Origin of the sequence: Ferrimonas balearica, from assembly GCF_019802055.1 — a bacterium.
Lineage (GTDB): Bacteria > Pseudomonadota > Gammaproteobacteria > Enterobacterales > Shewanellaceae > Ferrimonas > Ferrimonas balearica_A.
This window is the reverse complement of sequence record NZ_JAHVHW010000012.1, coordinates 1-229,712: the sequence shown is the minus strand read 5'-3', so window position 1 is coordinate 229,712 and position 229,712 is coordinate 1. Positions and strand designations below refer to the sequence as shown.

General features: G+C 59.3%; 211 protein-coding genes, 8 tRNA genes, 1 other RNA gene and 2 riboswitches. Of the genes, 107 read left to right on the top strand and 113 right to left on the bottom strand.

Going from position 1 to position 229,712, the window contains the following annotated elements:
• Positions 1-19: 19 nt before the first annotated feature.
• From KUV52_RS17860 to KUV52_RS17850, 3 genes are all read left to right on the top strand, one after another.
• Positions 20-808, top strand: a complete 789-nt coding sequence (locus KUV52_RS17860) for an inner membrane protein YpjD (RefSeq protein WP_222527296.1) — start codon at positions 20-22, stop codon at positions 806-808.
• A 76-nt stretch (positions 809-884) separates the two neighbouring features.
• On the top strand, positions 885-2,150 hold the full coding sequence (locus KUV52_RS17855; protein ID WP_222527295.1) for an HlyC/CorC family transporter: 1,266 nt from the start codon (positions 885-887) through the stop codon (positions 2,148-2,150).
• A gap of 49 nt (positions 2,151-2,199) precedes the next feature.
• Positions 2,200-2,538, top strand: coding sequence for a hypothetical protein (locus KUV52_RS17850; RefSeq protein WP_222527294.1), 339 nt, complete (start codon positions 2,200-2,202; stop codon positions 2,536-2,538).
• Here the strand turns inward: KUV52_RS17850 and acpS are convergent.
• The 11 genes from acpS to rpoE all read right to left on the bottom strand — a co-directional run bounded on the left by acpS (position 2,535) and on the right by rpoE (position 11,274).
• Entirely contained in the window at positions 2,535-2,912 is a 378-nt protein-coding gene (gene acpS, locus KUV52_RS17845) for a holo-ACP synthase (RefSeq protein WP_222527293.1), read from the bottom strand. The two genes, KUV52_RS17850 and acpS, sit on opposite strands and share 4 nt — an antisense overlap.
• Before the next feature lie 2 nt (positions 2,913-2,914).
• Positions 2,915-3,649, bottom strand: coding sequence for a pyridoxine 5'-phosphate synthase (gene pdxJ / locus KUV52_RS17840; protein WP_222527292.1), 735 nt, complete (start codon positions 3,647-3,649; stop codon positions 2,915-2,917).
• Positions 3,627-4,352, bottom strand: a complete 726-nt coding sequence (recO, locus tag KUV52_RS17835) for a DNA repair protein RecO (RefSeq protein ID WP_222527291.1) — start codon at positions 4,350-4,352, stop codon at positions 3,627-3,629. Before recO ends, pdxJ begins: the two co-directional genes overlap by 23 nt.
• Positions 4,339-5,244, bottom strand: a complete 906-nt coding sequence (era, locus tag KUV52_RS17830; RefSeq protein WP_222527290.1) for a GTPase Era — start codon at positions 5,242-5,244, stop codon at positions 4,339-4,341. Before era ends, recO begins: the two co-directional genes overlap by 14 nt.
• Positions 5,244-5,918, bottom strand: a complete 675-nt coding sequence (gene rnc, locus KUV52_RS17825) for a ribonuclease III (RefSeq protein ID WP_222527289.1) — start codon at positions 5,916-5,918, stop codon at positions 5,244-5,246. The genes era and rnc overlap by 1 nt, the downstream gene beginning before the upstream one ends.
• Entirely contained in the window at positions 5,915-6,829 is a 915-nt protein-coding gene (lepB, locus tag KUV52_RS17820; protein WP_222527288.1) for a signal peptidase I, read from the bottom strand. Before lepB ends, rnc begins: the two co-directional genes overlap by 4 nt.
• Positions 6,830-6,832: 3 nt before the next feature.
• Positions 6,833-8,626: a translation elongation factor 4 gene (gene lepA / locus KUV52_RS17815; RefSeq protein WP_222527287.1), complete on the bottom strand. Its 1,794-nt coding sequence runs from the start codon at positions 8,624-8,626 to the stop codon at positions 6,833-6,835.
• A 73-nt stretch (positions 8,627-8,699) separates the two neighbouring features.
• Complete coding sequence (locus tag KUV52_RS17810) at positions 8,700-9,137, bottom strand: SoxR reducing system RseC family protein (RefSeq protein WP_222527286.1); 438 nt, start codon at positions 9,135-9,137, stop codon at positions 8,700-8,702.
• Complete coding sequence (locus KUV52_RS17805) at positions 9,130-10,092, bottom strand: MucB/RseB C-terminal domain-containing protein (protein ID WP_222527285.1); 963 nt, start codon at positions 10,090-10,092, stop codon at positions 9,130-9,132. Before KUV52_RS17805 ends, KUV52_RS17810 begins: the two co-directional genes overlap by 8 nt.
• A gap of 5 nt (positions 10,093-10,097) precedes the next feature.
• Positions 10,098-10,676 carry a sigma-E factor negative regulatory protein gene (locus KUV52_RS17800; protein ID WP_222527284.1) on the bottom strand — a complete coding sequence of 193 codons (579 nt, stop codon included), beginning with the start codon at positions 10,674-10,676 and terminating at the stop codon, positions 10,098-10,100.
• 19 nt (positions 10,677-10,695) lie between these two features.
• Positions 10,696-11,274, bottom strand: coding sequence for an RNA polymerase sigma factor RpoE (gene rpoE / locus KUV52_RS17795; protein ID WP_222527283.1), 579 nt, complete (start codon positions 11,272-11,274; stop codon positions 10,696-10,698).
• A 199-nt stretch (positions 11,275-11,473) separates the two neighbouring features.
• Between rpoE and nadB the strand changes: the two genes are divergently transcribed.
• Positions 11,474-13,084 (top strand): L-aspartate oxidase, encoded by a 1,611-nt coding sequence (nadB, locus tag KUV52_RS17790; protein ID WP_222527282.1) that lies wholly within the window; start codon positions 11,474-11,476, stop codon positions 13,082-13,084.
• Here nadB and KUV52_RS17785 read toward each other — a convergent pair.
• From KUV52_RS17785 to rppH, 10 genes are all read right to left on the bottom strand, one after another.
• Positions 13,033-13,515, bottom strand: coding sequence for a protein YgfX (locus tag KUV52_RS17785; protein WP_222527281.1), 483 nt, complete (start codon positions 13,513-13,515; stop codon positions 13,033-13,035). The genes nadB and KUV52_RS17785 overlap by 52 nt on opposite strands.
• Entirely contained in the window at positions 13,496-13,753 is a 258-nt protein-coding gene (locus KUV52_RS17780) for a succinate dehydrogenase assembly factor 2 (protein WP_261390108.1), read from the bottom strand. Before KUV52_RS17780 ends, KUV52_RS17785 begins: the two co-directional genes overlap by 20 nt.
• A gap of 11 nt (positions 13,754-13,764) precedes the next feature.
• Complete coding sequence (locus tag KUV52_RS17775) at positions 13,765-14,985, bottom strand: Bcr/CflA family multidrug efflux MFS transporter (protein WP_222527279.1); 1,221 nt, start codon at positions 14,983-14,985, stop codon at positions 13,765-13,767.
• A gap of 62 nt (positions 14,986-15,047) precedes the next feature.
• Complete coding sequence (gene nhaR / locus KUV52_RS17770) at positions 15,048-15,956, bottom strand: transcriptional activator NhaR (protein ID WP_222527278.1); 909 nt, start codon at positions 15,954-15,956, stop codon at positions 15,048-15,050.
• Position 15,957: 1 nt separating this feature from the next.
• A complete protein-coding gene (locus KUV52_RS17765; protein ID WP_222527277.1) occupies positions 15,958-16,341 on the bottom strand; it encodes a hypothetical protein in 384 nt (127 codons plus the stop codon).
• Between the two features lie 32 nt (positions 16,342-16,373).
• Positions 16,374-17,552 (bottom strand): Na+/H+ antiporter NhaA, encoded by a 1,179-nt coding sequence (gene nhaA / locus KUV52_RS17760; protein ID WP_222527276.1) that lies wholly within the window; start codon positions 17,550-17,552, stop codon positions 16,374-16,376.
• A 555-nt stretch (positions 17,553-18,107) separates the two neighbouring features.
• Positions 18,108-18,941: a thymidylate synthase gene (locus KUV52_RS17755; RefSeq protein WP_222527275.1), complete on the bottom strand. Its 834-nt coding sequence runs from the start codon at positions 18,939-18,941 to the stop codon at positions 18,108-18,110.
• The gene (lgt, locus tag KUV52_RS17750) at positions 18,938-19,732 is read right to left on the bottom strand and encodes a prolipoprotein diacylglyceryl transferase (RefSeq protein ID WP_222527274.1); all 795 of its coding nucleotides are present in this window, start codon (positions 19,730-19,732) and stop codon (positions 18,938-18,940) included. The genes KUV52_RS17755 and lgt overlap by 4 nt, the downstream gene beginning before the upstream one ends.
• 72 nt (positions 19,733-19,804) lie before the next feature.
• Positions 19,805-22,039: a phosphoenolpyruvate--protein phosphotransferase gene (gene ptsP / locus KUV52_RS17745; RefSeq protein WP_222527273.1), complete on the bottom strand. Its 2,235-nt coding sequence runs from the start codon at positions 22,037-22,039 to the stop codon at positions 19,805-19,807.
• A complete protein-coding gene (gene rppH, locus KUV52_RS17740; protein ID WP_222527272.1) occupies positions 22,036-22,578 on the bottom strand; it encodes an RNA pyrophosphohydrolase in 543 nt (180 codons plus the stop codon). Before rppH ends, ptsP begins: the two co-directional genes overlap by 4 nt.
• A 630-nt stretch (positions 22,579-23,208) precedes the next feature.
• Between rppH and mutH the strand changes: the two genes are divergently transcribed.
• Both mutH and KUV52_RS17730 read left to right on the top strand, forming a co-directional pair.
• Positions 23,209-23,877, top strand: a complete 669-nt coding sequence (mutH, locus tag KUV52_RS17735; protein ID WP_222527271.1) for a DNA mismatch repair endonuclease MutH — start codon at positions 23,209-23,211, stop codon at positions 23,875-23,877.
• A 196-nt stretch (positions 23,878-24,073) separates the two neighbouring features.
• Positions 24,074-25,117: an adenylate/guanylate cyclase domain-containing protein gene (locus KUV52_RS17730; RefSeq protein ID WP_222527359.1), complete on the top strand. Its 1,044-nt coding sequence runs from the start codon at positions 24,074-24,076 to the stop codon at positions 25,115-25,117.
• Here the strand turns inward: KUV52_RS17730 and KUV52_RS17725 are convergent.
• From KUV52_RS17725 to KUV52_RS17715, 3 genes are all read right to left on the bottom strand, one after another.
• On the bottom strand, positions 25,065-25,970 hold the full coding sequence (locus KUV52_RS17725; protein ID WP_222527270.1) for a hydrogen peroxide-inducible genes activator: 906 nt from the start codon (positions 25,968-25,970) through the stop codon (positions 25,065-25,067). The two genes, KUV52_RS17730 and KUV52_RS17725, sit on opposite strands and share 53 nt — an antisense overlap.
• Before the next feature lie 101 nt (positions 25,971-26,071).
• Positions 26,072-26,686: a 5'-deoxynucleotidase gene (yfbR, locus tag KUV52_RS17720; protein ID WP_222527269.1), complete on the bottom strand. Its 615-nt coding sequence runs from the start codon at positions 26,684-26,686 to the stop codon at positions 26,072-26,074.
• Between the two features lie 347 nt (positions 26,687-27,033).
• Positions 27,034-28,452: an ATP-binding protein gene (locus tag KUV52_RS17715; protein ID WP_222527268.1), complete on the bottom strand. Its 1,419-nt coding sequence runs from the start codon at positions 28,450-28,452 to the stop codon at positions 27,034-27,036.
• Between the two features lie 206 nt (positions 28,453-28,658).
• Here KUV52_RS17715 and KUV52_RS17710 point away from each other — a divergent pair, with 206 nt between their 5' ends.
• From KUV52_RS17710 to queG, 4 genes are read left to right on the top strand one after another with little or no spacing between them, the layout of a single operon-like run.
• Positions 28,659-29,186 (top strand): RNA polymerase sigma factor, encoded by a 528-nt coding sequence (locus KUV52_RS17710; RefSeq protein ID WP_315900194.1) that lies wholly within the window; start codon positions 28,659-28,661, stop codon positions 29,184-29,186.
• Complete coding sequence (locus KUV52_RS17705; protein ID WP_222527266.1) at positions 29,183-29,677, top strand: hypothetical protein; 495 nt, start codon at positions 29,183-29,185, stop codon at positions 29,675-29,677. Before KUV52_RS17710 ends, KUV52_RS17705 begins: the two co-directional genes overlap by 4 nt.
• A gap of 11 nt (positions 29,678-29,688) precedes the next feature.
• The gene (locus KUV52_RS17700) at positions 29,689-30,636 is read left to right on the top strand and encodes a DUF4097 family beta strand repeat-containing protein (RefSeq protein WP_222527265.1); all 948 of its coding nucleotides are present in this window, start codon (positions 29,689-29,691) and stop codon (positions 30,634-30,636) included.
• 36 nt (positions 30,637-30,672) lie between these two features.
• A complete protein-coding gene (queG, locus tag KUV52_RS17695; protein ID WP_222527264.1) occupies positions 30,673-31,812 on the top strand; it encodes a tRNA epoxyqueuosine(34) reductase QueG in 1,140 nt (379 codons plus the stop codon).
• Here queG and KUV52_RS17690 read toward each other — a convergent pair whose 3' ends face one another.
• Positions 31,813-32,019: a dodecin gene (locus tag KUV52_RS17690; protein ID WP_222527263.1), complete on the bottom strand. Its 207-nt coding sequence runs from the start codon at positions 32,017-32,019 to the stop codon at positions 31,813-31,815.
• Positions 32,020-32,139: 120 nt separating this feature from the next.
• Here KUV52_RS17690 and KUV52_RS17685 point away from each other — a divergent pair, with 120 nt between their 5' ends.
• Positions 32,140-32,706, top strand: a complete 567-nt coding sequence (locus tag KUV52_RS17685) for a NapC/NirT family cytochrome c (RefSeq protein WP_222527262.1) — start codon at positions 32,140-32,142, stop codon at positions 32,704-32,706.
• Between the two features lie 351 nt (positions 32,707-33,057).
• Positions 33,058-33,450 carry a (deoxy)nucleoside triphosphate pyrophosphohydrolase gene (locus KUV52_RS17680; protein ID WP_222527261.1) on the top strand — a complete coding sequence of 131 codons (393 nt, stop codon included), beginning with the start codon at positions 33,058-33,060 and terminating at the stop codon, positions 33,448-33,450.
• Here KUV52_RS17680 and KUV52_RS17675 read toward each other — a convergent pair.
• Complete coding sequence (locus tag KUV52_RS17675) at positions 33,447-35,102, bottom strand: methyl-accepting chemotaxis protein (RefSeq protein WP_222527260.1); 1,656 nt, start codon at positions 35,100-35,102, stop codon at positions 33,447-33,449. The genes KUV52_RS17680 and KUV52_RS17675 overlap by 4 nt on opposite strands.
• A 209-nt stretch (positions 35,103-35,311) precedes the next feature.
• Between KUV52_RS17675 and KUV52_RS17670 the strand changes: the two genes are divergently transcribed.
• Entirely contained in the window at positions 35,312-36,214 is a 903-nt protein-coding gene (locus tag KUV52_RS17670; protein ID WP_222527259.1) for a 1,4-dihydroxy-2-naphthoyl-CoA synthase, read from the top strand.
• A gap of 103 nt (positions 36,215-36,317) precedes the next feature.
• Here KUV52_RS17670 and KUV52_RS17665 read toward each other — a convergent pair.
• From KUV52_RS17665 to KUV52_RS17655, 3 genes are all read right to left on the bottom strand, one after another.
• Positions 36,318-36,392 (bottom strand) — tRNA-Gly (locus KUV52_RS17665).
• A 96-nt stretch (positions 36,393-36,488) separates the two neighbouring features.
• The gene (locus KUV52_RS17660; protein ID WP_222527258.1) at positions 36,489-38,648 is read right to left on the bottom strand and encodes a S46 family peptidase; all 2,160 of its coding nucleotides are present in this window, start codon (positions 38,646-38,648) and stop codon (positions 36,489-36,491) included.
• 94 nt (positions 38,649-38,742) lie between these two features.
• The gene (locus tag KUV52_RS17655) at positions 38,743-39,927 is read right to left on the bottom strand and encodes an aromatic amino acid transport family protein (RefSeq protein ID WP_222527257.1); all 1,185 of its coding nucleotides are present in this window, start codon (positions 39,925-39,927) and stop codon (positions 38,743-38,745) included.
• A gap of 369 nt (positions 39,928-40,296) precedes the next feature.
• Positions 40,297-40,408: riboswitch (yybP-ykoY riboswitch) on the top strand.
• Between the two features lie 98 nt (positions 40,409-40,506).
• Here KUV52_RS17655 and KUV52_RS17650 point away from each other — a divergent pair.
• Positions 40,507-41,073 carry a TMEM165/GDT1 family protein gene (locus tag KUV52_RS17650; RefSeq protein ID WP_222527256.1) on the top strand — a complete coding sequence of 189 codons (567 nt, stop codon included), beginning with the start codon at positions 40,507-40,509 and terminating at the stop codon, positions 41,071-41,073.
• 61 nt (positions 41,074-41,134) lie between these two features.
• Positions 41,135-41,764, top strand: a complete 630-nt coding sequence (locus tag KUV52_RS17645; RefSeq protein ID WP_222527255.1) for an esterase/lipase family protein — start codon at positions 41,135-41,137, stop codon at positions 41,762-41,764.
• Here KUV52_RS17645 and KUV52_RS17640 read toward each other — a convergent pair.
• Positions 41,761-42,000, bottom strand: a complete 240-nt coding sequence (locus KUV52_RS17640; RefSeq protein WP_222527254.1) for a YgjV family protein — start codon at positions 41,998-42,000, stop codon at positions 41,761-41,763. The two genes, KUV52_RS17645 and KUV52_RS17640, sit on opposite strands and share 4 nt — an antisense overlap.
• 229 nt (positions 42,001-42,229) lie before the next feature.
• Entirely contained in the window at positions 42,230-43,789 is a 1,560-nt protein-coding gene (locus tag KUV52_RS17635) for an AbgT family transporter (RefSeq protein ID WP_222527253.1), read from the bottom strand.
• A gap of 221 nt (positions 43,790-44,010) precedes the next feature.
• Here KUV52_RS17635 and KUV52_RS17630 point away from each other — a divergent pair, with 221 nt between their 5' ends.
• The 9 genes from KUV52_RS17630 to KUV52_RS17590 all read left to right on the top strand — a co-directional run bounded on the left by KUV52_RS17630 (position 44,011) and on the right by KUV52_RS17590 (position 51,997).
• Positions 44,011-44,460 carry an Hsp20 family protein gene (locus tag KUV52_RS17630; RefSeq protein ID WP_222527252.1) on the top strand — a complete coding sequence of 150 codons (450 nt, stop codon included), beginning with the start codon at positions 44,011-44,013 and terminating at the stop codon, positions 44,458-44,460.
• Positions 44,461-44,596: 136 nt separating this feature from the next.
• Positions 44,597-45,256, top strand: a complete 660-nt coding sequence (rpiA, locus tag KUV52_RS17625; RefSeq protein ID WP_222527251.1) for a ribose-5-phosphate isomerase RpiA — start codon at positions 44,597-44,599, stop codon at positions 45,254-45,256.
• Between the two features lie 80 nt (positions 45,257-45,336).
• Entirely contained in the window at positions 45,337-45,873 is a 537-nt protein-coding gene (locus KUV52_RS17620; protein ID WP_222527250.1) for a glutathione peroxidase, read from the top strand.
• 166 nt (positions 45,874-46,039) lie between these two features.
• Positions 46,040-47,431, top strand: a complete 1,392-nt coding sequence (locus KUV52_RS17615) for a coniferyl aldehyde dehydrogenase (RefSeq protein ID WP_222527358.1) — start codon at positions 46,040-46,042, stop codon at positions 47,429-47,431.
• 1 nt (position 47,432) lies between these two features.
• Positions 47,433-47,999 (top strand): TetR/AcrR family transcriptional regulator, encoded by a 567-nt coding sequence (locus KUV52_RS17610; RefSeq protein ID WP_222527249.1) that lies wholly within the window; start codon positions 47,433-47,435, stop codon positions 47,997-47,999.
• Positions 48,000-48,103: 104 nt separating this feature from the next.
• Positions 48,104-49,333, top strand: a complete 1,230-nt coding sequence (gene serA, locus KUV52_RS17605; RefSeq protein WP_222527248.1) for a phosphoglycerate dehydrogenase — start codon at positions 48,104-48,106, stop codon at positions 49,331-49,333.
• A 48-nt stretch (positions 49,334-49,381) separates the two neighbouring features.
• Positions 49,382-49,912 (top strand): GNAT family N-acetyltransferase, encoded by a 531-nt coding sequence (locus KUV52_RS17600; protein WP_222527247.1) that lies wholly within the window; start codon positions 49,382-49,384, stop codon positions 49,910-49,912.
• A 138-nt stretch (positions 49,913-50,050) separates the two neighbouring features.
• Positions 50,051-51,019: a DUF3187 family protein gene (locus KUV52_RS17595; RefSeq protein WP_222527246.1), complete on the top strand. Its 969-nt coding sequence runs from the start codon at positions 50,051-50,053 to the stop codon at positions 51,017-51,019.
• Between the two features lie 93 nt (positions 51,020-51,112).
• Positions 51,113-51,997 carry a YgfZ/GcvT domain-containing protein gene (locus KUV52_RS17590; RefSeq protein ID WP_222527245.1) on the top strand — a complete coding sequence of 295 codons (885 nt, stop codon included), beginning with the start codon at positions 51,113-51,115 and terminating at the stop codon, positions 51,995-51,997.
• 56 nt (positions 51,998-52,053) lie between these two features.
• Here the strand turns inward: KUV52_RS17590 and KUV52_RS17585 are convergent, their stop codons facing one another.
• Positions 52,054-54,327: an aminotransferase class V-fold PLP-dependent enzyme gene (locus KUV52_RS17585; RefSeq protein ID WP_222527244.1), complete on the bottom strand. Its 2,274-nt coding sequence runs from the start codon at positions 54,325-54,327 to the stop codon at positions 52,054-52,056.
• Positions 54,328-54,489: 162 nt separating this feature from the next.
• On the opposite strand from KUV52_RS17585, the gene KUV52_RS17580 reads away from it, so the two are divergent.
• Positions 54,490-54,684 carry a DUF4250 domain-containing protein gene (locus tag KUV52_RS17580; RefSeq protein ID WP_222527243.1) on the top strand — a complete coding sequence of 65 codons (195 nt, stop codon included), beginning with the start codon at positions 54,490-54,492 and terminating at the stop codon, positions 54,682-54,684.
• 14 nt (positions 54,685-54,698) lie between these two features.
• Here the strand turns inward: KUV52_RS17580 and KUV52_RS17575 are convergent, their stop codons facing one another.
• From KUV52_RS17575 to KUV52_RS17560, 4 genes are all read right to left on the bottom strand, one after another.
• Positions 54,699-55,280, bottom strand: coding sequence for a glutathione S-transferase N-terminal domain-containing protein (locus KUV52_RS17575; RefSeq protein ID WP_222527242.1), 582 nt, complete (start codon positions 55,278-55,280; stop codon positions 54,699-54,701).
• A complete protein-coding gene (locus tag KUV52_RS17570) occupies positions 55,277-56,020 on the bottom strand; it encodes a ferredoxin--NADP reductase (protein ID WP_222527241.1) in 744 nt (247 codons plus the stop codon). The genes KUV52_RS17575 and KUV52_RS17570 overlap by 4 nt, the downstream gene beginning before the upstream one ends.
• Positions 56,021-56,284: 264 nt before the next feature.
• Complete coding sequence (locus KUV52_RS17565; protein ID WP_222527240.1) at positions 56,285-57,544, bottom strand: dicarboxylate/amino acid:cation symporter; 1,260 nt, start codon at positions 57,542-57,544, stop codon at positions 56,285-56,287.
• A gap of 476 nt (positions 57,545-58,020) precedes the next feature.
• The gene (locus tag KUV52_RS17560; protein ID WP_222527239.1) at positions 58,021-59,655 is read right to left on the bottom strand and encodes a VRR-NUC domain-containing protein; all 1,635 of its coding nucleotides are present in this window, start codon (positions 59,653-59,655) and stop codon (positions 58,021-58,023) included.
• A 95-nt stretch (positions 59,656-59,750) separates the two neighbouring features.
• Here KUV52_RS17560 and KUV52_RS17555 point away from each other — a divergent pair, with 95 nt between their 5' ends.
• Positions 59,751-60,272, top strand: coding sequence for an NUDIX domain-containing protein (locus tag KUV52_RS17555; protein ID WP_222527238.1), 522 nt, complete (start codon positions 59,751-59,753; stop codon positions 60,270-60,272).
• Positions 60,273-60,369: 97 nt separating this feature from the next.
• On the opposite strand, the gene lysS is transcribed toward KUV52_RS17555, so the two are convergent.
• The 4 genes from lysS to KUV52_RS17535 form a co-directional block, all read right to left on the bottom strand.
• Positions 60,370-61,851 (bottom strand): lysine--tRNA ligase, encoded by a 1,482-nt coding sequence (gene lysS, locus KUV52_RS17550; RefSeq protein ID WP_222527237.1) that lies wholly within the window; start codon positions 61,849-61,851, stop codon positions 60,370-60,372.
• Between the two features lie 12 nt (positions 61,852-61,863).
• A protein-coding gene (prfB, locus tag KUV52_RS17545; protein ID WP_222527236.1) for a peptide chain release factor 2 occupies positions 61,864-62,962 on the bottom strand; the annotation gives its coding sequence in 2 pieces (ribosomal slippage) (positions 61,864-62,886 and positions 62,888-62,962; 1,098 coding nt in all).
• A gap of 134 nt (positions 62,963-63,096) precedes the next feature.
• Positions 63,097-64,443: a sodium:glutamate symporter gene (locus KUV52_RS17540; RefSeq protein WP_222527235.1), complete on the bottom strand. Its 1,347-nt coding sequence runs from the start codon at positions 64,441-64,443 to the stop codon at positions 63,097-63,099.
• A gap of 484 nt (positions 64,444-64,927) precedes the next feature.
• On the bottom strand, positions 64,928-65,500 hold the full coding sequence (locus KUV52_RS17535; RefSeq protein WP_222527234.1) for a thioredoxin family protein: 573 nt from the start codon (positions 65,498-65,500) through the stop codon (positions 64,928-64,930).
• A 164-nt stretch (positions 65,501-65,664) separates the two neighbouring features.
• Between KUV52_RS17535 and KUV52_RS17530 the strand changes: the two genes are divergently transcribed.
• The 4 genes from KUV52_RS17530 (at position 65,665) to rluA (ending at position 67,627) form a co-directional block, all read left to right on the top strand.
• Complete coding sequence (locus tag KUV52_RS17530) at positions 65,665-66,069, top strand: hypothetical protein (RefSeq protein ID WP_222527233.1); 405 nt, start codon at positions 65,665-65,667, stop codon at positions 66,067-66,069.
• Positions 66,066-66,596, top strand: a complete 531-nt coding sequence (locus tag KUV52_RS17525) for a class I SAM-dependent methyltransferase (protein WP_222527232.1) — start codon at positions 66,066-66,068, stop codon at positions 66,594-66,596. Before KUV52_RS17530 ends, KUV52_RS17525 begins: the two co-directional genes overlap by 4 nt.
• A gap of 13 nt (positions 66,597-66,609) precedes the next feature.
• Positions 66,610-66,900 carry a hypothetical protein gene (locus tag KUV52_RS17520; protein WP_261390107.1) on the top strand — a complete coding sequence of 97 codons (291 nt, stop codon included), beginning with the start codon at positions 66,610-66,612 and terminating at the stop codon, positions 66,898-66,900.
• A gap of 67 nt (positions 66,901-66,967) precedes the next feature.
• The gene (rluA, locus tag KUV52_RS17515; RefSeq protein WP_222527231.1) at positions 66,968-67,627 is read left to right on the top strand and encodes a bifunctional tRNA pseudouridine(32) synthase/23S rRNA pseudouridine(746) synthase RluA; all 660 of its coding nucleotides are present in this window, start codon (positions 66,968-66,970) and stop codon (positions 67,625-67,627) included.
• A gap of 18 nt (positions 67,628-67,645) precedes the next feature.
• On the opposite strand, the gene asnA is transcribed toward rluA, so the two are convergent.
• Complete coding sequence (gene asnA, locus KUV52_RS17510; RefSeq protein ID WP_222527230.1) at positions 67,646-68,623, bottom strand: aspartate--ammonia ligase; 978 nt, start codon at positions 68,621-68,623, stop codon at positions 67,646-67,648.
• 155 nt (positions 68,624-68,778) lie between these two features.
• Here asnA and asnC point away from each other — a divergent pair, with 155 nt between their 5' ends.
• From asnC to KUV52_RS17490, 4 genes are all read left to right on the top strand, one after another.
• On the top strand, positions 68,779-69,240 hold the full coding sequence (gene asnC / locus KUV52_RS17505; RefSeq protein ID WP_222527229.1) for a transcriptional regulator AsnC: 462 nt from the start codon (positions 68,779-68,781) through the stop codon (positions 69,238-69,240).
• Positions 69,241-69,481: 241 nt separating this feature from the next.
• A complete protein-coding gene (locus KUV52_RS17500) occupies positions 69,482-73,369 on the top strand; it encodes a S8 family serine peptidase (protein ID WP_222527228.1) in 3,888 nt (1,295 codons plus the stop codon).
• 263 nt (positions 73,370-73,632) lie between these two features.
• A complete protein-coding gene (locus KUV52_RS17495) occupies positions 73,633-77,595 on the top strand; it encodes a S8 family serine peptidase (RefSeq protein WP_222527227.1) in 3,963 nt (1,320 codons plus the stop codon).
• Positions 77,596-77,853: 258 nt separating this feature from the next.
• Positions 77,854-81,720, top strand: a complete 3,867-nt coding sequence (locus tag KUV52_RS17490) for a S8 family serine peptidase (protein ID WP_222527226.1) — start codon at positions 77,854-77,856, stop codon at positions 81,718-81,720.
• A gap of 41 nt (positions 81,721-81,761) precedes the next feature.
• Here KUV52_RS17490 and lysC read toward each other — a convergent pair whose 3' ends face one another.
• Positions 81,762-83,144: a lysine-sensitive aspartokinase 3 gene (gene lysC, locus KUV52_RS17485; protein ID WP_222527225.1), complete on the bottom strand. Its 1,383-nt coding sequence runs from the start codon at positions 83,142-83,144 to the stop codon at positions 81,762-81,764.
• A 73-nt stretch (positions 83,145-83,217) separates the two neighbouring features.
• A riboswitch (Lysine riboswitch) is annotated at positions 83,218-83,396 on the bottom strand.
• A gap of 598 nt (positions 83,397-83,994) precedes the next feature.
• Between lysC and arcA the strand changes: the two genes are divergently transcribed.
• Positions 83,995-84,714 carry a two-component system response regulator ArcA gene (gene arcA, locus KUV52_RS17480; protein ID WP_222527224.1) on the top strand — a complete coding sequence of 240 codons (720 nt, stop codon included), beginning with the start codon at positions 83,995-83,997 and terminating at the stop codon, positions 84,712-84,714.
• A 60-nt stretch (positions 84,715-84,774) separates the two neighbouring features.
• On the opposite strand, the gene KUV52_RS17475 is transcribed toward arcA, so the two are convergent.
• Entirely contained in the window at positions 84,775-85,137 is a 363-nt protein-coding gene (locus KUV52_RS17475; protein WP_222527223.1) for an Hpt domain-containing protein, read from the bottom strand.
• A 153-nt stretch (positions 85,138-85,290) separates the two neighbouring features.
• Here KUV52_RS17475 and KUV52_RS17470 point away from each other — a divergent pair, with 153 nt between their 5' ends.
• Together KUV52_RS17470 and folE2 are read left to right on the top strand one after the other, a co-directional pair.
• Entirely contained in the window at positions 85,291-88,656 is a 3,366-nt protein-coding gene (locus KUV52_RS17470) for an SPOR domain-containing protein (RefSeq protein ID WP_222527222.1), read from the top strand.
• Between the two features lie 172 nt (positions 88,657-88,828).
• Positions 88,829-89,758 carry a GTP cyclohydrolase FolE2 gene (gene folE2 / locus KUV52_RS17465; protein ID WP_222527221.1) on the top strand — a complete coding sequence of 310 codons (930 nt, stop codon included), beginning with the start codon at positions 88,829-88,831 and terminating at the stop codon, positions 89,756-89,758.
• Positions 89,759-89,836: 78 nt separating this feature from the next.
• Here the strand turns inward: folE2 and KUV52_RS17460 are convergent, their stop codons facing one another.
• On the bottom strand, positions 89,837-90,778 hold the full coding sequence (locus tag KUV52_RS17460) for a TIGR01212 family radical SAM protein (RefSeq protein ID WP_222527220.1): 942 nt from the start codon (positions 90,776-90,778) through the stop codon (positions 89,837-89,839).
• 407 nt (positions 90,779-91,185) lie between these two features.
• Between KUV52_RS17460 and gltB the strand changes: the two genes are divergently transcribed.
• Positions 91,186-95,637 (top strand): glutamate synthase large subunit, encoded by a 4,452-nt coding sequence (gltB, locus tag KUV52_RS17455; RefSeq protein WP_222527219.1) that lies wholly within the window; start codon positions 91,186-91,188, stop codon positions 95,635-95,637.
• Between the two features lie 13 nt (positions 95,638-95,650).
• Entirely contained in the window at positions 95,651-97,063 is a 1,413-nt protein-coding gene (locus KUV52_RS17450) for an FAD-dependent oxidoreductase (protein WP_222527218.1), read from the top strand.
• Between the two features lie 60 nt (positions 97,064-97,123).
• Here the strand turns inward: KUV52_RS17450 and KUV52_RS18945 are convergent, their stop codons facing one another.
• From KUV52_RS18945 to KUV52_RS17440, 3 genes are all read right to left on the bottom strand, one after another.
• Positions 97,124-97,249 (bottom strand): hypothetical protein, encoded by a 126-nt coding sequence (locus KUV52_RS18945; RefSeq protein WP_261390106.1) that lies wholly within the window; start codon positions 97,247-97,249, stop codon positions 97,124-97,126.
• A gap of 140 nt (positions 97,250-97,389) precedes the next feature.
• Positions 97,390-97,866, bottom strand: a complete 477-nt coding sequence (locus KUV52_RS17445; protein ID WP_222527217.1) for a Spi family protease inhibitor — start codon at positions 97,864-97,866, stop codon at positions 97,390-97,392.
• A 16-nt stretch (positions 97,867-97,882) separates the two neighbouring features.
• A complete protein-coding gene (locus KUV52_RS17440; protein WP_222527216.1) occupies positions 97,883-98,806 on the bottom strand; it encodes a C-GCAxxG-C-C family (seleno)protein in 924 nt (307 codons plus the stop codon).
• Positions 98,807-99,255: 449 nt separating this feature from the next.
• Between KUV52_RS17440 and KUV52_RS17435 the strand changes: the two genes are divergently transcribed.
• The 8 genes from KUV52_RS17435 (at position 99,256) to KUV52_RS17400 (ending at position 104,877) form a co-directional block, all read left to right on the top strand.
• Positions 99,256-100,035 (top strand): transcriptional regulator, encoded by a 780-nt coding sequence (locus tag KUV52_RS17435; RefSeq protein ID WP_222527215.1) that lies wholly within the window; start codon positions 99,256-99,258, stop codon positions 100,033-100,035.
• The gene (locus KUV52_RS17430; protein ID WP_222527214.1) at positions 100,028-100,537 is read left to right on the top strand and encodes a hypothetical protein; all 510 of its coding nucleotides are present in this window, start codon (positions 100,028-100,030) and stop codon (positions 100,535-100,537) included. Before KUV52_RS17435 ends, KUV52_RS17430 begins: the two co-directional genes overlap by 8 nt.
• 87 nt (positions 100,538-100,624) lie before the next feature.
• A complete protein-coding gene (gene mtnN, locus KUV52_RS17425) occupies positions 100,625-101,320 on the top strand; it encodes a 5'-methylthioadenosine/S-adenosylhomocysteine nucleosidase (RefSeq protein WP_222527213.1) in 696 nt (231 codons plus the stop codon).
• A gap of 8 nt (positions 101,321-101,328) precedes the next feature.
• On the top strand, positions 101,329-102,291 hold the full coding sequence (locus tag KUV52_RS17420) for a cobalamin biosynthesis protein (protein WP_222527212.1): 963 nt from the start codon (positions 101,329-101,331) through the stop codon (positions 102,289-102,291).
• 8 nt (positions 102,292-102,299) lie between these two features.
• The gene (locus KUV52_RS17415) at positions 102,300-102,683 is read left to right on the top strand and encodes a DUF2721 domain-containing protein (RefSeq protein ID WP_222527211.1); all 384 of its coding nucleotides are present in this window, start codon (positions 102,300-102,302) and stop codon (positions 102,681-102,683) included.
• A complete protein-coding gene (locus KUV52_RS17410; protein WP_222527210.1) occupies positions 102,680-103,309 on the top strand; it encodes a trimeric intracellular cation channel family protein in 630 nt (209 codons plus the stop codon). The genes KUV52_RS17415 and KUV52_RS17410 overlap by 4 nt, the downstream gene beginning before the upstream one ends.
• A 17-nt stretch (positions 103,310-103,326) precedes the next feature.
• Positions 103,327-103,833: a nuclear transport factor 2 family protein gene (locus KUV52_RS17405; RefSeq protein ID WP_315900197.1), complete on the top strand. Its 507-nt coding sequence runs from the start codon at positions 103,327-103,329 to the stop codon at positions 103,831-103,833.
• Positions 103,834-103,998: 165 nt separating this feature from the next.
• A complete protein-coding gene (locus KUV52_RS17400; protein WP_222527209.1) occupies positions 103,999-104,877 on the top strand; it encodes a mechanosensitive ion channel family protein in 879 nt (292 codons plus the stop codon).
• 56 nt (positions 104,878-104,933) lie between these two features.
• Here the strand turns inward: KUV52_RS17400 and KUV52_RS17395 are convergent, their stop codons facing one another.
• The 9 genes from KUV52_RS17395 to KUV52_RS17355 all read right to left on the bottom strand — a co-directional run bounded on the left by KUV52_RS17395 (position 104,934) and on the right by KUV52_RS17355 (position 112,687).
• Entirely contained in the window at positions 104,934-106,394 is a 1,461-nt protein-coding gene (locus KUV52_RS17395) for a catalase (RefSeq protein ID WP_222527208.1), read from the bottom strand.
• A 254-nt stretch (positions 106,395-106,648) separates the two neighbouring features.
• Complete coding sequence (locus tag KUV52_RS17390) at positions 106,649-107,032, bottom strand: hypothetical protein (RefSeq protein ID WP_222527207.1); 384 nt, start codon at positions 107,030-107,032, stop codon at positions 106,649-106,651.
• Between the two features lie 136 nt (positions 107,033-107,168).
• Positions 107,169-107,333: a hypothetical protein gene (locus KUV52_RS17385; RefSeq protein WP_222527206.1), complete on the bottom strand. Its 165-nt coding sequence runs from the start codon at positions 107,331-107,333 to the stop codon at positions 107,169-107,171.
• Between the two features lie 224 nt (positions 107,334-107,557).
• Positions 107,558-109,540, bottom strand: coding sequence for a multiheme c-type cytochrome (locus KUV52_RS17380; RefSeq protein ID WP_222527205.1), 1,983 nt, complete (start codon positions 109,538-109,540; stop codon positions 107,558-107,560).
• Positions 109,541-110,085: 545 nt separating this feature from the next.
• On the bottom strand, positions 110,086-110,370 hold the full coding sequence (locus KUV52_RS17375; RefSeq protein WP_315900198.1) for a cytochrome c3 family protein: 285 nt from the start codon (positions 110,368-110,370) through the stop codon (positions 110,086-110,088).
• 20 nt (positions 110,371-110,390) lie between these two features.
• Positions 110,391-111,353 carry a cytochrome c nitrite reductase subunit NrfD gene (gene nrfD, locus KUV52_RS17370; RefSeq protein WP_222527204.1) on the bottom strand — a complete coding sequence of 321 codons (963 nt, stop codon included), beginning with the start codon at positions 111,351-111,353 and terminating at the stop codon, positions 110,391-110,393.
• Positions 111,353-112,012 carry a 4Fe-4S dicluster domain-containing protein gene (locus KUV52_RS17365; RefSeq protein WP_222527203.1) on the bottom strand — a complete coding sequence of 220 codons (660 nt, stop codon included), beginning with the start codon at positions 112,010-112,012 and terminating at the stop codon, positions 111,353-111,355. Before KUV52_RS17365 ends, nrfD begins: the two co-directional genes overlap by 1 nt.
• Entirely contained in the window at positions 112,012-112,458 is a 447-nt protein-coding gene (locus tag KUV52_RS17360; RefSeq protein WP_222527202.1) for a cytochrome c3 family protein, read from the bottom strand. The genes KUV52_RS17365 and KUV52_RS17360 overlap by 1 nt, the downstream gene beginning before the upstream one ends.
• 52 nt (positions 112,459-112,510) lie before the next feature.
• Positions 112,511-112,687: a hypothetical protein gene (locus tag KUV52_RS17355; protein WP_222527201.1), complete on the bottom strand. Its 177-nt coding sequence runs from the start codon at positions 112,685-112,687 to the stop codon at positions 112,511-112,513.
• Between the two features lie 493 nt (positions 112,688-113,180).
• On the opposite strand from KUV52_RS17355, the gene KUV52_RS17350 reads away from it, so the two are divergent.
• A complete protein-coding gene (locus tag KUV52_RS17350) occupies positions 113,181-114,152 on the top strand; it encodes a LysR family transcriptional regulator (protein WP_222527200.1) in 972 nt (323 codons plus the stop codon).
• 23 nt (positions 114,153-114,175) lie between these two features.
• A complete protein-coding gene (locus KUV52_RS17345) occupies positions 114,176-114,493 on the top strand; it encodes a hypothetical protein (RefSeq protein ID WP_222527199.1) in 318 nt (105 codons plus the stop codon).
• An 82-nt stretch (positions 114,494-114,575) separates the two neighbouring features.
• Here the strand turns inward: KUV52_RS17345 and gcvP are convergent, their stop codons facing one another.
• From gcvP to KUV52_RS17310, 7 genes are all read right to left on the bottom strand, one after another.
• A complete protein-coding gene (gene gcvP, locus KUV52_RS17340) occupies positions 114,576-117,458 on the bottom strand; it encodes an aminomethyl-transferring glycine dehydrogenase (protein WP_222527198.1) in 2,883 nt (960 codons plus the stop codon).
• A gap of 75 nt (positions 117,459-117,533) precedes the next feature.
• Complete coding sequence (gcvH, locus tag KUV52_RS17335) at positions 117,534-117,923, bottom strand: glycine cleavage system protein GcvH (RefSeq protein WP_222527197.1); 390 nt, start codon at positions 117,921-117,923, stop codon at positions 117,534-117,536.
• Between the two features lie 24 nt (positions 117,924-117,947).
• Positions 117,948-119,042 (bottom strand): glycine cleavage system aminomethyltransferase GcvT, encoded by a 1,095-nt coding sequence (gene gcvT / locus KUV52_RS17330; protein ID WP_222527196.1) that lies wholly within the window; start codon positions 119,040-119,042, stop codon positions 117,948-117,950.
• A gap of 129 nt (positions 119,043-119,171) precedes the next feature.
• On the bottom strand, positions 119,172-120,374 hold the full coding sequence (locus tag KUV52_RS17325) for an FAD-dependent monooxygenase (RefSeq protein ID WP_222527195.1): 1,203 nt from the start codon (positions 120,372-120,374) through the stop codon (positions 119,172-119,174).
• 46 nt (positions 120,375-120,420) lie between these two features.
• Positions 120,421-121,626: a 2-octaprenyl-6-methoxyphenyl hydroxylase gene (gene ubiH, locus KUV52_RS17320; RefSeq protein ID WP_222527194.1), complete on the bottom strand. Its 1,206-nt coding sequence runs from the start codon at positions 121,624-121,626 to the stop codon at positions 120,421-120,423.
• 3 nt (positions 121,627-121,629) lie between these two features.
• Positions 121,630-122,931, bottom strand: a complete 1,302-nt coding sequence (pepP, locus tag KUV52_RS17315) for a Xaa-Pro aminopeptidase (protein WP_222527193.1) — start codon at positions 122,929-122,931, stop codon at positions 121,630-121,632.
• A gap of 29 nt (positions 122,932-122,960) precedes the next feature.
• A complete protein-coding gene (locus KUV52_RS17310) occupies positions 122,961-123,527 on the bottom strand; it encodes a UPF0149 family protein (RefSeq protein WP_222527192.1) in 567 nt (188 codons plus the stop codon).
• 184 nt (positions 123,528-123,711) lie between these two features.
• Between KUV52_RS17310 and KUV52_RS17305 the strand changes: the two genes are divergently transcribed.
• From KUV52_RS17305 to KUV52_RS17290, 4 genes are all read left to right on the top strand, one after another.
• The gene (locus tag KUV52_RS17305; RefSeq protein WP_222527191.1) at positions 123,712-124,068 is read left to right on the top strand and encodes a cell division protein ZapA; all 357 of its coding nucleotides are present in this window, start codon (positions 123,712-123,714) and stop codon (positions 124,066-124,068) included.
• 31 nt (positions 124,069-124,099) lie between these two features.
• Positions 124,100-124,280: non-coding RNA, 6S RNA (ssrS, locus tag KUV52_RS17300), on the top strand.
• 95 nt (positions 124,281-124,375) lie between these two features.
• Positions 124,376-124,969 carry a 5-formyltetrahydrofolate cyclo-ligase gene (locus tag KUV52_RS17295; RefSeq protein WP_222527190.1) on the top strand — a complete coding sequence of 198 codons (594 nt, stop codon included), beginning with the start codon at positions 124,376-124,378 and terminating at the stop codon, positions 124,967-124,969.
• A gap of 63 nt (positions 124,970-125,032) precedes the next feature.
• Entirely contained in the window at positions 125,033-125,644 is a 612-nt protein-coding gene (locus tag KUV52_RS17290) for a LysE family translocator (RefSeq protein WP_222527189.1), read from the top strand.
• Between the two features lie 3 nt (positions 125,645-125,647).
• On the opposite strand, the gene KUV52_RS17285 is transcribed toward KUV52_RS17290, so the two are convergent.
• Together KUV52_RS17285 and KUV52_RS17280 are read right to left on the bottom strand one after the other, a co-directional pair.
• A complete protein-coding gene (locus tag KUV52_RS17285; protein WP_222527188.1) occupies positions 125,648-125,887 on the bottom strand; it encodes a DUF3389 domain-containing protein in 240 nt (79 codons plus the stop codon).
• Positions 125,884-126,315 carry a hotdog fold thioesterase gene (locus tag KUV52_RS17280; protein ID WP_222527187.1) on the bottom strand — a complete coding sequence of 144 codons (432 nt, stop codon included), beginning with the start codon at positions 126,313-126,315 and terminating at the stop codon, positions 125,884-125,886. The genes KUV52_RS17285 and KUV52_RS17280 overlap by 4 nt, the downstream gene beginning before the upstream one ends.
• Positions 126,316-126,442: 127 nt before the next feature.
• Here KUV52_RS17280 and KUV52_RS17275 point away from each other — a divergent pair, with 127 nt between their 5' ends.
• Together KUV52_RS17275 and KUV52_RS17270 are read left to right on the top strand one after the other, a co-directional pair.
• Positions 126,443-126,916, top strand: a complete 474-nt coding sequence (locus KUV52_RS17275) for a DUF2947 domain-containing protein (RefSeq protein ID WP_222527186.1) — start codon at positions 126,443-126,445, stop codon at positions 126,914-126,916.
• Positions 126,917-127,186: 270 nt separating this feature from the next.
• Positions 127,187-128,083, top strand: a complete 897-nt coding sequence (locus tag KUV52_RS17270) for a LysR family transcriptional regulator (protein ID WP_222527185.1) — start codon at positions 127,187-127,189, stop codon at positions 128,081-128,083.
• On the opposite strand, the gene KUV52_RS19050 is transcribed toward KUV52_RS17270, so the two are convergent.
• Positions 128,070-129,296 (bottom strand): GGDEF domain-containing protein, encoded by a 1,227-nt coding sequence (locus KUV52_RS19050; RefSeq protein WP_222527184.1) that lies wholly within the window; start codon positions 129,294-129,296, stop codon positions 128,070-128,072. The two genes, KUV52_RS17270 and KUV52_RS19050, sit on opposite strands and share 14 nt — an antisense overlap.
• A gap of 153 nt (positions 129,297-129,449) precedes the next feature.
• Here KUV52_RS19050 and KUV52_RS17260 point away from each other — a divergent pair, with 153 nt between their 5' ends.
• The gene (locus KUV52_RS17260; RefSeq protein ID WP_222527183.1) at positions 129,450-129,659 is read left to right on the top strand and encodes a YgdI/YgdR family lipoprotein; all 210 of its coding nucleotides are present in this window, start codon (positions 129,450-129,452) and stop codon (positions 129,657-129,659) included.
• A gap of 53 nt (positions 129,660-129,712) precedes the next feature.
• On the opposite strand, the gene tkt is transcribed toward KUV52_RS17260, so the two are convergent.
• Positions 129,713-131,710, bottom strand: a complete 1,998-nt coding sequence (gene tkt, locus KUV52_RS17255; protein WP_222527182.1) for a transketolase — start codon at positions 131,708-131,710, stop codon at positions 129,713-129,715.
• 139 nt (positions 131,711-131,849) lie between these two features.
• A complete protein-coding gene (locus KUV52_RS17250) occupies positions 131,850-132,692 on the bottom strand; it encodes a DNA ligase (RefSeq protein WP_222527181.1) in 843 nt (280 codons plus the stop codon).
• Between the two features lie 558 nt (positions 132,693-133,250).
• Between KUV52_RS17250 and KUV52_RS17245 the strand changes: the two genes are divergently transcribed.
• A complete protein-coding gene (locus KUV52_RS17245) occupies positions 133,251-134,003 on the top strand; it encodes a hypothetical protein (protein ID WP_222527180.1) in 753 nt (250 codons plus the stop codon).
• Positions 134,004-134,098: 95 nt separating this feature from the next.
• Here the strand turns inward: KUV52_RS17245 and speA are convergent, their stop codons facing one another.
• Both speA and speE read right to left on the bottom strand, forming a co-directional pair.
• Complete coding sequence (gene speA, locus KUV52_RS17240; RefSeq protein WP_409996489.1) at positions 134,099-136,015, bottom strand: biosynthetic arginine decarboxylase; 1,917 nt, start codon at positions 136,013-136,015, stop codon at positions 134,099-134,101.
• Positions 136,016-136,876 carry a polyamine aminopropyltransferase gene (gene speE / locus KUV52_RS17235; protein WP_222527178.1) on the bottom strand — a complete coding sequence of 287 codons (861 nt, stop codon included), beginning with the start codon at positions 136,874-136,876 and terminating at the stop codon, positions 136,016-136,018.
• A 486-nt stretch (positions 136,877-137,362) separates the two neighbouring features.
• Between speE and metK the strand changes: the two genes are divergently transcribed.
• Positions 137,363-138,514, top strand: coding sequence for a methionine adenosyltransferase (gene metK / locus KUV52_RS17230; RefSeq protein ID WP_222527177.1), 1,152 nt, complete (start codon positions 137,363-137,365; stop codon positions 138,512-138,514).
• Between the two features lie 73 nt (positions 138,515-138,587).
• On the opposite strand, the gene KUV52_RS17225 is transcribed toward metK, so the two are convergent.
• Positions 138,588-139,784 (bottom strand): MFS transporter, encoded by a 1,197-nt coding sequence (locus KUV52_RS17225; protein ID WP_222527176.1) that lies wholly within the window; start codon positions 139,782-139,784, stop codon positions 138,588-138,590.
• Positions 139,785-139,938: 154 nt separating this feature from the next.
• Between KUV52_RS17225 and KUV52_RS17220 the strand changes: the two genes are divergently transcribed.
• From KUV52_RS17220 to KUV52_RS17190, 7 genes are all read left to right on the top strand, one after another.
• Positions 139,939-140,178 carry a hypothetical protein gene (locus KUV52_RS17220; RefSeq protein WP_222527175.1) on the top strand — a complete coding sequence of 80 codons (240 nt, stop codon included), beginning with the start codon at positions 139,939-139,941 and terminating at the stop codon, positions 140,176-140,178.
• A gap of 76 nt (positions 140,179-140,254) precedes the next feature.
• Entirely contained in the window at positions 140,255-141,400 is a 1,146-nt protein-coding gene (locus tag KUV52_RS17215; protein WP_222527174.1) for a hypothetical protein, read from the top strand.
• 62 nt (positions 141,401-141,462) lie between these two features.
• Positions 141,463-141,963, top strand: a complete 501-nt coding sequence (locus tag KUV52_RS17210) for a SprT family zinc-dependent metalloprotease (protein ID WP_222527173.1) — start codon at positions 141,463-141,465, stop codon at positions 141,961-141,963.
• 44 nt (positions 141,964-142,007) lie between these two features.
• Positions 142,008-142,697 carry an endonuclease gene (locus KUV52_RS17205; protein WP_222527172.1) on the top strand — a complete coding sequence of 230 codons (690 nt, stop codon included), beginning with the start codon at positions 142,008-142,010 and terminating at the stop codon, positions 142,695-142,697.
• Between the two features lie 13 nt (positions 142,698-142,710).
• A complete protein-coding gene (gene rsmE, locus KUV52_RS17200) occupies positions 142,711-143,442 on the top strand; it encodes a 16S rRNA (uracil(1498)-N(3))-methyltransferase (RefSeq protein WP_222527171.1) in 732 nt (243 codons plus the stop codon).
• A 10-nt stretch (positions 143,443-143,452) separates the two neighbouring features.
• Positions 143,453-144,397, top strand: coding sequence for a glutathione synthase (gene gshB / locus KUV52_RS17195; protein ID WP_222527170.1), 945 nt, complete (start codon positions 143,453-143,455; stop codon positions 144,395-144,397).
• A 41-nt stretch (positions 144,398-144,438) separates the two neighbouring features.
• Positions 144,439-144,684: a hypothetical protein gene (locus tag KUV52_RS17190; RefSeq protein ID WP_222527169.1), complete on the top strand. Its 246-nt coding sequence runs from the start codon at positions 144,439-144,441 to the stop codon at positions 144,682-144,684.
• On the opposite strand, the gene KUV52_RS17185 is transcribed toward KUV52_RS17190, so the two are convergent.
• On the bottom strand, positions 144,681-147,185 hold the full coding sequence (locus KUV52_RS17185) for an EAL domain-containing protein (protein WP_222527168.1): 2,505 nt from the start codon (positions 147,183-147,185) through the stop codon (positions 144,681-144,683). The two genes, KUV52_RS17190 and KUV52_RS17185, sit on opposite strands and share 4 nt — an antisense overlap.
• Before the next feature lie 297 nt (positions 147,186-147,482).
• Here KUV52_RS17185 and KUV52_RS17180 point away from each other — a divergent pair, with 297 nt between their 5' ends.
• The 6 genes from KUV52_RS17180 to KUV52_RS17155 all read left to right on the top strand — a co-directional run bounded on the left by KUV52_RS17180 (position 147,483) and on the right by KUV52_RS17155 (position 151,322).
• Complete coding sequence (locus KUV52_RS17180) at positions 147,483-148,505, top strand: methyltransferase (RefSeq protein ID WP_222527167.1); 1,023 nt, start codon at positions 147,483-147,485, stop codon at positions 148,503-148,505.
• A 69-nt stretch (positions 148,506-148,574) separates the two neighbouring features.
• Positions 148,575-148,661: transfer RNA gene (locus KUV52_RS17175), tRNA-Leu, on the top strand.
• Positions 148,662-148,678: 17 nt separating this feature from the next.
• Positions 148,679-148,765: transfer RNA gene (locus KUV52_RS17170), tRNA-Leu, on the top strand.
• Positions 148,766-148,770: 5 nt separating this feature from the next.
• Positions 148,771-148,857 (top strand) — tRNA-Leu (locus KUV52_RS17165).
• Positions 148,858-148,962: 105 nt separating this feature from the next.
• Positions 148,963-150,624: a DUF342 domain-containing protein gene (locus KUV52_RS17160; protein WP_222527166.1), complete on the top strand. Its 1,662-nt coding sequence runs from the start codon at positions 148,963-148,965 to the stop codon at positions 150,622-150,624.
• Between the two features lie 89 nt (positions 150,625-150,713).
• Positions 150,714-151,322 (top strand): superinfection exclusion B family protein, encoded by a 609-nt coding sequence (locus tag KUV52_RS17155; protein WP_222527165.1) that lies wholly within the window; start codon positions 150,714-150,716, stop codon positions 151,320-151,322.
• Here KUV52_RS17155 and KUV52_RS17150 read toward each other — a convergent pair.
• Together KUV52_RS17150 and asd are read right to left on the bottom strand one after the other, a co-directional pair.
• Positions 151,319-152,086, bottom strand: a complete 768-nt coding sequence (locus KUV52_RS17150; protein ID WP_222527164.1) for a TetR/AcrR family transcriptional regulator — start codon at positions 152,084-152,086, stop codon at positions 151,319-151,321. The genes KUV52_RS17155 and KUV52_RS17150 overlap by 4 nt on opposite strands.
• Positions 152,087-152,254: 168 nt before the next feature.
• Positions 152,255-153,355: an aspartate-semialdehyde dehydrogenase gene (asd, locus tag KUV52_RS17145; protein WP_222527354.1), complete on the bottom strand. Its 1,101-nt coding sequence runs from the start codon at positions 153,353-153,355 to the stop codon at positions 152,255-152,257.
• Between the two features lie 221 nt (positions 153,356-153,576).
• On the opposite strand from asd, the gene KUV52_RS18935 reads away from it, so the two are divergent.
• Both KUV52_RS18935 and KUV52_RS18930 read left to right on the top strand, forming a co-directional pair.
• Complete coding sequence (locus KUV52_RS18935) at positions 153,577-153,711, top strand: hypothetical protein (RefSeq protein WP_261390104.1); 135 nt, start codon at positions 153,577-153,579, stop codon at positions 153,709-153,711.
• A gap of 87 nt (positions 153,712-153,798) precedes the next feature.
• The gene (locus KUV52_RS18930) at positions 153,799-153,924 is read left to right on the top strand and encodes a hypothetical protein (RefSeq protein WP_261390103.1); all 126 of its coding nucleotides are present in this window, start codon (positions 153,799-153,801) and stop codon (positions 153,922-153,924) included.
• 54 nt (positions 153,925-153,978) lie between these two features.
• Here the strand turns inward: KUV52_RS18930 and hpt are convergent, their stop codons facing one another.
• From hpt to mpl, 3 genes are read right to left on the bottom strand one after another with little or no spacing between them, the layout of a single operon-like run.
• The gene (gene hpt / locus KUV52_RS17140; RefSeq protein WP_222527163.1) at positions 153,979-154,521 is read right to left on the bottom strand and encodes a hypoxanthine phosphoribosyltransferase; all 543 of its coding nucleotides are present in this window, start codon (positions 154,519-154,521) and stop codon (positions 153,979-153,981) included.
• Complete coding sequence (locus KUV52_RS17135) at positions 154,514-155,167, bottom strand: flavin prenyltransferase UbiX (protein WP_222527162.1); 654 nt, start codon at positions 155,165-155,167, stop codon at positions 154,514-154,516. The genes hpt and KUV52_RS17135 overlap by 8 nt, the downstream gene beginning before the upstream one ends.
• Positions 155,154-156,521: a UDP-N-acetylmuramate:L-alanyl-gamma-D-glutamyl-meso-diaminopimelate ligase gene (gene mpl, locus KUV52_RS17130; RefSeq protein WP_222527161.1), complete on the bottom strand. Its 1,368-nt coding sequence runs from the start codon at positions 156,519-156,521 to the stop codon at positions 155,154-155,156. Before mpl ends, KUV52_RS17135 begins: the two co-directional genes overlap by 14 nt.
• A 247-nt stretch (positions 156,522-156,768) precedes the next feature.
• Between mpl and KUV52_RS17125 the strand changes: the two genes are divergently transcribed.
• From KUV52_RS17125 to KUV52_RS17115, 3 genes are all read left to right on the top strand, one after another.
• Positions 156,769-158,127 carry a Na+/H+ antiporter NhaC family protein gene (locus KUV52_RS17125; RefSeq protein WP_222527160.1) on the top strand — a complete coding sequence of 453 codons (1,359 nt, stop codon included), beginning with the start codon at positions 156,769-156,771 and terminating at the stop codon, positions 158,125-158,127.
• Between the two features lie 83 nt (positions 158,128-158,210).
• Positions 158,211-158,543, top strand: a complete 333-nt coding sequence (locus KUV52_RS17120; RefSeq protein ID WP_222527159.1) for a hypothetical protein — start codon at positions 158,211-158,213, stop codon at positions 158,541-158,543.
• Positions 158,544-158,657: 114 nt separating this feature from the next.
• Positions 158,658-158,921 carry a hypothetical protein gene (locus tag KUV52_RS17115; protein WP_222527158.1) on the top strand — a complete coding sequence of 88 codons (264 nt, stop codon included), beginning with the start codon at positions 158,658-158,660 and terminating at the stop codon, positions 158,919-158,921.
• Positions 158,922-158,944: 23 nt separating this feature from the next.
• Here the strand turns inward: KUV52_RS17115 and KUV52_RS17110 are convergent, their stop codons facing one another.
• On the bottom strand, positions 158,945-160,300 hold the full coding sequence (locus KUV52_RS17110; RefSeq protein WP_222527157.1) for a hypothetical protein: 1,356 nt from the start codon (positions 160,298-160,300) through the stop codon (positions 158,945-158,947).
• A gap of 226 nt (positions 160,301-160,526) precedes the next feature.
• Between KUV52_RS17110 and KUV52_RS17105 the strand changes: the two genes are divergently transcribed.
• The gene (locus tag KUV52_RS17105) at positions 160,527-161,489 is read left to right on the top strand and encodes a class 1 fructose-bisphosphatase (RefSeq protein WP_222527156.1); all 963 of its coding nucleotides are present in this window, start codon (positions 160,527-160,529) and stop codon (positions 161,487-161,489) included.
• A 59-nt stretch (positions 161,490-161,548) separates the two neighbouring features.
• Here KUV52_RS17105 and KUV52_RS17100 read toward each other — a convergent pair whose 3' ends face one another.
• Together KUV52_RS17100 and KUV52_RS17095 are read right to left on the bottom strand one after the other, a co-directional pair.
• Positions 161,549-162,469 carry a manganese-dependent inorganic pyrophosphatase gene (locus KUV52_RS17100; protein WP_222527155.1) on the bottom strand — a complete coding sequence of 307 codons (921 nt, stop codon included), beginning with the start codon at positions 162,467-162,469 and terminating at the stop codon, positions 161,549-161,551.
• A gap of 93 nt (positions 162,470-162,562) precedes the next feature.
• Positions 162,563-163,690 (bottom strand): tetratricopeptide repeat protein, encoded by a 1,128-nt coding sequence (locus KUV52_RS17095; RefSeq protein WP_222527154.1) that lies wholly within the window; start codon positions 163,688-163,690, stop codon positions 162,563-162,565.
• Positions 163,691-163,820: 130 nt separating this feature from the next.
• On the opposite strand from KUV52_RS17095, the gene KUV52_RS17090 reads away from it, so the two are divergent.
• Genes KUV52_RS17090 through KUV52_RS17080 form a run of 3 tightly spaced genes read left to right on the top strand, consistent with a single transcriptional unit; the run spans position 163,821 to position 166,409 of the window.
• Positions 163,821-165,029: an MFS transporter gene (locus tag KUV52_RS17090; RefSeq protein WP_222527153.1), complete on the top strand. Its 1,209-nt coding sequence runs from the start codon at positions 163,821-163,823 to the stop codon at positions 165,027-165,029.
• Positions 165,030-165,063: 34 nt separating this feature from the next.
• The gene (locus KUV52_RS17085) at positions 165,064-165,600 is read left to right on the top strand and encodes an SRPBCC family protein (protein ID WP_222527152.1); all 537 of its coding nucleotides are present in this window, start codon (positions 165,064-165,066) and stop codon (positions 165,598-165,600) included.
• Positions 165,597-166,409 (top strand): TIGR03899 family protein, encoded by an 813-nt coding sequence (locus KUV52_RS17080; RefSeq protein ID WP_222527151.1) that lies wholly within the window; start codon positions 165,597-165,599, stop codon positions 166,407-166,409. The genes KUV52_RS17085 and KUV52_RS17080 overlap by 4 nt, the downstream gene beginning before the upstream one ends.
• Here KUV52_RS17080 and cobA read toward each other — a convergent pair.
• Positions 166,352-167,200, bottom strand: a complete 849-nt coding sequence (cobA, locus tag KUV52_RS17075) for a uroporphyrinogen-III C-methyltransferase (protein ID WP_222527150.1) — start codon at positions 167,198-167,200, stop codon at positions 166,352-166,354. The two genes, KUV52_RS17080 and cobA, sit on opposite strands and share 58 nt — an antisense overlap.
• 225 nt (positions 167,201-167,425) lie before the next feature.
• Between cobA and KUV52_RS17070 the strand changes: the two genes are divergently transcribed.
• Together KUV52_RS17070 and KUV52_RS17065 are read left to right on the top strand one after the other, a co-directional pair.
• Positions 167,426-167,502: transfer RNA gene (locus tag KUV52_RS17070), tRNA-Pro, on the top strand.
• 44 nt (positions 167,503-167,546) lie between these two features.
• Positions 167,547-167,623: transfer RNA gene (locus KUV52_RS17065), tRNA-Pro, on the top strand.
• 517 nt (positions 167,624-168,140) lie between these two features.
• Here the strand turns inward: KUV52_RS17065 and KUV52_RS17060 are convergent.
• The gene (locus KUV52_RS17060; protein WP_222527149.1) at positions 168,141-168,512 is read right to left on the bottom strand and encodes a winged helix-turn-helix transcriptional regulator; all 372 of its coding nucleotides are present in this window, start codon (positions 168,510-168,512) and stop codon (positions 168,141-168,143) included.
• 139 nt (positions 168,513-168,651) lie between these two features.
• On the opposite strand from KUV52_RS17060, the gene KUV52_RS17055 reads away from it, so the two are divergent.
• The 6 genes from KUV52_RS17055 (at position 168,652) to KUV52_RS17030 (ending at position 174,830) form a co-directional block, all read left to right on the top strand.
• The gene (locus KUV52_RS17055; protein ID WP_222527148.1) at positions 168,652-169,230 is read left to right on the top strand and encodes an NAD(P)H-dependent oxidoreductase; all 579 of its coding nucleotides are present in this window, start codon (positions 168,652-168,654) and stop codon (positions 169,228-169,230) included.
• Positions 169,231-169,248: 18 nt separating this feature from the next.
• Complete coding sequence (locus KUV52_RS17050) at positions 169,249-169,815, top strand: redoxin domain-containing protein (protein WP_222527147.1); 567 nt, start codon at positions 169,249-169,251, stop codon at positions 169,813-169,815.
• A 213-nt stretch (positions 169,816-170,028) separates the two neighbouring features.
• Positions 170,029-172,137, top strand: a complete 2,109-nt coding sequence (locus KUV52_RS17045) for a methyl-accepting chemotaxis protein (protein WP_222527146.1) — start codon at positions 170,029-170,031, stop codon at positions 172,135-172,137.
• A 199-nt stretch (positions 172,138-172,336) separates the two neighbouring features.
• Positions 172,337-173,587: a sodium:proton antiporter NhaD gene (gene nhaD / locus KUV52_RS17040; RefSeq protein ID WP_222527145.1), complete on the top strand. Its 1,251-nt coding sequence runs from the start codon at positions 172,337-172,339 to the stop codon at positions 173,585-173,587.
• 135 nt (positions 173,588-173,722) lie between these two features.
• Entirely contained in the window at positions 173,723-174,046 is a 324-nt protein-coding gene (locus KUV52_RS17035; protein WP_222527144.1) for a DUF3622 domain-containing protein, read from the top strand.
• Between the two features lie 139 nt (positions 174,047-174,185).
• Entirely contained in the window at positions 174,186-174,830 is a 645-nt protein-coding gene (locus KUV52_RS17030; protein ID WP_222527143.1) for a LysE family translocator, read from the top strand.
• Positions 174,831-174,869: 39 nt separating this feature from the next.
• Here KUV52_RS17030 and KUV52_RS17025 read toward each other — a convergent pair whose 3' ends face one another.
• The 5 genes from KUV52_RS17025 to hldE all read right to left on the bottom strand — a co-directional run bounded on the left by KUV52_RS17025 (position 174,870) and on the right by hldE (position 178,237).
• Positions 174,870-175,109, bottom strand: a complete 240-nt coding sequence (locus KUV52_RS17025; protein ID WP_222527142.1) for a hypothetical protein — start codon at positions 175,107-175,109, stop codon at positions 174,870-174,872.
• 9 nt (positions 175,110-175,118) lie between these two features.
• Positions 175,119-175,391: a hypothetical protein gene (locus tag KUV52_RS17020; protein WP_222527141.1), complete on the bottom strand. Its 273-nt coding sequence runs from the start codon at positions 175,389-175,391 to the stop codon at positions 175,119-175,121.
• Positions 175,392-175,416: 25 nt separating this feature from the next.
• The gene (locus KUV52_RS17015; RefSeq protein ID WP_222527140.1) at positions 175,417-175,650 is read right to left on the bottom strand and encodes a hypothetical protein; all 234 of its coding nucleotides are present in this window, start codon (positions 175,648-175,650) and stop codon (positions 175,417-175,419) included.
• 292 nt (positions 175,651-175,942) lie between these two features.
• A complete protein-coding gene (locus KUV52_RS17010; RefSeq protein WP_222527139.1) occupies positions 175,943-176,809 on the bottom strand; it encodes a hypothetical protein in 867 nt (288 codons plus the stop codon).
• Between the two features lie 3 nt (positions 176,810-176,812).
• The gene (hldE, locus tag KUV52_RS17005; protein ID WP_222527138.1) at positions 176,813-178,237 is read right to left on the bottom strand and encodes a bifunctional D-glycero-beta-D-manno-heptose-7-phosphate kinase/D-glycero-beta-D-manno-heptose 1-phosphate adenylyltransferase HldE; all 1,425 of its coding nucleotides are present in this window, start codon (positions 178,235-178,237) and stop codon (positions 176,813-176,815) included.
• Between the two features lie 123 nt (positions 178,238-178,360).
• Here hldE and lpxL point away from each other — a divergent pair, with 123 nt between their 5' ends.
• A complete protein-coding gene (gene lpxL, locus KUV52_RS17000) occupies positions 178,361-179,281 on the top strand; it encodes an LpxL/LpxP family Kdo(2)-lipid IV(A) lauroyl/palmitoleoyl acyltransferase (RefSeq protein ID WP_222527137.1) in 921 nt (306 codons plus the stop codon).
• A 30-nt stretch (positions 179,282-179,311) separates the two neighbouring features.
• Here lpxL and glnE read toward each other — a convergent pair whose 3' ends face one another.
• Positions 179,312-182,158 (bottom strand): bifunctional [glutamate--ammonia ligase]-adenylyl-L-tyrosine phosphorylase/[glutamate--ammonia-ligase] adenylyltransferase, encoded by a 2,847-nt coding sequence (glnE, locus tag KUV52_RS16995; RefSeq protein WP_222527136.1) that lies wholly within the window; start codon positions 182,156-182,158, stop codon positions 179,312-179,314.
• 79 nt (positions 182,159-182,237) lie between these two features.
• On the opposite strand from glnE, the gene KUV52_RS16990 reads away from it, so the two are divergent.
• Both KUV52_RS16990 and KUV52_RS16985 read left to right on the top strand, forming a co-directional pair.
• The gene (locus tag KUV52_RS16990) at positions 182,238-183,152 is read left to right on the top strand and encodes a DUF350 domain-containing protein (RefSeq protein ID WP_222527135.1); all 915 of its coding nucleotides are present in this window, start codon (positions 182,238-182,240) and stop codon (positions 183,150-183,152) included.
• A gap of 9 nt (positions 183,153-183,161) precedes the next feature.
• Positions 183,162-183,944 (top strand): ion transporter, encoded by a 783-nt coding sequence (locus KUV52_RS16985; RefSeq protein WP_315900199.1) that lies wholly within the window; start codon positions 183,162-183,164, stop codon positions 183,942-183,944.
• On the opposite strand, the gene KUV52_RS16980 is transcribed toward KUV52_RS16985, so the two are convergent.
• Positions 183,911-184,801 carry an inorganic triphosphatase gene (locus KUV52_RS16980; protein WP_222527134.1) on the bottom strand — a complete coding sequence of 297 codons (891 nt, stop codon included), beginning with the start codon at positions 184,799-184,801 and terminating at the stop codon, positions 183,911-183,913. The genes KUV52_RS16985 and KUV52_RS16980 overlap by 34 nt on opposite strands.
• Before the next feature lie 231 nt (positions 184,802-185,032).
• Here KUV52_RS16980 and KUV52_RS16975 point away from each other — a divergent pair, with 231 nt between their 5' ends.
• The 4 genes from KUV52_RS16975 (at position 185,033) to putA (ending at position 191,155) form a co-directional block, all read left to right on the top strand.
• The gene (locus KUV52_RS16975) at positions 185,033-185,710 is read left to right on the top strand and encodes a TIGR00153 family protein (protein WP_222527133.1); all 678 of its coding nucleotides are present in this window, start codon (positions 185,033-185,035) and stop codon (positions 185,708-185,710) included.
• A 40-nt stretch (positions 185,711-185,750) separates the two neighbouring features.
• Positions 185,751-187,019 (top strand): inorganic phosphate transporter, encoded by a 1,269-nt coding sequence (locus KUV52_RS16970; protein WP_222527132.1) that lies wholly within the window; start codon positions 185,751-185,753, stop codon positions 187,017-187,019.
• A 114-nt stretch (positions 187,020-187,133) separates the two neighbouring features.
• Entirely contained in the window at positions 187,134-187,754 is a 621-nt protein-coding gene (locus tag KUV52_RS16965) for a TIGR04211 family SH3 domain-containing protein (protein ID WP_222527131.1), read from the top strand.
• Between the two features lie 224 nt (positions 187,755-187,978).
• Positions 187,979-191,155, top strand: a complete 3,177-nt coding sequence (putA, locus tag KUV52_RS16960; protein WP_222527130.1) for a bifunctional proline dehydrogenase/L-glutamate gamma-semialdehyde dehydrogenase PutA — start codon at positions 187,979-187,981, stop codon at positions 191,153-191,155.
• A gap of 58 nt (positions 191,156-191,213) precedes the next feature.
• On the opposite strand, the gene KUV52_RS16955 is transcribed toward putA, so the two are convergent.
• Together KUV52_RS16955 and KUV52_RS16950 are read right to left on the bottom strand one after the other, a co-directional pair.
• Positions 191,214-191,810: a carboxymuconolactone decarboxylase family protein gene (locus KUV52_RS16955; RefSeq protein WP_222527129.1), complete on the bottom strand. Its 597-nt coding sequence runs from the start codon at positions 191,808-191,810 to the stop codon at positions 191,214-191,216.
• Between the two features lie 58 nt (positions 191,811-191,868).
• Positions 191,869-192,369 carry an RDD family protein gene (locus KUV52_RS16950; protein WP_222527128.1) on the bottom strand — a complete coding sequence of 167 codons (501 nt, stop codon included), beginning with the start codon at positions 192,367-192,369 and terminating at the stop codon, positions 191,869-191,871.
• Positions 192,370-192,498: 129 nt separating this feature from the next.
• Here KUV52_RS16950 and KUV52_RS16945 point away from each other — a divergent pair.
• From KUV52_RS16945 to KUV52_RS16930, 4 genes are all read left to right on the top strand, one after another.
• A tRNA-Leu gene (locus KUV52_RS16945) sits at positions 192,499-192,585 on the top strand.
• A gap of 322 nt (positions 192,586-192,907) precedes the next feature.
• Positions 192,908-194,434 carry a flavocytochrome c gene (locus KUV52_RS16940; protein WP_222527127.1) on the top strand — a complete coding sequence of 509 codons (1,527 nt, stop codon included), beginning with the start codon at positions 192,908-192,910 and terminating at the stop codon, positions 194,432-194,434.
• Positions 194,435-194,447: 13 nt separating this feature from the next.
• Positions 194,448-194,801, top strand: coding sequence for a cytochrome c3 family protein (locus KUV52_RS16935; RefSeq protein ID WP_222527126.1), 354 nt, complete (start codon positions 194,448-194,450; stop codon positions 194,799-194,801).
• 141 nt (positions 194,802-194,942) lie between these two features.
• Positions 194,943-196,199: a hypothetical protein gene (locus KUV52_RS16930; RefSeq protein ID WP_222527125.1), complete on the top strand. Its 1,257-nt coding sequence runs from the start codon at positions 194,943-194,945 to the stop codon at positions 196,197-196,199.
• Between the two features lie 39 nt (positions 196,200-196,238).
• Here KUV52_RS16930 and KUV52_RS16925 read toward each other — a convergent pair whose 3' ends face one another.
• The gene (locus KUV52_RS16925) at positions 196,239-197,099 is read right to left on the bottom strand and encodes a LysR family transcriptional regulator (protein WP_222527124.1); all 861 of its coding nucleotides are present in this window, start codon (positions 197,097-197,099) and stop codon (positions 196,239-196,241) included.
• Between the two features lie 119 nt (positions 197,100-197,218).
• On the opposite strand from KUV52_RS16925, the gene KUV52_RS16920 reads away from it, so the two are divergent.
• The 4 genes from KUV52_RS16920 (at position 197,219) to KUV52_RS16905 (ending at position 199,915) form a co-directional block, all read left to right on the top strand.
• Positions 197,219-197,884 (top strand): TetR/AcrR family transcriptional regulator, encoded by a 666-nt coding sequence (locus tag KUV52_RS16920; protein WP_222527123.1) that lies wholly within the window; start codon positions 197,219-197,221, stop codon positions 197,882-197,884.
• 71 nt (positions 197,885-197,955) lie between these two features.
• A complete protein-coding gene (locus tag KUV52_RS16915; RefSeq protein ID WP_222527122.1) occupies positions 197,956-198,441 on the top strand; it encodes a hypothetical protein in 486 nt (161 codons plus the stop codon).
• A 95-nt stretch (positions 198,442-198,536) separates the two neighbouring features.
• Entirely contained in the window at positions 198,537-198,704 is a 168-nt protein-coding gene (locus tag KUV52_RS16910) for a hypothetical protein (protein ID WP_222527121.1), read from the top strand.
• Entirely contained in the window at positions 198,701-199,915 is a 1,215-nt protein-coding gene (locus tag KUV52_RS16905) for an MFS transporter (protein ID WP_222527120.1), read from the top strand. The genes KUV52_RS16910 and KUV52_RS16905 overlap by 4 nt, the downstream gene beginning before the upstream one ends.
• Before the next feature lie 52 nt (positions 199,916-199,967).
• On the opposite strand, the gene KUV52_RS16900 is transcribed toward KUV52_RS16905, so the two are convergent.
• Positions 199,968-209,147 (bottom strand): Ig-like domain-containing protein, encoded by a 9,180-nt coding sequence (locus KUV52_RS16900; RefSeq protein ID WP_222527119.1) that lies wholly within the window; start codon positions 209,145-209,147, stop codon positions 199,968-199,970.
• A 293-nt stretch (positions 209,148-209,440) separates the two neighbouring features.
• Here KUV52_RS16900 and KUV52_RS16895 point away from each other — a divergent pair, with 293 nt between their 5' ends.
• Complete coding sequence (locus KUV52_RS16895; RefSeq protein ID WP_222527118.1) at positions 209,441-209,809, top strand: diacylglycerol kinase; 369 nt, start codon at positions 209,441-209,443, stop codon at positions 209,807-209,809.
• Positions 209,803-210,447, top strand: coding sequence for an START domain-containing protein (locus KUV52_RS16890; protein WP_222527117.1), 645 nt, complete (start codon positions 209,803-209,805; stop codon positions 210,445-210,447). Before KUV52_RS16895 ends, KUV52_RS16890 begins: the two co-directional genes overlap by 7 nt.
• A 51-nt stretch (positions 210,448-210,498) precedes the next feature.
• Here KUV52_RS16890 and rplI read toward each other — a convergent pair whose 3' ends face one another.
• The 4 genes from rplI to rpsF are packed head-to-tail and all read right to left on the bottom strand — an operon-like array spanning position 210,499 to position 211,937.
• Entirely contained in the window at positions 210,499-210,954 is a 456-nt protein-coding gene (gene rplI, locus KUV52_RS16885; RefSeq protein ID WP_222527116.1) for a 50S ribosomal protein L9, read from the bottom strand.
• A 36-nt stretch (positions 210,955-210,990) separates the two neighbouring features.
• Positions 210,991-211,218, bottom strand: coding sequence for a 30S ribosomal protein S18 (gene rpsR, locus KUV52_RS16880; RefSeq protein ID WP_013344048.1), 228 nt, complete (start codon positions 211,216-211,218; stop codon positions 210,991-210,993).
• 11 nt (positions 211,219-211,229) lie between these two features.
• Entirely contained in the window at positions 211,230-211,541 is a 312-nt protein-coding gene (gene priB, locus KUV52_RS16875; RefSeq protein WP_222527115.1) for a primosomal replication protein N, read from the bottom strand.
• 3 nt (positions 211,542-211,544) lie between these two features.
• Positions 211,545-211,937 carry a 30S ribosomal protein S6 gene (gene rpsF, locus KUV52_RS16870; protein ID WP_222527114.1) on the bottom strand — a complete coding sequence of 131 codons (393 nt, stop codon included), beginning with the start codon at positions 211,935-211,937 and terminating at the stop codon, positions 211,545-211,547.
• Positions 211,938-212,183: 246 nt separating this feature from the next.
• On the opposite strand from rpsF, the gene KUV52_RS16865 reads away from it, so the two are divergent.
• The gene (locus tag KUV52_RS16865) at positions 212,184-212,933 is read left to right on the top strand and encodes a YdiY family protein (protein ID WP_222527113.1); all 750 of its coding nucleotides are present in this window, start codon (positions 212,184-212,186) and stop codon (positions 212,931-212,933) included.
• Between the two features lie 63 nt (positions 212,934-212,996).
• On the opposite strand, the gene rlmB is transcribed toward KUV52_RS16865, so the two are convergent.
• The 14 genes from rlmB to KUV52_RS16795 all read right to left on the bottom strand — a co-directional run bounded on the left by rlmB (position 212,997) and on the right by KUV52_RS16795 (position 228,151).
• Positions 212,997-213,734, bottom strand: a complete 738-nt coding sequence (gene rlmB / locus KUV52_RS16860; RefSeq protein ID WP_222527112.1) for a 23S rRNA (guanosine(2251)-2'-O)-methyltransferase RlmB — start codon at positions 213,732-213,734, stop codon at positions 212,997-212,999.
• Positions 213,731-216,091: a ribonuclease R gene (gene rnr / locus KUV52_RS16855; RefSeq protein WP_222527111.1), complete on the bottom strand. Its 2,361-nt coding sequence runs from the start codon at positions 216,089-216,091 to the stop codon at positions 213,731-213,733. The genes rlmB and rnr overlap by 4 nt, the downstream gene beginning before the upstream one ends.
• A gap of 50 nt (positions 216,092-216,141) precedes the next feature.
• Complete coding sequence (locus tag KUV52_RS16850) at positions 216,142-216,759, bottom strand: tetratricopeptide repeat protein (RefSeq protein ID WP_222527110.1); 618 nt, start codon at positions 216,757-216,759, stop codon at positions 216,142-216,144.
• A 63-nt stretch (positions 216,760-216,822) separates the two neighbouring features.
• Positions 216,823-218,118 (bottom strand): adenylosuccinate synthase, encoded by a 1,296-nt coding sequence (locus KUV52_RS16845; protein WP_222527109.1) that lies wholly within the window; start codon positions 218,116-218,118, stop codon positions 216,823-216,825.
• Positions 218,119-218,181: 63 nt separating this feature from the next.
• A complete protein-coding gene (locus KUV52_RS16840; protein WP_261390102.1) occupies positions 218,182-218,334 on the bottom strand; it encodes a DUF2065 domain-containing protein in 153 nt (50 codons plus the stop codon).
• A 90-nt stretch (positions 218,335-218,424) separates the two neighbouring features.
• On the bottom strand, positions 218,425-219,303 hold the full coding sequence (gene hflC, locus KUV52_RS16835; RefSeq protein ID WP_222527108.1) for a protease modulator HflC: 879 nt from the start codon (positions 219,301-219,303) through the stop codon (positions 218,425-218,427).
• 2 nt (positions 219,304-219,305) lie between these two features.
• The gene (gene hflK / locus KUV52_RS16830; protein ID WP_222527107.1) at positions 219,306-220,427 is read right to left on the bottom strand and encodes an FtsH protease activity modulator HflK; all 1,122 of its coding nucleotides are present in this window, start codon (positions 220,425-220,427) and stop codon (positions 219,306-219,308) included.
• Positions 220,428-220,480: 53 nt separating this feature from the next.
• Positions 220,481-221,767 (bottom strand): ribosome rescue GTPase HflX, encoded by a 1,287-nt coding sequence (gene hflX, locus KUV52_RS16825; RefSeq protein WP_222527106.1) that lies wholly within the window; start codon positions 221,765-221,767, stop codon positions 220,481-220,483.
• Between the two features lie 23 nt (positions 221,768-221,790).
• Positions 221,791-222,078 carry an RNA chaperone Hfq gene (gene hfq / locus KUV52_RS16820; protein WP_222527105.1) on the bottom strand — a complete coding sequence of 96 codons (288 nt, stop codon included), beginning with the start codon at positions 222,076-222,078 and terminating at the stop codon, positions 221,791-221,793.
• Positions 222,079-222,150: 72 nt separating this feature from the next.
• Positions 222,151-223,098, bottom strand: a complete 948-nt coding sequence (gene miaA / locus KUV52_RS16815) for a tRNA (adenosine(37)-N6)-dimethylallyltransferase MiaA (RefSeq protein WP_222527104.1) — start codon at positions 223,096-223,098, stop codon at positions 222,151-222,153.
• Entirely contained in the window at positions 223,095-224,885 is a 1,791-nt protein-coding gene (gene mutL / locus KUV52_RS16810; RefSeq protein WP_222527103.1) for a DNA mismatch repair endonuclease MutL, read from the bottom strand. The genes miaA and mutL overlap by 4 nt, the downstream gene beginning before the upstream one ends.
• Before the next feature lie 8 nt (positions 224,886-224,893).
• A complete protein-coding gene (locus KUV52_RS16805) occupies positions 224,894-226,198 on the bottom strand; it encodes an N-acetylmuramoyl-L-alanine amidase (protein ID WP_222527102.1) in 1,305 nt (434 codons plus the stop codon).
• On the bottom strand, positions 226,195-226,659 hold the full coding sequence (gene tsaE / locus KUV52_RS16800; RefSeq protein WP_222527101.1) for a tRNA (adenosine(37)-N6)-threonylcarbamoyltransferase complex ATPase subunit type 1 TsaE: 465 nt from the start codon (positions 226,657-226,659) through the stop codon (positions 226,195-226,197). The genes KUV52_RS16805 and tsaE overlap by 4 nt, the downstream gene beginning before the upstream one ends.
• A gap of 7 nt (positions 226,660-226,666) precedes the next feature.
• The gene (locus KUV52_RS16795) at positions 226,667-228,151 is read right to left on the bottom strand and encodes an NAD(P)H-hydrate dehydratase (protein ID WP_222527100.1); all 1,485 of its coding nucleotides are present in this window, start codon (positions 228,149-228,151) and stop codon (positions 226,667-226,669) included.
• A gap of 117 nt (positions 228,152-228,268) precedes the next feature.
• On the opposite strand from KUV52_RS16795, the gene KUV52_RS16790 reads away from it, so the two are divergent.
• On the top strand, positions 228,269-228,442 hold the full coding sequence (locus KUV52_RS16790; RefSeq protein WP_222527099.1) for a hypothetical protein: 174 nt from the start codon (positions 228,269-228,271) through the stop codon (positions 228,440-228,442).
• A gap of 32 nt (positions 228,443-228,474) precedes the next feature.
• Here the strand turns inward: KUV52_RS16790 and KUV52_RS16785 are convergent, their stop codons facing one another.
• Together KUV52_RS16785 and KUV52_RS16780 are read right to left on the bottom strand one after the other, a co-directional pair.
• On the bottom strand, positions 228,475-228,930 hold the full coding sequence (locus KUV52_RS16785; protein WP_222527098.1) for a hypothetical protein: 456 nt from the start codon (positions 228,928-228,930) through the stop codon (positions 228,475-228,477).
• Positions 228,931-229,461: 531 nt separating this feature from the next.
• Positions 229,462-229,537 (bottom strand) — tRNA-Gly (locus KUV52_RS16780).
• Between the last annotated feature and the right edge of the window lie 175 nt (positions 229,538-229,712).

The following is a 229,712-nucleotide window of genomic DNA, read 5'->3' as shown; positions in this document are numbered from 1 at the left end:
ACTGCGAAAAAGGGACATCATGGAGTTATTCGCGGTCGTGGCGATCCTCGGATACGCCATCGCTTTCTATCTGTTGGCTTCCCGGCTGTTGGCCCCAGAAGGCCCCAACCGCAAGCTGATCACCCTCTCTGCCGGTGTTGCGGTTGCCGCACACGCTCTGGTGTTGGGCGACGCCATTCTGATGAAGGATGGCCAGAACTTCAGTTTGACCAACACCCTCTCTCTGCTGGTGTGGATCATCACCCTGTCGGTGACCGTCATGATGCCCCGCATGAAAGTGCTGGTGGTCTCCCCCGCGGTCTACCTGTGCGCCATCCTGGCCGTCGTCGGCTTGTGGCTGCTGCCGCCAAAGTACATCACTCACTTTGAAGCGGAGCCGATGGTGCTGACCCACGTGGTACTGGCCCTGCTCTCCTATGCGGTTATGCTGCTCGCCGCCCTCTATGCCCTGCAGTTGGCAGGCATCGACCGGCGTCTGAAGCAGCGACAGTTGATGCTGAACCCATCCCTGCCGCCGCTGATGACCGTTGAGAAGCAGTTGTATCACCTGATCTGGATCGGCTTTATTCTGCTGACCCTGGGCCTGCTGACCGGCTGGGTGTTCTTGGAGAACTTCCTCGGCGACGGCAAAGGGCATAAGGCGATCCTGTCTATGATTGCCTGGGCGGTGTACGCCATCATGCTGGCCCGACACCACACCAAAGGGATGCGCATCCGCTCTGCGGTGGCCTTTACCCTCAGTGGCGCGGTGCTGCTCTCCATCGCCTACTTCGGTTCTCGCATCGTGCGAGAGCTGATCCTGACCTGAGCATTCGGGGCGCGCCCTTGACAGGGCGCGCCTCAGCCGTTTAATTAGGGATCCGAACGGCTAAAGAGACCTTACGTTGGACGACATACCCACGGGCAGTTTACTGCTGATTCTTGCCCTCCTAATTCTGATATCCGCATTCTTCTCCGGTACCGAAACAGCGATGATGTCGCTGAATCGCTATCGCCTGCGCCATCTTGCCCAAAAGGGTCATAAAGGGGCGCAGAGAGCCGAACGCCTACTGCAACGACCGGACCGTTTGATCGGCCTGATCCTGATCGGCAATAACATCGTCAACATTGCCGCAGCGTCGCTGGCCACCATCATCTGCCAGCGCTGGTATGGCGACTGGGGCCCGGCCATCGCTACCGGCGGCCTCACCTTTATCATCCTGATCTTTGCCGAGGTCACGCCCAAGACCCTGGCAGCCCAATACCCGGAAAAGCTGGCGTATCCCAACTCCCTGGTACTGCGACCCCTGATGTCGCTGTTCTACCCCTTTGTCTGGCTGGTTAACCACCTCAGCAACGGCATCCTGCGCGTATTGCGCCTGAGCCATCGCAGCCCGGATGGTGACCATCTGAGCACCGACGAACTGCGCAGCGTGGTGCATGAAGCCGGAGGGCTGATCCCCCGCCGCCACCGGGAGATGCTGGTGTCGATTCTGGACCTGGAAAAGGTGACCGTGGAGGAGATCATGATCCCCCGGGCCGAGATCTACGCCATCGACATCAATGACGATTACCGGGCGATCATCCGTCAGTTGACCCACAGCCCCCACACCCGGGTGCTGCTCTATCGGGACAACATCGATGATGTGGTTGGGGTGGTGCATCTGAGCGATGTGCTGCGCCTGTTCACCAAGGATCAGAAGCCGAACGACAAGAGCACTCTGCTGCGCGCCGTTCGCGAGATCTACTTTATCCCTGAGGGTACCCCGCTGAATGTGCAGCTGCTGAAGTTCCAGCGAGCCAAGGAGCGCATCGGACTGGTGGTGGATGAGTACGGCGATATCCAGGGTCTGGTGACGCTGGAGGATATCCTGGAGGAGATCGTCGGCGACTTTACTACCGGCATTCAGGGGCCGCCCAGCGAGGGGATTTGCCGCCAGGAGGATGGCAGCCTGATTGTGGACGCCAGCATCACGGTTCGGGATCTCAACCGGGAAACTCACTGGACCCTGCCGACCGACGGCCCCAAAACCCTCAACGGCCTCATTCTGGAACTGTTCGAGGACATTCCCGACCCGCAAACCCGCCTGGAGATTGAGGGCCACGGCCTAGAGGTGATCGAAGTGGCGGATAACCGGGTGAAATCGGTCCGATTTTTGTCAGCAAACTGATTTTTCAGCAACTACGCTTAGACTCCGCGCTGCGAAAAAGGATTGAGCCATGCAACGGCCACGTCGTCTCCTCTGCGGTTGGCTGGTCGTTGTTGCTGTATTCTTAGTGCCCGCCGCAGAAGCCAATGATCTCCCTCTGCCCACCGAACAACCGATGGCCTTGTCCGCGGCGGTGGTGTCTGCCGATGAAAACCTATGGGAACTGAGATGGGGAAAACCGGACAGCCACTGGTTTGTCACCAGTGACTGGGAACCGACCCAGGAAACCCGGGTGGAGGGGGGCTATCAATTGGGACGCGCGCGCTTATCCCTGGATGTGCGACACCAGCAGGACCACAGCCGGGGCGATCAGATGGCGCTCTCCCTGATCGCCCGATACCGCTTTTAAGACTCCAGCACCACCGTTGCCGTAGCGTAGTGCTGCTCATCAGAGAGACTGATGTGCATGCCGCGTCCACCAAGCAGTTCAAACCGCTCCAGTGCGCCGCCGGTGAACACCAGAATCGGCGCCCCCCACTCATTGTGCTGCAACTCGATGTGCTGAAACGACACGCCACGGCCGATGCCGGTGCCCAACGCTTTGGCCGCCGCCTCCTTCACCGCAAACCGCTTGGCCAGTAGCCGGGCCGGCTCTTTGGCTTGCGCCAGGGTTTCCCGCTCTGACTCCGTCAGAATGCGGGCCGCAAAACGGGAACCCAGACGCTCATACTGCGCCTGGATCCGGGCGATCTCCACAATGTCGGTGCCAAGGCCGATGATCATGCTTACAGGCCCTGACGGGCTTCCAGCATCAGCCGCTTCATATCACGCACCGCCAGATCGAGACCATCGATGGCGGCCCGGGCGATGATGGCATGGCCGATGTTCAGCTCGTACAGCTCCGGAATGGCCGCAATCGGCTTGACGTTGTGGTAGTGCAAGCCATGGCCCGCATTCACCACCAGTCCTTTGCTGTGGGCGTAGCGAGCCGCTTCTCGGATGCGGTTCAGCTCCTTGTCGCGGCTGATCTCATCCTCGGCATCAGCATAGTGGCCGGTATGGATCTCGATATAGGGCGCGCCGGTTGCGACGGTAGCGTCGATCTGGCGCGGGTCCGCATCAATAAAGAGGGACACCTTGATGCCCGCCTGACGCAGACGGGTTACGGCATCGGTGATCTTGTTCAGCTGGCCTGCCACATCCAGCCCCCCTTCCGTGGTCAGCTCTTCGCGCTTCTCCGGCACCAGACAGACATATTCCGGGCGAGTCCGCTCTGCGATGGCCAGCATCTCCTCGGTCACGGCCATCTCAAGATTCATGCGGGTCTTCAGCGTCTTGGCCAACACCTCGACGTCACGATCGACGATATGGCGGCGATCTTCCCGCAGGTGGATGGTGATGCCATCGGCACCGGCGTGCTCCGCCACGGCAGCGGCATGGACCGGATCCGGATAATCGGTGCCGCGCGCCTGGCGCAGGGTGGCGATGTGGTCGATATTAACGCCCAGAAGAATGCTCATTACGTCCTCGTTGCTGTAAAAATAGCGTCCGGCTGTGCAGCGGCTTCTCCCCCAACAGGGGACGAAACAGCTCCCGCACCGCCCGTTTTATCTCGTTCATGGCTTGCGGCGTTTCCAACCGCTGTTGCTGCCATTGCAGCAGGCTGTCGCCACTGTAGCCGCTGGCCGCGTCTCCCCGCAACACCCAGCCTTGATGAGGCCGCCAGGCATAGCGGGCCATGGGGTGCAACGGCTCACCATCCGCATCCTCTCCCGGTGGCGGCAGCACGCCAAGCAGGTCCAGCAGGGCGCGCTCAAACTCTCTCAATAGGGGCTCCATCGGGCCCGATTCAGCCAGCCCCATCAGGGCATCATGGTAGTGATCGAACAGGCCGTCCAACGGTTGCCATTCCTGAAGCAGACGCTGACAGAGTTCATTGAGGTAAAGGCCGGCATACAACCGCTGACCGGAGAGAGGCAGAGGCAGTGTCGGGGCCTCGAGCTGGGCCAGATTACGGAGGGAAGTGCGCCCGGAGAGGGCGATCATCAGGGGCCGGAAGGGCTGAAGCTGGGCTTTTTTCGCCCCGCCGCTTTTACCCCCGACCCGGGCGACTGCCGCCACCCGGCCATGGGTATCTGATAGGAGGTCGAGCAACAGGCTCGACTCCCGGTATGGCCGGGCGTGCAGCAGATAAGCGCGATGGAGAGGCTCAGTCGTCGCCATACCCCAGGCTTCGCAGTGCCCGTTCGTCGTCGGCCCAACCGGATTTCACCTTAACCCAGGTTTCCAGGTAGACCTTGGTATCGAACAGTTTTTCCATATCCAGGCGGGCTTCACGACCAATGGTACGGATCCGCTCACCCTTGTTGCCGATCACCATCCGTTTCTGGCCGGAACGCTCCACCAGGATCAGGGCGTTGATGTGATAGGTGCCCTTCTCGTCGACCTGAAACTGCTCAATCTCCACGTTGATGGAGTAAGGCAGTTCGTCACCCAGGAAGCGCATCAGTTTTTCCCGGACAATCTCCGCCGCCATAAAGCGCTGGCTGCGGTCGGTCACGTACTCCTCGGGGAAGTAGTGAATGCACTCCGGCAACTCTTTCTGAGCCATGTCGATCAGCGGGCGGATGTCATCGCCCTTACCGGCCGACATCGGAATGATGGCATCGAAGGGAAACTGCTGCTGCAACCACTGAAGGTGCGGCATCAGCTCCGCTTTTTCTTTCACCTGGTCAACCTTGTTCACGACCAGCACGGTTTTCCGGTCTTCGGCGCCACGACGGATCTTATTCAGCACCATCTGGTCATCAGCGGTCCAGCGGGTGCCCTCCACCATCATGATCACCATCTCCACATCACCGATGCTGGAGGCTGCCGCACGGTTCATCAGGCGGTTGATGGCACGCTTCTCTTCAACGTGCAGGCCCGGGGTGTCAACGAAGATGGTCTGGTAGGCCCCTTCGGTGTGGATCCCCATGATGCGGTGACGGGTGGTCTGAGGCTTGCGGGAGGTGATGGACACCTTCTGACCCAGCAGGCGGTTCAGCAGGGTGGACTTGCCCACATTGGGGCGGCCCACGATGGCGACAAAGCCGCAGTAAGTGGTATCAGTCATTAAGACAATTGCTCCAATACCCGGCTGGCGGCGTCCTGCTCCGCTTTGCGTCGGGAACTGCCGGTGCCAATCATCGGCTCGGCCAGGGCGCTGACACGGCAGCGCACGGTAAATCTCTGGTTATGGGCGTCCCCTTCCACGGACACCACCTCATACTCCGGCAAAGGCTGCTTGCGGGCCTGCAGATGCTCCTGCAGCCGGGTCTTGGGATCTTTCTGGCGGATCCCCGGTTCGATGGTGGAAAGACGCTCCTGGTACAGTCTCAGGATAAGCGGCTTGCACACTTCAATGCCACCATCCAGGTAGACCGCGCCCAGAATCGCTTCGACGGCATCCGCCAGGATAGACTCCCGACGGAATCCGCCGGACTTCAGTTCGCCCGGGCCCAGCTTGATCACTTCTCCAAGGGCCAGCTCCCGGCCCAGTTCAGCCAGGGTCACCCCTTTTACCAGCGAGGCGCGCATACGGGTCATGTCGCCTTCCGCCACTTTGGGGAAGCGCAGATAGAGCGCTTCGGCGATCACAAAGGAGAGAACGGCGTCGCCAAGGTATTCCAGACGTTCGTTATGTTGAGCTGCGGCACTGCGATGGGTCAGTGCCTGGTTCAGCAGTGCGATATCCTTAAACTGATAACCCAGCGCATCCTGCAGCCGGGTCAGTTTCAATGTACTCACTGCAAACCACCAACGCGCTCAAAACGAACCCCGGTGGGCACCCAGCTGGGCAGCCAGCTATTGGAGCTGCGCTCACGCTCGAAGGAGATCCAGATAAAGACCGCTTTGCCCACCAGCAGGGATTCATCAACAAAGCCCCAGAAACGGCTGTCGGTGCTGTTGTCGCGGTTGTCACCCATGGCGAAGTATTTGCCTTCCGGCACCACCCATTCACCGGCACGAACGCCGCGCTGGTTGTAGTAGGCTTGAACCGGCTCAGGACGCATCGGATTCACCAGGATGTCGTGCTCTACCGGGCCCAGGCTTTCGCTGTAGCGCTCCAGTGGAATGCCACCCTGGTAGAAATCTCCGACGCTCTCCGGCACCACGGCCACCTCCTGCATTTCCGGGCATGGGCTCATGCCAGCGGTGCAAGCGGGCTGAACGTACAGACGCTTGTTGCGATAGACGATGCGATCCCCTGGCAGGCCAATGATCCGCTTAATGTAGTCCACATTGGTGTCACCCGGGTATTTGAACACCGCCACGTCGCCGCGCTTGGGCTCGCCGGTTTCCAGGAATTTATGACGCCACACCGGATCCCGCAGGCCGTAGGCGTACTTCTCCACCAGGATGAAGTCGCCCACCAGCAGGGTGGGCATCATGGAACCAGAGGGGATCTGGAAAGGCTCATACAGGAATGAGCGCAGCACCAGCACAAACGCCAGTACTGGAAACACGGCGCGACAGTTTTCGGCCACCGGGCCTTCACGCAGCATGCTCAGACGCGCATCGTCGCTGAGTTTATTCACCTGCTCGGCAGCCGTCACTTTGGCGCGGCGCTTAGGCAGTAGCACAAAGTGATCGAAGGCCCAGACCAATCCTGTGGCCAGGGTCACGAGCACCAGCAGGTGCGAAAACAAGGTGGCCATCTATCAGCTATCTCCTACTTTCAGGATGGCGAGGAAGGCCTCTTGCGGCACCTCCACGTTACCAACCTGCTTCATCCGCTTCTTACCCTCTTTTTGCTTCTGAAGCAGTTTCTTCTTACGGCTCACGTCACCACCGTAACACTTAGCGGTTACGTCCTTACGCAGTGCCTTTACGGTGGAACGAGCGATCACGTGGTTGCCGATGGCAGCCTGAATCGCGATGTCGAACATCTGACGGGGGATCAGCTCGCGCATCTTCTCCACCAGCTGACGGCCGCGATACTGGGCGTTGTCTTTGTGGGTGATCATCGCCAGCGCGTCCACACGCTCGCCGTTGATCAGAACGTCAACACGCACCATGTCTTCAATCTGGAAACGCTTGAAGTTGTAATCCAGAGAGGCAAAGCCACGGCTGGTGGACTTCAGACGGTCGAAGAAGTCCAGCACCACTTCCGCCATCGGCAGTTCGTAACGAACCGCAACCTGGTTACCGTGATAGGTCATGTCCTTCTGAACACCACGCTTCTCAACACACAGAGTGATGACGTTACCGAGGTACTCCTGAGGCACCAGGATGTTCGCTTCCACGATCGGCTCAGCGATGGTCTCAATGTTGTTCAGGGGCGGCAGTGCAGAGGGGTTATCCACCATCTTCACTTCGCCGTTGGTCTGGGTCACCTCATACACTACGGTGGGTGCGGTGGTGATCAGGTCCAGGTTGTACTCACGCTCCAGACGCTCCTGAATGATCTCCATATGGAGCATGCCCAGGAAGCCACAGCGGAAGCCGAAGCCCAATGCCGCAGAGGTTTCCGGCTCGTAGAACAGGGAAGCGTCGTTCAGGGACAGCTTGGCCAGCGCGTCACGGAAGTCCTCGTAGTCGTCAGAGGAGATCGGGAACAGGCCCGCATACACCTGCGGCTTCACCTTCTGGAAGCCCGGCAGCGGAGACTCTGCACCGCCTTTGGCCAGGGTCAGGGTATCGCCCACCGGCGCGCCGTGGATCTCTTTGATACCACATACGACCCAACCCACTTCACCGCACATCAGTTGTGTGGTGTCTTTCTGCTTGGGCGTGAAGATACCCAGGCGATCCACACCCCAAACCTGACCGGTGCTCATCACCTTGATCTTGTCCCCTTTCTTCAGGGAACCGTTCTTGATGCGAACCAGAGAGACCACGCCCAGGTAGTTATCAAACCAGGAGTCGATGATCAGCGCCTGCAGCGGGGCTTCCGGATCCCCTTCCGGGCTCGGAATGCTCTGCACGATGCACTCCAGCACCTCATCGATGCCGATGCCGGTTTTGGCGGAGCAGCGCACCGCATCCATCGCATCCAGACCCACGATGTCTTCGATCTCCTGGGCCACACGATCCGGATCCGCCTGAGGCAGATCGATCTTGTTCAGGATCGGCAGAACTTCCAGGTCCATATCGATGGCGGTATAGCAGTTCGCCAGAGTCTGGGCTTCTACGCCCTGACCGGCATCCACTACCAGCAACGCACCTTCACAGGCCGCCAGAGAGCGTGATACTTCGTAGCTGAAGTCCACGTGACCGGGGGTGTCGATGAAGTTGAGCTGGTAAGTTTCCCCATCCTTGGCCTGGTAGTTAAGGGTAACGCTCTGAGCCTTAATGGTGATGCCACGCTCGCGCTCCAGATCCATAGAATCCAGAACCTGAGCTGCCATCTCCCGCTCGGTCAAGCCACCACACACCTGGATCAGGCGATCAGACAAGGTGGACTTGCCGTGGTCAATGTGAGCAATGATGGAGAAATTTCGGATGTGCTTCATCGGTGCCGCTACTTCGCATTAATTCGTGATTCGGTATAAGGGGGGCGATTTTAGCGGATTTTCAGCCGGTGGGCTACGTATTGGCCACCGGCTGACCCAGCACCCCAAGGATGGTGATTCGTTGCTGTCGGGTTCGGGCCCGGTGACGAGCCCAAAGTGTGCCAAGGGTTCCACCACTGAGACCCGCCAGAATGGTCCAGCCCTCCAGGCCGGTCAGCCACTGTCCGACCGCCGCCCCAAGCAGCAGTCCCACCAGAGGGGAAAGATAGACCAGTGCCGAGGCGCTGAGCAGGTCCGACTCGGCAATGCCCAGCCGTAATTGGGTTCCCGGCAGGAAATCCCGCTTACAAGGCAGAGACAGGGTGTTACTTTTGGGCACCAGAGCCTTGGCCACCACACCCGTGCCACACTGGTCGCCCTGCTCACAGTGTCCACAGGCGGACTGGCTCTGCCAGGTCAACCAGACCTGGCCAGCCTCACAACGCAGGACGGTGCCAACCGCTTCAATCACCTTTTTTCCCGCCGTCAGCGTTGGCCGGATAGAGGTTGCTGGCCACATTGCTCAGGGTTTCCACCGGCAGCTTACCCACCGCCACCACCTCCACATCGCCGTGGATCGCAGAGGCGAGAGCCAGACCGTTGGTGGTGGTAAGGTGCGTCGGCAGCTCAATCTGCCCTACCCGACCGATGTAAACCGAGATCTCCGCCAGACCATCGGTAAGGGAGAGGTACTCCACCGGCTCGTTCAGACCCAACAGCAAGTGGCGGTCGTAATGGGCCACTTCAAAGCCGTGGGGTAACCAGCCGAACTGCCAGCGCGGCGCATCCTCCTGATGGGGAGGCAGTACGATATCGGGCCACGTCTGCTGCTTCAGTTCCGACAGAATCGGCAGCGGAGCCTCAAACCGGTGCAGTTCAATCACCAGCACCTGCTCCAGCAGATTGTTTTCGGTATCCAGCAGATCGACCCGCAGCGGCAGCGCGGTTTCCAGGTCCAGCCAGACCCGGTACTGATAACGGAAACTGTCATCCGGAACGACGCGGATCAGCTGAGCCGTGCGTCCGGCCACGCGGTTACGTCCGGCCAAAACAAACTGGTAATGGGGCACCAGCCGTGAGATGTCACTGGCGAACGCCGGCGGCAGCCAGCCGCGAATGCGCGAGGCGGCAACCGAATAGGGGGCGACATCGTGCTCCAGATAGATCACCTGCTGTCCGACCCGGACCACACTTTTGGCGGGTCCGTTCAGGTGGTCCAGGTACGCCACTTCCTGCCCGTCAACCACGCCATGGAGATAGCGCAGGGCACGAATTTGATCCCGCTGAAGCTGAACAAGGGAGAGTTGAAACTGTTGGGTGTTGAGGGCCGTCGCCATTCGCTCAAGCCAAGCCTGAGCACTAACGGCCTCTTGCGCGTTGGCGGCCCAGGAGGCCGCCAACAGAAGAACAGAAAGAAGGGTTCGCACTGGGTTTACTGGTCCTCGCGGGCAGCGGCGCTTTCGACAGCATTGCCCCCATTCAGGCGCTGCTGCAGCAGGTGGTCACGGAGGAAGGCGTTGGCCCGGCGCTGCTGCTCCAGTGCAGCGCGCTCTTTATCCGCGGCTTGGCGATCCGGCTGACCCATACCAGGCACCTGGTAACTGGCCGGGCTCGGGGCCCCCAGCATCGGCATGGTTTCCAGCACTGGCAGCGGCGTGATCGCTTCCTTAGCATTGTACTGCTGAACGCCGACTACGGCGACCGCAGCAACGGTGGCAGCGATGGCGTACTGGCCAAAACGCTGGCCCAGCTCAATCACTTTACCCGGTACTGCAAAGCGACGGCGGGACTGAGGCGCCAGGATCGCAGGCTCTGACTCCAGGGCATTCGCCACATTAGCGGCAATGTCCAACTGCAAAGTGCCCGGCAATTCGTTACGCATGGCATCACCGATCAGGTGGTATCGATGCCAGCGTTCGCTCAGCTCAGCGTCCGCCAGCAGGTCCTGATAGAGACCTTCAACCGGCTGATCGTCCATCCATGCCGACAGCTTTTCCTTACGTTCAGTCATTGCTCACCTTAGGTTTCAGTTACCGCTCCAGCAAAGGCTGGATCTTTTTGTCGATCGCTTCACGTGCACGGAAAATCCGCGAACGCACTGTCCCAACGGGACAATCCATAACGGCGGCGATCTCCTCGTAACTCATCCCTTCGATTTCCCGAAGGGTGATCGCCACTTTCAATTCCTGCGGCAGGCTTTCGATGGTTGCAAACACCATGCGTTTGATCTCATCGGACAGCAGTTGCCGTTCTGGCGTCGCCGACTCTCTCAGAGCATCGGCGCCGTCATAAAATTCCGCTTCCTCAGCATCCACATCGTTGGCCGGTGGCCGACGTCCCTGGGATACAAGGTAGTTCTTTGCGGTATTGACCGCGATTCGGTACAGCCAGGTGTAGAAGGCACTTTCGCCCCGGAAGTTCGGCAATGAGCGATACGCTTTAATAAAGGCTTCCTGAGCCACATCCGCCACATCCCCCGGGTTTTTCACGTACCGACCAATCAGATTCGCCACCTTATGCTGGTACTTCACGACGAGAAGATTAAAAGCTTGTTTATCCCCTCGTTGCACGCGCTCGACCAGTTGCTGATCGCTGTTCGGCTCACTCACTCGAGAGCTCACTCCTAAATCTTAACTTGCTGATTTTTCTTTCACTCGTCTTAAGCGCACCTATTCAGACTGCGCCTATTCGTAAAAGTTCGTAAATTTTTCCGATCTGGATCACAAAGTCGTTCGCCCCTTGGGGGGTGGGCCTTTTTGCCCTCTGGGAGTACCATAGGCCAATTGACTTTCCAACGCATGATAACGGATGAATCAAGGGCTTGAACACCACGCTGACCTTTTAGTGGTCGGCAGCGGAGCAGCAGGACTGACCCTGGCTCTTAAGATGGCCAGCCAGGCCAAAGTGATCGTCATCGCCAAGGGGAAACTGAAAGAGGGTTCCACCTACTACGCGCAGGGTGGCATTGCGGCGGTGTTCGACGAGCAGGACACCATCGAATCCCACGTAGCCGACACACTGGTGGCCGGGGCCGGACTGTGCGACAAGCAGGCGGTCGAGTTCACCGCCCGAGAGGCCCGGGCGGCGTTGGAGTGGTTGATCCGTAAAGGTGCCGATTTCGATCAGGAAACCGACAGTGACGGTCAGGCGCGCTACCACCTTACCCGTGAAGGGGGACACAGCCACCGCCGCATTCTCCACGCCGCGGACGCCACCGGCAAAGAGGTGCAACAAACCTTGCAGGCCCAGGCCCTGGCTCACCCCAACATTACTGTACTGGAACGCTACAATGCGGTTGATCTGATCACCGCGGAGAAGCTGGGACTGGATGGTGACAATCGGGTGGTTGGCGCCTACGTCTGGAACCGAGATAAAGAGCAGGTGGAAACGGTTCGGGCCCGCTTTGTCGCACTGGCAACCGGCGGCGCCTCCAAGGTGTATCAGTACACCTCCAACCCGGACATCGCCTCCGGTGATGGCATCGCCATGGCCTGGCGTGCAGGTTGCCGTGTTGCCAATATGGAGTTCAATCAGTTTCACCCCACCTGTCTGTATCACCCTCAGGCCCGCAACTTTCTGCTGACCGAAGCGCTCCGCGGCGAAGGGGCTCTGCTGCGTCGTCCCGATGGCAGCCGCTTTATGCCCGACTTCGATGCGCGCGCCGAACTGGCTCCCCGTGATGTGGTCGCCCGCGCCATCGATTATGAGATGAAGCGTCTTGGTGCCGACTGCATGTACCTGGACATCAGCCATAAGTCCGACGACTTTATTCAGCGCCACTTCCCCACCATCTATGAGCGCTGCCTCTCCTTGGGCATCGATATGACCAAGGAGCCGATTCCAGTGGTGCCCGCCGCGCACTACACCTGTGGTGGAGTGATGACGGATCTCAACGGTCAGACTGATCTACAAGGCCTTTACGCCATTGGTGAGGTGGCTTACACCGGGCTGCACGGTGCCAACCGCATGGCCAGCAACTCCCTGCTGGAGTGTCTGGTGTTTGCCAGGGCGGCAGCCCGCCAGATGAAAGCGCACCTGGCGGATCCCGAGACCTCCCAGTCGTTCACCCTGCCTCCCTGGGATGAGAGTCAGGTGATCAACTCAGACGAGCATGTTGTGATTGCCCACAACTGGCATGAGCTGCGCCTGTTTATGTGGGACTACGTGGGCATTGTGCGTACTGACAAACGCCTACAGCGGGCGCTGCGTCGGGTTGAGATGCTGAAATCGGAGATCCACGAGTATTACAGTGGCTTCAAGGTCAGCAACGATCTGCTGGAGCTGCGTAATCTGGTACAGGTGGCGGAACTGATCGTTCGCAGTGCCATGGCCCGCAAAGAGAGTCGCGGCCTGCACTACACGCTGGACTACCCGGACACGCTGCCGGAGTCCGGGCCCACGATTCTCTCTCCTCGCTGAATCACTAACAGCACACGGCAGAGCCGACGCCAGTCGGCTCTGCTGAAACTGTCCTCATGCTGCCAGAGCCAGTAGTTGCGCCCCTCGCTCACCACCGACATCATCGCCATACTTGGCAACAGCCGTGATCCATCGGTCACGCGAAACGGCCGCCCCTCATCCAGCCAACAGCCGACCCCCTTATCATCCAGCGAAAACGGACGAATAGGATGCACAACGCGAGCGCGCCAAAGCTGAATCAGAAGCCATCCGCTCAATCCAAGTTGAACGGCAAGCCAGGGTAAAGAGAGAGAATGGGGCCAGAGCAATACCGCAATCAGCAGCAGGCTCAAGCCCAGAATTCGCCATCGACGCCCCATGCGGGACGCCGTGGGATAGAAAAGATAGTGGTAGCGGTAGGTATCTCGCCGCTCAGGGCTGATTACGCTCAAGGATCAGAGCCACCATGGCGGCAAGCTGCTTATCCGGGCAAACCTCATGGCCCATAAACCAGGCGAACAGATCCGGATCGTCTTCTTTCAACAGACGCTCGAACACCTGCTGCTGCTCTGCGGTCAGCCCCAGATAGTGGCGCTCCACAAAGGGCTCCAGCAGTACGTCCAGTTCCAGCATACCCCGGCGACACGCCCACTTAAGGCGTTTGATCACCTCGAATTCCTCGGTTGTCATTATTATCTCCATCAGGATGATCCTTGCGGCGCCATCCTACCACGAACCATCCACAGATAGACGATACCCGAGCTAAACAGGCACAGACTCATGGCCCCCACCATTGCCCAGGGGGAGTCCGTATGAACCAAGCCCATCATTCCGCCAATCAGGGCACCGGCCAGAAAGCGCATAAATCCACCCAGCGCGGAGACTGAACCCGCCGCGCCGTCAAACGCATCCAGGCTGAGTGCCGCGGCGTTGGCGGAGATCAGGCCCATTGGCCCCATGATCAGGACCACCGGCACCACCACCTCCCAGACGTCCCCAATCTGCAGCCACTGGCCAAACACCAGCAGCATAGCTCCCGTCACGCCAATACCCAGACCGATCCCCAGCATCCTGCTGGAGCCAAGACGGGCAACATAGCGGGCGTTCAGGCTGGTGAGGGTCATCATCATCAGGATATTGGCGCCAAAGTAATAACCGAACTGCTCCGGCGGAACGCCATAATACTGGATATAGACAAAGGGAGAGCCGGTGATAAAGGCAAAGAGAGCGGCCGAAGCGCCGATGCCGATCACCTGGTAGCCCATGCATTCGCGGTGGCGCAGGATGCGCCCATAGGTGGCCAAAGCGCTGCTCAGTTTCAGCGGTGAACGGGCGGCTTTAGGGAGGGTTTCCCCAATCACCAGCCCGATGGAGAGCGCCAGCAACGCCGCCACCCCGGCCAGAAGCCAGAACACGCTGTGCCAGCCAAAGAACAGCAGCAGGTATCCGCCCAATACCGGCGCCAGAAGTGGAGCCAGATTCATCACCAGCATGCCGAAGCTCATTGCCCGGGCAAACTGGTCTCGCTCAAACAGGTCACGAAGCAGCGCCATCACCACAACCGACCCGGCCGCGCCCCCGACCGCTTGCAGTACCCGTGCTGCAATCAGTTGCTCCACGGATTGCGCCAAAGCACAGGCCACACTGGCCAACGCAAACAGCCCCAATCCTCCCATCAGGATCGGCATCCGGCCCAGACTGTCTGTCAGGGGCCCATAGAGCAGTTGGCCAAAAGCGAATCCAAGCAGATAGAAGCTGACGGTGTACTGCATGATCTCCACCGGCACGGAAAACTCCGTCGCCATAGTGGGTATTGAGGGCAGATACATGTCGATGGCCAGTGGGGTCAGGCCAGCGAGGGCGCCCAGGAGGGCAATCAACACCACATAAGGTGGGCGGGAGTGGGATGATGATGTGAGCATGGTACCGCGAAACTCTGGGCAAGACTGGCCATCATCCCATCAAGGCCAGTCCGTGAGCAAGATCAAAGCGGGAACGCGGGCGCTTCCTCTCCCCGGAAAAATTCTCCGAAATCGGTTTCCAGCAGGCTGCGTACCGCCGGGTGCTGAATCATCCGTTCAGCAAACATGACGTAGTACTCCTCCTGCACCTCTTCGGTTTCCCCGATCAGGTGAAACCCCTGAGCCAGCATCTCATCCCGGTACAGCGAAGGGATGACAAACACGCTGTCGGTGTAGTGGCCAAAGGCTTTCATCATGGCAGAGTCGTCAAACTCACCGGTGATACGGGGTTCCAGACCAATCTCATCGAACCAGCGCAGCATCTGCTGTCCCAACGCCGTCTTGCGGTGGGGGATCAGCAGTTTGGCCTGTGCCAGGTTAACCGGGAACTCCCCATCCAGCGGACGTTTGCTGATAAAGCTGATGCCACACTGACCCAACTTTTTACTGAGGATCTCCGGCAGCTTGAGGCTTTCCGCATCGCTGCCGGAGAGCACCACATCCAGCTTATGCTGACTGAGGCGCTCAACCAGATTCTCGTCAGTGGATTCGTAGCAGTTGAGGTGGATGTTATCCCCATCCGGCATGACCGACAGCAGCAGCCGACTGGCCACCGATTTCGACAAGGCATCGGATATCCCGACCTCAAACAGAATCGAACTGTCCTTGTTGTAGTTGAGCAGGTCCAGCATCTCGTAGGAGAGGCTGTACATCTTGTCAGCGTAACGAAATACCAGCTCCCCCAACTCCGACGCCACCAGCGCTCGACCCTGACGTTTGAACAGCTTGCCACCCAGGCGCCGCTCAAGCTGACGGATCTGACCGGTTACCGTCTGTGGCGTCAGGAACAGGGCGTCGGCGGCTTTCGCCACCGAGCCTTTTTTCCGCACCATCCAGAAGTAATACAGGTGGTTGTAGTTGAGGTGCGCCATATTACTTCGCCTGGCAGTGGAAGAGCGCAACCAGTGCCTGCTGCAGCTCCTCCTGGGAGGTCAGCAGCCCCTGCTCCACCAGCTCATCCAGCGCGAGTACCATCTGGTCTCTCTCTGGCAGGCGGTCCTCACAGAACGCCTTATTAGCCTGCTGGAAGCGGCGGCCTGAGCGATACTTCAGCGCTCGCTCAGCGTAGGTACTGGTGTCCAGCGCTGGCACCTTCATCATCGCGCCCAGGGCCAGGGCGCCATCCACGGCGCCCTCCAGGTAGCCCAGGCAAGCCTGACTCTTCGGCTCGTCCTGACACATCGCCAGGTTGATGTCATCCGCAAAGGCGGACGGGGTAATGGCCAGAGCCAGCACAACGCCAATCGCTTTTTTCATAATCCTTCACTCACGTTCTTATTGTTACTGCATCAGGCAGCGTTGGGTTGCTCAGGCAGAGTCTTCTTCAAAATGAAGTAACCCAGTACCGCAGCGACACCAGAGCCAATCAGGATGCCCAGGCGGGACAGGTCACCGTAGTTCAGCAGGCCCGCTTCGAAGGCAAGAGAGGCCACGAACATCGCCATGGTGAAACCGATACCACAGAGCAGAGAAACTCCGAGCAGGTGAATCCAACGCAGTCCTTCCGGCAGAGTCGCTACCCGCAACACGATCGCCAGCCAGCTGAACAGCATGATGCCAAGCGGCTTACCCAGCAGCAGGCCCAGGGCGATGCCCATCGGCAGCGGCGAAGTGATGTCCGACAGACCCAGACCACTCAAGCTCACACCTGCGTTGGCAAAGGCAAATATCGGCAGGATAAGGAAGGTGCTCCAGGGGTGCAGGGTGTGCTCAAGGTGCTCACTCGGGCAGTGGCCATGCTTATCCTTCTTCAACGGGATGGTGAAGGCCAGGACAACACCCGCCAACGTCGCATGCACGCCGGATTTGAGCACTGCGACCCACAGCACCAGTCCGATCAGCATATAAGGCATCAGGTCACGGACACCGCGACGGTTCAGCATCAGCAGGCCCATGATGGCCACTGCCGCTACCGCCAGGCTGGTGGTGGAAAGAGAGTCGCTGTAGAACAGCGCGATGATGATGATCGCCAACAGGTCATCGATGATCGCCAGAGCCAGCAGGAACACTTTGAGTGCCGCCGGAACGCGACTGCCCAGCAGCGCCAGTACCCCGAGGGCAAAAGCGATATCGGTTGCCGCCGGAATTGCCCAACCGTTGCGGGCGGTGGCGTCATCGTAGTTGAAGGCCAGGAAAACCAGAGCCGGGGCCAGCATGCCGCCAATGGCAGCAAAGGTCGGTAGAGCCGCTTTGCTCGGGCTAGAGAGTGCCCCTTGCACGAGCTCGCGCTTCACTTCCAGACCAATCAGCATGAAGAACAATGCCATCAAGCCATCGTTGATCCAAAGCAACATCGGCTTGTCGATGTCCAAGGCACCAACTCGAACCTGAACTGGGGTGTTCAGGAATGAGTCGTACATGGCATCCAGTGGTGAATTGGCAAGAGCCATAGCCACCGCCACGACGATCATCAAAATGATACCGCCGGACGACTCCTGACTCAGGAAGTCTTTAATTGCGTGCTTCATTACACTCCTCCGAAATTAACAGGTTGAGTGTAGACGGCCCGCAATCAATGAGAAATTCGTTTCTATCGCCAGATTACTTCGGAATACCCGAATTGTGAGCTGGCGCACATTGCACGGTTTGTTGTATGCGACGGTTGTCGCTTTATGCAGCTAGGTTACATACACCTGCGATAGGCTACCCCTGAACAACTGACAAACAAATGCTTTCATGAGAATGACTTACCATCAATGTGAACAAGGGATGAACGAGTGTGGCCCAGTAAATAGTTACACATTGATGCGCTCTCCTGATGCGTTCCCAGCGCGCTCTTGAGGCAGGAAAAGTGTGGGTAAAACCACGACTCCACTTTTCCTTAGAGTCACCGGGCCTCTGCAAGAAATTTCCGAAGAAAAGCACCGAACAGAGGCGGGAACCATCCGAATCCGAGGAAACTGCCCCTCGGAGATTTGATCAATTGGAGTGTAAAGGGCCCATCGGCAATGAAAAATTCGCTTGTGCCGGTCTTTGCAACCGGGATTGCCGAAGCGTCTTGCCAATGGGCCGGCCTTAGGGGATCAGATGGCGACGGGGGCGGGGATGTGGGGCTGAGCCTGGTAGTCGTGCAGCTCAAAGTCCTCAAAGCGATAGTCGAAGACGCTCTCCGGACAGCGGTTAATCACCAGCTTCGGCAGAGTACCGGGACTTCGCTGCAACTGAGTGTTTACCTGCTCAAAGTGGTTCTTATAGATGTGAACATCGCCACCACTCCAGATGAACTCACCCACTTCCAGGCCAGTCTGCTGCGCCACCATGTGGGTCAGCAACGCGTAACTCGGAATGTTAAACGCCAAACCCAGGAAGCAATCGACAGAGCGCTGCGTCAGCATGCAGGAGAGTTTGCCGTTGGCCACATAGAACTGGATAAAGGCGTGGCAAGGCGCCAGCGCCATCTTCCCTGCGGTGGCGTTGTCCGCCGGAGAGCGGCCTTCATCGGGCAGATCCGCCGGATTCCACGCAGACACGATGATCCGGCGGCTGTTGGGACGCACCTTCAGATCCTCAATCACCTTGGCGATCTGATCGATCTCCTGACCATCCGGAGTTTTCCAGTGGCGCCACTGCACGCCATAAACCGGCCCCAGTTCACCTTCGTCGGTGGCCCACTCGTTCCAGATCCGTACGCCGTTCTCCTGCAGGTAGCGGACGTTGGTGTCACCACTGAGGAACCACAGCATCTCGTGCACAATCGATTTCCAGTGCAACTTCTTGGTGGTGAGCATGGGGAAACCTTCGCTCAGATCAAAACGCATCTGGTGACCAAACACTGAGCGTGTGCCGGTGCCAGTGCGGTCATCCCGATCCACCCCGTTGGTCATTACGTGGTTGAGCAGATCCAGGTAGGCTTTCATCGAGCGGTCTCCTTAACAGCGGGGCGCATCATCAGGTAAGCGCCAAAAATAAGCATTGGGATGGTCAACAGCTGGCCCATGGAGAAGCCCCAGTACAGGCTTAGATGGGCATCCGGTTCACGGACGAACTCCACCAGGAAGCGGGATACGCCATAACCCACCAGGAACAGGCCAGCGACGGCACCGGGTTTATCGGTGCGTTTCATGTACCACTGCAGCACCAGGAAAAGCACCAGCCCTTCCAGTGCCGCTTCATACAGTTGCGATGGGTGACGAGGCAGCGGGCCCGCGCCGGGGAACACGATGCCCCAGGGCACATCCGTGGTGCGTCCCCACAGCTCGCCATTAATAAAGTTGCCGATTCGGCCCAGTCCAAGTCCGATCGGTACGGTGGGAGCAACCAGGTCCGCCACCTGCCAGAAGGTGCGCTTCTGACGATGGGCAATAAAGAACATGGCGGCAATCACACCGAGCAGGCCACCATGGAACGACATGCCACCCTCATTGATGCGGAACAGATAGAGGGGGTCTTCAATCAGCCATTGCCAGCCATAAAACAGGACATAGCCGAGCCGTCCGCCCAGCACCACGCCCAGGAAGCTGTAAAACAGCAGGTCGGAGACCTCCTCCCGGGTCCAGCCAGAGCCAGGCTTATCCGCATGGCGATTAAGCAGCCACAGCGCCGCCAGAAAACCCAGCAGATACATCAAGCCGTACCATCGCAGGGCCAGAGGGCCCAGCTCAATGATCACAGGATCGATCTGGGGAAACGTAAAATACTGATCAGACATGGGGTCGAAACCTTAGTGTTCTCACAAGATGAGGCGGACGGGCCTCTAGGATAGAGAGTTGCAGCGGGGATGTCATCGGGTGGAACCGGGGACCAACTCAGGATGGCCAATCTCAACCAGGTGTGCCATCAAACACTGGCGCACCGCCTCACCATCAGCCTGACTCAACAAACGCTCTCTCAGGGAGGGCAAGGATGACAGGTTCAGGTTTTCAATCAGGTAGTGGATCGCACCGAGAGACTGGGTGTTCATACTCAATTGCCGGTAACCCAGCGTCAGCAGCATCAGGGCGCCAAGCACTTCGCCGGCCAACTCGCCACAAAGGCCCAGCTCTTTGCCTTTCGACTGCTGCGCAATCTGGTCCAGCGCGGCAACCATGGACGGGTGGAAACTGTCGAAACTGGCACTGACCTGGGCGTTGTTCCGATCCACCGCCAACAGGTACTGGGTCAGGTCGTTGCTGCCCACCGAGGCAAAATCGAGCCACTGCCACCAACGACCAAGCTGGAACAGGGCGGCAGGAACCTCCACCATAATGCCCATCGGAGGCGCCGTTACCGGTCGTCCCAACTCTTCCGTCAACTCATTCACCGCCTGCTCCAGCAGGCGACGGCAGCTTTGGATCTCTTCCAGCCGGGAGATCATGGGTACCATAATCTTCAGGTTGTCCATCCCATCTGCCGCGCGCAATAGAGCCCGGATCTGGGACAGGAACAGGTCAGGATGATCCAGAGAGAGGCGCACGCCTCGCCAACCGAGGAAGGGGTTATCTTCACGGATGGGCAGATAGGGCAGAGGTTTGTCGCCCCCAACGTCCAATGTTCGAACCGTTACCACCTTTCCATCGGCCCTCTCCAGCAACCGGCGGTAGACCCGCTCCTGCTGCTGCTCGGTGGGAAACTGATTGAAGGCCATAAAGAGCGCCTCGGTCCGATACAGACCGATGCCACTGATGCCGGGTTTGGCCAACACCCGCTCTTCGGAGGTCAGTCCCGCGTTGAGAAGCAGCGTGACCGGTTGACCATCCGCGCTGACACAGGGACGCGCCAACTGCCGACGGAAACGCTCTGAACGGGCTTCCAGCCCCTTCTCCAATGAGCGAAACGCCCGAACCACCTCATCAGTGGGCTCAATCCAGAGGCGTCCTTCCAGGCCGTCGACCACCAGCGTTTTGTCCGCCAGCTCATCAATACGAACCCCTTCAACTGCCACCAGAGCGGGCAGGCCCATGGCCCGGGCCAGAATGGCAGCATGAGAGTTCACACCGCCTTTGATGCTGATGATCCCCGCTAACTTATCTCGGGGGATCTCCGCCAGCATTGGCGCCGTAATCTCCTTCGCCACCAGGATGACGGGATGCTCCGGTGCCGACGAAGCCAGCCCGGGACGCGCCAGTTGGTCGAGCAGTCGTTGCCCCAACTCCCGAATGTCCGCCGCCCGTTGCCGAAAATACTCGTCGGACATCGACTCAAACTGGCCAACGTACTGGCACACCACCTTGGATACCGCCGTCTCCGCCTGCCACCCTTCCGACACACAGGCCTGGAGCGACTGGCGCAGCTGAGGATCGGTCAATAGCGCCTGATAACAATCAAACAGCACGCCAAGTTCTGCGGCCACCTCATCACTCAGGCGGCCCCCCAACTCGGCCAGCTCCTCATTGGTGACCAGCAGAGCACGCTCGATACGATCCCACTCCAGCTCCGGATCCTCGGACTCAATGGCCGGTTGAACCAGGTCGAGCTTGGGACGAGCCAGACGAGCAGGCGCAATGGCGATCCCCTCTGCGGCCACCAGTCCGGGAAAGACGAGGGACTGAGGGTCCTGGGCTCGGGTCAGGGTACGGTCGCGTAACTGAGGAGCCAACTGGCTGGCCAGAGTCACGAGGAAAGATTCCTCCTCCTCGGAAAACTGACGGGCGATCTTTTGCTGGACCACCAGTACACCCAGCGCTTCACGGCGATGAATTACCGGGACAGCTAAAAAAGCCCGATAAGCCTCTTCCTGGGCCTCGGGCAGTAACTTAAACGCTTTGTGTTTGGGCGCATCGGCCAGGTTGATGGGCTCTTCACGCTGGGCAACCAGCCCAACCACCCCTTCACCCCACTTGAGTCGGGAGCGCCCCACCGCATCCGCAGAGAGCCCTTCGGTGGCGGAAAGTAGTAGTGAGCCTGACTCCACCAGATAGAGGGAGCAGCAATCAGTTTGCATGGCCGAGCGGGTCAGCTGGACCAACTCTGCCATTGCCTGCTCGACAGTATTGGCCTGCGACACCCGCTGCACTATGTGTCGCAGTGTACTGATCATCTTTTCCGACGCCGACGCCGATGGCGCGGTTGAGGATTACGTTCTGTCTGACGCTCGCCAGCCTGCATCGGCAAAACCACGGGCGCAAACTCTTTCATCACTTTACGGTAGACGTCGCGTTTGAACGACACCACCTGACGGACCGGGTACCAGTAGTTCACCCAGCGCCAGTCATCGAACTCTGGTCGTCCGCAAGCCGACAGATTGATCTGCGACTCTTTGGCGGTCAGCTGCAACAGAAACCACTTCTGCTTCTGACCGATGCAGAGAGGTTTACTGTCCTGACGCACCAATCGCTTTGGCAAGCGATAGCGCAACCAGCTGCGACTGCGCGCCAGAATGCGCACGTCCTCTTTCTTTAACCCTACTTCTTCATAGAGCTCGCGAAACATCGTCTGTTCCGGACTCTCGCCCTCATTGACGCCCCCTTGCGGGAATTGCCAAGAGTGCTGGCCGAATCGTCTGGCCCACAGCACCTGACCGTGACGGTTACAGATGATGATCCCGACATTGGCGCGAAAGCCATCGTTGTCGATCACGGGTTCATCCGGTTGAATTCCTAACTTATTGCGATTGTTCCACAAAGGGTTGGCGGCGGCAAACAGCAGGTTCACACCCTGTGACACCCACTTATAAACAGAAGATATCCACCAACTCTGTGGATAACGGTGTTCGTAACTGGCGAAAACGGGGAGATATCCATCCAATCCCGCCATCTGCCGCCTCAACACCAACCACGAAAAACAAAACAACCTCCTTTTTAATCAATTGTTTAGCGGATACACAATTTCATCCCCAAGGGATCGAAACTTGGATCGTTCAAAGATCGCCCAACTGCAAAAGCAACGCACCTCCGACCAATATTTCCCGCTTTTTGTCCACAGAAAGGGGGAATTTTTAGGGATTGTGCCCGGCACAGATCTCTGTTAAGCGATCAAAATGGCAAGTTATCCCATCAACCTGTGCACAAGCCTGTGCATAAATCTGACCTTTCTTAAGGATAAATCCAACTCAATGGGCGGCAAGCTTCGCGTATTTGTTCATTTAGTCATATTGATCAGAAACTTAAGCAAGAATGTCCCCTGTAGATAAGTCGCCATCTTTTCGTTTGATTCTTTTTTGCCCAGCCCTCTCTGGCTCTGCTTGATCCCCTTGGGTAGACTGGCGGGATGCCTCACACTCCCCCACAATCGCTCGAACAGCTGATGGCGCGCGCATGCGCCATGGCCGGCCTCACGCTGGGTGAGATCGCCGCGCAACTCGGCGTTCCTGTTCCCACTGACCTGAAACGTCATAAAGGCTGGGGCGGTCAATTGCTTGAGCTGTGGCTAGGTGCCTCCGCGGGCTCCCGTCCGGAACCCGACTTTCCCCATCTTGGGGTCGAGCTGAAAAGTGTGCCCATCGACGAGCAGGGCAAGCCCCTTGAGTCCACCTATATCTGCGTCTGTCCCCTGACCGACCTGCGTGGCCTGCGCTGGCAGGACTCAGTGGTCTGTCACAAGTTAAGCAGAGTGCTGTGGATACCGGTCGAAGGCAGCCGCCATATCCCCCCTGCGCAGCGCCATGTGGGTATGCCAATGCTGTGGGAGCCCAATGCTGAACAGATGGCGGTGCTACGCCGTGACTGGGAGGAGTTGATGGAGCAGGTTGCTCTGGGACAAGTTGAGCAGATCACCGCTCACCAGGGGGAGTACCTTCAGCTTCGTCCCAAGGCGGCGAACCGACGGGTGCTGACCGAAGCGATCGGCCCTGAGGGAGAGAAAATTCAGACTTTGCCACGAGGCTTTTACCTGAGAAGCCGATTCACTGCGGACCTATTAGCTCAATATTACTTGTGATCCTTCACACTGAACCGAGTCGATTTTTGTTCGAGATCACTGGAGGCGGATCCGGATATTGATTACAATCTGCGCCCTGTGCCGTCGCTACGGCGCAACACCCACGTTTTTATCGACTTTTGCGCAGTAACGAATCTTGCAAGCCGGCCAAGAGCTACAGAAACTATTATTTGCGGTGATCGCCTGGACTCTGGCGATGGCCGCTTTTGTGATCTTCCGCTACGCCCTTAGCCCGGTCGCACCAGAGTGGGCGGTTACCGGCGCGGACATGACCACCCTCTCCATCTACCTTGGTACCATTCTGGGCTGCCTCCACTGGCTCTCCAACCTGATCACCGCTGTCAGTCCCATCCGCCGCATGAGCTACCTGATGGTGGTTCTGTTCAAAGGGATGTTCCTGATGATTGGCGCGCTGGTGCTGATCAAGATCACCCTGTGGCTTAACACCTGGGCCCCGGATCCCAACCTGGACCTGCGCTACGAGCAGCTCACGCAGAGCATTCTAAACTCCGCTTCCACTCAGATCCTGGTGGTTTATCTGGTGCTGGTTCGCCTGTGGCTGGCGTTTCTGGAGCAGATGATTCTTCTGGTTGGCCGGCGCAATCTGGTCAATATGGGATTGGGCAAGTACCACCGTCCCCGTCATGAGCAGCGATTGTTCCTGTTTCTGGATATGGTGGGCTCAACACCGCACGCGGAAGCCCTGGGCGACTACCGCTTCAGCCGTCTGGTGCAGGATTGCTTCGACCTGCTGTCCGGCACCGTACAGCGCCACGGTGGCGAGATCTATCGCTACATTGGCGATGCCGTGATCGTGAGCTGGAAGATCAAACCGGGACAGGATCAGACCCAGACGCTGGGGCTCTATTTCGACTTTGTGCAGAATCTGGAGTGGAACCGCCACTACTTCATTGAGCAGTATGGCTTCCTTCCGCGATTCAAAGGTGCACTGCATGGTGGCAAGGTGATGGCTGCAGTGGTGGGTGTGGACAAACAGGAGATCAGTTACTTCTCCGACGTGCTGAATACCCTGGCCCGCCTGCAGGACCAGTGTGGTCCGCTCAAGCGGGATCTGCTGATTTCCGGGCGGGTTCGCAATATGCTCAGCGAGTCCGAGGAGTTCGATATCGAAGCCCTCGGACCCATGCGCCTGAAAGGCAAACAGCAGGAAGTGAAGGTCTACGCCGTTACGCTTCCGCAGCCGGCAGCAGTTCCTGAATCATCTGCCCCAACGTCCTGAAGGTACGCAGACGGCTGGAGGTTTGACGCCATACCAGGCCGATCTCCCGGTAGGGGGCTTCGCCCGGAGGCTGATAGATCTCCAGCTCGGTACCATTGAGGATGCCGGAGTCGATCGCCATCTGTGGCAGGAAGGTGGTGCCCAGTTTGGAATCCACCATCTGCACCAGGGTGTGCAGGCTGGTGGCCGCGAACGGGTTCACCTTGGTGGTGTTTTGCATCTGACAAGCGCTGATGGCGTGTCCAGTGATGCAATGTTCACGCTGCAGCAGGAAGATGCTGTGATCCGGTAAGGATTCGTACTTCACCTCTCCCATCGCCATCTGCTCAGGGTGGCCCACCATCTTAAAGGGGTCGATCCCCACTTTCATGCTGTGGAAACCGCTGGTGTCCACCGGCAACGCCAACAGCAGCAGGTCCAGTTCACCATTGCCCAGCGCGGCAATCAGGTTGTCGGTGGTGTCCTCTCTCAATAACAGAGAGAGGCTGGGAAACTGCTTACCCGCTTCCTTGACCACACGGTTCAGCAGGAACGGCGCAATGGTCGGGATACAACCCAGACGGATGGTGCCCGCCATCGGCTCGCCGGCGCTGAGGGCCAGGTCCGTCATCTCCTGCACTTCAGCCAGCAGGTTCCGGGCCCGGGTTACCACATCCTCACCCAGTGCCGTAAACATAAACGACTTATGGTCACGCTCGATCAGCTGGCCTCCCAGCTGCTCTTCAAGATTCTGGATCCCGGACGACAGCGTGGATTGGCTGACATGACACGCCTTGGCGGCACGGTTGAAGTTCTGCTCCTGATGCAGCTGCACCAGGTAGTAGAGGTTTTTCAGGCTGGGAAGCTTGTTCATACTGGCCTTCAAAGATACCGATTGAGTAAGACAAACCTAATTGATTTATGAACAGGTGTCAGCCTCAATGAAGGGATCGTGATCACAGTTCCGAGCCTGCCTTACTCCCCGGGGGTAAAAGCCGCTTCCACCAGGTCATCGATGGTCATCTGGAAGGCGGGCACAAGCTGCTTCAGGAACCACTCCACCTCGGGCATCGAGTCGATATAAGGGGTCAGGGCGGCCATCACCTTACGCTCAGTCCCCTCAAACTCCTTATTCCCTGCGCGCAGCTCAACCAGCGCTTTGGTGTAGGCGGAGAGCAGATCGGCCGCTTTCACAAAGCGGGCAGTCTCTTTGTCCTCTCCGTGCAGGATCAGCGGGGCGTAGCGAGACTGGAGATTCACCGGAAGCGTGCCAATCAGCATGTGAGAGGCGATCGATTCCATCTCCCGGCACAGCTCCAGCATGCGCGGGTCTCCGTACTTGATGCCGCTGTTCACATCTTCCGTCAGCACCTCGGCCGCGTCATGGAACATGGCGACAACTGCAAGGTGGTTTTCGTCCACTTTGGGGGAATCGGTGAACACCTCATTGCGGATTAACCCCAGACAGTGTGCAAACATCGCCACCTGGAAACTGTGCTCCGCCACATTCTCCCCCCGCGTCGGGTTGGATTTACCCCAGCGGTGGACATTCTGCATGCGAGACATGAGGGCAAAAAATACCGGTTGCATAACACTCTCCTCAGCGCCCTGTGTGGTGACTTCTCAGTCATCACTGATTGATTGAAAATCGATAATGTTCAATGACTTTAGTTAAGCATAACGCGGCAAGCCGTTATCTGCCTTGGTGTCGGCGCCGGGCCCCCATGGCATGCCTGAGCGCTTCAGGCTTGGCTACGTATACGTAATGACCATTGCCGACCATTATGGGCCTGCAGACCAACCCGGCTCAACCGGCGGTGAGCGGCTTAGACGGGGGGTGCCGATAGCGGGAGACTGAGCAGAGCCGACGGCCAGTCTCTGCCCGGTTCGATTGACAGGGTGCTGGCTGCTCCTGTCACAGAGGAGTGGGACGCCGTTCAGACGTACTCTTCAGGCTGCCCCATCGCAGGGGTATAGTTTGGCGTGTGCGCGATGCCACGCTCAATCGGAAAACCTACCCTTACCTTGGTTCCCCCATACAACTGGCTTCGACTGACCTCGACGGAGAGGCCGTAGCGTTTCGCCACGGTGCTGACGATCCCAAGCCCCAAACCGGAGCGGTGCCAGGAAGCCGCTAATGTCAGATCCGGCGCATTGCTCAACTGCTGAGGAGTCAGCCCAGGCCCGGCATCCGATACGGTCACCCAAGCCCGCCCTTTGCCCTCTCTCCGAAGATTCACCAACACCTCGCTATCCGGCGGGGAGTAGCGCAAGGCATTATCAATCAGGGCATCAAGCAGTCCCCGGAGCGCCACCTCCGGGATTCGGGTCAGCATGCCTCGATCCATCCCCCGCAGCACCAAACGGCAGTTCTTGCGCCGGGCCAGGCCGTAATGGCGGGCCACGCTCAAGGAGGCTTTGCGATAGAGGTCCTGAGGAGCCACTTCCGGCTCTCCCGGTCGGGAAAGGATCAGCCAGAGGCGGGCCTGGAGCAACTGCTTCTCCAGTTTCTCCAGGTGATAGCGGGCCCGACGCTGGCCCAACGGGCCCTCGGCGATCGCCATCACCACGCCATCCACCTGCGCCTGACAGCGTTGCGCCATAGTGTTACCCAGCCGAGTCTGCTGTATCCGGGATTCGATGGCCCGTTCCCTTAGCTCCCGCAACTCCGTCACAATCGGACGCAGCTCCGTGTTAACGGAGCTCGGCTCAGGCAGCACCGCATTGTCATCACTGACCTTACCGGCCAGCTCTCTCAAGGGTCGCAGCGCCATCGCAACAATCAGTGCGGAGAACAGCAGGGTCAACGGCGTCAGAATCAACATCTGCATGCCCCACGCTTCCCGCATCCGCTGCGCCAGCAGATCGCTGGCGATGGAGCGAGGGAACGCGGTTTGCACCCAGGCATCGTGATGAACAGAGTAAACGGAGAAGGTTCGCCAGGTTTCACCGGCAAAGGGCTGATCATCAAAGCCACTTTCGCCAAGGGTCAGGCTGTTGTTAGGGTCACACTGGGCATCGACAAAGGGGGCATAGCAGCGGCCATTGATCCAGACCTGCATCCACATAGTCTGTTTACCGGCCAGGGTGGCATCACTCAAGGCCCAATCCGGTCCTTGGTCCATCCCCAATCGAATCAAAGCGCCCATCGCCCAGTCCACCAGGTCTTTACCACTCTCTGAGGGGTACTCCTCCAGCAGACGCAGGGTCACACGAGCACGCTGAGCCAACGACGCATCCACCAAAGACTGCTGCTCCTGCTTAGCCACCATATAGGATCCCAACAGCCCCAGGCCATTGGTGAGCAACACCAGCAGCGTAAAGCCCGTCAGGATGGTGGCGCGGATTGATCTCATGGCAGCAGTCCCTGGCCCTGAATACGTCAAAAACGGAAGCGGCAAAGAATGCCAAAGCTGAATGGGGTTTTCTGTGGGAGCGGTCACTCTTTAACCACAATTTCAGCCCGATCTAGCTGGCGTTCAGTTTTTTTTCATGGTCATGTAAACCCTTTGTTGCCACCAGTTTGTCAAAGATGACGAACCCGCTAATTAAGGAGTCTGCTGTGCTGGCAGAACCGGACCGGAACAACGAGATCGAGCAGGCAGAGTTGAGGCGAGCCCAAAGTGGCGATCGCAATGCGTTTGCCCGCCTTTACCAACGGCATCACCAGCGCACCTATGCGCTTTGTCTTCGCCTGATGGGTAATCCGGCCAAAGCGGAAGACGCGGTTCAGGAGGTTTATATCCGGGTTTGGCAGAAGCTGCCCCAGTTCCGCTTTGAAGCCGCATTTGCCACCTGGCTGCACCGATTGACCGTGAACCTGGTGCTGAATGAGCTCCAGCGTCAGCCCTGGTGGCAGAAGATACTGCCGCTGGAGGGGCAGGAGGAGCCAGCTGCGCCGGACTCCGGCCTTGAAGGGCTGGACCGCCTGCTGCCGAGGCTGCCGACCCGCACCCGTCAGGTGTTTGTGCTCTATGCCATTGAAGGGTATCGGCACGATGAGATTGCCACCCTGCTGAATATCCGGCCAGGTACCAGCAAAGCCCAGTACCACCGGGCCCGAGAGATGCTCAAGGAGATGCTGTCATGAGTCATGATCCTATCGAAACACTGCGACAGGCATTGCCAGACCAACTGCCGCCACAGCGTGACTTGTGGCCCGGCATTGAGCGCCAGTTGGACCGTCCGGTCACTCAGCCTCAATCGCCCTGGCAACGGGTCGCCAGCCTGATGCTGCCTTTGCTGCTCGGAACATTGCTGGGACTGGGGGGTGGTTTCTGGGCCGGACAGAGCAAGGAGCAGGATCCGCAACCGATGCTGGCGATGCTCGACGTAATGGCCAGCCAGCATCAGGCCCAGGTACTGGCCGCGCAAAGCCGCTACCTGACCATCTCCGATCGCCCTGCCGCCCCCAGTGAAGGGGAACGAACACTGCAGCAGGCCAGCAAGGAACTGCTCCAGGCACTGCGACAGGACCCATTCAATCCGGCTCTGCTTGAGCTCTGGCTATGGGTGCAGCAGAAGGAACTGGACCTGATCCACTCACAACAACAGCAGCAACGCCGTCTGCAACAACTGTAAGGAAGAGAACCATGAAACGATTACTCACTGGCGGGCTGCTGAGCCTGACCCTGTTCACTCCCCTGCTGGCCGCCGAATCGGTGGATCAGTCCCAGGCCATCGGCCCGGACCAGGCTTTGCGCGTAGCCATACCGCGGGGCCATGTGACTCTGGTTGGTACCGAGGGGGATAAGGTGACAGTAAAAGGCACCCTGGACGAAGACACCGAATCCTTCCAGTTTGAGTCTCAGGGGGATGCGGTAGTGATCAAGCTGGAACTCCCCAATAACTGGCACGACAACGGAAACAGCCGGGATCGGGGCGCCAGGCTGACCATTCACTACCCCAGCAGCCGGGCACTGGAGTTCAGCACTGTCAGCGCCGATACCGACGCCCGTGAACTGGGCTCCGCACGTATGGAAAGCGTAAGCGGTGACTTTGTCCTGACCCAATTCACCGGAAAGGCGATGGTCGAGACGGTCAGCGGCGACATCGAAGCGCGGGATCTGCAGCAGGGCGCCAATCTTGAGACCGTCAGTGGCGACATCAAGGAGCGTGGTGGCTTGGGTGAACTGCGCATCCATTCGGTAAGCGGTGATCTGGAGATTCAAAACCAGGCCAGGAAGCTCGACCTGGAAAGCGTATCCGGCGACGTCGAAGCCGCTCTGGGTCCGGTCAGTCAGCTTCGCAGCCGTACCGTCAGTGGTGAGATGACCCTGACCATGAGCGAATTAGCCTCCAGCGGCGATATCGCTCTTGAGACCGTCAGTGGCGATATTCAGCTCACCATCAAAGGGGAACTGGATGCCCGGATCAGCGCCGATACCGGACCCGGCGGACGGATCCGCAACGATTGGAGCGATGAAGCGCCCCGTCGCGGCAAGTACGTCAGCAATGAGAGCCTCGAGTTCACCATTGGGCAGGGTAACGGGTCCATTCGCCTGAACACCGTCAGCGGTGATCTGCAACTGAAAAAGTGATGGGGCCTGGCCGCAGGCGGTGCTACCCTTGCGGCCATGAGCGCTTCTACACCTGACTGGGCCGCGCTTGCGGCCCAAATCAAGTCCATCGCCCTGGAAATGGGCTTCTGTGCCGTCGGCATCGCCGATGTGGATCTCACCGAGGAGTGGCCTCGGCTGCAACAGTGGCTCGAAAGCCAGTATCACGGTGAGATGGACTACATGGCCCGGCACGGACAGATGCGGGTCCGTCCTGACGAACTTCACCCGGGGACACTGCGGGTGATCAGCGTCGCTCTGGATTACCTGCCACCGGATGCGGGCTTCGCCCAAACCCTGAAGCAGCCGGAGAAAGGGTACATCTCCCGCTACGCCGGGGGCCGGGATTACCACAAGCTGATGCGTAATCGGCTGAAGCACCTGGGTCAGCGGATTAAGGAGGTCTTGCCTGAGCTGGATTTCCGCCCCTTTGTTGACTCCGCACCATTGCTGGAACGCCCTCTGGCCCGTAATGCCGGACTGGGCTGGGTTGGCAAGCACTCACTTTTGCTAAACAAAAAGGCCGGAAGCTGGTTCTTTCTGGGAGAACTGCTGGTTAACCTGCCACTGCCGGTGGAGACTCGCCATGACGGCGACTGCGGTAGCTGCACCGCCTGCCTGACCAGTTGCCCCACCGGTGCCATCGTTGAACCCTACATAGTGGATGGCCGCCGCTGCATCTCCTACCTGACCATCGAACTGGATGGCCCGATACCGGAGCCGTTAAGAGCACCGATGGGCAATCGCATCTATGGCTGTGACGACTGCCAGTTGGTATGCCCGTGGAATCGCAGTGCGCCCCTGACCAAAGAGTCCGATTTCCACATCCGCGCGGCGTTGCATCAACCGGACCTCCTCTCCCTGTGGGGCTGGGACGAAGCGACCTTCCTGAAACACACCGAAGGCTCACCCATACGACGCATCGGGTTCCGCCGCTGGCAGCGCAACCTGGCAGTGGCACTGGGCAATGCCCCCGCAGATGCGGCGATCGTCAAAGCGCTTGAGTCCGGTATGGGCCGGGTGGATTCCATGGTGGATGAACACATCCAGTGGGCGCTGGCCCAACAGGCAGCCAAGCTGGCGGCCCCGGTTGAACCGAACCGCCAGCAGCAACGACTGATCCGTATCGTGGAAAAAGGCCTACCCCGAGACGCCTGACTACTCGTCCAGAGTGAATCCCACCTTGATAGTGACTTGCCAGTGAGCCACCTGGCCCGCCTCGATGTGTCCCCGGGTTTCCACCACCTCAAACCAACGTAATCGATGCAGGGATTGTGACGCTGTGGCAATGGCATTGCGGATGGCGTCGTCGGTGCCGACAGCTGATGAGCCTGTTAGTTCAATAAGTTTGTAGGTATGAGACATAACCGTTATCCTCTTGCGAAGGATAAAAAGTATAGAAACAGGGACCGCATCCGCTGGATCTAAACTTGAAGTAATCGAGTGTGCGGATCCAGTCTGGAATCAATACTCATTGAGGTAACTATGAATTGGCGAAACCTGTTTAAGCCCAGCGTTAAATACTCCATTTTCACCCTGATTGCCGTTGGTATCATCGTCGGCGTAGCGGGTTACTTTGTGACTCAGCAAACGCTGCACGCCACCAGTACTGATGAGTTCTGTATGACCTGCCACAGCAACCACTCTCTGAAAGATGAGGTGCTGGCGTCTGCTCACGGTAACAACCGCGCAGGCATGGTGGTTCAGTGTCAGCAGTGCCACATTGCTCAGGAGCCCTTCAACTACCTGATCAAGAAGATCATCGTATCCAAGGACATCTGGGGTTATTTGACCATCGATGGGTTTAACACTCAGGAGTGGCTGGACGCCAACCGTAAGGAGCAAGCGGATCTGGCGCTGGATTACCTGCGCAGCATCGATTCCTCCACCTGCCGCAACTGTCACAACCACATCATTGAGAACCCGCCGGAGGCCATGAAGCCTATCGCCCGTCGCATGCACGAGCGTAACTTCGCCAAAGCCCCGGATGAGCAAAAAACCTGTGTGGATTGCCACCGCGGTGTTGCTCACCCCTATCCCAAAGGCCGTTAATCGGTCCTGAGATACCGAGTTATTCGGTGATTACAACGGCGCGTCATGGACGCGCCGTTGTCGTATTCAAAACAAAAAAAACCCGGCCGAAGCCGGGTATCAGGTCCCCCACAACCCGACCAGACTGGTTGGGTCGGTACCGGGTGCAACCACCCGGGTTAAGCTCAACATGACAGTGTTGCCGCCAAGCTTCAACTCGACCCCGGGGGTTAAAACGACACAAAATAGGGATAAAATCCCTCGGCTCTATTGAGCTTGGACAGAATGGGACACCCTAATCGTCACATTCTCCAAATTTGCCCAATGAGCCAGAACTTTTCCGACTATTTGTAAACGCACGCGAGTTTAATGATGTCTCAGTCCCCTATTGAGGTCGTTGCCGCCCTCCTCATCCACCAGGATCAACTGCTGATCGCCCGCCGTCATCCGGAACGAGACCAGAGTGGATGGTGGGAGTTTCCCGGTGGAAAAGTGGAGAGTAACGAGACCCACGAAGGCGCATTGTCCCGTGAGTTGTTCGAGGAGTTGGGGATTCGGGTTACGGTTCTGGAGCGGGTTGCCACCCACACCCACGATTACGGGGACAAGGTGGTGCGATTGCACGGGTACCGCTGCCAATGGACGCCGCAGCCTATCACCCTGACCGACAGCCACGACGCCATTGAGTGGTTAGCCCCCGAAGCAGTAGAGATGGACAGCCTGGCTCCCGCAGACCGTCCACTGCTCCAGGCGTTACTGAGTTAGGGCGCTGACGCCAGCTGGAACCGGCTGAGCTGAGCCGCCAACTGGTCAGCATTTTGCTGAAGTCCTTTGCCGACAGCCCGCCCCACCTCCACGTCGTTGGCGACCTGGTCACCCAACTCGCGGATCTGCCCCACGCTGTGGTTGATCTCCTCCGACACCTTACTCTGCTCTTCGGCGGCGGTGGCGATCTGAGCGTTCATGCCATTCAGCTCAGTCAGCTGCGCACTGATCTTCGCCAAAGCCTCACCCGCCTCCCGGGTCTGGCTCAATCCGCATTGACTGCCATGCTGTCCTGCGCTCATCGCTTCGACAGCTTGTTGCGCCCCCTTCTGCAGCTTATCGATCATCTGCTGGATCTCACCGGTGGCCTCCTGAGTTCTCAGAGACAGGCTGCGCACCTCATCTGCGACCACCGCGAAGCCTCGTCCCTGCTCGCCCGCCCGGGCCGCTTCAATGGCCGCATTGAGTGCCAGCAGGTTAGTTTGGTCCGCAATGTTTCGAATCACATCCAGGATCCCGCCAATCTCATGGCTTTCAGTGGCCAGGCGTGAAACGGCACCACCCGCTTCCTGCAGGGTCTGGTCAAGGGACTCCAGATCGCCGATGGTGCGGTTCAGGATCGCCTGCCCTTCATTGGATTCCTGATCCGAGCGGGCGACCTGGTCCGCCGCATGCTGAGCATGACGGGCGACCTCAACCACGGAAGCGGTCATCTGTGCCATCGCCGACGCCACCTGATGAGTCTGGTCCCGCTGCATCTGCGCCCGAGCCACGTTCTGCTCACTGACACGATCCAACTCCTCTGAGGCCAGGCTGACCGAATGACCGCTCTGTTCCACCTCTTTAAGCACCCCGGACAGCTGCTTCTGAAGCGCGTTGGCATAGCGGGCCAGATCGCCCATCTCATCACCACGATCCAGTTTTAACTCCGTACGGAAGTCCCCTTCAGCCAGGCGGCCCAGGTAAGCGCGAACCCGCTCTGTGGGTTGCACCACAGCCCGCAGTGCCAGGGTACGTCCGCCCCAGACAAACAGCAGCATCAGGAAGCCGATCACGGAGGCGCCCCCTATCAGGGTGCTTTTCACTGCGTCATTCATCGCCGCCAGGTTGGCTTCACGGTGAGCCTCCATCGCTTCTGCCGACGAAATCAAAGCACTGGTCGGGGCCCGATCGAGGCCACGGACGCTGCTGTCGACCTCAGCCACACTGGCCCCTTGAGCCAGTGCACGCTCGCCCCGCTGGTACCCTGAGAACAACGCCTTGTGATCAATACGAAACTGAGCAATCACGCCCGCTTCCTGCGTCATCCCCAGCGTCTTTAGCTGGGACTCCAGCGCCTGGGCTGTGGACTGAATCGAGGCTTGGTGGTTCTCCACCCGCACCCAGTAATCCTTCGGCTCACGCCCACGCAGCAGCAGGTTTTTCCACTCCTGCACCTGGGTTTTGAACTCATTGTTCAGCGAGTACACCGCATTCTGAGCCGTTTTCTGTGCCGCCATCTGGCTCTGAAAATGCTCAGCCACGCTCAGCTGCTTCGCCAGCATCAGAGCAAATGCGCCACCGATCAGCGCCATTCCAAAGATAAAGATCCCAACCAGCTTGGTACGGATACGAACACGTTCCAGTGGCTTCACTACCCAGCGCTCAAACATGATGCTCCCTTGCTAATGCTCTCTTAACGCGATCGACAACGAGTGACCCCCGTTCACTCACGTCGTCATAATACTGTAACTCTCTCGTCAATAAAGCGTTCGTCGCGGATTACGTGATGGATCTGGCCCTCGTTACCTGCTCAGCAGTGTTGACGGCCATCGAGCAACTCCCTAGCCTTTTGGCATCCATTCTTCCATTGGCTGGAACCATGACTGACACCAAGCGCGAAATCTTCAACCCGGACCTGTGGGATCAGGTGCCTGGCTTCGATTTTGAAGACATCACCTACCACCGTGCCAAAGACCAGGGCACCGTCCGAATCGCTTTTAATCGGCCGGACTGCCTCAACGCTTTCCGTCCCAAAACCGTGGATGAGCTTTTCACCGCTCTGGACCATGCCCGTCAATGGTCCGACGTAGGTTGCGTGCTGATCACCGGTAATGGTCCCTCTAAGAAGGGACAGTGGTCCTTCTCCTCCGGTGGCGATCAACGCATCCGCGGCAAAGATGGCTACAAGTACGAAGGCGCCGAAGCGGGCACGGCGGATCTGGCCCGTATGGGCCGTCTGCACATCCTTGAGGTGCAGCGCCTGATCCGCTTTATGCCCAAGGTGGTGATTGCGCTGGTACCCGGCTGGGCAGTGGGTGGCGGTCACAGCCTGCATGTGGTGTGCGACCTGACTCTGGCGTCGAAAGAGCATGCCATCTTCAAGCAAACGGACCCGGATGTGGCCAGCTTCGATTCCGGTTATGGCTCCGCCTACCTGGCCAAGATGATCGGCCAGAAGCGTGCCCGTGAGATCTTCTTCTGCGGCTTTGACTACAGCGGCCAGGAAGCCTACGAGATGGGCATGGTGAACAAGGTGGTGCCCCACTTTGAGCTGGAAGAGGAAGCGCTGCGCTGGGGTGAAGCGATCAACTCCAAATCCCCCACCGCCATGCGGATGCTGAAGTACGGCTTCAACCTGCCGGACGATGGTCTGGTGGGACAGCAGCTGTTTGCCGGTGAGGCGACGCGCCTGGCCTACGGCACTGAAGAGGCCCAGGAAGGCCGTGATGCATTTCTGGAGAAACGTCCGAAGGAGTTCTCCAAGTTCCCCTGGCACTACTGAGCCGGTACGAGACCGACAAGTGGAAAAACGGCCCCGAGGGGCCGTTTTTTTGTCTCAACAGGCACAAAAAAACCGACTCAGCCGAGTCGGTTTTTCTGGATTCTGGAGCGGCTAGTGGGAATCGAACCCACATCACAAGCTTGGGAAGCTTGGGTAATAGCCATTATACGATAGCCGCTTACGTCACCTACTTTATTCAACCGGGCCGTAACTTGGCAAGCGGCAGTCACACGACTGCCGCATCTTTGCGCAACCCGGGTTCGGGACAATGGTGTTACTTAACGATCTCCATCTCATCCAGCAGGTTGTCAGCACCGTCCAGATACTTCATCACCCACAGCATGTAGCGGCTGTCCACATGGATGGAGCGGTTCAGTTCCGGATTGAACGCCCAGTCACCGGTGATGCTCTCGTAGACGCCATCAAACAGCAGGCCAACCAGTTCCGCGCGACCGTTCAGGGTCGGAGAACCGGAGTTGCCGCCGGTGGTATCCAGATTAGAGAGGAAGTTCACCGGCACAGAGCCCACGGCCTTATCGGCGAACTCGCCGTAGCGGCCCTCGGCAATCAGCTCAAGCTGCTTGGCGGGCGCATCAAACGGCACCACGCCAGTGGCTTTGCGAGCCAGACCTTCCATGGTGGTGAACGGGGTTGCCACCAGACCATCCTGCGGGCTGTAACCCCCTACGGTGCCGTAGGTCAGACGCAGGCTGGAGTTGGCGTCGGCGTAAACCGGGCGACCCTGGGACTGGTTGTAGGCGATGATCGCGGCCATGTATTGCGGACGCACCTTCAGCAGTTGACCAGCCAATTCCTTATCTTTCTTCTCCTTGGCCATCACGGTGTCGTAGTTGGCCACGGCGAAACGGATAAAGGGATCACTGCTATGCTCGAACGCTTCCGGCGTCTTATCGAACCAGGCCAGACGAACTTCCGGATCCGCCAGTTCAGTGGTGGCGTACATGCTGTCCAGCTTGGTCTTCAGCTTGTCGGCGTCAACCTTATCACCAATGCCGAAGATCCGATCCAGCACCGGCTCACGCTCCGCGGCAGGCAGTGCAGCGTAACGCATCAGCAGGTGGTGCAGGATCATCTTGTCCACCTCAGCGTCAAAGCGGCGGTCCATCCGCTCCAGGCCCGCTTTAAAGCCATCCCAGTCACGCTCCTGGTAACCCGCTTCCCGCTCCAGATCCGGCTTCTGCTTCTCCTGAGCCAGGCGGTAGAGACGCTGGGCCACGTTGGTCATCTGGTTGTAGCGGAGGTAACCGAGGATCAGGTCCCGCTCCGCGTGCTCCCACTCTTCCGCCACCAGACGATCCAGTTGGGCCATCACATCGCCATACTTGGCGGCACGGTCGCCTTCACCGCGGATCCAGGCCACCAGGGCGTCCTGCTCCTTCTGCTTGGCCGCCAGCATGCCGGTCTTGGCATAGCCTTCGATCATGCTCTGGTAGTTCTTGGCGTAGTTGGCCAGGCCGGCCAGGGTGCCTTCGTACTTGATGCGGGCTTCAGAGCCGGGCTCAGAGTGGGTCTTGATCAGATCGATCAGCTCTTCACGCAGCACTTTGGCCTGGGGATACACGGTTTCGAAGTAGGTCTTCACCTCTTCGGCGGTGCGGTAACGGTTAGTGCGGCCCGGGTAACCCGCCACCATCACGAAATCTCCATCGGAGAGGCCGGCAGAGGAGACTTTCAGGAATCGCTTCGGAATGTAGGGGACGTTGTCTTCGCTGTACTCAGCGGGTTTGCCGTCCGGCCCGACGTAGGCACGGAAGAAGGCAAAATCACCGGTGTGACGGGGCCACATCCAGTTGTCGACGTCACCGCCATACTTACCCACGCTCAGAGCGGGGGTGTAGCTCAGGCGCACATCTTTGATCTCCAGCTCCTTGATCAGGAAGTACTGGGCACCATGATGGAAGTTGTAGACGTCGCAACGGGTGTTGGGCTCGCTTTCACACTCGGCCACCAGCCCCTTGGTGCGCTGCTCAATGGCATCCCGGTAGGCGGCACCGGTCAGGTTGGCGTCAACCGCGCCCACAACCTGATCGGTCACCGGCGTGATGGACTCGGTGATCCAGATCTTGTACCCGGGCACCGGCGCTTTCTCATCCGCCAGCGTTTTGGCCAGGAATCCGGTTTCCAGGATGTTGTCTTCCGGGGTGGAGTGGTATTGGATCGCCCCGTAGCCGCAGTGATGGTTGGTCACCAGCAGGCCCTTGGGGGAAACAAAGGAGGCGGTGCAGCCTCCGAAGTTGATGACCGCATTCATCGGGAATGCGGTGAGATCGCTCATGGTGTTGGCGTCCACCTCAAGGCCAAGCGCCTTGAGTTCTTCTGCCAGTGCGGGCAGCTGGTGGGGCTGCCACATCCCTTCATTGGCGGCCGCGCCCAGAGGCAGCAGCAACGCCAGTGTACTCATCCATTTGTTCATTCTGATCTCCGAGTTCCTTGCGGGCACGACACCCGTCGCGCCCGCGAGAGTAACACGAAGGTCAATATGGGGTTAACCAGCCAGAAACATTTGATTACATTGCACTGGCCAGCTGCGCGCCCATTACGGTCAGGCCGCCCACCACCGCCAGTGCCAGGGCCGGCCGGCCTCCCGCCACCTGGTAACCGCCAGCCTCGCCACGCAGACGATGGGCCATCGCCACCGGCAGCAGCACCATCAACACCACCAAAGGCAGCGCGGCGAAGCCCAGTACCGCTACAAAGCCCTCCGGCAGGTAGAGTGCCAGCGCCAGAGGTGGCAGGAAGGTCAGCAACCAGGTCTGGCCCCGGCCGGTGAGGCTGCCATCACGACGGCACAGTTCCGCCAGGTAGTCGAACAGGCTGAGGGTCACGCCCAGGAAGGAGGTCAGCAGCGCCAGATCGGCAAAGGCGGTCAACACCTGTCCCAGCCAGCCGGACTCCGGGCTCAACGCCTTCACCAGGCCAGTCAGCGCAGCACCCTGCCCCAGGCTTGCCTGCTCCGCCGGTGTCAGCGGACCCAGTGCCGCCAGCAGCCACAGGGCGTAACACACCAGCGGCAGTGCAGAGCCAAACAGCAAAGCGGTGCGCAGGGTCTTCACATCACCATCCAGGTAACGCACCAAGGAGGGGATGCAGACGTGGAAACCGAAGGAGGTGATCATCACCGGCAGCGCAGCCACCCAGATCCCGCCATCCTGCGCAGCAGTGGCCAGATCCGCAATCAGGTTGGTGCTCTCCGCCTTGGGCAGCAGGCTGCTCAGTACCGCCACCATCGCCACCATTTTCAGTGCAAACAGTACCCGTACCAGGCGATCCACCGAGGTCATGCCCAGCAGCACCACGCCCCCCACGACCAGGGTAAAGACCCCGGTGGCGACGGCGGGTGAAAGGTTGAACCAGGGGGCCAGCTTCAGACTCAGCAGTGAGGCGCCTCCGGTCAGGTAGGCGGCGGTCAGTGCGTACAGCAACGCCAGCATCGCCAGACCGGCAATGCCCTGGGCGACGGGGCCCAACACCTGGCCGGTCATTCCGTGGAGGTTGGTATCCGCCCCCACCTTCAGGTTGACCTCCATCACCAGCAAAGCGCAGTAACCGGAGAGCGCCCAGACCAGGGTCATCAGTGCCAGGGCCGGCCAGAAGCCGATGGCGGCAGTAGAGATAGGGAGCGCCAGCATACCTGCGCCGATGGAGGTTCCGGCCACAATCAGAGTGGCACCAATCAGTTTACTTCGTGTCATTGTCGTCGTTCGTTATGGGTAAACGTCTGACGTCAGGGCGGGAAAATTGGGGAGAGGGAGGAGAGAAGGTTGCGCGTCCGCCACCACACCGTCTTGCCAATTGATCCCCGACCGTCGGTCGGTTTCAATTAGCCCTAATGGCGTCGTGGCTGTGGAGGTTAACTCACACTCGACGATGCCATCAGGGCTGGCAAAATCGAGCGTAATAATACGCTTGCTGGTGCATGAATCTTCTCTCGTAAAATGCCCAATCAGGCTATGTCAGGGGCCCGCATCACCACAAGTGATGAGGATCACACTTCTTCAACTTGCCCGAATTAAGCTCGGCGTGGTTGTGCATGGGCAGCGTCGCTGACTATAATGTCGCCGCCTCGGGGGAGTAGCCTCTCCTTACCCTTCAAGTTGGCGGCCATCAACATAATTGCTCCACAGAGCATGGTGGTCGCGGTCCCGGATCTGGTTTCACCAGCGTCACCGGACTTGGCAAGACTCGCGGCACAATGGCCCGCCCAGCATAATTCGGGGCGGCGCGGTTCATTGTGCCGTTGAATTGGTCAGTCCGCCCCGTCTCAATCTGTTATGGAAGCTCTGTTCTCCTCCACGCTGGCCGTGGCCATCGCCGAGATTGGCGACAAAACTCAGTTACTCGCGTTTGTGCTTGCCACCCGTTTTCACCGGCCTGTGGTGATCTGCCTGGGGATCCTGGCCGCCACTCTGCTCAATCACGCTGCTGCCGCCTACTTCGGCGCCTGGATTGGTGAGTGGCTGAATGGCGATATGGGCCGTTACCTGTTGGCAGGCTCGTTCATCGCAGTGGCTCTTTGGATGCTGATCCCCGACAAGGTGGAAGCGGAAGAGAGCCCGCTCTATCGCTACGGCCCCTTCCTTGCCACCTTCGTACTGTTTTTCCTGGCGGAGATCGGCGATAAAACTCAGGTTGCCACCGTATTGCTGGCGGCAAAGTATGACGACCTGTGGATGGTGATCAGCGGCACCACCATCGGCATGATGCTGGCCAACGTACCGGTGGTTCTGGCGGGCAAACTCTCTGCCGACAAATTGCCGATGACCTGGATCCACCGGGGCAGTGCTGCCCTGTTTGTGGTCTTTGGTCTGCTGACTCTGGTCACCCCGGATCTCGGGTAAAATCATGGACGCCGCGCGGCCTGCGCTGTTAGGCTCGGGCCGTTAGCACTGAGGGGGCGATATGACGCAGAAGGTAGTGTTGCTGCATGGACTGTACATGCATGAGTTGGTGATGTGGCCGCTGGCGCGCCGCCTCAACCGCTTGGGCTGGCAAACCGAATGCCTGAGCTACAACAGCGTCAATATCGATACAGAGCAGTTGTTTCAGCGGATCGATAACGCCCGCCCGGAAGGGCCCGCTTTCCTGGTGGGCCACAGTCTGGGCGGTGTGCTGCTGCATCAATACACGGAGAACCGCCAACTGCCGGAAGGCAGCCGGGTGGTGACTCTGGGAAGCCCCCTGCAAGGCGCCCTGCTCGCCGACCGTTTGGCCCGCTGGCGCCTTTCCGGTTTCATCGGCAACGCAGGCCACAACGGCCTCTTCTCCAATGGCCTGCGGCGCTGGAACAGCGAGGTTGCACTGGGCAGCCTCGCCGGCAATGCCGGTTTCGGGTTTGGACAGTTGCTGGGAGGGATGCCGTCGGACACTGAGCACGACGGCACAGTACTGCTGCCGGAAACGCGTCTGGAAGGGATGAGCGATCACATTACGCTGCCACTCACCCACACCAGTATGCTCCTGTCAGAAGCGGTCGCCGTTCAGACCGACCACTTCCTCAGGCTCGGGCGGTTTCAGCACCCGACGAACTAGGCTTGCGCCGCTTCGTGCTGATAGATTTTGTAGAGGTAGTAGGCGTCAATAAAGACGATAAAGCCGTTTACCAGAGCGACGGGATAGGCGGAGATCGCCAGCCCGTATGCCACAAAGAGTGCCGCTCCCACCAGGTTCCACCATCTCAGTTTCTTGATGTCGGACATCATCAGTGAGTACGCCACCACGATCGACGCGGCGTAACCAACCCACTCCCACACCGTTGCCATCTCCATCCCGACTCCTCATCGACGTTTATGCGTCATTCAGTAAATCATTGTTAGCATTTTCGTAACTGAACGCCATTTTGCCCAGTCGATGACAGAAAAAGTGAGACCGGGCACACAAAGTCAGGGCATCACGCCCAAGATTTTTGTTTTTTAGTTTCAAAACAGTCACTCAGGGACAATTTCAGCCTGCGGGCACAAAAAAGGGCGGCCCACTGGGCCGCCCTGAAGTTAACCATCAGAAACCTAAAGGGATACCAAAGGTAAAGAATCCCACCAACAGGGCACTCCAGGCGATCAGGAACGCGATCGAGTAGGGCACCATCATGGCAATGAGATCACCGAAGCTCAGATCCGGTTTGTACTTACGCATAAAGGCCAGGATCACACCGGCGTAGCTCATCATCGGGGTTATGATGTTGGTCGAAGAGTCCGCGACCCGGTAAGCCGCAGCCACCAGGTCCGGGGTCATCTGCGGATTCACCTGATAAAGCATGGGCACAAAGATGGGGCCGAGCAGCATCCACTTGGAGGTGAGCCCTCCCACAAACAGGTTGATCAGTGCCGTAGTCAGGATAAACCCGACGATCAGCAGGATCGGGAACTGCTGCAGACCCAGCGCCTCCAGGAAACTGGCCCCCAGATAGGTGACGTAGGTGCCCAGCCCGGAGTAGCCGAGCAATCCGAGGAAGTTGTAGCAGAAGAAGGTGAGCACCAGGATGTATCCCATGGTGTTCATCTGCTTAACCATCGCCTGTACCACATCCTTCAGCGCCCGGAATTTGCCAGTGGCGGTACCAAAGGCCACCCCAACCAGGGTAAACACCAGGGCAATCAGCAGGATCACGTTATTGAGGTAGGGGGTAACCGTGCGGCCGCTCTCGTCCACATAGGGCGCCAACGGGCCCATCGCCAGGGCCGCCACCAACCCCAGTGCCAGCAACAGCCCCCAGAGGGCGGCTTTCAGTCCGCGGGACTCTTCCGGCGTGACGGAGAAGTCGGAAAGATCCATCTCCTCCGGCAGTTGATAGCTCATCTTATTCAACCGCGGCGCGACAAAGCGCTGAGTCACCCAGGCCCCCAGCCCCGCCAGTACAAAGGTGGAGACAAAGATAAAGTAGTAGTGCATGGTCGCTGGCGTCAGAACCCGGCCATCCGCCGTTTCAAAAGGCACCCCCTGTGACTCGGCAAACACCTGGGCATTCAGGCCGATGATCACGTCCACCGGTGTGGCGGGGATCAGGTTGGCACTGAAACCGGCAGACACACCAGCAAACGCGGCCGCCATACCAATCAGCGGGTTTTTGCCCAGACCGGCGTAGAGCATGCCCGCCAGTGGCACCAGAACCAGGTAGCCCGCATCAGTGGCGATGGAACTCATGATCCCCAGAAACACCACAGCCGGCGCCAAAAAACGATCGCTCAATCGGGTGCCCAGTTTTTTGATAACGGCGGTCAGCAGGCCGGAGTGTTCCGCTACCCCGACACCCAGCATCACGATCAGGATCACCCCAAGTACGCCGCCACCAAAGCCGAGCCAGTTTTTCAGCAGGGCGTTATCAAACAGCCAGCGAACGTGCTCGGTGTCGGTCATATCCTTGATGGTATGCACCACCACACCGCCATCGGCGCCGGGAGTTTCAAATGTCAGCCCGCCAATAAAGGTGGTCAGTATCAGGCTGAGAACCAGCAGGCTCATAAAGATGATCACCGGATCGGGGATCGCTTTGCCGATCCGTTCGATCAGGCCCAATACGCCGGACGGCGACGGTTCAGCTGAAGAGGAGGTTTGCGTCATGCTTTATCCCTATTGTTGTTATTGCTGTTCTCCCAGTGTGCCGCCACGCTAGCAATCCCCGGCGCCGATGTAAAACCCTCTCCCCTCTGGGCCGATGCCCTCTTTGAAATTTTTTTATTCATGCCCCTTGAAAGGCAAATACCTCCGCCCCAGATCCTGGGTACGGGTGCTCAATGGAGGCCCGTTTACTGACAACTGTTGCTCAATAGAGGACATACACAATGCGTACTATCGATCTGACCCCCCTGTACAAATCCGCCATCGGCTTTGATCGCTTTGCCAAGGTGATGGACGAAGCGATGCGTGTCGAACAAGGAGGCTTCCCTCCCTACAACATCGAACTGGTGGAACAGGACAAATACCGCATCACCATGGCGGTCGCCGGATTCAGCCAGGATGAACTGGACATCGAAATCGAAGGCGACACCCTGCGCATCGAAGGCACCAAAGCCAAATCCGATGCCGCCCGGCAGTTCCTGCATCAGGGCATTGCCGAACGCAACTTCAAGCGCCGCTTCCGTCTGGCCGACCACGTTAAGGTGGTGGGCGCCGACCTGCAGAACGGACTCCTCCACGTTGAACTGGAGCGTGAGATCCCGGAAGCCCTCAAGCCGCGCAAAATCACCATCGGAGGCAGCGAGCCCCGGGTGATTGAGGCCAAAGCCTCATAAACCGATTCCCTCCCTGTTCTTGTGTTTTTTGCCAAGGCTTCGGCCTTGGCTTTTTTATGTCCGCTTTACTTAGGGCGACAGCGACGCGTATCCCCACTATAATCGCGGCAAAAAACGCCCCTCTGGAGAACCCACAATGTCTCAAGACGCCCTGAAAAAAGCCGCCGCGCTGGCCGCCCTCGACTACGTAGAACGCGACAGCATCGTTGGTGTTGGTACCGGTAGCACCGTGAATCACTTTATCGATGGTCTGGGCACCATCCGTGATCAGATCCGCGGCGCGGTATCCAGCTCCGAAGCCTCCACCGAACGTCTTAAGGCGCTGGGCATTGAGGTGTTCGATCTCAACAGCGTTAATGAACTGTCCATCTACGTGGACGGTGCGGACGAGATCAACCACAGCATGGACATGATCAAGGGGGGCGGCGCCGCTCTGACCCGGGAAAAGATCGTGGCTTCCGTGGCCAAAAAGTTCATCTGCATCGCCGACGAGAGCAAGCTGGTGGACACCCTGGGTCAGTTCCCGCTGCCGGTTGAGGTGATCCCGATGTCCCGTTCCGCCGTGGCGCGAGCCATTGTGAAGATGGGTGGCGATCCGGTGTATCGTGAAGGCTGCATCACCGACAACGGTTGCCAGATCCTGGATGTGCACAGCTGGGAGATCACCGATCCCAAGACTCTGGAAGCGGATCTGAACAACCTGGTTGGCGTTGTCACCAATGGTCTGTTCGCCCTGCGCGGTGCCGACGTACTGCTGCTGGGTACTGCCGAAGGGGTGAAAACCATCACCGCCTGAGGGCCTGAACTGCCCGGCGGGTGATCGCCCACACCGCCGGGTGCGTTGGAACGGAATCAAACCTTGGCAAGGAGCCGATGATGAGAGCGTTACTCCCCCTGTTGCTGCTGGCTAGCGCCAGTGTTTCTGCCGCCCAGTGTCCCGCCTGGCTCGACACTGAAAAGCGCCGCCTGCATTCCAATGAAACCGTGGACCTGTGTGAGCTGACCGCCGACAAAGCGGTGCTGCTGGTTAACACGGCCAGTCACTGTGGCTTCACCCCTCAATTCAAGCAGTTGGAAGCGCTGCACCAGCAGTATGGTCCCAAGGGTCTGGTGATCATCGGCATGCCCTCCGATGACTTTTTCCAGGAAGCGGATGATGAGGCGGAAACCGCCGACGTCTGTTACCGCAACTATGGCGTTACCTTCACCATGCTGACGCCCGCCGAAGTCCGGGGCTCTGATGCCGACCCGATCTTCGCCGAACTGGCCCGCCAGGGAGGTGCCCCCAAGTGGAACTTCTACAAGTACCTGGTGGACAGCGACGGCAACCTGGTGGATTACTGGTCGCCGAAAACCAAGCCGGACGACCCGGAGATCACCGGCGCAATTGAGACGCTTCTCGGCGAATTATGAGCCCCCATTCGAAACGGCACCTTGCAGTGCCGTTTTTTGTTCGCTACCTTTAGACCGACCAATCAGTCGAGCATTTTGTCACCACAAGGAGCTTCCCGTGAGCGAACAGCCCCATGTCACCGATTCCGTTGCCCAGGAAGAGAGTCCCCACTTTCATCCGGGCCAGATGAACGCCCTGCTGGAACGCCAGCGTCAGGCCTATCTGAACGCCCCCATGCCCAGTCTGGAGGAGCGCAAAGCCAAACTGGAAACGCTGAAGGCGGCCCTGCTCTCCCACAAGGACGCCCTGTGTGATGCCTTAAGCCAGGACTTCGGACACCGTGCCAAATACGACACACTGCTGTCCGATGTGATGCCCTGTGTGGGCAACATCGACTACACCATCAAGCGCCTGGGTAACTGGATGAAGCCCTCCCGCCGCAGTCCGGGCCTGCTGCTCAGCCCCGCCAGCGTGACGGTGCACTACCAGCCTCTGGGCGTTGTTGGCATTCTGGTGCCCTGGAACTTCCCGGTGATGCTCTCCATTGGCCCGCTGATCACCGTTCTGGCGGCGGGGAACCGCGCCATGATCAAGCTCTCGGAGTTCACCCCCGCCACCAACCAGGCCATTCGCGCCCTGCTGGCTGAGGCCTTTGACGACGATGAGGTGGCCATCATTGAGGGAGAGGCCGATGCTGCAGCCGCCTTCAGTGCCCTGCCCTTTGACCACCTGCTGTTCACCGGCTCCACCGCAGTGGGCAAGCACGTGATGCGTGCCGCGGCAGACAATCTGACGCCGGTGACTCTGGAGTTGGGGGGAAAGTCACCCACCATCATCGGTCCGGATATGGATATCGATACTGCCGTAGAACGGATGATCTGGGGCAAATGCCTGAACGCGGGCCAGATCTGCACCTCCCCGGACTATGTTCTGCTGCCCCGACACAAAATGGACGCCTTCGTTGAGGCCTACCGCAAGCGCTTTGCCCGCTTCTACCCCAAAGGGCTCGCCAGCGACGACTACACCTCCGTAGTGAACCCCCGTCAATATCAGCGATTGACCGACACCCTTGAGGACGCCGTCGCCAAAGGGGCTGTGGCACTTCCGGCCACCGAAACCTACCGGGATGACGAACGTCATCGTCTGGCCACCGTCCTGCTCGCCGGGGTCAATGATGAGATGCGGGTGATGCAGGAGGAGATCTTTGGTCCCCTGCTGCCGCTGGTCCCCTACGACAGCATCGACGAAGCGATCGCCTATATTCAGGCGCGCCCGCGCCCCTTGGCGCTCTATCTGATGAGCTTTGATGAGGCGCTGCAGGAGCGGGTTCTGGTGGAAACCCATGCGGGAGGCGTCAGCATCAATGACACCGTCCTCCATGTGGCAGCCGAGGACGCGCCGTTTGGTGGCATCGGGCCATCCGGCATGGGCCACTATCATGGTCACGAGGGTTTCCTGACCTTCAGCAAAGCCAAGACGGTTCTGAAGCGGGGCAAATTCAACAGCGCCAAGTTCGTGCACCCGCCCTACGGCAATGCCATCCACAAACTGATGCTGAAGTTCTTCCTGCGGAATTGAGATGAGCAAGAGCAAAAGGGACCAGATCCTCGACACCGCGCTGACGCTCTTCGTCCAGCAAGGGATCGCCGCCACGGCCACCGCCCAGATTGCCAAATCGGCGGGGGTGGCCACGGGCACGCTGTTCCACCACTTTCCCAGCAAGGCGGACCTGGTGGAAGCGCTCTACCTGGGCGTGAAGGGCCAGCTGGCCGAGGCGATGACCACCGAACCGCCGGACTGCCCTCTGCAACACCTGGCGCGGCAATACTGGGAGCGTGGTCTGGACTGGGCGCTGGCGCACCCCAAGGCGCTTCAGTTTTTGCAGATCGCCGGGATGCAGGGGCATGAGGATCGTACCCTCCGCCATCAGGCGATCACCGAGCTGCTGCCCTTTATCCCTGCCCTGCTTGAGCAGGGCCAGGTTGAGGGGCTGCTGCGTCCATTACCGGCCGATCTGGTGCTGGAGCAGTGCCACAGCCAGTTTATGAGTGCAGCCGCCTTCTTTATCGGTGAGCCGGAGAAGGCGTCCCAGCCTCATTACCGGGATGCCGCCTTCTCCCTGTTCTGGCAGAGCATGGCCTATTAACAGAACCAATGACTTAATGCTGCTGCCGCCGTCGGCTTTTTCGCCACATCGGCAGCGCATTTGATATGCTGTTTCCCCCATTTTCAGGACGCATTAGGGAAGTCATGGATCAGCTCTCATTCGATAAAAACAAACTTAAGGTACTGCTGCTTGAAGGGGTACACCCCCTGGCAGAGAAGGTGTTTTCTGACGCCGGCTACACCCAGGTTGAGTCGTTGAAGGGTTCCCTGTCCGAGTCGGAGCTGATTGAAAAGATCCGTGACGTTCACTTTATCGGTATCCGCTCCCGCACCCAGCTCAGCGCCCAGGTGCTGGAGGCCGCAGAGAAGCTGGTGGCGATCGGCTGTTTCTGCATCGGCACCAACCAGGTCAGCCTGCATACCGCCGAGCTGGCCGGCATTCCCGTGTTCAATGCCCCCTTCTCCAATACCCGTTCCGTCGCCGAACTGGTGCTGGGTGAAATCCTGCTGCTGCTCCGTGGCATCCCGCAAAAGAACGCACTGGCGCATCGGGGCGTCTGGCTCAAGTCCGCCTCTCACAGCTTTGAGGCCCGTGGCAAGGTGCTGGGCATCATCGGCTATGGCCATATCGGCACTCAGTTGGGGGTGTTGGCAGAAGGCCTGGGGATGCGCGTTAAGTTTTACGACATTGAAAACAAACTGCCGCTGGGGAACGCCCAGCAAGTGCCGACACTGGACGCCCTGCTGAGTGAAGCGGATGTGGTGAGCCTGCATGTGCCGGAGAACCTCTCCACCAAGGACATGATTGGTGAGCGCGAACTGGCCACCATGAAGCCGGGCAGCATTCTGATCAATGCCGCCCGGGGCACCGTGGTGGTGATCGACGCCCTCTGCCAAAGCCTGCGCAACGGCCATCTGGCGGGCGCTGCCATCGATGTGTTCCCGGTGGAGCCCAAGTCCAACGACGATCCTTTTGTCAGCCCGCTGACCGAGTTCGACAACGTCATTCTCACTCCGCACGTCGGCGGCTCCACTCAGGAGGCCCAGGCCAACATCGGGCTGGAGGTGGCTTCCAAAATGGTGAAGTACTCCGATAACGGCTCTACGCTGTCTGCCGTTAACTTCCCCGAGGTCTCCCTGCCCGGCCATGCGGGCACCTCACGTCTGCTGCACATCCACCGCAACCAGCCCGGCATTCTGATCCAGATTAACCAGGCCTTTGCAGAAAAGGGGATCAACATCTCCGCGCAGTACCTGCAAACCACCGCTGAAATTGGCTACGTGGTGATGGACGTGGATACCGATCAGGCGGACCAGGCACTGGAGCAGATGAAGCGGATCCCAGGCACCATCCGGGCCCGACTGCTCCACTAAAGCGAGCACTAGGCCGGCGCAAGCCGGCCTTTTTACAGGACGTACCGCATGACCATTCTGATCGATACCCCCCGACTGCAGATGCGGGAGTTCACCCTTGACGATGCCGAAGCGGTTCTGGCTTTCTCCATCCCGGAGGTCACCCGCTACACCGGCGATGAGGGTACGGTGCAAACCCTTGACGACGCCCGGCGCATCATCCGCGAGATCTGGCTGAGGGAGTATCAGGAAAACGGCTATGCCCGCTACGCGCTGGTCCATAAAGCCGATAACCGGGTGATTGGCTTCTGTGGTCTGAAATTTGAGCCTCACCTGGGCGGCCCGGATCTGGGCTATCGCATGCTTCCGGAGTACTGGGGGCAAGGTCTTGGGCTGGAGGCCGCCAAAGCCGCCCTGGAGTACGGCCAGCAAGTCTTGAAGCTTGACCCCATCTACGCGGAAGTGGTGGAGGAGAACCACGCCTCCCGGCGCATACTTGAGAAACTGGGGATGGTTTGGCAGACGCAATATGAAGAGGACGGAGAGCAGATTCACCGCTACCGAACGCCAAAACCGTCGACAAGTTCAATGCCTGGCTAAGTTGTTCGCATCCGGCTTAACCGAATCTGACTGCCGGTCAAAGTCATTGGGTTCAGAGTCAAACTTGGGATCTCTCCGCCTGTGCTGCCTGGTAATGGCATGAAATACTTCGGTTAAATCCATTGCACTGTTTTTGTTATGAACATCGCCTTTCGAGCCTGGGCACTGCTGCTCGTCCCCCTTTCTGCGGGCGTCTCTGCCAACGTCGATTACGGCCCGCTGTGGGTAAAAGCCCAATCCCCCATGCAAGCGCAGAGTTTTACCCCGATGATGCGCAATGCGGAACAGCTTAAAGCGGGTGATTGGGCCTACACCCTCAGCGGTACTGTCGCCAGTGTCTGGGCCGAAACGCCGGATTACATGATGGACTACTACCACAACAGCGTGGATCTGGGCGTGCGATACGCCCCGGCCGAGCGTTGGGAGGTAGAGCTCGCTTATCAATACCGCTTTGCCGCAGATAATGGCCTCGACAATCTGACAATGAACTTCCATGACCTTTTTGGACTGGGTCAGAATGGTCGGGACAAGGTGCCACAGGATCGCTTCTACATCGCCTCGGAGAAGTACGGGGTACTGCTGGAAGATTTCGAGGGGGAGACCCTGACCAACATGGTCTCCGGTTATCTCGGCTACCAGTGGATTGACCAGGCCCGGCATGCTCTTTCCACCGGTGTCGGATTGGCTTATAACCATGTCGACAGCGGCCCCTTTGCCCTCCACAGCTTTGAACAACTGCTGCAAGCCAACTACCGTTATGCCCCCTCCGAGCGTCACCGCCTCTACCTGACCCTCGGCGCCAGCCACCGGGGTATCGAGGACACCATCGGTGGCATTGGCATTAACGACTGGGCGTACATGTATGGCTTGGCCTACCAGTACCGTTTTCTTCCCAACCACAGCCTGCTGCTGGAATACCATGGTTTTAGTGGCGAGACCGACGAGATAGAGGAGTTGGACAGCATCAGTCATGAGGTGCTGCTGGGTTACCGCTACCACCTCCGCGAGGGCGCAATCGAATTCACCATGATTGAGAACATCTTCAATATGGACAACAGCACCGACATCGCATTCACCCTGGCGTACCGGGGACGGATAAGCCACTGAGGATTCACCGCCCAGCAATTGACCAGTCAGCACTGTTCATTTGTCACCACGGGAGTACAATCCGGTCCATCGCTTTGTAATCGGTGACACCCAATGTCCATTGAAATCGCTCCGACTCTTGTCCCCCTCTCCAGCCTGGGTGTGATCCGTGCCATCGGCCCGGACACGCAATCCTATCTGCAGGGCCAGCTGACCTGTAACCTGGTCAAGCTGCCACAAGACCAGTGGACCTGGGGCGGTCATTGCGATCCCAAGGGCAAGTTGATTGCCGCTTTCCGCCTGACCCGCATCGAAGATGGCGTTCTGATGCTGATGCCGAAAGGGCAGCTTAATCAGGACCTTCCCGCGCTGAACAAGTACGCCGTGTTCAATAAGGTGGAGATCAGTGACGCCAGCGCCGAATACGATTGCTACGGTCTGGTGGGCCAGGGCGCTCTGGCGCTGCTGCCCGGTGAAGGCGCCGTTCGCGATCTGGCCCCCGGCCAGGCAATCATCGACGGTGACCGTGCCCTGCTGGTGCTGCCCAAGGGCAGCGCCCTGCCGGAAGCGCTGGCCACCCTGCCCCAGGAGGCAGAGTCACTCTGGATCGCCAGCGAGATCCTGGCTGTCCGCCCCTGGTTTGATGAATCCCTCTGCCTCGAGTTCGTCCCGCAGATGCTGAATCTGGATGCCATCGGTGGCATTCAGTACGACAAGGGTTGCTACATCGGCCAGGAGACCGTGGCGCGCATGCACTTCCGTGGCGGCAACAAACGCGCCCTGTACGCCCTGATCGGTTTGCCTTCTGAGGGTGAATTGCAGATGCAGTTGGGTGAGAACTGGCGCCGCGCCGGCACCGTTGTGGCCCAGGCAGAGTGGGCGGGACAGTTGTATGTCACTGCCGTGATGAGCAAAGAGTTGGAAGCGGACACCGCATTCCGCCTCGGTGACAGCGCGATGGCGCTGCAGCCTCGCCCCTACCCGCTGTTCGACCAGTAAGAGGTCAGACAGAAACAAAAAAGCGCGGCCAGGCCGCGCTTTTTTTATGGGTGCCCTTAACTGAGAGCATGTCCACCGGCGACATGAAGGATGTTATTGATCCCCAGCCGGCGAAGGCTCTGTGACGCCAGCAGGCTGCGGCTGCCACTGCGACAGATCAGCACCACCGGATCACTGTCCAGACGATAACGCTGCTGTGCCATAAAGTTCACCAGACGGGAAAGCGGCACGTTGTCCGCGCCCTGAGTCGGGCTGAGTGCAAACTCGTGGGGCTCACGAATATCCAGCACCGACATCCGCCGTCCCTCGCTACGCCACTGGCAAAGCTCCTGACCACTGAGTTCAGCCACTGCAACGGAGGTTTGTGTCGGCGTCGCGCCGCACATCAGTTCGGTGCCCGGCTGATCGCACAGGCCCCGGTCCAGCTCAGCTTTGGCGCTCAGAAACGCCTCCTCTGCCATCCCCCCGGAAAGCACCTGAGCCAGCAGGCCGCCCTCCCGTTGCTCCGCCGCCAGCGACGTCGCAAACTGATGGTGGTAGTCGTGCGAGGGGCAGATCAGGGTATCCGGGCTTAACCAGACACTCAGTTGATTGAGACTGTGATAAAGCGCCTGAGGTTGGCTGTTGCTGAAGTTGGTCCGACCCAGGCTGCCCATCAGAATGGTGTCGCCACAGAAGGCGAAATCCAGATCTTCGCTCAACAGGGTGTCGCCCTCATTGCGGCTGAGAAACAGCCCCACAGAATCATCGGTATGGCCGGGCAGCGGCACCCGCACCAGCACACTCTCTCCCAACACCAGAGCAGGCATCACCTGGCCATCCGCCAGGGTCCGGCGACTGCCACAGGCGTTGGGCCAACCCAACGCATCGACTTCCATCAGAAACGGCGGGATCCGATCCGACAGTGCCTCACGCAACGCCACGCCACTGGAGACGTGATCGGCGTGACCGTGAGTGTCCAGAATCGCCACCGGCGTCAGATCCTGGCAGCGGATCAATCGCTCAAGTCGTTCGTTAAGACTGTCGACCGGATCCACCACCACACAGTGATCGCTGTCGGGATCCACGTACAACCAGCAGCAGCTGCTGCCCGCTTTAAACTGGATCAGCCCCTTCAGGCCAAACTTCTCGGCGTCATGTTCACTCTCCAGCAGGCAGCTGGTGGCCAGGGCGGACACCGCGGTGTCGATCCGCTCGCAGACCGCCTTCAGCTCCGGTGCCGTCATGGCAGGGCCAAACGACAGACGAATGGCGGACTCGCTCTGCCAGGCTGGCAAACCCATGGCATCCAGCACAAAGCTGCGGGTCACTTTGGAAGAACAGGCAGAGCCGGAGCTGACCCGGATACCGGCGGCATCAAACAGATCCATCAACTCCTTACTGGAGAAGCCGGGCACGGAAAAGTTGAGGGTAGTGGGCACCGAACAGCTGTGGTCCTGGTTAAACACCAGATCGGGAAACACGCGGGTCAGCGTGGCCACCAACTGGGCCCGATAGTCCAGCAAAGTGGCATGATCGGCAAAGGTGCTGTCATCCGCCAGCATCAGCCCAAACAGCACCTCCAGTGCCGCAATACCAGCCCCATTCTCAGTCCCGCTGCGCAGGCCCCCCTCCTGGCCGCCACCGGCAATCACCGGAGTCAGGCCGGCTCCCTCGCGAACATACAACCAGCCGATCCCCTTGGGGGCATACAGCTTATGACCGCTGAACGGGGCGTAATCGATGGTGGTGCTGGACAGGGCAAGCGGCAGCTTTCCCAACGCCTGCACGCAATCCACCATCCAGGGTACCTGTGGGTTGCCGGTGCGGATCACCTGTTCCAGCGCCCGCAGGTCCTGAAAACAGCCGGTCTCGTTATTAACCGCCATGGTACAGACCATCAGAGCCCGGTCGACATGCGCGGCGATAAAGTCCAGATCCAAACGCCCGCGATGATCCACCGGTATGGCCCGAACCTCCGCCGGAACATCAAGCAACCGAGCCCAATGTTTCAGCGTCTCTGGCACCGCTTTGTGCTCAGTCGCGCCGTAGAGCAACAGGGGCTTCTCCGGCATCGGACGACGCTTCGCGCTTTGCAGTGCTGAGATCACAGCGGTCTGAATCCCCTCCGTGGCGCCGCTGGTGAAGATCACCTCGCCGTTCTCAGCTCCCATTACCTGACGAGCCAACGCGCGAGTCCGCTCCATTCTGGCCTTGGCCCGGATCCCGGTGACATGGGAGGAGCTGGGGTTACCAAACTCCTGAGTCAGCGCGGTCATCACTGCGTCGGCGATGGGAGGCAACACCACAGTAGTGGCATTGCTATCGAGATAAAATTCCTGCTGAGACATCGAGAACTCCGTGGGCGAGGGGAAACCCTTAATAACTTTAAGGAATATAAAATTCCACAAAGAAATATTAACCCGAGGTTAGTTCAATGTGAACCCCGTCACATCTGGACCCACCAGCACTACCCTTATTGGGATCAGCGACGCGGCATTAAGGAGGGCAATATGGAGATCCTGAACGCGCAAGAGATGGACCCTGCGATCCTGCTGGGCATCGTTAATGAGCGGCTGAGGCTGGGTCATGGGGATCTGACCGATCTGGCGGCCGAATTCGGTATTGGCAGCATAGAGCTGGAAGCGCGATTGGCGGAGTTGGGTTTTCACTACCAACCCGATACCAATCAATTTAAAGCGCGGTGAGAGCCCGTCCTGTGTCAGGCAGGGCGGGTTGCGGCAGTGGCGGCATCCTGCTGACGCGCCAGCCAGGTCACCAGGTCCGGGTGGCGGGCTCGCCAATCAAAATCGGGATGGCGGAAATCCAGGTACTCCAGCAGTGCCACCAGTTTCAACGGTAGCAGGCTGGGGACGGGCCAGGTGCCTGGCGCCACCTGGGTTAACCCCTGGGTCAGAGCCTGACGGTGCCGGGCGCACCAAAAGGGTGACTGAGTCCCCTCCCCCCTACGGGTCTCTTCCACCCGAAGGGCGACGGCAGCATCCAGCAGCCCCTGCAGCAGCGCGTTGTCCCGTGCCAGCGCCCACTCGTCCTCACAGGCACGGTGGTAACGCCCATCACCAAAGCGGGCATCCAGGTATCGCGCAATCACCGCGCTGTCGTAGAGCGCCCCCTCCTCTCCCACCAGGCAAGGGATCTTGCCCAGCGGGTTGATGCGGCGAAGGGCCTCATCCTGCTCAAAGGGATTGACCTCAATCTCCTCTACCCCTGCCACCCCAAGCTGTCGCCAAAGCAGGCGGACCACCCGGGCATAGGGCGAGGCATCGGAGTAGAACAGTTTCACCAATACTTCTCCATGGTGATCTGTCCCGGGGTGCGGCGCAGATTCTTACGCAACCCCATCCCCTCCAGCACCGCGACGGTGTCCCGAATCATGTCGGGATTCCCGCAGATCAGCGTCTGACTTCGGGCAGGCGCAATGGGAAGATCCGCCGCTTGCTGAATGGATTGATTGGCCAGCAGTTCCGGGATCCGTCCCTGCAGTGCCCCCTCTACGGCTTCACGACTGACAATGGGCACGAACCTGAACTGTTTCGGGTGGGCCTCTGCCATCTCCTTGATCATCTCCAGATACGCCAAATCCTTCTCATAGCGGACGGCGTACACCAGGATGAAGGTTTCGTAGCGTTCCCAGCAATCCTGGCTGTTGAGGATGGAGAGAAACGGGCCCACTGCCGTACCGGTAGCGAACATCCACAACTCCCGGCCAGCAGGCACCTCATCCAGAGTAAGAAAGCCACTGGGACGTGGGCTGACCATGATGTTGTCCCCCACGGTGAGATCCTGCAATCTGGGGGAGAGTTCGCCCTCCTCCACCGCCACCGCCAGGAACTCCAGGTATTCCGCTTCAGGGGCATTCACAAAGGAGTAGGCCCGCTGCACCCGCTCTCCGCCCTGCTCCAAAGCCAGCTTGGTAAACTGACCCGCGACAAAGGGCTGCACGTCGGCATCTACCTTGAGACTGAACAGCTTGTCGTTCCAGTCGATACGCTCGACCACACGACCTTGAACCCATGCACTCATGCCATCTCCCTCTGGTCAAAAAGTGAACCTGATGACCAGCATACCCCCGTCAACCTGAAAGAAAAACCCTGCATAAATCACGCATTTGTCAACTTGGTCAGACCCTTATTTTTCCCCGCTCTCAGCTCACACATTAAGAGGTGCCTAGGCCGAGGAACCTCGCTTCGTTATATAGCGTTCGGATAACTCAGCGAGCATAGGATCAAAAAACGCCCTCCAACCAGAGGGCGGGAGGGCGCTTTAACGAGAACGGGCGATTCCGGCTCAGGAGGCCTGCTGTTGGGCCTCGGCTTCAGCAAACTTGGCTTCGCTCTTATCGACGATGGTCACCACCGCCGCATCACCCACGACGTTGGCGGAGGTCACGAACATGTCGATAATGCGATCCACGGCGATCACCAGGGCAAACGCGGTTTCCGCAGGCAGACCCATCTGGTGAATCAGCACACCGATCATCACAGCGCCGCCACCAGGCACACCACCCGCACCAACGGAGAGCAGGAAGACGGAGGCGACCAGAGCCGGCAACTGCTCCATGCCCAGGGGCACATCAAAGGCGTTGGCCAGGAACACCGCAGCGATGGTGATGTAGATGGATACACCACCCATGTTCATGGTGGCCCCCAGCGGTACACCAAAGCCTGCGGTGGCTTTGGACACACCCAGCTTCTGGGTCAGGGTGCGCATGGTCACCGGGATGGTGGCATTGGAGCTGGCGCAGGAGAGGGAGAACATCACCTGCTCACGCGTCTGGCGACGGAACTCCGCGGCGCTGATGTTGGTGAACGCCCCAACCGCCATGGGGTAAACCACGAACAGCCACACAATCAGCAGACTGACGATCAGCCCGATGTAACCGGCTACAGAGAGGAATGTTGAGGCTTCCAGGGTGGCGCCCAGGTTCACCATCAGACCGAAAACGCCATAAGGTGCCAGCTTCATCACCAGGGTGATCAGGGTCATCATGATGGTATTGGCCTTACGGAAGCCTTCCGCTACCCCTTCCATCTCTTTGCCCAGCAGCTTGATCACAAAGCCCAGCAGCAGCGCCATAAAGATGATCTGCAGCATATTGCCCGAGGCAAAGGCTTCAATCGGGTTGCGGGGGATGATGTCCATGATCAGGCCACTGATACTGGGCAGCTCGGTGGCGGTGATCGCCAGGTCGCCGACGTGGGGCAGATCCGCACCACGACCCGGCTGAAGGATCAGAGCGATGGCCAGCGCGACCGAGATCGCCACCAGGGTGTTGATCAGGTAGAGACCAAAGGTTTTTCCACCCAATCGGCCGAGACTGTTGGCATTGGGCAGTTCGGTGATGCCGCTGATGATGGAAACAAACACCAGTGGCACAACCAGCATCATGATCAGGTTAACGAACATGGAGCCGGCCATAGAGGCCAGACCAACCACGGTGTCATTGAAAAACGGCAGGTCAGCGAGAAAGGCCTGGATCACCACGCCGATCAGCAAACCGGAGAACAGACCGGTGAAGATCTTCTTGGATAGGGAAGTTGATTGCATAGTCAGTGTCGCTTGGCTGGGTGTGCTTCGGTACCCTCAGGCACCCCGTGCTGGCTTATGCCAGTCTTCTCTGATGCCAGTGGAGTCTACTGGGGTTTTTTATGTAAAAACAGCGTCAGAACTTTACAGACAAGCAAAGCAGCACACCACAAATCAAACAATGCACAACCCTTTTCACTGCAAAAGTGACTAACAGCAGCAATTTGCGCCATCCATTAGCGCCAGGACAGCCCAACACCCCATTTGTGACACAGATCACACAGGGACATTGGCGACAGTTCCCCACCAGACCAAAAGGAAAAGCCAGCACATACAACCGCACCAACAACCACAGATGGAGCATTATTTCAGAAAATGCACACGAGGCAGCTCACGAAACCAATCGGAACACCATGCAGGCGCACAAATGTTGCCGCGCCGTTACCGTGCGGGCCGCGATCACCAAACATTCTCGCAACAAGGCGACATTGCGCACGCTATTTGTGTTCGGCCCGCCTCACCCAAAGCAATCGATTGCTCACGCCTATCCGGGACAATTCCGTCAGCCAGCGCTGCTGATGGTCTCGCAGAGTATCGCCGGGTCCCTTGACCTCGATAAGAGACAAGCCATCGTCGTTAACGGCCAGCAGATCAGGCTGTCCAGAGCGTCGGGCCTTCAGATCCCCCATCAGATAGGCCACCAACTGCAACCACTGCGTCGGTGACAGCCGGGGAATGGCGGCTTTCAGGGCCGCTTCCGGCAACCGGTTCCACTGCACCAGGGCACAACGTATTCCCTGATACTTTTGGTAGCGTGCCAACAGCGAAGCTTCAAACCGCTCCGGAGAGTAGCTTCGCCATAGGGCCAACTCGTTGTCTAACTGAGTCCGGCGTCGGGGCAGGAAGTCAGGATGGTAGAGATCCAGAGGGCGATGTTGAAATGGCTGAACAAAGGCGCCGGTAATGGGCGCGTGTATCACCGGCCAGAGCAGCAGCCCGGCAACCCCGTTAATCAGCGCATTCTCCGTATGCCAAACCTGTGCCCCTTCACCACGAAGCACTTCCGACACCGCCTCTTCCACCGGCCCGTGCCACTGCAAGGTACGGTGCTCAGTATCGGGCCTTGGGGAGTCGGCTTTGGCCTTCGGTATCCAGAGATGGCGAGCCAGACGCCCCAGAAAACGCCGGGCAACCACCCGCTCCTGCTCCGATTGCGGCAACGCTTGCATCGCCAACGCAGTAGACAGCGCACGGGCATGATCACCACGGGCAAAATAGAGACGCAGGCGACGTTCCCGCGCTTCCCCATACTGGCATCCCTGATAGAGAGACAGGGCGATCTCCTCCTCTCCTTCCCGTTCATACTGACGGGCCAGAGTAAACGCGTGGCGTTGGCGCTGACGCTCGAGTTTGGCCTCAGTGTCCGGGACTCGTAACCGCGCTGCCCACTCGGTTCCATCGATCTCCCCGGTGGCCCAGGACTGAGCCAGGCGCTCCCGCTCCTGATAGCGGATAACCGAGTCGGCGTGTTGAAACGGGAATGAAGTTGGGGTCAAAGGCACTTCGGGGTAACGCACATGCGCCAGCGTCGCCACCACAAACTCGCTGAGGCTTTGATGCAGATTGCCAAAGAACAGCAACTGCAACCGTTCAACCAATGCCTCCTGCTTCTGAAAGACCAGTTGAAACGGTGCGTCAGGCCACCACGCAGAAAAAGGCTGAGGAGTCAGCTCGGACTCCTGCAGGTTGGCCAGAAGCGCCCCCTTGGAGGGACGCCCCTCCAGATAGGGCCGTAATGCGGAAAGTGCCCTAAGCTCTCCCAGCAGCAGCAACCGTCCAAGCTCGGTAACGGGCACTTCCGCATCCAGCATCACCATCTCCGCTTCTTCCAGCACTCTGAGGTGAGGCAGAGGATCACCGATCTCCTCATAGCGCAGCTTATCGGAGCGGAAGCCCGTTCCTTTTCGGGTCAACAGTCGGACATAGAGGCACTGCGCTCGTGGGGTCAGTGCCTCGAAGCGCGCCAGAAAATCCGACAGCTCAGGATCGATCAAATGAGCCCGGTAGCGCTGAACAAAATCGATAAGAAAACGGAAGTTGCGGCGGTAATAGTCCGGAGCCAGTGGCAGCATGAGCCCTCCTTGTGCCCGGAGTGTAGCATGGCCCCTCTGGCTCCCAGTGGCGCAAATCCGTACAATCCCCCGCTTTCCCCCTGAAGAGAGTGTCCATGAACCTGATCCAGACGCTGATCCACCCTGACGCCATTGAGCAGGGCACGGAGTACACCCGGTTGTCCGTCAGAGCGTTGATTGCCAAAGACGATCAGGTGTTGCTGCTCTATACCGAGCGCTATGACGATTACAGTCTGCCGGGGGGCGGCGTGGATGCAGGAGAATCCCTTGAGGCGGCACTGCTTCGGGAAGTCGCCGAGGAGACCGGCGCCCAGGGATTGCGCATTCTCGCGGAGTTCGGTCTGGTTGAGGAGCTGCGCCCCTGGTACAAGCCGGATTTCGATAACGTCCGGATGCTCTCCTACTGCTACCTTTGTGACGCTGAGACGGCGCTGGGCGAAACCGCACTGGAGCACTATGAGGTGGCCAATGGCATGACACCGCGCTGGGTACCGCTTGCTGAGGCGATCGCCCACAACGAAGCGGTGATGGCGGGCAGTCCGAAAGCGGGTCTCTCCATCCTGCGGGAAACCTGGCTCCTGAAACAATTGCAGCGTCACCAGCAACTGGCCGCCTGATCCCAAAGCGCTCCGCCAAGGTTGACTCACCGAGACTCCGGCCAAGTTCCAGGCACAAAAAAGCCCGCTTTCGCGGGCTTTTTTCATGATTCAGCGCTTACGCCTGGGGGCGCATAGCGGGGAACAGAATCACGTCACGGATGGTATGGCTGTCGGTAAACAGCATCACCAGACGATCGATACCGATGCCCTGACCGGCAGTCGGCGGCAGGCCGTGCTCCAGAGCGGTCACGTAGTCACCGTCGTAGAACATCGCTTCATCATCACCCGCATCCTTCGCCTTCACCTGGTCCAGGAAGCGCTGCTTCTGGTCAGCGGCGTCGTTCAACTCGGAGAAGCCGTTGGCGATCTCTCGGCCACCAACGAAGAACTCGAAGCGGTCGGTGATCTCCGGGTTGTCGTCGTTACGACGAGCCAGCGGAGAGACTTCTGCCGGGTACTCAGTGATGAAGGTCGGCTGGATCAGACGGTGCTCAGCGGTCTCTTCAAAGATCTCGGTGATCACACGGCCCAGGCCCCAGGAGGGCTGAACCTCGATCTTCAGGTCCTTGGCCACTTCGCAAGCGGTCTCGTAGCTGCCCAGCATCTCGAGCGTCACTTCCGGGTTGTACTTGAGGATCGCCTCACGCATGGACATGCGGGCAAACGGCGCGCCGAAATCGAACTCCTCTTCGCCGTATTTCACCTTGCTGGTGCCCAGCACCTGCTCAGTAACGGTGCGCAGCATGTCTTCGGTCAGATCCATCAGGTCACGATAGTCCGCGTACGCCATGTAGAACTCCATCATGGTGAACTCGGGGTTGTGACGCGGGGAGAGACCTTCGTTACGGAAGTTGCGGTTGATCTCGAATACGCGATCGAAGCCGCCCACCACCAGACGTTTCAGGTACAGCTCCGGCGCGATGCGCAGGTACATGTCCTGGTCCAGGGCGTTGTGATGGGTGATAAACGGACGGGCAGACGCGCCGCCGGGGATCACCTGCATCATCGGGGTTTCCACTTCCATAAACTCGTGATCGGTCATGTACTGACGGATCGCGGAGATCACTTTGGAGCGAACCTTGAAGGTGTTACGGGACTCTTCGTTAACGATCAGGTCCACGTAACGCTGACGGTAGCGCTGCTCCTGGTCGGTCAGACCGTGGAACTTCTCCGGCAGCGGGCGCAGGGCTTTGGTCAGCAGCTGGTACTCGGCCATATCGACGTAGAGGTCGCCTTTACCGGATTTGTGCAACTGACCCTTCACACCGATGATGTCGCCGATGTCCAGACCACCAATCTCTTTCAGGGCCTGCTGAACGTCTTTGGCAGCGTAAGCCTGAATGCGGCCGGACACGTCCTGGATCGCCAGGAAGGGGCCACGCTTGGCCATGATACGGCCCGCGACGGACACGGTGGTGGCCATCACTTCCAGCTCTTCTTTGGTTTTCTCACCAAACTCCGCCTGCAGATCCGCGGCCTTATGCTCAGGACGCCAATCGTTGGGGTGGCCATTGGCCTTGCAGCTCTGGCGGATCAGATCAAGTTTGCCGCGACGTTCGGCGATCAACTTGTTCTCGTCTTGCACTTGTTCTGTCATCTTCTTCAATCCTTACAGGCCAGACTTGAGGCTGGCCTCGATAAAGCGATCCAGATCCCCGTCCAGCACCGCCTGGGTGTTACGGGTCTCCACGCCGGTACGCAGATCCTTGATGCGGGAATCATCCAGCACGTAGGAACGGATCTGGCTGCCCCAACCGATATCGGACTTAGCGTCCTCGGCGGCCTGCTTCTCCGCGTTCTGTTTCTGCATCTCCAGCTCAAACAGTTTGGCTTTCAACTGTTTCATCGCCTGATCTTTGTTCTTGTGCTGGGAGCGTTCGTTCTGACACTGCACCACGGTGTTGGTGGGCATGTGGGTAATACGTACCGCGGATTCGGTGGTGTTCACGTGCTGACCACCGGCACCGGAAGCCCGGTATACGTCGATACGCAGATCCGCCGGGTTGATCTCGATGTCGATGTTGTCATCCACCTCGGGATAGACGAACGCGGAGGAGAACGACGTATGACGACGACCGCCGGAATCGAACGGGGATTTCCGAACCAGACGGTGTACACCGGTTTCGGTGCGCAGCCAGCCAAAGGCGTACTCGCCGGAGATGCGAACGGTGGCACTCTTCAGGCCCGCCACTTCCCCTTCGGAGACTTCGATGATCTCGGTCTTGAAGCCCTTGGCTTCGGCCCAGCGCAGGTACATGCGCAGCAGGATGTTGCACCAGTCCTGCGCTTCGGTACCGCCGGAGCCTGCCTGCAGATCCAGGTAGGCGTCGTTGGGGTCCTGAGGACCAGAGAACATACGGCGGAACTCCAGCTTCTCCAGCTGCTCTTCCAGCCCTTTGAGTTCGCTCTTGGCCTCCTCAAAGCTCTCTTCGTCCTGCTCTTCCACGGCCAGATCCAGCAGTTCGCTGACGTCGTCCAGACCCTGAACCAGATCGTCGATGGTTTTCACCACCGCTTCCAGATTGCTGCGCTCACGGCCCAGCTCCTGGGCGCGCTCGGGTTCATTCCAGACGTCGGGCTGCTCCAGCTCCGCGTTTACTTCTTCCAGACGCTCTTGCTTGGCGTCGTAGTCAAAGGTACCCCCTAAGGAGTTCTGTCCGCTCAGACAGCCCCTTGATGCTGTTCAGCACCGGATTGATTTCGAACATGTTCGTCCTGCTACTTAATTAACAAACGAGGTGGGAATTCAAACCCGAAATTGTACCTGAATTGCCTTACCGCTGCACGGCTGAAAAACGGCCAATTCCGGGTTTTTTCCGCATCAAACCGCCCCGGTCGGCGGTCAGGCCACTGCCGGTGCCATACGTCCTTGTCGCCGCAGGATAAAGCGCCACATCACCAGGATGCCCAGCAGGTAAAACAACATGCCCGTGATCGCCTCAAAGGCCATCCCTTTCATCATCAGAATCGGCACCAGGGAGATCATCACCATATCCACAACCGAGCCGGGCACATAGGCGATGGCGTAGTCATCCAGCACTCTGGAGCGCATCTTGGGATCGACAATACGCAGCAGCGCAATCCCCATTCCTACGGTGCCGGTGAGCCAGCCCCAGGAGAACACCGCTTTTTCGAACCAGTTCTCGCCAAGCAGGCGGGGCGCCACCAGCAACACCATCACCAGGTTGAACAGGATGCCCAGCAGCACCATCACAATCAGCGGTGCGGCGTAATTCATCAGAATGGTCACCTTGATGGCCGCAATGCCGAATACCACCAGAAAGTCACTGGCGGTACCGGTACAGTGGCCAAAGATCTTGTCGTCGAAGTAGACCTTGCCACCCAGCCTTTTCAGCACACCACGGGCGGTCAGGCCAAAGGCAAAGGCGGTAACAAAGGCGGGCACTTTTACCAGTTCATGGAAGCCTGAGAGGTAAACGGCAGCGTGGTAGGCCAGCACAGACACCGCTACCAGCAAAGCGGCGTGCATCGCCAGTGCATCGATGGAGATGGACGCGGCCGTTTCCCGCCCCAGATGCCCCTGCTCTCCGGCGGGAACCAGGCCACGACGGGCGGTGCGGCTCATCGATTCAAAGCGGGCAAAATCCTGGATCCAGCCCTTTCTCAGCCCCAGATGAATCAACAGCAGCCCCACCAGGATGGAGGCAAAAATGCCCACGGTGGCGGTGGTCAGCGCCAGCGTCAGAGCATCCTCCCAGCCCAGGCCCCCCAAGGATTCGCCCACCACGACTCCAGTGCCGTGTCCGCCCATAAAGCCAGCGGACAGCACCAGGCCGAACGCAGGACTCAAGCCGGGCCAGATGACGGTAGCCAGCAGCAGCCCCGCTGCCGCACAGAACGCCCACTGACCGACGTTGGCCAGTTGGTTAAAGGTCCAGAGGCTGCCACAGCGCTGAACCAGGGTTCGGGCAGAGGGGAAATCAGTCGCCAACCCGAGGGAGGCAAACAGCACCACGGTCAGAATGCTGGCATTGCTGGCAAACTGCTCACTCCATGGAAGCAGGTCCAGTCCTGCCGAGCCCAACAGCAGCGCCAGCAGGCCTGCAATCAATGCCGCAGGAAGGTAGAGCTTTTGAAACAGGGTCACGTGGGCACGCAGCAGCTTGCCTGACAGCAGCAGGCCACCGGCGATGCCAAAATCGGTAAACAGCTCCCAATTGCTGATCATTCAAAGGCTCCTCTTACCGCAGGAGTGAGCCCACTCCTGCACAACCAGGTAAACAGACGCCATTACAGAGCCATGCCGTGATCCTGGGATCACAGCCGTCATCAACCGGCGGACGCACTGGTCCCGTTCCCGGTGGTTCCTGGCTCAAATGGCCGCGCAGTACGCGCAATAAGCAAACTAAGACGCCACGAAGGCGCGTGGACGCGGAGCGGTTCCGCGACAGAAGGGGGCAACGTCGACGCTGACGGACCGGACGAAGGTCCAGGGGATGCAAAGAAAACAGGACGATGCCCTAAGTTCAGCCAGGGCGGCGAACTCAGTGGCGGGGATAGTAAAGGAATTAAAGCGAAAGTGCCAACCCGAGCCAAAAAGCGGTGAACGCGATGAGAGCCGAGCCGATTTGCGGGGAAAAGCGAGAAAAGAGAGCGCTGATGTTAAAAGGTGAAAAGCCCACGGAGCCGGTCGACGCCGTGGGCCTCTGCCATTACTGGGTGAGGATCTTCACCAGATCCGCTTCCAGAGAGGTCTCAGGTGCACCGGCGATGCGGCCGATCTCCTTGCCATCCTGAGTAATGATGAAGGTGGGAATGGACTGGAACTCGATGCCCGCCAGATCCATATCGCCCGCCTTACCCTGCTTGTCGACACCGATGTAGCGAACGGTAAAGGCATCGTTGTTCAGGGCCTTCATGATCTTGATAAAGGCCGGGGTGTGCTTGTGGCAGTCGCCACACCAGGTACCGACGATCACGGTGATCTCGGTGGGCTTGCTGTACTCCTTCAGCGGTGCCAGTGCCGCATTGTCCACCTGATAATCCAGGTAACTGCGCCCCATCGGCACCAATTCGAAGATCAGTTTGTTGGGATCCAGTTCACCGGTCAGGATCGCGTCCTGCATCGGCGCGGCCCCGTGAGGATTACCATGGGGACTGGCCATCATGGCGTTTTGATCCACGCCGCCCATCGTAGCCAGCATCTGTTTGTGGTCCAGGGGTTGGGCGTGAGCGGTGCCGGTCACCAGACCAGCCGCCAGCAGAGCAAGAGCCATTTTCTTCATTGTGTGCGATCCCGAATATTCCGAAGAGTGTCATCTGTGAGTGCACTCTACTCTGGCAGTTCCCAGCGACAGCGGCAAGCTCACGGAAAATGTGAGTCCCTTCACACACCTGGGCGTCAGAGGGTACTATCGTCGCCAACACCTGCCATCAACCCGGCCCCTTCATGAGCCAACAACCAACTCAACTCCAGTTCTATCTGCTTCGCTTTGGCAAAACCGCGCTGCGTGCCCTTCATGTCCTGGGACTTTGCGGCGCCGCTGGCGGTTTCTACTTTGCCCTGCCGATGGCGTTGTGGCGCGACTGGTGGATCCTGGCCATGGTCTCTGGGACGGCGCTCCTGCTGTGGGAGGTGTGGCGCAGCCGTTACTACCTGATCCAGATGAAGGGGGTACTGACTCTGGTGAAGCTTCTGCTGCTGGCCCTATGCGTACCGCTGCCACAATGGAAAGCGGAGCTGTTCAGCCTGATTGTGCTGCTGTCGGTGATCACCGCTCACGGCCCGTCACAACTGCGCCACTATTCCATCTGGCACCGTCGTGAACTGCGCGGCAAGGAGATGAAAGGGTGACCCATCAGGGCCAGGAAGCGTCCGCTCTGGTGCTGCAGGCTGAGTCCCACCTGGCACCGGGTTCTCTGGTGTTGGATCTGGCCTGCGGCTATGGCCGGAATGGACTGGCACTGGCCCGTCGTGGTCATCAGGTGTGGTTTGCCGACCGCAACCGGGAGGCACTGGATGCCATCCAGAGCCGGCTCAGTGAGGAGCGCCTCAACGGCGTCCTCTGGCAGACCGATCTGGAGGCCCATGAGCGCCCATTGGGGCAACGCCGGTTTGACGCCATTCTGGTGTGCCACTACCTGCACCGCCCTCTGCTGCCTGATCTCGCACTGGCACTGCGCCCGGGCGGCATTTTGATCTACGAGACTTTCACCACCGATAACCGGGCGTTTGGACGCCCCAACAACCCCGCCTTTCTGTTGGAACCCAATGAACTGAAATCGGCCTTTGCTTCCTTGGAAACCATCCACTACCGTGAAGGGATATGGCGTAACCCTGACAGGGCGACCGCCCAACTGATTGCTCGCAAAGCAGACTGACAAGGAGAGACAGATGCTGCAATGGTACCCGGTCCACTACCGCATCGGCGCTGCGCCGCTGATCACTGCGGCCATGGTGGCACTTACTCTGCTCGGACGGCTGATCCTGCCCGGGTCCGCGCTGGTGCTTTGGCCACTCTACGCCGCTCTGCCGGTGATCTTCCTGCTTCACCTCTATCTGATTGTGGATGACCAGTCGATGGGTAAGCTGGATGCCCTTTTCTATGCCCTGGTCCACCTGCCCCTGGCCTTTGTGGTCTGGACCTTCTGCCTGATCCACGCCTCCGGCGGCAACCTTTTCTGACTTGCATCCGGGCGCCCCTTCCCCTAATGTGTGCGCCCATTTTTCCCACAGTTTTCGAAGCCAGAACATGACCGAGTTTCACTACCAACCGCCCTTGGAGCCCTACCTGACGGTGTTATACGAGGACAAGGACATTGTGGTGGTAGACAAACCCAGCGGCCTGTTGTCGGTACCGGGGCGTGACCCCGCCCATCGGGACAGCGTCTATGCCCGGGTCGAAGCCCGCTATGGCAAGGTGTTCGATGTGCACCGTCTGGATATGGCCACCTCCGGCGTTATGGTGCTGGCCCTGAGGAAAAACGCGGAGCGGGAGCTGAAGCGCCAGTTCCGCGAACGGGAAACCAGTAAGACCTACATCGCCCGGGTTTGGGGACATCTGAACCAGCCGGAGGGCGAGATTGACCTGCCCCTGATCTGCGACTGGCCCAACCGCCCGAAACAGAAGGTCTGCTTCGAGGGTGGCAAACCCTCACTGACCCACTATCGGGTGTTGAGTGAAGATGAACATTCAAGCCTGGTGGAGCTGACGCCCATCACTGGCCGCTCCCACCAGCTTCGGGTACATCTGCTGGCGCTGGGCCACCCGATTCTGGGCGACGGTTTCTACGCGGAAGGGGAGGCGTTGCAAGCCGCCGACCGGCTGCTCCTGCACGCCCACACCCTGACCATCAAACAACCCTACTCCGGTGAGCCACTCAGTTTTACCGCCGACATTCCGTTTGAGTGATCCCTCTGACCCGGGCCCTCAGAGACGGCTCGGGCAGGGTTCCGCCCACACACCGCACTGCACCTGGCCGATGTGCTCTGCACCCAGCAGCAGCATCACCAGACGGGATTGACCGATGCCTCCGCCAATGGTCTGGGGCAGCTCTCCGGCCAGCAGGCTCTGATGCCAGGGTTGCGCCATCGCGCCCTCCGTGCCGGCCAGGCGCATCTGCTGTTGCAGCGCCAGGCTGTCCACCCGGATCCCCATGGAGGAGAGTTCAAAGGCATCTTGCAGAATCGGGTTCCACACCAGCAGATCGCCGTTGAGCCCCAATCCCAGTTCCGTTTCACTGCTCCAGTCGTCGTAATCCGGCGCCCGCATATCGTGGGGCTCGCCATCCGCCAGCTTGCCACCAATGCCGATCAGGAACACCGCCCCCAACTCCTGGCAGATGCGGCGCTCCCGCTCTGAGGCAGACAGCTCTGGGTAGTGCTGTCGCAATGTTTCCGCATGCATAAAGGTGACGGACTCAGGCAACCAGGCGGTCAGGTCATAACGGGCGATCAGCGCCGCTTCCGTTGCCTTCAATGCCCCCCAAATCGCCTCAACCCGAGTTTTGAGACCCGGCAGGCTCCGCTCCTCTTTGCCCAGCACCTGCTCCCAGTCCCACTGGTCCACATACACCGAGTGCTTGGGTCCCAGAATCGCCTCGTCCGGGCGCAGCGCCTTCATCTGAGCCAGGATCCCTTCGCCCGGGCCGAACTGGTAACGCCCCAGGGTGGCCCGCTTCCATTTGGCCAGCGAGTGCACCACTTCAAACTCCCGCTCCGGCAGGGTCTTCACTTTGACCGCCACCGCTTTCTCAGTGCCAGACAGCCCATCCTGGATGCCACTCCCCACTTCGCTCAGCAGGGGCGCCTGAACCTCCAGCAGATTGAGGCGCGCACTCAGCTCCCGGGCAAAGGTGTCACGAACCAGGGCGATCTTTTGCTGTTTCTCGATGTATGCGCGTTTCATGTTGTCGATTCCTCATCAAAGCTGAAGGTGTGAAGAGGATTCTTCATTGCAAAGCGGCCAGCATCAATAGATCATCAAAGAAATACTGGCATTAGGATTTTTTCGTCAATCAATAGCCAGGATTGCCTTTGAATCACCAAAATCGAGGTGGAAAAATGAACGAAAACTATCGAATCGATAATCTGGACCGTTCGCTGCTGACCGCTCTGCAGGCCGATGCGCGTGTGCCCTATGCGGAGCTGGCCAAACGTCATGGTGTCAGCCCGGGCACGGTCCATGTCCGGGTTGAAAAGATGAAGCAGGCGGGGATCATCACCGGCACTCAGGCCACCGTCGACCCCAAGGCGCTGGGGTATCAGGTGTGCTGCTTTATCGGCATCAATCTCAAGGCGGCGGGCGACTATCCCAAGGTGCTGGCCAAGCTGCAGGCCCTTCCGGAAGTGGTCGAAGCCTATTACACCACCGGGCACTACAGCATCTTCACCAAGATCCAGACCCGCAGCATCGACGCGCTGCATCACCTTCTGGTCAATCAGATCCAGGCGATCCCGCAGATCCAATCCACCGAAACCCTGCTCTCACTGCAGCAGCCTATCCAGCGGCAGGTCGCGCCCTGACTCAAAAAGTGATCCTTCCATTCACCCGAGCAGTTCAATCTCCCGTAAAGGTCCATTTACGTGAAACTAGACTCCATTTAAGTCCTAACAAACAAAGCTCTCGCTTTGATGTAAATCAAATGTTAAAAATGCATACCCCCATTCGCTCAGTGAGCAGGGGAATATAAACACCCATTTACTCAGGGTATAAGTCTGACAGGTAGCGGTCGTCCGACAGACAACAAGAGATGGAAGGAAGAACATGAGAAAACAACTCACACTGGCCGTCCTCGCCGCGCTTTACAGCGCTGGCACGGCGGCAGCAGGGGTGAACGGCAATGTTTCGCTCGGAGACTCCCGCTTCGAGCTTCAATCCCGAAACCAGCATTGGAGCCCGGATGTTCGTCAGGCTACCCCCATCAGTCAGTCCCGCTACATTGTTCAGCTTGAATCCGACCCCATCGCCACTTATCGCGGCGGCCTCCCCGGCTTGAGCGCCACGGCAAAGGGTGCCGATGCCGACAAGCTGAATCTCAATGCCGCCAATGTGTCGCAATACCGCAACCACCTGGATGCGGAAGTTGAACAATTCCGCGCGGTATTGGCAACTCGCCTGCCCAGCACCAAAGTCTCCCACCGCTTCGCCACCCTGTTTAACGGTGTGGCGGTGTCCGGCGGCAATCTGAGTCTGGCCCAACTGGCCGCTCTGCCAGGCGTCAAAGCGGTGTATCCAGAGCGGATCTATACCACTGAAATGGACGCTTCTCTGGACCTGATCAATGCCCCCGCCGTTTGGGAACAGTTGGGCGGGCGCGATACCGCTGGTGCTGGCGTTCGCGTTGCCATCATTGACTCCGGGATCCGCCCGGAGCACGAGATGTTTGCAGGCGAAGGCTTTACTGCCCCCAGCGAAGGGATGCCCGTTGACGACTACTGCTCCACCATTGACGCCAACTTCTGTAACGACAAGTTGATTGTGGCCCGCTGGTCCGCCCCCACCTTCCCGGTTTGGGAGCAGGAGCACATGAGCCCGCTTGGATTCGACGGTCACGGCACCCACGTTGCCGGTACTGCCGTGGGCAACAAGGTCGATATCAACTTCCTTGGCCAGGACGTTACTGTCTCTGGTGTCGCGCCAGGGGCTTACCTGATGGCTTATAAGGCCCTGTTTGCTACCGCCAGCGATCCGACCCGCGCCTCCGGGTCCAATATCATGCTGCTCGAAGCCCTTGAGCATGCGGTGAACGATGGCGCCGACGTGATCAACAACTCCTGGGGCGGCAGCGCCGGCATGGACCCCGCCTTCTCGCCCTACAAAGCCGCGTTTGAAGCAGCCGAAGCGGCGGGCGTGGTGATCGCCACCTCAGCCGGTAACTCCGGTTCCGGCCCTCAAACCATTGGCTGTCCGGGCTGCATTGAAGCGGGTATCACGGTGGCCAACACCACCCACGGACGCTTCTTTGCGAATGAGCTGAGTGTCGGCAGCCTGAGCGGAATTCTGTCCGTCGAAGGCACCTCTTCCGCCCGTCTGCAAAGCGACATCACCGCACCGGTTATCGCCAGCGCAGATGTTGACGCCATTAACGTGGAAGGCTGTGAACCGTTTGCGGAAGGCAGCTTTACCGACAGCATCGCCCTGATCAGCCGAGGCAGCTGTGCGTTTCTCGATAAAGCCAATCACGCTGCCGACGCGGGTGCGGTTGCCCTGGTGGTTTACAACAACCGCGATGGCCAGCCCATCACCATGTCCATGGACGACGCCACCATCCCCGCAGTGATGGTCAGCCAGGCCAGTGGCGAAGCGATTCTGACCGAGTTGGGTGGTGAAGGTCCGCACTCCGCCACCATCGCCGCCGCGATCACCCGAATTGTTGATCCCGAGTTCGCTGACAACACCGCCAGCTCCAGCTCCCGCGGCCCCAACGGCGATCCCAACATTCTTAAGCCGGACATTGCCGCCCCTGGCAGTGCCATTCTTTCCGCCATGTCACCGGAAGAACCGGGACGTGAGGGGGCAACCTACGCGCTGCTGAGCGGCACCTCCATGGCCAGTCCGCATATCGCCGGGGCAGCAGCCCTGATGCGGGAGATGCATCCCGACTGGAGCGCCGTGGAGATCAAGACCGCACTGACCTCCAGCGCCACCCTTGAGGGGCTGACCAAAGAGGACGCGGCTACAGCCGCCGATCCCTTTGATGTGGGCGCAGGCCGAGTTGACCTTGATGCTGCCAGTGACGCAGTACTGACCTTCGACAAAGCCTCCTACGCCAACGCCGCCTGCATTACCGGGTGTCGCTTCACGGCGACCGTAACCAACCGCGGCGACAGCGCAGACAGCTGGGCACTGAGCGCCATGGTTGACGGCGCTGCGGTCACCGTATCCCCTGCGACCCTGGAGCTGGCAGCCGGTGAGTCCAGCGAGTTCACCGTGGCCATTGACCCCACCTTTGCCGATAAGGGCGCCTGGCGCTTTGGTAAGGTGCAGTTCAGTGGCAACACCGATGCCCATCTGCCTCTGGCGATCTTCCCGGATGTCTCTACCGACGCCTCCATGGTCTCCATCTACGGCGATGCGCCTACCCTAACCTACGGCGAAGAGGGCACCTATCACGCCGTCTTTGCCAATAAGGGGTTTGAGGGGACCGTCTCCCTGACTCTGATGGCGGACGAAAACCTCACCATGGTTGAGGACAGCGCCAGCATCACGGCCACGGACGCCAGCCAGACCGGTATGGAGATCGATGAAACCAACGGCCGACTGAGCTGGGTTGGACGTCTGGGCACGCAAAGCCTTTCCGTTGCCCCTCTGGGTGTGCTTGGCCTGCCCAGCTTTGCTACGCCGGACAACCAAATCAGCTGCTCTGGCGGTTGTGATGAGGTTTCCTTCGTCTACAACGTACCGTCCTTCTCCTATGGTGGTCAGGACTACGGTCAGATCACCGTTTCTGACAACGGCTTTGTTGCGGCCGGTAACGTCGATACCACCGGCTCCTGGAACAACCAGCGTTTGCCCGATGGCACAGCGCCAAACAACGTGATCGCCCCGTTCTGGGCCGATATGGATCTGACCGACGGTACGGCGGGCGACACCGGTGGTGGTTCCATGCACATCTTCGGCATTTCGGATCAGGCCGGAGATCTGGCCTACATCGGTATCGAGTGGAAAGATGCGCAGCTTTGGGATGACACCTCCGGCAACACTTACAGCTTTGGTGTCTGGCTGGGAGTTGGCGCCTATAAGGGTGAAAACGCCATCAACATCATCGACCTGGGTCCCATTCCCGCCAATGTAACTGTCGGCGCAGAGGACATCAGCGGCGCGGTGGGCGACCTGCTCTACTACAACGGGGAGGGCAGTGCTCCGGTGAATGGTCTGGCTGCGCTGGTACAAAATGAGCCGGGTGGCATCGTTAACATGGACTTTGCCCTGAGCGCTGATGTGGTTGATGTGGCCGCTGACGACAGCGCGGAGACCCTTGAAGAGGCCGCCGTTACTGTGGTCGTGGTGGAGAACGATAAGGACACCATCACTCTGCCGCTGATGTTGAAGGGCAGCCATGAGGGCACCGTGATTGAAGCCCTGCACCTGGTTGACGTTGCGGGCGCGATGCCCACAGGCATTACCATCACCGAGGAACCGGCCAACGGCAGCGTGGTGGTGAACGAGGACCTCTCCCTCACCTACACCCCGAATCTGGACTTTGCCGGCACCGACGCCATCGGTTACGACGCGCTGGATGAGCAGGGAATGGTGATCGGCAGTGCCACGGTCGACGTCACCGTCACCAACGTCAATGATGCCCCGGTCGCAACGGCGCCTGCGGCAGCCTCTGTTGTCAGTGGAAAGAACGTCAACATTGCGCTCTCGGCTGACGATGTGGATGGTGATGATCTGACCTGGCAAGTGACTCAGACCAGCGGTACGGCAGCGAGCTTCTCCGTCAGCGGTAATACGCTCACAGTGAACGCTCCCAGTGTGTCCGCTGCGGAAACCCTCACCTTTGCGGCCGTTGCTTCCGATGCGGCTCTGAGCAGTGAGCCGGTCACGGTCACGGTTGAGGTGACACCGCCAGCGGATGACGACAGCGGCAGCCTGGGTTGGTTGGTCCTGCTGCTGGCTCCGCTAGCCTTGACCCGCAGACGCAAGTAACCCCCGGAGTTCCGTTATATATAAAGGGCGCACACCGCGCCCTTTTTCTTTTCTAACAAAGACTTCCCCCATTCACACGGCTTCTTCAACGCAACCAACACACGTAGATCAGGCCGTCGCAGCATCCGTCCCAGATCGGCTCATTGCCTCCCAAGCCCTCGGAATGACCGTGCAAGAATAGTGCGTCAATTAAGCAAGGATAAGCCCGGTGTGTCATGCCCAGCGACACCTGGAGACACGATAAAGACAACGAGGAGCCGCGCATGAGCAAGTCCCTATTTGCTGTCGCTATCTCTTTCGCTTTGGTCTGTAGCAGTGCATCAGTACTGGCCAATAAGAAGAAGGACTACACCTACACCCACTTTGAACTGCAAAAGATGCGCCCTCACTGGGAGCCGGAGTTTCGAGGTGATGCCACTGGACAGAAGCAGACACTGAAGCGCTTCGTGATTCAGTTGCAGTCAGCCCCGGTGGCCAGCATGGGAAAGCCTGACACCCCCCATACCATGTCGATGAGTACACAAGGCCTGGATGATGAGCCAAATACCCGGGTCTCGCAGCTTCAGCAGCAGCTTGATATTGAATTCCAACAGTTTTACGACGCCCTAAATACCGAGGGGATAGAGGCTCAAATCACACACCGGTTCACCACCCTGTTCAACGGCGTGGCGATTTCCGGTCATAACCTCGACCCTAGCGAACTGGCCGACATTCCCAGCGTCAAAGCGGTCTATCCCGAGCGCATCTACACCACCCACATGGATACGTCACCGGACCTGGTTCAGGCAGCGTCGCTATGGCAGCAGTTAGGGTCACGCAGCCAGGCCGGACAGGGGGTCAAGATTGCCGTCATCGATTCCGGCATTTTCCCTGAGCACCCGATGTTCTCGGATGAAGGATTTATTCCTCCAGCCTCGCACAGACCACAGAATGACTATTGCGCTCAAGTGGACAGCACCTTCTGCAATAACAAACTGATCTCAGCGCGCTGGATCTCCCCCACTTTCCCGGTCTGGAAAGATGAGTACCTGACCCCCCGTGGATTCAACACACATGGGACACATGTTGCGGGCATTGCGGCGGGAAACCCGGTGACAACCCAGTTCGAGGGGCAAAATCTCACCCTGTCAGGGATCGCTCCAGGTGCCTACCTGATGGTTTACAAAACCCTTTATGCCACAGCCAACAATCCTGACAGCGCCTCCGGTTCCAATATCATGCTACTTGAGGCCCTTGAACACGCCGTCAATGATGGTGCTGACGTGATCAACAACTCCTGGGGTGGGGCTGTCGGTCTGGACCCCGCCCTCTCCCCATTTAAAGCCGCTTTTGAGATGGCGGAAGCCGCTGGCATCGTGATGGTCAGCTCGGCGGGCAACTCCGGCCCAGGTGCGAATACCATCGGCTGCCCCGGCTGTATTGAAGCTGGCATCACCGTCGCAAACAGTTCCCATGGGCGCTTTATTCACCACGTGCTGGAGGTCGACGGCCTGGAGCCAATTTCCGCACGACTGGCCCATTCTGACTATCCGCACCACAGAGACATTCGCGCCCCCATTACCACGGCGCAAAATGTGGACCCGAACAACAATAAGGGCTGTCTGCCGTTTCCCTTCGGCAGCCTGCAGGGACACATCGTGGTTGTGCAGCGTGGCGAGTGCGCCTTTATCGAAAAAGCCCAAAACCTCTCGGCAGCGGGCGCTGTAGGCATGATTGTATTCAACGACCGGCCGGCAGAACCTGTCATTATGTTGATGCCATCCACCCCGATCCCCGCCGCCATGATCGGCCAGAGTGACGGCGCTGAAATACTCTCCCACCTGGCCGGTCAAACGGCCGCTTCCGCGGTGTTATCCGGCGATACCGTTCGTCTTGTGGTTGAGGCATTTGCCGATCACATCGCCCCGAGCAGTTCCCGCGGACCCAACGGCGATCCCACCATACTGAAGCCCGATATCACCGCCCCTGGCAGCTACATCCTCTCAGCCATCAGGCCCCAGCAGGAGAGTAACGCAAACCCGCTTTATGCCATGCTCAGCGGTACTTCAATGGCCGCACCGCAAATCAGTGGCGCGGCAGCGCTGTTGCGACAGGAACATCCGGATTGGAGTGCGATTGATATTAAGACCGCGCTGACCAGTACCAGCTATCGCGACCACCTTCGCAAAGAGAACAACACCTCGCCAGTCACCCCCTTTGACGTCGGCGCCGGCAGGTTGGATCTTAATGCGGCACGCCTCACCACATTGACCTTTGATAAAGCCTCATACGCCAATCCGACCTGCATCGCTGAGTGCCAATTTAAAGTGGTGGCGACCAACCGTGGAAACGAGGAAGCCCAGTGGGAAGTGATGGCTACGCTGGCCGATGCTGAGGTGTCCGTCTCACCCCATCGGCTCTCGTTGCCCCCGAATCAATCCGGCGAAGTCTCGGTCACCATCGACGCCACCCATATGAGCAAAGACCAGTGGCACTATGGCGAACTTCAGTTTTCCGGTGCCAATCAAGCCCACCTCCCGTTAGCCATTCTGCCGACCCTGTCCAGCAACAGCGGGATGACCTCGCTTTATGGCGATAAACCCACCCTCGCCTTTGGTGAGCACGGCGACTACCACGCGCGTTTCTCCAATACCAGTTTTGACGATGAGATAGCCATCGAATTGACCATCAGCCCCGGGGTGGTGCTGGACAGGGAAAGCATTCATATACGAAGCAACGGCAGCAGTGGCGGTCGTTTCGAATATGAAGAGTCGTCCGCCCGGATCCTCTGGCAAGGCCTGCTGGATACTCAGGTGGTTGCCATCACACCGACCCATATTTCCGGGTTAGTCAGTCAGGCACAGGAAAATAACCGGGTATCCTGCTTAAACAGCTGTGATGAGTACTCCTTCGTCTACCGCAGTGCTGCCCAGTTCGAATATAACGGTGAGGACCACCAGCTCCTGACCATCTCCAGCAATGGCTTTATGGCCGCGGGAGAAACCCAGATCGAATCCGGCTGGCGCAATCAGAAACTGGCAGACCTCACCCCTCCCAATAATGTCATTGCCCCTTTCTGGACAGACCTGAACCTGCTCGGAGATGAAGAGCCCATCAGTAGCAGTAGCGGCGGCGGTTCCATGCACCTCTATGAGGTGTTGGATGACCAGGGAGACCCAATCTGGATCGTCGTCGACTGGATCGACGTTCAGGTATACGGAGATTCAAACGCAAACCAGTACAGCTTTGGAGTCTGGTTGGGAACCGGTCCCAATAAAGGCACCAACCTGATGAAATACTATGAGCTGGATACACTGCCTCCCCAACTGACCGTCGGTGCAGAGGAGCGCCACGGCAATGTCGGCAATGTCCGCTACTTCAATGGTGAAGGATTTGCGCCCAAAGTCGGAGATACACTCAGAATTGCCACCCACCCTGCTGGCAATATTGAGATCGACTTTGCTCTGTCCAACGAAGCGGCCGTGTTCAATGGCAAGCGGCAGATGCAGACACAAGAGGATATGCCACTGTCCATTGATGCTGGCGAAATACACGCCCAACTGATGGATGTGCCTGTTGTACTGAGTGTGGAGCACCACGGCAGCCAACTGCAGGCGATGCAATTGATTGAGTTGCTCTACCCCGAAGTCAGCGACATCACTATCTCCGACCAACCAAAAAACGGCACCGTTCAGTTGGATGAGGAGCATCTGAACTACCATCCCTACCCGGACTTCAACGGTGAAGACACACTGCAATACATGATGAAGGACAACGCAGGGAATGTGCTGGGATTCGTTGATATTGAGCTTCAGGTGGCCAAAGTGAATGACCCACCGGTAGTGGATCCCATTGCGGAGCAGCGTCTCGCGCCCGGTCAATCGGTGGAAATCTCCCTTTCTGCCACCGATGTGGAAGGCGATTCTCTGAGTTGGAGAAGCACGCAGCTTTCCGGACCCCAGACCCGCCATTCAGTGCAAGGCAGTAAGTTACAAATATCAGCGCCAGAGACCGAATCCGATGCGGCGATGACCTTCTCCATCGTCGCCAACGATGGTCAACATGATAGTGAGCCAGTGATCGCACAGATGGTCGCTTCAGGCTCAGGCACTCAGGAACAAACTCCCATTGAGGCGCCAGGTGAAGAGAGTGCCGAAGAGCGTGCAGAAGAGAGTGGTGGAGGCAGCCTGAATGGCTGGCTCTGGCTACTGCCACTGATGATCCTCTTCCGCCGCCTGATCCGTTAAACGCGACGGGCTGCGCCTGCACGGGCAGCCCGATTTCTCTCCCGTCTGGTGTTCACCGCTCCTCCCATCATCTCAACCATTCGCACAGATCGGCCTGACCCCAAAGTCTCTGCACATCCCACGTACTGCGCGACCAGCCAAATGATCGGCTCAACACCGGAAGGATTAGCAAGATCAGGATGTTACAAACAAAAGGCTTTGCAACCCCGCCAGACAGCCAGCAGTCGTCCGGTGAGTATTCTCAGACGGAAAACAACAATGAAACGACAATGGATATGCGGCGCCATCGCCGCACTGGTCGCCTTCGGGGCCACCGCCTCTGATGAGCCGTTAAACACGGTGCCACTTACCCACTTGGCCGAGATCCTTGCTGCACAAGACAACCCGAGCAAAACCGGACCTCAGGCCCCCTCCCCCACCCAACAGCGCTTTCTCGTCCAGCTGGCTTCACAGCCGCTTGCCATCCTTCAGAACACCAAATCGACACGGGCCATCTCGGATAACGCGCATTCCTCCAGCGGTCTGATGCAGTATCGCAATCAGCTGGATGCGGAAGTGGCTCAGTTCCAAACCACCCTGGCCAACCGATTGCCACAAGCACAGGTCTCCCATCGCTTCTCAACCCTGTTCAACGGCGTGGCCGTGATGGGTTCGGACCTGACTCAGGCGCAGTTGGCAGCACTGCCCGGTGTTCGGGCGGTTTTCCCCAACCGCCGCTATGAGGTCCAGATGGATACCTCATTGGAGCAGATCAAGGCTCAAAGGGTCTGGCACAAACTGCAAGCCCAGGGACAAGCGGGCGAAGGGATCCGCATCGCCATTGTGGACTCGGGCATCGATCCCAGACACGAGATGTTCTCTGGCGAGGGGTTCTCCGCGCCAGCCCAGAACCTCCCCAGCGACGATTATTGCCGCACCACCGATCCCTCATTCTGTAACAACAAACTGATTGTGGCGCGCTGGTCCGCCCCCACCTTTCCGGTTGCCGATCAGGAGTACCTGAGTCCAAGGGATTTCGGTGGCCATGGCACCCACGTTGCGGGCACCGCTGCAGGCAACCGGGTCCAGGCCGACGTGCAGGATCAGCCACTGACTCTCTCCGGTGTCGCTCCGGCGGCCTACCTGATGGTGTACAAGGCACTCTATGCCACCGCAGATGATCCCGACCGCTCCTCCGGAAGTGACATTATGCTGTTGGAAGCGCTGGAGCACGCCGTCAACGATGGTGCCCAGGTGATCAACAACTCCTGGGGCGGGAGCCCCGGGATGGACCCGGCGCTCACTCCCTACAAAGCGGTGTTCGAAGCCATTGAAGCGGCAGGGGTGGTGCTGGTTACCGCAGCAGGCAACGACGGCGCCGGCGCCCAAACCGTGGGGTGCCCGGCTTGCATCGAGGCAGGGATAACCGTTGCCAATACCACTCATGGCCGCTTTTTCTCAAAAGCGCTCTCCATCGCAGGGCTGCCGGACTTTATCACCGTGGAAGGCACCTCCCCCATTCGCGTAGATGAAGAGATCAGCGCTCCCTTGTTGGCCAGTGTGCAAGCGGACCCGGAGAATGTGGAGGGGTGTGGCCCCTTTGATGCCAACCAATTTGATGGCCAGATCGCCCTGATTCAACGGGGAGGGTGCACCTTTTCTCTGAAGTCCGCCCATGCTCAGGCCGCCGGTGCTGTTGCGATGGTGGTCTACAACAATGTCCCCGGTATCCCCATCACCATGCGGATGGACGACGCCAATCTGCCTGCGGTGATGATCAGCAAAACCAACGGCGAAGCGATTGTGGCGGCCCTGCCTCAATCCGACGCGCTTGACGCAACGATATCCAGCACGCTCCAGCGGATTGTGGCACCTGAGTTTGCCGATATGATGAACTCCAGCAGCTCCCGTGGGCCCAATGGCGACCCCAATATCCTGAAGCCCGATATCGCTGCACCGGGTACCTCAATCCTATCCGCCTACGCCACTGATGACGCAAGCTCTACGGAGTCTCACTACTCACTGAAAAGTGGGACCTCCATGGCCAGTCCCCATGTCGCGGGCGCCGCCGCCCTGATGCGTCAGTTGCACCCGGATTGGAGTGCGGTGGAAATCAAAACCGCCCTCACCTCCAGCACCACCCAGGCCGACCTGTTAAAACAGGACGCCAGCACAGAGGCGGACCCCTTTGATGTGGGTGCTGGCCGCCTGGACCTGGAGGCCGCCAGCAATACGACACTGACCTTTGATAAAGCCTCCTTTGCTAACGCCTCCTGTGTCTCACGCTGCAGCTTTACCGGCACCGTTACCAATCGTGGCGAGAACCGGGGAGATTGGAATATTCAGGCCGGAATCGATCAGGGCGCAGTAACTGTGATGCCGGAATATGTGACTCTCGCCCCAGGAGCATCCGCGCAGTTTACTCTGCTGGTCGACCCGGCACTGGCGCCCAAGGAGGAGTGGCAGTTTGGCCAGGTGACCTTCAGCGGTGAGAGTAACGCTCACCTTCCCATCGCCATCTATCCGGAGCTGTCCACCGAACTCTCTACCATCGCCCTGTTCGGCGAACAGTCAACGCAACCCTTTGGTGGCACAGGCCAGTATCAGGCGTCCTTCTCCAATAAGCACTTTGAGAAACCGGTTACCGTCACCCTGCAAACCGACCCTCGTCTGTCCCTGCTTGAAGAGAGCGTCGTTATCGATACGGCAGGTTCCCCCAATGGCCTCACGGTGAACAGCGAAGAGGGTCTGGTGACCTGGGTTGGCGAACTGGAGCATGAGCAGATAACGGTTCATTCCATCAATGACCCCTCGCCACCCAGTCAGGCTGATGAGCAAAATCGTCTCTCCTGCCGCAACGGGTGTGACGATACCTACTGGGTCCTGAACCTGCCGGTCTCCTATGAGTTGCATGGCCGCCAGTATGGTCAGGTGACGATATCGAGCAACGGTTTTATCGCAGCGGGCAACGAGCGCTCGGGTTCTTCGCCGAGGAATCAGCCGTTGCCCACCCTCTCCGCGCCCAACAACCTGCTGGCGCCGCTCTGGACCGATCTGGATCTGGAGGGGGATGGCGGTGATGACGACAATGGGAAGGGTGGCGGTGCCGTGCACGCCTACCTGGTCCAGGACGACGAAAACAACCCGACCTGGGTGGTGTTTGACTGGATTGATGCCCAACTGTTCGGCGATGAATCGCGGAGTTACAGCTTTGGCGTTTGGCTGGGCCTCGGTGACAACGAGGGCACCAATCTGATGCGTTACTACCGTTTGGATCCCCTGCCTGACAGCGTGACCGTTGGAGCAGAGGATCGTAGTGGCTACGTTGGCCGAAACGCCTATTACAATGGCGAAGGCAGCGCCCCGGTAACAGGCGATACCCTGACCATCAGTAATGACTATCAGGGCCTGGTTAATATTGATTTCCAGGTAAGGGCGGACGCGGTGGATGTGGCGGCCAACGACTGGTTTGAAACCCAGGAGGAGGTAGCCGTCACCCTGAATGTGGTGGAAAACGACAGCGCCCTGCTGCCCCTGCCGCTCCGGCTGACAGCTCGTTCCGAAGGCACCACATTTGAGGCACTTCATCTGGCTCAAGTGTCGGGTCCAGCCCCAACATCCGTCGTCATCACCTCAACCCCGGACAACGGTGAGGTGGTCATCAATGACGATGGCACCCTCACCTACACCCCCAATCTGGATTTTGCGGGTGACGATCACCTGACTTACCAGGCTCTGAATGAGCAGGGAGAGGTGATTGGCCAGGCAGAGGTTACGGTTACAGTGCATAACGAGAATGACGCTCCCCGAGTCAGTGAACCCGCTGCGCAAAAGGCGCGACGAGGAGAAACCGCACGGTTCTACCTCTCCGCCAACGATCCTGACGGAGACGCCGTCACCTGGAGTGCAACGCAGACCGGCGGAACCGAGGCCAGCTTCTCACTCTCCGGCAACACTCTGGAGGTGAGCGTTCCCCATGTCCGTAAGAACGAAACGCTGGTATTCAGCCTGGTGGCCAACGACGGTTCGCTGAGCAGTGAGCCTGTAGAGGCCCGCGTTCGCGTTGATGTCAGCGGAGCGGGAAGCGTCAGCTTCGGGCTGCTCCTGCTGATTCCGCTGGTGCTGCTGCGAAGACGCCTCCACTGAGTCCCAACCAAAAGGGCGCCATCCGGCGCCCTTTCTCTTGCTTACTGAGTCTCCAGTAAGCGATTGTGCAACTGACGAACGACGCCATCCACCTCCTGACCGTCCACCAGAAAGCAGAGATTGTGAGGGCTTGCTCCCTGACAGATCATCCGCACATTGTGCTGCTCAATCACCTCGAACACCCGCTTGCCGATGCCGGCGGTATTGGCGATGCGGTTACCGATCACCGCCACCAGCGCCAGACCGCTCTCCACCTCAACCCGGCACATCTGCCCCAACTCCTCCAGCAAAGCCGGTGTCAGCAACTCGCGTCCACCGCTGTCAGAGCCGGTGCTGTCCAGGGTCAGTGCCACGGACACCTCAGAAGTGGTGATCAGATCCACACTGATGCGATGGCGAGCCAGGATGGCAAACAGCTCGGCCAGGAAGCCCTGTGCATGCAACATATTAAGGCTATGTACCGTCATCAGGGTTTGATTACGGCGCAGTGACAGGGCCCGGAATACCGGAGTCAACTCGGTTCGGTTACGGATCCAGGTGCCACCCATTTCCGGTGCCCGACTGCAGCCGACAAACACGGCACAGCCTGAACGCACCGCAGGAAGAATGGTGGCCGGGTGCAGCACTTTGGCGCCAAAGGTCGCCATCTCTGCCGCTTCATCAAAGGAGAGCTCGGGGATCGGTCTTGCACCCGTTACCAGACGCGGGTCGCAGCTGTAGATCCCATCCACATCGGTCCAGATCGCCAGACTGTCCGCACCCAAAGCTTCCGCCAGCAGAGCGGCACTGAAGTCAGACCCACCCCGACCCAGTGTCGTGGTATGGCCTTCGCTGTCGGCGCCGATAAAGCCCTGGGTTACGATCCTTTCCGCCTCAAGAGCGGCCCCCCAACACCCCTTCGCCAACTGAGCCAATTCCTGCAACTGAGGCTCCGCACGGCCATGGTGGCTATCGGTGCGCATCACCTCCCGTACGTCCCGACTGCGAGCTGGCTCACCACGCTGACGCAGTAATTCAGCAAAGAGCAGAGAGGAGCACTGCTCCCCCAAAGCCAACAGCGCATCCACCCGGCGGGGATCCTGAGGTTGTTGTGCCAACTGTGCGCTGTGCTTATCCATCTCGGTTAAGAGCAGATCAAGTGCGGCAGCCACCTCGGCCGGACGACCCAGCGCATCCAGGATCTGGTACTGGATCTCGGCGATCTGACCAAGCAGCTCCAACCGTTTTGCACCATCACTGATGCCGGAAGAGAGAGAGACCAGCAGGTTGGTCACGCCGCTGGAGGCGCTGACCACGACAATCCGTACGCTGGGGTCCGCCAGGACGATATCAGCGCAGCGATCCATGGCAAGGTAATCGGCGACAGACGTGCCGCCAAACTTGGCAACCGTCAAAGAGACCGGGGAAGAAAGTTGAGTATTCATTGTGCTCCGAACCAAGATACCTGTTCGGAGAGTCTGGATGGGGCACCCGTGCCCATCGTGCGATCACGGGATTTCTTCCAGAAGCTCTCCACCTACATCCAATGGTGACAGCCCCAGGGATTCAGCCCCGGCGGCCGACGGCATCCCGAGTCGAACGGGCTAACCATCTCGGCGTTGCTCCCCCTGGGCCGGCATCTTCGGAGTTCGCTCTCCTGCTCCGGCTTACCTGGGCAACGCACCTCTTCTGTTCTCCCAATGGCTGGGAGAGGCGCTCATCTCATCGCAAAACCCTGCCGCCTGTCAAACTTTCAGCAATTTTTAAAACAAACAGAGTGTGATCGCCGTCACGATCCGTCGCCATCGTTTACATTTACCGGTTATAGGGAGGCAATAACATGCCCCAAACCCGGTGATAAAACTGAAAGCGATCACAACTTTAACCCTTTGCCACCGGAGTTGGCTGTTTAGGACAACGCGGGCAGGTAAAATGGCGTCATCGATTAACGAGCTGACGACTTTCCCGGCCATAAGCCGGTGGAAAATCGAAACAAACTGACACACACGCCTCGACAAAAATCAAACGCTTTGTGATCGCCGCCTCAAAAAAGGTCACCCGTTAACAAAAGTTGGCGAACTGTTGAACCATTTTGAGGTACTTTCAGTCCCACAAGGTGAAACACCCCGCTCGCGAAAATCGCGTTGTCGTAGGGCGCCTTACAGGAAACTGCAGCCATATTCGAACACCCCAGCGTGGCTGTATGTGGCAATAAAAGGGACTTTGCATACGCTTAATGGTTAGTGGTGCGCCACTGGCTTTGATTTATGTCGAACAGCGCTTTAGGTAGCTAACATGCAAAATCCGCACATCCTCATCGTTGAAGACGAAGCCGTCACCAGCAACACCCTGAAAAGCATCTTCGAAGCCGAAGGCTACAATGTTACCGTCGCTGTTGACGGTGATGAGATGCACAACGCCCTGAAGACCCACAAGATCTCTCTGGTCATCATGGACATCAACCTGCCCGGTAAAAACGGTCTGCTGTTGGCCCGTGAACTGCGTGAGCAGGACGATATCGCCCTGATCTTCCTGACCGGTCGTGACAACGAAGTGGACAAGATCCTGGGTCTGGAAATCGGCGCCGATGACTACATCACCAAGCCGTTCAACCCGCGTGAGCTGACCATCCGTGCCCGCAACCTGTTGAACCGCATTGTAAACGCTGGCAAATCCACCGAAGAGAAGCCCCAGGTTGAGTACTACCACTTCAACGACTGGACTCTGGAGATCAACAGCCGTTCACTGATCAGCCCATCTGGCGAACCGTTCAAGCTGCCGCGCTCTGAATTCCGCGCGCTGCTGCACTTCGTTGAGAACCCGGGCAAGATCCTGTCCCGCAGCGATCTGCTGATGAAGATGACCGGCCGTGAGTTGAAGCCTCACGATCGTACTGTGGACGTGACCATCCGTCGCATTCGCAAGCACTTCGAAAGCCATCCGGAGACCCCGGAGATCATCGCCACCATTCACGGCGAAGGTTATCGCTTCTGCGGTGCGCTCAACGAGCATTAATCACTGCACTTAAGATCAAAAAAGGCTGCCTCAGGGCAGCCTTTTTGTTTTCTTCGCCGGTTAAGCACGCTCGGTCAGATAGTGCTTGAGGCTGTTCAGATCCGCGTCGAGGTGGTCGCGAATCGCTTCAAACCATTGACGATGCTCTCCCTGCCATCGGGGCTCATCGCCACACTGCAGTGCCTGGGACAGCTCCTGAATGCGCTTGAGTCCCACTGAGCCCGCCGCGCCTTTCAGTTTGTGTGCTTCGGAAAGTACCTGGTCCTTATCCCCACTCTCCAGTCCGCGGGCGATCGCATCCACGTACTCGGGTGCCATCTGTTCAAACACCACAACCGACTTAAGCAGGGTAGCGGCGCCAATGGCTGCACAATACTGATCGAGGGTAAGGGTGTCCAAATGCTCGTGAGCGTTTGCGGTCATGGGTGTCTCCACAGTCCGGAGTGAGAAAGAATGCAGGCCCAAACTACCATGGGAAGCCAAGGGTCACAACACGGGCGTTTTGTCGTCACTTTATGCGTTAATCAATGGTATCCTGCCGGCCAAAATCGATAACTTTCTAGTCGTTGTGGGAAAATGCGAGCTGTCACCTTAGCTGTACTGGGTGCGCTGACCTGCGCTCAAGCCGTTCAGGCCCGGGAAGTCCCCCTGGCCGCCAAACAGATCCAGACCTTCACCCTGTTCAGTCAAGGGCATCAGCTTGAACAGCCACTGGTGGTCTACCGCCACGGCCAACGGACTCTAGTGCCTCTTCAGGCATTGAGTGCCGCACTGGGGCTGGAGATCCAGGTGAACCCTAACACTGCCAGTGCCAACGGCTGGATTGCGGGTGAGAATGCCAACTTTATGCTGGATCTCAACCAGGACGAGGCCCGTAGAGGCTTTGATCGGTTCGAGCTGGACCCGGCACGCCCCTGGGGCCGGGACAGTGCAGATCTTTACCTGGATGCGGAACTGATTCAGCAACTGTTGCCAATTTCCCTCAGCTTCAATGGCCCGGCCAGCCGACTGTCGGTAAGCAGTCCCTATCCGCTGCCTGCAGTACAACGCCTGGAGCAGCAACAGGCTCAGATGGCCCAACTGGGTCTTCAGCATCGCTTCCACAGCGCGGGCTTTGATCCCATCCATCCCCATCCCTACGAAGACCTGTCCGATCCAACGGTATTCGCCTATGGCAACGCGGCCATTATGGGCAAGGAGATGCTGACTCAAGACTACCAGTTCGGTCTGCTGGCAACGGGCGATGTTCTGGGTCAAAGCTACGAGTTCAACTACACCAAACTGGCCAACGAGCGCAGTGAGTATCGTCTGCGTTTCTCTCGGGATCTGAACGACATCAGCGACACGCTGCCGCTCAGCCTCGGTCGCTATCAGGCCGGTGACGTCAGTTTCCTGGGGGATAACCTGCTCTCCGGCGCCACCGAAGGTCTGGGCTTCCAGATCAGCAACCTGGCGACCCCCAAAAGCAACCGTTTTGGCACCACGGCTCTTGAGGGCAACGCGCCGCCCACCTGGCAGATCCACCTCTACCGGAACGGGGTACTGCTGGCCTTTACCGAAGCCGACGACGCCGGGCGCTACCGCTTCCTCGATGTGCCGTTGCTGAACGGCGCCAACGTGTTTGAGATCCACCTCTACGGCAACCATGGCGAACACCAGATGCGTCGGGAAACCATCCAGGCGGGCCAACACGTCGGCAAGGGTGAAGTGGGCTTCAATGCCATGTACATCGACAACACCCGCTTTGTTTTCAATAGTCTGCGCCCGGAAGAGGAGGAGGAGCTCGGTGCTCGTCGCCAGATGACCCTGCGCACCGACTACGGCATCACCAACGCCATCAGTGCCGGCCTGAGCTACCACACTCAGCAGTTGGCCTATGACGACTGGGGCCGGGTCGAGCTGGAGGAGCGTCACTATGTCGGCGCCAATGTCTCTGCGGACCTGTTTGGCAGCAGCTGGTTGCTGGAGGGGTTGCGTGACGACGAGGGCAACAACGCTTATATGGCCGGTTGGACACGGCGATTGGGGGATAATCACCACTTGCGGGTAGACCACCGCTACAACGGCAATATGCGCACCGACCGCACCGATCAGCAGGAGCAGCCCCTGAAGCGGGAGACCGAAGCCTGGCTTGAGGGTCAGACCTGGCGTCTAGGCGGCTGGCAATATGCCTTTGGCGCTGCCAAGTACGATCCCAAAGGGCGGAACGAATCCACGGGGCGGGAAGAGTCCTTCTCCGTCTACCAGAACCGCCTCTCCAGTCAGGTGGGCCCGGTGAATTTCAGCCACATCTACCGCTATGACACCCAATACGATGGTCGTCTGGAGCGTCAAAGCGGTGAAGTGCTGTTCAGTACCAGCGGTTATGACTGGAACCTGTCTGGTAACGCCAACTACCAGTGGGGTAAAGGGGTCGAAGAGTTGGAAACCCGCCTGCGCTGGCGCCCCATGTATGGCTTCTATAACCAGACCTCGCTCTGGTACCTGGATCCGGAAGAGCGCAAGAGTCGCTTCGGTATCGGTCACGAAGTCGCCTACCGCTACCGCTGGTTTACCCTCGGCCTTCAGGGCGGCGTGGATACCCGTGGCAACTGGCAGGTCAACACCACCGCCACATTTGCCCTCAACTACCGGGACAACCGGGACGGCGCTCCCGCTGAAGCGTTGCGCCCTCAGCTCTCCGATCTGGTGGTACGCGTTTTCCTCGACGGCAATAACAACGGCCACTTTGACCGCCATGACCAACCCTTGAGCGGCCTGGCAATCAACACCGCTCCGAGCTGGCCACGGGAAGTGAGCGATGACCAGGGTGAGATCCTGCTGCGTCAGGTACCCGCCAACAGCCTCTACCGGATCAACATCGACCCGCGACATCTGCCGCCGGGCACCGCGCTGCGTGACGGACCGGTGGAGGTGATGCCTCTGCCCGGTCAGCGCACCGAGGTGGATCTGGCTCTGGTGAAGGTCACCGACATTGATGGCACTCTGGTCACCCCCTACGGACCGGTGGCCGACATGCCGATGATCCTGGCCGATCTCAACCACAATCCGATCCACCGCACCCGCACCGGGCCAGAGGGCCAGTTCGCCCTGATGGGAGTCCGCCCGGGCAACTACTACCTGGTGTTTGATGAGCGGGAGCTGAAAGCCCGCAAACTGAAGACCAAGGTGCCGCTCTATCCGGTGAATGTCGGTGGCCAGGGTGAGCCTCGTCGGGACTGGACCATTGAGATCGATGCGCTGCCGGGCAGTCCGGAACGGCCCGCTGCCCAGATGGTGGATACGCTGCCCCTTACGCCAGAGCCGATTGTCGATCAGCCCAAGATGGTCACGCCGGTCACCCATCTGCCCAAAGCGAAGCCCGCATTATCCGGTATGGCGGACAGCGACTACACCCTGCAACTGGCCGCCAGCCGTCAGGCGTTCAACCTGGCCAGCCTGAAGGCGCAGTTCCCGGCGCTCTCTCTGGAGCAGATCACCGTGATGCGTGGCGGCAAACCGATGCACCTGCTGCTGTCCGGCCAGTACCCCAGTGAGCGCTCAGCCCGGTTTGGTCTGCGGGACATCCCCAAGGAGTTCGCCAACGATCTGCCTCTGGTACGTCGGGTCGGCGATCTTAAGCGCGAAGCGGTCGATGTGACCCCCACGCCCTCTCAACCGATCAGAGCCGCCGTCAGCACCGACAACGCCGACGCCTGGCTGGCGGCCCAGCCTGGCAGCAACCTGACCTGGCAGTTGGCGGCCACCAAAGGCCGACAGAGTGCCGAAGCCTTTATCCGTCAGCATCAACTGCCCCAGCCGGTGGTGATCCATCAGCATAATGGCTGGTACCAGATCCTGTGGGGCAGCTTTGCCAACCGCAGCGAGGCCCAGGCTGCACTGGAGGCCCTGAGCAAGGCCCCACAAAATCCGTGGTTGCGAGGTATAGAGAAGCTGCGATAGTGTGTCCCCCCGCTTGCGGGCAAAGGACTCACAAAAACGTGGTCTAATCGATATTTTGGAACACTCCGATGCATGATTTGGCAGGGTTTAGACATGTGTCCCTGTTGGAGCGCGTGTTATAATCGCCGCCCTCATGCAGTACCGGGTGGAAACAATGACGGAGAATCTCAACATGCCGACAACGATGCCCGACGTGGCCAGCAGCAGTAAAGCGCAAGTCACCGGCACGCTGGACTGGGTCGGGATGAGCAACATCGAAATGCCGATGAGCATCAAGGCCGACGATGGCCAGGTGCGGCAGATCAGCACCCGTGTTGAAGCGTTTGTGAATCTGGCTGAGCCTCAGGCCAAGGGCATTCACATGTCCCGCCTCTATCTGGCGCTGGACAAGCTCTCTCTGGAGCAGGAACTGACCCTGCAGAGCCTGAAGGGGCTGCTGGACAACTTTGTCACCAGCCACGAAGCCCTGTCGGATCGTGCCCAGGTAACCTTTTCCTTCGATTACCACCTGCGTCGTCCCGCTCTGCTGTCCGGCAACCACGGCTGGCGCAACTATCCGGTGGTCCTGATTGGTCGCCTGAACCAGGGCCAGCTGGACTTGGAGCTGAAGGTGGATGTGGCCTACTCCTCCACCTGTCCCTGCTCTGCCGCCCTGGCGCGTCAGCTGATCCAGGAAGCCTTTGAGCACCAGTTCCACGGTCAGGAGCAACTGGAGATGGACACTGTCCACCAGTGGCTGGGCACCACCGCCGGTATCGTCGCCACTCCGCACAGCCAACGCAGTGTGGCCGAAGTTAAGGTCAAACTGGCCGACACACTCAACGAGCTGCCGATCCTGGCGCTGGTTGAAGCGGTTGAGAACGCGCTGAAGACGCCGGTGCAGGCCGCAGTGAAGCGTGAAGACGAGCAGGAGTTTGCCCGTCTGAATGGTCAGAACCTGATGTTTGTAGAAGACGCCGCTCGTCGTCTGAAGCACGCTCTGAACCAGGGCGAAGGCTATACCGACTTCTGGCTGCGGGTGAATCACCTGGAAAGTCTCCACGCTCACGATGCCGTGGCCGTGGACACCAAAGGGGTTGAGGGCGGTTATCTGCCTTACTGATCCCGAGTCGCCAGACACAAAAAAGCGCCTTAACCGGCGCTTTTTTTGTGTCTTTCTGTTGGGGAAGCCGGCGGCCGATCAGACCTGGGGCTGAAAAGCACGGTTGAGGGCAGTGCCCTGGCCGCCATCCCGCTTGAGGCGTTCAATCAGTCCGTTCATCACCAGCCATTTATCGCCACACCAGTCCGGTGCAATCAGCTCTGGCGGACGCGCGTAAGCGCTGACCCGGTGATACACCACCTCCGGCGGCGTCTGGCGGATCAGTGAGGCGGCGCAATCCATGTAGGTGTCCTGGTCCCACAGTTCAAGACGTCCGGCCCGCCACTGCTTGGCCATAATGCTGCCCTCAACCACATGCAGCGGATGCAGCTTCAACCCATCGGTGCCCACCTCGAGTACCCGCTGCAAGGTGCGCTCAGCGTGCTCCGGCATCTCCCCCGGCAGGCCCAGGATAAGATGGGTACACACCTTCAGGCCGTATAGCCGCGCCCGGGCAACGGTGTCCGCGTAGGCGGTAAAGTCATGACCCCGGTTGATCTTCTTCAGCGTCTCATCGTGCGCACTCTGCAACCCCAATTCGAGCCACACCTCCATCCCTTGCTGTTGGTAACCCGCCAGCAGCGCCAGTACCTCTTCCGGTACACAGTCAGGGCGGGTGCCCACGCAGATACCAACGATGTCGGAAACCGCCAACGCCTCCTCATACTTGCGTTTAAGCACCGCATACTCATCGTAGGTGGAGGTGTAGGCCTGGAAATACGCCAGGTATCGCTTGTCCGGCCGGACCTTCCCGCCTTCCCTTCGGGCACGCCCCTCCACCAGCTGCTCCGCCACACTGGCCTGGGTGCCGTGTTCAGCGCTGAAAGAGGAAACATTACAGAAGGTGCAGCCCCCCACGCCCAGACTTCCATCCCGGTTGGGACAGGTAAAAGCGGCATCAATGGTCAGCTTGTGGATCTTCTGGCCATAGCGGGTCGTCATATAGTGACCCAGGGTGTGGACGTAACGGTTGAGTCCCAATTCCGGCTCCGGCGGTTGATGAAAAAGCGCGCAATCATAGCAATCCGTGATGAGGATCGCGCCGATCCCGATCACAGGCCGATAATCGTTGGTTATCGCCCAATAAAATCAGTGCGCTCCATTTTGGGGCCATGACTTGGGGCCCCAAATCATGGCTATCGCCCCAATGACGCGCAACCCAGAGGGGATTTTCTGGTCAAACTGCATATTGTGCCGCTCGCCCTGCCCTGTTGATTTCCATTCGTCAAGCGGCCTTATACCAATTTGGCATGGTGTTATCGCGTCATCTCGGGGCAATGCCGGATTGACCAACCTCTGGCCGCGGCAGTAATTTAGTTGGTTCGATTGCATAATTATGTGGTTGCACCCGTGTCGGGCATGCGGCAGGGCAACCTTGGAGGAATGGAATGGCGCTGTATCAACCAGGGTACGAACGGGAAAACTGTGGTTTTGGCCTGATCGCCCATATGGAGGGCGAAGCCAGCCACCGCGTGGTGCGCACCGCCATCAGTGCATTGGACCGTCTGCAGCATCGGGGGGCCATCGGTGCTGATGGCAAGACCGGAGACGGCTGCGGCCTGCTGCTGAAAAAACCGGATGGCTTCTTCCAGCACATCGCCTCAGAGCAGGGTTGGCGCCTGTCCAACAAATACGCCGTCGGTATGATCATGCTGGGCCAGGACCCAGTTCGCGCGCACCACGCCAAAGCCATACTGCAGCAGGAACTGGAGCGGGAGACCCTCAGCGTTCTGGGCTGGCGTGATGTGCCGGTCAACCTGGACAGTCTCGGCCCCATTGCAGCGCGCTCAGTGCCCGCCTTTGCCCAGGTGTTTATCAACGCCCCAGTGGGGTGGCGCAGCCGCGATCTCGAGCGCCGCCTCTATATGGCACGCCGTCGGGCAGAGAAGCAGTTGGCGGATGATCCTGACTTTTACGTTTCCAGCCTGTCCGGGCAGGTGATCGTCTACAAAGGCCTGATGCTGCCCCGCGACCTTCCCACCTTCTACCCGGACCTGGCAGATCTGCGGATGCAGAGCGCCATCTGTCTGTTCCACCAGCGCTTCTCCACCAACACTCAGCCTCGCTGGCAGCTGGCTCAACCGTTCCGCTATCTGGCGCACAACGGTGAAATCAACACCATCAACGGCAACCGCCAGTGGGCGGTGGCGCGCCAGTACAAGTTTTCTTCGCCGCTGCTGCCTGACCTTCAGGACGCCGCCCCCTTTGTGAACCAGTCCGGTTCTGACTCCTCCAGCCTGGACAATATGCTGGAGATGCTGCTGGCAGGGGGCATGGACATTAAGCGGGCGATGCGTCTGCTTATCCCGCCGGCGTGGCAATCCAATCCGGATATGGACGCCGACCTCAAGGCGTTTTACGACTTCAACTCCATGCATATGGAGCCCTGGGATGGCCCCGCAGGCGTGGTGCTGACGAACGGCCGCCACGCCGCCTGCGCGGTGGACCGCAACGGCCTGCGTCCCTCCCGCTACGTCATCACAAAGGATCGCATCCTGACCCTGGCCTCCGAGGTGGGGATCTGGGACTACCAGCCGGACGAAGTGGTGGAGAAGGGCCGGGTTGGTCCCGGTGAACTGCTGGTGCTGGATACCTTTACCGGCAAACTGCTGCGCTCCTTCGAGATCGATGAAGATCTGAAGAGCCGCCACCCCTATGCCGAGTGGATGAAGACCAACTCACGCCGTCTGGTACCCGGTGACAACCTGCCTCGGGAAGCGGCCGGTCAGGCGCAATGGGATAACGGCACCCTGGTGCGTTACCAGAAGCTGTTTAATGTCTCCCGGGAGGAGCTGCGCGAAATCCTCTGGCCTCTGGCAGAGGGGGCCGCTGAGGCGGTTGGATCCATGGGCGACGACACGCCGATGGCCGTGCTCTCCACCCAGGTGCGTTCGCTGTACGACTACTTCCGCCAGCAGTTTGCCCAGGTGACCAACCCGCCCATCGACCCGCTTCGTGAAAAACACGTGATGAGCCTGGCCACCTGCATCGGTAAGGAGCAAAACCCCTTTAACGAAACCACCGGCCACGCCAACCGGGTGATCTTCGATTCTCCGGTACTGCTGTACAGCGACTTCGCTCAGCTGCGGGCTCTGGACAACGACCACTACCGCTCTGAACTGATTGAGCTGAACTACGCCCCGGAAGAGGGGCTGGCCGCCGCTATTGAGCGGATCGCCGACGAGGCGGAGAACGCCGCCCGGGAAGGCGCCACTATGGTAGTACTGTCGGACCGAGATATCGCTGCCGACAAACTGCCGGTACCGGCGGTCATGGCCGTTGGTGCCGTTCAGCGCCGCCTGGTTGTCCAGCAACTGCGCTGCGACACCAACATTCTGGTGGAAACCGGTTCCGCCCGGGATCCCCACCACTTTGCGGTTCTGCTGGGCTTCGGTGCTACCGCCATCTACCCCTATCTGGCCTATGAATCCATTGCGGAGTTGGCCAAGGATCGGGGTGAAGCGGAACGGGTGCGTGACCTGCTGCTGCAGTACCGTCGCGGCATCGACAAGGGGCTGCTGAAGATCCTCTCCAAGATGGGGATCAGCACCATCGCCAGCTACCGCTGCTCTCACCTGTTTGAGGCGGTGGGTCTGGCCAGCGATGTGATTGAGCTGTGCTTTAAAGGGGTGCCCGCCCGCATTGAGGGCGCGGACTTCACCGACATCGAAGCGGATCAGGCTCTGCTCCACAAAGCCGCATTCCGCCGCCATCAGCCCCTGGCCCACGGTGGCCTGCTGAAGTTTGTCCATGGCGGGGAGTACCACTGCTTTAACCCGGATGTGGTTCAGACCCTTCAGCAAGCGGTCAACAGCGGTGATCAAGCCGCCTATGACCGCTACGCCACGCTGGTAGACCAGCGTCCCACCGCCACACTGCGGGACCTGCTGGGGCTCAAGCCCGATCAGGACGCCATTGCACCTGACAAGGTGGAGGGAGCCGATCAGCTCTACTGGCGCTTCGATACCGCCGCCATGAGCATCGGTGCCCTGGGGCCGGAAGCGCACGAAGCCCTGGCAGTGGCCATGAACACTCTTGGAGGCCACTCCAACTCCGGAGAGGGGGGCGAGGATCCCCGCCGCTTCAACAGCCCGGGCAACTCCCGCATCAAGCAGGTGGCCTCCGGCCGCTTTGGCGTCACCGCCGCCTACCTGATGAGCGCGGACGTTATCCAGATTAAGGTGGCACAGGGTGCTAAACCCGGCGAGGGTGGCCAGCTGCCGGGCCATAAGGTCAGTGCGGAGATCGCCACCTTGCGATTCAGCCGCCCCGGGGTGACGCTGATTTCACCTCCGCCCCACCACGACATCTACTCCATCGAGGATCTGGCGCAGCTGATCTTCGATCTCAAGCAGATCAACCCTAAGGCCCGGGTGTCGGTCAAACTGGTCTCCGAGCCGGGCATCGGCACCATCGCCTGCGGTGTGGCCAAAGCCAATGCCGACATGATCACCGTTTCCGGCTACGACGGCGGCACCGGTGCCTCACCGCTGACCTCCATCCACTATGCGGGCAGCCCCTGGGAGCTGGGTCTGGCGGAAGTGCAGCAGGCGCTGGTGGCCAACGGCCTGCGCCATAAAGTCTGTCTTCAGGTGGACGGCGGTTTGAAGAGTGGTCTGGATGTGGTTAAAGCGGCCCTGTTGGGCGCCGAGAGCTTTGGTTTCGGTACCGCGCCGATGGTGGCACTGGGGTGCAAATACCTGCGTATCTGCCACCTCAACAACTGCGCTACCGGCGTGGCCACCCAGGACAAGCGCCTGCGGGACAAGCACTACCACGGTACGCCAGAGAAGGTGATGCGCTTCTTCCAGTTCGTGGCGGAAGACGTTCGCCGCCATATGGCCGCACTTGGGGTCTCCGAGTTTAACCAGATGATTGGCCGCAGCGACTGGCTGACCCAACTGCCGGGCCAAACAACCCGTCAGGCCAAATTGGACCTGAGCGACCTGCTGGAGCGTGCCATTCCTGATGCGGATAACGCCTGCTACAGCACCGAACTCAACCCGCCTCTTGACCAGGGCGAGCTCAATCAACAGATGCTGCAACTGGCCAGCAACGCGGTCGCCATCAAGCAGGGCGGCGAGTGGTGTATGCCGATCCAAAACACGGACCGCTCCGTCGGTGCCACCCTGTCCGGTCACATCGCCAAGCTGTGGGGCAACCAGGGCATGGCGGATCAGATCCTCAGCTTCCGTTTCAGCGGTACCGCCGGACAGAGCTTCGGGGTCTGGAATGTGGGCGGCGTGCGCCTGGAGCTGTCCGGTGACGCCAACGACTACGTGGGCAAAGGGATGACCGGCGGTGAGTTGATTGTCCGTACCCCGGGCGGCGTTGCTTACGACAGCGCCGAGTCGGTGATCATCGGTAATACCTGCCTCTACGGCGCCACCGGCGGCAAATTGTTTGCTTCCGGCAAGGCGGGCGAACGCTTCGCGGTCCGTAACTCCGGTGCATTAGCGGTGGTCGAGGGCTGTGGCGACAACGGCTGCGAATACATGACCGGCGGCGTAGTCGCGATTCTAGGCCAAACCGGCGTTAACTTCGGTGCCGGGATGACCGGCGGTTTCGCTTACGTGTTCGACCAGCACGATGATCTGGACCGACGCCTGAACCCGGAACTGGTGGAAGCCCTGCCGGTTACCGAACCAATGATTCAACATCACCTCAAGCAACTGCTTCAGGCGCATCTGGAGGCCACCGGCTCAGAGCGGGCGGAAGAGCTGCTACAGGATCTGACCTACTGGCTGCCCCGCTTCAAGATCGTTAAACCGCGCTCCAGCGCGCTGACGGATCTGCTGGCGCTGCAACACAGCCAGGAACTGAAAGTGAAGGCCGGGTAAGGAGGACAATACGGTGAGCAACGATTTTCAATTCCTCGATGTCGACCGCCAGGATCCGGCCAAACAGGCCCTGACCAAGCGAAAGAGCGACTTTGTCGAGATCTACCAGCCCTTTACCGACGAGGATGTCAGCCAGCAGGCGGATCGCTGTCTGGATTGCGGCAACCCCTACTGTGAGTGGAAGTGCCCGGTGCACAACTTCATTCCGGACTGGCTGAGGCTGGCCAAAGCGGGCCGCATCATTGAGGCGGCAGAACTCTCCCACCAGACCAACTCCCTGCCGGAGATGTGTGGCCGGGTTTGCCCTCAGGATCGTCTCTGTGAAGGGGCCTGCACCCTGAATGACGACTTTGGTGCCGTCACCATCGGCTCGGTGGAGAAATACATCACCGACACCGCCATCGCCATGGGCTGGCGCCCGGACCTGTCCGGGGTGGAACCCCGCCCTGAACATATCGCCATCGTCGGCGCCGGTCCTGCCGGGCTGGCCTGCGCGGATGTGCTCCGCCGCAACGGCGCGCAGGTAACCGTCTACGATCGGATGCCCGAGATTGGTGGCCTGCTCACCTTCGGCATCCCCAGCTTCAAGCTGGAGAAATCGGTGGTGCGTAAGCGGCGCGAACTGCTGGAGGGGATGGGGATCCGCTTCGAGCTGGGCGTTAACATCGGCACCGACAAAACCTTTGATGACCTGCTGGGCGACCACGACGCGGTGTTTCTGGGCATGGGGACCTATAACGCCATGGCGGGCGGCCTGCCCGGCGAATCCGCCAAAGGGGTGCACCAGGCCCTGCCCTTCCTGATCGCCAACACCGCCAAGTTGGAGGGGTACCAGACTGAACACCAGTATGTGGACCTGAACGGCAAGCGAGTGGTGGTACTGGGTGGGGGTGACACCGCCATGGACTGTGTCCGCAGCGCGGTCCGCCAGGGCGCCACCAGCGTTCAGTGTGCCTACCGCCGTGACGAAGCCAATATGCCCGGCTCAGCCCGGGAGGTGCAGAATGCCAAAGAGGAGGGGGTGGAGTTTCTCTTCAACCGCCAGCCTCTGAGTATCGAAACCAACGCCAACGGCGAAGTGGTGGCGGTACGCTGCTGTGAAACCCAACTGGGCGAACCGGACGAAAATGGCCGCCGTCGCCCCGAGCCGGTGCCGAACTCTGAAGTCCTGCTTAAGGCGGACGCGGTGCTGATCGCTTTCGGTTTCCAACCCAGTCCTCCGGGCTGGCTTGGTGAGCACGGCATTCTTACCGATGAGTGGGGCCGGGTTCGAGCACCGCAGGGAGGCGCTTTCGCCTTCCAGACCAGTCACCCTAAGGTGTTTGCCGGTGGCGATATGGTGCGCGGTTCCGACCTGGTGGTCACCGCCATCGATGAGGGCCGGCGCGCCGCGGCGGGCATACTCGACTTCCTGGATACGCAATAGCGGTATCGCGTTCCGTTTCCAATCCCGCCCATGGCGGGATTTTTTTTGGTTTCAATGCCGCTAGGGCCCTTGCCGGATCCTGGCCAGCAGCATCTGGCCGGTTTGGCTCATCGGGATCAATACAGCGCCTATCAGCATCAATATCACCAGCCCAAGGCTGACACACAGCAGTTGCAGCAACATCATTCACGCCTCCTGCGGTTGTCCCTGTCGCCATCATGCGATCCCTGTTACTGCCCACATTGGCCAGGATCAAATTCCCTTTAAGGATCATAAAAACGTCAAAAAAAGACCCCCGCAATGGCGGGGGTGCTTGGTTCAGGGGATTACGCTTCCGGCGCTGGGGGATCCAACACTTCCGGAGGCGTGCTGGCCTGCGCGCCAAACACCTGAATCAACAACTTCACCGTCTCGCTCCGATCCCCCAGAGCGGGAGCCCGGTCTGGCGTAAAGCTATAGTGGCCTGGCTCATCCTCGACCAGCTTACCCAAACAGTCCGGCACCAACTGACCGCAACCAAAGCGTTCGCCGGTATGCCAGGGCATGGAAAACGCGGTGTCGTATGTCCCGGGATAGCCCAGGTAGGTCACGGCGTAGTCTTCTGCTCCGGTCACCGCCAGCCCGGCGCCATCCTCCAGAGTGAACACCACGGTGGCGTCATCACCGAGGCTGTGCAGGGTCAGCACCAATGCCTGAGCCTCGTCGATGGGCACGCTGGTGGGCGGTGCCGGGCTGTCATCGTCGCTGCCGCAGGCGGCCAGTGTCAGTGCCAAGGCGGCGGCCGAGAGTATGCGTACTTTCATATCCCCTCCGGATCGACTAGTGGCAATCATTGCAGGTGGCGTTTTCATGGACGCCGGTCAGTCCCGCTTCCACATCGTGGGGGCTGTGGCAGGTCTTACACTCCATCTGGCTCGCCACATCGGTGCTGATGTAGGCGTCCGGCTCTGCCTTGCTGCTGGCGTGGCAGCCCATACAGCTGGCGTTATCCGGTGACTGGGTTTCAGCGCTCAGGGTACCGGCCAGAGACTCGTTCAGGTACTGCACCGTGACGTAGGCGATCTCGGCGGTCACCTGAGCGCAGCGCTCAAACTTGGCGTTATGGCTGGAGCCATACTTGCTGGCCTTGGACCAGAGTGACACCGAGGTGTGGCATAAGATGGAGTTGGCCACAGACTGGCCTACCTTATCCGGCGTCAGCAGTTCACCGGCATCGTCGGTATAGGTCGGGGCACCGATGGCAGTCAGGAACTGCGCATCGCCACGGGGCATCGCGGTTTTTTCGTAGTAGCGGTACACCGAGCGAATGACGGCGGGGCGATCCACACCACCCAACACATTCACCGCCATCGCCGTGGCATTCAGACAGCCACACAGGGTGCCCCACCCGGCAATGCCACCACCACCGTAAGCGGCGAAGTTGGTGGGAATGGCGGCGAACTGGCAGGCGTCCTCATGCCCCTGCACCGCCAGCTCCTGCACAATGGCATCAAACACGCCGTACATACAGCCACCACGGCCATACCCGGCATAGGCCCGCTTCGCGACAGCCATCGGGTCGAGCTGTACGTAGGTCAGCAAGTTCTGACCCAGGTCACCGCCGCCTCCGCTGCCGATGCCAATCTGAGTATCACCGCCACAGCTGGTGGCAGCCATCGCTTTCGGTCCGATAAGGGCCGTGCCTGCGACGGTTCCGGCAATGCCAATGATGCGGCCCATGGCCTGACGTCTGTCCAAACTCATCTTCATAATCCCCTGCAATGGAATGTTCTTAAGCCCGACTTGCGTCTGTCGGGTTGAGGCCAGTCTAGGCAGTGACGGGATCGCTCGGATGAGTGGCGGATCACACTAATTTAGAAGGTCAAAAACCGAAGTTGGCGGGCATTTTGCGGCGAACATTTTTATTCTCCGGCCCCCTTAAACGCTGACAAGCTCCGCACAAAAACGCCCATGACGCGGTAATAATCGAGTCAAATGTGAAGCTAATGGAAGGGCGGGTTAATTAGTGGTGAATTTGCCAAATCCCATGGCAGTGAATTTGCGGGCCTGGATCACAAGCCGTCACTTGCACGCCTATTCGACGCCAATTCCGATAAAAATTCGAGGCTTGGGGCGTAGATCCAGATCACGGCGAGGCCTTTCCCGGCCCGTTAGACTCAGGCAAACTTGTATCTAATATGACCGAGTTGGCAATGATCGAGATCGGCTCCTGCCGCTATCAGCCTGAGCACCACCGTCTTACCGACGCCAGCGGGCACACCTGGGATCTGCCCCGCGCCGAACAGATGGTGCTGTCCACCCTGTTGGCTCACCAGGAACAGTCGGTAGACAAGCACACCCTGCGTTGTGGCTCTCATCCGGACCCGCAGATCAGTGAATCGGCGGTTGTCCGTGCCGTGTTTCAGTTGCGCCATTTTCTCGGTGATGATGACCACTGCCTGATCCAGACCATCAAGGGCGTGGGTTACCGGCTCACTCTGATCCCCGCAGTGGCCGACAGTGAGATATCACCCTCCAGCCCACCGCCTGCCGCCGCAACAGCCAAACGCTGGAAGGGCTGGTCGAAAGTGAGTTGGGGCATTGGCGCCATCGCACTGCTGCTGTTGGTGATTCATGGCCCGTTCCGACAGTGGAGCGGCCCTCTCGATAATCCCAACCTGCCTGAGCCCATCGAACTCTCTCTGGGGGACGACCAGTCACTCTCCCTCTATTGGCTTAGCCCCGTCAGCAGCCACGTTGTGGATCTGGGTCAGTTTGCCAACCGTCTGACCGAACTGTTTCGCCCCTGCGACAACACCCCGTGGGAAACGGTTTACGCATCGCTCTCCAGCGATCAGCGGGTACTCAATCTCACCCTGTACGGTGAGGACAGCCACCACACCCGGCTACGCAACCTGAAAATCACCGACCAGCGCAGCCACCCCGATTTTCTGCCACAGAGCTGGCAAGCCCAGGAGCATCTCTGTGATTAAGCGCCTCTCCTCCTACTGGCCGATGGCCCTCATCCCCCTGGCCCTTATCCCGCTACTGGCGGTGCACTTCTGGCCCCGTGGGGACAACACCTGGCTGCTGAATTGTCATAACGAGCTGTACGAGAGCGACCAGTCCGACGCCATGCAGCACTACATGATTGCGGATTTTGTCCTGTATGGAACCGCCGCTCGCATCTACTACCGCTACTTCACCACCGACGGCAAACCGGTGGCCAACATCATCATGCAGGGTAAGCGAATGAGCCGGGATGACTCCCGCTTTCCCCTGGCAATGAGCATGGTTAAGCACGAGGTGCTCGCGCCCGGACTGCCACTGCCAGCGCACTTTGAGCAGTTGGTGGATTTCAGTGATCGCAACCTCGCCAATGACGGCGTTCACCACACCAGCATAGAAGTGCTCCGGCACGACCCGGACAGCCAATCCATGGTGGTTCGCTTTCAGCCCAGCCAGGCGGTCTGTTCCTGCGTTTACAGCCGCTAAACCCCGTTAGCAGGCGGTGACGGATCCCGAGCTTTGGTGATATCCTTGCCGCCAAATTCTTATCCAATTCAACCGGGACCCATCGTCATGAAAATTGGCATTATTGGCGCCATGGAGCAGGAAGTTGCCCTGCTGCGCAGCCACATCGATGATCTGACCATCGACACCATCGCAGGCATCGAGTTTTACCAGGGCCGTTTGAACGGTACCGAAGTGGTACTGACCCGCAGCGGCATCGGTAAAGTCACCGCCGCCGTTGCCACCGCCGTGCTGATCGAGCGCTTCGAGCCCGACTGCATTATCAACACCGGTTCCGCAGGGGGGTTTGCCCAGGAGTTGGCCATTGGTGATGTGGTGATCTCCTCCGAAGTGCGCCACCACGATGCCGATGTGACCGCCTTTGGTTACGAGATTGGCCAACTGCCGGGTCAACCCGCCGCTTTCCGCCCGGAGCCTAAGCTGGTTGCTGCCGCCAAGGCTGCCATCGCCGAGGTGGGTGAAGTGAAGGCGATCGAGGGCCTGATCTGCACCGGCGACAGCTTTATCGCTGATCCACAGCGCACCGCCACCATGCTGGCCAACTTCCCGGCTATGGCCGCGTGTGAGATGGAAGCCGCTGCCATCGCCCAGACCTGCCACCAGTTTGGTAAGCCGTTTGTGGTGATCCGCGCCATCTCCGACAACGCCAACGATGACGGCGCAGTGGATTTCGACAGCTTTATCGTCAAGGCCGGTGAGCACTCCGCCAAAGTGGTCATGGCGATGCTGCCCAAGGTGAGCTGAACCCCGTAATGGAGACACTGGGCCCCTATCACAGCCTGTTGGCGCCACCCTTTATGCTGGCGCTGGCGTATCTACTGTCGATGCTGATCCCGGAGTCCTGGCGTCCCCGTTACCTGCTGGCGCCTCTTGCCGAGGCGCTGGTTCAGAAAACCAACCGTTCCCAACGCGCGCCCGAGCAGCGCCGCCTGGCAGGGGGACTGGCTCTGAGCCTGCTTCTGCTTCCTGCTCTGCTGCTGACCTACCTGCTGACCGGACTGACAGCCTACCCCCTGCCCTTTGAACTGGCATTGCTGGCCTGGCTGATGCCCGGTCCCGCCCTGGCGCGGGATACCGACACCCTGTTTTCCCGGCTGATTGCAGGCCAGAAGGCGCAGGCGCGCGGCGCTCTGGTCCACTGGACCATCCGCGATACGCAAAGCCTGTCGGAGCTGGGCCTAGTCAAAGCGGGCATTGAGGTGCAGTTGCATCAGGCACGGATGCAACGCTTCTCCCTGATGTTCTGGTACGCCCTGGGCGGCCCGCTTGCTGCCTCTTTGAGCTGGCTGGCCAATGAGCTGGCGCGGTTCTGGCATCCTGATCGTCCCGAAATGCACAGTTTTGGCCATTGGCCGAGTCGGCTGTCCGAGGGCTTGATGATGCCGGTCAACGGTCTGTTGGGCCTGACCCTCTCCCTGTATGGCAATCCGATGGCGCCCTGGCGGGCCAGTCATCAGTTGACCGGCGATTGGTTCAGCCGCAGCCAGCAGTGGCCTCAGCTTTGCCTGGCCTGCTCTCTGCAGCGTCAGTTGGGCGGCCCCTGGCAGTTGCAGGGGCAGCGTCACCTTCGTCCCCGTCTGGGACCCCCTACTCCGCCGGAACCTGAGGATCTGCTCCGCACCCGGCGCCTCTTGAGTTACGCCACCTGGCTGTGGCTGGCCCTGCTGTTCCTGGTAGGCGCCACGCTGGCCCTGGTCTGGCACCATCTGATCTGAACAACACCATGCCTTTGAGTCTGACTACACCGGCCCTGCTGTTCTCGGCCATCTCTCTGCTGCTGCTGGCTTACACCAACCGATTCCTGTCGTTGGCGGCGCTGATCCGCTCCCTGGCAAACCAGGCGGCGGACTGCGGGGTGGCTGAGGCCCAGATCGCCAATCTGCGTCACCGCATCCGCCTGATCCGCTGGATGCAGGAAGCGGGCGTATTGAGCTTTACCCTGTGCGTATTGAGCATGTTGCTGATATACCTGGATAAAGAGGGATTGGCGGTCTGGAGCTTCGGCGCCAGTCTGGCGCTGCTGCTCTACTCATTGGTGCTCTCTGTGGTTGAGATCCGCATCTCCCAGAAAGCCCTGGACATTTTTTTGGATAGCCTGAAACGATGAATGACTTCATCTACGCCATGGATCTCTTTGGCACCGCCGTTTTCGCCATCTCCGGCGCCCTCGCCGCAGGGCGCCTGCGGATGGACCCCTTTGGCGTTCTGGTGCTGGCACTGGTGACCGCAGTGGGTGGCGGCACCGTTCGCGATGCCATTCTCGGCACCACGCCGGTGTTCTGGATCACCGACACCAACTACATCTGGCTGGTGATGCTGACCGCCGCCCTGATGATGGCGCTGGTGCGCTGTCCCCGCCGTCTGAGTGGCCGCTGGTTTCAGGTGGCGGATGCCATCGGACTGGCGGTGTTTACCGTGATTGGCGCACAAAAGGCGCTGGTGGCGGGTGCCGAGCCGATGATCGCCGTGATGATGGGCACCATGACCGGCGTGGTCGGGGGGGTGATCCGCGATGTGCTGTGCCGTGAGGTGCCCCTGGTGCTGCGTACTGAGATCTACGCCACCGCCTGCATCGTGGGCGGGGTACTCTATACCCTGAGCCTGCATTTCGGACTGGGCACTGAGATCGCCGCCTCGCTGGCGATGCTGGGTACACTGCTGCTTCGGATGGCGGGCATCTTTCTGGGCTTGTCACTGCCGGCCTTTGCCCTTGATAATCCCAAGTCACCCTGACTCAAGGAGCTGAATCTGTGCGTGTACTGCTGTTGCTGACTCTCTGCCTGCCCCTGATTGTCCTGGCCTCTGATGAGGTGGACACCGGCCCCCAGAAGCCCGCGGCGATCCAACTGGCCGAGGAGTACATGGCCGCGTTGACCAACCGCAACTACAGCAGACTCTCGCAGTTTTACGACCGCGAAACCGTACTGACGGACCAGATGGCGGGCAAAACGCTGACGGGACGACGGGAGATCCTCTCGTTCCTGCGCCGCATCCACACCTATACCCAGGAGTACTACTTCAACGCGGACCATATGTTCTATAAAGGCTCCCGCGTGGTGATGATCGGCAACTACTACTACAAGGCGCGGGGGGATCTGTTTGGCTACCCCGGTGAATCCGTGACCTTCAGTCTGCCGGGCGTCACCACCCTGAAACTGGATATGGAAAACCGCCGCATTGAGGAGCAGATCGACCTCCTCGATTACCACACCATGGAGGATCAGCTCTCCTCGCATCCCTCACTGGCGGTGCCCTGACCCTCAAGCGGGGCTCTCCCCGCTTTAAGCCTCACACTCTCCTTGTTCAACGCTATGCCGATCACGGTTCACAACCGCTGGCGGGTTTAAACTTGCCCGCCTTTCAGTCTCTTACCAGACTGAACTGTAACCACTTCCGGTTTGGTGCTTTTTGAGGATGTTTCCATGGAAGAGATGGAACAGAACGTACAAGAGAGTTTGAAACTGGTGAGTACTCTGACCGAGAAGGGTCTGGATCTCGCCATCGCCTACGGACCCAAGCTGCTGCTGGCCATTGTGGTGCTGCTGGGTGGTCTGTGGTTTATCAGCGGCCTGGTGAAGGTTGTCGACAAATCGATGGACCGCGCCAAGGTGGACATCACCCTGCAGCGCTTCCTGCTGAGCATCATCAGCGTCGGCCTGAAATTTATCCTGCTGGTGATCTTCGCCTCCATGATCGGCGTTGAGACCGCCTCTCTGGTGGCGATGCTGGGTGCCGCCGGTCTGGCCATTGGTCTGGCGCTGCAGGGCAGTCTTGCCAACTTCGCCGGTGGCGTGCTGATCCTGCTGTTCAAGCCGTTTAAGTTTGGCGACGTGATTGAAGCCCAGGGCTTCCTCGGCCGGGTGCATGAGATCCAGATCTTCAACACCATCCTGCTGACCATGGACAATCAGAAGGTGGTGATCCCCAACGCCCTGCTGTCCAACGGCTGCATCAAAAACCTGTTCAGCGAGCCGACCCGTCGTATCGATCTGACCTTTGGCATCAGCTATGACGATGACATCAGCATCGCCAAAGAGGTGCTGGCCAAACTGATGGCGGAGGATCCGCGCATCCTCAAGGATCCGGCCCCTGAGATCTACGTAGGTGCCCACGCGGACAGCTCCATCAATCTGCTGGCCCGCCCCTGGGTGAAGTCGGAAGATTACTGGCCGGTGCATTTCGACATGATGGAGAAGGTGAAAATCGCCTTCGACCACAACAACATCACCATCCCCTTCCCACAACGGGATGTGCATCATCACGGCCTCTCCCCCCACCTGCTGGGCACCGACGACGCCTGATGGTTTGCAACCAACAAAAAGCCCGCCGATTGGCGGGCTTTTTTTATGAGCGGTGATTAGCGCAGTGCGGCAATTGCCTGGCTGATGCCAGCAGCGTAAGCCGGGTCAGCCTGCTCGAAGTGAGCCAACATGCGAGCCTGCACCTCAGGCGTCACCTGACTCAGGGTAGCGGCGATGGTTTCGCACAGCGCCTGCTGTTGGTCAGCGCTCATCAGTCGGAACAGATCCCCCGCCTGGCTGTAGTCGTCCTCCACCGTTTTGTCATAGCGGGCCATGGCGCCGGCAATGTCCATCGGCGGCTCAGCATACTGGGCCTGCTGTTCCGGGCCACCCTGAGTGTTGGGCCCGTAGTTCACGCCACCGGCGCTGTCCGGGGTGCGGCCATGGAAGGGGCAGCCCGCTCCGGCCATCGCCCCGCCACGCTGATAGTGGTTCGCCTGGCTGGCATGGGGGCAGTTCACCGGCAATTGGTTGTAGTTGGCGCCGATACGGTAGCGCTGGGCGTCTGCGTAAGCGAACAAACGGGCCTGCAGCATCTTGTCCGGAGAGGCACCCACACCGGGAACCAGATTAGAGGGCGCCAGCGCGGCCTGCTCCACCTCGTTAAAGTAGTTCTCCGGGTTGCGGTTCAGCTCCAGTACGCCGATCTCAATCAGGGGATAGTCCTTGTGGGGCCATACCTTGGTGAGGTCGAAGGGGTTCAGGTGGTACTGCTCCGCCTCCGCTTCCGGCATGATCTGCACATTCACCGACCACTTGGGGAAATCGCCATCTTCGATGGACGCGTACAGGTCGCGCTGAGCGTGGTCCGGGTCGATCCCTTTGAGGCGATCCGCCTGCTCATTGGACAGGTTCTTAATGCCCTGCAGCGTCTTAAAGTGGAACTTCACCCAGAACCGCTCACCCTTTTCATTCCACAGTGAGAAGGTGTGACTGCCGTAGCCGTTCATATGGCGGTAGCTGGCAGGGATGCCGCGATCTGACATCAGTACGGTGACCTGATGCAGCGCTTCCGGATTCAGTGACCAGAAGTCCCACATCGCCTGCGGATCCTTCAGGTTGGTTTTCGGATTGCGCTTCTGAGTGTGGATAAAGTCCGGGAACTTGATGCCATCACGCAAGAAGAATACCGGGGTATTGTTGCCGACAATGTCGTGGTTGCCGTTTGCGGTGTAGAAGCGCAGTGCAAAACCGCGCGGGTCGCGCTCGGCATCGGCGGAACCGCTCTCGCCACCAACAGTGGAGAAACGCAGGAACACTTCGCTCTGCTTACCCTCACCACGGAAATGGTCCGCAATGGTGTACTCAGACAGGTCGCGGGTCAGGGTAAAGGTGCCGTAGGCGCCGGAACCTTTGGCGTGCACCACCCGCTCCGGGATCCGCTCACGGTTGAAGTGCGCCAGCTTCTCAATCAGTTGCCAGTCCTGCAGCATTACGCCGCCACGTGCACCGGCACTCAGGCTGTTCTGGTCGTCAGCAATGGGGGCGCCATTTTGCGTAGTGAGTCGTTGATTCATGGTGGGTGTCCTCGCTCGTTGTCCCTGCCCGGGACGCAATCCAGTCATACAGGCCATACCACATGGCGGGCCTCCTCTTAATCTCTGGAAACGATAATAGCCACCACCACCAATCGAATCTAACGCAACAAAGAGGTCATCCTGTTCGCATTTTACGATTGGTTTTAATGATCCAAATCAATGAAATCGACAGAGACCAGGCTGAAGCCATAAAAAAACCCGCCAGATGGCGGGCTTTCGGCAGAGAGGACAGCTTACTCCTGATGGTAGCTGCCTTCCCAATCGCCGTAGTTGGCGTCACCCGCCAGTACAGTCAGCTCCGGAGCCTGACCGAAGATCTTGGCCAGTACATCGGAAACAGCAGCCACAACGGCTTCCACTTCACCCTGCTCAGTGAAGTAGGTGACCGCAACGTGGAACTGATTGTTGAAATAGGCGATAAACAGGTCCCAGCCCTGCTCCATCTGGAGGGCAGTCAACGCTTCGTCCAGAGCGTCAAACTGCTCAATGTCCTGGGAAAAACGAAACTCAACGCAGGTTTCCGCAAACGGGCCCAGGGCGAATTTCTTCAGATGACGGGCTTTGTGATGAGATTTAACGGCCGGCTTGGCCTGCTCAGGTACGGAAATAATGGACATGAAGCCTTCCTCAGGATTGACGCCGGATGGCCCGGCAACTGAGCGCAGGGTACGCGAGCACCGGATTGGGCGCAAATAAAAAAGGCCGTACTGCGTACGGCCAAGCCCCAGAACATAAACGACGCGGGGACCGGGTTCAGAGCTTCTGGTTCATCGCCACTGAAACCGGCGCCGAACGGCCCTGATACCACTCAATGACTCCCCAGACCAAGCCGAACAGTACAAAGGGCACCGCAAGAAAGATCACGGTATAGATAAACAGGTAGGAGAGGCCTACCACCATTACGCTGCCTAAGCTCATGATCTTCTCCTGTTGCCGTTGGACGCCCTCCCAGTAAGCCCGTTTTTATCAACGGAATAAATGGGTTAATGGCAATGTTGCCGGATCCGTATCGCTGCCGTTTCCGATAGCAAAAACGCCAATTCCGGGTTCCACAACCCTCAGTCCCCAAGCCACAAAAAAGGCCCCCGAAGGGGCCTTAACATTTGCAGGGCAGAGGGAGGTCCCTCTGGTTTGAGGCCTAATCAGCGCTCAAACACGTGGTACTTGTCGATGCCAAAGGTCTTGCCCTCAGCGTGACAGGTAGCGCAGGACTCTGCCGATTTGGTGGTGTACCAGAGCGGGTCCGCTACGGCATCGATTTCACCGCCATTCTGCGTCATGTGGTTCAGCGCCGATTCGCTGCTGTGGCAGGCAAAGCAGTTGGCGGTGATGGGGCTGGCCATCACGCCACGAGTGCCACTGTGGAACGAGCGCGCCAACATGTACTGGTTGGGAATGGCGTAGAGATCCACACCGCCAGCGTGACAGGCAACGCAGTTTTCCGCATTCAGCTTGGTGGCGGAGTTGGCGTCATCGGTGCCGATGCCGCTGCCCACACCCCAGTGCATGGAGTGGACCATCGGACCCAGACCCGGTGCAGAGCCACCGGAGTTGCGGTTCTGGCCATTGTTGTGGCACGCCAGACAATCCCAGCCACCATTCTGATAGCTGCCGTTCTTGTGATAGTTGGTCTCACTGTTGTGGCAGGTCACGCAGCTGTCTGCGGTTGCAGAGTGGCGACGGTCAAAGTCGCTGACCTCGGTAAAGGTGGGTGCCGTCACAGCCGGATCCACATCAAAGTAGTCGGTAGAGACCACAATGGAGTAGCTGGTAAAGGAGACGCCGGTGTAGCCTGCGGCATCGGAATCCTCTTCACCAAGACCAAAGGTCACCCGGGTGCTGGCCAGGAAGTTACCGGCGGTAAAGTCGGTACCATCGCTGCCTTCCACCGCCAGAAGTTGCGGGAAGCAGATGGAGCGGGTGCCATCGGCACGCTCAACGTACTGCTCGGAACCGCGACCAATGGCACGTCCGGTGATGCCCTGTCCATCGTAACCGTGGATATAGGCACCGGCATAGGTCAGCTCGTGGGTGGTGTACATATCAGCAATATTGAGCTGAGTTTCCGTTTCCCCTTCCACCTTAAACAGCTTCAGGTCGGTACACACCGCACCAGTGGTGTCAGTCCAGGTAACATCCGCATCCCAGTAGAGCGGGGATGTGGTGGTGTAGTGGCTGCTGCGAGTGGTCTCAATCTCAACCAGTCCAGCCTTATTGGCGTGGATGGCGCGGATGTCAAAGGCCGGATCCGTATTGGGGCTGATCGGCCCTACCGGCGCGCCCGGATTATGGCAGTCCACACAGCCAGGACCGGCAATGCTGGTGTTCAGCGGAGTGGTTTCGTGGCACGTGGTGCAATTCAGCACAGTGAAGTCACGCTCAAAGCCCTTGGCGGCGTGGTTCACGTGAGCAATCTTGGAGAGAGTATTGGTGGCGTAGCCGCCATTCTCGTCCGCACGGGAAACCGAGTTGTGGCACACCAGACATCCGGCGACCAGATCGCCTTCACCGTCAATGTCCATTGCCGTGTAGCTGGCGTGACGACGGGAACCGGCTGCGTAATCCACGTGGCAGGCGTTACAGGTTGCGTCACTGGTGCTGTGGGTGCCTTCAGGCTTATCCACGACCAACGGCATGGAGCGCATGATGGGTCCATTGCGGTCGCCAACACGCAGCCACAGCAGTCCCTCATCACCGGCGCTGACCTGCTCCATCGGCAGGGTTAAGGTGTACTGGCCCGGCTCACCCATCTCCAGAGTGGCGCCTTCCGTTTCCAGGGAGCCATAGCCACCCAGCGTACCCTCGCCAGTGCGGCTCAGAACGAAACCCCGTTCGGTCCAGGCGGCAAATTTCCCCTCTGCCGCATTCAGGCCAACCACCAGGGTGCCATCCTGATCGGTCACTTCAAACTCATACACCACCTGGCCATCCTCAACCGCAAAGTTGAGGATGTTTACCTGTGTGGCCTCAGTGGCTTCCACTGTGGGGGGCGGGGTGCCCGGTCCCGGCGGTCCCGGTTCGCCCGGCTTGCCCGGTGCGCCATCTTTGCCATCGTCCGCGCAGCCAGCCATGGCCATCGCGGCAGCCACCAGCAGAGCAAGGTGAGGCTTCCTGAATTGTTTCATCATCACTCCCATTATTTTTTTCCATGGTGCGTCTGCACCCTTCAAGACCATATCGAGCTGGTCGTCTTGGGGAGGTGAGTCAGTTCACTAAACCTGCCTAAATAGTCCGAACGGTACGTTCATCCACCTTGAACGATTCCATTGAACTTATGTTTCAAATATTTCAATAAAGCGGTTTATTTGTCGGAAATTATTTCCACAACAAGCGGTTTCATCTTTTTACAATGAACCTTATTTCCAGTCTATGGAATCAAGGTTTTTATATGCTGCAATACTGTTAAATTTCCGATAATGAGATCGACGAGAATTCACAACAAAATATTCTCTAAATTTTGATCACCTCTGGTTTACTTTCCATCTCGCGATACCATACCCGAAATAACTCACCTGTCGATCTATTTGGTTATTTCGTTCCAATCATTCGAAAATAGTAAACCACCCAATCCTAATAAAAGAAAAAGCCACACCTAAGTGTGGCTTTGATATCCAGTATCAAAGTACTGGAATTGAGGCGCGTCCCTGCGATGAGCTTCCTTTATTCTCGATTAATGGCAGCTCTCACACCCTTTATTCGGGTCGTGTTCCTCGTGAGTAATATGACAATCGGTACACTCCATCACGCCGGCATGATCCGCATGGACACCGCCCAGAGAGACCAGGTCGCCATGACAGTCAATGCAGGTCTGGTTTTCATGAGCCAGGTCCGTTGAAGGCGTCCCCTCCATATGGCAGCTTTCGCATCCCGCCATCTCGGTGTGGCTGTCTGCGATGGGCGTTGCCAACACGCTCATGGGCAGGGTCAGGGCAAGCAGTGCAATCAATTTTTTCACAATAGCTCCTTAACAGCAGGTCAAGCTACGGTCATCTGACCGGCATAAAGAATGAAGTGACGGAGGGCAAATACGCCGGTCAGGCTGAGCAGGCAGAGCGCCGCGACAAAACCGGATTTGGCGGTCAGACGCTTCGGCAGCGTCCACTGCAGGATCCAGGGCAGGACCATGCCGCAGAACACCACCAGCACCCAAAATACGGTGGACCAGAACTCCCCCATCAGCGCCACACGAGCGGCTTCGGCGCTGGCTCCGCCAGCAAACACCAACCCCAGAAAGAAGGTGATGAGCAGGAAGATCTCCGTCATCAATACCGGCTTCTCCAGGGTGTGGACAAAGTGGATGTCCTGACTGTGGGCTGACTCCCTGAAACAGAGCAGGCTGAACAGAATGGTGGCCGCCGCTCCGGAGGAGATCCCGGAGACCAGGAACAGCACCGGCAACACCGGATTGTTCAGCAGCGGGAACCCCTTCAGGGCCGACAGCAGGAAACCGGTGTAGGCCCCCAGCGCCACGGCCAACAGCATCAGAATCCACTGCATGCTGCCTTCCATCCGTTTGATCAAGTTCAACAGCTGGCCCAGCCAGGGCAGCTTGCGGCCAAACACCATCAGCGGTTGATGGAACAGGGCTGCCATATAGAGGAACAGCACCACGATGTAGACGGAGAGGACCATCACCCCCCAGAACATCACCGATGTGGGGTTCCAGTAGATCATCATCTTCCAGAACTCCAACGGCTTGGTGAGGTCGATGATGAGGATCCCAAGGCCCAGTATCACCGCCAACGGTGCAATCAGGGCCATCGCCTTGATGATGCCGCTGTCGGCCACCACCTGGCCGTGATACTCCCGGTACCGTTTAACGGCCATCGCAATCATCACGGCACCAGCGGAAACCCCGGCCAGAAACAGGTAGATGGCGATGGGCCAGGGCCAGACCATGGTATCGAAGTGCAATACCGAATTGATGGACGGGTTCATCAGATCACCTCCCCTTTGCCATGAGGCACCTTGTAGAGCTTGGGCCGGGTGCCCAGATCGACTTTGTCGCGATAGGTCTGACGAACCCGCAGCAGCTGAACAATCTCGCTGTTGGGGTCATTCAGATCGCCGAAGGTCAGCGCCTTGGTGGGACACGCTTCCACGCAAGCGGGCGGGAGCCCTTGCTCCAGGCGGCTCTTGCGGCAGAAGTCGCACTTGTCCACCGCCTTGGTGACCGGGTCGACATAGCGAACGCGATAGGGGCACGCTGCGATGCAGTACTGGCAACCCACACACTTGTCCGGATTCACATCCACCACACCCTTTTCATCCCGGAAGCAGGCTCCGGTGGGACAGACTGCGATGCAGGCCGCCGTCTCGCAGTGGACGCAGCTCTTACGATCAAAGCGGTAGTTGGTATCGGCGCCCTCTCCGTAGGGACCGCTTCGTTTGATCTTAAGGCGGGTCACTCCCTCGGGAACCTGGTTAGCCTCACGACACGCCTGAGAACAGGCCTCGCAGCCGATACAGCGGGTCTGGTCAAACACCATCGCCAGATTTTGCTCTCCCGGAGTGGCACTGCTGCTGCAACCGCTGAGGCTGACGACGGGAATCGTCAGTGCACTGACGGTCAGGAAACGTCTTCTGGATAGGCTCATCACTGCACCTCCACCTTAGTCATGCTGCTGTGGCAATCCACACAGGTTTGGGTTCGGGACCGCTCAGACAGACCCTGCATTGGGTCATCGGCGGGGTGCAGTTGGTGGCAGGCCGCGCAACTCAGCCGGGTCAGGTGAACATCGTGAGTCCACTCCGCCTGGCGCAGCTTGCTGGCACTGTGGCAGCGCACACAGCCGGCGTTCTGGTCAGCCACAGGCGTCTTACTGTCCTGACCAAAATAAACCAGCGCTTGCTTGTTGCGTGGGTGACCATCCTGTTCACCGTGGCAACGCACACAGCTCAAGCCGTCACTGCCAATCTGACTGTGACGCCCCTCCATGGTGCCGTTCCGTTTGTGGCAGCGCATGCAGGCGTCGTCGGAGGCGAATGCTTGGCCGGACAGCCCCAGCACCGCCATTAACGCGAAGAAAAAGGTTCTGCTCATCTCATCCTCAATCCATTCAAAAAGGCGCCGTAAAACGGCGCCCTCTGGCTGGTCAGTGACCCAAGGCCTTATGTTGAGCCTGGTGGGCCTCGCCCTCCTGCTCTTCCTTCTTGAAGTACTCATATCCCCCCAGCACCAAGGCAGAGATCAAATAGGGCACACCAATAAAGAGAACAAAGAAAAGGAACAGATAAGGAACCACTACAGATAAGAAAGTACCGAAGCTCATAGTAACCTCCTGGTTATCATGGGGAGCCTCTTTGGGAGTATTCCCAATCCCCGAGGTCATTATTAAGTCGAGCTTCTCCTGCGTAACTTGATCTTGATCAGCAATATTTTCTCACTCTAAAAGCGTGTTTTAAAAACAAGAAATCCATTCCAATTACAATATCACCAAAGTTCATATTCCAATTTACAAATCAATAAGCACAAAAGTGGAATTCCAGAAACAGGAATTTTGGTCAAAATGTAACAAAGTTTGACGCAACATCATGTTAACCGATGGCACAACTCGAACATCCTTTTCTATTGTTGAGCACCATCCCACTTCAGATCACGAACGCCGTATCCTGACAAAATAATCTGTGAACTTTTGTTCTAGGACACATTTACAGCACTTGCTATCCGATATTTTAATTTTCGACATAATTACATTGTTAATTAAACCGGGGGCACAAATGGACAAGATGCGGGATATCAATTTATTTACCATCCGAGTATTCGTGATGGTCTATGAATCGTTGAATTCGCTCTCGGTGGCCAACGCTCTCAACGTCGCCCCTTCCAAGATCAGTCGCTGCCTGAGTGCACTGAGGCACGCCCTGGGGGATCCGCTGTTTATTCGCCGGCAGTACGGCTTTGAACCCACGCCCACTGCGGACAAGCTTTACCCCTATTTTCAGCAGATCCTCTGCCTGTTGGGACAGATCAACGAGAACACCAACGACACCTCAACCCCGCCGCAGCGCCACTATGTGATCTACGCGCCACCCACCCTCTCCTGCCGATTGGGCAGCGTGCTCAAACGGCGCGCTGATGAGGAGGGCAAAGAGCTGTCCCTCAGCGTGCGTCCCCTCTCCGCCAGTGGCCCTGAAGATCTGCTGCAGGGGCGGGCTGACCTGATGCTCAGCTTTAAGGCCAGCGAAAAGGAGCGCCTCAGTTCCCGCTTTATCACTACCGGAGAGCTGCTTTACGTTGTGGCGCGAGACGACCACCCGGTCTGGCAGCGTCCTCCCAACAACATGCTGGATGCCATCATCAATTACCCCTTCCTGGTCACCGAATGCCCGGCGTTTAACGATCGCATCGATCCTCTGGAACTCTACGCCATGGACCAGGGCCGCCATCTGAAGCTGGCAGGTAAAGCGGGGGTATTGTCCGAGGTCAGTGATTACCTGATGGACAGCGATGCCATCACCTTTATCGGCGCCCGTACCGCCGCCGAGTACCTGGCTCACTTTCCCGGTATCAGCATCCGCCAGATGTCCGAACCCGAATTCCAGCTGCTGCACGATCGCTGCCCGCCCCCCAATTACTACCTGATTGGTCGCAAAGAGGAAGGCAGTGTCCCCAGTTGGTTGGTGGAGACCCTGTGTGAGTTTGTTCACGAATCGGTCACCGAAACGGAAGGCGCGCACCACAAAGGGGCAAATGACATATTTCCGTCACATTTGCGACCTAGCATGGCGCCCTGACCCAGCCACCTTCGGAGCCCATTGTGTCCACTGCCGTACTGACGCCAACCCGTCACCTCGCCCCCTGGCGTGCACTCAATGCCCGCCTGCGCGCCCTGCGGCTAGCCCGCTCGCGTCGCCAGCGGATGCAGCAACTGGCGCAACGGGTACAGTGGCTGGAGGAGTGTCTGCCCTCAGAGACGGAGCATGGGCGTGACGTCCGTTACTGCAGTCGTGGCTACGACTTGATGGAGCGCGGCTCGGCGCTGCTGGTGCGCTGGTCCGAGTGCCCCAGCCCCCGCGATGACGCTGACCTAAGACAGTGGCACAGCGAGTTCGAGCAGCTACACCCATCCGATTGAGCGCCGCGCTCCACTGGCGCAGAGGAAAAGACCCACAAAAAAGCCCCGGCCTAGGCCGGGGCTTTGCTATTCAGCACACTGCTCAGTCCTGATAGGCATCCATCGGAACACAAGCACAGAACAGGTTTCGGTCACCAAACACATCGTCGATGCGGTTTACTGTAGGCCAGAACTTGTTGCCGCGGATCTCTTCAACCGGGAACACCGCCTCTTCACGGGAGTAGGGGCGCTGATCGAAGGCCGGATCCATGATGTCATCCAGAGTGTGCGGTGCATTGCGAAGCGGGTTGTTGTCCGCCGGCCATTCGCCGCGACCGACTTTGGCGATCTCCTCACGGATGCTCACCATGGCGTGAATAAAGCGATCCAGCTCCGCCTTGGACTCGGACTCAGTGGGCTCCACCATCAGGGTGCCCGCGACCGGGAAGCTCATGGTCGGAGCGTGGAAGCCGTAATCCATCAGACGCTTGGCCACGTCCATCTCAGAGACACCGGTCTCCTCTTTCAGCGGACGCAGGTCGATGATGCACTCGTGTGCTACACGATCGTTACGCCCGGTGTAGAGGATCGGGTAGTGCTTGCCCAGCTCTGCCGCCAGGTAGTTGCCGTTCAGCATCGCCACCTGGGTGGATTCGGTCAGGCCACGGCTGCCCAGCATCACCGTGTACATCCAGCTGATCGGCAGGATGGAGGCACTGCCATACTGCGCGGCGGAAACCGCACCGTTGCTCTCTGCTTCACCGCCGATCTTCACCACGCTGTGACCCGCGATGTAGGGCGCCAGGTGCGCTTTCACGCCGATCGGCCCCATGCCCGGGCCACCACCACCGTGGGGGATGGCAAAGGTCTTGTGCAGGTTGAGGTGGGACACGTCAGAGCCGATCAGGCCCGGAGAGGTCACGCCCACCTGGGCGTTCATGTTGGCGCCATCCATGTACACCTGGCCACCGTGCTGGTGGATCAGATCGCAGATGTCGCGGATCTGCTCCTCATACACCCCATGGGTGGAGGGGTAGGTGATCATGATGCAGGAGAGGCGATCGGAATATTCCTCGGCCTTGGCTTTCAGGTCAGCCATGTCCACGGTGCCGTCTTTGGCGCTGGCCACAACCACAACCTTCAGGCTGGTCAGCATGGCGGACGCGGGGTTGGTGCCGTGGGCAGAAGCGGGGATCAGACACACATCGCGGTGGCCCTGACCGATCGCTTCCTGGTACTTCTTGATCGCTACCAGACCGGCGTACTCACCCTGAGCACCAGAGTTGGGCTGCATCGACATGGCGTCGTAACCGGTGATGTCCAGCAGGTACTCCGCCAGGCTGTCCACCAGTTCACGGTAACCCTGAGCTTGCTCTTGCGGACAGAAGGGGTGCAGGTTGGCAAACTCCGGCCAGCTGACCGGCATCATCTCCGCAGTGGCGTTGAGCTTCATGGTGCAGGAGCCCAGAGAGATCATGGAGTGGTTCAGCGCCAGATCCTTGCCTTCAAGACGGCGGATGTAGCGCAGCATCTCGGTTTCGCTGTGGTACTGATTGAACACCGGGTGGGTCAGGATCGCGCCCTGACGCAGCACACGCTCATCCAGCACGGAATCCACCATGCCATCCACGGCATCGACACTCAGCTCGTGGTCGTCACCCAACAGCACGTCCCACAGCAGGGCGATGTCCGCCGCAGTGGTGGTTTCATCCAGGCTGACGCCCAGAGTGTCCGCCAGATCGACACGCAGGTTCAGCTTAGCGGCATCGGCGCGAGCCAGCACCGCATCGCGGTCCGCCACTTCCAGCGTCAGGGTGTCGAACCAGCTGCTGTTTTTCACTTTGACGCCACGCTGCATCAAACCGGCCGCCAGTACGGAGGTCAGGCGGTGAGTGCGCTCGGCAATCTTGGTCAGCCCTTGCGGACCGTGGTAGACGGCATAGAAGGACGCCATGTTGGCCAGCAGCACCTGAGCGGTACAGATGTTGGAGTTGGCCTTCTCACGGCGAATGTGCTGCTCACGGGTCTGCATCGCCATACGCAGGGCGGCTTTGCCACGGGTGTCCTTGGACACACCGATGATGCGGCCCGGCATGGAGCGCTTGTGGGCATCGCGGGTGGCAAAGAAGGCAGCGTGCGGGCCACCATAGCCCATCGGCACACCGAAGCGCTGCGCGGAGCCGAACACCACGTCTGCGCCCCACTCGCCCGGGGCAGCCAGCTTAACCAGCGCCAGCAGATCAGAGGCAACGCACACCAGCGCTTTCTTCTCATGCAGAGCGTCAGTCAAGGCGCGATAGTCGTTCACCTCACCCAACTGGTTGGGGTATTGGAACAGGGCACCGAATACGTCGTGTTCGGTAGCGGTTTTGGCGGGGCCAACCACCACGTCCAGGCCCAGCATCTCGGCACGGGTTTTTACCACGTCCAGAGTCTGGGGGAACACGTCGTCGGCCACAAAGAACAGATCCGACTTTTTGTTTTTGGAGGTGCGCTTGGCCAGCGCCATCGCTTCCGCAGCTGCGGTCGCTTCATCCAGCAGGGACGCGGAAGCCAGATCCAGTCCGGTCAGGTCCATGGTGAGTTGCTGGAAGTTCAGGATCGCTTCCAGACGGCCCTGGGCGATCTCTGGTTGATAGGGGGTATAAGCGGTATACCAGCCCGGGTTTTCCAGGACATTACGCTGAATCACGTGGGGGACGAGGGTGCCGTAGTAGCCCATGCCGATGTAGTTCTTACGGACTTCATTCTTGCTGGCAATGGCTTTCAGGCGAGCCAGGGCGTCCACCTCGGAGGTGGGCAGGCCAACGGACAGTTCGCGGCCAAGACGGATCCCTTCGGGAACGATCTGGGCGGTCAGGTCTTCCAGGCTGTCGGCACCGATGGCGCTCAGCATCGCTTTCTGTTCGGTGGCGTCCGGGCCGATGTGGCGGCGCAGGAACTCATCGTGAGTATCCAGCTGCGCCAGGGTCAACTTCTCGTTCATGCTTGACGATTTCCTTTGGGTACAGAATGCCAAACAAACGAAGCCCCGTTTGGGGCTTCGTTGTTGTTTTTATTATTATTCTTCGTCGATGAGGGCCTGGTAGCCTTCTGCATCCAGCAGTTCGGCCAACTCAGACTCGTCACTGGCCTTAACGCGGAACAGCCAGCCATCACCGTAAGGGTCGCTGTTTACCTGCTCCGGGCTGTCTTCCAGCTCTTCGTTCACCGCCACGATCTCACCGGTCAGCGGGCTGTATACGTCGGAGGCAGCCTTAACGGATTCTGCCACAGCGCAATCTTCACCGGCATTCACTTCGTCACCCACTTCCGGCAACTCAACGAATACCATGTCACCCAGCAGTTCCTGAGCGTGCTCGGAGATCCCAATGGTGTAAGTGCCATCGCCTTCGGCACGAATCCACTCATGGGAGTTGGTGAACTTCAGTTCAGAAGGAATGTTGCTCATGTTGTCGCTTCCCTATCAGCAAGATCAAAAGGCTTTTTGGCCGTTACGAACGAAGCAGGGTTTCACCACCTGCACCGTCACGCGCTTTTTCCGCATCTCCACTTCGGCCTGCTCGCTAATGCCAGCGGGCACCCGTGCCATAGCAATGGCATGGCCCAGGGTGGGAGAGAAGGTGCCGGAGGTGATCACCCCCTCGCGCTCAACGCCATCGGCGTCGGTAAAGAATACGCTCAGACCGCTGCGCAGTACGCCCTTTTCGGTCATCACCAGGCCAACCAGCTTGTCGGTGCCTGCGGCTTTTGCCGCCACCAGGGCTTCGCGGCCGATAAAGTCACGCTCCGCCGGTTCCCAAGCGATGGTCCAGCCCATGTTAGCAGCCAACGGGTTAACGCTCTCGTCCATGTCCTGACCGTACAGGTTCATGCCCGCTTCCAGACGCAGGGTATCCCGCGCGCCCAGACCGGCGGGCTTAACGCCTGCTTCCAGCAGCGCCTGCCACAGGTCAGCGGCCTGCGCTTCCGGCATCACGATCTCATAGCCTGCCTCACCGGTGTAGCCGGTGGTGGCGATAAAGAGGTCACCGCTCTGCACACCGAAGAAGGGCTTCATCCCCTCAACGGCCGCGTTCTGCTCGTCGTTGAAGACGGCTGCCGCTTTGGCTTTGGCGTTGGGGCCCTGCACAGCGATCATCGCCAGTTCAGGACGCTCGGTGATGGTAACGGAATAGGATTTGGCCTGAAGACCGATCCACTCCAGGTCTTTCTCCCGGGTGGCGGAGTTCACCACCAGACGGTAGTGAGTGTCGGAGAGGTAGTAGGTGATGAGATCGTCGATGACCCCACCCTGCTCGTTCAGCATGCCGCCGTACAGAGCCTTACCGGGGACAGTCAGCTTGGCCACGTCATTGGCCAGCAACTTACGCAGGAAATCACGGGCATCGGCGCCCTCAACGTCCACCACGGTCATGTGGGAAACGTCGAACATGCCGGCGTCCTGACGCACCTGGTGGTGTTCTTCCACCTGTGAGCCATAGTGCAGCGGCATGTCCCAACCGTGGAAATCCACCATTTTAGCGCCGGATTCCAGATGCTTATCGTAGAGTACAGTCTTGCTTGCCATATCGGTTCCTTGGAAAGGCTATAGCGGCGACCTTCAACGCAGGGCGTTCACCCTGAGCGCTGGATCACATTGTTCTTTTTCGGCGCATTATACCGATCACATATTCTTTGTATACAATTCATCCGCTCGTTAGCGGTTCCAGGATACAAGGCTCTGAGAACCCAGTCCCAGAGCGTGACTTAGCAGCCGTTTCTTCAGCGGCATAGCATGATCCACCAGACTCAGCCCCAGATCCCGAACCCCTTTTTTCACCGGGTTGCTGCCATCAAACAGCCAGCGGAATCCATCCATCGCAGCCAGCATCTCCTGGGCTGCCGCTTTGCGGGCACGGCCGTAACGGTTCAGCAGGCGCAGCTCACCCGGATCCCGGTCACGGTATTGGGCCAGCAGAGTGACCAGTGCCTGGCTGTCGCCAAAGCCCAGATTGACGCCCTGCCCCGCCAGCGGGTGAATGGTGTGGGCCGCATCGCCCATCAGCGCCAGACGCGGGCGAACAAAATCTCGGGCGTAGCGCATGGTCAGCGGGAAGGTGGCGCGTTCAGAAGCCAGGCTCAGGGCGCCGAGACGGGCTTCGGTCGCCGCAGTCAGACGCTGACCAAAAGTTTGCGCATCCACCGCCGCCAGCTCAGTTGCCTGCTCCGGCGGACAGGACCAGACGATGGAACAGAGGTTCGGATCCGCCAGCGGCAACAGGGCCAGCGGGCCCTGCGGCAGAAACACCTGACGGGCCACCTGGTCATGGGGACGTTGAGTGCGGATGGTCGCCACCAGCGCGTGATGGCCATAGTCCCGGAACGTCAGCGGTACCTGCGCCTGCTGACGCACCCAGGAGTGCGCACCATCGGCTCCCACCAACAGGCGAGCGCTGAGCAGGGTGTCGTCTTCGAGGGTCAGCCAGGCTTCCCGCTCTCCCAGCGCCATCGCCTTAGGCTTGGTGCTGTGCAGGGTCAGGTTGCTCTGCCGCTCCGCCACCAGCCACAGGGCATGGGCGATGGCGCGATTTTCGATGATGTGGCCCAGATTGGGCTCATCCAGATCCGCCGCTTCAAAGCCGATCTTACCCAGGCTGTCCTTGTCCCAGACCGCCATGGCGGTGTAGGGCCCAAGTCGCTCCGCAGGCAGGTTCTGCCAGGCACCCAGCTCCCGTAACCAGCGCTCGCTGGCCCGGTTAATGGCGGACACCCGCAGATCCGGTTCGCCACTCGGCGCCTCCGGACGGTATGGGTCGATCACCGCCACCTGGAATCCGGCCTTGGCCAGACCCACACCGGTGGCCATTCCCACCATGCCGCCACCGACAATGGCGATATCCACAGTACCGGTTTTCATCATGCTGGCCGCTCCTGGCCACGAAGGCGTGTCATGGTTACCTCACGGATCATTGGGGACGTCCCCCGAACCAGCCCATGGCACCTTTCGCCAGGCCGGCTTTGATATCAGGAAACAGGGCCAGCGCCAGCAGGCCCAGGTTTCGGCCCAGCGCGACAGGCCGAACCGAATTGGAAAAGAGTTTGACCAGCGCGTCGGTGGCGCCGGTGACCCGTGCCCGGTCCGGGGCACGCTGTTCGGCGTAGGCCGCCAGCACACGGAAGGCACCGGGATCGGCACTCTGCTGCAGCGCCTCATTAAGCTGATCCGCCAGCGCTTCCACATCCCTCAGCCCAAGGTTGAACCCCTGGCCTGCGATGGGATGAACGGTTTGCGCCGCATTACCCACCAGCACACAGCGATGATGGGTGGTGCGTTCCGCCTGACAGAGCGCCAAGGGGTACTGGGCGCGCTGCCCCACTTTGGTCAACCGACCCAGGCGGTAGCCAAAGGCACTCTGCAGTTCGTTCAGAAACGCGTCTTCGTCAAGCTGATGCCGACGCTCCGCCTGTTCCGGAGTCTGCACCCACACCAGGGAGTAACGCCGCTCATTCATCGGCAGCAGCGCCAATGGCCCTTCGCGGGTGAAACGCTCAAAGGCGATGCCCGGGTTGTCCTCGCAGCTGATGTTGGCGATCAACGCATGTTGGCCATAGGGGTGACGTTCCAACGGGATGCCAAGCTGCTCACGCACCACTGACCCGGTACCGTCAGCGCCCACCACCAGACGGGCTTCCAGGGTTTCGCCGGAGCGCAGCGTCAACGCCACCCTCTCCTGACGCTGTTCCAGCGATGCCAGACCGTCGGGACAGTAGAGCCGGACATTGTCGTGACGGGCCAACGCCTGCCACAACACGGGGCCAACCCGCTCCAGCTCCACCACCTGGCCCAGCGCCTCCACCCCGTACTCTTCAGCGCTCATGGTCAGCCCGCCGAAGTGACCGCGATCGGACACCTGGATCTGCGCAATAGCCTGAGCATGGGGACGTAGGCCAGGCCAGAGGCCGAGGCGCGCCAACCGGCGCACCGACCCTTCGGCGAGTGCGATGGCGCGACTGTCGTAGCCGGGGTGACTCGGCTCAGCGGCCGGGTGGGCTTCAATCAGGGCAATGGACCAGCGCGCCCCATCCGGGCGACGCTGTGCCGCCAGCGCCAGCGCCAGGGTTGCCCCCGCCATAGCGCCGCCGACAATGGCAATATCGAACTGCTCTGCCATAGGTTAACCGGCCATCAGGGCCTCAATCTCCTCAATCTCTTTCGGCACATCCGCGGTCAGGTTACGGTGACCATCCTCAGTAATCAGGATGTCATCCTCAACCCGCACGCCGATGCCACGCCAGCGGGGATCCACCTCCGCATCCGGGCCAATATAGAGGCCCGGCTCCACGGTGATCACCATGCCCGGCTCCAGCTGACGGCCGCGATCCGGGGTGTGGTAATCGCCCACGTCATGCACATCAATGCCCAGCCAGTGGCCGAGACCATGCATGTAGTAAGGCTTGTAGGCCTCCTGCTCGATCAGTGCATCCACCTCGCCTTCCAGGATCCCCAGCTCAACCAGACCAGAGACCAGAATGGTCAGGGCCACCCCGTTGGCGTCCTTGATCGATACGCCGGGCTTGAGCATGGCAACAGCCGCCTTTTCGGCATCCAGAACGATCTGGTAGAGGGCTTTCTGGTCCTCGGTGAACTTGCCGTTCACCGGGAAGGTGCGGGTGATGTCTGCCGCGTAGCCTTCAAACTCACAACCGGCGTCAATCAGCACCAGGTCGCCGTCGTTCAGCGGGGCATCGTTTTCGGTGTAGTGCAGGATGCAGGCGTTATCGCCCGCACCAACGATGCTGTTGTAGGCCATGTCACGGGCACCAGCCATGGCACACTCATGGCGGATCTCCGCCTCAAGCTGATACTCATACAAGCCCGGCTGACAGGCCTGCATGGCACGGATATGGGCACGGGCACTGATCCGGGCCGCTTCCGCCATCAGCGCAATCTCCGGCTCGGATTTAAACAGGCGCAGCTCATGCAGCAGCGGGCGCAGATCCTGCATCTTGGCCGGTGCCACCAAACCCTGGCGGAAGCCGCCACGCAGTTTGGCCAGAAGATCCCCAATCAGGTTGTCGCTGCGCTCGCTGTGACCGGGCAGATAGGCCAAGTTATCCGCGCCACTGACCAGCCCCGCCAGCTCGCTTTCCAGCTCAGCCACCTCAAACGCCAGGTCGACACCCAGTGTTTCAGCCGCTTTGTCCTTACCCAGACGGCGACCATGCCAGATCTCCGCCAGCTTATCGCTGGGACGGACAAAGATGATCGACTCGGGGGTTTGGCCCGGGCGCAGCACCAGTACCGCATCCGGCTCGTTAAAGCCGGTCAGGTAGAAGAAGTCACTATCCTGACGGAAGTGGTACTCGGTGTCGTTGGAGCGGGTGGCTTCCACCGCAGCACTCAGTACCACAACACTGCCCTCGGGCAGTTCAGCCATCAGCGCCCGACGGTGGGCAGCAAAATCGATTCGTTCCATCTTGGGGGATCCCTGTTTTCTGTTGTTTATCAGTGCAGCGTCTTGGGCGCCGCTTCTTCGTCCAGTCCCCGGAATTCCCGCAGGCATTCCCAGGCGGCGATACGTGCATGTTCCACCAGGGCAGCAAAGCCCTCTTCGTTCTCTTCGTTTTCCTCAACCTCCAACTCCACCTGAGTGAAGTCAGTCAGATCCTGGATAAGCTCCTTAACGTCACCGGAGGCTTTATCCAGCGCCGGCTGCATGATCGCCAGCCCGGTCAGGAAGCTCTGAACCCAGTTGATGAATGCCTCGAGACGATCCTGCAGCGGGTCGTCCTCGTCCGCCAGCATGGGGGTAAAGCTCATGGCGGGGTCAACCAACGTGTTGATCACATCCAGGTAGAGCTCCTTGACGATGGTCATCAGCGGCTCCGGCGCCGGCTCACCATCATTAACCAGTTCCAGGAAAGGCTTTTGCCAACTCTTGCCGTCCATGGGCACACCGCCACAGACCAGCCCGGTCAGTACGCCGTGCACTTCGGCAGGCAGTACCGCGATTTTGGCGTCGTCGAGGGCAGTTTGCAGTTTGCTCAGCAGCAGAGGGGAGGTGCATTTCATGGGTTGAAGATCCGCGGTTACAAGTGGGCCCATGCTATCATGGCGAAAGTGGCGGCACCATCAGCATCATCCCGGGCAACAACACCCTATCCGGCCAACAAAAAACCGGTACGGATCGCCCCCGCTGGCGGCCACGGCAGCCCTGTATTATAGTCGCCATCCCAAGGCGCACCGGAGCAGCTAAATGAGTAACAAGACACTGGAAATCCACCTTTTGGGCAAGTCATTCTCCGTGGCCTGCCCTCCTGGCCAGGAAAACCAGCTGCGCATGGTGGCGGAGCAACTGGGCCAGCGCCTGGATCAGCTGCGTCAGCGCACCGGTACCGGCAACCTTGAACAGTTGGCGGTGATGGCCGCGCTCAACCTGAGCCACGAGCTGATGATGACACAACAGCAGCAGTCCATCGCCCAGCGCCAGTTGGAAACCCGCATTCAGGTGCTTCAGGACGCCATTGAACAGGCTTTGTCCGAACGCTTGCAAAACCGTCCGAAAGGGGTTGAAGCCGACTCAGCCAACCCATACACTGACCAGGACGGTTAGGAAACGCCTTCGGTTTTTCCTACACTGGATACGCTCCCTGAGGTGTTCGCCAGCGGTACATGTCCCTGGCCGATGCTTAAATCTTTAGGGTGTTCCGCTTCATGCGGCTGTGCAGGCTCGGTGTTTCCGAGAAGCCGAAAGCGTGAATGGTTCACCCGCCCTGAACCTACGGTTCACGGGCGTCACACCGCAGCGGCATCCCCGGGGAGCACTATCCACCCTCTCAGGCCATTCCGGCCTCTCGCATCCCTTGTCTTCCCCGCCTGGAAAAGGCACCCTGAGTCCACGGTATCCTGTGGAGTCATCCATGTCTGTTGATCCCCTATCCCGCGCCGCCTGCCGCCATCAGTTGCGCCAAGCCCGCAAAGCCCTCAGCCCTGAGGCGCAAAAGGCCGCCGCCATCGGTCTGGCCCAACATCTGCCCGATCATACCCTGGTTCAGCACGCCCAAACGGTGGCACTCTACATCGCCAACGACGGTGAACTCGATCCACACGTTCTGGCCGAGGTGCTCCACACCAGGGGCAAGCGCCTGGCCCTGCCGGTGCTGCATCCGTTTCACTCCCAACACCTGCTGTTTCTTGAGTACCAGCCCGGCCAGCCGATGCAGCCAAACCGGTTTGGCATTCCCGAGCCGGAGTTGAACAAAACCCGGGTGGTGCCGATGGCGGAGCTTGATCTGATCCTATTGCCGCTGGTGGGCTTTGATGATGCCGGTAACCGGATGGGGATGGGGGGCGGATTCTACGATCGCACCCTGGGCTGCTTCGATATGGCCGCCCGTCCCAGACTGATTGGCCTGGCCCATGAGTGCCAGCGGGTTCATCAGTTGCCTGTGGCGCCCTGGGATGTGCCGATGGATGCCATCGCGACTGCCGAGGGGCTGCTTAAGTTGAGTTAATCCCTCTTGCCGAGGCATGGGGCCATGGCATAATGCCGGCCCCTTTTTTGTGCCGCACCCACGATGATTGATACCACGGTTCTGCTGCTCTTTATCCCCACCTTTTTTACCGTCGCCATTACCCCGGGGATGTGCATGTTGCTGGCCCTCAGCCTGGGCATGAGCATCGGCGTTCGCCGCACTCTGCCGATGATGGCGGGTGAGCTTCTGGGGGTGGCGATGGTGTCGGTGGCCGCAGTACTGGGGGTGGCGGCGCTGATGCTCAATCTGCCCATGCTGTTTACCCTGCTGAAAACCGTGGGGGGGGCTTACTTGCTCTACCTCGGCGTGCAGATGTGGCGCAGTGAGGGACGGCTTGGCAAGGCAGAAACCGTCGTGGATGTGACCGCCAGAGGGCTGTTCTTCCGCGGCTGGCTGACCGCCATCGCCAACCCCAAAGGCTGGGCCTTTATGATCGCCCTTCTGCCCCCCTTTATCTCCGCAGACCGACCGCTGGTTCCGCAGCTGTCGGTACTGGTGGGGATCATTCTCGCCTGTGAATTCAGCTGCATGCTGATCTATGCCAGCGGGGGCAGCACCCTGCGTCGCCTGCTCAGCGCCGACAAGGTGCAGTGGATCAACCGCCTGGCTGGCACCCTGATGGGCGCTCTGGGGATCTGGCTGATCCTGGAGTGATCCCTATCGGGCCCCCTTGATCTCAAGCCCCAGCTCTTCGGCCAGGGCTTCAAGCTGATCATGACTGTCCAGTTGCACCGACCAACTGATGCCGCCCCCGAAGGCGGTCACTACGTTGGCGATCCCAACCAGTTCCACCGCGTCGGCCGCAGCCTGAAGGGTAATGCGGCCCGGTCCGTTGAGGCGCACCATCAGTTCGTTGGGATTGGCAATCAACTTGCCCTGGCTGAATTCGAGAATCATGCCGGTCTCTTGTGCTTCAGCACGGCCATGGTCAGACGACTGGTGCAGACCAGACGCTCACGCTCATCCCGGATCTCGATCTGCCATACCTGCGTTGTCGCCCCCAGATGCAGCGGCGTTGCCTTGCCGATCACCAGACCGGTGCGCATGGCGCGCAGATGGTTGGCGTTGATGTCCAGCCCGACGCAGTAGTACTCCTCGGACACGCAGAGGTTGGCTGCCAGTGAGCCGACGGTTTCCGCCAGCGCTACTGACGCGCCGCCATGCAACATCCCCAGAGGCTGATGGGTTCGATGGTCCACCGGCATGCTGGCAGAGAGTGACTGTTCATCGAAGCCGCAGTACTGGATCCCCAGGTGGGCCACCATGGTGTTTTCAGATTGTTGATTGAGCCGGTCAAGGCAAACCGGGCGCTTCCAGATCGACATTGGGTTCCTCAGTCTGATTGAGATTCCCCAGCATACTGGCTCAAGGTGCCGGGATACAGCGAAAAACCCAGCATAGACTGCGCCGCTCTGGTACTCTAGGCGCCAGCATCAGACTGAATTCAAATCTATGAACTACACCGATCTCGACGCCTATCCTTTTGCCTGGGTGTTCCGCCGGGCTGATCTCGCCATCAGCGACGAGGACAAAGCTCAAATCCGTCCTCTGGCCCCCCACTTCGCCCGGCAGGTCTGGCAGCGGGAAATCAGCCAGGACGGCCATGATCTAGACCGACTCAGCAGCAAAGAGTGGCCTCGTCGTGGCGACGTCTGGCAAGACAGCGTGCCGTGGGACGACGCGTTTGAAAGCGACGATCCAGCCCTGCCTGACGCGATCGCCTCGCACCTGCCCTGGAACGGTGAGACCGTGGTTTACCTCTGCTACGACCCGGAGCACATCCTGGAGACCCGCTACAGCGTGTTCAAACGCTGCTGGAAAGGGTTTCTGTTCGCGGCAGAGCAAACGCTGGTGGTTGGACGCAAGCGTAAAGAAACCCTCTGGTTCGTGGATGAAACCTCAGTAAAGCGCGGCGTACGCCCCTGAGGACAGAGCGAAAAAAAAAGGCACCCGAATGGGTGCCTTTTTTTATTACACGCGGTGACCTGAGGGGTCACTCCTCTTCCGGCGTCGAGGGGGCCTGCTCCGCCTCGGGCTCTGGAGTGAAAATCCCGACCAGGGCACCAACCCAAAGTGATTGAGCATGGGACATAGTGAGTTTCCTGTAGGGATATCCGGGTCGAGATCATGGTAGGCCGACGCCAGCGATAGATAAAATGAATTCACTCTATTGCCATCATTCCAAATGGGCATACCATGGACCTGAAATCACTGGAATGTTTCCTGTTGCTCTCCCGAACACGGAACTTCACCCGCACCGCAGAACAGCTCCACCTGACCCAACCCACTGTCAGCAAGATGGTACAAAAGCTGGAACATCGCCTGGGCCAGCCGCTGGTCAAGCGACAACCTCAGGGGCTCAGCCTGACCGAAGCTGGTCAACACCTGGCGCAAACCGCCGCCCGGATGCTGGAGCAGTGGCAGCAGCTTGAGCACCAGTTCAGTGCCTTGAGTTCGCTGGAGAAAGGGAATCTGAAATTGGGGATCTGCCCCATGGTGAGCCCGCTGGCCGCGCCCCTGCTCAGCACCTTCAGAAAACGCTATCCCGGCATCACTCTGGACCTCTATGAAGATGGGGGGTACGGCTGTGAAAAGGCGCTGCTGAATGACCGGTTGGAGATCTCCTTTACCGCTCTGCCGACCACTCACCATGGTGAGTTTTCCACCCAGTCACTGGAGCGCTATCCGCTCTGGGTCTGCCTGCCGCCTTCCCACCCTCTGGCTGAGGCGCACGCGCTGGATTGGCAGGCGCTGGCGTCACACCCGGTAATTCTCTACAACGAGGATTTTGCCCTCACCCAGTGGCTGACCCGACTCAGTCAACGAGCGGGAGTGGAACTCAATGTGGCGCTTCGCAGCGCGCAGTGGGACTTTATCGGCGCCATGGTTGAGGCGGGTCTGGGACTGGCGATTATGCCCGAACCCATGTGTGAGCGACTGCCCGCCGGTTCGCTGCAGTTTCGCCCTATGAGCCCCACCCTGGATTGGGAGATCGGGCTGATCTGGCGGGAGCGATTGCCACTGGCACCGCCGGCGCTGGCCTTTCTGGAGCTGGCCAAGACGATGATGGGCCGGCCGCTTACCCCAGCTTGAGGCAGTTGCGCCCCGCTTTCTTCGCCTTGTAGAGCGCCTGGTCGGCGGCCTTGATCACCGCTTCCGCCTCCGGGCGCTCACCGGTGCGCTCTGACAACCCCATACTGATGGTGATCTGCACGGTTTTGCCGCCCCCCTGACCCCGACGCTCCCGCCCGGTGTTTTCATCCTCCGGCCGGCTTTTGGTGGAGCGCACCACAAAGGGGTACTCCGCGATATCCTCCCGCACCGCCTCAAGATGAGGAGCACAGGCTTTAGGCGTCTTGCCGGGGAACAGCACGGTGAACTCCTCACCGCCATAGCGGAACACCTGCCCGCCCCCCTTTATCTGGGTCAGTCGGCTGGCCACCAGCTTAAGCACCTCGTCACCCACATCGTGGCCATAGGTGTCGTTGAATTTCTTGAAGTGATCGATGTCCATCATTGCCAGACTGTAGCGGCGACCTACCCGCTTGAGGGCCATGTTCAACGCACGACGCCCCGGAATGCCGGTCAACTCATCGAGAAACGCCATCTGGTGCCCCTGTTGCAGCACCACCACAAACAGCGTCACCCCCACCACCGCCAGCAGGGTGACTGAGATCATCGGCCGGGCAAAGCCCAGGCACACCAGCATCAGGCCCACCACAAGAAGCAGCGCCGCCATGGACGCCGACTCACGATGACGCAGGTAGAGCGCCCACAAAATCACGGCGATCAGCGTTTGCCAGGCAAGCATCAACAGGGGGGCCGGACTGTGCTGAGTCAGCAGAAATGCCCGGGGAGTAAGAAACTGGGTCAGGCCCTGGGCCAGCGCCGGGATCTGAGTCAGAACCGCGACCAGTATCACCCCAGCCAGCAACAGCAGCCAGTGTCCGCCACTCTGACGACTGAACGGCACCCGCTCCGGCAGCAGCGCCAGCAGCAACGCCAGCACCGGTGTCAATAACCCCATCACCCAGAACAGCAGCCGTTTCCCCTCCTGATGCAGGGGCACCTGCAACTGGGACTGGATAAGGCCATAGAGCAGCATGGCGAGAATCACCATAAAGCCGAGCCGACCCTGGTGATAGATCTGACTAAGGAGAAGCGTCGAGCCCAGCGTCAGCCAGGGCAGATAGATAAGCGGTTCGATCAGCTCCGGATAGTGCATCACCAGGTAACCCGGTGCCCACAGTGCAGCGGGGATCAACAACAGTAACAGGATCAGCAGGATTCGATCGGAACTACTCACGAAGGGGCCTTGGCTTGTACGGAGGAAAGTGACGGATAAACAGTACTATTTATCCCAATTTAAGGCGACCCGGAATCGCCAACTATTGAGTCTCTCCCCCGCCCGCTTTGCTCTGTTCTACACTCAAGATTCTGTCTGGATTTGGAGTCACTTATGCGTGCCCTGCTTTGTCTAGTCATCGCTTTGTTCCTGACCGCCTGCAGCAGTACCGAATACATTATGAGTACCCATGACGGGCGACTCATTCCCACCCACGGGAAACCGGTGCTGGACAGGGAGACAGGGATGTACCGCTACGAGGATAAGGACGGTAAGGAGCAGATGATCCGTCAGGACGAGATCCAGGAGATCATCGAACGCTAAGCATAAAAAAACGCCCCCGACTGGGGGCGTTTTTATTGCCATACGATGCGGAATTAACCCAGCAGTTCGTTGGCGGTGTCGACGATGTTCTCTACGGTGAAGCCGAACATCTTGAACAGTTCGTCTGCCGGCGCAGACTCACCGAAGGTGGTCATGCCGATCACACGGCCGTCCAGACCTACATACTTGTACCAGTAGTCTGCGATCAGGGCTTCAACTGCGATGCGGGCAGTGACATCGGAGGGCAGTACGGACTCTTTGTACGCCGCATCCTGAGCATCAAACACGTCGGTGGCCGGGATGGACACCACGCGAACCGCTTTACCAGCGGCTTCCAGCTCTGCAGCAGCCTTCATTACCAGCTCCACTTCAGAACCGGTGGCGATCAGGATCAGCTCCGGCTTGCCAGCGCTGTCCTTCAGCACGTAGCCACCCTTGGCAACATTGGCCAGGGTTTCAGCGTCACGGGCCATCGGCGCCAGACCCTGACGGGAGAAGATCAGTGAGGTCGGGCCGTCGGTGCGCTCAATGGCGTGACGCCAGGCCACCGCAGACTCTACCGCATCACAGGGACGCCAGGTGCTCATGTTCGGAGTCATACGCAGAGAGGCCACCTGCTCTACCGGCTGGTGAGTCGGGCCATCTTCGCCCAGACCAATGGAGTCGTGGGTGTATACGAAGATGGAGGACTTCTTCATCAGCGCCGCCATGCGAACCGCGTTACGGGCGTACTCCATGAACATCAGGAAGGTGGCGCCGTAAGGCTTGAAGCCACCGTGCAGAGCCACACCGTTCATGATGGCGCTCATACCGAACTCGCGCACACCGTAGTGTACGTAGTTGCCAGCGGCGTCTTCAGCACTGATGGACTTGGAACCGGACCAGTTGGTCAGGTTGGAGGGAGTCAGGTCAGCGGAGCCACCCAGCAGTTCCGGCAGTACCGGACCAAAAGCATTCAGGCAGTCCTGAGAGGCTTTACGGGTCGCAACCTTGTTAGCAGTCGCTTGCAGTTCAGCGATGTAGCTGTCGGCGTGCTCGGTCCAACCCTGCGGCAGATCACCTGCCAGACGACGCTTCAGCTCGGCAGCCAGCTCAGGGAACTCGGCAGCGTATGCTTTGAAGCGAGTGTTCCAGGCGCCTTCTACCTCATCGCCCTTGGCTTTGGCATCCCAGGCGCTGTAGATGTCGGCAGGCACTTCGAACGGACCGTGCGGCCAGTTCAGGAAGTCGCGAGCGGCGGCGATTTCGTCGTCACCCAGCGGGGCGCCGTGACAATCGTGGGAGCCGGACTTGTTGGGGCTGCCGTAACCGATAACGGTCTTGGTGCAGATCAGGGTCGGCTTGCCGGTTTCGGCGCGAGCGGCTTCGATGGCGGCTTTGATCGCTTCCGCGTCGTGGCCATCAACGGCCGGGATAACGTGCCAGCCGTAAGCTTCAAAGCGCTTCGGCGTGTCATCGCTGAACCAGCCTTCAACGTGACCGTCGATGGAGATGCCGTTGTCATCCCAGAAAGCGATCAGCTTGCCCAGGCCCAGGGTACCGGCCAGGGAGCAGGCTTCGTGGGAGATCCCCTCCATCAGACAGCCGTCGCCCATAAAGACGTAGGTAAAGTGGTCAACAACGTCGTGACCCGGACGGTTGAACTGAGCGGCCAGCACTTTCTCTGCCAGGGCCATGCCCACACCGTTGGTGATCCCTTGGCCCAGCGGGCCAGTGGTGGTTTCAACACCCGGCGCATAGCCGTATTCCGGGTGACCCGGAGTGCGGGAGTGCAGCTGACGGAACTGCTTCAGATCTTCGATGGAGAGATCGTAACCGGTCAGGTGAAGCAGGGAGTAGATCAGCATGGAGCCGTGGCCATTGGAGAGGATGAAGCGGTCGCGATCCGCCCACTCCGGGTTGGCCGGGTTGTGTTTCATAAAGTCGCGCCACAGCACTTCGGCAATGTCCGCCATGCCCATCGGGGCACCGGGGTGGCCGGAGTTGGCTTTCTGGACGGCGTCCATGGACAGGGCACGAATCGCATTGGCAAGCTCTTTGCGGGAAGACATCTTGGCTCCTGGTTCAGAGGTAATAGGATTGAGGCGGGGCATATTTTCAACGCTTGCGCCTCCGGACGCAAATCTCACGCGAAAAAACACTGGCTAGAGGGCAGAACTGGCAAAATTTGTTCTGCGTCAGCCTGGCCCGTTACAGGCCCAGAAACCGTCGTTCAAACCGGGCAAAGCGAGGCAGGCCAGCGTCTGTACGGCCATTGTAACTGTAGGTCACCACCGAGCCGATGGGCGGTGGCTGACGACGCTCCTCATCGGAAAAACCGCTGCCAAGCCGAAACCTGCGCCCCTCAGGATCTTCCACAATTAACGCCCCCATCATCCCTTGCAGGCGCCCGTTGCCGGGCAGATAGCCAACCACTCGGGCTTCCCCATCCCACCGGGGCTTTAATTTGAGCATTCCGGGGTCTCGGCCGGCTCGGTAGCGCCCATCCTGATGGCGCAGAATCAACCCCTCACCACCGGCATCCACCACTTCAGCCAACCGCTCCGCCAACTGTTGATGATCCCTGACCCGGAATTGCCTGACCGCCACCAGATGGGGTAACGCCAGCGATTCAATGGTCAAGCGCATGGCCTGATAACGGAGCGCAAAAGGGTGCAGCAGATCGGGACGATCAAACACCCGATACTGTACCTGCCGCCACGCCGGTTCATCGGGTATCTGGTCCCGGACAATCCGCATCAGGGATTGAAATTGACCGCGTCCCAGCCATAACTCACCATCAAGGGGGTGGCTGGGCCAGCCCCGGGTAAACCAGGCGGGAGCCACAATCGGCCGCCCACCGCGACTGAGCAACCCTGTGCCATCCCAATAGGCCCGCATGCCGTCATACTTTTCACTGACGAGGTAAGGGGAGAGAGATGGCACTGCCTGATAGGGTTGAGCCAGCATCAGGTCCGGTCCGTTCGCATAGAGGGTGTGGGGAAAGCAGCAGCAGAATGCCGCCACTCTGCTCAGGGAAATTGTCGACGTCATACACTCCGCCTCCTTGCGCAGATATCGTGACCTAACCCTAGTTCAACTCCCCGAGATGCAAGAGTGTCCAAAATTCACAAAGTGTTCACTCGGTGAGTCAACAGGTTGCGAGCAATAACTGTACAGCTCACGTTTTGAACAGAAGCGCTGGCCAATAAGTCGCCAATGTGTATAATCGCCATGAACCTTATTCACGGCATACCGCGCCAGCGATAAGCGACAAACCCGGAGATGGGCTTTCCCGAAAAATCGATGCCCACAGTAACCCGATGGAAGGGTTGGAGTTTGCCGAGATCGTCAGCGTTGAGACACTCTTTTAGGGATCGTAATGGCTATTGAATCAACACAGGGCTTCCTCCGTCACCCCATCATCACTTTTGCGTTTTTCTTCAAGCCGAACTGCTGCAGTTAGCGTGTTTGCCAACGCTTCAGGCCCTGAACACATCGTTCCCCTTGCCTGACCGCCGACCATAGCCTTTTTGTGAATTTCAGACCCTCTGTCAAACGACAGTCGGTCAGGGCTTAGAGTAGCCCAGTGACAGTGAGAATAACGAGATAATGCTTCGTACCATCACCGCCGTTGCCATATTGATGAGCCTGGCTGCCTGTGGCAGCTCCGATGACCACTCCGCCAGAACCCAGGCTCAGACCAACATCACTTCAGCCGAGCAGAGTGCTGCTCCTGTTACCTCGATGACACAATGTCAGCCGGATGAGATTGCCGTCGACTTTGGCTGCCTGCCCCTGGAGCCCAATCTGGCCCAGTTGGCTGACAGCTTTGACTGGCGCGCCGAAGATCTGGCGGCCACCTGCCTGGATCCGGAACTGCCCGCCATCAGCTGCGAATTGCGCTATAGCGATGATGCGACACCGCACGATGTGGCCGTAATCAGCGGTGAACTGGCGGTAGATCAGGCGCACAACAACGGCAGCGGATCGCTGAATTTCGTTGTCAGTAAAGATGATGAAAGCAACGAAACCACAATAACACTGGAAAACCACACCTGGGACGCACCGCAAAGCTGCGAAGCCGCCCATATGAACTGTGAATCCGTGTTCACCATGGTGAAATCCAATGGCGATTCCGAGGAGTTGGGTCGTATCGACACCAACGGCACTCTGACCCTTAAGGTTGATGATGCTATGGCTGACAAGATGCGTGGTACCGTGCGTCTGGAGGTCAATCACTACGAGGCGGGTGCCCTCTACTCTACCGATGCCTTCATTACCCCAAGAGCCGAATTTGTCGCGGCGTTTTCCCGCATGCGTCAGCAGCCTGACAACCAGATCGAACGCGAACTGGCGGACTGATCCAGACAAGCGCTCACCACCTCCATAGGAAGTGGTTTAAGACTGACAACAAAAAAGGCCCCGTTCGGGGCCTTTTTTTATGAATGCGACGACGCTCAGGGTTCCAGGTAGGTGTAACCCTGAAGACCCGCCTCCAGTTCCGCCAGAATGGCGGTACGAGTGTCGGCATCCAGGTCACGAGCATCCAGGCGGGACTGGTAGCGCGCCAGGATCACTTTCGGGTCCAAGTTCACGTACTCCATCACTTCCGCCACGGTGGTGCCCTCAACCTGGTCCACCAGTTGCCACTGGCCTTCCGCATCCAGACGCACATCCACCACTTCGGTGTCGGCAAACAGGTTGTGCATGTCCCCCAGGATCTCCTGGTAGGCGCCCACCATAAAGAAGCCGATGTGGTACGGCGTTTCCGCCTTCCAGGCCGGCATCGGCAGGGTGGTTTCGATCCCCTGGCCATCCACGTATTGATCGATGGTGCCATCGGAGTCGCAGGTGATGTCCAGAATCACCGCACGACGATCCGGCTTCTTGTCCAGACCGGACAGCGGCAGTACCGGGAACACCTGATCGATGCCCCAGGCATCCGGCAGAGACTGGAACAGGGAGAAGTTCACGAAGAACTTGTCCGCCAGCTTCTCATTGAGCTCATCAATGATGGGCCGGTGCGCCCGGTTTTTCGGGGTCAGTTTCTGCGCTACCTGGTGACACACCGCCAGGTGAACCTGCTCGGCCCAGGCGCGCTGCGCCAGGTCCAGCAAGCCGTAGTTGTACTTGGCGTGTACGTCGGCCAGATCGTTGTGGGTATCGTGGAAGATCTCGCCCAGAGCGCGCAGGTCGGTATGCGCCTGCACCTCTTTCAGGGTCTGCCACATGTTGTTCAACACCAGCGGGGCGCCCGGTCCGGGAGCGGCCAGATCCTCCTCCGGCTGGTACGCCTCAACCCCGATCACATCCGCAATCAACACGGCGTGGTGGGCGGTCATGGCGCGACCGGATTCGGAGATCAGCCGAGGGTGAGGCAGCTGGTACTGACGGCACACATCGCCGATGGCGTACACCACGTTGTTGGCGTACTCCTGCAGCGAGTAGTTCACCGAGCAGCTGCTCTGACTGCGGGTTCCCTCGTAGTCCACACCCAGGCCACCACCCACATCCACGATGGAGATGGGTGCGCCGATCTTGCGCAGCTCCATATAGAAGCGGCCGCATTCGGTCAGCCCTTTCTGGATGTCGCGGATGTTGGACATCTGGCTACCCAGGTGGAAGTGCAGCAGTTGCAGACAATCCAGCTGGTTCTCAGCGCGCAGGCGCTCCACCAGCTTCAGGATCTGCGCCGCAGAAAGACCAAACTTGGACTTTTCACCACCGGAGGACTGCCACTTGCCCTTACCCTGACTGGCCAGACGGGCACGGACACCAAGACGGGGGATCACCCCCAGCTTACGGCCCTCTTCCAGCACCAGGTCCAGCTCGGACATCTTCTCAATGACCAGATAGACCTCGTAGCCCATCTTCTGACCGAACAGGGCCAGACGGACATACTCGCGATCCTTATAGCCGTTACAGACGATCACCGACGCGGCGTCCTGCGCCATCGCCAACACCGCCATCAGTTCCCCTTTGGAACCGGCTTCCAGACCCAGTTGTTCACGGCCACCGGCGATCAGCTCAGTCACAACGCTGCGCTGCTGGTTCACCTTGATGGGGTAAACCGCCAGATAGTCGCCCTTGTAGCCGTAATCGCTGATGGCAGTGCGGAATGCGCCGCACAGCCCCTTCACCTGGCTGTGCAGGATATCGGGGAAACGCACCAGCAGCGGCAGCTTGGCGCCGTTACGTTTGACCAGGGTGTCCGTCAGCTCGGCCAGATTGATGCTCTGCTCCGGCGCCTGACGGTCGGGGCGAACCACCACTTGACCCTGCTCATTGATGTGGAAGTACCCACGGCCCCAGTAGGGCACGTTGTACAGGTTGAGTGCGTCGTCTACGGTCCAGTTCAATGCCGGAACCCTCAGTTATTCCACCGCCTCAAGGCGATCGATCAGGAATTGGGGCAGCGCGAAGGCGCCGGTGTGCACCGCGGGGGTGTAGTAGCGGGTTTTGAAACCGGCCTTGGCGAAACGCTCGGCGATCACATCGGTCGGCAACTGACGCAGTTCGGCGTTGTCGGAGGCCCAGGCCAGGGACATCACACCACCGATGTAGGTCGGCACCGGCGCACAGTAGAAGGTGCGATCCGCAAAGAAGGGCTTCAGACGGGCCTTGGTGGTTTCCGCTTCGTCCGGCTGCATAAAGGGCACACCGTTCTGAGCCACAAACACACCGCCTTCGGTCAGGCAGTTTTTGCAGCCACGGTAGAAATCGGACTCAAACAGGGCTTCACCCGGACCGATGGGGTCGGTGCAATCGGAGATGATCACATCGAACTTCTCGGTGCAGTTCATCACGAACGCTTTGCCATCGCTGATCACGATGTTGGCGCGGGGGTTATCGAATGCCCCATTGCTGTGGTTCGGCAGGTACTGCTTGCACATCTCGATCACCTGGGCGTCGATCTCCACCTGAGTGACATGCTCTACGGCTTCATGACGCAGCACTTCACGGAGAATGCCGCCGTCACCACCACCGATGATCAGCACACGCTTGGCATTGCCATGAGCCAGGATCGGCACGTGAGTCAGCATCTCGTGATAGATGAACTCGTCAGCTTCGGTGGTTTGGATAACGCCATCCAACGCCATGACCCGACCGAACCGTTCATTTTTGAAAATGATCAGTTCCTGGTGCTCAGTCGGCGCGCGGAACAACACCTCTTCCATCTCGAAAGACTGACCGTAAGAGGGGTAAAGGGTTTCCAGGTAGCGGGTCTCGCTCATTGGGAAATTTCTCCTAACTGCCGCCCGTCAGGGCGAAAACGAATCACAGTAACGACGGGAAACAAACCGGTCGTGAAAGCATGGTCAGTCGAAGAAAGCTTGCGAAGCGAGGGCGCAGGAGGTGCGGACAACCGCGGTTGTCCACCCCAAAGAGGGGAGGGGAGATGAGCAATAACAGTCATATTCTTTTCCAGTGCCGTGTGGGGGTAAACGCCCACACGGCTTATGCCTCTAGAACCATAAAGCCTCAAAATCAAACACAATCATCGTCGGCCTGACGCCGCGGCGCGCAGTTATACCCCCTTTGTTTGGCAAAATCTAGCGCGCTCCACACAGACTAGACTCAAACTCCAACAGGGGTATGACGGTGAGGTGCGGAAGTTTTGATCCGCCGCACTGGTATTGGCGGGAAAAATCCCTAAAATAGCCGTCCAGATGTAGAAGCCTCTACACGTTTTTCAGTATAGATAGACGAGAGAATTTGCTATGGCACGTCACCTGTTCACCTCCGAGTCGGTGTCCGAAGGTCATCCCGATAAAATCGCGGACCAGATCTCCGACGCGGTGCTCGACGCCATCCTGGCTCAAGACCCCAAAGCCCGCGTAGCCTGCGAAACCTACGTGAAGACCGGCATGGTGATGGTAGGCGGTGAGATCACCACTTCCGCTTGGGTAGACATCGAAGAGATCACCCGTCAGACCGTTCGTGAGATTGGTTACATCCACTCCGACATGGGCTTTGACGCCAACTCCTGCGCCGTACTGTCTGCCATCGGCAAACAGTCCCCTGACATCAACCAGGGCGTAGACAAATCCGATCCGCGTGAGCAAGGCGCGGGCGATCAGGGCCTGATGTTCGGCTACGCCAGCAACGAAACTGACGTACTGATGCCGGCCCCGATCACCTACTCTCACCGTCTGGTGAAGCGTCAGGCTGAAGTTCGTAAGAACGGCACCCTGCCCTGGCTGCGTCCGGACGCCAAGTCTCAGGTCACCTTCGCCTACGAAGATGGCAAGATCGCTGGCATCGATGCGGTAGTACTGTCTACTCAGCACTGCGACACCGTGACCACCGAAGACCTGCGCGAAGGCGTGATGGAAACCATCATCAAGCCGGTACTGCCTGCTGAGTGGATCACCAAGGACACCAAGTTCCACATCAACCCGACCGGCCGTTTTGTTATCGGTGGCCCGATGGGTGACTGTGGTCTGACTGGTCGTAAGATCATCGTAGACACCTACGGCGGCATGGCCCGTCACGGTGGCGGTGCCTTCTCCGGTAAGGATCCGTCCAAGGTTGACCGTTCTGCCGCTTACGCCACACGTTACGTTGCCAAAAACATCGTAGCTGCCGGTCTGGCTGATCGCTGTGAGATCCAGGTTTCCTACGCCATCGGCGTAGCCGAGCCGACCTCCATCAGCATCGAAACCTTCGGCACTGGCAAACTGCCGGAAGACAAGCTGATCGCCCTGGTTCGCAAGCACTTCGATCTGCGCCCCTACGGCCTGATCCAGATGCTGCACCTGGAGCGCCCGATCTACCAGCCGACCGCCTCCTACGGCCACTTTGGCCGCGTTGAGTTCCCTTGGGAACAAACCGACAAGGCTGAAGCCCTGCGCGCTGACGCCGGTCTGTAAGACCCGGTATCGCGACAGAAAAAGCCCCGCAATGCGGGGCTTTTTGCTTTTATAAGCTCCTGAAACCGAAAGCTCACACCGCCTCGGCGACCACCGTTGTTCGACGTTTATAGAGCCCCGCCAGGGCCATAAACTGCAAGGCGTACAGCAGTGCGCTTCCCCCCATCACGCCGTCCCAGTTGCCTTGCTCAAAGCAGTACAACAACCAGAATCCCCCCAGGCTGGCGCCCAGGTAGTAATGCACCAGGTAAAGCGCAGTGGCACTGGCCTTCGCCTTTTCCGCATGCTGGCTGACCCAGCCATATGCCAGGGCATGAACCAGAAAGGCTCCGGCACTGATCAGCAACAGCCCCAGCACCATGGCCCAGAGCAGTTCCAGCCGCGCCACCACCACGCCGATCATGGCGATCACCGTACCCAGCGCCATGCCGGACAGCGACCCAAAGCGCAAACTCCAGGGTCCGCTTAAGCGGGAGGTCAGGGTGCCGCTCAGATAGCAGAGGAAGATTAGGGAGGCCACCGCAACCGGCAGCTCATGGGGTGGGGCAACCAATCGGAAGCCCATCACGGTGAACTGATTGACGAACAGCGCAAAGTTCAGGCCACCAATAACCATCGCCAGCCACAGCTTTGGCGTCATCAGATGACTCAGAGCGGTGCTCACTTCACTGCGCCAGCGCGCCACCGAGGGGACGAATCCCCGCGCGGGAGGCAGGGCGCGCCACACCCAGATGGCGCCCGCCATCGTCACCAGCGCCAACAACAGCGCCGCAGTTTTCCAACCCAGCGAATCCCCGACAAAACCACCGTAGATCCGTCCCAGAATGCCGCCCAGAGAGTTCGCCGCCACGTAAGCCCCCACCGCCAGAGCCAGCGCAACCGGCGAAAACTCTTCCGCCATATAGGCCACTGCCACCGCGACAAATCCCGCCAGCGCCACTCCCATCAGCAGCCGCAACAGAATCAGGGGCCACAGCGCAGTCACCCCCAGTTGTGCCAGCCCCACCAGGGGGATCAAAATCAAGCTGAGCAGCAACACCGGTCGACGTCCCCACCGTTCCGACACCAGTGCCCAGGGCAACAGACCGATAGCCAGACCGAGCGTGGTTGCCGCATGGATGCCATTAACGGCAGTGGCCGGCATCGCGAACTGCTGCACCAGGGTCGGCAGCAACGGCTGGAACAGATAGAGATTGGCAAACACCAGAAGAGAGCCCAGGGCCAGGGCACGGGTGGCGGACCGATACTCGGGGGTACCCGGTTCAATCATGGAGGGGAAACTCATAACAACTTGAGAGGTCTACAAAATAGCAGCGGTGCCCCGGCGACGGGAAATAGCCAAAGCGGAATCAGTCATCGGCATTGCTTATGCCGCGACTACACTGAACCATCGACGCTAGGTCGAGCAGTAAGCAGGAGGGCGCATGAGCGATCTCTACCAGGCTCACGACATCAACTACCGGGGTGAGAACTGCGGCGTCCACAACTGGATGACTCAGGATGGGCACAGTTTCTACTGGCACCCTGACTGGCTTCATATCGCCGAGGATGAAACCGGCATGCACGTTAAGCAGCCGTTGGAACTGGCCCCGGGAGAAGCCCCACAGAAGCATCACGCCATAAAAGCAATTCTCCACTATCTCAATGGATTAACGGGACAATGAGGGCCCAGGCATCTTTCGTCCTGGCGTCCCATGGGGTAACCTCAGAACACCCTCTGGAGCCAGGACAAGGAATGCCATGAAGCCCCTCACCGCCCTCGCACTGACCCTTTTCAGCGCCACCTCACTCGCCGCCGCTCTGGACGTCGAGGAGCAGCGTCTGCCGGTGGCGGAAGCCACCCTTGGCAACGAAGTGACTCAGCGTTATCAGAACCAGGTCAGCGCCCTGACCCTCCGCTACCAGACCGATGGCAATGAGCTGACGGTCACCAACAAGGTGGCGGAAGATGGCCAGGCTCTGTGGCGCGCGGCCGTCGCCGATGTGCAGGCGGGCCACCTGGATGACCGCAGCCTCTACTGGGCCCGCCTGAGCGCCCGCAAAGCGTTGAAACAGAATGAGCCCGCCTTCCGCATGGCGGAGTGGCAGCGCACCATTCTGCTCAGTACGTTGGAGAAGGCGTCCCGGGGGATGAGTGACATCCAGTTTGATGACGACAGCGAGATCCGTATCCTGCTGACCGGCTTCGATCCCTTCCTGCTGGATCGGGACATCGCCCAGTCCAACCCCTCCGGGGTGGTAGCTCTGGCGCTGGATGGCCGACGCTGGACCGTCAATGGGCGTAAGGTGCAGGTGGAAACGGCGATGATCCCGGTACGGTTCGAGGATTTCGACAAGGGCATCGTGGAAGCGCTACTCACGCCCTACCTGCGGGAAAACAAGATCAGCCTGGTGGCCACCGTATCCATGGGCCGGGAGCAGTTTGATCTGGAGCGTTTCCCCGGTCGCAATCGCAGCGCCACCGCGCCGGATAACCGCAATGTTCTGACTGGCGCCAATGCCCAGAACCCGCTTCCGCCCAAGCTCAATGGTGCCCCGCTCAACGGCCCCGAGTTTGTGGAGTTCAGCCTGCCGGTCGCGTCGATGCAGCAGGCGCCGGGGGCGTTCAGCATTGTCGACAACCACACGGTGAAGACGCTGAACGGCGTCCGGGATGCCGCCAATCTGGCGTCACTGACCGACCAGGTCTCGGTGGAGGGCTCCGGTGGCGGCTATCTGTCCAACGAGATCAGCTACCGCAGCATTCTGCTCAAAGAGTTACTGGGCAGCCGGGTTCCGGTGGGCCATATCCACACCCCCAAAGTCAGTGGACATGACGCCAAAACCACCGAAGCGATCCTGACCCAGGTTCAGGCGATGTTGAACCAGGCCGCTCAAGGTCTGTAACCCCGTAGACAGGGGAATGGGGGCTGGTATAGTGAGCCCGATTTTGCCCTTTTGGAGCCCCCATGCCCTCGTCAGCGGATCCGATCGATCCCCTTCATCGTGCCCTGCTGGCTCGGATTGAATCCTGCTATCGTCAGGCCGAGTCTCACTTTGATCGTACCTTTCCGCGCCCTGCCGTAAGCCTGCGCATGCGAGGCCAGAGTGCCGGTGCTGCTCATCTGCAGGACAACCGGCTGCGATTCAATCCCGTTCTGCTCGCGGAAAACCCGGACGCCTTTCTGACGGAAGTGGTGCCCCATGAAGTGGCGCATTTGCTGGTGTGGCACTGCCACGGTCGGGTGGCTCCCCATGGCGCCCAATGGCAAAGCATGATGCGCGACGTGTTTGGACTGGTTCCCCGTACCCGGCACCAGTTTGATGTTGCCAGTGTGGCGCCGAAAACCTACGCCTACCGCTGCCAGTGCCAGGAGCACCAACTGACCGTGCGCCGCCATAACAAGGTAAGCCGCGGCCAGGCCCGCTATCTTTGCCGCGGCTGCGGTGCTGCCCTAAAACCAGTCTGATCCTGGTCGCCTATCTCCCATAAGTCCTTTTTGTTCCCGATTGCATGATTCGACTTCTCCCTCTGCTGCTGGCGCTGATCGCCAGCCCACTACTGGCTGCGCCTCAGAGCTTCAGTCAGGCCAAGCGCATGATGTTTGAGCTCTACACCGGCCCACTCACGTCGCAGACCCTGTACTGCGGCTGCAACTTTGCCCCTCAGGGGAAGAAGCTGATTCCGGATCTGCCCAACTGTGGTTATCAGGTCCGCAAACAGGAGCGGCGAGCCAGTCGCATCGAGTGGGAGCACGTGATGCCCGCCTGGCAGTTTGGCCACCAGCGCCAATGCTGGCAGAAAGGGGGGCGTTCCGAGTGCAGTAAGGACAGCCAGTTCAAAGCGATGGAGGCGGATCTTCACAACCTTTATCCCGCCATCGGCGAGGTCAACGGCGATCGCTCCAACTACCGTTTCAGCGACTGGAACGGCACCCCGAACCAGTACGGCCAGTGTCAGATGGTGGTGGACTTCAAAGGGCGTCAGGCTCAACCGCCCCATGCCGCCCGGGGGGCGATTGCCCGAGCCTATCTTTATATGGCTGAGCAATACGATTTGCGCCTTTCTGCTCAGCAGGAAAAACTGATGAAGGGTTGGCATAATAGCTACCCGGCTGACGCGGCTGAGTGCCTGCGTCACCGCTATGTCAGTCAACGGCAAGGCTGGGAAAACCGCTTTACCGCCGAGCAGTGCAACCCCTGAACCGGAACCCTCTATGCGCGTACCACGTATCTATCAGCCCGTTCCACTCTCTGTCGGCCAGCAGTTGGCCCTGGATGAAGATGGCGCCAATCACATCGGCCGCGTGCTGCGGATGCAGCCTGGCCAGGCCCTGATGCTGTTTAACGGCGAAGGCCAGCAATATCCGGCCATCATCGATGAAGCTGGAAAGAAGCATGTGGTGGTGACGGTCCAGTCTGTGGAGGAGCACAACCCGGAGTCTCCCCTGTCCCTGCACCTTGGGCAGGTGATCTCCCGCGGAGAGAAGATGGAGTTCACCATCCAGAAGTCCGTTGAACTGGGCGTTGCCAGCATCACGCCGCTCTGGTCAGAGCGCTGCGGCGTCAAGCTCACCGGTGACCGTCTTGATAAGAAAGTGGCCCAGTGGCAGAAGATCGCCATCGCCGCCTGCGAGCAGTGCGGCCGTAATGTGGTGCCGGAAGTGCGCCCGGTGATGCGTCTGGACCAGTGGCTGGTGGAGCCCTTCGACGGGCTCAAACTCAATCTGCACCCCCGCGCCGACTACAGCATCAACACCCTGCCGGAACCGGTAAAGGATCTTCGCCTGTTGATTGGCCCCGAGGGTGGGCTCTCTGCAGAGGAGATCGAGACCGCCCGCGAGCAGGGCTTTACTGATATTCTTCTTGGGCCCCGGGTGCTGCGCACCGAAACGGCGGCCCTAACTGCCATGACCGCATTGCAGGTTCGCTTTGGCGACCTTGGATAAGGAGTCCAGGATGATCAAGCTTGGCATCGTGATGGATCCCATCTCGAGCATCAACATTAAGAAAGACACCAGTTTTGCCTTCCTGCTGGAGGCCCAGCGTCGTGGCTACGCCCTTCACTACATGGAGATGGGCGATCTGTACCTGGACCAGGGGGAAGCCCGCGCGCGGATGCGTTCACTGAAGGTGGAGCAAAACCCGGATAACTGGTTTGAACTGGGCGAGGATCAGGATAAACCCCTGGCGGATCTGGATGTGATCCTGATGCGTAAGGACCCGCCGTTCGACACCGAGTACATCTACGCCACCTACATGCTGGAGCGTGCCGAAGAGCTGGGTGTTCTGGTGGTCAACAAGCCCCAGAGCCTGCGTGACTGTAACGAAAAGCTGTTCACCGCCTGGTTCTCCGAACACACGCCGACCACCCTGGTGACCCGCAGCGCGGAGCGGATCCGAGCCTTCCACAAAGAGCATGGCGACATCATCCTCAAGCCCCTGGATGGCATGGGCGGCGCGTCCATCTTCCACGTGCGTCAGGATGGCAGCAACCTGGGTGTGATCATCGAGATCCTGACCAATCACGGCCAGTACTACGCCATGGTGCAGAAGTACATTCCCGAAATTAAGGACGGTGATAAGCGCATTCTGGTGGTGGACGGCGAGCCGGTGCCCTACTGCCTCGCCCGAATCCCGCAGGGCAGTGAAACCCGCGGTAACCTGGCGGCCGGCGGCCTTGGCGTTGCCCAGCCCCTCTCCGACAGCGATCGCCGCATCGCTGAGGCGGTGGCGCCGGAACTGAAGCGACGTGGTCTCATCTTCGTTGGGCTGGACGTTATCGGTGACAAGCTCACGGAAGTGAACGTCACCAGCCCCACCTGTGTGCGTGAAATCGAGGCGGCGTTCGACATCGACATCTCCGGTCGCCTGATGGACGCCATCGAGAAGCGCCTGGCGTGAGGGCCGCGCTGCTGATGCTTGCGCTGATGGCGGGGCCGGCTATGGCTGGCCCCTGCCTCCAGGCCCCCTGGCGTGAGCAACCCTGCCCCAATCTTCGTTACTTATCGGTTCTGGGCGATAACGGTGCCCGGATGATGTGCGTCTGTACGCCGGATTTTGACCATCTGCAGAGCGTGCCGGAGACCGCGGCGGGCAAGACACTGAGGGTTAGGGAACTGGAGCGCATTGCGGCCAGCTACCAGCTGTCCGAATCGGAACTCAACCAGCTGCTGAACCTGCCGGATTAACGATTCAGCCGGCCCAGCAGCTGAACCCCACGCTCCTCGTCAGGCCAGCGCAGATCCTCCCCCAGTTGCTCCATCAGGGTCTGTGCCTGGCGCTCATCCAGTGGGGGCGAGAACAGATAGCCCTGCGCGTAGTCACAGCCAATCTGACGCAGGAACTGGCGTTGGTCATGACTCTCCACCCCCTCCGCGATCACCTGCCGTTTCAGGTTGTGGGCCAGCTCAATTACGCTGGTCACAATGTTCCTGTCCACATCGGAGTTATCCAGATCCGCTACGAACCCCCGATCCACTTTAAGCAGGTCAAAGGGCAACTGCTTGAGGTAGCTCAGGGAGGAGTAGCCGGTACCAAAGTCATCAATGGCGATTCTCACTCCCATGGTTTTGAGCTGATGCATGATCGACATCGCCCGATCGAGGTTTTTGATCAGACTCTCCTCCGTCAACTCCAGCACCAGTCGGGCAGGATCAATGCGATGCTGCGCCAACAGATTGCTCAGATGCTCCACCAGGTGGGCGTTCATATACTGGTTCGGTGACAGGTTTACCGAGACATAAAAATCGTCGCGCCCCAGCCGTTTGCTGTAGCGCTCCAGCAGCTCCACCGCTGAACTCAGGACGTAGTTCCCCAGCTCGACGCCCTCTTTGCTCTCATCCACATCGTCAATGAACTCCGAGGGCATCACCAGGCCACGACTGGGGTGATACCAGCGAACCAGCGCTTCAAAACCCACTACCCGACTGTCTTCCATGGAGAGGATTGGCTGCAGCGCCAGCGCCAACTGCCGCTCCTTGACCGCGATGCGGATCTCCTGCTCCAGCATCAAACGCCGGGACGCGCTTTCCAGCATCTGCTCGTTGAACACCCGGTAGTTGGAGCGTCCCGCCTGCTTGGCCTGGTACATCGCCAGATCCGCCCGCTTCAGCAGCTCTTCCGGACGCATCATCGGGTTATCGCAGAACACCACGCCAATGCTGGTGGTGATGATCAGGGTATGACGCCCCAGTTGCAGTGGCTGCTGCAGGCTGGTGAAAATCTGATGGATGATGCGGTGGATGTCCCCTTCCGATTCGAGCCCCCGCACAATGATGGTGAACTCATCGCCCCCCAACCGACAGACGGTATCCATGCTGCGGATGCACTTCTGCAGCCGGCTGGCGACGGTTTTCAGCAGTTCGTCACCAATGTCATGCCCCAGAGTGTCGTTGACCCGCTTGAACTCATCCAGATCAAGAAACAGCAGGGCGATCTGCTCATCGGTACGGCCAATGCTGGCCAGGGCCTTGGCCATCTCACGATGGAACATGGCGCGATTGGGAAGGCCGGTCAGCGCATCCATCATCGCCATCCGCTGCAACTCATTGGTGTAGCGGTCGACGTCCCCCTCGAGCCGTTCAAGCTGGTTCGCCACCTCCAGGGTGGTGTGTTCCAGTTGATCCAATTCATCCCGTGCCCAGCCCGGCCGGTTGTTCAGGCGATCCCGCAGATCGTCGTAACGGCTCTGCGCCAGCAGAGGCAACGCGCGACCAAGCCGATGCAGCCGATCCAGAGGCCGCCACAACGCCACGCTGCCCAGCCCCCCGGCCAGCAACACCGCCATCAGCAAGATACCGAGCAGGTCTCCGATAAAGGCCCGCTCACTCTGGGCCAGATCGCTGACGTCCCTGAGCAACACCAACTGTTCGCCCTGACGCCCGACCGGCCAGGCGTAGAGCGCCCATTGGGCCCCCTCATAGGCCACCTGCTTTGGCCCTTCGAGCAAGGCCGAGAGACTGAGTGAGTCGGCAGCGACGTTCAACAGGCTGAGGGTGTGGGAGCGGTCGGTCACATTGAGCAGGCGACGCCCCCAGGGGCCCGCACCACTCCCGGCACTGAACAGCGCCAGTTCGACCCGGTGGTTCTCATTCATCGGCCCCAGCACTTCCGCCAGATCGGCCACCAGCACCATCACGTGGATCTTGCCCTCCACCAGCACCGGCACCCCGACTTCAATCAGGCAACTCAGGTGGCAGTGGATCCGGGCATCGGGTTCGCCATTGGCCAGTACCCGCTGCAGCCAGAGGTTCTCCTCCTGCGTCACCGTTCCCAAAGTCAGTGCGGGCACCATGTTAGCGTCGAACAAGCCCATCCCTTTCAGACGCCAGAACAGCTCAAACTCGTCCCAACGATTAGTGCTGCGGGTTCGGATGGCTTCCATAGACAGCCCCTCCTGATCGCCCAGCATCAGGTGGAACTCCTGACTGAGGTTTATCAGGCGCTGCTCCGTCGCATCCAGACTGACCTGGTAGTCGCGCCACAGGTCGTGATACTGGTTCACCAGCACCCGGTCTATCTGTTCATTGAAGCGACGTACGCCAAGCAGCCCGATAATCAGGCTGATCAGCAGAAGGAGCGTGATGGTGGCGAGGACAAACTTCCATCGCAAGCTGAGAAACCGTCCCTTGGCCGATTGCGTCATGGTGCTGCCAAAATCCTGAAAAGTGATAAAAAGGGCCCCGAACATGGCGTACCTGCTTCGCCAGATCAGAGCCTCGATGGTTTGGCGCAACCTGCGGGAGATTCCTATATCCGGCAGGATTCCCGCGCCATTTCTGTCGTCTCGTTACTTGAAGGATAGCCGCTTATTATCGCCGCGGTGGCGTAAGTTCACTCCCCGGGTCACTTCAAAATGACAGCGCCACGCAATCGACCTCCCAACACCCCATTTGCGCACTCAAAGCTGCGGTTTTCCCCTGGGGGTTAGGCCCCGATGCGACGGCGGGGGTATACTAGCCACCATCATTTTTCGCGATCTTTCACTATGTCTCTGAGCAACCCCAGCCAGCTGGTGCTGAAGCACCTGGACCGCCTGCCCACGCAATTGCTGCTGCTTAACGCCGATGGCGACAGCCTGCCCCAGTCCCTCAGTGAGGCGGGAAAGCAGGTCCATATCCTGACCTCAGATTTCCTGAACCATCAGCGCCTGAGCCAGCAACAGGGAGCCACGCTGCACTATGGTATTGATGGCCAGGGGATCCAGGCGGAAGCCGCGATCCTGCGGATCCCCAAAGCCCGGGAGCAGCTGCGTTACCTGGCTGCACTGGCGTGCGCCGTTCTGCCTCAGGGCGCACCGGTCTACTTGGTGGGGGAGAACAAGGGGGGCATCCGCAGTGCCGGCAAGACGGTGCAATCGCTTCTGGGCACCTGCCCTAAGCTGGCCTCCGGCAACCACTGTCAGTTGCTGGAGGGGCTGGTAAAGACGCACCAGCCGCTGGATTTGGCGGACTGGTGGCTGCCCTACGAGGTGACGACACCGGACGGCCCGCTGGCATTGGCCTCCCTGCCCGGCGTATTCAGCCACGGTGAACTGGATCCCGGCACCGAGTTGCTGCTGGAACATCTGCCCAAGCACCCGCAGGGCCGCGTTCTGGATTTTGGCTGTGGTGACGGGGTGATTGGGGCGTTTCTCGCCCGCCGGAACCCGGAGATAGAGCTAGAGATGGTGGACATCAATGCGATGGCGCTGGCGGCCAGTGAACAGACCCTGGCGCAAAACGGCCTGAAGGGTCGGGTTTACCCCTCCAATGGCCTGGCTCAGGTGGAGGGTCAGTTTGATCTGATCGTTTCCAACCCCCCCTTTCATCACGGCGCGGCACAAACCTTCGACACCGCCCGCCAATTTATCCGGGATGCGGCCAAAGCACTGAAGCCGGGGGGCCAATTGATCATCGTTGCCAACCACCACCTGCCCTATGGCGATGATCTCTCTCACGCTTTCGGTCGGGTGAATATCCTGGCAGCCAATAACAAGTTCAAAATCTACGCAGACAGTAAAAATATCTGAAAATCGTTATTGACCGAATCTGAAATCCCCCTATAATGCGCCCCCGTAGCAACGACGATGCATCGCAGAGCAGATGTGGCGGAATTGGTAGACGCGCTAGCTTCAGGTGCTAGTGTCCTTTCGGACGTGGGAGTTCAAGTCTCCCCATCTGCACCATCGACGTTGATTACATTGCACGAGTGGCGGAATTGGTAGACGCGCTAGCTTCAGGTGCTAGTGTCCGTACGGACGTGGGAGTTCAAGTCTCCCCTCGTGCACCACATTTGCAGATGTGGCGGAATTGGTAGACGCGCTAGCTTCAGGTGCTAGTGTCCTTTCGGACGTGGGAGTTCAAGTCTCCCCATCTGCACCAAATTTTGAGAACCCTGGCCTAACGGCCGGGGTTTTTTGCTTTTACCTGAAAAATCCTCCCGTTATACTGGCTCGGCGCTGACTAACCCACTCACTCAATTTCGCCATGCTCAGTACCCAGATGCTCATCTTCGATGAGTCACAGAATGCCGTTTGCATCGATCTCATCCCTTCGAACTGCGATCAGCTCACCTTTGCCCAGTTTCGTGAATTGTTGGGTAGCAGCGCCTTTGCCAGCTTTGCGGTACTTGAGGAAGAGATTCAGCAGGGTCTGAAAGATCTGACGGCCCGTCGCAATGGCGACAATGCAGATGCCCCTCTTCGTCTGCGTCTGGCAGAGCGACGCCACGGCCAGTGGAACCTGACCCTATCGACCGATCAGATGACCTTGCGCGCCGAACTGACCAGCCCACAGGGAGGCCAACACGCGAGCTTTGCCCAATTGCTGGACGCGTTGCAGGAGATTGGCGTGACCCAGGGGCTGCTTCGCCCCGCCATCGACGACCTGATTGCGCAGGGACGTCGTGGCGCGCCGGGGAGCCGTGTTCAGGGGGAGATCGCCCGAGGTCGCACTCCGAAACATGGCACCAGCGCCCAACTGGAGCGTTTGGTTCCCTTAGCTCGCGAACGTCTTCTTAAGCCCCAGGAGCAATCCGGTGGCAAAGTGGACATGCTCGATCTCGGCTCGGTGATCATGGTGAAGCCCGGCCAACCCCTGATGCGACGCCAGCCACCAACACCCGGCCAGGATGGCTATACCGTCACCGGAAAGCCCATCAAGGCAAAAGCCCCCAAAAACCTGGCAATCCAGCCGGGCAAAGGCACAGAACTCGACCCCAACGACCCCAATCTTCTGCGCGCCGCTCAGGCAGGACAACCGCTGGAAAGCCGTAACGGTATGGCGGTGGACGAAGTGCTGACGGTGAAGCAGGTGGACACCAAGTATGGGCACATCGACTACGAAGGTTCGGTGATGATCCAGGGGGAGGTCAGCGAGGGGATGCGGATCCGGGCCACCGGCGACATTACGGTTGGCGGTTTTGTGGATGGCGCCCACCTGGAAGCTGGCGGCGATATCGTCGTTACTCAGGGGGTGGTAGGGCGCCAGCGCGACGATGGCAGCCTGACCTGCAGCCTGATCGCCAAGGGACAGATCGTGGCACGATTTATCCAATACGGAGCACTCGACAGCGGCAGCGACATTCTGGTGGAGCGTCAGTTGATGCACTGCAATGTTCACTGCCGTGGCCAACTGAAGGTCGGCGATGAGTTTGGTAAAAAGGGCGATCTGGTTGGCGGCGAGATCCGCTGTGCCGGTCAGGTGGAAACCGTCACCCTTGGCGCCCGAGCCGGTGCCCAGACACGGCTGAAGCTGGGCGAAGGCATCGAAGTGCTTAAGGCCCAGCAGGAGCAGTTAAATACCAAGCTTAAAGCCCTGGAGGACCAGGCGATGAAACTGCGCCTGGCTCAGAGAAACCTGAAACCGGTGCCGGAGTCCGGTGCCGACCCGCTGCAGGATCTGCGTCAGAAGTTAACCCTGGGACGCGAGCGCATCGACGCCGAGCACGCCAGTGTTCTGGAGCAGCTCCACTGGCTTGAAGGTGAGATTGAGGGCTACTTTGACCGGGTTCTTATCACCGTCCGCGGCAAACTGTTCCCCCGGGTAGAGTGCCAGATTGGCCAGGCCCATGGGCACAGTCAGAAAGAGACCGGGCCCAGCCTGCTGCGCAACCAAGAGGGTAAGTTCACCATCGCCCCCCTGATCTGATCGCCATCGGCTACTGCCGATGGCATCATGCTTGCTTATCCCACTGTTCCAACTGGAATGTGACGAATTTCTGTCGTTCTGGAGCGCCAATGGCCCAACTCCTTGCCCTATTAAGACAACTGCCTGTCGGCCCCTTGCTTGGCCAATTGGCACTTTGGACTCTGCTCGCCTGCCTGGCGCTGCTGTGGTTGCCGCTCTCCTCCCTGCAATCCCTCTACCTCAAGGATTGGGTGTCCAATAACGGATTCACTCTGGGGCTGGGCGTGGTATTGAGCGCCACCTACCTGTTGGCCTGGGCTCTGCGGATCGGCTTTGGTGAACTGCTGGGCCGTCAGCAGATGGTGCAGCGCAGACAGCAAATCACCGACAAGCTGACGGTTTTGGACAGCTCAGAGCGGGCAGTGCTGCGGGAGTTCTTTCTGCAGGGGAAATCTCTGGTCTCCATGCCGCTGAACCATCCGGCGGTGGAGGAGTTGAAGCAGACGGGCGTTCTGGAGCAGGTTGGTGGCGTAGAGCATTACGCGATTGAGGGGCCGGTGGCCACCATGAAGATTGCCGCCGTTGCGCGCTCGCAACTGAACCGGCAGCGCCTCAGCATCCCGGAGGGCTCTCCCTCTGAAACGCAACGGGCGGCCCTGCTGGCCGCCCGTCCGGAGTTTGCCAATAGCCTGGCGCGAGGCCGGCGACACGCCGCTTAGAACGCGGCGACCATGGCCTGATCCTCTTCACTGGCGGAGAGCTGGTGCTCCACCTCAGCGATGATCCGCTGGTAGGAATCTTCCTGCAGCGGTCGTTGCCAGTTGAGGGTGCCAACCAGAATCGCAAAAGCGGAGAAGATTTCACGGGTATCCAGCTGCTTTACGGCGTTGCTCATCAGCGGGTTGTGAATCACCCCGGAGGCGCCGCGTTGGAAGCAGGCCATCATGGCATGAAGGGTTTTCACCTCTTCATCGGTCGCGTTCAGTTCACCCTGGATGCGCGCACCTTCAACCACTCGCAGAATCGCGGTGTAGAACTGCTCCAGGTACATCTTCAGCTCCTGAACCCGGTATTCGCTGGCACGCTCAACCACTTTGGGGGCGCCACCCAGGGTGTTGAAGCCCAGGGTCCAGGCAGAACGATTTACGGCAACAACGGCACACAGGTGCATGGCAACCCAGCGCTCAGCGAAGCTCAGCTGGCTGGTCATGAAGTGAGGCTGACGCTCCACCATCTGCTCTACGTGGCGGGCAAAGATGGCCACCAGCAGATCTTCCTTGCTGGAGAAGTGTTTATAAAGCGTACCCGCGCTGCATCCAGCCAGAGGGGCCAATTCAGAGAATCGGAAAGAGACCAGACCCTGGTCACGGATGAGCTGCTCCGCCAGGCGGATAAGCACTTGGTCCCGTTGCCGGAAACGGGTTTGAGTGGGAGAACTCCAGCTGGACGTGCCGCTGGCCTCCATGGCCGACACAGTATGCATGAGGATTGCCTTAACGCCGTTATCAGTGACCACACTCTACGTCCGGTTTCTTAACACAACTGTGCTATGGGCCTAATTTTTTCTTTTATAACCGGGACAAAATGTCAAAATTGGAGCTAATGCACAAAAAAGGGAGCTATTTTAGCTCCCTCTGATTCCAAATTTGCGTCATTGCACTACGAGAATTCGTAACATCCGACGTAACGGCTCCGCCGCTCCCCACAGCAACTGATCACCCAAAGTGAACGCCGCCAGGTATTCCGGCCCCATATTCAGTTTGCGTAACCGGCCAATCGGCACGCTCAGGGTGCCCGTCACCTTTGCCGGGGACAGCTCAGAGATGCTGAGATCCCGGTCATTGGGGATCACCTTGACCCAGGGGTTGTGAGCCGCCAGCTTCTGCTCAATCACCTCGATGGGCAGGTCCTGGCGAAGCTTGATGGTCAGCGCCTGGCTGTGACAGCGCATCGCTCCGACTCGTACACAGATGCCATCAATCGGCACATGCCCCTCCGGGTGGCCGAGAATCTTGTTGGCTTCCACCTGAGCCTTCCACTCTTCCCGGCTCTGACCACTGGGCAACGCGCTGTCGATCCAGGGGATCAGACTGCCCGCCAGCGGTGCCCCGAATTGCGCTTTGGGGAACGCATCGCTGGCGAGGGTTTCGGTAATGGTGCGGTCGATGTCGAGAATGGCACTGGCCGGATCGGACAGTTCCGCGGCCACGCTGTCATGCAATGCGCCCATCTGCTGAATCAGCTCCTTCATATTCCGGGCTCCGGCACCGGACGCGGCCTGATAGGTCATCGGACTGACCCATTCAATCAGGTCCTCCTCCAGCAGCCCCCCCAGAGCCATCAGCAGGAGGGAGACGGTGCAGTTGCCGCCGACGAAGGTACGCTGCCCCCGTGCCAGGGCATCGTCGATCACCGCTCGGTTAACCGGGTCCAGTACGATCACCGCGTCGTCGTCCATGCGCAGGGCAGAGGCGGCATCAATCCAATACCCCTGCCACCCCTTCTCCCGGAGCGAGTGATACACCGCCTTGGTGTAGTCGCCGCCCTGGCAGGTCAGGATCACCGCCTGCTCCGCGAGCGCGTCGAGGTCATAGGCGTCTTTAAGCGGGTCGCCGTGGGGGCCGGAAACGCCAACCTGTGATGTGGTGAAGAAGGTCGGAGCGATCAACGCAAAGTCGCCCTCCTCCTGCATCCGCTGCATCAGCACGGACCCTACCATTCCACGCCATCCAACCAATCCCACTTTCATCATGCCCTGCTCTCCTTCATCAACCATCTCGCACTGCGGCCCCCTACTCTAACCGTAAGAGCGCGCTGGAAAAAGCCGCGAGTTGTCTGAGTTATAACCTGGGCCAAGGGTGGCGATAACCCAGCTTTAATGGGGCTCAAAAGGCCGGACCAGTACATTTATTGCTCGATAGTTTCCAACTCTGGTGATACACAGAAAGAAGCAATGTTGTTTGGAGGTGACCCATGGCAGAAGTGAACCGAAAACAGGAGCAGGCGGAGGCGCCTTCAGATTGGCGCGATGGCCAGTTGGGTCAGCAGCTGGTGGATCTGCTGGAGGAAGCGTACCAGGATCCGGACAACTCGGAATCGCAAGGTTAGACCAAAGTCGAATGGAGCGGAATCGGGGCCATTGCCTAACCTGTCGGCTCAACCCCGGACGCGGTAAAACGCATTGAGAGGACCCGCATGACTGAGCCACAGATCCCCCACAATCAGGGCGATGACACCCACTGGCGCGACGGCGATCTCGGCGCCGCTCTGGTGGAACTGCTGGAATCCGCCCTGCAGACCCCGGTCAACGACGGGGAGTAACCATTCCGGGTAACCGGAACAGCAAAAAGGCGCCTTACGGCGCCTTTTTCGTGATCACTCTTCGTGAACGACGGTAGCGATGTAGGGCAGCTGGCGGTAACGCTCGGCGTAATCCAGGCCATAACCCACAACGAACTCATCGGGGATCTGGATGCCCACATAGTCCACCGGCACATTGGCAACACGGCGCTCCGGCTTGTCCAGGAAAGTACAGATCTTCAGGCTGGCCGGCTCGCGGGTCATCAGCAGCTCACGGGTTTTCGCCAGGGTACGACCGGTATCGATGATGTCTTCCACCAGCATCACATGGCGACCATGGATGTTGTTGGCCAGGTCCATCACGATCTTAACCTCACCGGAAGACTCGGTGCTGTTGCCGTAGGAAGAGGCGGTCATGAAGTCGAAGCGGATGTCGCCCTTCAGACGGCGGGCTAGGTCAGTCATAAAGACCACGGAGCCCTTCAGCAGACCCACCAGCAGCAGGTTATCCACATCGGCGTAATCTCGGTTGATCTGCTCTGCCAACTTATCGAGGATGGCGTTGATCTGGTCCTCGGAGATCATCTCCTTCAGACTGTGCTTCTTCAGTTCACTCATGGTCTTGATTGCCGTTATTTGAGTCAGAGTTTGGACCGTAACCCCAGCGGGTCATCAGTCGATGTTCAATCTGGAGGTGGTCCAGCATTCTGGCCACCATAAAGTCCACCAGGTCCTCAATGGAGGTCGGCCGATGGTAGAAACCGGGGGCCGCCGGCATCACCGTGGCACCCAGTTGGGTCAGCTTCAGCATGTGTTCCAGATGGATGGCGTTGAAGGGGGTCTCCCTCGGCACGAGGATCAGCTGTCCCCGCTCCTTCAACACCACATCGGCAGCACGCTCAATCAGGTTGTTGCTCATCCCGGTGGCCACCGCCGCCAGGGTGCCGGTGGAGCAGGGGCAGATCACCATCCGCCTGGGCGCACCGGATCCGGATGCCACTGGCGAGAACCACTCCTCTTTGCCATACACCCGAAGCTGTCCCGGCCGGGCGTTGTAGCGTTCGCTGAGAAACGCTTCACAGGCCTTGGGGTTACCCGGCAGGCTTATCCCCTCCTCCTCCATCAGCACCACTCGGGCTGCGGCGGAGACCATCAGATGCACCTGGAGGCCGGATTGTAACAAACAGTCCAGCAGGCGCAGCCCATATGGGGCACCGGAGGCGCCGGTAAAGGCCAAAGTGATGGCTTGCTCACGCTTTGTCATGGTTGCGCTCCAAGGCTGCCAGCAGGCGGGTGTGGATCCCTTCAAAGCCGCCATTGCTCATCACCAGTATGGTATCTCCCGGCTGAGCTTCGCCGACAATGGCGTCGATCAGCCCCTCGACCGAATCGCTCACCTGTACCGGCACCGGCGCTTCGGCCATCGCGCTGCCGATATCCCAGCCCAGCCCCTGAGGCTCGAACACGTAGGCACAATCCGCCGCCTCCAGAGAGGCTGCCAGAGTGCCTTGATGCACCCCCTGCTTCATGGTGTTGGAACGTGGCTCCAGCACCGCCAGGATGCGTCTGTCGCTGCCCAGTCGGGCGCGCAGGCCGGACAGCGTGGTCGCGATCGCCGTCGGGTGGTGGGCAAAATCGTCATACAGCGCCACACCCGCCGCCTCGCCACGCAGCTCCATGCGCCGCTTGGGTCCGGCAAAGCGCGCCAGGGAGGCGATGCCATCGGCGGGACGAACTCCCACATGGCGGGCCGCCGCCAGAGCCCCCAGCGCATTGTCGATATTGTGATCGCCCATCAGGTTCCAGTTGACGGTACCCAGAGGCTCATCCGCCAGCAGCACCTCGAACTGACTGCCATCCTCCCTGAGCTTGCGGGCATGCCAGCCTGCCGGGCCGATCACCATCTGTTCGCTCCAGCAGCCCCGGGCAAGCACTTCGGCAACCGCAGCATCATGCTGGGGCCAGATCACCTGGCCGGAACCGGGTACGGTGCGCACCAGATGGTGGAACTGACGCTGGATATCCGCCAGGGAGTCGAAGATGTCGGCATGATCAAACTCAAGGTTGTTGATCAGCAGAGTGCGGGGACGGTAGTGAACGAACTTGGAGCGTTTGTCGAAAAAGGCGCTGTCGTACTCGTCCGCTTCCACGACGAAGAAGGGGGTGTCTCCCATCCGGGCTGAAACACCAAACTCCTGAGGAACGCCGCCAATCAGGAAGCCGGGCGCCAGTTGATTGTCTTCCAGCAACCAGGCCAGCATCGACGCTGTCGTGGTTTTGCCGTGGGTGCCGGACACCGCCAGAACCCAGCGGCCCGGCAGCACATGGTCACACAGGAACTGGGGGCCGGAGGTGTACGCCATGCCCCGCTCCAGCACCGCCTCGACGCAGGGGTTACCCCGGCTCATGGCGTTGCCGATCACCACCAGATCCGGTTCGGGATTCAGCTGGGACGGATCGTATCCCTCGATAAGCTCAATGCCCTGCTCCTGCAACTGGGTGCTCATTGGCGGATAGACGTTGGCGTCAGAGCCGGTAACGCGGTGCCCCTGGGCACGAGCCAACAGCGCCAGGCCCCCCATAAAGGTGCCGCAGATCCCCAGAATATGAACGTGCATGGACTGTCCTGATAAGCGGAAAAGCGCCATTGTAACCGCCCTGCCCTGTGCGCTTCAAAACCTGAGCCCGTTGCGGAGCGATAGAGGCCGTACGGAACCAAGAACAGAGTCACAAAACCGGTGAAAGATCGGGCGGGGAGGCAAGACGTTTAGACGTCTATATTGACGGACTTCTGGAATTCCACTACAGTCGCCGCCAATGTAGTAATGTGCCGCAGCCCTCATCGCGGCCGGTTGGAGAGTTTCCATGAGCCAAACCCAGGCCTGCGCGGCCAGCGCCGCAATCGACACACCCGCCGCCACTCCGCTGGCGCTGCTGCCTCTTGTGCTGTTTCTGGTCCTGTTTGTTGGCACTGGCACCTACCTGACGTTTCAGGGCGTTGAGTTCGCGTTTTATGAACTCTCTCCGGTGATCGCCATTCTGCCCGCCATCGTGCTGGCACTCACTTTGGGCGCGCTCAAGTTCCAGCAACCGCTGGAGAGCGGCATCAACACCTTTATCAAGGGAATTGGCGACAGCAACATCATCGCCATGTGTCTGATCTACCTGCTGGCTGGTGGCTTTGCGGCCGTGGTGTCCGCCACCGGTGGCGTTGACGCCACGGTGGCACTGGGCCTGACCCTGATCCCCGCCTCCCTGCTGCTGCCCGGCCTGTTTCTGATCAGCGCCTTTATCTCCACCGCCATGGGCACCTCCATGGGCACCATCGCGGCGGTAGCACCGGTGGCTCTGGGTATCGCCCAGCAGACCGGCATCGATCCCGCCCTGATGGCCGGTGTGGTGCTGTCTGGCGCCATGTTTGGTGACAACCTCTCCATCATCTCCGACACCACCATCGCGGCCACCCGCACTCAGGGTGCCGAGATGAAAGACAAGTTCCGTGAGAACATCCGTATCGCCGCGCCGGCGGCGCTGATTGCCGTGGTGCTGTTTGCCATCGCCGGCAGTGGCCAGGCGGAAGTGGCACCGCAGCAGTTTGAGTTGGTTAAGGTCCTGCCCTATCTGGCGATTCTGGTTTTGGCGGTGATCGGCATCAATGTGTTCGTGGTGCTTTCTCTGGGCATCGTTCTGGCCGCACTGACCGCATTCGTTACCGCAGACTACAGCCTGATGACCCTGGGTAAGGATCTGATGGGCGGCTTTGCCAAGATGCAGGAGATCTTCATCCTCTCCATGCTGGTGGGTGGTCTGGCAGCACTGATGAGCGCCCAGGGGGGCCTGGCCTGGCTGACCGATAAGGTGGCCGCGCTGATCGCCCGCCTGAGCCGTCGTGGTAATGCGGCCGCTGCCGAGCTGGGCATGGGGGCACTGGTGGCCAGCACCAATGCCTGTGTGGCCAACAACACCGTTTCCATCATTGTCGCCGGGCCTGTTGCCCGCTCCCTGGCGGAGCAGAACCAAGTGGCGCCGCGTCGTGCCGCCGCCACTCTCGACATCTTCGCCTGCATTATCCAGGGCCTGATCCCCTACGGTGCCCAGGCGCTGCTGCTGGCCGCGACCTTCTCGCTCTCCCCGGTGGCGGTAGTGGCTCAGGGCTGGTACTGCATGCTGCTGACCGCCTTTGCTGTGGGCGCCATCCTGCTGCGCGGTCGCAAAAGTCACTGAGTTCGGAACCTTTTTGTCAAACGGCTGCCCACAATGGCGGCCGTTTTTGTACAATTAATCCGAACTGTCCATAGGAGCATCACGTGAACGAACTGCGTCGCGAACTGAAACTGGCGGGCTGGGGCTACGCCCTGTTTGTCATCGCCTTTTTCCTCGCTTTTGGCCCCTACGCCTTTGTTGAGGGCGGCAAAGAGGCCGCCGAACTCATGGGTGGGAAAGTCGGAATGATCACCGCCATCTCTGCCGCCCTGGTTGCGCTGGGTGGCGTGGCCAGCTGCCTGCTGAGTGTGGTGTTCAGCATCAAGTCTTTGAAGGATGGCCCTCAGGGTCAGGCGGTCGCAGCCCTGTTTCTGGCCCTGTTGCCGCTGCTGCTGATTGGCCTCTTTATCTGGCAGAATCAACGACTGATGTTCTAAGTCGTTAAGCGAAAAGCAGAAGCCGGCCCACGCCGGCTTTTTTGATCCCTCTCACGGCACCGTTTTGCCCGGCACCATAAACTTGCATTTAAATTCCACCTTAAGGTTTTCACGATGTCCACACTGACTCTGGCGGTGCTGTACGGCTTCACTGGACTGATGGCCCTGGTGGCCCCCTATCTGCTGCTGGCTTGTCTCGCTTCCGGCTACTGGTGGATGTGGCCCGTAGGGTTAGGCTTCTTTATCGTTATCCTGACCTTTCTGCCGCCGCCGGTGGCGCTGTTCTCCTGTTACTTTGCGGTGGGAGGAGCGGCACTGCTGCTGCTCGCCAAAGCCTGGCGCTGGTATCGCAGCCGCAACGCAAAAAGCCCCGCCTGAGCGGGGCTTTTCTGTAGACTGCCTTACGGCAGGTTAGGCATCACAATCAGGGTTTCGTAGACATAGCGGTCAAAGAACTCGGAACGCTGTCCCCCCTGTTGCACCAGCGTCCGAACCTGGCGTCGATAGTCGTGCAGATCCAGATCCTGGTGATAGCCATAGCTGCTTATCACCAACTCCGGCGCCTCCATCGTGCCCAACAACTCAAGATAGAGAGTGGGAAGTTCCAGCTCAGGCAGGGTACCTGCCAGAGGCGCTTCCACCCGCCAGTTGTTATTGGTGGCGTTATCCATCAGGGTCACCGTCAACAGATTGCGTCCCTCACCAATCTGACTGAAGTCATATTCCGCGACCTCGCCCCCCTCGCTCATTCCGACCAAAATCCGCGTCGCCTCATCGACAAACTGATTCTGCGTCAGCGGCAGGACCAGTGAAGCTGCACCATCCCGGATCCGATCCCGGCTGGCGCGCATGTACGCCGCGGTTCCCTCTACCTCCGAGCCCAGGCCGATGAACTCGTAAGCCTGAACCAGATTGTGCTCATGCAGGCCCGGGAAGTGGAAAATCGACTCGTCCGGTGAGGCGAAGTAGTAGTGCTGGCGACCGATTGGTGTCTCCGCAAAACTGTAGCTGTAGCCGTAGTTGTCATTAACGACCAGATCCACCAACTGGCCCTGGTGGGCCTCACCTTCAAACCACGAAGGCTGAATCACCACCCGCTCCTGGGTGGAAAAATCCATATCCAGGGTGGCGGCATAGGCCTCATTGCTGCCGTAGGCGGAGACAAGCATCAGGTCCACCGGAGTCCACTCGCCATTGTTGGCACACAAGGCGATGGTCTCACTGCCATAGAGGTACCGGGTACTGGTTCCACCCGACGTTCGCACCGTGTACACCAGGTCCATGCCGGAATACTGCGCGGCAATTTCAGAGCCATCCAAAATGACGCTGGTGCACTGGCAGCCCTCGTCTGAACTGTTATCGCTGAAGGTAAAGCGCCCGGGATCGCCGGAGTCCCAGTCAATCAGGGTGATGATATCGGCCCCGCTCACGCCGCTGCCAGAAACGCTTTGTCCGGCCACAGTAAGATGCGCCGCTTCGTCAGGCCACACCAGATCCAGAGTCCCATCACTGCCGGTTTTTGCCGTGGAGAGAATGCTGCCATCGGCACGATGCACCACCAGATCCACATCAGCCAGGGGCGATTCGGCACCACACTGCGACTGCTGATAGGTTTCCACTGCAATGGTGGTCGGCGGTGGCGGCGGTGGCGGTGGCGGCGGATTCGGGCCGCTGTCGTCACCACCACCATCAGATGAGCCACCGCAGGCGGCCAATGTTGTCGCCAGCAAAAGCGACCACCAAAGAGTTGTTTTCATTGTCTGACTCCATTCAGAAAGTCCGCATATACGCACGGAAAAAACCAGTCTAAACGAAGCGATGCGTCTCCCGCATTGAAAATTTACATTTCATTTACATAAACTTCCTGCGTCTCCCCTCGTTCCGGAAATGGTTCACCCATCAAGCCACTGCAATCCCCCGCCGCTTCCGCTATTATTGCGGCCATTAAATGCCCTACAAAAATCCGTCTTACAGGACCCTTTCATGCAAACGCTCCAAGAGACTCTGTCCCGCCGCGGTATCGACGGCGAACTGCTTTCCCTAATCAATACGCTGGCTGGCTGCGCCAATGACATCAGCAACCTGGTGCGCGGCGGTGCCCTGGCCGGTGTGCTTGGCGCCACCGAGAGCGAAAACGTGCAGGGAGAGACTCAGAAAAAGCTGGATGTGATCGCCAACGATCTGATCAAAGACGCGCTGCAAGCTCAGCCTTTGGTGAAAGGCCTGGCCTCCGAAGAGGAAGACGATGTGGTGCCGGCCAATGCTGGTGGCCGCTTCCTGGTCAGCTTCGATCCGCTGGATGGCTCCTCCAACATCGACATCAACTCGCTGGTGGGCACCATCTTCTCCGTCCTGCCCGCACCGGCTGGCGACGTGAACGAAGCCGCCTTCCTGCAGCCTGGCGACAACCAACTGGCCGCCTGCTACATGCTGTACGGTCCGGCTACCGTGATGGCGCTGACCACCGGTGACGGCACCCTGATGTTCACCCTGGATCCCAACAGTGGCGACTTTATCCTGGTGGAGGAGCGGGTTCAGATCCCCGCTGAGACGGCTGAGTTCGCCATCAACATGTCGAATCAACGCTTCTGGCAACCCGCCATGCAGAGCTACATCGCAGACTGTTTGAAGGGCAAAGAGGGTGTCCGCGGTAAGAACTTCAATATGCGTTGGATTGCTGCCATGGTCGGCGATGTGCACCGGGTGCTGTCCCGTGGCGGCCTGTTTACCTATCCCCAGGACACCAAAAATCCGGCCAAGCCGTTCAAACTGCGCCTGATGTATGAAGCGAACCCGATGAGCTTCCTGGTGGAGCAGGCCGACGGCGTGGCGTCCACCGGTTACGAGCGGATCATGGCGATCCAGCCGGAGGGGATCCACCAGCGCGTGGCGGTGATCCTCGGCTCCAAAGAGGAAGTGAACACCTGTCTGGGCTATCACGGCTAAACGGCACTCCAGACAGTAAAAAAGCGCCCCTTGGGGCGCTTTTTTTGTTTGCTGTTCGCTTAGGCGAAAGCTTCCTGAAGCGGCGGTACCACCTGCTTCTTACGGCTCAGTACGCCGTCCAGCCACACCTTGCCATCTTCGATGGATTGGCCATAAGCGCGCTCAACCACAGACAGGTCATCGCTCACCACCAGCAGCTCAGAGCCTTCCTTCATGATGTCGGTCAGCAGCAGCAGTACGGAGTGACGGTTGCCTTCCGCTTTCAGCTTGGCGATGTCTTCCACCAGTTCCGGCTTCACCGCATCCAGTACCGCCAGATCGATCACTTCCAGCTGGCCAATGCCAACCAGGTTGCCGTTCATGTCGAAGTCTTTGAAGTCACGCATCACCAAGGCACGGGCCGGGGTGCCTTCTACCGCAGACTTCACCTTGAACATCTCCATGCCCAAGGCTTTGAAGTCTTCGATGCCGGCGATCTCAGCCAGCGCCTCAACACAGCGGATGTCCGCGGTGGTGCAGGTGGGGGACTTGAAGATCACGGTGTCGGACAGGATGGCGCACAGCATGATGCCCGCGATGTTTTTCGGGATCTCAACGCCGTGGAAGTCGTACATCATTTTGATCACGGTATTGGAGCAACCCACCGGACGGATCCAGCACTCCAGCGGAGTGGAGGTGGTCAGGTCGCCCAGTTTGTGGTGATCCACGATGCCCACGATGGTGGCTTGCGCAATATCGTCGGGCGCTTGGGTCAGCTCGGAGTGATCCACGATGTACACCTGCTCGCCAGCGTAGCTCAGCTTCAGCTCAGGGGCTTCAAAACCAAACTTTTCCAGGATAAAGGCGGTCTCCGGGGAGAGTTCACCCAGACGAGCGGCCACGGCCTCTTCGCCAATCTGGTTTTTCAGGTAAGCCAGCGCAATGGCACCGCAGATGGAATCGGAATCCGGGATCTTGTGACCCACGCAGTAAATCGGCATAGAAAACGTCTCCTCAAAATTTGCGGCGATTTTAACAAAAATAGGCTGGAGACGGGAATAGCTGAGGATCGGACTCGGATTAAATGAGAGGACTCAGGGACGTCCACCCTGAAGGGCCAGCAACTTCATCTGGTAACGGGCCTGCTCATCGCGAGGGGCCAGATCCTCCGCCCGGTGAAGATGGCGGGCACTGAGTTGAAGATCACCCAGCTGGAAGTAAGCCCGGGACAGCCCGAAGTGGAACTCGTGACGATACTCCGCCAGATCCACCGCTTTGCGGTAGAACCGCACCGCTTTGTCGTACTCTCCGGCCCGATAGGCAATCTCACCCATATCAAAGTGGTAGTAGGGGTTACGGATCCGCTTCAGCTCCAACTGAGCGTGCACCTGCTGCCACTCCAGCAGGCGATCCTGCGATGCCAGTAGAATCGACAAGTTATGCAGCGCATCCAGCTGGCTATCCGGCTGGCTGGCGGCATAGCGATAAACCGCTTCCGCTTTCGCTTCCAGGCCCGCCTTACGATACAACACCCCGAGGGTATTCCAGACGTCGCCGTGGCCGGGTACCTGCTCCAATGCCGCTTTCAGCAGGTAGTACGCCCGATCCAGATCACCGTCGACCATCGCCTCGGCCGCAAGATTGTTGTAGTAACGGGCAATCAGCTCTTCGCGGCTGAGGGGGATCACCTCATAACCACGCAGCTGGTTGCCCGGCAGAAAATCGATGGTGACACCGCCATCGCTGATGCGGAGTTCATCGGGACGATAGGGCGCAGACAGCTTCACGTTCACGTGGCCGTTGATCAGATAGAGTCCACCCTGACGATCCCACACTGGCGGCGCATTGACCAACTGGAACCGCACTGGCATCTGCAGGGCATCCGCCAGAGCGGTGGTCATCACCACCAGAGACATGCAGTTGCCCGAGCGCTGGGCAAAGGTTTCTGCTGCCGTCTGAGTCTGCCTGTTGTCGTAGCGGATACCGCCATCCTCGCGGATCAGTGCCACCAGAGCCCGCCTGGTATCGGGGGCTCTGCTCAGGGCGTTAACGGTGCTGACCATCTCGGGGCTGAGGGCGAAGATCGCCTCCACGGCAGGGGCCGCAGACGACGCATCAAAATGCTGGTCCGCGAACAGATGCTCTGCGGGCGCTTCAATGGTGTTGGAACCGGAAGCACAGCCAACCAGCAAAAAGATGAGAATCACTGAGCGCAAGTTCATAGACTAACCCTAGTCCACCTCTCGCACTTTCACCTTCCTGACATTAAAAGGTCATGTAATTCGGGTAGCGCCTCCCCTCGTGGCGGTTTCTCCGGGCATCGGTTAGAGTGGCGATTCCAAGCGCCCAAGGATGCTCTTCGTGTCAGTGACCGACCCCAAAGCCCGCTTACTGCTGGGACTCACCTTTATCATGTCGATGGTGTTTGCCACCTGGCAGACGCTGCTGAATAACTTCGTGGTTGAAGTGGCCCAGTTCAACGGGGCTCAGATCGGCATACTGCAGTCTCTCAGAGAGGTGCCCGGATTCCTCGCCTTTACCGCCATCTTTGTGCTGCTGGTGATGCGGGAGCAGACCCTCGCTTTGGTGTCGATGGCACTGCTGTGCGTCGGGGTGGCGCTGACCGGGTATTTCCCTTCGGTGTTGGGTCTGTATGCCACCACAGTACTGATGTCCATCGGGTTTCATTACTACGAAACCGTTAATCAGTCCCTCACCCTGCAGTGGCTACCCAAGGAGCAGACCGCTGAATTTATGGGGCGGGCGCTCTCCGTCAAAGCCGCGGGCGCCCTGCTCGCCTATGGCGCCATCTGGCTGCTGATGACGGGGCTCGGCTGGGACTATCGCGACATGTATCTGGTTGCCGGAATATCCGGCCTGATGATGCTGGCTTTCCTGATCTGGCGATTCCCCCGCTTTGAAAACCCTCACCCCCAGCACAAGCGTCTGCTGCTACGCCGCAGCTACTGGCTCTATTACGGTCTCACCTTCCTGTCCGGTGCCCGCCGCCAGATCTTTATGGTATTCGCCGGATTTATGATGGTGGAGAAATTTGGCTACACCGTGGCCGCCATCACCGGCCTGTTCCTGATCAACTACCTGTTTAACCTCCTGTTTGCTCCTGCGATTGGACGCTTTGTCCAGCGCGTTGGCGAGCGTCGGGCGTTGACGGTGGAATACCTGGGTCTGGCGCTGGTGTTCACCAGTTACGCCTTTGTCGAGAGCGCCACTCTGGCGGGTGCGCTGTACGTGATTGACCATCTGCTGTTCGCCCTGGCCATCGCCATCAAGAGCTACCTGCAGAAGATCGCCGATCCGAAGGATCTCGCCGCCACCGCCTCCGTCAGTTTCACCATCAACCACATCGCTGCCGTAGTGATCCCGGCGCTGCTTGGTGTGCTCTGGTTAACCGCGCCCTCCGCCGTGTTTTTGATCGGCACCGGCTTTGCCCTGACCTCGCTGCTGCTCTGTCGCAATATTCCCGATCACCCGGACGCGGAAACGCCCGTTCGGTGGGCCCCCGCCCGACTTCGACGCCGCGTGCCCCCCAACCCCACCTAAACTTTACAGGGGGATACCTTGGTGGAGGGGGTTTATGAGGAACGCACTGAAAGTCCTGTTAACCGTACTTCTGGTGGTGGCGATCGCCGGGCTGATACTGCCGGATGAGTTTGAAGTGAGTCGCAGTGTCCGCATCAACGCCCCCGCCGACCAAGTCCATCCCTACCTCGACGATCTGACCCTCTGGCCTCTCTGGAACCCCTTCCAAACCGGTGAAGTAACAGTCTCCATCAGCCGCCCAAGTTCAGGGGTGGGGGCCCACCAAAGCTGGCAGGACCCCAGCGGCGGCGGGGAACTGTGGATGACTCTGAGCGATCCCGTCCATGGCATCGGCTATGACCTGCGTTTTGGCAGCCACCCGGAGCGCTATCAGGCCGGCTTTCACTATCAGCCTCACGGAGCCGGAACCATCGTCGTGTGGGAGATGAGTGGTCAGATGCACATACCTGTCATGGGTGCCTACTTGGCGATGATGGCCGATGTTATGATTGGCGAGCAGTTCCAGTTAGGGCTGGAAAGGCTAAAACGCGTTGTAGAACAACAACCCAGCAAGGAGAGTGAGCGGCCATGAGCGAGGCCTTTAGCCCCCCCAAACAGCGCAGCACCCGCCACCAGGCTGTGGCATTGACCCGATTGATGGGCCTGAGCCTTGATGACAACGGCGTGCAAGGCTCCCTGCTGCAACGCGCGGAACAGCGCATTAAGCGTCAGCAGGAGCAGTATCAGATCAATGTCGAGGCCGTGCTGAACCACGCGGTAGGCCACAGCGATAATGACGTGGCAGGCCATGAGCCCGATCCGGACTGGCTCCACCAGTTTCTGACCCTGGCGGAAAAAGTGCACTCACATCGGATGCAGGAGCTTTGGGGCCGCATCCTCGCGACCGAGCTGTCACAGCCGGGTTCATTCAGTTTGCGGGCACTGGACACCTTACGGCAGATGACCCAGAAAGACGCTCTGTTGCTGGGCCGCGCCGTCGCCCTCTCCGCCACTCTGAACAACGAACCCAATCGAAAAATCCTGACCGGCTATCGCCGTACTTCGGCCTATGGTGGCTTGCTGCCTGCGGGTCAGCCCGGTCTCTCACTGTCCCGATTCGGATTGCCCTACAGCGCCATCCTGACACTGAGAGAACAGGGCATTCTCTTTGCTGCGGAGCTGGAAACCGGACAACTGAGCCAAGGCGAACCTCTGCGTTTGCGACTGTTGAATCAAACTCTGCTGCTGCGTCCCCGCCACAACCGTTTAAGGCTGCGCTACTACCGCTTTACCCCGCTTGGGCTGGAGCTGGCCAGACTGGTGCTGGACCAGGGTGACAGTGATTACATCGCCGCACTGTCGAAGATGTTATCGAGAGACTTTGAGCTGACCTCCGGCTGACTGGCCGGGTCAAACCAATCCAGTTCTGCCGCCATTGCCGTGGTTTCTCCCACCAGAATGGCGGCCGGGCTGGGCAGGTCTGGCTGGTTGGCCAGACGCTCCAGAGTCGCCAGCGTGCCGTTCACCCGTCGATGTCCCGCCTGGCTCGCCTGACCGACGATCGCGACCGGCATTTCAGGCGCCATCCCCGCCGCCAGCAGTCCCGCCTGAATGGTGCCCGCGCGCTTAAGGCCCATATAGATCACCAGGGTGTGCCCGGCGATCACATAGGGCCGCCAATCCTCAATCGGCTGACCATCCTGGCCATGCCCGGTCACAAAGGTCACACCTTGCGCCACTCCGCGGTGGGTCAGAGGCATGGCACCGTATGCCGAACAGGCACTGGCGGCGGTCACGCCGGGCACAACCCGAAACGGGATCCCGGCTTCCTTCAGCGTCTGCATCTCCTCACCACCCCGCCCGAACATCAGGGGATCGCCCCCTTTCAGTCGAACCACACGTGCACCGGATGCCGCCTTGGCCACCATCACCCGTTCAATCTCCGCCTGGGGCAGGCTGTGCGCCCCACAGCGTTTGCCAACCGCAATGCACTCTGTGCTGGCCGGGATCAGATCAAGGATCGGCTGAGAGACCAGTGCATCGTACAGCACCACCTCAGCCTGCTGCAGCGCTTGATAGGCATGCAACGTGAGCAGGCCAGGATCCCCCGGACCGGCTCCCACCAACACCACTTCACCCGCTTTACGGGTATCATTCCTAACCTGTGACAGTGAATGCAGCGACACGCTCATCCCCTCCGAATCTGGATATGAGCTAAGCCTACCCGCCTCTTATATTCCACAACAAAGAGCCATTCCTTAGCCTTAATAACTTTAGGGAATATAGAGAGGGGCGCGGCGATGAGAACAGCAACACATCGCGTAGAAAAACGGCAAACGAACCCATTTACCAGAAGGAGTGCTTGCGCGACGGGGGAAAATCGCTAGAATACGTCGCCGTTGCAATGCGACAATCCTCGGTGTGTAGCGCAGCCTGGTAGCGCACTTCGTTCGGGACGAAGGGGTCGGAGGTTCGAATCCTCTCACACCGACCAGATTTTTTTAAGCCTCGCCAACGCGAGGTTTTTTTAGCCAAATTCGGTGTGTAGCGCAGCCTGGTAGCGCACTTCGTTCGGGACGAAGGGGTCGGAGGTTCGAATCCTCTCACACCGACCAATACAGATTAGCCTCGGCATCCGCCGGGGCTTTTTTGTATCCGGTGAATTCAGGCTGTTCGGGACTCGGAGTCGGAGCGGAGGCCCGCCGCTTTCGAATCCTCTCACACCGACCAATACAGATTAGCCTCGGCATCAGCCGGGGCTTTTTTGTCTCTGTAGGATTCAACCTGTTCGGGACTCGGAGTCGGAGCGGAGGCCCGCCGCGATCGAATCCTCTCACATCGACCAATACAGACTAGCCTCGGCATCAGCCGGGGCTTTTTTGTCTCTGAAGGATTCAGGCTGTTCGGGACTCGGAGTCGGAGCGGAGGCCCGCCGCGATCGAATCCTCTCACACCGACCAATACAGACTAGCCTCGGCATCAGCCGGGGCTTTTTTGTATCCGAAGGATTCAGGCTGTTCGGGACTCGGAGTCGGAGCGGAGGCCCGCCGCATTCACTCCTCGCGCCAGCCGGGCACCGCATCGCAGCGTGGACTTTCAGCCCACGGCAGCGCAAACCCCGGGCTCAGAGCGTCAAATGTCGTGTTCAATGGCCCAGTCTTTCAGCAGCTCCAATACCGCCAGGCTGGAGCGTCCAAAGTCGGTGATCTGGTAGGAGACGGCCACCGGGCGCTCACTCAATACCTCGCGCCGAATCAGCCCCTGCTCCTCCATCTCCTTAAGACGTTGGTTGACCATCTTCTTACTGGCTCCGCCCAACATGCGGGCCAGATCATTAAAGCGCACCGGTTCATCCTTCAGGTGCCACAAGATCGAGCCTTTCCACTTCCCGCCGATAATGCGCATGCCGCGCTCAATCGGACAAGGCTCCTGACAGGGGGAGATCGCCAGCTTCTGTCCCTGAGCATTCACCTCGACACGGGCTTGAGGATGGGTATCGGCCATATCACTGCTCCTGTTTCCTGAGGGCTCTCGACCGGAGCGCCATCAATTAGGTTACTAAAAGTATACTGGTTGACGTTGGTAACCACACGATACCACAATGCGTTCAACACCACAGCAACCCATTACCGGAGCCAGTGACATGAACGTATTGATCATCAACACACACCAACCCTACCCCTTCTCCGAAGGCAAACTCAGCGCCGCCATGGTCGATGTCGCGGCTGAGCTAGCCAAAGGCAAAGGTCACCAGGTGCAACTCACCACCATGACCGAGGCCTACGACATTGAAGCCGAGGTCGAAAAGCACCTGTGGGCCGACCTGGTGATTCTTCAGATCCCGGTGAACTGGATGGGAGTGCCCTGGTCCTTCAAGAAGTACATGGACGAGGTCTACACCACCGGCATGATGGGTGCACTGTGCGATGGCGATGGCCGTAGCCGGGAAAACGCCGGCAAGCAATATGGCAGTGGCGGAAAGCTCAGCAGCCGATACCTGATGTCACTCACCTTCAATGCGCCCCAGGCAGCCTTTGATGATGAAGATCAGTTCCTGTTTGAAGGCAAAGGCGTGGATGACCTGATGTTCCCGATGCACATGAACTTCCGATTCTTCGGTATGTCAGCGCTGCCCACCTTTGCTAGTTTTGATGTGATGAAAAATCCCGATACTGAGAACGACCTGGTTCGTTTCCAACAGCATCTGGCCCCACACCTGTAAGCACTCAAGGAGTCTCTGATGGATCAGCACAAACTTGCCGCCGGCGACCGCTTCCCGGAACTGCACGTCACCACCTTTGAGGGTGACAGCGTCCGTCTTGGCCAGCCCCGCCCGGAAAGCGGCGCCAACTGGCAGATGGTGGTGGTATATCGAGGCCGCCACTGCCCACTGTGCACCAAGTACCTGAATCAGCTCGAATCGTTCCGCGAGGAGTTGGCCGGGATTGGCGTCGATATCCTCGCAGTATCCGCAGACTCTCAGGCTCAGTTGGCTGAGCACAAAAGTCGACTGGAAGTGGGTTTTCCGCTGGCCTATGGTCTGACTCAGGCCCAGATGGAGTCCCTCGGCGTTTACATCTCACTGCCGCGCTCGGACCAGGAGACCGACCACAACTTCGCTGAGCCAGGGCTGTTTGTGGTGAACGACGCTGGCAATCTGCATGTGGTGGACCTATCCAATAACCCCTTTGTCCGCCCCGAGCTGCAGGCCCTGGTCAATGGCCTGCGCTGGATCCGCGATCCCGGCAATCACTACCCGATCCGAGGCAACTGGCGAAGCCCTCAGTCGGAGCTGCAGTTCCAGTGACTGCTCCTACAGCAGAGGGTGGCCAAGTGCCACCCTCTTTGCTTCTCGTCGCCTCAGCCCGCGCCAACGACAACGCCTGCGATGATCAAGCCTCAAAGATCCCAAAGAGACAACAGGGCAACAATGAGGACACAATAAAGTGACATCGATCCCACACCAGTACATGAACCATCCCTAATATATTGGGCAAACCACTTGCTGAAGGAATGGCTCATGAGGATCAAAATCAGCATTAAACTCAAACTGATGATTCTGGTGCTCGGGGTAAATGCTCTCTTTGCGGTCTACAACATTGGCCAGGTCCTGAGCCTTAAGTCTGCCGTCCTGAAGGAGCAACACACCCAACTGGAGCAAGAGGTCACCGTCCTGCTTAAGGAGCAGGTGATTGGGCAGGTCGACAACATCACGCTGGCCATCAGCGATGACTACCACCGCAGCCAGGAAGCGGCCATCCAATCCGATCTGGTGCAGTTTATGGCCGCCATCCGTGGCACCGTCACCCGTCTGTATGACAACACCCTGAGCGACGATCCCTCTGAACTCATCTACACCTTCCTGAACGAATACCGCACCGAAACCGGACGCTATCTGTTTGCCTACAACGCGACCACTTACGCCAACGAGGCCGTGGGCAATGGCACAACCGCGATGGGCAACGACAAGATGACGCAAGACGAGCATGGCAACTACTACGTTCAGGAGATCGTAGACGGGGCCAGGCAGCAGGAGATCGCCTTTACCCGTTACTACTTCACCAATCCGGAGAGCGGGAAGGTGGAGGAGAAGGTGTCTGCCTCTTTCCTGTTTGAACCGCTCGATCTGGTGATCGCCAGTGGCGAATACCTCAGCTCTCTGCAGGCTGGGCTGATTTCCGAAGCACTGGAGACCGTCGCCCGGGCCCGCTACGGTGGCTCAGGGTATTTCTGGATCCAGGATGAGCAAGGCACCATTCTGGCCCACCCCAATAGGGCGCTGATTGGTCAGGTGGTTCCGGCTACCGAGAAGATTGCCGCTGAGCTTAGGGGCCAGGAAGAAGCGTTTGTCGGCACCACCTTCAATAACCCGAAGACCGGCCAGGTGGAGGACAAAATCAGCTATGCCCGGCGAATCATGCCGGACTGGGGCTGGACCATCGGCACCGGGATATACCAAAGCGATATTGACCAGGTTACCCGCGGTCTTGATGCCGATACCAAGGCGATCTTTGATGACAAGGCGATGCTGAGCATGTGGGTCACCATCGCCCTGACGCTGGCCATTATCTCGGTGTCCCTGTTTCTCATCTCCATTCTCGCCAAGGCGCTGAACCAACTCCGGGAGCGCATCGAGAACCTCTCCAGTGGTGAGGCGGATCTCACCGCCCGGCTGGAGGTGACCAGCAACGATGAGATCGGCCAGATCCAGACTGCCATCAACCGCTTTGTCGGTGAGTTGCAGTCGATGTTGCTCGATATCCAGACCGCCAATATGGAGCTGGAAGCCGGTTTCGCAGGATTGCGCCGTGAGAATGAACAGAGCATGGTGGCACTGGAACACCATGCCGACCGCACTGCCAACGTGGTGACGGCCACTGGACAGATGGATGTGTGTGCCTCTGACGTCGCCAGCCGCTCCGCCAAAACCAGTGAGCACACCCGCAAGGGCAACGATCAGGCCCGGCACGCCATGGCGGCCATGACCGACTCAAGCGAGAGCGTCAGCGCTCTGGTCGCGCAACTGGACGAGGCCAAATCCTGGGTCGCCAAAACCGCCACCAGCTCCGAACAGATCAGCCAGGTGCTGACCGTCATCGGTGGTATCGCCGAGCAGACCAATCTGCTGGCCCTGAATGCGGCCATTGAAGCCGCACGAGCCGGAGAGCAAGGTCGGGGTTTTGCCGTGGTCGCGGATGAAGTGCGGGCGTTGGCAACCCGAACTCAGGAGTGCACAACGGAGATCGGCGCACTGCTGGAGAGTGTGGGCCATGACGTCAGCAGCACCGAGCAGGCGATAAACTCCACCGTCCAACGCTGTGACGTGGTGGTCGAGAAGACCGGGCGGGTCAGCGCCGATCTGGAGCAGTTGACCGATTCCATCGGAGACATCGACAAACTCACCGCCCAGATCGCGACGGCAGCGGAGGAGCAGAGTACCGTCAGTCGGGATATCGCCGATGCCATTGGTGAGATTGAAGGCACCGCTCAGGGACTCAAAGGGGGCGCACAGCACACCACCGAAGCGCTACTTGGACTGACCGCCACCCACAAGCATCTCAACGAACTGGTGGCCCGATTCAAACTGGAATCATCCACAGCGCCAAATGGGCGCAGTGAAACCGTCTGAACCGCACACCACAACGCTGCCGGGGCGGGCCACCAGGTCCGCCCCATGATTTCGCCTGCCCTTGCAGGCGAACCCAGTTCATATCACTGAATTAGCTCCCAAATTCAATAATGTGAGCTGGGTCACGCCGCTTAATGCAATGTGATCTTGATGCTACACTGCCAACGCTTTTTGCTCAGTCACCCCAATGGTGTTTGCTATGGTAAGCGGCCTGATTCTCGTCCTCATTGTTCTGGCTTTTGTCCTTATCGTCATTGAAGACGTTATCCACGTAAACAAAGCCAAAACCACCCTATTCTTCGGCACCCTGTGCTGGATCATCGCCTATATCGCCCCCCTCAACGGCTATGATGCTGAAACCCTTCAGCACAAGCTGGACCACAACATTCTGGAGATCGCCACTCTGTGGCTGTTCCTGATGGCAGCGATGACCTTTGTGGCCTACTTGAACTCCAAGGGCTTCATTCAAAACCTGGTGCGACGGGTCATGCCGGAGCGAATTTCAGAGCGAAAGCTGCTGTTTCTGGTGGGGGCGTTCGCCTTTGTCTTCTCCTCCATCTCCGACAACATCACCGCCACCCTGATCTCTTTGGCGGTGGTGATGTCTCTCGGTCTGGAGAGCCGCAAGCTGCTGCGCTTTGCCACTCTGATCATCTTCAGCGTCAACTCCGGTGGGGTGTCGCTGATCACCGGTGATGTCACCACCCTGATGATCTTCCTGGCGGGCAAAGTCACCATCGACAACCTGCTGCTGCTGATTCTTCCTTCCGCCGCCAGCGTAGCGCTGCTGGCCGCCATGCTCTCCATTGGCCTGAATGATGAGGTTCGGTTTGAACCGGTTGCTAACCAGCCGGTGGCGAAAACCGACATCGCGATTGCCGCGATTTTTCTCTGTACCATCGCCGCGACCCTGATGCTGTCGGTCTGGTATTCGGTACCGCCGTTGCTGACGTTCCTGTTCGGGCTGTCCACCATGTTCCTGTGCGCCCAGTTCCTGATGCGCCAAAAAGTGGTGGATAAGAAGATCATCGATTACATCCGGGAGATCGAATACGACACCCTGCTGTTCTTTGTAGGTGTCCTGTTGCTGGTAGGAGCGATGAAAGAGATTGGCGTACTGGCTCAGTTCACCAAGCTTTACCAACTGCTCTCTCCCATGGCCGCCAACTACGTGATGGGGCTGCTTTCCGCCATGGTGGATAACGTGCCCCTGACCGCCGCCCTGCTGAAAGCGGAGATCGCCATGGATGGACGGCAATGGCTGGCCTTTACCTACGCCACCGGCGTCGGCGGTTCGATGCTGATCATCGGCTCTGCCGCGGGCATCATTGCCATGAGCAAAGTCCGGGAGTTGACCTTCCTCAGCTATCTGCGGATGAGCCTCTACCTGCTGATCGCCTACTCTTGTGGTTATCTGGGCGCCTACTGGGCAGGTGGTTTAATCGGTTAACCCCGCCTCGTTGCCGGTGTATACTCTCGCCCTTGCGCTGAATCCTGGCGCAAGGGCCGCCGGTTAACTCATCCGGCAGTGCCGTTCCGTGGCCATCCGGGCCACCTATCTTCCCCGCTTTTGGACAGAGACATCATGGCTCAAGGCAAAAAGTACGATTTCCGCGTTATCGAAAACGACGGCAGCTGGACCGCTGAGATTGTCCGTAAAATTTCCAACCGTAAATCCAAGGTAACCCAGCGCCAGGATGGCTTTGGCAGCGAAGCGGATGCTCAAGCCTGGGCCGAGCAGGCAATTGCTGGCTTTGTAAAGCAGCAGGCTGAACGCAACCAGCGTAAGGCCACCCAGCGCACCGAGCGTGAAGCACAAGCGCTGCGTCAGGCCGCCAAAGCTGAGCAGAAGCGCGCTGAACGTGCTGCCGCCATGGAAGAGGGCTTCGAAGACGACTTCGAAGACTGAACCCGGTGACGGATCAAAAAACGGCGCTATGGCGCCGTTTTTTGTTCTCATATCCTCGGCAGCCAAACCCGGTTCGAGGATTTACACCCAAGACCCGTCAGCAGTATGCTGATTGCCTTTATCCCGCCTGATCCGATTCATGAACGAACTTTCATTGCTCGCCACCCTGGCTGTGGTTCACCTGGTGGCGCTGGCCAGTCCTGGCCCCGACTTTGCCCTGGTGGTGCAAAATGCCAGCCGTTATGGCCGCCGTATCGGCCTGGCCATTGCGCTCGGGATCTCTCTGGCGATCCTGCTTCATGCCGTGTTTGCCCTGACCGGCGTCAGCCTGCTGATCCAGCAGCATCCCATGTTGCCGCTGGTGCTTCGCGTTGCAGGCGGAAGTTATCTGCTCTATCTCGGGATTGGGGCACTGAGGGCCGCCCATCAGCAGTGGCGGACTGGCAGCGCTGGACCACTGAAAGCGTCGGTGGCACTGGTCTCCCCCTGGGCCGCCCTGGTGAAAGGGTTCACCACCAACCTGCTCAACCCCAAAGCGCTGGTGTTCTTTCTGAGTCTGTTGACGTCACTGGTGCCCCCGTCCGTCTCCACCGAAGGCAAAGTGGCGGCCATTGTGCTGTTGTGGGGATTGTCGCTGGCGTGGTTTTCCGCGTTGGCCTGGGTGTTGACCGGCGCCCGACTGCAGCAGAAACTGCAGCGACTCACGCCGGTGATCGACGGCGTCTGTGGAGGGTTGTTTGTGTTGGTGGGAGGGGGGATCCTGCTGGCCACACTGGCAGCCTAACGCCAAGCGCCCCCCGCAAAAGCGTTCGCGGCTGGGCCATTAGCCCAGCTTGCGAAACTCGGCATCCAGATCAAATCGGCCATCGGTCACGATCGCTTCGAGAGTCTGAATCCGCTCCTTCAACGCCTGATTGTCCGCCTTTAACGACGCCAGTTCGGCTTTTAACTCGTCCAACTCACTGCCCTGCTCCGCCTTCAACTTGGACTTTTTGTGGGTTTTAAAGGCCTCCAACAAAAAGGCACCACAGAAGAAGAGGGCTAGAAAGGTCCAAAGGCCCATAGGTACTCCTTATCCCAGCTTACGAATGCGCTGGTCCAACTCATAACTGCTGTCGGTTACGATCGCTTCCAGGGTCGCCAGCCGCGCCTTGATCGCCTCGTTCTCCGCTTCCAACTGCTTTAAGCGCTCGCGAGCTTCCATATCCTCAGCGCTCGCAGACTGCCCATCACCGGAAAAGCCCATCGCCCTGGCCCACTGTGAAAAACGCGCCGGGGAGCGCCAGGCCAGTACCATGGCAACCAGTGCCACCAACAATATGAATCCCAATACCACTTCACCCATCACTCACTCTCCTTACTCGCGGCCGTTATCCCAGCTTTCGAATGGCCTGATCCAGGTCGAATCCCCGATCGGTCACGATCGCTTCCAGCGTCGCCACCCGCTCGGCTAACTTGCTGTTCTCCTCGCGCAGTCGGGTCAGAGCGGCTTCCGTTTCCTTGTCCCGCCTCTTTCCCCCTGAACGAGCCCAGTGACGGCTGATCTCCAGTACGCATCCCATCACGATCGCGACAATCACCACCACCATGGTTGTCACAGACATAGCTACTCCTTCGCATTACAGGGTTATCAACACTCAAACATCGGCCCGGCTCACTACGCTGTCAAGGTCGACTTAGCGAGAAAGCCGGCCCCGCAAGCGGGGCCTTGTGTCGTCGTCATCGGTCACGGAGTCCGCCACCGTTGCCTGTACTTCCCGGCTCAGGCGGAAGGAACCAATCAGAGATCGTGCCAAAAATTTAATTATTTGCACAACAATGACTTAGAGTTTTTGCCGTGAGCAAAATTAACCAACTTCACCGGAGATTAGCGAATCTCACCAACCGCGAGTGGCCTCAGGGGAACTGAAGGCAAACGTCGTCGTGATAGGGCAGATGGTGGCGCTTCAGGTAGGTCTGCGAATCCACGCCCAGCCAGTCCAGAGTGGGCTGGAGCAGAGCTGACCAGCGCGCCCGATGCGCCGAGGCCAGATAGGGCTGTGCAATGCTGGGCGGTGTTAAGGCGAACTGGCGCTCCCCCAGCAGGCGGTATTGTGCCAGGGGCGGCGCGCTTTGGGAGGCGAGCGTCGCATCGAGAAACTGCTCAAGCGGACGCCGGGATAAGGCTTTCAGTCTGTCGGGCTGGCACAGCAGCGGCACCAGCAGAGGGGAAGACCAATGGGTCCAGTCCGGCTTGGCCTGGATAAGCCCCAGGTTTCGCAGGTGGACCTGGGCCCAGAGTTCCGACAGGTCGGCGCCCTCCCTCAATTGGGTCCAGAACAGGTAAAGGTCCGCCAGCACCTCCTCTGGCCAGTGTTCTGGCCAATTGGGCCGGGACAGCCGCTCCAGCCAGGGGGAGTCGCGGGTCGCGACATGGCCAAGCTCATGGTAGTAGGTGGTGCGGAAGGTACGCAGTGGTGGCCGCTCGATCAGCTGATGATCCAGCAACACCAGATGGGGACGGGTGAGGCTTTCGGGATCCAGAAGGATCAGGGCATCGGTGTCGGTCAAAAGGGTGACGCCCCCCTGCCCTGCCAATGCCTCCTGAACCGATTCGGCAACCGTTCCGGGCCAGAGTCGGTTCAGGATGTTCCGCCACTGCGGCGATAACTCCGAGAGGCAGGATTCCAGGGCATCCAAACGACAAAGCTGGTGGTCCGGCGCGGCGCTGACCGGTGCAGCACCGAGCCACAACCCCAACAGCGCCCAGCCCCAGCCGCGCATGGGTTAATCCGCCTGACGAATGGTGTCGATGATAGCGCTGGTGGAGAGCCCGGCTTCAAAGTGCAATATCTTCACTTCGCCGCCGTTGGCCAACACCTCCTGATGGCCCGCAATCTCGTGCACCTGATAGTCTCCGCCTTTTACCAATAGGTCCGGCAGGACCGCACCGATCAGGCGCTGGGGCGTGTCCTCGCCAAACGGCACCACCCAGTCCACTGCGCCCAACGCTGCCAGCACCCTCATCCGTTGCTCGACACCATTAACCGGACGGGTTTCCCCCTTCAGGCGACGAACGGAATCGTCGTCATTGACCGCAACAATCAGTCGGTCTCCCAAACGCCTGGCCTGCTCCAGATAGCTGACGTGACCGGCATGCAGAATATCGAAGCAGCCGTTGGTCATCACCACGGTTTCGTTACGGGCCTTGGCTTCAGCAACGGCGCGCATCAGTTGCGCTTCGCTCATCAAACCGAAGCCACTGCTCTCATGCATGGAAGCCACCATGGCCGCCAGCTCCAGCGCGGACACGGTGGAGGTGCCCAGCTTAGCCACCACCACTGAAGCGGCGGCATTGGCCAGGGCACAGGCCTGAGGCAACTCACTGCCCGCCGCCAGCGCCACGGCCAGGGTACTGATCACCGTGTCACCGGCACCGGTCACGTCGTAGACCTCACGCGCCATGGTGGGCAGGTGCAGCGCCGTGTTGTCCCGACGCAGCAGGGTCATCCCCTTCTGCGAGCGGGTCACCAGCAGGGCTTCCAGACCCAACTCCTGGATCAGGGCCAGACCTTTACGCTCCAGCTCCGCATCATCACGTACCGGACCCACCACCGCCGTGAACTCGGCCATATTGGGCGTCAACAGCGTCGCGCCACGGTATTTGGAGAAGTCTCGGCCTTTGGGATCCACCAGCACAGTGACGCCGGCCTGACGCGCCGAGGCGATCAAATCAGGCAGTTCGGTCAGCGCACCTTTGGCGTAATCGGACAGCACCAACACCTGATGATTACCCAGCTGCTCAACCGCTGCCTGTTTCAGTTCAGCAGAGGGGGTAAAGTGCTCGCCAAAATCCAGCCGAATCAGCTGTTGGCCCCGAGACAACACCCGCAGCTTGGTGGTTGTAGTGTGGCCCGGCTGCGCCAGCAGCTTCGCTTCGACGCCGCCGGCGGCAATTGCCCGGTCCAGCGCTTGCGCAGCTTCATCCTCGCCCACCAGGCCCAGGAGACTGCAGCTGCCCCCCAGGGCGGCCACGTTCAGCGCGACGTTTGCCGCGCCTCCGGCGCGATCATCGCACTCCTGAACCTGAACCACAGGCACCGGGGCCTCCGGAGAGATCCGCTCCGCCGGCCCGACCCAGTAGCGGTCCAGCATGACATCGCCAGCCACCAGAACTCGGGCTTTGGAGAAATCGGGAAGAGAGACTTTCATGGATTGTCCGGAACAAAACTTCGAAAAACCCGCAGTGTAACACGCTACGGTGGCCCACGCTGTCCCGTTGCCGACCCGATGGGGTACACTATCGCCAAACCAAAAAGGTCGATTATCACTCCCATGAATACCACTGCCCCCTTCCATTGGGGACTGCTGCATCCCAAGTACTGGGGTTACTGGCTGGGCACGGTCCTGATGCGCCTGCTGATCCTGCTTCCCCTGTCCGCTCAATACCGGCTCGGTGCAGCCATCGGCCGCCTGATTCAGCGCCTGATGGGCAAGCGGATCCAAGTTGCCCGCCGCAATCTGGAGCTTTGTCTGCCAGAGTTGTCCGACGCGGAACGAGAAGCCCTGATCACCAAGAACTTTGAAGAGACTGGGATGGCGCTGTTTGATACAGCGAACGCCTGGTGGTGGTCCGACGCCCGTATCCAGTCACACATGACCATCGTGGGCAAAGAGCATATTGAGGATGCGGAACAAGCCGGTCAGGGCGTGATTCTGATGGCCGCACACTGCCTGATGCTGGAGCCCGGCGCCCGCGTTTTTGGCCAGTTCAAACCCGGTATCGGCGTTTACCGCCCCCATAACAACCCGATGATGGAGTATCTGCAGGTAAAAGGCCGCTTGCGCTCCAATAAGGGGCTGATCCCCAAACGGGAAGTGCGACAGATGGTGAAGGCGCTGCGCGCCGGTGAGGTGGTCTGGTACACCCAGGATCAGGATGCGGGCCGACGAGGCAGTGTCTTTGCGCCCTTCTTTGGTGTGCCGGCAGCCACCGCGGCTGGTGCCAGCACCCTGGCAAAGCTCGGCAAGGCCCGGGTGCTGCCCTTCTTTGTGGAGCGCAAGGCGGACCACAGCGGCTACCACATTGAGATCGGTGCGCCGCTGGAGGGGTTCCCCAGCGGGGATGAACTGGCTGACACCACCCGCTGCAACGAGGTGACGGAAGGCCTGGTGCGTCGTCGTCCGGAGCAGTACATGTGGCTGCATCGCCGCTTTAAAACCCGGCCTAATCCGGATGACCCGAAGATTTACTGAGTAAAAAGGGAGGCGATTGCCTCCCTTTTTCTATTGCTGACCCAGCAGTTCATCCCAGATCCCCTGCACCGCATCGCAGGCGGCAGGACGAGCCTCCAGAGGCACGCTGCCCCCCTCACCCGCCAGCACCCGGTGGTGGCTGGTGTCGCGCAGGTCGATATAGGTACGGATCAGCCGGTCTGCAAATTGGGGCCCCAGTTTGCCTTGGGCCAGGGCGGTTTCCAGGATCCGCACATTGTCGGACCAGGTCGCCATCGCAGGACACTCGGCGGCCTCTTTCAAAACCAGGTACTGGGTAATGAACTCGATGTCGGTGATCCCACCCGGCCCCTGTTTGAGGTCAAACTGGGTCTTATCGCTGCGGTCCAGATGGTCACGCATCTTCGCCCGCATCGACACCACATCCTCCCGCAGGGTGGCGGGATCACGGGGCAAGCACAGCAGTTGGCGCCGCAGTCGGGCAAATCGCCCTGCCAGCGCATCATCGCCATAGACAAAACGGGCCCGCACCAGCGCCTGGTGCTCCCAGGTCCAGGCCTCTTCCCGCTGATACTCCTCAAAGCGATCGATCTGACTCACCAGCAATCCGGCGCTGCCGGAGGGGCGCAGTCGGGTGTCCACCTCATACAGCACGCCGGATACCGTTCGGGTTGAGAACAGGTGCAGGATCCGCTGCGCCAGCTTGACGTAGAAGTGGCTGTTGTCGATCGGCTTGGTGCCGTCGGTCTCACCGGGGCCCGCACTGTGCAGGAACACCAGATCCAGGTCGGAGCCATAACCCAGCTCCAGCCCCCCCAATTTGCCGTAGGCGATCACGGCAAACCCTCGTCCTTCCGCTTCCAGCCTGGGCTGTCCGTGACGGGCGGTCAGTTGCAGCCAGGCCAGGTTCACCACCTGCTCGATGATCGCTTCCGCCAGCCAGGTTAAGTGGTCACTCACTTTCATTACAGGCAACACACGGGTTACATCTGCGGCAGCAATGCGCAACTGGTGAGCCTGCTTGAACTGGCGCAACGCCTCCATCTGCTGCTCCAGATCATCCTCCGGCACCCGCAGCAGGTACTCCCGTAACTCAGCGGCGTACCCCTCCGGTGGCAATGGCTGGTACAGCGCCACTGGATCAATCAGCTCATCCAGCAGAATCGGGTAGCGGGACAACTGCTCAGCGATCCAGGGACTGGCCGCGCAGAGGGTCACCAATTGACGGGCTGCACCGGGGTTCTCAAGCAGCAGTTCCAGGTAGGTGGTGCGGGTCAGGATGGTGGTCAATACGGATGTGACCCGCAGCCATACGGCTTGCTGGTCCTTCTGTCGCGCCATCTTCTGCAGCAAACGCGGGATCAGTTTGTCCAGTACATCCCGCCCCCGTGGGCCAATGCGGCGCTGTTCAAACTCTTCGCGGGTTGCCTGGACCCGTGGCCAGAGGCCGGGTTCCAGCCCCTGCTCCGCCAAAATCGCTTCGCCATCCAGATCCAGCCCGGGCCCCTGCCAAAGCGCTGGCAATGCCCCCAGTTCGCTCTCTGCATCCTGCTCGGCGCCGATGGTGTCCCGAAACACCTGGTGGATCCCCGACATGGCATTTTGAATCTGCGCCCATAGCGCGTCCGGCGTCTCCTCTCCCAGCGCCAGTGCCAGGCGCAACTGGTTGTCCGGGTCTGACGGCAAAGTTTGAGTCTGGCCGTCGTTCAGGGCTTGCAGCCGGTTCTCCACCTTACGCAGCAGCGCATAGCCATCCACCAGCGTCCGGTGGCTGCGATCGTCCAACAAGCCCAACCGTTTCAATTCCATCAACACCGGGCGCAGGGGGCTTTGCCGTAAGCTGGGCTCCCGCCCACCCCGGATCAACTGGTGGGTCTGGGCCACAAACTCCACCTCCCGGATCCCGCCCCGGCCCAACTTGATGTTGTCGGACAGGGCCTGACGGCGCAGCTGCGATTCAATCAGCCCCTTCATCCGGCGTAGGGCATCAATGGCGGAGAAATCAAGATAGCGGCGATAAACGAAAGGCCGCAGCAGGTTAGCCAGTGCGGTGGATTCGGTCTCCGTGGCCCCCAGTAAGCGGGCTTTGACCATAGCGTAACGCTCCCACTCCCGCCCCTGCTCCTGGTAGTAGTCCTCCAGTGCCGCCAGCGACACCACCAGTGGCCCTGCTTCACCAAAGGGCCGCAGGCGCATATCCACCCGGTAGCAGAAACCGTCCACCGTGGTCTGCGCCAGCAGATTGATCAGCTTCTGACCCAGACGAATAAAGTACTGCTGGTTATCCAGTTCGCGACGGCCGCCAACGGTGACGCCGTTCTCCAGGTAGGTGAAGATCAGGTCAATATCCGAGGAGAAGTTCAGTTCGCCTCCCCCCAGTTTGCCCATCCCCAGAATCATCAGTTGCAGCGGCTGACCATCGCTGCCAGTGGGGCGCCCCCACTGAGGCGCCAGCTGTTCGGCAAGATAATCGCGGGTGGCCACCACCATCGCCTCCGCCAGCGCGGAAAGCAATGCCAGGGTTTCATCCAGGGGAGCGAGGTCGAGAAGGTCTCGTGCGGCAATCCGGCTCAGTGCCCGATGGCGGAACCGACGCAGTGTGGCCATGGCAACCGTATCATCGCAGCACCCGGCCAACTCCCGGGCCAGCGCAGGGCCATAATCGTCCGCTTGCGCACCGTGTTGCAGTTGGCCTTCAATCATCAGTTCGGTGAGCCCTTGCGAGTCCCGGCTCCATACCTGGCCAAGGTATTCGGACAGTGCCAGCAAACGCCAAAGAGTGGCCCGAGCGGGCTCATCCAAGCGACTCAGTACCTCGGGTTCCAGTCTCTCCCAGGCCCGTTGCGCCTGCTGAACCAAGGCGGGGCTGAGCTTGTTGTCATGGGGCACGCTGGTCATAATAACGTCCTGTTAACCTTAACGTCTTGCAATCAATGCACCTTATCATGGGCGGACGGCAAGCTGGGAGGAAGTCCAGATGAACATGGCGTCGGCACTGACGGAGTTAGAGCGTTTTGCGGGTGAGCCACTGCCCATACTGGCGGTGGAACTGGCGATGGTGCTTATCCTGTTCGTCATCGCGCGCTACACCCACGGCTGGTGGAGTGGCGTCGACACGCACGAGGAGCTGTCAGAGCGAGACAACATCGCCTTCGGCATCAGTTTAGCGGGTGGCATTACCGGTTTATGTCTCGTGCTCTCCGGCATGTTCCACCTGCCCGGACCAGAGTCGTTACTCTGGCGGGCGATCTGGATTGGAGGCATGGGGCTGGCCACTCTGGCGCTGATGCGCCTGGGCCGCTGGTGGTACGACAAACTGGCGCTGCACCAGGTCGATAAACACGGCCTGATCCTGGAGGGCAACATCGCCATGGCGCTGGTGGATGCGGCCGTGGCAGTTGCCACCGCCATGGTGCTGCTGGCGAACTTGCGTTGGCTCGGTGAGATCAGCCTGGCGGCGCTGTTCCTGCTCTGTCTCGATTACTTTATTGCCCTCACTTTGCTGGTGATCACCACCCGAGTGCTGGAACACCGTTTTCGCCGCCTGAATCAGGGCGGCAGTCTGCAACGGGCACTGGCCCAGGATCACCGCGCGGTAGCTCTGCGCCACAGTGCCTACCTGCTGGCCTGTGGTCATGTGATAGCCACCGCTGGCGCGCTGAATCCCTACGACCCCGCCACCCCGATGCTGAACGTCTCAGGCTGGTTGGCCTGGTCCGCCATTGGCCTAGCAATTTTGCTGGCGCTTTCCAGCGCACTGCGTTACCTGGTGCTGGCTCAGATCAAGGTCAGCCGGGAAGTGGAGCTGCAAAATAACAGCGGCATCGCCATTTTGGACGGCGCGTTGGTTTACGCCTCTGCGCTGGTGCTGGCCAATCTGATCCAATCCTAAGGAGTGCCGGTGTTTAAGGAGACAGAATCCACACTGACCCCCCGAGAGCTGGGGATGATGCTGCTGTCGCTGTTCTCAGTGATCGTGGTGATCACCATCGTATTCAGCGACAACGATCGGGAGACGATACGTCTGCTGATAAAGATAGACTTCGCCATCTGCATGATTTTTATCGCCAACTTCTTTTATGGCTTTTGGCGAGCGGCAGACCGGGGTCTCTACGTGCGTACCCACTGGATCGATCTGGTGGCCTCCATCCCGGTGATTGAACAGCTGCGCTTTGTCCGTATCTTCCAGGTGCTTCGGGTTATCCGTCTTATCCGCATGAGTCGCTCCGTTCTGGTTCCCCTGCTGCTGCAAAAGCGGGAAACCACCGTCACCAGCCTGCTGCTGGCGATGATCACCATCATCACCTTCTCGTCGGTTTTGATTCTGCTGGTGGAAGACGGCGTCCCCGGAGCCAACATCGACTCAGCGGAATCCGCCATCTGGTGGGCTTTGATCACCATATCCACCGTGGGCTACGGGGATTACTACCCGGTCACCACCGAGGGGCGACTCATTGCCGCGGTTGTGATCGTCACCGGGGTCAGTTTTTTCGGTGTGGTCGCCGGCTTTCTCGCGTCGCTGTTTATGGAAGATGACGATGACAAAGACGCGCCTGAAATGGCGCGCCTTGAAGCTCAGCAGAAGCAGTTGCAGTGTCAGCAGGAAGCGCTACTGGAGGAGATCCGGGCGCTTCGCTCCACTCTGGAGAATCAATCCAGAGAGCGGGACAACAGGGACAACTGACACAAGCCGTACTCCGGCTTGCGAATGCCGGCAAGCAATGCGTCGAGAGGCGCATTGTCACTTTCCAACGCCTCAGCCAGATTCTGCATTTCACGACCTTCTGGGCCAAGGAGAGCGGCTACCGCCTTTAGCTGTGCCGCCAGCGGCGCTAAGGCGGTCATCTCGCCAGCCAATAATCGCTCTTCATTGCGCTGCCAGGCCGCCAGAAGCGCATCCGGCTGCTGGCTCGCCGAGGGCACCACCGCGGCTTCCGGGGCCAGACCGGCCAGGCGGTAACCCCGTGCGGCCTTGGAGTCCAGGCCCAACCTCAGGGGCCACTGCTGCATCAGCGAGCGGGCCAGGGGCATCAGCGCTGCTGCCGTGCCTTCAATCAGTTCCAGTTCCAACTCCGCAATCGGGGTTTCCCTTCCATCTGCCCGAATGGTGCCGCAGTCCAGCGCCAACTCCACCCGGGCACCTCCCGGCAGAGCCAACTCCGCTTGCTGACGCTCGAAATCGGTGTGGAACAGCACTTTCAGCCCGGCCTGAATGGCGTCGCGTTCAGAGGGGGTCCATAGGGTGTCAGGAAATCGTTCCAGTTCGGGTACCGTTCCGTTGACATCGGTGTTGTACTCCGGCCGGGCGTGCAGACCACCCGCAACCTTTCCAGCGGTTTTCAGGGTTTGCTCTCGGAAGTCACCCACTCGGCGGATCCGCAGCCCCATATCCCGCTTTCTCAGAGCCAATTCGGGGGTATCGAAGTAAGCGTTCCCCAGTGACCTCCTTTTGACTTGAGTCAAAGGGGCGGGGAATTCCAGACTGGACAAGGCCTCAACCGGGGTGCCCGGGGCCAACAACAGCTTCAGCTCAACTTCCATAGCGCGTCCAAATTCATCAAAATATCATCCATCCGACACAAAAGCGTCATCCTGTCACTTAACTGTCATAAAACAGTCATAGGATGCGCAAGCAATTGGGGTCCCAAGGCGAATCGGGGCAACAACCATTACACTTTTGGGAACTGCGTCGACACCGTGCCTTGCGTATCTTGCCAAGGTGAGTATTATTCGCGCGCCAATCCCATTTTGGCTCCATTAAGGAACAAGGCTATGCCGGTAAATTTTTTGGGCGTGTTCGCCAAGTCACCTATCAAACCGCTTGAGCAGCACATTGACAAGACCACTCAGGCCGCAAAGCGCCTGGTGCCGTTCTTCGAAGCCGTCAAGGCAGGAGATTGGGATAAAGCCACTGCGCTGCAGAAAGAGATCAGCCAGCTGGAGCGCGATGCAGACCAACTGAAGCGTGAGATCCGTATGAGCCTGCCCAGTGGGATCTTCATGCCCATGCAGCGTACCGATCTGCTCGAGATGCTGACTCAGCAGGACAAGATCGCCAACAAAGCCAAAGACATCGCCGGACGTGTTATTGGCCGTCAAATGCAGATTCCGGAGCCGATGCAGGAAGACTTTACTCTCTATGTCACCCGCTGCATCGACGCCGTAAAACAGGCCCGCAAGGCCATCAATGAGCTCGACGACCTGCTGGAAACTGGTTTCCGTGGTCGTGAGGTCGACCTGGTGGAAGAGATGATCCAGCAACTGGATCTGATCGAAGACGACACCGACTCCATGCAGATTTCATTGCGCCGCCAACTGTTCCAGATCGAGAAAGAGCTGAACCCGGTGGACGTGATGTTCCTCTACAAGATCCTCGAATGGGTGGGTGATCTGGCAGACCTGGCCGAGCGCACTGGTGCTCGTCTAGAGTTGATGCTGGCCCGATCCTAACTCCAATCTGACAAAATTGTTCTCCTAACAAGGTTTTACCATGGTAGACGTACTGGTAATTTACGGCCCGTGGCTGATTATGGCTGCGGCACTCTTTGGCTTCCTGATGGCCTTCGGCATCGGCGCCAATGACGTAGCCAACGCAATGGGCACTTCGGTAGGATCCGGCGCCCTGACCATCAAGCAGGCCATCATCATCGCCATGGTGTTCGAATTCGCCGGGGCCTATCTGGCCGGTGGTGAAGTGACCAACACCATCCGCAAAGGGATCATCGACACCAGCTACTTCATCAACACGCCTGATCTGCTGGTTTACGGCATGATCTCTGCCCTTCTGGCAGCAGGCATCTGGCTGGTTGCCGCTTCCTACCTGGGCTGGCCGGTATCCACCACCCACTCCATCATCGGTGCCATCATCGGCTTTGCGGCAGTGGGCGTAGGCGTTGACGCCGTAGCCTGGAACAAGGTTGCTGGCATCGTAGGCTCCTGGATCGTTACCCCCGCCATCGCCGGTTTCATTGCGTACCTGATATTCCAAAGCGCGCAGAAACTGATCTTCGACACCGACCACCCGCTTGATAACGCCAAACGCTACGTGCCCTTCTACATGGGTCTGGCGGCGTTCATCATGTCTCTGGTTACCATCACTAAAGGCCTGAAGCACGTTGGCCTGAACTTCTCCACCGTAGAAGCTTACGGCCTGGCTGTTGCCATGGCGGCTTTGGTGGGGCTGTTCGGTAAAGTGATGATTAGCCGCATGCAGTTCGACACCAAAGGCACTCGTGACACTCAATTTGCCAACGTCGAAAAAGTGTTTGCCATCCTCATGGTGGTAACCGCCTGTTGTATGGCGTTTGCCCATGGCTCCAACGACGTGGCTAACGCCATCGGCCCGCTGGCCGCCGTTGTAACCATCATCCACGCGGGTGGTGAGATCCCGGATAAGGCTCCGCTGGTTTGGTGGATTCTGCCTCTGGGTGCCGTTGGTATCGTGATTGGTCTGGCGGTACTGGGTAAGCGTGTTATTACCACCATCGGTAAGAACATCACTCACCTGACTCCGAGCCGTGGCTTCGCTGCTGAACTGGCTGCCGCTTCTACCGTTGTGATCGCGTCCGGTACCGGTCTGCCGATCTCCACCACTCAGACTCTGGTGGGTGCGGTACTGGGTGTGGGCATGGCCCGTGGCATCGCCGCCCTGAACCTGGGCGTCGTACGCAACATCGTCGTAAGCTGGGTTATCACCCTGCCAGCCGGTGCCGCACTGTCCATCCTGTTCTTCACCATCATCCGCTCAATCATGGCGTGAGACTGAAGCACACTCAAAAAAGGGAGCCATCGGCTCCCTTTTTCGCTCTCTGGGCCTTGCCACTCCTGGCCTTATCTCCTAGCATGGTCGCCCCAATCCACGGGTAGTAGCACTATGAACAAACGTATTATCACCGCTCTGCTTTGCCTTCTGGCCGTGAGCGGCCACACCGTGGCCCGGGAAGCCACGAACAGCGTCTCGGAAGACATCTATATCTATCTGCTGGCTGGCCCCAGCACCCAGTTCCGCATTTTGGGCAGCCTGAAAGCTGGTGATCCGCTCACCGCTACCGGAACCCGTCAGGGCGATTACAGCGAAGTGATCGACGAGCGCGGCCGTAAAGGTTGGATTCAAACCAAAGATCTGGCCACTGGCGAGAGCTTCCGCACCAAGGTACCGGCGCTGACCAAGGCACTGTCTGACACTCGTGAACAGCTTAAAACGGTAACTGCTGAGCGTGACGCTCTGGTGCAATCCAATCTGGAAGCCAACGCGGACGCCAACGCCCAGGTAGCAGAGCTGCAATCCCAGGTCGCTGAAAGCGCCAAGAGCCTGGCCGCCCTGGAGCAGGAAAACGCCGAGCTGACCAAGCGCGTAGACACTCTGAGCCAGAGCGAGCGATTCATCTGGATGCAGCAAGGTGGCATGGTGGCTGGCGCCGGTCTGATCCTGGGCCTGATCCTGGCCTATCTGCCGCGCCCCCAGCGTAAGAAAAAGAACGATCGCTGGATGTAATCGCATCCCCTCTTATCGAAAAAAGCAGGCCACCGGCCTGCTTTTTTTATGCCCTTTTCCGCGCTACACAAGGGTTTACAACACCCCCTTAACGGTACTGTTCCAACCACCCCCGCAAAACCTGTTCGCCCTCACATTTTGGGGGTATACTGAGCGCGCCGTCAGCAAGGATTGTATACAAAAATAGCTAAAACGCTGACTTGTGGTGTTAAGAGGACCCCCGCATGTTTAAAGCCAGCACCGTTTTGGATCCGGCGATCCATGACCAGGAACCCGCCGCCCTGTTCGAGCTGATCAGCGCCAATTATGGCGTCGATGAAAGCCAATATCTGGAAGAGCTTATCTCTCTGGTGCCTGCCGAACCGGCCACCGTTGAGACCATTACCCAAAATGCCCATCAGATGGTGGAAGCCGTTCGCCGCTTCGAGAAGAAGGGGTTGATGATAGGCATTGACGCGTTCCTGCAGCAGTACAGCCTGGAAACACAGGAGGGGATCATCCTCATGTGTCTGGCCGAAGCCCTGCTCCGGATCCCGGATGCCGCCACCGCGGATGCCCTGATCGAGGACAAACTCTCCGGAGCCGACTGGGCCCGCCACCTCAAGGGCAGCGATTCGGTGCTGGTTAACGCCTCCACCTGGGGCCTGTTGCTCACCGGCAAAGTGATCACCCTGGATAAGAAGATCGATGGCCGTCCCAACAATCTGCTGGCCCGTCTCGTTAACAAGATGGGTGAACCAGTAGTTCGTCAGGCGATGTACGCCGCCATGAAGATCATGGGCAAGCAGTTCGTACTGGGCCGTGACATTGGCGAAGCGCTGAAGAACAGCGATGACAACCGGGCCATTGGCTACACCCACTCCTACGATATGCTTGGCGAAGCGGCGCTGACCGCCAGTGACGCCACCAAGTACTTCGACAGCTACAGCCGCGCAATCACCGCACTGGGCGCCCACAGCTATGACGTCAGTCAGGCGCCCCGCCCCACCATCTCCATCAAGCTCTCTGCCCTGCATCCCCGCTACGAAGTGGCCAATGAGGACCGGGTACTGACCGAGCTGTACGACAGCGTGCTGCGTCTGATCAAACAGGCGCGCAGCCTGGACGTCGGCATCTCCATCGACGCCGAAGAGATGGATCGCCTGGAACTCTCTCTCAAGCTGTTTGAAAAGCTCTATCGCAGCAATGAGGCTCGCGGTTGGGGCAACCTGGGACTGGTGGTTCAGGCCTACTCCAAGCGCGCTCTGCCGGTTCTGGTCTGGATCAACGCCCTAGCCAAACAGCAGGGCGACCTGATCCCGCTGCGTCTGGTGAAAGGCGCCTATTGGGACAGCGAGCTCAAGTGGTGCCAGCAGGGTGGCTCAGACGGTTACCCGGTATTCACCCGAAAAGCGGGCACCGATGTCTCCTACCTGGCCTGCGCCCGGTTCCTGCTGTCCGAAGCGACCGTGGGCAACATCTACCCCCAGTTTGCCACCCACAATGCTCAGACAGCAGCCACCATTCAGTACCTGGCGGGTGAGCGCGATTACGAGTTCCAGCGTCTGCACGGCATGGGCCAGGAGCTGTATGACACCCTGCTCAAGCAGCAGAAGGGCCTGAAGGTTCGCATCTATGCGCCGGTGGGCGCCCATAAGGATCTGCTGCCCTACCTGGTGCGTCGCCTGCTGGAAAACGGCGCCAACACCTCCTTCGTGCATAAACTGGTGGACCCGAAGACCCCGATTGAGGGGCTGATCGCCTATCCGCTGACCACACTGAATGGCTACCCCACCCTAGCAAACCACAGAATCGTGTTGCCCGAGGCGATCTTCGGCAAGGAGCGTCTCAACTCAAAAGGACTGAACATGAACATCGCCAATGAAGCCCGCCCCTTCTTTGCCAAACTGGACACCTTCAAAGCCACCCAATGGCAGGGCGGCCCGCTGATCGGCGGTGAAACCCGTCAAAGCGGCGAGGCGCTGGCGGTATTGAGCCCGCAGGACCACACCAAGCAGGTGGGTCAGGTTCACTTTGCCAGTGCGGAAGACATTCAGGACGCCATCGAGCGTGCCACCGCCGCCTTCCCGGCCTGGCGTGACACCCCGGTTGAGCAGCGTGCCCGCGCTCTGGAGGAGTTGGCTGACAAGCTGGAAGCCAACCGCGAAGAGTTGATCGCCCTCTGTACCCGCGAAGCGGGCAAGGGCCTGCAGGATGGCATCGATGAGATCCGCGAAGCGGTCGACTTCTGCCGCTACTACGCCGTTCAGGCGCGCAGCCTTATGGGCGAGCGCACCGTGCTGCCGGGTCCGACCGGTGAGCTGAATGAACTGATCGTTCAGGGCCGTGGCCCCTACCTCTGCATCAGCCCCTGGAACTTCCCGCTGGCTATCTTCCTGGGTCAGGTGGTGGCGGCACTGGTAACCGGTAACACCGTAATCGCCAAGCCCGCTGAGCAAACCAACCTGGTGGCCTACCGCGCCACTCAACTGGCTCACGAGTCCGGCATCCCGGCCGATGTGCTGCAACTGGTGCCCGGTAAGGGCCGTGAGATCGGTGGCCTGCTGACCGCGGATGAGCGCATTGTCGGCGTCTGCTTCACCGGCTCCACCGAAACCGCCAAAGTGATCAACCGCTCTCTGGCTGCCCGCGATGGCGCCATCGCCAAGCTGGTGGCGGAAACCGGTGGCCAGAATGCCATGGTGGTGGACTCCACCTCCCTGCCGGAACAGGTGGTGACCGACGTGGTGCACTCCTCCTTCCAGAGCGCCGGCCAGCGCTGCTCCGCCCTGCGTGTGCTCTACGTTCAGGACGACGTGGCAGACCGTGTTATCGAGCTGCTCAAAGGCGCGATGGCGGAACTGCATGTGGGCAACCCGGCTCACTTCAAGACCGACGTTGGCCCGGTGATCGACCAGACCGCCCAGCAAAACCTGCTGGCCCACATCGAGCGCATCAGCAAAGAGGGACGGCTTATCGCCCAGACTGAGCTATCCAGCGAGTGCGAGCACGGCAACTTCGTGCGCCCGACTGCGGTGGAGATCAACCACATCGGTCAGCTGGAGAAGGAGCACTTTGGCCCTATCCTGCACGTAATCCGCTACAAAGCCTCCGAGCTGGACCGGGTCATCAATGAGATCAACAGCACCGGCTTTGGCCTGACCCTGGGCGTGCACAGCCGCAACGAAGGCCAGGCGCTGGCCATCGCTCACCAGGTGAATGCCGGTAACGCCTACATCAACCGCAACCAGATTGGTGCGGTGGTGGGTGTGCAGCCGTTCGGTGGTAATGGCCTGTCCGGCACCGGCCCGAAAGCCGGTGGCCCGCACTACCTGCACAGCTTTGTGACCGAAAAGACCATCAGCAACAACATCACCGCCATCGGCGGTAATGCCACCCTGCTGGTACTGGGTGACGGCTGATCCCAAAACCATCAATCATAAAAAAGGGGCGCTGAGGCGCCCCTTTTTTATGCCGGTGTCACTCCGGGCGGTGCTTACCGCCGGTCCAGCCGCCTTTGCTCAGCACCTCTTCTCCCATCGCCTGAGCGGGCGCCTCAATCTCGGTGGCCATGGAATCATTCCAGCGATTGAGAAAACCATAGAGGGCGATCGCCCCCAGGATCTCCACGATCTGAACCTCATTCCAGTGGGCCCGCATCCGCGCCATCAGCGGCTCATCCACCGCGTTGGGCACAGCCCCCGCCGCCAGGGCAAAGTCCAGTGCCACCCGTTCAGCCTCGGTGTAGAGGGGGTTGGTCTGGTACTCCCATAACGCCACCACTTTGTCATGGGGCACATCATGCAACTCGGCGGCGATCAGTGAGTGGGCTTCGCAGTATTGGCATCCCGCCGCCCGACTGCAGAAGTGGGCCAGCAGCCGCTTAAAGCCGGGATCGACAGCGCCATTGGGGTTCATCACTGCGCGGGTCAGTTCACCAAACCCGTGCACCATGGCGGGTACCCGCTGCATGGTCAGCAGGCTATTGGGGACAAAGCCCAGAATGCGGGTAAAGAGGGCGAAATCCTCCGCCAGCTCAGGCGTGGTTTCCGCAGGAAGGGGGGCAAGTAACGGCATGGGGATCTCCTTATCAAGGTCGATCCCCAAGCTAACAGGCTGGGTCAGATTGGCAAGTTCACTGCCGTTCCATCAGATCGCGGTTCTGCTCCACGGTCAGCACCACCACCTCAGAGCCACTGATGCGGTCATTCATGGCGGTCCCTTCGTCATCCCAAAGCAGGGACAGCATCGCCAAACCACCAAAGGAGACCGCCACCCGCAACCAGGCCTGACGGGCATCCAGTTCAGAACCGTCAGTACGTTGTACCCGCAAACGCCAGGCGCGCATACCCAGGGTCTGGCCCTTCTTTTTCCAGCTCCAGACAAACAGCCAGGCCACCGCCAGCAGCTTGCCGATCTCGTTCAGGGTCAGCCATACCGGGCTGGACTGCAGCACATCCACCGTGTGGATCATGCCGCCCTTATCCACCAGCCCCATCGACACCAGAGCCGTAAACAGGGCAAACAGCACTGCCCCGGCCAGCATATAGACCGCCAGAGCCACCATAAAATCGTATACCCAGGCCGCCATTCGGCGCCCCAGAGACGCCCGTGGGGCGTTGGCTAGGGATGACATCTTCACTCCTTGTCTCGTCACTGTCCGGCAGTGTACCAGAGGCCCCCGCCGAGCGGTGCGCAGAAAATGCCCGAACAACCGATTTGGGCTTGCCGTGCAACGACTTCGGTATATAATGCCCACTCCTAAGCCGGGATGGCGGAATTGGTAGACGCAGCGGATTCAAAATCCGCCGGTGGTGACACCTTGGGGGTTCAAGTCCCCCTCCCGGTACCAGATACAGAAAAAGCCCCAGTCGAAAGACTGGGGCTTTTTCGTTTGGCCGTTTACCGCGCCTCTTGAGTGGCACTCCCCAGCGCACAGGATGCGCGCCGACAGAAAACCCTTTCTTTTTTGCCAGCCCCCTTCTTTGCACCCGGTCCGGTTTTGCCTCGCTCTCCAGTTTGTGCGCCCCGGGCCAGTTTGGCGCATTTTTTGACCTTGCGAACAATCTCATCATAAAAATCAAACATTTCGGGAACTCTATTCGCCCCCCACAGTTTGGAATCCATTCCGACCCTAACCTTGCTCTGGCTAACCGACTTACGAGGTACACACCATGAGTGAGCACACCATCAACAACACCCGACGCAAGCTACTACAGGGTATTGGCGCGACCGGCCTGGCTGCCGTGGCCGCCCCCGGGCTGGCCGCTTCCGGCCAATCCACCCACTGGGACCAAACCTACGACTTTGTGATCATCGGCTCCGGCTTTGCGGCTCTGGCGGCAGCGATTGAGGCCAAACGTCAGGGCATCAAGTCCGTCGCCATCTTCGAGCAGATGCCCACCTTTGGTGGCAACTCCTCCATCAATGGCGGCCTGTTTGCCGTGCCCAACTCACCGATGCAGCAGAAAGAGGGCGTTGAGGATTCCATTGAGCGGATGGTGGGCGACCAGCTCAAAGCGGGCCGTGGCATCGCCGATGAAGCGCTGCTGCGCCATGTGGCTGAGCACGCCAACGAAGCACTGCAGATGACCTTCGATGCCGGGGCCGAGTACCTGCCCTACCTGCAGCAACTGGGTGGCCACAGTGCCCCCCGCACCTACCAGACCACCGTGGCCTGTGGCGCTGGCATCACACAGCCGCTGTACAAACTGGCGGTAAAACTGGGCGTGGAGATGAACAACCGCTGCCGGATGAGCGGCTTTATCCGCGGTAAAGCGGGTGAGATCGAGGGGGTCACCATTGAGACCCGCTACTACGCCGACCGCAAGGTCTCCGAAGGCGAAACTCTGAAGATCAAAGCGAACAAAGCGGTTCTGGTGGCCACCGGCGGTTTCTCCCAGAACATCGCCCTGCGCATGGCTCAGGACCCCACCCTGACCGCCGACGTAGGCTGCACCAACATCAAGGGCGCCACCGGCGAAGCGATGCTGGAGATGTTCCGCATCGGTGCGGTACCGGTTCACCTGGCCCACATTCAGTCCGGCCCCTGGGCCTCTCCGGACGAGGGCGGGTTCGGTTACGTCTCCAACTACTCTATCTTCAACTTCCCCCACTCCATCGCCATCAACCGGATGACCGGCCAGCGCTTTATGAACGAGATCGCTGACCGTAAGACCCGTGCCGATGCCCAGCTGGCCAACCGTGATGCCGAAGGCAAACCGGTACCGCCGCTGATGATCACCCACTATCACGACGCCGATCAGCACCCGAACTGCAAGAAGGTGCTCAAGTACGGTGTGGGCTGGAAGTTCGACACTCTGGAACAGTTGGCCAAGCATTTCGACGTTCCGCTGAAGCCGCTGCAAGCGCAGATCGAAGAGTACAACCGCTACGTCGACAGTGGTGTGGATGAGCAGTTTGGCAAGCCGATGGGCAAGGCCAAAGGCAAGCACATCAAGGCGCCCTTTATGGTGGTTCGTCTATGGCCCAAGGTGCACTACTGCCAGGGCGGCGTGAAGGTGAACCAGTTGGCCCAGGTAGAGGACTCCCTGACCGGCAAGCCGATCAAGGGGCTGCTGGCCGCAGGCGAAGTGGCCGGTGGCATCCACGGCGTCAGCCGACTGGGCAGCTGCTCCATTCCGGAGTGCATGGTGATGGGTATGACTGCGGCTCGTACCGTCGCAGCAGGCAAGGCGTAAGGGGGATTTGACCATGAAACGCACGATGACTTTGATGCTTTCCACCCTGCTGCTGGGCACCGTTACCCTGTCCGCTCAGGCTTTTGAAATCCGCGACTGGCACAAGGAAGCGGGCCTCGACTGCAAGACCTGTCACCAGGGCGCGCCCAAAGGCTATCCGGCAGACGATGCCTGCCAGGCTTGTCACGATGTGGACGATCTGGCGCAGCAAACCGCCCGCCCGGAAGAGGACAAGTGGCAAAACCCGCACAACAACCTGCACTACGGAAAAGACATTCCCTGCGTGGAGTGTCACTCCGAGCACGGCACCAAGCCGCCGATGTGCGACCAGTGCCACACCTTCAAGTACCCTGCTCATAAGCAGTAATTGAGGGAAAAGGGCCCGCGCCCTGCAGCGGGCCCTGATCTGACAACTGGAGTACACCGGACGTTTCCCTCTCTCTCCCAGAGCCAGCCGGTGTGGCTCCACCTTTCACAACCCCACCGTTTTTGCCGTACGGATGGCCTTATGAACAAACCCCTTTTGCTGACTGCTCTGCTGTGCAGTCCTGCCGCTTTTTCTGCGCCCCTTCCCGACTTTCTCGACAGCAACGAGATTGAGAATGCCACCTTCACCTGTCTGGAGGCGCCCGCCCAATACAGCGCGGAGGAGCAACAATATGTCGACCTGCTCTGGCAGGAGACTTTGACCTACCTTAAGGGCTATGCCATCGCCCTCAGCACCAGTGACGGCCACTGCCGCAACTCCGACCGGAGCATGGTGGAAACCAACACCCATGACCTCCAGGGACCGCAATACCAGTGCATCATGGATCAGCGCGATATGCAGCTGATGGTGAAGCACATCTATGCCGTGATTAATAACCCAGACAAGGCCAAAGCCTGCTTTGGCGCCCGGGAGAACGTGGATTGGATCTACAGTCCCGGTGGCGAGCTGGAGGCCAACTCCCCGGTTGCCCAGTGGCTGAATCGCACTACATTTGATGCCTTCTTTAAGGAGAAGGTCAGTGACCCGGAAGTCCAGGCCTATGGCCGCGATTTCACCAAGCACTTTGCCAAGATGGTGACTGGCGATGACCTGGTGATGCCTGCGGCCTTCCCCTTCGATGTCAGTGCCAACGCCCTACCCAACCTCTGGGCCTCGGTGGGCTGGTTCCCCATGTACGCTGAGGAGAGCGAGCGCAACCAGCGCAACTTTGCCAAGACCCGCGGCAGCTATGCCTATGCCGAGGTGTTTGGCCATTGGGGCCTGCTGCGGATCGACGAGATCAATGGCGAGAAAGTGGGAGCAGAGGTGGGCATGGTGGCCCAGCGCATCGACTCCTTCTACCCCTACCACAACCACGCCATCTCCGAGATCTACTACACCATCCGGGAGCCCGCCTGCGCCGATGAGTTCCAGAACTTTGCCATCCGGGAAAACAGCCCGTTGGTGAAAACTCTGAGCGAAACCGACACCCTGCGGGAAGTGGAGTTTGATGCGGGAATGGATAACGAAGCGATGTTCTGGACCGCCACCTCGCCGCACAAGGATGACCTGGTCTACTTCCATCAGAACACCATCCACGCCTTTAACTACAACGGTGCAGACTGCCACGCCAACCCGGAAGAGAAAGCAATTGTGACCGTATGGGCCCGCTCCAACGCCCACGACAAGCGCAACGACTACGGCACCACCCGGTTGTGCGAATCGTCGGCTCGCCCGGATACCCCGGCAATGCGGGGAGAAGCGATCCGTTGCGATCTGACCAAAGCGAAGTACTGAATCGGCAGTAACAAAAACGGCGCCCTGGGGCGCCGTTTTTTATTCGCCAACAATCGCCTGCCGGTGCGTTCTCAACAGCTCAATCAGCTGATGGATGGTGGGCGTGGGCTCGGTCTTACCCAGGTAAACCGCTTCATTAAAGGCGGGCAGACGGGGCAGCCCGTTCTCTTCTGGGTCGAGCACATCCATGGTGTCGCGGATGCGGAAGTCGGCGATGGGCGCGATGGCCAGATCGTTCTCCACCGCCAGGCAGATAGCCTCCGGTGAGGGGGTGGAAAGCACCGCCCGAACCGGTGTCATGTTCAGGTGGTGGTGGGCAAACACCTGAGCACGGATGGGACAGTTTTCCGGGTAGAGCGCCAGCGGAATAGGCCGGCGCGTGACGGCACTGCCGCCCTTTTTTCCGACCCAATGAAAACGACGCTCCACCAGGATCTCCGCGTTGGGCTGAGGCTCCCAATGGGTGCCGATCACCAGATCCAGCTCCCCCTGCTCCAGGCGGCGATAGAGGTTGCCGCTGACGTCGGTATCCAGCACCAGCTCGATGGCGGTGAACTCGCGGATAAACTCCAGCAGCGAAGTGCTGAGATAACGCACCACGTAGTCCGTCGGCAGGCCCAGGCGGATCACCTCCCGCTCCGGCTCCTGGCTCAATTCGTTCAGCGCTTCCTGGTTCAGTTTCACCATCTGACGAGCATAAGAAAGCAACCGTTCACCACTGGCTGTCAGACTGACCCCTTTATGGTCACGATTCAGCAGCTGTTGTCCCACCGCCTCTTCCAACCGCTTCAGCTGCAGGCTGACCGCAGACTGCGTGCGGCACAGGCGCTCGGCAGCCCTGGACAGACTGCCCAGTTCAGCGATGGCGATGAAACTCTCTAACAGCTCAATTTTCAGCATGGGTATTAACTCAGGAAATAGGGCTATGAGAATAACTCGATTTACCCCTTTTCGGCGCGTCACTATGCTGGAAACGTGAGCAAGGACAGTGATGGCGACTGAGTCAGAGGCAAAATACGATGGGTGACTGGAATAAGCGAGACCGATACCTGGCACAAGTGGCGGAGCGACTGCTGGAGGGAGAGAAGAGCTTCACCCTGCGGCGCTCCCATCTGGTGGGTCCCAGCGGCATCAGTCGCGGCACCATCTATAACCACTACCCTCAGGAAGCGGATCTGATCCTGGCGCTGTGCCGGCATCGCTGGACGCGCAGCCTGGAGCAGGCCGAACTTCTGGCCAACGAGGCCAGTTCACCGCTGGACGCCTTTCTGCTGCATCAGTGCTGGCTGCTGTGGGATCAGCGCCATCACCAACGCTTTGTGCTGCAACGGCTGATGCCCAACCCGGACGTGCTGGCTGCAGGCTCCTCACAACATCGGGATGCCTACACACAGGCCCACCGGGCCCATAACGATGCCTATCGTCAGTGGGTTTCGGCGTTGAGTGAGGATCGCGCCTTTGACCGGGTTGCCCTGGTTGGCAGCTACATCCGCGGGTCGTTGATCCAGTGTGACGATGACGAGCGCTGCGCGGAGGACCCGGCCCTCTATGACCAGTACGCTTACGGACTGTGTCAGCTGATGGGGCGCTCGGATCGGCGTGGGCCTTCGCTGGCTCAGATCCGGGACAAACTGGCACAGTGGCGGGAGGAGTGCGAACCCGCCCGATTACGTGCTCTGGCTTAGGGACACCGGGACATCATCAGGCGCTAAGTTGTGGTATAACCAGCAACACTGTTTGTGGAGCCCAACCGCCGATGAAACCGCTTATTCCGCTTGTTCTGCTGGGCATGCTTAGCGCCTGTAGCATGACCAACACCACGTTTAATCGCCCCTATGCGCCGCCGGAGGCGAGCAAACCGGAGACCGCTGAGACGCCCGAAATCGCCGTTGGCGAGCGGACCCTGGTCGCCAGAGTGGTGGCGGTTGAGCGGGCTGACCGCGTCCGGGTCGATGTGACCGGCTGGCCTGCCCTGTTTGGCGCCGATCTGCCCATCACGCTGACCGGCGTCCATCTGCCCCAGCTCCCAGGCCAGTGTCCGGAGGAAGCGGCGGCTGCCACGGAGGCAGCCAAGCGGGTTGAGACACTGCTCTCTCAAGCCCGGAAGATTGAACTGTCCGATCTGAGCCGGGCGAAACAGTTTGGGCTGAATGCCCGGATCTGGCTGGATGACCAACCGCTGGATCAAACCCTGCTGAGCGAGGGCATCGCTCAGAAGGCGCGCACCGACTGGTGCCCCTGAAGCCGCCGGTGCGGAGACGCCGGTAACCGATTTACAAGGACACCCCCCTCTCTGAGGGGGGTGTTTTTTATTTCCCCTGAAACACTGGATACACCATGCAACACCCAACACTGTTTAAAGAGTTACTCGGCCCCTGCCTCCTGCTGGCGCTGGCTCTGCTGACCCTTCACCACTCTCCTCGTCTGGTGCAGGCCCTGGCGGGTCAGGCCGTTAACGCCGGCTGCCACCAGGGTGGTCACACCATGATGGAGGCACAGCAATGAGCCTGCGTCGTTATCCGGCCCTGGTGTGGCTGGGCATCGCCATCATGATCCTGAGCCTGGGGTTCCGTCAGTCCTTTGGCCTGTTTATGGCACCGATCAGCACCAGCTTCGAAGTGGGCCGGGAGTTTTTCAGTCTGGCCATCGCTCTGCAGAACCTGCTGTTCGGCCTGTTTCAGCCCTTTGTCGGTATGGCAGCAGACCGCTTTGGTCCCCGACGTGTGATCGTCTTCGGTGGTCTGGCTTACGGCACCGGTCTGGCATTAACCTCCGTGGCCGCTCAGCCTGAGTGGCTCTACCTGACTCTGGGGGCTCTGGTTGGCTTGGGCCTCTCCGCCACCAGCTACGTGATTGTGCTGGGTGCCGTCGCTCGCGTGGTCCCGGCCGAACACGCCGCCAAGGCGTTCGGATTGACCACCGCGGCTGGCTCCTTTGGCATGTTTGCGATGATCCCCGGCGCGCAAACCCTGCTGACCGACTTTGGCTGGCAAACCGCGCTGCAGATCTTTGCCATCGGCTGCACCCTGATCATGGCGTTTGGCGCCTTTATGCGAATGCCCGTTTCCAACGTCAGCAACGCGACCGACGCCCCGGAACAATCGCTGAAGCAGGCTTTGGCGGAAGCGTTCCGCCATCCCGGCTACTGGCTGATCCACCTGGGCTTCTTCGTCTGCGGTTTTCACGTGATGTTTATCGCCACCCATCTGCCCAGCTACCTGGCTGATCTGGGCCTGCCCAGCAACGCCGCTGCTATGGCGCTGGCCTATGTGGGCGTGTTCAACATCTTTGGCTCCTATTTCTGGGGCATGATGGGTGACCGCTACGACAAGCGCCATGTGATGTTTGCCCTTTATGTGCTGCGGGCTGCGGTGATTGCGGCCTTTGTGATGTTCCCCATCAGCACCCACAGCGCCACGGTATTTGGCGCCGCCATCGGCTTCTGCTGGCTCGGCACGGTACCCCTGACCTCCGGTCTGGTGCGGCAGATTTTTGGTCCCCGTTACCTGGCAACCCTCTATGGTCTGGTGTTCTTCACTCACCAGGTGGGCAGCTTCCTGGGGGCCTGGTTTGGCGGTCGCATCTACGACGCGACCGGCAGCTACACCCCCATCTGGTGGCTGACCGTGGCAATGGCGCTGATTGCGGCGGTGCTGCACCTGCCCATCAATGCCAAGCCGGTGGAGCGACCCATGCTGACGCCTCAGTTGGCCTGAGATCAAAAAAGCGCGATCCTGGATCGCGCTTTTTTAATGGCTGATAACGGGGTTAGCCGCGGGGCACAGGCTCCTGATCCCGGTATTCCAGAGTCACCACCGCCCGGCGGTTCTGGGCATAGGCTTGCTCCGTATTGCCCTCTACCGCAGGGGCATTCTCCCCCTGAGCCACCAGCGTAATATGGCCTGCGTCAACACCCAGTGCCACCAGATAGCCCTTCACCGCTTCCGCCCGGCGTTCGGACAGTGCCTGGTTGTAGCTGCGGGATGCAGGCGCAGAAGCGTGCGCTTCAATCAGGATCTCAACAGTGGCGCGACCCTTGGCGTGACGGCTCAGATCCGCCAGCAAAGACTCATACTCCGTGGTGATCTCGGCACTGTCGTTGGCAAACAGCACGACGCCTTCCAGCTCAATCTCCAGCGCCCGCCACAGGGTACAGCCCTGAGTGTCCACGGCGTGGGTCATCGGCGTATCCGGACAGGCGTCCTGGGGATCCACCACCCCGTCGCCATCGCTGTCCAGCACCACCGGGATCGGGGCGGGATCAGACCCACCGAAGTGATAGCTGACATTGAAGCCCAACAGCATCGCCGGATAGCGATCAAACTCCACCCGTTGCAGCTGAAGTGAGGCCAGCCAATCCCGCGTGACGCGATAATCCAGGGTCACGCCATAGAGCAGATCGGTGCCATCTGGGTTGTCACTGCCGGTGCCCATGTTGGTGTTCAGGGCCACCGACTCGTAATCCCCCTCCCAGAAGAAGGCGCCGACCTTGCCGGTCAAACCCCAGCGCTCACTCAGAGGCAGACGGTAGCCAATCTGGGCATAGGGGCCATGTCCGGACTCCGGATAGACGTGCTCCACCGCATCAAAAAAGGCGGCCGGGTCCTGGAAGACCCCTTCAATGGTGAGATCCACCTCGTCGATATTGAGGTAGCCCGCCTCCACAAACCAACGCTCAGTAAAGCGGTAGCCTAATCCGGCCCCCCAACCCAGACGCTCTTTGTCCAGAGACAACACTTGAGCGTCCAGACCGGCATCGGCGAGATCGCCATTGAGATCCGACTTGCTGACGTTACTGCTGGCCCAGCTCAGATTACCGGTGACAAACCAGGGTTTTAGCGGGTCCAGCGGCTTCTCCTCCGCCAGTGCCGGGGCAGACACCCCGAGCACCAGAGCCAGCCAGGGCAGGACGCGACGGCGTCCCAGTCCCAGCAGAGCCAGCAGGGCCAGACCTAAGGCGTTCAGGCTGCCTGAGCTGCCTCCTTCCGTTTTGACCAGCTGCTTGCCCAGCACACTGAACTGAACCTCTGCGCTGGCTTCGCCGCCCTCACCATCGCTGATGGTGTAGGTGGCAACCGCCGGACCGATGTAGTCCTGAGGCGGCTGATAGCGAAGCTGACCGTCCGCCTCCACGGAGAGTGTTCCGATGTCCACCGACGCCGATACCACGCTCAATACATCCCCATCCGCGTCACTGTCGTTGCTCATCACTCTCACCAATGCGGTGTCGTTGTTGTACAGCTCGACCGCGTCGTTTACCGCTACCGGCAGTCGATTCAGGTAGACCTCCACCGCCACGGTGGCCTGCGCGCTGCCGCCCTGCCCATCGCTGATGCTGTAGGAGAGGGTGTCTTCGCCCAGATAGCCTTCCGGTGCTTGATAGCTCAACGTATTGTCATCGTTGATGCTGACCTGGCCGAGGGCCGCGCTGGCCGCCACCACGCTCAGCGGGTCGGCATCCGGATCACTGTCGTTCTCCAGTACCGGAACGATCACCAGCTTGCCATCACGGACACGGGTCGCATCGGCGTTCGCCAGCGGCGGACGGTTGTTGCTCAGCATCACCGCCACCCCTCCGGGATCGGTCACGCTGCCGTTGGTCAGCTCATCGGCGTCATAGCGTCCGCCATCCTTCAGCGTCAACTGCACACACCAGTGCCCCTCTGTCAGACCCGGGGTCCAGACATCGCCACCCGGAGGCGGACAGAATCCAGGCTCACCCGGTGCGGAGTGCAGCAGATTGTCGCCATCCTCAACCAGCGTGACCCAACCCTCCCGGGGCAGGAACTTGCGGTACACCGCGTTGGCGGGGATCGCCAGTCGCTGCGGCAGCACCACCTGCAGGGTCTGGCCAATCTCGGGCAGCTTGTAGGCGATAAAGTCGAAGATGCCGCCCACGTTGACTGCCTCGGTATCCGGCACCAGATCGTTCACCGGCTTGCCGATGTCCTCATCAAACACCTGGGCGCCACCGGAGGCCCCGTTGGTGGTGTAGAGACCGATGCGCAGGCACACCGCCGGATCCGCCTCAACGATATAGCCGTCCCAGTTATCACCGGTTTCCGGCAGCACATTGCACTCGTCCACCACTTGGTCGCGATAATCCGGGATGCCATCGAAGTCACGGTCAACGTAACCCTCGTCAACGTCCGGGATCAGGTCGCCATCGCTGTCGGCGCCTGGCTCCAGCGGGGCCAGAGCCTCCACCACCTCAATGGTGATGCTGGCGATGTCGGTCAGCCCCTCCTGGTCCCAGGCTTCCACGGTCAAGGTGTAGAGGCCCGGGTCGACCTCCGCAGGGTCAAACTCGAAGCGCTCCTCCGTCACATCCAGATCCGCCAGCATGCTGTCGTGATGCCACTGCCACTGATGCTGATCCCCTTCGTTGGGATCGGTCAGGGTGGCAGCAATGATCATCGCGCCCAGCTCCTGACTGGCCACCAGACGGGGCTCGCTATCCTGGGCCGCACTCAACGCCAGCTCCGGCGGCAGGTTTCCTTCGGTAATGGTGACCTGATGGTCCCGCTTGTTGCCGGGGTTCACGCTGCCATCCAGGTGAACCACCAGGGTCTCATCCGCTTCGGCAATGCCATCCTCGAAAGTCTCAAATGTCAGGAAAGCGGAGGTACCGGCCTCAATCAGCAGTTCCCCCTCAATCAAGGTGTGCTCATTGTCGTCCAGCGTGCCGCTCAGGGTGTAGGGCACCACGACCGGATACTCGAAGTGGGGACCATTCATCACCACTTCCACCGAGACACTCTGCCCTTCAAGAACGACCTGGTCCTTGGCCAGAGAGATCAGCGGACGTACATAGACTTTCTGAGCCGCCGTACCGCAGCGTCCCTCATCATCACAGGCTTGCCAGTAGGCGGTGTTGTCCCCGGGCTGGTAGAAGGGAACCCCGTCCACCAGGCTGACTGGCAGGGGCGTGCCAAAGCGGTCAACGGCAGTGGCGGTGCCCAGGTCCACCTTGGTAAACAGACCCCTGGCATCGACCCAGACATCAGCAGGCGCAGTCACTACGGGACGGAATGCGTCATCACTCAACACCAGAACAATGGCGCTGTCTTCCGCACCAAAGGCATCGCTGATGCGATACTCAATGATGATGCTGCCCGGCATCTCGCTGTCGCCGCTCCAGACCAGAGCGCCATCCTGAATGATCACCTCACCGTAGCCAGCGGCAGCGCCGATGATGGTCAGAGCATCGCCATCCGGATCCGAGTCGTTGTCCAGAACCGGAATGGTGGCTTGCCACTGATCCTTGGCCAGCACCACCTCATCATCCTTGGCCACCGGTGCGCGGTTATCCGTGGTAACCGTGACCTGAACCTGGGCAGAGGCTTCCCCACCCTGGCCATCACTGATGCGGTAGCTGATGCGGCTGGGCTCAGCGCGCTCCGGCAGCGGCGTAAACCGCAGTGTGCGTCCCTCGAGGACCTCAACCTGACCGTAATCCACTCCGGCACTCACCACCGTCAGTGCATCCTCATCCACATCGCTGTCGTTCTCCAGCACCGCGATCATCACCGGCTCGCGCACAGAGGTTTCGGCCCGATCATCCTGCGCGACCGGCGGGTCATTGACCGGCTTAACCGTGACAAAGACCTGAGCCTGATCCGTCGCATCGGCGTCATCCCGGATGGCGTAGCTGAAGCTGTCCTCACCGTGATAATCCGGTGCCGGCTGGTAATGGATCTGCCCATTCAACACCTGAGCCTCACCGTGGCTCGGCTGACTCACCAGAGTGAGCGTCAGCTTGCCGCCATCGCTGTCGCTGTCATTGTTCAGCACATCGATGGAGACCGCCTGGTCTTCCTGGGTCTGAGCCTGATCATCCTCCGCGTTCGGAGCATCGTTCACCGCCAGAATATCGATGGTGACCATGGCCTTCGCCACGCCGCCATTGCCGTCATCCACCTGGTACTCCAGGGTGTCGCGACCAAACAGGTTGGGGAAGGGCTGATAGCTGATGCGGCCATCGCTGGTAACGGAAGCCCCGCCCAGCTTAGGACCCTGGGTGACAGTGACGGTCAACACGTCGCCATCCGGATCGCTGTCGTTCGCCAGTACGTCGACAGTGACGGGCTGGTCCTCCTGAGTGCTGGCCAGGTCATCTGCGGCTTGCGGCGCATCATTGGCCCCCAGGATGGTCAGAGTGACGGAGACCACCCCGGAATCCAGCTTGCCGTCATTGATGCGGTATTGGAACTGGTCCTGGGACTGCTCGCCGCCATCATGCTGATAACGGAATGAGCCATCATCATTGAGGGTCAACTGGCCATATTGGGGCGCTGTGACCAGAACCGCCGTAAAGGCATCGCCATCCACATCGAAATCGTTGTTGGTCACCAGCGCATCCAGTACGCCGCCTTCGGTCAGCTCAAACTGATCCGCCACCGCTTCAGGCGCATCGTTGACCGGCAGAATCACAACGGTGATCTCAGCCCATTCGGAGTAAACCCCCTCGTCATCGGCCACCCGGTAACTCAGAGTCAGTTCGCCACTGAAGTCGGCATGCGGCTGGATCGTGATGGTGCCGTCCGGCTGAACCTCGAAGCTCGCCCCTGTCGGCAAGTCTTTCAGCTCAATGGTCGTCAGGTCCAGTTGGCCGTCGACGTCGGAGTCGTTACCGAGCACCACCAGTGTGCCACCCTGATCCTCGCTGATCTCAAAGCGGTCATCATTGGCCAGCGGGGCATCGTTCACCGCCTCAACCGTGATCAGAACCCAGGCATCGTTAGACCAGGCCCCGGCGTCATCCTGCACCCGGTACTGGAAGCGATCCTCTCCGGCATAGTCGACATTGGCCTGGTAGCGCAGGAATCCAGTGGCGCTGTCGAGCACCACGGTGCCCTGCTCCGGCTGAGTCACAACGGTGGTAGAGGTCGCCACCAGTGCGCCATCGATGTCCCAGTCATTGCCCAGCACATTGATGACGAAGTTACCGTCCTCCGGCAGGCGTACGGTGTCATCCACCGCCACAGGCAGATCATTGACCGGGTTGATGGTGATGGTGACCACCACGCTTTCAGAGGCCAGTCCCTGCTCATCCACCACCCAGTACTCGAAGCTGTCCTGTCCGGAGGCATTGGGGCTCGGCGTGTAGAACCAGTCACCGTTGTCGTCCTGGGACAGGGTACCCATGGTGGGCGGCACGGTGATCGTCACCTGAGTGGGGAGCAACTCACCATCCACATCTTCATCGTTAACAAGCAGGTCCAGCGGAAGCGGCGTGTCCTCATCGGTTGAGGCCGTATCGGGACGCGCCACCGGCGCATCGTTAACGGACTCGATACGGACAAACACCTGGGCTGTGTTGGAGTAGCTGCCCTCGGCGTCCGCCACTTGGTATTCGAATTCAACGGCTGCAATCTGATTCAGCTCAGGCACGTAGTACCACTGCCCCTCGCGCTGCTCCAGACGGCCCATCTCCGGTTGAGACAGGAATCGGATGCTCTCCTGCTGAGGAGCGTCATCGCCGTCGGGATCACGGTCGTTGTTCAGCAGGGTCAGCAGAAGCTCGCCATCTTCGAGCAGATCGTAGGTGTCGTTAACCGCAACCGGCGGATCGTTCACCGGAACCACGGATACCCATACGGTTGCCGGTTCGGAACTCCGCTCGTCGTTGTCCTGCACCCCGTAGGTGAAGCTGTCGGTACCCGCAAAGTTGGCATTGGGGGTATAGGTCACGACGCCACTGCCCGCATTAATGGTAACGGTGCCGTGCTGGGGGCCCTGAACAAACTGAACGCTTGCCGGGTTCAGGCCTGAGCCGCTGTGGGTGTCGTTATCCAGTACCAGGATCTGAACCGATTCATCTTCCCGAACACTGGCTTCATCATCGACCGCCACCGGGGCGCTGTTGTCCGCGTTGATCACCAGGTCCACGATGGCGGCTGCTGACAACTCACCGTCGCTGAGTTCATAGGTAAAGCGGTCAGCGGTGGTGTTGCTGCCATCGTGCTGGTAGATAAAGCTGCCGTCAGGGTTGAGGGTCAGACTGCCGTGAGCGGGAGGGATACTGAGGCTGACGCTCAGAGTCGCGTTGGCATGGTCCGGGTCGCTGTCATTGACCCGCACGCCTTGATCCGCCGTTACGGTGAGCGTTGCCCCCTCATCCAGGGTGTAGCTGTCTGCAACGGCCACCGGAGCATCGTTGATAGCAGTGATGATCAGATTCACCGTCGCGGTGACAGCGTGCTCACCATCAGAAAGCTGATAAACAAAGCTGTCGGAAGTGGTCTCGCTGCCATTGTGTTCATAACTGAAGCCGCCATCCTCTTTGAGCGTCAGCGTCCCGTAAGCCGGTGCACGGCTAACAGTGACGGTCAGAACCGCATTGGCGTGGTCAGCGTCACTGTCGTTGATCCGCACCCCTTGAGCAGCAACAACGGTCAGACTCGCCCCCTCATCGAGGGTGTAACTGTCATCCACCGCCACCGGAGCGTCGTTGCCAGGGTTGATGGTGAGACTCACGGTTGCGGTCGAGGACAATTCACCATCGCTAAGCTGATAAGCAAAACTGTCGGTAGTGGTCTCGCTGCCATCGTGCTCGTAGCTAAAGCTGCCGTCCGCATTGAGGGTCAGGGTGCCGTGAGTCGGTGCGCGACTGACGCTGACGCTCAACTCCGTCAACTCATGGTCTATGTCGGAGTCGTTAGCTCTTACCCCCTCTGCCACAGTGGTAACAAGAGTCGCTCCCTCATCCAGCGTATAGCTGTCATCCATCGCTACCGGCGCATCGTTCACCGGAGTCACCGTTACGGTGATGATGCCGCTGGCACTCTCACCATCCGGATCGGTGGCAGTAAAGGGGATATCCTGGCTGCCGTTAAAGTCCGCTGGCGGAGTCAGCACCACATTGCCGTTGCTAACCGAGCCGCTCCACCCTTCAGGCAATGCCCCCAGGGCCAGAGTTAAGGCATCACCATCAACGTCCGAGGCCAGTTCGGAAACCGGCACCGTTAGTGTGGCCCCTTCGGCGATGGTGCGACTGATGTTGTTGGCCACCGGCGCGTCATTAACAGGGTCAACGATAACTGTGATGGTACCGCTGGCACTGGCGTTGCCGGGATCGGTGGCAGTAAAGGGGATATCCTGGCTGCCGTTAAAGTCCGCTGGCGGAGTCAGCACCACATTGCCGTTGCTCACCGAGCCGCTCCACCCTTCAGGCAATGCACCCAGGGCCAGAGTTAAGGCATCACCATCAATGTCCGAGGCCAGTTCGGAAACCGGCACCGTTAGCGTGGCCCCTTCGGCGATGGTGCGACTGAGGTTGTTGGCCACCGGCGCGTCATTAACAGGGTCAACGATAACTGTGATGGTACCGCTGGCACTGGCGTTGCCAGGATCGGTGGCAGTAAAGGGGATATCCTGGCTGCCGTTAAAGTCCGCTGGCGGAGTCAGCACCACATTGCCGTTGCTCACCGAGCCGCTCCACCCTTCAGGCAATGCCCCCAGGGCCAGAGTTAAGGCATCACCATCAATGTCCGAGGCCAGTTCGGAAACCGGCACGGTTAGCGTGGCCCCTTCGGCGATGGTGCGACTGATGTTGTTGGCCACCGGCGCGTCATTAACAGGGTTAACGATAACTGTGATGGTACCGCTGGCACTGGCGTTGCCGGGATCGGTGGCAGTAAAGGGGATATCCTGGCTGCCGTTAAAGTCCGCTGGCGGAGTCAGCACCACGTTGCCGTTGCTCACCGAGCCGCTCCACCCTTCAGGCAATGCACCCAAGGCCAGAGTTAAGGCATCACCATCAATGTCCGAGGCCAGCTCGGAAACCGGTACCGTTAGCGTGGCCCCTTCGGCGATGGTGCGACTGAGGTTGTTGGCCACCGGCGCGTCGTTCACCGGGGTAACAGTAACCGTTACGGTTGCGGAGTTACTGTTGGCCTCACCATCAGTGGCGATATAGGAAAAGGTTACGTTACCCGAGAAATTAGCGGCAGGGGTGAAGCGAATCGCGCCATTTTCAATAGCGACTGCGCCTTTCATCGGATCAGGTCCGCTGACAGAAGCAATCGTCAGCACGTCGCCGTCAGCATCAAAGTCACCCTCAAGGACATCAATCAGTACTGAGGTGTCTTCTGGCGTGGTCGCTGCGTCATTGTCCGCTATCGGCGCCTCATTGGTCGGCGGCACATAATCCGGTGCTACGGGAACGAAAAGCCCAAGTTCCTCATAGGTTTTATCGTAGATCCCAGGGTCCTTGTCATTGATGCCGGAGAAATCGCCGTTGATGCTGTTGGTCTGGTTAAGGGAGAACACCACGTAACGCAGAGCGGAGTCTTTGGTGACCGTCACTCCAGTCATCGTATTGATGGCGCCCTTAATTGCGCTGAAAGGGTACTTAAAGCTGACAAAGTGATCCTCACCATCAAGAGGGCCAAAATCGATGGTAGCGGCATCGGTATCCAGCGTGCTGACTGAAGCGAGGTGGTAGTTTTGGGCAGTCGCATCCTCGCTGTGCAGGACATTTCTTGTGTCGATAGTGGTGGTGCTGGGCCCGTCGTTGGCAACCCGCCCTGACGGGATCTTGGCTTTGTCATCAGCCCCCCAGATATAGAGCGTGCTCTCTTTACCACTGCCTGCAATGAAGAGATCCAGTACTGCATCTTCATTAACATCGACACCGATCAGGTAGACATTACTGTCGTTTCCACTACCCACGCGAAAGCGGTAAGCCACCTCATCATCAGACTCTTCAGGGGTACTTTTGTCGTCATATAGGGCGTAAAACTGAGGATGCTGAGAATCACCCACCAGATCGAGGCCGGTAGTCTGAGCTTGCTCATCGTCTATAGGGTCGAACCGATCCCCTTTCAACACGGGGATCCATTCTGAAGATGCCCCATCCAGAGCAATCGGGGCGGCGCTGAGTCCAAAGCTCAATACCCCAGCGCACAGTGCCAGTCCCTGCCGCTTTTGCCAGTCCATTATCATCCTCACGTCCTTGTGTTTGTCAGCGGACTTAATGCCCTTTTCGCCGCTGGCAGTGACTCTTCCACCCGTGCGTCAAATTAATGACGCAGTCAAAGTCGCCGAGTATAACGAATGGGATACAATTTAAGAACCTTTAAAAACAGCAGTTTACTCAAATCTGCAACTCTGAAAGTTACGAGCAGACAGGTGATGACAGCCCTCTCTGAACCCAAACTAGCCAAACTACGAATGGATTTGACCCAGAAACGATTCCGAGAGGTATCATTGGCACAGTGCAAATATGAGAGACCCCAATGACTCAACCGGAAAACAAAAATCGCGGCGTAATGCGCTTCTTTCAGGCCGGGATCTACTCCATGCAGGGCCTGAAAGCCGCCTATCGCCATGAAGAGGCTTTTCGTCAGGAACTGTTCCTGGCGATCGTGCTGATTGGCGCGTCCTTCTTTTTTGACGTCACCGTGCTGGAACGGCTCTTTATGATCGCCGTGGTGCTGCTGGTGTTGATTGTTGAGCTGCTGAACTCGGCCGTAGAGGCGGTGGTGGACCGCATCGGCCCGGAGCGTCACGAACTCTCTGGCCGCGCCAAGGACATCGGCTCTGCCGCAGTATTTATCGCCCTCTGCCAGGTGGCGCTGGTGTGGGGAGGGATCCTGCTATGGTAAAAACCCTGTTGAGCGGCCTGTTGGCAGCTGTGTTGCTGATTGGCCCCGCACAAGCGGAGCAGCCGGTTCGAATCGAGCCGGCTTCGGGAGGCAAGTGGGAGCTGGCATCCGACAGGAGCCAGGCGCAAGTGTATACGCGCAAGGTGCCCGGCACACCGGTCAAAGAGGTCAAGATGGAGGCGCTGATAGACGCTCCCGTAGAGAAGGTGTGGCAGGCGATCAGCGACATCCGGCACTACCCGGAGTTTATGCCCTACATCGACGACATCGAGATCATGGGTGATGCCCCCAATGGCGGCGCCTACGTTTATCATCGGGTTGACCCGCCGCTGGTCAGCAAGCGCGATTACACCCTGCTGATCGTCAACGAGGTGGATGAAGAGAGCGGGCAGTATTACCGCTACTGGACCCAGATGAACCAGTTTGGGCCAGGGCCAAACAAAGGGGTGGTAAGACTGGAGATCTGTGATGGCAGCTGGGCGCTGGAGCGCACTGAGGATGGCCGCACCAAAGCAACCTACTGGGTGTACACCGATCCCGGCGGCAAGATCCCGGGCTGGCTGGCCAATCAGGCCAACACCGTGGGTCTATATGATGTTCTCAAGGCCGTAGAGAAGCGGGCCCAGAGACTGAATTAAAGACATAAAAAACACCGCCCGAAGGCGGTGTTTTCTTGTGCGCGATATCGCTTACTCGGCAGAAGCAACAACGGCGATCTTAGCGGTCGCAGTTACGTCGCTGTGCAGAGCGATAACGATGTCGTATTCGCCAACCTGACGCAGAGCGCCTTCCGGCAGACGAACTTCAGCTTTAGCCACTTCAACGCCAGCGGCGGTCAGGGCATCAGCGATGTCACGAGTGCCGATGGAGCCGAACAGCTTGCCTTCGTCACCAGCTTTAGAAGCGATTTCTACCGCTTCCAGAGCAGCCAGCTTCTCAGCACGAGCTTCAGCGGCAGACAGCTCAGAAGCCATTTTGGCTTCCAGCTCAGCGCGACGAGCTTCAAACACTTCCAGGTTAGCAGCGTTAGCTACAACTGCTTTGCCCTGAGGCAGCAGGTAGTTACGAGCGTAACCGGCTTTAACAGTAACTTTGTCGCCCAGGCCACCCAGCTTGGCAACCTTATCCAGCAAAATAACGTCCATTACCTTTCCTCTACTTAAAGTTGAACTTGTAAGGACTTAGCCTTGCAGATCAGTGTACGGCAGCAGAGCCAGGTAACGAGCACGCTTGATAGCGCGAGCCAGCTGACGCTGGTACTTGGCGCTGGTGCCAGTGATACGGCTCGGTACAATTTTGCCACTCTCAGTAACGTAGTTCTTCAGAGTAGCGATGTCTTTGTAGTCGATCTCAGTTACACCTTCAGCGGTGAAACGGCAGAACTTGCGACGACGAAAATAACGTGCCATGGGGCAGTCTCCTAGCAAATCGGTTCTATCGTGTCGGCATGCAATACCAGTCGGCTTTGGCCATTTCGGCCTTGCTGCCAGCCAAGAAAGCCGGCGACCTGGATAGTGCAGCCTGGTTCCAGATAGTTCAGTAACGGTTGAGTGTCGTGCCCGCTCAAAACCACTTGAAGCTTGCAGTAAACCGGGCGTTTATGGCCCGCTTCCATCTGCATCGAGCGATGTTCCAACAGAAAGTAACTGTGGGGGACACCGTTAATCCCGGTCAGGGTCTTGGGTGCTCTGGGGACTGTGCCCGTCAGCACCAGGCGATTGACGTGACTCAATCCTTACTCAGCAGCAGCTTCCTGAGCCGGCTTGGCTTCAGTACGCTCACGACGCTCTTCGCGCTCACGACGCTCTTCTTTGGCTTTGGCCATCGGAGAGGCTTCGGTCACAGCAGACTTGGTACGGATTACCAGGCTGCGGATCACGGCGTCGTTGTAACGGAAGTTGGTTTCCAGCTCAGCAACGGCTTCAGCAGTCGCTTCAGCGTTCACCAGCACGTAGTGTGCTTTGTGCAGCTTTTCGATCGGGTAAGCCAGTTGACGACGACCCCAGTCTTCCAGACGGTGAACTTTGCCGCCGTCCTTCTCGATGGTCGCAGTGTAGCGCTCGATCATGCCTTGAACCTGTTCACTCTGGTCAGGGTGAACCATGAAGACGATTTCGTAATGACGCATCATCGCTCCTTACGGTTAATTAGCCTCAAATGGCTCGGCCGGACCTATGAGGCAAGGAACAAAAAGGGGTTTGGCCGAATTAGCCGGCGCATGTTACCGGAAAGGCGCTCAGAAGACAATCAAAAAAGTACGATATCCTCTGAATTCGGGCGCTGTTGACCCCTTGTTAAACTGAGTAGCAATTTCAATCCATTGAGATAGACTGAGCGGACCCTGATTGCCCGGAAAAGTGTAGAACCGCCCCCTGTGAATCGCCCGTTTCTTCTCTGGTCTGCCCTGCTGTTAAGCGCCCCCGCCATGGCGCTGGTGCCGCCCAACTACGCCGAGCCCCCTACCGATCTCGATGCTGAGGTCGAGTTGGGGATGCAGTACAACAGCGGCAACACGAACTCCGCCAACTTCAACACCCGGGGCAAACTGGTTTACGACACCGAGAATGCCCGTCAGGAAGCGGTCGCCCGAGCCTACTTTGCCGCTGATGATGAGAAGACTACGGCGGAGCAATACCAGCTTCAGTACCAGTCCGACTACAAGCTGGAGGGCACGCAATACGTGTTTGGCCGGGGCGACATGCTGTGGGACCGGTTTGGTTCCTACCTCAAGCAGTTCACCTACTCCTTCGGTTACGGTTACACCCCACTGGACGCCAAGCGCACCAAAGTGACCCTTGAAGTGGGCGCCGGTTACCGTTTTAACGAAGCCAACCTCTCCAACAGCGACAATGTGGGCGACCGGACGGAAGATGAAGGGATTGTGCGTTTCGCCAGTAAGCTGGAGCACCGCCTTCAGGAGTACACCAGCTTCAATGCGGACGCTTCGGTGGAAACCGGTAACCGCAACACCATCGCCAACCTGAACCTCGCCTATCGAAACCAGTTCTGGGCCGATCTGGCGCTGAAAGTCGGATTCGACATCAAGTACACCGACAAGGTGCCGGTAGGCACTGAGAACCACGATGTTATCTCGACGGTGAACCTGATCTACTCCTTCCGGTAAGCGCCGGACCGAGACAAAAAACGCCTCCAGATGGAGGCGTTTTTTGTTTTCAGGGGATCGGAATCATCCCTGGCGCTGACGCACCGCCTCAAACAGGCAGATCCCCGTCGCTACCGAGACATTGAGGCTGGAAACCGCCCCTGCCATCGGGATGCTGATCAGGTCATCACAGTGCTCCCGGGTCAGGCGACGCAGACCTTTGCCTTCGGCACCCATGGCGATCGCCAGCGGGCCGGTCAGCTTGCTCTGGTATACCGTGTGAGTGGCTTCGCCCGCCGCCCCCACGATCCAGATGCCACGCTCCTGCAGCGCACGCAGGGTGCGAGCCAGGTTGGTTACCTGGAACAGCGGCACCGATTCCGCCGCGCCCACAGCGACTTTGCGCACTATGGGGCCAAGGCCCGCAGAGCGATCCTTCGGTACGATCACCCCGTGCACGCCCGCTGCATCGGCGCTGCGCAGACAAGCACCCAGGTTGTGAGGATCAGTAACGCCATCCAGCACCAGCAGGAATGGGGTTTCAACGCCATCCAGCAGTTGCTCCAGCTCATGCTCCCCTTTCACCGGCTCCGGGGTGCAGCGCGCGACCACACCCTGATGCTGGCTGGACTCGGATTTATCATCCAGTACCTTACGAGCGGCCATCTGTGGGCGTACGCCGAACTGCTGAGCCATCTCAATGATTCGGCTCAGGCGCTCATCCTCACGCCCTTTCAATACCCACAGCTCCTTCACCCGCTCCGGCTGGCGCTGCATGATGGCCTCCACCGCGTGAAGGCCAAACACCATTTCGTGTTTCATTTACCGCTTTTCCGCTTGGATTTGGTTTTCTTTGCACCGCGCTTTTCAGCCGGTTTGTCAGAGCCGAAGGACTTACCGCCTTTGGCAGCGCCGCTGCCGCCGGTTTTGCCTTTGCTGCTCTTGCGGGGACCTTTCTTACCAGGCTTGCCGGATTTCCCGGATTTACCGCCGGTCTCAATCAAGCCCAGGTCGATCTGACGATCGTCCAGTTTCACCGCCAACACTTTCACTTCGACCGGGTCACCCAGTCGATAGCGACGACCACCGCCCTCGCCAATCAGTGCCTGACGCACCGGGTCAAAGTGGTAGTAGTCGTTAGCCAGGGTAGAGATGTGCACCAGACCATCGATATGGAGGTCCTTCAAACGCACAAACAGGCCAAAACTGGTGACACCGCTGACCACAGCCTCAAAGGTATCGCCCACGTGATCCAGCATGTACTCACACTTGAGCCAATCGGACACATCACGGGTGGCATCGTCAGCACGACGCTCTGTCATGGAGCAGTGCTCACCCAGTTCGGCCAGCGGACCACTGTCGTAGCCATAGGCACCATCCGCCTGCAGAGCCTGCAGCGGCAGCTCCTGGTTTTCCTGCTTGCTGAGCAGGTAGCGGATCACCCGGTGCAGCACCAGATCCGGGTAGCGACGAATGGGCGATGTGAAGTGGGCATAGCTCGGAAGCGCCAGGCCAAAGTGACCAATGTTCTCCGGGCTGTAAACCGCCTGCTTCATGGAGCGCAGCACCATGGTCTGGATCAGCTCCGCATCAGCGCGCCCTTCCGTTTTGGCCAGCAGATCCGCCACATCCTGCGGTGTCGGCTCCTCGCCACCACCCAGGGACAGGCCCTGCTGCCCCAGGAAGTCCCGCAGGGTCTCCAGCTTTTGGGCGCTGGGGCCTTCGTGCACTCGGTACAGCACTTCACCCTGCTGCTTCTTAACGAATTTACCGGCAGCGACGTTGGCCAGAATCATGCACTCTTCGATCATCTTGTGCGCCACATTTCGGGTGCGCGGCACAATACGCTCGATTCGGCGTTGAGCGTTGAAGATGAACTGGGTCTCCTCGCTCTCCAGCACCAGGGCGCCCCGCTCCTGACGAGCGTGGTCAAGGGCATGATAGAGACGGTTCAGCTCTTCGAGGTGAGGGAACACCTCGGCATACTGCTCAATCAGTGCCTGATCGCCCTCCAGCATCGCCGCCACCTTGGTGTAGGTCAGACGAGCATGGCTGTGCATGACGGCAGGATAGAACTCATAACCGGACAGGTTACCCGCAGCGGAGATCGTCATCTCCGCCACCATGCAGAGACGGTCTACATGGGGGTTCAGTGAGCACAGGCCGTTGGAGAGCTTCTCCGGCAGCATCGGGATAACCTGAGCCGGGAAGTAAACGGAGTTACCACGAGCCAGTGCCTCGTCGTCCAGATGGGTGCCCGGACGCACGTAGTGACTCACGTCAGCAATGGCGACATAGAGACGCCAACCGCCGCCTTTCTTGCGCTTCGCAAAGACCGCATCGTCGAAGTCGCGGGCATCTTCGCCGTCAATGGTAACCAGAGGCAGGTGACGCAGATCTTTGCGACCCTGCTTATCAGCCTCCTGCACCTCGTCGGCGATGGCCGCGGTTTCTGCCAGCAGCGCCTCGCTGAACTGATGGGGCAGGTCATGGCTGCGCAGGGCGATCTCAATCTCCATGCCCGGCGCCATCTCGTTGCCCAGTACCTCTTTAACGCGACCGATGCCATGGGTGTGACGGGCGGGACGGCGAACCAGCTCCACCACGATCACCTGACCCTCGCGGGCACCGGCACGGCCATCTTCCGGGATCAGAATATCCTGGGACAGACGGGCGTCGTCCGGCACGGCGAAGCCGATGCCGTCTTCGTTAAAGTAACGGCACACAATTTCGCTGCTGCGGGGCTCGATAATGCGGACAATACGACCCTCTTTACGGCCGCGGCGGTCCATACCGTCCACCTGCGCCAGTACCCTGTCGCCGTGCAGTACGGAGTACATGCTGCGCTCAGACAGGTAGAGGTCATCGCTGCCGTCGTCGGGACGGAAAAAGCCGAAGCCGTCACGGTGTCCAAGCACCACGCCGGTCAGCAGGTCCATCCGCTCGGGCAGGCCGTAGCGACCTTTGCGGGTGTAAACGATCTGGCCATCACGCTCCATGGCGCGCAGGCGTCGACAGAGCGCGACGTACTGGTCGCCCTCTAATTGAAAGTGAGCCGCCAGTTCCTCTCGGGATACCGGGCCGGTTTGCCCGCGCATGCGCTCGATCAGAAACTCACGGCTGGGGATCGGGTTGGCGTATTTTTCCGCCTCCCGTTGAAAATGGGGATCCTGACTCATTTGAATGCCAATGATTGGAAAGTGGGTGAAAGTATAACCCGAAAGGCCACTTAGCGACCCAGGGCAGCCTGGCGAGTTTGCTCACGCACACTCGGGGGCAGCTGCTGGGCCAGTCGGTTTTTCAGCGTTTCGGCTTCGCGGCGCTCCGCTTCCGTCTCAAACACGGCGCGATGGAGCCAGCGGTATACTTCGGGATAGTCCAGGGGGCTGCCCTCGCCGTCTGCATAGTAGCGGGCAAGAGTCAGCAAGGCCCGGTGGTGGCCAAGTGATGCGGCCGTCCGGGTCAGACGCAGGCCATGGGCCTGGTCGCTCACCACAAAGCGCCCTTCGAGATAGTAGCGCCCTAACTGCTCAAGTGCGTCCGGCAGGCCTTGTTCTGCCGCCTGACGCAAGTAATCGAAACCGGTCTGTATGTCTGGGTTAACGCACACACCGTAAAGCTGCATATCGGCCCACAGCATCTGGTACGCCGGCAGCTTCATCACGTCGGCCCGGGCCCGGATATCCTGAACCAGCTGACAGTCATCGCGCTTCACCCGCATCAGGTGGGTATTGGCCCGAATCATATTCAGCAGTTGGTCCTGGCTGTACAGCTCCACCGCCCGCATATCTTGTGCCAGGGCGCCTGGGGCCAACAGCATCAGCAGTGTCAGTAGAGTCCGTTTCATAATCAGGTTATCGACGTGACATGGGGATACTTTAACGGGGCCCGTAGGCCCCGTTTCCATCCCTTACGCGAAGGGGTGACGCAGGATCATGGTCTCGTTGCGATCCGGGCCGGTAGAGATGATGTCTACCGGAACTTCCAGCAACGCTTCGATGCGCGCGATGTAATCCAGAGCTGCCTGAGGCAGCTGATCACGCTCGGTCACACCGAAGGTGTTGTCGTCCCAGCCCGGCATGCTTTCGTAAACCGGAACGGCGGCTTCGTAGCCTTCAGCGTCCATCGGCGGAACGTCACGCACGGTGCCGTCCGGCATCTGGTAGCCGATACAGATCTTCAGCTCTTTCAGACCGTCCAGAACGTCCAGCTTGGTCAGACAGAAACCGGTAATACCGTTGATCTGAACCGCACGGCGCATGGCAACCGCATCGAACCAACCGGTGCGACGTTTACGGCCGGTGGTGGCACCGAACTCGTGGCCTTTCACACCCAGGTGCTCGCCCACTTCGCAATCCAGCTCAGTCGGGAACGGACCGCCACCCACACGAGTGGTGTAGGCTTTCACGATGCCCAGCACGTAATCGATGTGGTTGGGACCAAAACCGGAACCGGTGGAAACGCCACCAGCAGTGGTGTTGGAGGAGGTCACGTAGGGGTAAGTGCCGTGGTCGATGTCCAGCAGAGTGCCCTGGGCACCTTCGAACATGATGCGCTCACCGGCCTTGCGGGCCTTATCCAGAGTGTCGGTTACGTCAACGATCATCGGACGCAGGATTTCAGCCAGCTCCAGCGCGTCTTTCAGTACAGTGTCGTAATCAACAGCGTCAACCTTGTGGTACTCGGTCAACATGAAGTTGTGGTAGGCCAGAACGTCTTTCAGCTTGGTAGCAAAACGCTCAGCATCCAGCATGTCGCCCACGCGCAGCGCACGACGAGCCACTTTGTCCTCGTAAGCCGGACCGATGCCACGACCAGTGGTACCGATGGCCTTGTTGCCACGGGCCGCTTCGCGGGCCTGATCCACCGCTACGTGGTAGGGCAGGATCAGCGGGCAAGCTTCAGAGATCATCAGACGCTCTTCCACCGGAACACCACGCTCTTTCAGCATGGTCAGCTCTTTCAGCAGTGCTTCGGGGGACAGAACAACACCGTTACCGATGAGGCACTTGACGTTTGAGCGGAGGATACCTGACGGGATCAGGTGGAGGACGGTTTTCTCGCCATCGATCACCAGAGTGTGACCGGCGTTGTGGCCGCCTTGGTAGCGAACCACGAAGTGGGCCTGGTCGGTGAGAAGGTCGACGACTTTGCCTTTACCTTCGTCACCCCACTGGGTGCCCAGCACAACTACATTTTTACCCATGTCTCGATCGCAGTTAGTGGTTAAAGCAGGATTCTAGCAGAACCCGCCTGGTCAAAACACCGCCTAGGAGGAAAAAATGTAGAGGAGCACCGCCCCCGCGCTCACCAGCGCCCCGCCGATACGCCTCAGCAACGCCACATCCTGACCAGCCAACTCACGCATCATCGCCTGCCACTGCCGTGGAAAAAGTAATGGTCCCAATCCTTCCAGCAGCATGACGCCACCCAGTAGCCACATCCAACTCACGTTCTTAAACTCCCATAAAAAAGGCCCGGTCAATGCCGGGCCCTTAGACAGATCGTCGCCTTAGCGCACCTTGCTGTTCATATACTGGAAGAACTCAGAGTCCGGTGAAATCACCAGGACGTCGTCCTTGCTGCGGAAGGAGGCTTTATAGGCATCCAGGCTGCGCAGCAACGCGTAGAACTCAGGGTTCTGGCCGTAGGTGTCAGCATAGATCTTCGCCGCGGCACCATCGCCTTCACCACGCAGGGTACGGGATTTACGCTCCGCTTCCGCCAGAATCACGGTAGCGCGGGCATCGGCACCAGCTCGAATCACTTCGGCCTTCTCCTGACCCTCAGAGCGGTGAGCACGGGCTACGGCCTCACGCTGAGCGCGCATACGGTCGTAGATGAACTCACTCACTTCACGCGGCAGGTTGATCTGCTTAACCCGAACGTCCACCACTTCGATGCCCAGTTCAGCGGCATCCTCACGGGTTGCGCGCAGCGCCTCCTGCTGAAGCTCATCGCGGCTGCCGGAAACGATCTCACGGATGGTGCGACTACCGAACTCGGAGCGCAGGCCGTTATTGATCTTACTCTGCAGCAGGGACTCAGCGACCAACTGATTACCACCCTGAGTAGCCAGATAGAACTTACCGAAATCGGTGATACGCCACTTAACGTAGGAGTCCACCATCAAGTCTTTCTGCTCAGAGGTCACAAAGCGGTCGGCAGCGGCATCCAGAGTCAAAATTCGCGCGTTCATGGCGAACACCTGATCAATCAGGGGCACCTTCAAGCGCAAGCCCGGCTCATATACGCGGTTTTGGCCGTTTTCATCTTTCTGAATCACACCAAAGCGCTTCACGATGGCTCGCTCGCCCTCTTCCACCACAAACAGTGAGGAGAAGCCTGCGAACAGTACCGCCACCAACAGGATCAAACTAATAGGACGCATAATCAGTTTCTCCCCTGACGAGTACGGTCGCTACGGCTGCTTCGGCCATCATCAAAGTCATTGCGAACCGGGCGGGTCTGATGGGTGCTCGGCACCGGCTCAGTCACCTTGTGCTGCGGCAAAGCGGGCGCAGACTGGTTCTGGATGATCTTATCCAGCGGCAGATAGAACATGGAGCCGCCATCGCTATCGACCATCACCTTGGTGGTGGAGCTGAACACCTGCTCCATCGTCTCCAGGTAGAGACGTTCACGGGTTACCACAGGCGCGGCTTCATACTCGGGCAGCAGTGCCGCGAAGCGGGCTACCTCACCCTCAGCCTCCAGCACAACACGGCGCTTGTAGGCATCGGCTTCCTGCAGCATACGCTCCGCACGACCACGAGCCTGAGGCTCTACCTGGCGGGAGTACGCGGTAGCTTCCTGAACGTAACGCTCCTCGTCTTCCTGCGCCGCAATGGCGTCATCGAACGCGGGCTTTACTTCTTCCGGCGGACGGGCTTCCTTGAAGGCCACGTCAACCACGACCAAGCCCATATCATAGCTCTCGATGATGTCTTCCAGTTCGGCCCAGGTATCACGACGCACCCTGTCACGGCCCACGGTCAGGATGTTGTCCATGGTGGTGTGACCGATCACGTAGCGCAACGCGCTGTCCATCGCCTCGCTCAGAGACTGATCAGGACTGGTTACAGAGAACAGGTACTTCTTGGGATCGGCGATGCGATACTGCACCTCCATCTCAACACGCACCACGTTCTCATCCTGAGTCAGCATCATGCCGGAGGCCGTCAGACGATTCACTCGCTGGATGTTGACCGGGTAGACGGTGTCCACAAAAGTGGGTTTCCACTTCAGACCGGGCTCAACCAGTTCGGTGTACTGGCCGAAACGCAGCTTCACGCCACGCTCCGCTTCCTCGATCTTATAGAAGCCAGAAAACGCCCAGATCAGAACCAGGCCCAATAGGACCAGCCCCGCACCCAGACCGCTGAACTGGTTGCCACCGCCGAAACGGGAGGAAAGTTTGCGGAAGACCTCATCCAGATCCGGCGGACCCTGGTCTTTGCCGCCTCGGTTGCCCCAGGGGTCTTTGCCTTGATTGCCAGGCTCGTTCCAAGCCATTAACACTGCTCCATTTGATGGGATTCGGTAACTCTAGCTAATTTATCAGCCAATTACTTGAGGATAAAGTCGGACAACTTGCCCTCGGAGGCTTTCAACATACGCTGCCAGTCTCTCTCAGGCAGCCTTAACTGAACCTGAGTGTGGCCCAGTTCATCGTAGTCGGTCGACACCACAGCGTTGAGTTCATAGCACCGGGAGAGCCAACGACCCTGATCTGGAGGCAAACTCAACGTCAGCTCCACCATGGCGTTGCCCAGCAACTCCGACAGCGCATCGAACAACAGTTCGATACCAATATTATTACGGGCGCTGAGCCACACTCGGATCGGTGTGCCTTCATCATCCCGGTCAATTCGAGCCTCGGCCTCTTCCAGCAGATCCAGTTTGTTGTATACCAACAGACTGGGAACCTCGTCCGCCTCAATCTCCTCCAGCACCGCGTGGACCGCTTCCACGTTTTCCACCGCGCGCTCATCGGCGGCGTCCACCACATGAAGCAGCAGGTCCGCCTCGCGGGTTTCAGTCAGCGTGCCTTTAAAGGCCGCCACCAAATCGTGAGGAAGGTGGCGAATAAATCCAACGGTATCGGCCAGAACCACCGCTCCCACATCTTCCACTTCGATGCGACGAAGGGTGGGATCGAGTGTCGCGAACAGTTGGTCCGCAGCATACACGCCAGAGTCGGTAATGCTGTTAAACAGGGTGGACTTGCCCGCATTGGTATAGCCAACCAGGGAGACCGTTGGCACTTCCCGGCGCTGTCGGGCGCGACGCCCCTGCTCCCGCTGACGAGCCACCCTTTCCAGGCGACGCAGGATCGCTTTGATCCGCTCCCGCAGCAGTCGACGGTCGGTTTCCAGCTGAGTTTCACCCGGTCCACGCAGACCGATCCCCCCTTTTTGTCGCTCAAGGTGGGTCCAGCCGCGAATCAGTCGGGTAGACAAGTGACGCAACTGCGCCAGCTCTACCTGCAGTTTCCCTTCATGGGTGCGGGCTCGCTGGGCGAAGATGTCGAGAATAAGACCGGTGCGATCAAGCACCCGGCAGTGGCAAATCCGTTCCAGGTTGCGCTCTTGAGCCGGGCTTAACGGGTGATTGAAGATCACCACTTCGGCCTGCTCAGCCTGGACCATAGCGGCAATCTCTTCCGCTTTACCGGTACCACAGAAAAATTTGGGGTGGGGACTGGAACGCCGTCCTGTGACAATGCCACAGGACGTTACCCCGGCGGAGCTCACCAGTAGCTTGAGCTCCTCCAGGTCTTCGCGCTCACCTTCGGCCGAAAAGTCGATGTGAACGAGAATCGCGCGTTCGCCTGCTTCATACCGCTCAAACAAGCAAACTTACTCCTGACAGGCGATCAGTGATTACCGTTGTCGCCACTGTCGTTGGATTGGTAACCGCCCTGACCACCATGGCTCGGGGCGCTGTGGCCACCCATGTTGAACGGACGACCGGGCACAACAGTAGAGATGGCGTGCTTGTACACCATCTGGCTGACAGTGTTCTTCAGCAGGATGACAAACTGGTCAAAAGATTCGATCTGGCCCTGCAGTTTGATGCCATTTACCAGATAGATAGAAACGGGAACACGCTCACGGCGCAGCGCGTTCAAAAACGGGTCTTGTAAAGATTGCCCCTTAGCCATTCGAGTTTCCTTATTAAAATTGTATTACTTATCAACGAAGTGATATTCGCGTGCAACACCCATGCGCGCCAGTTACTTATAGCCCAAACGAAAGTCCAAGGCTAACTTTTGTAACACTTCGCCTACATTATCATCGTGCTCGGAGCTGAGCCAGTGCAGCCCGTCCCATCCCCGCAGCCAGGTGATCTGTCTCTTGGCCAACTGACGGGTCGCTGCGACCCCTTTGGCCACCATATCCTGATGGTCAATTTCTCCCTCAAGGTAGGCCCACATCTGGCGGTAACCCACGCAGCGGATAGAGGGCAAACCGGGGTGGAGATCACCACGCTCAAAGAGGGCGCGAACCTCCGATTCAAACCCCTGATCCAACATCGACAAAAAGCGCTGTTCAATCCGCTGATGCAGACGCTCTCTTTGATCGGGAACGATGGCGAATTGCGCCGTACGAAACGGCAAAGGGGGACGCTTTTGTCGCGTTAGGGTGGTCAGAGTCTGGCCGCTTATTCTATAGACTTCGAGGGCCCGCGACAATCGCTGGGGATCGTTGGGATGGATCCGGGCTGCGGACTCCGGATCGATCCTGGAAAGCTCGTCGTGCAAGGCTTTCCAGCCGATTTCGGACGCTTGTTTCTCTATCTCGGCACGAACGGTCGGATCCGCACTGGGCAGAGGCGATAACCCCTCCAAAAGTGCCTTAAAATAGAGCATGGTGCCGCCAACCAGCAGCGGAATGCGTCCATTGGCGTGGATCTCGTTCATCTCCCGCAGAGCATCCGCAGCGAAATCCGCAGCCGAATAACTTTCCGAGGGATCCTTGATGTCGATCAAGCGGTGCGGCGCGGCTGCCAGCTCCTCCGGCGTGGGCTTTGCGGTTCCGATATCCATGCCACGGTAGATCAGTGCGGAATCCACACTGATCAGCTCCACCGGCAGGTGCTGACGCAAGCTCATCGCCAGGTCGGTCTTGCCGGAAGCGGTCGGTCCCATCAGGCAGATTGCCAGAGGGCGGTTATCGGTCATCTATCGGACTCCAAAATCGATTGCCAGGGCAGCGCCACAGTGCATTGTTCAAGGACGGCATCACCGTCGGGCTCATCCAGAGACTGCCACTGCCGCCATAACAGGCCGCCTTCAGAAAACTCTTTGGCCTGACCGGCAAGCCAGTTGGCCAATGCCGGGTAGGCGGGCACTTCCGACTCCAGCCACTGCAGCAGTTCAGGGATCACCTTGGACAGGTCGGCCCGCCGCAGCACCGCTGGTACCGCCCGGATCACCAGACGCTCGCCTTGAATCACCAGTTGGATCCCAAGACGGCGCAACAGTTCATCCCGATCCTCGATCAGTGCGATCCAGTTCACATCCGCTGGCACACTGACCGGCAGCAGCAGGGGTTGGCCCACCAAGCCCTGGGGAAGACGCTCCACCAGCTCACGCTTCATCAGTTCGCGGCCCAGTTGCGGCAGGCGAACCAGACACAACTCCTGCTCACGCTGAATCAGGCCATGCTGCTCATCCAGAGCACTGAGCCAGCGCCAACGATGGGCCGCCGCTGGCTCGGAAGGGGCGGGAGTCTGCATCAGATGGGCATAGTTGTCCACCGCAGTCCGGGTTGGGGTGCTCGCAGGCCGTAAAGGGGCGGGCTGGTATCCGCCATAGTGACCACCCTGGCCACCACTTCGCGCGCCCTCAGCCACAGAGCGCTCGGGTCGCCAGTGCGGCTCACTGTCGTAATGAGGGGCCGTTGGGGCCGAGGCCAGCGGAGCATCCTGCTCAGGCGCCTCATCGTGGCCGCAGGGCTCCAATTGCAGAGTCTGGTGTTGAGCCAGCCCCTGTTGCAGCGCCTGCAGGATAAAGTCGTGGACGTAGCGCGCTTGATGGAAGCGTACTTCGTGCTTGGCCGGGTGGACGTTCACGTCGACTTCATGGGGATCCAGACTGAGATAGAGCACATAGCCCGCCTGACCCGGCAGTCCCGCCTCCTCCATCGCCTGTCGCACGGCGTGACTCACCAGGCGGTCACGAACCACCCGCCCATTCACATAGAAGTATTGGGTGTCGGACACCCGGGCCCGTTCGTCGTCCAGTGCCAGGTAGCCTCGCAGGGCCAGATCATCGGTGGCGCTGGTCAGACTGAAGGCCCGCTCGGTAAAAGCATTGCCACAGATGGCCGCCAGGCGCTGCTCCCGCTGCCGCTCGTTGCTGGCAGGTCGGTATTGTCTTACCACCTTGCCGTTATGGCGCAGGATAAAGTGGATCCCCTCCCGCGCCAGCGCGATCCGACGAAGCTGCTCTTCGATGTGGGTAAATTCGGTCTTATCCGCTTTCAGAAAGCGGCGACGGGCCGGGGTATTAAAGAAGAGGTCGACCACCTCCACCGTAGTGCCCACCGGGTGAGCCGTTGGTTGGAGACGCACCGCCATCTCCCGCCCCTCGGCATACGCCTGCCAGGCTTCACTGCTTTCTGCGGTGCGGGAGGAGAGCGTCAGACGGGCAACGGAACTGATGGACGCCAGCGCTTCGCCACGAAAGCCAAAGCTGAGGATCGATTCCAGATCTTCCAGAGTCGCCACTTTGGAGGTGGCATGACGGGCCAGAGCCAGGGCCAGATCCTCTTGATTGATCCCTTTGCCGTTGTCACGGATTAGGATCCGCTTGTTACCGCCGCGCTCAATCTCAACCTCAACCCGGGTCGCTCCGGCATCAAGGCTGTTTTCCACCAACTCTTTTACGACCGACGCCGGACGCTCTACCACTTCCCCGGCGGCGATTTGGTTGGCCAATTGGGGGGGCAATACTTGAATCGCCATAACGGCTCCTACAGCGTTGGGATCACCAGCTCCTGACCGATTTTAACGGTATCAGAATTAAGCTGGTTAGCTTGCTTGATGGCGGCAACGGAAACCGAGTAACGGCGGGCAATCACAGAGAGGGACTCACCCCGCTGCACCCGGTGAGTCTGCTGACGCTGTGCCAGCAGCGAATCCCGGGGCGGGTTGTCGCGGAAATGCGCCTGGATGGCGACTGCCAGGGCATTGGCCAGATTACGCTGGTGGCCACGATCCTTCAGCTGTCGCTCCTCGTGAGGGTTTGAGATAAACCCGGTTTCAACCAGCAGCGAGGGAAAATCAGGAGACTTCAGCACCGCCAGGGAGGCGAACTGCGGCTTGCTCTTATGCAAACGGGTCACCTGTCCTAGCTGCTTGAGCATGCTGCTGGCCAGCGCCTGACTCTCCATCATGGAGTTTTCACGCGCCAGGTCGAGGAAGGTCCGCTGCAAGTGAGGGTCATCCTGACTGGACTGGGAGATCACCTCACCTATACCACGCAATTCCGACAGCTTGTCATCCCGTTCCAGCCAGCGACCCATTTCGGAGTTGGCACGCCGGAGGGAGAGTACCCACACCGAAGCGCCACGGGGTTGCGGGGAGGTGAACGCATCCGCGTGAATGGACACCAACAGATCGGCTTTTTTCTGACGAGCCTTGGCACTGCGAGAGTCCAGACTGACAAAGTAGTCCCCCTCCCGAACCAGAAACGCCTCAAAGCCCGGCACGGAATCGATCTTGGCTTTCAGCTGCTGCGCAATCGGCAGTACAACGTCCTTTTCGTAGGTGCCTTTCGGACCGATGGAGCCCGGATCTTTACCGCCATGGCCCGCATCAATGGCGATCATCACATTGCGGCCGGGTTGCGCCGATACGGCGGCAGGATTGCGACTGGTGGGCTTGAGGTCGATCACCAGACGGTGATAACCCTGTGCCGATTTGCCGAGAACCTGGATTTTATGGCTGGCCGATTGGGTCAGATCCAGCACTAGGCGCAGATCGCCATCCCCCTGGGGATTACTGGTACGGACACGGCGAATCAGTGGCGATGCGGACTCCAAAGCGGCGAGGTTCGCTTTCAGGCGGGTACGGTTAAGGTCCACCACCAGGCGGTCAGGCCCGGTCAAGCGGAAAGCGGAGTAATCCGGCTTGGCCGACATATCCAGCACCACCCGGGTTTTGTCGGGTGAGTTACTGATCCGAATCTGTTCCAGTTGGTTGGCCATGGCTGGCCCGGCCACCAGGGTGAGGAGCAGTCCCATCACCCAGGCCATCATCCAGGATAGTTTTTTCATTCTTCGCGCAGTTGTGCCAGCAAGGCTTCACCTTGCTCGCTATGGCTGGTCATCGTGACCTGCCGCCCCTCATTCAGATACGCCAATTCAATGCTCAAGTCCGGCTCTGGCAGTACTCCCTCGCCCTTACTGGGCCACTCCACCAACGCCAGGGTATTGTCGGCAAAATAATCACGGATCCCCATAAATTCAAGTTCTTCGGGATCCGCCAGGCGATAGAGATCAAAATGGTAGAGCTGAAATGGGCCCAGTTCATAGGGCTCAACCAGAGTATAGGTGGGACTCTTAACCGCACCTTTATGGCCCATTGCCTGGACCAACCCACGGGTCAGCGTGGTTTTCCCCGCCCCCAGATCCCCGTGAAGATGGATAACAAAGGGCGCGCTCAGACGCTCGGCCAGTTCTTTGCCCAGCGCCAGGGTATCGGCTTCCGCTGCCAAAACGCGTTGAACGGATGTCATAGCACCTCTATGGATTCACCAGATGTCGGATATGGGGCAGCAGGTCGGACGCGAGCATGCCGCGCTGTCCTTCGACCGCCGCTGCGTCGGCGGCTTCGCCATGAACGCAGACCCCACAACAGGCAGCCGCCAACGGTGACAGCCCCTGTGCCAAAAGGCTGGCGATTATACCAGATAACAGATCGCCGCTGCCCCCTGTCGCCAATCCCGGATTACCAACCGGAGCGAGGTAACACTGTTTGCCATCATGAATCAGCGTGCCAGCCCCTTTGAGAACGACCACCCCTCCGTATCGCTGCTGCAGGGCTTCGACCGCGGCAAAGCGATCGTCCTGCACCGACTCGATGGTTTGTCCAAGCAAACGGGCCGCCTCGCCGGGATGAGGGGTCAGCACCCAGTTATCCCTTTTTTCCGGCGTTCGGGCCAGCAGGTTCAATGCATCGGCATCGACAACCAGGGGGCGTTCGCTGCGAGTCGCCCCAATCAACAAATGCCGTGCCCAATCGCTCTGCCCCATCCCGGGCCCCACTGCGATGGCGTTCGCCCAACCCAGTTTGGCATACACCTCCATATCCACCACATCGACACCCAGGGTCATTAACTCCGGACGTCCAGCCTGGATCTGTGCCAGATTCTCCGGCCAGGACACCACCGCCACCAAGCCCGCACCGCTTCGCAGCGCCGCCTCACCGGCAAGGCGCACAGCACCCGCCATCCCAGCCTGACCACCGAGAATCACCACCTTGCCGTGATCCCCTTTATGACTGTCCACCCGACGCGGGCGCAGCAGAGGCAGGTAATCATCGAGGGCACACTTGATAACAGAGGGGGCCTCTTTTGCCAGCTCCGGCCCAAGCTGCAGAGGCGCAAGGGACAACTCGCCCACATAAGCGGGCGCAGCACCGGTCAGTAAGCCCGGCTTAGTGCCAACAAATGTGATGGTCCGGGTGGCTTCAACCGCCACGGGAAGCGCCTGTCCGCTCTGACCTGACAGGCCGGAGGGCAGATCCAGAGCCAGTACTGGCGCCGTCTGGTGGTTGATGCGTTCAATCACGACCCGCATCGATGCATTCAGTGTCCCGCTCAGCCCAGTACCCAGCAGCCCATCAACCACCAGGTCCACCTCCGGCCAATTCCCAGCCAGGCTTTCAAGCTGCCCCCCTTCAGCGAGAAAGGCGGCTTGAGCCGTGGCAGCATCACCGGACAGAGGGCGCTCCGGCTCAGCTTGCAGCAGCGTAACCTGCTTGCCCGCTGCACGGGCAAGCCGCGCCAGAACATAGCCATCGCCGCCGTTGTTACCTCGACCGCAGATAACCAGCAGGCGCGTCGCCTCCGGCCAATGCTCAGCCACGCACTCCCAAGCCGCCTTCCCGGCCGCTTCCATCACGTCATACAGGGGAATATCGAGCGCTGCAGCCAGCTCAGGTTCACGTTGGCGGATAAGGTCCGCATGAAAAAGGGAGGAGGGAATCAGGGCCAAATCTGCACGCATAATCAAGCTCAAACCGTTGTTCAAAAAAAACTCTACTAGACTGTAGAGGTCGAGCGACGACTCGGCTTTGCGTTAGATCGGAATTACGCTCAATAACGACAAGGAAAGTGTAACGTCATGATGCTGATTACTTTGCTGGTTCTGTGCGTAACCGCCCTGGTGTTGACCTTGCCTTTGCAGTCCACACTGCTGATACAAGCGCTGATGCTGTTAGCGATCGTGATGGTCGGCATCAACCTCGTAGTGTTAATCCGCCAACCCAGTGGCATAGAAAATCGCTCGGACCCCTGATCAAAAACGGCGCCTGAAGGCGCCGTTTTTTGTTACATGTCGTCCATTCGCATGGTGGAGTGGACGAAGCGCTGCTGCCGGATTCGCTCCGCCTGAAGCAACGACTCAATGGCAGACTTCACATCCGGCGTCGATGCCACTTCCAGGGCATCGTGGAGCAGGTCCAGCAGGCTGTTTTCCAGTTCGAGCGCCACTCCCAGTACATCCTGCTCTGTCATGGTAGCGGGCAGCTCCACCTTCTGGCAGCGCCCAATAAAGTCTTCACCCTGGACATTCTCAAACCAGGTATCCAGGACGCGACTGGGCGCATCTTCCAGATAGTTGGTGAGCTTATCCACGACCTCTTTTTCATGGATCACCATGTATTCAAGCAGCATCTTAGCCCGAGGCGAATCAGCTTGACTGGCCATTCGGCGGTAAAGTTGGCTCATGGCTGACCGGCTTTCGATCAGATGCTCCAGAATCTCTTTAAGTTGCTGAAATCGCATAGTTTGGCTCCGAAGGACTTTGAGATTAACGTCCGGTCAACATTTCGTATGCCTCGATTATGGAAGCCTAGACGAGGAAAAGATTTGAAGGGCGTCATCTTTTTGCCAGCGCAACTCCGCGCCCGATCACAGAACCGCAACCGAAAAGGGAAAACTTGTACTCAACTCGGGTAGGGCCCCCTGAGTGCCCATTTTTTTGCCGGATCAACTGTGGATTTCGGCAAGCTAATACGAAAAAACCACCCAGTAGGGTGGTTTTCGATAATTTGGAGCGGCACACGAGGTTCCCGGCTCTTGGTATGAGTGTGACCTCAACCCGGCGGGCCGCGCCCGCCGAGCAAGCCCTGCGAGAAGGCGCCAAAACGAAAAAACCACCCAGTAGGGTGGTTTTCGATAATTTGGAGCGGCACACGAGGTTCCCGACTCTTGGTATGAGTGTGACCTCAACCCGGCGGGCCGCGCCCGCCGAGCAAGCCCTGCGAGAAGGTGCCAAAACGAAAAAACCACCCAGTAGGGTGGTTTTCGATAATTTGGAGCGGCACACGAGGTTCGAACTCGTGACCTCAACCTTGGCAAGGTTGCGCTCTACCAGCTGAGCTAGTGCCGCTTCGTTTTGCACATGTTTAGTGTTTTCGGGAAGGTCAACCAAAGGTTGCGCTACTTTCCGTACCCACACTGAGCTAGTGCCGCTTCGCATTGCTTCCCGAAAGAAGACTTTGAAATTGGAGCGGCACACGAGGTTCGAACTCGTGACCTCAACCTTGGCAAGGTTGCGCTCTACC

Bases quoted from the DNA above. Each gene is read 5' to 3' on its own strand.
- KUV52_RS17675 (WP_222527260.1), bottom strand. From the start codon at position 35,102: ATGTTTGAGCGCTGGGTAGTGAAGCCACTGGAACGTGTTCGTATCCGT.
- KUV52_RS16895 (WP_222527118.1), top strand. From the start codon at position 209,441: ATGACTCAACCGGAAAACAAAAATCGCGGCGTAATGCGCTTCTTTCAG.
- recO (WP_222527291.1), bottom strand. From the start codon at position 4,352: ATGGCGACGACTGAGCCTCTCCATCGCGCTTATCTGCTGCACGCCCGG.
- KUV52_RS16790 (WP_222527099.1), top strand. From the start codon at position 228,269: ATGATGCTGATTACTTTGCTGGTTCTGTGCGTAACCGCCCTGGTGTTG.
- KUV52_RS17660 (WP_222527258.1), bottom strand. From the start codon at position 38,648: ATGAACAAATGGATGAGTACACTGGCGTTGCTGCTGCCTCTGGGCGCG.
- KUV52_RS17640 (WP_222527254.1), bottom strand. From the start codon at position 42,000: ATGGAGATGGCAACGGTGTGGGAGTGGGTTGGTTACGCCGCGTCGATC.
- lpxL (WP_222527137.1), top strand. From the start codon at position 178,361: ATGAATACCACTGCCCCCTTCCATTGGGGACTGCTGCATCCCAAGTAC.
- KUV52_RS17205 (WP_222527172.1), top strand. From the start codon at position 142,008: ATGATTCGACTTCTCCCTCTGCTGCTGGCGCTGATCGCCAGCCCACTA.
- glnE (WP_222527136.1), bottom strand. From the start codon at position 182,158: ATGACCAGCGTGCCCCATGACAACAAGCTCAGCCCCGCCTTGGTTCAG.
- KUV52_RS17100 (WP_222527155.1), bottom strand. From the start codon at position 162,469: ATGCCGATTTACTGCGTGGGTCACAAGATCCCGGATTCCGATTCCATC.
- mutL (WP_222527103.1), bottom strand. From the start codon at position 224,885: ATGGCGATTCAAGTATTGCCCCCCCAATTGGCCAACCAAATCGCCGCC.
- KUV52_RS16925 (WP_222527124.1), bottom strand. From the start codon at position 197,099: ATGCTGAAAATTGAGCTGTTAGAGAGTTTCATCGCCATCGCTGAACTG.
- KUV52_RS17050 (WP_222527147.1), top strand. From the start codon at position 169,249: ATGGATCAGCACAAACTTGCCGCCGGCGACCGCTTCCCGGAACTGCAC.
- KUV52_RS16915 (WP_222527122.1), top strand. From the start codon at position 197,956: ATGAAACCGCTTATTCCGCTTGTTCTGCTGGGCATGCTTAGCGCCTGT.
- KUV52_RS17275 (WP_222527186.1), top strand. From the start codon at position 126,443: ATGAACTACACCGATCTCGACGCCTATCCTTTTGCCTGGGTGTTCCGC.
- KUV52_RS17155 (WP_222527165.1), top strand. From the start codon at position 150,714: ATGGCCCAACTCCTTGCCCTATTAAGACAACTGCCTGTCGGCCCCTTG.
- mutH (WP_222527271.1), top strand. From the start codon at position 23,209: ATGCCTCACACTCCCCCACAATCGCTCGAACAGCTGATGGCGCGCGCA.
- KUV52_RS17765 (WP_222527277.1), bottom strand. From the start codon at position 16,341: ATGAAAAAAGCGATTGGCGTTGTGCTGGCTCTGGCCATTACCCCGTCC.
- KUV52_RS16940 (WP_222527127.1), top strand. From the start codon at position 192,908: ATGAGTGAGCACACCATCAACAACACCCGACGCAAGCTACTACAGGGT.
- rpsF (WP_222527114.1), bottom strand. From the start codon at position 211,937: ATGCGTCATTACGAAATCGTCTTCATGGTTCACCCTGACCAGAGTGAA.
- KUV52_RS16850 (WP_222527110.1), bottom strand. From the start codon at position 216,759: ATGAAACGGACTCTACTGACACTGCTGATGCTGTTGGCCCCAGGCGCC.
- KUV52_RS17705 (WP_222527266.1), top strand. From the start codon at position 29,183: ATGAGTCATGATCCTATCGAAACACTGCGACAGGCATTGCCAGACCAA.
- KUV52_RS17210 (WP_222527173.1), top strand. From the start codon at position 141,463: ATGCCCTCGTCAGCGGATCCGATCGATCCCCTTCATCGTGCCCTGCTG.
- KUV52_RS17615 (WP_222527358.1), top strand. From the start codon at position 46,040: ATGAACGCCCTGCTGGAACGCCAGCGTCAGGCCTATCTGAACGCCCCC.
- pepP (WP_222527193.1), bottom strand. From the start codon at position 122,931: ATGGAACGAATCGATTTTGCTGCCCACCGTCGGGCGCTGATGGCTGAA.
- KUV52_RS16950 (WP_222527128.1), bottom strand. From the start codon at position 192,369: ATGTCATCCCTAGCCAACGCCCCACGGGCGTCTCTGGGGCGCCGAATG.
- gshB (WP_222527170.1), top strand. From the start codon at position 143,453: ATGATCAAGCTTGGCATCGTGATGGATCCCATCTCGAGCATCAACATT.
- ubiH (WP_222527194.1), bottom strand. From the start codon at position 121,626: ATGGCAGAGCAGTTCGATATTGCCATTGTCGGCGGCGCTATGGCGGGG.
- KUV52_RS17305 (WP_222527191.1), top strand. From the start codon at position 123,712: ATGAGTAACAAGACACTGGAAATCCACCTTTTGGGCAAGTCATTCTCC.
- KUV52_RS17295 (WP_222527190.1), top strand. From the start codon at position 124,376: ATGTCTGTTGATCCCCTATCCCGCGCCGCCTGCCGCCATCAGTTGCGC.
- KUV52_RS17655 (WP_222527257.1), bottom strand. From the start codon at position 39,927: ATGACACGAAGTAAACTGATTGGTGCCACTCTGATTGTGGCCGGAACC.
- rplI (WP_222527116.1), bottom strand. From the start codon at position 210,954: ATGGACGTTATTTTGCTGGATAAGGTTGCCAAGCTGGGTGGCCTGGGC.
- KUV52_RS16980 (WP_222527134.1), bottom strand. From the start codon at position 184,801: ATGGAAGTTGAGCTGAAGCTGTTGTTGGCCCCGGGCACCCCGGTTGAG.
- hfq (WP_222527105.1), bottom strand. From the start codon at position 222,078: ATGGCTAAGGGGCAATCTTTACAAGACCCGTTTTTGAACGCGCTGCGC.
- KUV52_RS17260 (WP_222527183.1), top strand. From the start codon at position 129,450: ATGCGTGCCCTGCTTTGTCTAGTCATCGCTTTGTTCCTGACCGCCTGC.
- KUV52_RS17280 (WP_222527187.1), bottom strand. From the start codon at position 126,315: ATGTCGATCTGGAAGCGCCCGGTTTGCCTTGACCGGCTCAATCAACAA.
- KUV52_RS17475 (WP_222527223.1), bottom strand. From the start codon at position 85,137: ATGACCGCAAACGCTCACGAGCATTTGGACACCCTTACCCTCGATCAG.
- KUV52_RS16890 (WP_222527117.1), top strand. From the start codon at position 209,803: ATGGTAAAAACCCTGTTGAGCGGCCTGTTGGCAGCTGTGTTGCTGATT.
- KUV52_RS17015 (WP_222527140.1), bottom strand. From the start codon at position 175,650: ATGTCTGTGACAACCATGGTGGTGGTGATTGTCGCGATCGTGATGGGA.
- gcvT (WP_222527196.1), bottom strand. From the start codon at position 119,042: ATGGCAAGCAAGACTGTACTCTACGATAAGCATCTGGAATCCGGCGCT.
- serA (WP_222527248.1), top strand. From the start codon at position 48,104: ATGGATCAGCTCTCATTCGATAAAAACAAACTTAAGGTACTGCTGCTT.
- nhaA (WP_222527276.1), bottom strand. From the start codon at position 17,552: ATGAAGCACGCAATTAAAGACTTCCTGAGTCAGGAGTCGTCCGGCGGT.
- KUV52_RS17755 (WP_222527275.1), bottom strand. From the start codon at position 18,941: ATGAAAGCCTACCTGGATCTGCTCAACCACGTAATGACCAACGGGGTG.
- KUV52_RS17285 (WP_222527188.1), bottom strand. From the start codon at position 125,887: ATGATTCTCGAATTCAGCCAGGGCAAGTTGATTGCCAATCCCAACGAA.
- asd (WP_222527354.1), bottom strand. From the start codon at position 153,355: ATGATGAAAGTGGGATTGGTTGGATGGCGTGGAATGGTAGGGTCCGTG.
- nhaD (WP_222527145.1), top strand. From the start codon at position 172,337: ATGGTAAGCGGCCTGATTCTCGTCCTCATTGTTCTGGCTTTTGTCCTT.
- KUV52_RS17630 (WP_222527252.1), top strand. From the start codon at position 44,011: ATGCGTACTATCGATCTGACCCCCCTGTACAAATCCGCCATCGGCTTT.
- lepB (WP_222527288.1), bottom strand. From the start codon at position 6,829: ATGGCCACCTTGTTTTCGCACCTGCTGGTGCTCGTGACCCTGGCCACA.
- KUV52_RS17220 (WP_222527175.1), top strand. From the start codon at position 139,939: ATGAGCGATCTCTACCAGGCTCACGACATCAACTACCGGGGTGAGAAC.
- KUV52_RS17390 (WP_222527207.1), bottom strand. From the start codon at position 107,032: ATGTCCATTATTTCCGTACCTGAGCAGGCCAAGCCGGCCGTTAAATCT.
- KUV52_RS16935 (WP_222527126.1), top strand. From the start codon at position 194,448: ATGAAACGCACGATGACTTTGATGCTTTCCACCCTGCTGCTGGGCACC.
- KUV52_RS17135 (WP_222527162.1), bottom strand. From the start codon at position 155,167: ATGACAAAGCGTGAGCAAGCCATCACTTTGGCCTTTACCGGCGCCTCC.
- KUV52_RS16805 (WP_222527102.1), bottom strand. From the start codon at position 226,198: ATGAAAAAACTATCCTGGATGATGGCCTGGGTGATGGGACTGCTCCTC.
- KUV52_RS16845 (WP_222527109.1), bottom strand. From the start codon at position 218,118: ATGGGTAAAAATGTAGTTGTGCTGGGCACCCAGTGGGGTGACGAAGGT.
- KUV52_RS17470 (WP_222527222.1), top strand. From the start codon at position 85,291: ATGCGAGCTGTCACCTTAGCTGTACTGGGTGCGCTGACCTGCGCTCAA.
- KUV52_RS17010 (WP_222527139.1), bottom strand. From the start codon at position 176,809: ATGCGCGGCTGGGGCTGGGCGCTGTTGGGGTTGTGGCTCGGTGCTGCA.
- KUV52_RS18935 (WP_261390104.1), top strand. From the start codon at position 153,577: ATGGCAGAAGTGAACCGAAAACAGGAGCAGGCGGAGGCGCCTTCAGAT.
- KUV52_RS17160 (WP_222527166.1), top strand. From the start codon at position 148,963: ATGCTCAGTACCCAGATGCTCATCTTCGATGAGTCACAGAATGCCGTT.
- KUV52_RS17365 (WP_222527203.1), bottom strand. From the start codon at position 112,012: ATGAGCCTATCCAGAAGACGTTTCCTGACCGTCAGTGCACTGACGATT.
- yfbR (WP_222527269.1), bottom strand. From the start codon at position 26,686: ATGCAACCGGTATTTTTTGCCCTCATGTCTCGCATGCAGAATGTCCAC.
- KUV52_RS17355 (WP_222527201.1), bottom strand. From the start codon at position 112,687: ATGAGCTTCGGTACTTTCTTATCTGTAGTGGTTCCTTATCTGTTCCTT.
- KUV52_RS17380 (WP_222527205.1), bottom strand. From the start codon at position 109,540: ATGAAACAATTCAGGAAGCCTCACCTTGCTCTGCTGGTGGCTGCCGCG.
- KUV52_RS17585 (WP_222527244.1), bottom strand. From the start codon at position 54,327: ATGTCTCAGCAGGAATTTTATCTCGATAGCAATGCCACTACTGTGGTG.
- KUV52_RS17730 (WP_222527359.1), top strand. From the start codon at position 24,074: ATGGCCGCTTTTGTGATCTTCCGCTACGCCCTTAGCCCGGTCGCACCA.
- lysC (WP_222527225.1), bottom strand. From the start codon at position 83,144: ATGAATACTCAACTTTCTTCCCCGGTCTCTTTGACGGTTGCCAAGTTT.
- putA (WP_222527130.1), top strand. From the start codon at position 187,979: ATGTTTAAAGCCAGCACCGTTTTGGATCCGGCGATCCATGACCAGGAA.
- KUV52_RS17400 (WP_222527209.1), top strand. From the start codon at position 103,999: ATGGAAGAGATGGAACAGAACGTACAAGAGAGTTTGAAACTGGTGAGT.
- metK (WP_222527177.1), top strand. From the start codon at position 137,363: ATGGCACGTCACCTGTTCACCTCCGAGTCGGTGTCCGAAGGTCATCCC.
- KUV52_RS17715 (WP_222527268.1), bottom strand. From the start codon at position 28,452: ATGAGATCAATCCGCGCCACCATCCTGACGGGCTTTACGCTGCTGGTG.
- KUV52_RS17060 (WP_222527149.1), bottom strand. From the start codon at position 168,512: ATGGCCGATACCCATCCTCAAGCCCGTGTCGAGGTGAATGCTCAGGGA.
- KUV52_RS17215 (WP_222527174.1), top strand. From the start codon at position 140,255: ATGAAGCCCCTCACCGCCCTCGCACTGACCCTTTTCAGCGCCACCTCA.
- mtnN (WP_222527213.1), top strand. From the start codon at position 100,625: ATGAAAATTGGCATTATTGGCGCCATGGAGCAGGAAGTTGCCCTGCTG.
- nrfD (WP_222527204.1), bottom strand. From the start codon at position 111,353: ATGAACCCGTCCATCAATTCGGTATTGCACTTCGATACCATGGTCTGG.
- lepA (WP_222527287.1), bottom strand. From the start codon at position 8,626: ATGAAGCACATCCGAAATTTCTCCATCATTGCTCACATTGACCACGGC.
- KUV52_RS17055 (WP_222527148.1), top strand. From the start codon at position 168,652: ATGAACGTATTGATCATCAACACACACCAACCCTACCCCTTCTCCGAA.
- KUV52_RS17680 (WP_222527261.1), top strand. From the start codon at position 33,058: ATGTCTCAGTCCCCTATTGAGGTCGTTGCCGCCCTCCTCATCCACCAG.
- KUV52_RS17530 (WP_222527233.1), top strand. From the start codon at position 65,665: ATGAGCCAACAACCAACTCAACTCCAGTTCTATCTGCTTCGCTTTGGC.
- KUV52_RS17225 (WP_222527176.1), bottom strand. From the start codon at position 139,784: ATGATTGAACCGGGTACCCCCGAGTATCGGTCCGCCACCCGTGCCCTG.
- KUV52_RS17700 (WP_222527265.1), top strand. From the start codon at position 29,689: ATGAAACGATTACTCACTGGCGGGCTGCTGAGCCTGACCCTGTTCACT.
- KUV52_RS17035 (WP_222527144.1), top strand. From the start codon at position 173,723: ATGGCTCAAGGCAAAAAGTACGATTTCCGCGTTATCGAAAACGACGGC.
- KUV52_RS17565 (WP_222527240.1), bottom strand. From the start codon at position 57,544: ATGCAATCAACTTCCCTATCCAAGAAGATCTTCACCGGTCTGTTCTCC.
- nadB (WP_222527282.1), top strand. From the start codon at position 11,474: ATGAATCAAGGGCTTGAACACCACGCTGACCTTTTAGTGGTCGGCAGC.
- KUV52_RS17555 (WP_222527238.1), top strand. From the start codon at position 59,751: ATGAACCTGATCCAGACGCTGATCCACCCTGACGCCATTGAGCAGGGC.
- KUV52_RS17435 (WP_222527215.1), top strand. From the start codon at position 99,256: ATGATCGAGATCGGCTCCTGCCGCTATCAGCCTGAGCACCACCGTCTT.
- KUV52_RS17105 (WP_222527156.1), top strand. From the start codon at position 160,527: ATGCAAACGCTCCAAGAGACTCTGTCCCGCCGCGGTATCGACGGCGAA.
- KUV52_RS17440 (WP_222527216.1), bottom strand. From the start codon at position 98,806: ATGAGTTTGGACAGACGTCAGGCCATGGGCCGCATCATTGGCATTGCC.
- KUV52_RS17670 (WP_222527259.1), top strand. From the start codon at position 35,312: ATGACTGACACCAAGCGCGAAATCTTCAACCCGGACCTGTGGGATCAG.
- KUV52_RS17520 (WP_261390107.1), top strand. From the start codon at position 66,610: ATGCTGCAATGGTACCCGGTCCACTACCGCATCGGCGCTGCGCCGCTG.
- queG (WP_222527264.1), top strand. From the start codon at position 30,673: ATGAGCGCTTCTACACCTGACTGGGCCGCGCTTGCGGCCCAAATCAAG.
- KUV52_RS17090 (WP_222527153.1), top strand. From the start codon at position 163,821: ATGCTCTTCGTGTCAGTGACCGACCCCAAAGCCCGCTTACTGCTGGGA.
- KUV52_RS16795 (WP_222527100.1), bottom strand. From the start codon at position 228,151: ATGCGTGCAGATTTGGCCCTGATTCCCTCCTCCCTTTTTCATGCGGAC.
- KUV52_RS17800 (WP_222527284.1), bottom strand. From the start codon at position 10,676: ATGACTGAACGTAAGGAAAAGCTGTCGGCATGGATGGACGATCAGCCG.
- gltB (WP_222527219.1), top strand. From the start codon at position 91,186: ATGGCGCTGTATCAACCAGGGTACGAACGGGAAAACTGTGGTTTTGGC.
- KUV52_RS17415 (WP_222527211.1), top strand. From the start codon at position 102,300: ATGCCTTTGAGTCTGACTACACCGGCCCTGCTGTTCTCGGCCATCTCT.
- KUV52_RS17020 (WP_222527141.1), bottom strand. From the start codon at position 175,391: ATGGGTGAAGTGGTATTGGGATTCATATTGTTGGTGGCACTGGTTGCC.
- KUV52_RS17325 (WP_222527195.1), bottom strand. From the start codon at position 120,374: ATGATGAAAACCGGTACTGTGGATATCGCCATTGTCGGTGGCGGCATG.
- KUV52_RS17540 (WP_222527235.1), bottom strand. From the start codon at position 64,443: ATGATCAGCAATTGGGAGCTGTTTACCGATTTTGGCATCGCCGGTGGC.
- gcvH (WP_222527197.1), bottom strand. From the start codon at position 117,923: ATGAGCAACATTCCTTCTGAACTGAAGTTCACCAACTCCCATGAGTGG.
- hflC (WP_222527108.1), bottom strand. From the start codon at position 219,303: ATGCGTCCTATTAGTTTGATCCTGTTGGTGGCGGTACTGTTCGCAGGC.
- KUV52_RS17180 (WP_222527167.1), top strand. From the start codon at position 147,483: ATGTCTCTGAGCAACCCCAGCCAGCTGGTGCTGAAGCACCTGGACCGC.
- ptsP (WP_222527273.1), bottom strand. From the start codon at position 22,039: ATGATCAGTACACTGCGACACATAGTGCAGCGGGTGTCGCAGGCCAAT.
- KUV52_RS18945 (WP_261390106.1), bottom strand. From the start codon at position 97,249: ATGATGTTGCTGCAACTGCTGTGTGTCAGCCTTGGGCTGGTGATATTG.
- KUV52_RS16905 (WP_222527120.1), top strand. From the start codon at position 198,701: ATGAGCCTGCGTCGTTATCCGGCCCTGGTGTGGCTGGGCATCGCCATC.
- KUV52_RS16910 (WP_222527121.1), top strand. From the start codon at position 198,537: ATGCAACACCCAACACTGTTTAAAGAGTTACTCGGCCCCTGCCTCCTG.
- KUV52_RS16965 (WP_222527131.1), top strand. From the start codon at position 187,134: ATGAACAAACGTATTATCACCGCTCTGCTTTGCCTTCTGGCCGTGAGC.
- KUV52_RS17445 (WP_222527217.1), bottom strand. From the start codon at position 97,866: ATGAAAGTACGCATACTCTCGGCCGCCGCCTTGGCACTGACACTGGCC.
- KUV52_RS17495 (WP_222527227.1), top strand. From the start codon at position 73,633: ATGAGCAAGTCCCTATTTGCTGTCGCTATCTCTTTCGCTTTGGTCTGT.
- acpS (WP_222527293.1), bottom strand. From the start codon at position 2,912: ATGATCATCGGCCTTGGCACCGACATTGTGGAGATCGCCCGGATCCAG.
- rlmB (WP_222527112.1), bottom strand. From the start codon at position 213,734: ATGAAACACGAAATGGTGTTTGGCCTTCACGCGGTGGAGGCCATCATG.
- pdxJ (WP_222527292.1), bottom strand. From the start codon at position 3,649: ATGAGCATTCTTCTGGGCGTTAATATCGACCACATCGCCACCCTGCGC.
- KUV52_RS17250 (WP_222527181.1), bottom strand. From the start codon at position 132,692: ATGACGTCGACAATTTCCCTGAGCAGAGTGGCGGCATTCTGCTGCTGC.
- KUV52_RS17635 (WP_222527253.1), bottom strand. From the start codon at position 43,789: ATGACGCAAACCTCCTCTTCAGCTGAACCGTCGCCGTCCGGCGTATTG.
- KUV52_RS16970 (WP_222527132.1), top strand. From the start codon at position 185,751: ATGGTAGACGTACTGGTAATTTACGGCCCGTGGCTGATTATGGCTGCG.
- era (WP_222527290.1), bottom strand. From the start codon at position 5,244: ATGACTGATACCACTTACTGCGGCTTTGTCGCCATCGTGGGCCGCCCC.
- KUV52_RS17590 (WP_222527245.1), top strand. From the start codon at position 51,113: ATGTCCATTGAAATCGCTCCGACTCTTGTCCCCCTCTCCAGCCTGGGT.
- KUV52_RS17595 (WP_222527246.1), top strand. From the start codon at position 50,051: ATGAACATCGCCTTTCGAGCCTGGGCACTGCTGCTCGTCCCCCTTTCT.
- KUV52_RS17560 (WP_222527239.1), bottom strand. From the start codon at position 59,655: ATGCTGCCACTGGCTCCGGACTATTACCGCCGCAACTTCCGTTTTCTT.
- KUV52_RS17085 (WP_222527152.1), top strand. From the start codon at position 165,064: ATGAGGAACGCACTGAAAGTCCTGTTAACCGTACTTCTGGTGGTGGCG.
- folE2 (WP_222527221.1), top strand. From the start codon at position 88,829: ATGCCGACAACGATGCCCGACGTGGCCAGCAGCAGTAAAGCGCAAGTC.
- KUV52_RS17185 (WP_222527168.1), bottom strand. From the start codon at position 147,185: ATGTTCGGGGCCCTTTTTATCACTTTTCAGGATTTTGGCAGCACCATG.
- KUV52_RS17600 (WP_222527247.1), top strand. From the start codon at position 49,382: ATGACCATTCTGATCGATACCCCCCGACTGCAGATGCGGGAGTTCACC.
- asnA (WP_222527230.1), bottom strand. From the start codon at position 68,623: ATGAAACGCGCATACATCGAGAAACAGCAAAAGATCGCCCTGGTTCGT.
- hldE (WP_222527138.1), bottom strand. From the start codon at position 178,237: ATGAAAGTCTCTCTTCCCGATTTCTCCAAAGCCCGAGTTCTGGTGGCT.
- KUV52_RS17685 (WP_222527262.1), top strand. From the start codon at position 32,140: ATGAATTGGCGAAACCTGTTTAAGCCCAGCGTTAAATACTCCATTTTC.
- arcA (WP_222527224.1), top strand. From the start codon at position 83,995: ATGCAAAATCCGCACATCCTCATCGTTGAAGACGAAGCCGTCACCAGC.
- KUV52_RS17290 (WP_222527189.1), top strand. From the start codon at position 125,033: ATGATTGATACCACGGTTCTGCTGCTCTTTATCCCCACCTTTTTTACC.
- KUV52_RS17500 (WP_222527228.1), top strand. From the start codon at position 69,482: ATGAGAAAACAACTCACACTGGCCGTCCTCGCCGCGCTTTACAGCGCT.
- KUV52_RS16785 (WP_222527098.1), bottom strand. From the start codon at position 228,930: ATGCGATTTCAGCAACTTAAAGAGATTCTGGAGCATCTGATCGAAAGC.
- KUV52_RS17270 (WP_222527185.1), top strand. From the start codon at position 127,187: ATGGACCTGAAATCACTGGAATGTTTCCTGTTGCTCTCCCGAACACGG.
- asnC (WP_222527229.1), top strand. From the start codon at position 68,779: ATGAACGAAAACTATCGAATCGATAATCTGGACCGTTCGCTGCTGACC.
- tkt (WP_222527182.1), bottom strand. From the start codon at position 131,710: ATGTCTTCCCGCAAAGAGCTTGCCAATGCGATTCGTGCCCTGTCCATG.
- KUV52_RS17030 (WP_222527143.1), top strand. From the start codon at position 174,186: ATGAACGAACTTTCATTGCTCGCCACCCTGGCTGTGGTTCACCTGGTG.
- rluA (WP_222527231.1), top strand. From the start codon at position 66,968: ATGACCGAGTTTCACTACCAACCGCCCTTGGAGCCCTACCTGACGGTG.
- nhaR (WP_222527278.1), bottom strand. From the start codon at position 15,956: ATGGCGCACCTCAACTACAACCACCTGTATTACTTCTGGATGGTGCGG.
- rnr (WP_222527111.1), bottom strand. From the start codon at position 216,091: ATGAGTCAGGATCCCCATTTTCAACGGGAGGCGGAAAAATACGCCAAC.
- KUV52_RS17860 (WP_222527296.1), top strand. From the start codon at position 20: ATGGAGTTATTCGCGGTCGTGGCGATCCTCGGATACGCCATCGCTTTC.
- KUV52_RS17385 (WP_222527206.1), bottom strand. From the start codon at position 107,333: ATGAGCTTAGGCAGCGTAATGGTGGTAGGCCTCTCCTACCTGTTTATC.
- cobA (WP_222527150.1), bottom strand. From the start codon at position 167,200: ATGAGCGTGTCGCTGCATTCACTGTCACAGGTTAGGAATGATACCCGT.
- KUV52_RS17490 (WP_222527226.1), top strand. From the start codon at position 77,854: ATGAAACGACAATGGATATGCGGCGCCATCGCCGCACTGGTCGCCTTC.
- KUV52_RS16990 (WP_222527135.1), top strand. From the start codon at position 182,238: ATGAACATGGCGTCGGCACTGACGGAGTTAGAGCGTTTTGCGGGTGAG.
- KUV52_RS17420 (WP_222527212.1), top strand. From the start codon at position 101,329: ATGGAGACACTGGGCCCCTATCACAGCCTGTTGGCGCCACCCTTTATG.
- KUV52_RS17395 (WP_222527208.1), bottom strand. From the start codon at position 106,394: ATGAATCAACGACTCACTACGCAAAATGGCGCCCCCATTGCTGACGAC.
- hflK (WP_222527107.1), bottom strand. From the start codon at position 220,427: ATGGCTTGGAACGAGCCTGGCAATCAAGGCAAAGACCCCTGGGGCAAC.
- rpsR (WP_013344048.1), bottom strand. From the start codon at position 211,218: ATGGCACGTTATTTTCGTCGTCGCAAGTTCTGCCGTTTCACCGCTGAA.
- KUV52_RS17045 (WP_222527146.1), top strand. From the start codon at position 170,029: ATGAGGATCAAAATCAGCATTAAACTCAAACTGATGATTCTGGTGCTC.
- rsmE (WP_222527171.1), top strand. From the start codon at position 142,711: ATGCGCGTACCACGTATCTATCAGCCCGTTCCACTCTCTGTCGGCCAG.
- KUV52_RS16930 (WP_222527125.1), top strand. From the start codon at position 194,943: ATGAACAAACCCCTTTTGCTGACTGCTCTGCTGTGCAGTCCTGCCGCT.
- gcvP (WP_222527198.1), bottom strand. From the start codon at position 117,458: ATGAACGAGAAGTTGACCCTGGCGCAGCTGGATACTCACGATGAGTTC.
- KUV52_RS17190 (WP_222527169.1), top strand. From the start codon at position 144,439: ATGGCTGGCCCCTGCCTCCAGGCCCCCTGGCGTGAGCAACCCTGCCCC.
- KUV52_RS17645 (WP_222527255.1), top strand. From the start codon at position 41,135: ATGACGCAGAAGGTAGTGTTGCTGCATGGACTGTACATGCATGAGTTG.
- speE (WP_222527178.1), bottom strand. From the start codon at position 136,876: ATGAGCGAGACCCGCTACCTGGAAACCCTTTACCCCTCTTACGGTCAG.
- KUV52_RS17850 (WP_222527294.1), top strand. From the start codon at position 2,200: ATGCAACGGCCACGTCGTCTCCTCTGCGGTTGGCTGGTCGTTGTTGCT.
- KUV52_RS16920 (WP_222527123.1), top strand. From the start codon at position 197,219: ATGGGTGACTGGAATAAGCGAGACCGATACCTGGCACAAGTGGCGGAG.
- hpt (WP_222527163.1), bottom strand. From the start codon at position 154,521: ATGAGTGAACTGAAGAAGCACAGTCTGAAGGAGATGATCTCCGAGGAC.
- KUV52_RS16840 (WP_261390102.1), bottom strand. From the start codon at position 218,334: ATGCTGCTGGAAGGATTGGGACCATTACTTTTTCCACGGCAGTGGCAG.
- KUV52_RS17780 (WP_261390108.1), bottom strand. From the start codon at position 13,753: ATGACAACCGAGGAATTCGAGGTGATCAAACGCCTTAAGTGGGCGTGT.
- KUV52_RS17310 (WP_222527192.1), bottom strand. From the start codon at position 123,527: ATGAAATGCACCTCCCCTCTGCTGCTGAGCAAACTGCAAACTGCCCTC.
- KUV52_RS17115 (WP_222527158.1), top strand. From the start codon at position 158,658: ATGTCCACACTGACTCTGGCGGTGCTGTACGGCTTCACTGGACTGATG.
- KUV52_RS18930 (WP_261390103.1), top strand. From the start codon at position 153,799: ATGACTGAGCCACAGATCCCCCACAATCAGGGCGATGACACCCACTGG.
- mpl (WP_222527161.1), bottom strand. From the start codon at position 156,521: ATGCACGTTCATATTCTGGGGATCTGCGGCACCTTTATGGGGGGCCTG.
- KUV52_RS17570 (WP_222527241.1), bottom strand. From the start codon at position 56,020: ATGAGTGCATGGGTTCAAGGTCGTGTGGTCGAGCGTATCGACTGGAAC.
- KUV52_RS17360 (WP_222527202.1), bottom strand. From the start codon at position 112,458: ATGAGCAGAACCTTTTTCTTCGCGTTAATGGCGGTGCTGGGGCTGTCC.
- KUV52_RS17775 (WP_222527279.1), bottom strand. From the start codon at position 14,985: ATGCTCACATCATCATCCCACTCCCGCCCACCTTATGTGGTGTTGATT.
- KUV52_RS17535 (WP_222527234.1), bottom strand. From the start codon at position 65,500: ATGAAGAAAATGGCTCTTGCTCTGCTGGCGGCTGGTCTGGTGACCGGC.
- KUV52_RS17620 (WP_222527250.1), top strand. From the start codon at position 45,337: ATGAGAGCGTTACTCCCCCTGTTGCTGCTGGCTAGCGCCAGTGTTTCT.
- KUV52_RS17690 (WP_222527263.1), bottom strand. From the start codon at position 32,019: ATGTCTCATACCTACAAACTTATTGAACTAACAGGCTCATCAGCTGTC.
- KUV52_RS16955 (WP_222527129.1), bottom strand. From the start codon at position 191,810: ATGCCGTTACTTGCCCCCCTTCCTGCGGAAACCACGCCTGAGCTGGCG.
- KUV52_RS17080 (WP_222527151.1), top strand. From the start codon at position 165,597: ATGAGCGAGGCCTTTAGCCCCCCCAAACAGCGCAGCACCCGCCACCAG.
- KUV52_RS17025 (WP_222527142.1), bottom strand. From the start codon at position 175,109: ATGGGCCTTTGGACCTTTCTAGCCCTCTTCTTCTGTGGTGCCTTTTTG.
- KUV52_RS16975 (WP_222527133.1), top strand. From the start codon at position 185,033: ATGCCGGTAAATTTTTTGGGCGTGTTCGCCAAGTCACCTATCAAACCG.
- KUV52_RS17245 (WP_222527180.1), top strand. From the start codon at position 133,251: ATGCTTCGTACCATCACCGCCGTTGCCATATTGATGAGCCTGGCTGCC.
- KUV52_RS17725 (WP_222527270.1), bottom strand. From the start codon at position 25,970: ATGAACAAGCTTCCCAGCCTGAAAAACCTCTACTACCTGGTGCAGCTG.
- KUV52_RS17580 (WP_222527243.1), top strand. From the start codon at position 54,490: ATGGAGATCCTGAACGCGCAAGAGATGGACCCTGCGATCCTGCTGGGC.
- KUV52_RS17610 (WP_222527249.1), top strand. From the start codon at position 47,433: ATGAGCAAGAGCAAAAGGGACCAGATCCTCGACACCGCGCTGACGCTC.
- miaA (WP_222527104.1), bottom strand. From the start codon at position 223,098: ATGACCGATAACCGCCCTCTGGCAATCTGCCTGATGGGACCGACCGCT.
- KUV52_RS16900 (WP_222527119.1), bottom strand. From the start codon at position 209,147: ATGATAATGGACTGGCAAAAGCGGCAGGGACTGGCACTGTGCGCTGGG.
- KUV52_RS17110 (WP_222527157.1), bottom strand. From the start codon at position 160,300: ATGAAAACAACTCTTTGGTGGTCGCTTTTGCTGGCGACAACATTGGCC.
- rpiA (WP_222527251.1), top strand. From the start codon at position 44,597: ATGTCTCAAGACGCCCTGAAAAAAGCCGCCGCGCTGGCCGCCCTCGAC.
- lgt (WP_222527274.1), bottom strand. From the start codon at position 19,732: ATGTCTGATCAGTATTTTACGTTTCCCCAGATCGATCCTGTGATCATT.
- KUV52_RS17650 (WP_222527256.1), top strand. From the start codon at position 40,507: ATGGAAGCTCTGTTCTCCTCCACGCTGGCCGTGGCCATCGCCGAGATT.
- KUV52_RS17150 (WP_222527164.1), bottom strand. From the start codon at position 152,086: ATGCATACTGTGTCGGCCATGGAGGCCAGCGGCACGTCCAGCTGGAGT.
- tsaE (WP_222527101.1), bottom strand. From the start codon at position 226,659: ATGACATCCGTTCAACGCGTTTTGGCAGCGGAAGCCGATACCCTGGCG.
- KUV52_RS17125 (WP_222527160.1), top strand. From the start codon at position 156,769: ATGAGCCAAACCCAGGCCTGCGCGGCCAGCGCCGCAATCGACACACCC.
- KUV52_RS17410 (WP_222527210.1), top strand. From the start codon at position 102,680: ATGAATGACTTCATCTACGCCATGGATCTCTTTGGCACCGCCGTTTTC.
- lysS (WP_222527237.1), bottom strand. From the start codon at position 61,851: ATGACAGAACAAGTGCAAGACGAGAACAAGTTGATCGCCGAACGTCGC.
- KUV52_RS17095 (WP_222527154.1), bottom strand. From the start codon at position 163,690: ATGAACTTGCGCTCAGTGATTCTCATCTTTTTGCTGGTTGGCTGTGCT.